We start from the raw sequence: 165,153 nt of genomic DNA on the forward strand, positions 1-165,153 counted from the left end.
GATCCGCCTGCCTGCGATCGATCTCGTCGACGACGGACCCGGCAAGCCGGTCGGCATCAACTCGCATATCGGCCGCCGGCCGATCGCGGCTTTCGGCAATTCAGACGGCGACTTCCAGATGCTGCAATGGGCGACGCAATCATCGGGGAAACGTTTTGGCCTGATCGTGCATCACACTGACGCCGAACGAGAGTATGCATACGATCGGAAGTCCTCGTTCGGTAAACTCGACAAGGCGCTCGATGCAGCGAACTCCAACGGCTGGATCGTGGTCAGCATGAAAGACGACTGGAAACGCATGTTCCGTTTTGCGTAGGGGCCGGATGACTGCGTAGGCATCGCTGACGCCCGGCGCCGCGGAGCACGCCAGCGCCGCCGGTGATGCAAGCGAGACGAAGAACGAGGAGGCATCATGACAAGACTTCTTCCGGGAACGCGTCGGCTTACCTTCGCGAGCGCAGCGCTGGCGGTTGGCCTGATGCTCGGGGGCCCGGCATACGCGCAGGCACCCGCGGACCAGAAGCCGGCACAGGACCAGGCCGCCGCGCCGGCACCGGCCCTGCCAGCCAGCAAGCTTCCGGAGGGACAGATCGAGCAACTGGTCGCGCCGATCGCGCTTTATCCGGACGCGCTGCTGTCGCAGATCCTGATGGCGTCGACCTATCCGTTGGAAGTCGTCGAGGCGGCGCGCTGGTCGCAAGACAACAAGACCGTCACCGGCAAGGCGCTCGAAGACGCCATGCAGAAGCAGTCGTGGGATCCGAGCGTCAAGGCCCTCGCGGCGGTGCCGCAAGTCCTCCAGATGATGAACGACAAGCTCGACTGGACCCAGCAGCTTGGCGACGCCTTCCTCGCGCAGGAGCAGGACGTGATGAGCGCCGTGCAGACCCTGCGCCAGCGCGCCGAGGCCGCGGGCAATCTCAAGTCGACGCCGCAGCAGAAGGTGACGAAGAGCGCGCCTCCCGCCGGCGTGACCGCGCCCTCCGGCATGCAGCAGGCGATCTCGATCGAGCCGGTCGATCCCGACCAGTATTACGTCCCGGTCTACGATCCCGGTGTCGTCTACGGGGCCTGGGATTATCCCGACTACCAGCCGTTCTATTGGTCTCCGCCGGGCTATGTCGCCGCGGGCGTGATCGGCTTCACCGCCAGCGTGGCCGTCGGCGCTGCGATCTGGGGCGGCTGCAACTGGTGGGGCCGCAGCGTCTATGTCAACGTCAACCGCTATAACCAGTTCAACCGCACCAACATCAGAAACACCAATTGGGCCCACAATCCGGCGCATCGCGGCGGTGTCGCCTATCGCGATGCCGGCGTGGCGAGGCGGTTCGGCAGCGGCAATACCCCCGCCGCGCGCGAGGCGCTGCGCAATCGCACCGGTGCTCCCGGCGGCAGGGTCTCGAATGCGGGTGCCGGCCGGGCCAAGACCGCGGTCTCGCAACGCGCCGGCAATCGCGGTGCAAGCGTATCCCGCAGGGCCAGCAGCCGGAACGTCACCCGCGCCCATACGCGCGCGGGCAATCGCGCTGCGATCTCGCACAGAAGCGTCACGCACACGCGCGCCGGCGGACGCGCCGGTGGCGGCCGGCCGGCCGCGATCCGCGGTGGCGGCATGCGGGCCGGCGTCGGTGGTTTCCATCGCGGCGGTGGCGGCGGCATGCGTGCTGGCGGGGGCTTCCGCGGAGGCGGCTTCCACGGAGGTGGCCGCCGGCGCTGAGTGGCGTGATCATCACAGACCGCGCTCGGCCACACCAGGCCGCGCGAAGGACGATAGAAAGGAAATTCTTGGTTTCTGCCGGCCGGCACCGCCGGATCACGACGTAGTACTTCAGGCTTCAAATCACACTTTGCGATGGTGGCTTGGATCAAATGAAATCTTACTTGATACATCGATTTACTCGCCGCCTTGCGGTATCCCTCTCTGTCATCGTGACGGTCGGTGCCGCAAACGGTCCCGCGGTCGCGGATCCCAGGGTGCTCGCACTTCCTGCGCTAAAGGTCTGGCAGGGCGACTTCGACGGCATGCTGAAGCGCAAGATGGTGCGTATCCTTTTGCCGACGGACAGGACATCATTCTTCATCGACAAGGGGGAGACGCTCGGCTTCGAGGCAGAACTGGGCGCGGAGTTCGAAAGCTGGTTGAACAAGCGATACGGGAAGAAGAAAGAAAGGATTTATGTCGGCTTCGTCCCGACGCCGCGAGACAGGCTGCTGAGCGATCTGACAGCCGGTAAAGGCGACATCGCCGCCGGTCTGCTTACCGTCACGCCGGAACGAAGCAAGCTGGTCGACTTCGCAGATCCCTGGGCATCCGGTGTTCGCGAGGTGCTCGTGACGGGATCTGCGGCCCCGAGCGTCAGTTCGCTGAACGACCTCGGTGGAAAGACGATCCACGTCAGGGAGTCGAGCAGCTACTTCGAGCATTTGCTCGCGATCAATGCAGATCGGAAAGCCAGGGGGCTGGAGCCCATCATCGTCCAGCCCGCCGACAAGAACCTCGAGGACGAGGACTTGTTGGAGATGGTGAGCACCGGCCTGTTACCCTGGGCCGTCATCGACCGCTTCAAGGCGCGGGCGTGGGCAGGCCTCGTGAAGGGGCTGACGGTACGCGACGATATCTCGTTCAACGAAGGCGGCGACATCGCATGGGCGATCCGGAAGGACAGTCCGGCGCTTAGGAGGGAGCTCGCTGAATTCGTCAATACTCACAAAATCGGAACCGAATTCGGCAACGACCTGCGCGCGCGCTATTTCAAGATGGCGAAGCCGTTGAAGAACGCCCTCGCGCATACCGAGGCGGAGAAGTTCAAGGCGCTGCGCGGATCTTTCGAAAAGTACGGGGTGCAATACTCTATCGACCCCGTGCTGCTCGCTGCACAGGGCTATCAGGAGTCAGAGCTCGACCAGGCCTGCCACAATGCGTCCGGCGCCACCGGCATCATGCAGATCAAGCCCAGCACGGCAAAAGAGAAGCCGATCGAGATCGCCGGCGTCACGGCCAGCGCCGACACCAACATCCACGCGGGCTCCAAGTATCTACGTTACCTGGCGGACACGTATGTCGACGCTTCGGTCATCGATCCGCGCGAGCGTGTCTTCATGGCCTTGGCTGCGTACAATGCAGGTCCGGGAAATCTCAAGCGCTTCCGCGATTACGCGAGCAAGCACGGCCTGGATCCGACCGTCTGGTTCGGCAACGTCGAGAACGGTGCGGCCGCTATCGTCGGGCGGGAGACGGTCCAATACGTTGGTAAAATCTACAAGTACTACATCTCCTACGAGTCGCTTCGTTCGCCCACTCCGGCGAGCGCAACGGCCGACCCATCACAGAAATGATCGGTATTGCGGTTCAACCACGGGGGTCGAAGACATGGAGACGAACAAGTCCGGTGCGGTGAAGACATCTCTTGCAGGATTGTGCTTGGCCATTCCGTTTCTCTGCTGTTCGCTTTCGGGAACAGCCATGGCACGGAACGAAGCAGCAATGCCGACCGACTTCTCGTCTGTCCATCGCGGGGGCGGTGCCCATGCGGGCGGCGCTCGCCCGCATCCGAATGCCAAGCCGCGCAGCGCAGGCAATGTGAAACGCAACACCAGCGTCAACCACCGGGCGGCCAATGTGAAGCGCAGCAATGTCAATGTGCGCAAGGACGTCAACGTCAATATCAACAGGCGTACGACCGTCGTGGCGCGCCCCGTTCGCGGATGGGCTCCGTGCCCGTATTACGGGACGATCGTCGGCGGAATTGCGCTTGGCACCGTCATCGCGGCGACGACAGTCGGTGTGGCACCCGCGCCGCCGGCGACAAACATGTGCTGGTTCTGGTCCGATTCCGGGATGAGCCAGGGATACTGGGACTATTGCGCCGCGCCTTAGCGCGGCGAGGCGTGTTCTAGGTGTTCGCCGGCTTGGGTGGCGAACCAAAATCAAGAGGAGACTAGATCATGAAATGCAAATCCATCGCGAGCCGGATTGGGCTTGGTCTCGGCGCACTCGTCATCTCGATTGCTTCTGTTCATGCCCAGGTCCCGCTCTCGACCTACATGGATTCGAAAGGGTTCATTGATGTTCAGGCTTTGACCTGCGCGCAACTCGCCAACACTTATCAGGAGGACGCCGACTTTCTCGCAGTTTGGTACAGTGGCTGGTACAACGGCCTCGCGAAGAAGCATTTTGCCCATATTACGCGAACCAAATCTGGCGAGCACGAAGTCATCGTGTATTGCAAGGCCCACCCGGAGCTCAAGGTGATCCAAGCCATCGACGTTCTCTTCAAGAACGAGAAATGATCAGCAGCTCCCGGAGGCAACCGGTGCGACGAGACGAGGGTGTCTCGCCGCATTGCCCGTTCACGTGATCAAGGGGCAGCGGCCGAGATTCTGAGGTTGCGGTCGTGGTTGGCGAAAGGCCTGGTTCAATTGGTGTCTGCAAATGGATGGGCCATGGCAATGAAAGAGTTCTTGAAAACGACGTTGATTGGAGGCGCACTGTTTCTCCTGCCCGTCGCTCTTGTGCTGGCGATTCTTGGCCACGCGATGCGTGTGGCAGTAAAGGCCGCCCTTCCGGTCTCTCACGCTCTTCATTTCGATCAGATCGGAAAAGTTGCAGGCATTGGAATTGTTACAGTCGTGGCCGTGGTCTTGCTGATCCTGGTATCGTTCCTCGCCGGCATCGTCGCGCGAACCAAAGCTGGTTCTCGGATTAGCGCATGGGTCGAAAAATCGTTTCTTGGCGGTCTTCCGCAGTACCAGATGGTTAAGAGCATGGCTCAAGGCCTTGCTCAGGCTGAAAGCGCCAGCGACGAGTTCAAGCCAGTGCTGGTGAACGTCGACGGCGGCTGGCAACTCGGGTATCTCCTCGAGACACTCGGAAACGATTGGGCGGTTGTCTTCGTCCCGCAGGCGCCCACGCCGCTCGTCGGCAATGTCAGGTACTGCCCCGTCGATCGCATTCACCCTCTTAGCATGTCGATGTTGCAAGCGAGGGCAATCGTGACCAATGTCGGCATTGGCTCCGCGGCGGCCCTTCAAGGAGAATATCCGAGCAGGGCGGCAACTTGATTGCGCGGATCCACGCAAGATACTCGCACCGTGAAAAGCGTCAGGCAAGGATGCCACACCAACGCAGCTCGCTCGACCGATGGTCGGCGAATGTCGTTGATCTCGGACCGGATCGGTCAATGTGACGAGGAAATCTGACCGAATCTTCCGTTCCGCTTGTGCGTTGAGCCATATAACTTGCTCACGTGCGGTGGCGCTTCGTACGAGCAATTCCGCGCCTGAAGGAGGCTTCGAACATGGCCGGGAAATTCAAGGTCGGCGATCACGTCAGCTGGAATTCCGAGGCCGGCCGCGTCTCCGGCACCATCATCGCGGTCCACACCAGCGATTTCGACTACAAGGGGCACACCCACCGCGCCTCGGAGGCCGATCCGCAATACGAGATCAAGAGCGACAAGACCGATCACGTCGCGGCCCACAAGGGCAGCGCGCTGCATCATGCCTAGCAAAGACGTGGCACTTCCGTTCTTCACGATCGGTCATTCCACCCGCAGCCTCGAGGATTTCATCGCGCTCCTCGGCGCGGCCAATATCGAGCGTATCGTTGACATCCGAACGGTACCGCGGTCGCGCACCAATCCGCAGTTCAACAAGGATACGCTGCCCAAGCCGCTTCAGGCCGCGGGCATTTCGTATGAGCATCTGGCCGATCTCGGCGGGCTCCGCGGCAAGGCGCGAACTGTGCCGCCGTCCATCAACGGGTTCTGGAGCAACGAGAGTTTTCACAACTACGCCGACTATGCGTTGTCGCCGCAGTTTCACGCGGCGCTCCAGCATCTGCGCGAGGAAGGGCACCGGCAACGCTGTGCGATGATGTGCTCGGAAGCCGTGTGGTGGCGCTGCCACCGCCGCATCGTGGCAGACTATCTCATCGCGTCAGGCGAGACCGTCCTCCACATCATGGGGGAGGGCCGCCTCGAGCCTGCCCGCCTCACCGAAGGCGCCGTCGTCCAGGGCGACGGCACGGTGGTCTATCCGGCGACGGGTGAACTGGACTTATGAGAGGGCGACGCTTCCGGCTGCACCGTCGCGCCGCGCCCAATCACTCCCCATTCCGCTTCCAATAGCCGGTGCCGAGCTTGCCGGTGATCACCGCAATGGTGTCGCGGACCTCGTAGGAGCCGCGCCCGTTGTCTCGATACTGCGGAGCAGCGCCGCGGCGAACGGGCTGTTGCGGCCGTCGCCGTCGAGCGCGGTGGTGCCGTCGCGCGCGGCATAGGCGACCAGCACATTGCCGACCGGCTCGATGCGGCCGAGCCCGCTGCCGGCAGTGGCGCGGGTGGCGAGCGAGCGGCTCATCTTCGCCGCGAACGGATTGTTGCAGGCATCGAGGATGACGAGGCCGAGACTTCCGGTGTTCGAGACCTGCAGCATCACGCTTTGCAGGCTGATCGCTTCATTGGCGGCGTCAGTATCGCGCTTCAGCTCGGCATCAACCGGGATCAGCCAGTTGTCGCCGTTGATCTCCATGCCGTGGCCGGCGAAGTACACCGCCGCCATGTCGGCGCCGGCGGCATTGCGCCCGAATGCGATCAGCCCGCGCCGCATCTCGTCGAAGCCTGCATTGGTGATCAGCGTCACCGCGAAGCCGAGACGCTGCAGCGCGGCGGCGATATCGCCGGCATCATTCGGCGGATTGGACAGCGCCGGCACGCTTTTGTAGGCGCCGTTGCCGATCACCAGCGCCACCCGCTTGCCGTCGGCCGCAGCCGGCGCGGCGAAGCCCGCCAGCGTCGCGGCAACGGCCAGTCCCGAGACAAACGCGCGGCGGTTCATGCTGGCCCCGATCGGAGGTGACGGGCGCAGAGTACCGCAGCCGGCGCGACGCGGCCATGAAAATGGCTGCGCGATCAGGCCGCCTGCTTCGGCGTCCAGACGCCGGCCGGCACCGGCTCGGCCGGCAACAAACTGGCGCCGGCGGCGCCCGCGATCGACATCGTGATCTCGTGGATGTCCTGCACCGACCGCTGCATCGAGAAGCGCGGATAAAGCTCGCGCAAGGTGGTCGCGGCCGCCGCCTGCGCCGCTGACGGATCGGCCAGCACGGCCTCGACGGCGGAGGCGATGCTGGTCGTGTCTTGGCCGAAGCTGAAGCGGGCGAGATGCGGCATCTCCGCGGCCGAGAAGCGGTTGGCGTCGAACACCGGCACGGTGCCGGCGCCGAGCGCGAAGAACACCCGGTCATGCACCGACAAGTCGATATTGGGATTGAGCGAGACCGCGGCAAGGTAGCTGCCGAGGCCTTCGCGCATCGCATCGAAGGTCATCGCGCCCAGCACGCGGGCTGGACGCCCGCTGACGTCGAGATCGCTCCAGCCGCCGCCGACGAAGTCGACCGGATAGTCGGCGAGCACCGCGCCCACCTCGCGGGTGCGCATGCCCCTCGTGTAGTTGTCGAGCCGGGTCAGGATTACGTTGAACAGGTCGCCGCCGGGCTTCAGATAGACCAGATGCTGCTCGGCGACGTCGACGATGATCTTCGGAAACGCGCCGCAGGTCTTGCCGCGCGCCTCGGCGATCGCATCGAACAGCAGCGCGAACAGTTTTGGCGGCATCGTCTTGCGCCAGCCGCGCTCGAGCGCCAGCGGATTCCAGCCGGACTTGGCGAAGACCAGCCGGCCGTTGCGCTTCTCCGGCGGCAGGTCGCCGAAGAAGCCAGGATTGGGGATACCCATATGGGTCGCGAACACGGCGCCGTTGGCTCCCAGATGATCGCGGTTGAATGCGGCATGGTCCGGAAACACGTAACCATGCGCGGTGTAGCGGCTCTCGAGCCCGTGACGCCTGGCGAAATAGCAGGGGTGATCGCAGAACCAGGTGAAGACGGGAATCTGGGCGACGTCCCAGAACAATCTGCCGTCCTTGGTGTGGATATCGAGTCCGATGCCGGAGAAGCCGAGCGCCATGGTCTCGGCGCGCCGCGGCAGCAGGGCGTTGAGCCGGGCCGAGAAATCCGGCGCCAGCAGATCGAGCATCTTGACCTCGTGCCCGAGCCGGTCGAGCTCCGCCGCCGCCATCGCCAGGATGCCGCGCAGCGAGTCATAGGTGGTGTTGCTGGAATACAGGACGCAGATCACGGACATGGGACCTCCGCGCTTGATGGTGTGGCTGCTCGCGCGGGCATTTCCGTCGCCTTTGCATGCTGTCAGTTGAACGGTCGAGCCGGCCGTTCCGGGCTCGGAATAATCCTGACGGGCGGATTTATTTCGCCGGAAACGGCCGTGTCGTCACGTTGAAGCTGCGTCGGGCGCCGTCGCGATCCGACATGAGGGGCGAGAGCGCATGCAGCTTGATGGCTTCGACGTCGTCGTGGTGGGGGCCGGCTTCTTCGGCGCTGTGATCGCCGAGCAGGTGGCGAGCAGGCTCGGCCGCTCCGTCTGCGTGCTCGACCGCCGTCCGCATATCGGCGGCAACGCCTATTCGGAGCTCGATCCCGACAGCGGCGTCGAGGTGCATCGCTACGGCACGCATATCTTCCATACCAATTCCGAGACCGTCTGGCGCTATCTGCACCGCTTCACCGAGTTCACCGGCTACCGCCATCGCGTCTTCACGGTGGCGAACGGCCGCGTCTATTCGATGCCGATCAACCTTGCGACCGTGTGCGCTGCGTTCGGGCGCGTCGTGTCGCCGGACGAGGCCCGCGCCGTGATCGCGGCGGAGGCGGCCGCGCACGGCGCCGCAGGGATCGGCAATCTCGAGGACAAGGCAATTGCCTCGGTCGGTCGCACGCTCTACGATCTCTTGATCCGCGGCTATACGCAGAAGCAGTGGCAGACCGATCCGCGTGAGCTTTCGGCCGACATCATCGGCCGCCTGCCGGTCCGCTTCACCTTCGACGATCGCTACTTCGCCGATCGCTATGAGGGCATGCCGCTCGACGGCTACACCGCGATCTTCCGCCGGATGCTCGATCATCCCAGGATCGCGGTCCACCTCGGTGTCGACTATTTCGACGTCGCCGACCGCATCAATCCGCGGCAGCTGGTGGTCTATACCGGTCCGATCGACCGCTTCTTCGGCTATGCCTGCGGCCATCTCGGCTGGCGTACCGTCGACTTCGCGCGCGAGGTGCACGACGTCGCCGACTACCAGGGCGCCGCGGTCATCAACTATGCCGACGCCGAGGTGCCGTTCACCCGCGTCCACGAGTTCAGGCATCTGCATCCGGAGCGCGCGCATGCGCAAGGCCGGACGACGATCTACCGCGAATATTCCCGTTTCGCGAGCCGGAGCGACGAGCCGTATTATCCGATCAACACCGCCGCCGACCGCGCGATACTCGCGTCCTATCACGCCATGACGGCGTCGCATCCGAACGTCATTTTCGGCGGCCGGCTCGGCTCCTACAAATATCTCGACATGCACCAGGCGATCGGCGCGGCGCTGAAGACGTTCGAGCACGTGGTCGAACCATTCTTCGCCCGGCAAGGCATGCACCTGCGTGACGCGGCCGCGCGCCGCGAAGTCTTGTCGCCCTTGCCGGCGTGATCTAATCCTGCGAGCTGCGGGCAACCAACGCCATAACAAATCGCTCGCGGTCCCCGGTGAGGAAACAATGAGAAAAACCGTTATTGCCGCGGCTGCCGCTGCCACTAGCCTTGCTTTCAGCATCGCCCACGCCGCGCCGCTTCCGGAAACGTCGGCGCACCAGGTCGGTTTCTCGGAGCGGGGGCTGGCGCGGCTCGATGACTTCTTCGCGCGCGAGATCGCGGCCAAGCGCGTGCCCGGCGCCGTGGTGGCGATCGCGCGCGACGGCAAGCTCGTGCATTACAAGGCATATGGCCAGCTCGATCCGGTGAAGGGCACGCCGATGCCGATCGATGCGGTGTTCGCGCTGGCGTCGATGACCAAGCCGATGGCGGCGGTTGCAGGCCTGACGCTGATGGAGCAGGGCAAGCTGCCGCTGCAGGCCAAGGTCGCCGAGTTCTATCCGGCGTTCGCCGACATGAAGGTCGGCGTGCAGCAAGCGGACGGCTCGCTGAAGATGGAGCCGCAGGCGCAGCCGATCTTCATCCACGATCTCTATCGCCACACCTCCGGCCTGATGTATGGCGGCCGGCCCGACAGTTCGAGCGCGCTGGCGCGGCTCTATCCCGACGGCACGGCGCCGGCGGTCGAGGGCGACACGGCGGCCTTCATCGATCGCATCACCCAGCTGCCTCTGGTGCACCAGCCCGGCACCGAGTTCGAATATGGCTTCTCGATCGACGTGCTCGGCGCCGTGGTCGAGAAGGTCTCCGGCCAGCGGCTTGGCGATTATCTCGCGGCCAATGTCTGGAAGCCGCTCGGCATGAAGGATGCGACGTTCCACCCGGCCGATGCGCAGCGCGCGCGGCTGGCGCGCCCGTTCCCCAACGATCCGCTCACCGGCAAGCCGCAAGCCATCAAGCTGCTCGATACGCCGACCAGGTTCGATTGCGGCGGCGCCTGCTCGTTCGCGACCGTCGGCGACTATCTGCGCTTCGGGCAGATGCTGCTCAATGGCGGCGAACTCGACGGCAAGCGCATCCTCAGCCCCAAGACGGTGCATCACATGACGTCGAACCATCTCGGGCCAGAGATCAAGAACAACGTCGCGGCGGTCGAACCGCATCGCGGCGGCTTCGGCTTCGGGCTGTCGGTCGCAGTGCGAACCGGCGAGGGGCTGGCGTCGGTGCCGGGCAATCCCGGCGAGTTCACCTGGAACGGCGCGTACGGCACGCAATTCTTCTGCGATCCGAAGGAGCGCCTTGTCGTCGTTGTGGGAACCGCGGCGCCGGGCGAGCTGCGCAAATATTATCGCGAGAATGTGCAGGACATCGTCTACGGCGCGATGGTGAAGTAACGCCTCGGCAGCAACGTCAATCCTCACGTTCCCACGTTTACATACGTGGAACGTGGAACAGCAAAAAGGCCCGTCGCCCAAGCGAGCGACGGGCCCTAAATTCGCGCGCCTACCAGCGCCTGTAGACACCGGTCAGCGTACCATTGTTGTTCCCTTCAGGACCCACGTCGCCCTGAGTCGAGCTCGGCGTCGGGTGGTTGGTGCCGTTGAATGAACCGTACCAGCCCGGCTCCGCCGGAGAGTACATCACATCAGGCTGCACGGCCTGATAGCGGGGGCCGCCATAGTATCTCGGTCCAGGGTTCCCGTAAGGATAATAGCCTTGTGCGAACGCGCCTGCCGTTGTTGCGATCAGGGACGCCGCGGCGAGGGACAATATCTTGGTCTTTCGTTGCATTCACACTCTCCTTGCTGGTGTCCCGACCAACGACCGCCATGGAGCGGCGTTCCTGATCTGCCATGCATCTCGCAAAGGCAAATCTGCGCGAGCGTGGGATCAGGTTCTTGTGAAGGGGCTTGTGTTCCGGGAGGGCACTGCCGGGCTCCGCCCGGCAGGATGCATCCGTCGCCGGCCCGTTATGCTTATATGGCTATAACGGCGCATGCGCGAGCGGCGCCTCGAAAACCCGGGGCGGTTCGGAAAAGGAAGCCCGCCACTACGGCGGGCAAGGTCTCAGGGAGGAAAGCGCCCTGACAAGGGAGCGTGCGGCCAGTCTCCCCGATTCGTGCGCGGCTGCGAAGATCGTATAACTACTGTCATCAGGGCCGGCATTATGCGAATGCTGCAGGGGGCGCGGCCGGCCGGCAAGGCGCGCTAACACGGCGCAAATACAGGGGAAGTTCATGAGCACGTCTGGAGTTTTTGCCCGCGTCGTCGCGGCGATCGGGGCCGGCGCCTTGGCGTGGCGGCGGATGCAGGGCGCGCAGCCCGCGCCGGCCTGGGGTAGCGCGCCAGAAATCCCGCAGGCCAAACCGCAGGGCGCGATCCCGACGCTCAAGATGCCAACGGCGCGGGGCTGGGACAGGGACCAGAAGCCGGTCGCCGCGCCCGGGCTCAAGGTCAACGCCTTTGCGGCCGGGCTCGATCATCCGCGCTGGATCAACGTGCTGCCCAACGGCGACGTGCTGATCGCGGAGGCGACGCAGATCGCAGGAAAGCCGCGCAGCGTCTTCCACTACGCGATGCAGGCGACGATGCGGCGCGCCGCGGCGCTCGGCGTCAGCGCCAATCGCATCACGCTGCTGCGCGACCGCGATGGCGACGGCGTCGCCGAAAGTCGCGGCGCCTTCATGGAGGGGTTGAGCCAGCCGTTCGGCATGGCGCTGGTCGGCGACACCTTCTATGTCGGCAACACCGACGGCGTGGTGGCGTTTCCCTACACCGCGGGCGCCGATCGCATCACCGCGCCGGGACGCAAGCTCGTCAGCTTCAGGCCCGACGGGCACTGGACGCGCAGCCTGCTGCCGAGCGCCGACGGCAAGAAGCTTTATGCCGGTGTCGGCTCGCTCAGCAACATCGCCGAGAACGGCATGAAGGTCGAGGAAGGCCGCGCCGCGATCTACGAGCTCGATCTCGCAGGTGGCACCAGCCGCATCTTCGCCGGCGGCCTGCGCAATCCGGTGGGCATCGCGTGGGAGCCGACCACCAATGTGTTGTGGACCGTCGTCAACGAACGCGACGGCCTCGGCGACGAGACGCCGCCGGACTATCTGACGTCGGTACGCGACGGCGGCTTCTACGGCTGGCCCTATTGCTACTGGGGCAAGACGGTCGACGACCGCGTGCCGCAGGATCCGGCGATGGTCGCCAAGGCGATCCAGCCGGACTACGCGCTCGGCGGCCACACCGCCTCGCTCGGCCTGTGCTGGATGCCGCAGGGCACGCTGCCGGGATTCCCCGACGGCATGGTGATCGGCCAGCACGGCTCGTGGAATCGCTCGACGCTGTCAGGCTACAAGGTGGTGTTCGTGCCGTTCGCGGACGGCCGTCCCGCAGGGCCGCCGCGCGACATCCTCTCCGGCTTCCTCGCGCCCGACGAGAAGGTGTCGTACGGCCGCCCGGTCGGCGTCGCGCTCGGCCCCGACGGCTCGCTGCTGGTGGCCGACGACGTCGGCAACGTGATCTGGCGCGTGACGGGCGCTTAAGCGCCTGCACTTGCGGCAAGACGACTTGAACGGCGCGGCTTCGATCGGAGCAGCGCCGTTTCATTTGGAGCTAACCGTTAGCCTCGACTTACCGTAAGTATGTACCCGCGCAGGGGGCGAAGTGATGACGGCGCGCATCGACACCAGCTCGGGCGACCTCACACCGTCCTGAACTCGCCGCCATCCATGCGCAGCACGGCGCCGGTCATCCAGCGCGCCGGCGGCGACACGGCATAGGCGACGAGGTCGGCGATCTCCTCCGGCGCGCCGAACCGCCTGATGCCGGCCTGCCTGAGGAAGCCGGCCTTGGCGGTGTCGATATCGACCTGCCTGGCCGCCGCGGCCTTCTCCAGCATCGCAAGGCGGCGTCCGGTCATCACGGCGCCCGGCGACACGCAGTTCACCTGCACGCCGTCGTCGATGCCGCGTTCGGCGAAGGCTTTTGCAAGTGCCTCGATCGCAGCGTTGATCGTGCCTACTGCGGCGGCGCCGGTGCGGGGCAGCATGGCGGCATTGCCTGACGTGAAGATGACGGCGCCTCGCGACGCTTTCAGCGCGTTCCAGGCGCGGATCGTCAGCCGCCTGGCGCCGTGAAACTTGAGCGCGAGGCCGGCGTCCCATTGCGCATCGGTCAGCTCGAACAAATCGAGCCCCGCCACTGCGCCGGCGACATTGACCAGCGTGTCGATGCGGCCGAAGCGATCCAGCGTGGCCTTGACGATTTCGTCAGCGGCATCAGGCGCGGCAAGATCGAGCTCGAGCACCAACGGAGTGCTGCCGCGACTTTCGATCTCCTGAGCTGCCTCGCGCAGCCTCTCGCCGCTGCGCGCGACGAGGACGATGGCGGAAAAATCCCGCGCGAGCCGCAGCGCGGTGGCGTGTCCGATGCCGGAGCTGGCGCCGGTCACGATGGCGACGGATGTGGTCATGTGCATTCCCCGATGGATCGGCGCACTCGAGTCAGCGGCTCAGGAACTCGCGAATGGCTTGCGCGATCTCGGCGGCATGCGTCTCCAGCGCGAAGTGGCCGGTGTCGAGGAATTTGACGACGGCTTTTGGATTGTCGCGCTTGAACGCCTCGGCGCCCGGCGGCAGGAAGAACGGGTCGTTCTTGCCCCACACCGCGAGGAACGGCGGCTGGTGGGTACGGAAGTAAGTCTGGAAGGCCGGGTAGAGCGCGACGTTGCTCTTGTAGTCGCCGAACAGATCGAGCTGCACGTCGTGCGCGCCGGGCCGCGCCATGTAGTAGTTGTCGAGGTTCTGGCCGTCCGGCGACACCGCCGCCGGATCCGATGTGCCGTGGGTGTACTGCCAGCGCGTGGTGTCCGGCGTCAGGAAGGCGCGCAGCGCGTCGCGGTTCGCCGGCGAGGGGTCCTTCCAATAGGCCTTGATCGGGGTCCAGCCGTCGCTGAGACCTTCCTCATAGGCGTTGCCGTTTTGCGAGATGATCGCCGTGATCCGCGCCGGATGCTTGACCGCCAGGCGGAAGCCGGTCGGCGCGCCATAATCGAACACATAGACCGCGAAGCGATCGAAGCCGATCACCTCGGTAAAGCGATCGATGACGCCGGCGATGCTGTCGAAGGTGTAGTTGAACTTGTCGCGCGGCGGCATGTCCGACTGGCCGAAGCCGGGCAAATCCGGCGCCACGATGTGGAATTTGTCCGCGAGCTGCGGGATCAGATCGCGGAACATGTGGCCGGCGCTCGGGAAGCCGTGCAGCAGCAGCAGCTTTGGCGCGCCGGGCGAACCGGCTTCGCGATAGAAGATGTTAAAGCCGTCGACATCGGCGGTGCGGTATTTGACCTGAGACATCTGTCACTCCTTGTGGTCGTGCGTTGGTGAGTACTGAGACTTAGGATCTGATTTGCTTCGCGAGCCCGCTGATCGCTTCGGGACGCAGATAGAGCAGCAGGGCGCAGCACACGGTGGCAAAGCCCAGCAGCGGCATGAACGGGGCGATGGCGGCGCCGGCCGCGAACACCAGCACGGCGAGCAAGGTGCGGCGCTGCGTCCATGTCCGCACACGCTCGGAGATCAGGCTCTGGTCCGCCTGCGCCAGCACGGCCCGCTCGAAGGCGAGGTAGGCGAGGTCGATCAAGAGGAAGATCACCGCATAGACCACTACCGGCGCGGCGGCCATGTGCGATCGCGCGACCCACGCGGTGGCAAACGGCAGCAGCGAGACCGCGAACAGATGCACGAAGTTCAGCCAGATCAGCCGCGGCGTCGGCTGCCGCACCAGATGCAGCAGATGGTGATGATTGACCCAGATCACCGCGATGAACAGATAGCTTGCGGCGTAGCTGATTGCGGTCGGCCACAGCGGCAACAGGTCGGCGAATCGCGAGCCCTCCGGCGGCTTCAGCTCCAGCACCATCACCGTAATGATGACGGCGATCACCGCATCGGAAAACGCGCCGAGCCGGTCGGCCGAGAGACGTTTCTCCTGCATGGCAGCTCTCCTGTCCGAAATCGTGGGAAGAGGTCAGTGCTCTGTAACGTTCTCGACCGCTTCCCGGATGATGTCGGTGACGAGCTTCGGCGCGGTGACGATGGGGGCGTGATCGACGGGATGTGAACGCACGGTCGCCTGCATCCGCGCCGCCATGCCGCGCTGAGTCTCGGGTGCGATCATCCGGTCGTCCTCGGCGACCAGAAACCAGCTCGGGACGTCCTTCCACAGCGGGCGACCGACCGGCACGGTGATGCAGGCCGGCGAGATCGGCCGCTGCACCGCGGCGAGCACCGCGAGGTCCTCGGACCGCGCGCCTTGCGCGAACGCCGCTGCGAAAGCGGACTCCGGCAGCCAGATCAGGCCATTGGCGTCGGGCGCGAGCTTCGGCGCGAACGGATGCGGCGGCCGACGGTAGAATACGTCGGCGACCGTCTCGCCTTCATCCGGCGCCAGCGCCGCGACATAGACCAGCGCCTTGACGCGCGGCGAGCGGGTCTCGGCAATCACGGCGCCGGCATAGGCATGACCAACCAGCACCACCGGGCCCGCGACGCGGTCCAGGGTGCTGTTCAGCGCCGCGACGTCGTCGGCGAGCGAGGTGAGGGGCAGCGGCGCCGCCACCGCCATGATGCCCTCTGCATCGAGCGCCGTGATCACCCGCGCCCAGCTCGAGCCATCGGCCCACGCGCCATGCGCAAGCACCACCCTGACATCCTTGTTCGACATTATCCGCTCCCTCGTTTCAGGCCGATTCCGGCTGTAACCGCTAAAATGCAGTTGGATAGGTTACTACGCTTGTGATCCAATGTGCGTAACTTGTCAAATGGATTTTATCAGGTTACTACTGGCGCGACTGAGGAAGCCGCCAGGAGGGCGTCACCGTGCAATCCCATCCGCCCGCGATGTTCATCGCAGACAGCCTGGGCCTCGATTTCATCAATTCGATCGCGACCCCGGTCGATACGCCGGTCGACTGGATCGGCGACGGCGACGGCCTGTTGCGCTGGCTCGCGCAGGCGCAGCTGGTGCCGCCCGATGTGCTCGACGAGATCAAGGCGCACGCGACGCCTGGCGAGCTCGACGATGTCGCCGGTCAGGCCCGCGATCTGCGCGAATGGTTCCGCGGCTTCGTGCGCAAGCATATGGGCCGGCCGCTGGCGCCTCGCGCGCTCAAGGAGCTCGAGCCGCTGAACCGGCTGCTGGAAAGCGATCAGGCGTTCAGCAAGATCGTGGCGCATCGCCACAGGGACGGCGATGACGGCCATGACGGTTTCGCGCTGGAGCGGACGCGGCGCTGGCGCTCGGCCGAAACATTGCTGCTGCCGATCGGGGAAACGATGGCCAGGGTCGTCTGCGAGGAAAGCTTTTCCGACATCAAGGCGTGCGAGGGCCCGGCCTGCACGCTGATGTTCGCCGACCACACGCGGGCGCGTGCGCGCCGATGGTGCAGCATGGCGATCTGCGGCAACCGCGCCAAGCAGGCCGCGCACCGCAGCCGGATGAAGGAAAGGGGCTGAGACCAGCAAAAAGACCAACCAACGGAGGCCAACAAAATGGCGGCACTTCCCCTGATCGTGTTTGACGTCAACGAAATCCTGCTCGACCTCGAGACCATGGAGCCGGTGTTCGCGCGCATCTTCAACGACAAGAGCGCGATGCGGCTGTGGTTCGCCAACTTCATCATGTACTCGGCCTCGCTTACCGTCGCGGGGTGCTACGTGCCGTTCACCGATATCGGCGCCGCGGTCATGAAGATGCTGGCCGACACCCGCGGCATCAGGATCGACGATGCCGACAAGCAGGAGCTGACCGAGAAATTCTCCACCTTGCCGCCGCACGGCGAAGTGCCCGGCGCGCTGCGCAAGCTGCGCGCGGCGGGTTTCCGTCTGTTCACGCTGACCGACAATCTGCTCGAAGTACAGACCCGGCAGCTGACCCATGGCGGCATCGTCGATCTGTTCGAGCGGCGCTTCTCCGCCGACGGCGTCAAGCACCACAAGCCGTCACGCCAGGCCTATGGCTATGTCGAGAAGGAGCTCGGGGCAAAGCCCTCGGAGTTCTGCCTGATCGCCTGCCACACCTGGGACACGCTGGGCGCGGTCGCGGCCGGCTGGGAGGCCGCGCTGATCAAGCGTCCCGGCAACGATGTCCTCGGCGTCGGCCCGCAGCCGCAGGTCGTCGGCAATGATCTCGACGATGTCGCCGATCAGCTGATCCGCCGCTACGGCGCCAAAGGGTAACGGCACCTGACGGATTCCCGTGCGGAGGAGAGGCAAAACGCCCCTCCAGGTCCGATCGCTCGGAAGCGCATAAAACCGGAATGAAATCCATAGCGGTTTTCAACCATGCCCCTTGAGCTTTCCTCAACTTCCGCGGCCGATGCTGCATCCGCCGCAGGGATCGAAGGAGCGCACAGCATGCGGGCCAAGGGACGAGCGACCGCGACCAACGCCACCGCGCAAGGGCGCGAGGACATCCTCAACGCGCGCGCCATCAGCACGCTGGGCGCCGGCATCGTCAGCGCGATGAGCGCGGTCGGTGCCGCCGTCATCAAGAAGAACAAGCCGGCACTCGGCAAGAACGCGGACTGGTTCTGGCACATGTTCGCGAAATGCGAGGCCAGGGCTGCGCGCATCGCCGAGCAGGCCGCGCGCGATCCGGAGGCCTGCGGCGATGCCACCTTCATCGAGGTTTATGCCGCGCAATTGCCGAAGCTGATGACAGCGGCGCTCGAGAGCCACGAGAAGGCACTCAAGGCGAAGTGATGCCGCGTCCGGGGAGTCCCGCGACGGTGCTTGTCCCGTTCTCGTTCCTCTTGACCTCTCAGATGCGCCAAGGCGGCAAGTAGCGGCGGCTCTCGGCGATCGGACGGCCTTGCGGATCAGGCGAAGCCGTCACCCGCCATCGCACTGACCGGCCCTACGGCCCGATCGGGCAGCCCGCCTGATCCGCGCACCAGCTTTTCTGCGATGGGGCATGGCGATTTGGCGCTGCTTGGCGTAAAGCACCCCAAATCGTCATGCGGCTGTGCCGCTTGCCGGGTACGCAGCTCCAGGTCGTCCCGCTCGACGTTCTGCGCCCGGACCAGTCAAGGTTTCCCATCTCGTGCCCTTTCCGACCACAAGTTCGCCGCTCGCCCGCGCCTTGGCTGAGCGCAACTACGATCAACCGACCCCTGTGCAGCTCGCCGTGCTCGCGGCCGACGCCGTCGACCGTGACCTCCTGGTTTCGGCCCAGACCGGCTCGGGCAAGACCGTTGCCTACGGCCTGGCGATGGCAAAGGACCTGCTCGACGGCGCCGAGCGGTTCGAGCCGGCCGCCGCCCCGCTGGCTCTGATCGTCGCGCCGACCCGCGAGCTCGCCTTGCAGGTCCAGCGCGAGCTTGCTTGGCTTTATGAACACGCCGACGGCCGCGTCGTCTCCTGCGTCGGCGGCATGGATCCGCGCCGCGAGCAGCGCGAGCTTGCCGAGGGCGCCCACATCGTGGTCGGGACGCCCGGCCGGTTGTGCGACCATTTGCGGCGCGGCCGTCTCGACATTTCGGAACTCAAGGTCGTCGTGCTCGACGAGGCCGATGAAATGCTCAATCTCGGTTTCCGCGAGGATATGGAATTCATCCTCGAGACCACGCCGGACACCCGCCGCACCTTGCTGTTCTCGGCGACGTTTCCGCGCGGCATCGTCGCGCTTGCCAAGCAGTATCAGGAGCAGGCGTTCCGGATCGAGGTCGCGGGTGACGAAGGCGGCCATGCCGATATCGAGTATCGCGCCATCCGGGTAGCCGCCGACGATGTCGAGCACGCCGTCGTCAACGTGCTGCGTTTCCATGAGGCGCCGAGCGCGCTGGTGTTTTGCAACACCCGTGAGGCCGTCCGGCATTTGCAGGCGGCGCTGCTCGAGCGCGGGTTCTCCGTCGCCGCGCTGTCGGGCGAAATGACCCAGAACGAGCGGACCCAGGCGCTGCAGGCGTTGCGCGACGGACGGTCGCGGGTTTGCGTCGCGACAGACGTCGCGGCGCGCGGCATCGACCTGCCGAGCCTCGATCTCGTCATTCACGCGGATCTGCCGAAAGACCCGGAGGTCATGCAGCATCGCTCGGGCCGCACCGGCCGCGCCGGCCGCAAGGGCGTCAGCATCCTGCTGGTGCCCCCGGCACGGCGGCGGCGCGCCGAATTGCTGCTCGATCTCGCCGGCATCGATGTGGTCTGGGGCTCCGCGCCGCAGGCGGAGGAGATCCGCAAGCTCGACCATGATCGCCTGCTGCAGGATGCAGTGTTCTCCGAAGAGGCGACATCAGACGATCTGGCGCTGGCGCAGGCTTTGCTCGCCGAACGCGCGCCCGAGGCGATTGCCGCAGCGCTCGCCCGGCTCTACCGCGCGCGGCTGCCTGCGCCCGAAGACATTCTCGATCCCGGCGAGGGCCGCGGTCGGGACCGCGACGATCGCCGCGGTGAGCGCGCCTCGCGCCGCGATGATCGTGCCGCCGGGCCGCGATCGAGGACCGGCAAGTCATCCGCGCGTCATGGCATGGAGGAGGCGACCGTCTGGTTCCGCGCCGCGATCGGACGCCGGAAAAATGCCGAAGCCCGCTGGCTGCTGCCGATGATTTGCCGCCGTGGCGGCATCGACAAGCGCGACATCGGCGCGATCAAGATCATGGATACGACCACCGAGTTCGAGATCGCCGCGCGGGTCGCGGATTCCTTCGCGGTCAAGATCAAGCGTCCGGACAAGGAAGACAGCATCCGCATCGAGCCGCTGGCGGGCGCGCCGCAGGGAGAGGTGCGCGAGAAGCCGGCGCGCAAGCCCTGGCGCGACGATGACGACGTCGGATACAGCGCGCCGCGCGCCGAGGGTGCAGGAAAGCGGCGCGGCACGCCGGACCGCGACGCCAGAGCATTTTCGAGCGAAGGCGCGAGCGGTTCGCGTCAGGAACACGCTTCAAAAAAGGAATCCAGGGACTCGTTCCGATCCGATCGGGACGGAAAAGGCTTCAGGCCGAAATCCGGCGACGAGCCGCGGTTCGGAAAGAAAAAGAAGCATCCGGGCAAGTCCAGCCACGCCGGACACACGCAGTGGCCGGACGTGTCGGCGAAGCCGAAGTTCGGCAAGAAGCCAAAGAAGAAGCGGCGGGGCTGAGGCGGCGTGCGTGTGTATCAGTCTCGACGCTGCAACAAACTCAGTGTCGTCCCGGGCAAGCGCAGCGCGACCCGGGACCCATAACCACCGATGCTTGCTGCTGCGTAACGCTGGAGCCACAGCTCGTTTCGACAACGAAGCCCTGTGATTATGGGTCCCTGCTTTCGCAGGGACGACGATGTGGAGAGAGCTCCGCGTTCAACTCTAATGCGCGTGAAGCCCGGCATTTTGCAGCCGCTTGGCCCCTCACGCCACCAGCGCGATCTTCGGCACGGTTGCGAGCACCGACTGGTTGCGGCCGTTGGCCTTGGCGGCGTAGAGCGCCTTGTCGGCGGCCTCGATCAGATCGGACCATTGCTGGCCCGCGGTCGGCCGCATGCTGGCGACGCCGATGCTGACTGTCGTGATCAGTTCGCCCGCGCACCATTGCTGGACCTTGTGGCGGATGGTCTCGGCCAGGTTGAAGGCCTCGAGCGCGGTCATGTTGGGCAGCAGCACGGCGAATTCCTCGCCGCCGAAGCGCGCCGGGCAATCGCCGGCGCGGCGCACCGCATCCGAAATGCAGATCGCGATCCCGACCAGCACCTGGTCGCCGGCTTGATGCCCATAGGTGTCGTTGTAGGCCTTGAAATGATCGGCATCGATCATCAAGAGCGCGACCGGCTGGCCGTAGCGGCCGGCACGGCGCCATTCGCGCTCGATCTCGCCGTCGAACTTGCGCCGGTTCTTCAGGCCGGTGAGGGCGTCGGTGGTCGCCATCTCCTCGAGCTTGTCCTCGGCGTCGGCGCGGCGGACGATCTCGCGGGCGAGCACCAGCGTTGCGCTGAGCACGAACAGGATCAGAAACGCCATGATCGCGCCGATGCGAATGGCCTCGGTGCGCCAGAGGTTGAAAACGGCTTCGAGCGGCTTGCCGACCACCACGTAAAGCGGCCCGGAGCTGCTGCGCCTGACATAGAGCCGCGGTATGTCGTCGACCGGGCCCTTGCCTGAGAAGGCGCGGCCCGCCTTCAGGTTCTCGGCCTTCCAGTCCAGCTGCTCCGCGAGGTTCTTGCCGATCACATCGAGATCGAACGGCGTCCGCATGATGATGGTGCGGTCGTTGCGCAGCACGGTGATGGTGTCGCCCGGCATGAGGTTCAGCCGCCCGAACAGATCGTGGAAATAGCTGAAGCGGATCGAGCCGACCACGACGCCGAGGAAGCGGCCCTCGTCGTCGACGATGCGCCGGCTCAGCACGATGGCGTAGGCGCCGCGATGCAGCATCGGCCGGCTGATGTAAAGGCCGGCATCGGGATTGTCGCGCTGGACCGTGAAATACTCCTCGTCGCTGCGGTTCTCCGGCCGCGGATCGAGGCTCGCCGCGTCGATGGTCAAATTGCCCTTGGTGTCGAACACCTGGATCGCACCGAAATGTTTTGCGGTCGCGGCGTGATCGAACAGGATCAGCTGGCGCAGTTCCTTGCTGATATTGCGGATCTCCGGCATCTCGAGATTGCTGGCGACCGCGCGCAGCGACAGGTCGTAGAGCTCGATGTTGCGGCTGATATCGGCCTCGATGCCCGACGCCAGATTCTCCAGGGTGCGGCGGGCCAGTTGCTCCTCGCCGCGGCGCATGTCGAACATCACGCCGGCGCAGACCGCGGAAAAGCCGAGAACGGTCGCAACCGACGCCGCGATCAGCAGCTTTGCCGATAGCCGCCAGCGCCGCCTTGCGTCGTTTCCCCGTCGAAATGACATGTCCCGCTCCAATGCGCCGTCATGCAACGGGAAATCTTGTTGTCGCCTTAAATGGCGACAGCGGCCGCCGAATGGGTTAACGGGTGGTTGCCGGACTTTTGTCATCGAGGACGTTGTGAACGACTACGACGCATTGCGGGATTATCTGAAGAAGCAGCATCTGCCTGAATTCGTGCTGACCTTCGAGGAGATCGAGGCGATCATCGATGCGGCACTGCCGCGCGCCGCGCACCGGGCCTCGTGGTGGGAGACGTTGCGCAGCCCGCAGGAGAAGATGCCGCAGCGCGAGGCCTGCCTCGAGGCCGGCTACATCGCCACCCGCCAGGCCGACGGCAAGAGCGTCAAGTTCAAGCGAATGCCCAACCGTCGTCCCGGCGAACGCCGGGACCCATAACCACAGGGCGTTGTCGTTACGAAGGCAACTGGCCCCAGCGCGTCATGGATGGGCCTCGGCGAATGGGTCCCGGCTCAAGGCCGGGACGACAAGAGCTAGCTCGCGGCTTCCAGCCGTTCCTCGGTGAGGAGCCGGGTCGCCGCATCCGCGTCCATCGGCTCGCCGAAGGCAAAGCCCTGGGCGTATTCGCAGCCGAGCTGGTAGAGCTCGACGGCATCCGAATCCGTCTCGGCGCCTTCCGCGACCACCTCCATGCCGAGATCGTGCGCCAGCGCGATGATCGATTTCAGGATCACCGGGCGGGTGCCGCGGCTGGTGGTGCGGACGAAGGATTGGTCGATCTTGATGGTGTCGAACGGGAAGCGCTGCAGATAGGACAGTGAGGAGTGGCCGGTGCCGAAATCGTCGAGCGACAGCCCGGTGCCAAGCTCGCGGATCCGCGCCAGCATCTGGGCGGCGTGCTCCGGGTTCTCCATGACCAGCGATTCCGTCAGCTCCAGCTTCAGCGTGCCGCGCGCCACCGAGGAGCGCGACAGCACGGTGCGGATATCGTGGATCAGATCGTGGCGCAGCAGCTGCCGCGACGACACGTTGACCGATGCGAAGATCGGCTCGCGGGCGCGCATCGCGCGCTGCCACACCGCGAGCTGGCGCGCGGTCTGGTCCATCACGAACATGCCGAGATCGACGATCAGGCCGGTCTCCTCGGCGACGTTGATGAATTCCGACGGTGACATCCGGCCGAGCTTGGGATGATCCCAGCGCGCCAGCGCCTCGAAGCCGGCGATCGCGCGATCCTCCAGCCGCACGATCGGCTGGTACAGGATCGTGATCTCCTGCCGCTCGATGGCGCGGCGCAGGTCGCTCTCCAGCGTCAGGCGGTCGGTCTTGCGCGCCCGCATCGCCGGCTTGTAGACGTCGATGCGGTCGCCGCCGATCCGCTTGGAATGATACATCGCAAGCTCGGCGTCCTTGATGATCTCGTCGGTCAGCGGCGCCGCCGGGTCGGACAGCGCAAGCCCTATCGAGGCGGTCAAGAAGATCTCGCGGTCGTTGAACGCGATCGGGGCGCGGATGGTCTTGCGGATGGTCTCGGCGAAATTGGTGATCCGTGCCGGGTCCTGCTCCGACAGCAGGATCAGGCCGAACTGGTCGCCGGCCATGCGCGCCAGCGTGTCCTGCGGCTTGAGGATGCGGGTCAGCCGTCGCGCCAGCGTCAGCAAAATGGAATCGCCGACCGCAATCCCGACGGAATCGTTGACCTGCTTGAAGCGGTCGAGGTCGATCACCATCAGGGTCGGCCGCAGGTTCGGCATGGTCTTGGCGAGATTCGCCACCGCGCCGAGGCGGTCCATGAACAGCCGGCGGTTCGGAAGGCCGGTCAGGTTGTCATGGACGGAGTCATGAAGCATCCGCTCTTCGGAGTTCTTGAACTCGGTGACGTCGGTCAGGGTGCCGACCACGCGCGAGACCTCGCCGTCGGAGCCGACCACCGGCCGCGCCTTGAGCGCGAACCACATGAAGTGACCGTCCGGCGTGCGCAGCCGGAAATCCTGCACCAGGCGGCCGCGGCGCTGGTCGAGCACGCTGTCGAGCGCGGCGCGGAAGCGGTCCTGGTCGAGCGGGTGCAGCACCTCGAGCCACTTCGCCGCCGGGCCTTCCAGCGTGCCGCGCTTGAGGCCGAGCAGGGCCTCGGTCTCGGGGCTGGTGAACACCTTGTCGGCTGACACGTCCCAATCCCAGATCAGGTCGCCGGAGCCGGTCAGCGCCAGCGCCCGGCGCTCGACATCGGAGACGACGCCGGTGGTGGCGCCGCCGCCGGCGAAGGCGTGCTGCATCACCGTGAATCCGATCAGCATCACGATCAGCACCAGGCCGCCGAGCAGTGCGGGGCCGACGATGTCGTTGGTGACGGAGCCTGCGACCGTCATGCCGGCCGCGACCACCCAGACCACCAGCAGGAACCAGGTCGGGATCAACAGCACCGCGCGGTCGAAGCCGTGGGTCGAGAGATAGACGATCAGCGCGAAGCCGGCGAAGGCGATCATGACCAGCGACATGCGCGCGATGCCGGAGGCGACCGCGGGATCGAACAGCGCCAGCGCGACCAGCGAGCCGAGGAAGACCAGCCAGCCGATCGTGATGTGCGAGTAGCGGACGTGCCAGCGACTCAAATTCAGATAGGCGAACAGGAACACCAGCAGTGTCGCGGCGAGGATCGCCTCGCCCGCCGCGCGCCAGACGCGCTCGGCGTTGTTCGACATGTCGAGCACTTTGCCCCAGAAGCCGAAGTCGACGCCGATATAGACCAGCACCGCCCAGGCCAGCGCCGCGGCGGCCGGGAACATGATGCTGCCCTTGACCACAAACAAGATCGTGAGCACGAGCGCGAGCAGGCCCGAGATGCCGATCACGATGCCCTGGTACAGCGTGAACGAATTGACCTTGTCCTTGTAGGCGTCAGGTTCCCACAGATAGAGCTGCGGCAGCTTGTCGGTGCGCAGTTCTGCGACATAGGTGACGACGGCGCCGGGATCGAGCGTGATGCGGAACACGTCGGCGGTCGGGCTCTCCTGCCGCTCCGGACGATCGCCGACCGACGGCGTGATGGTGGCGATGCGCGACAGGCCGAGGTCGGGCCACAGCAGGCCGGACGACACGATGCGGTAGTGCGGCGCGACGATCAGGCGGTCGAGCTGGTCGTCGGTGTTGTTGGCAAGCGCGAACACCACCCAGTTCTGGCCGCCTTCGCGGGCGCGAACCTCGATGCGGCGCACGATGCCGTCGGTTCCGGGCGCGGTGGAGACCTGGATGCGGTCGGTTTCACTGCGCTGATGGTCGAGAACCGCCGTCAAATCGATCGCCGGCGCATCGCTGCGCACGCTGACCGCGTCGATCGCATACGCGGCAGGCGCGGCGGCAAACATCATGAGGCCCAGCGCGAGCAGCGCAAGGCACCTGATCAGACGCAATGTCAGTACTCCGCGATCGACAAACTGACCGGGCCCGGCAACCGGCCCGGCGGTGGCGCGATAAATGACACGAAAGCGAAGGGAATCAAAGGGTTTCCGCCCCTGCTTCCGTCGCGAGGGTTAAACCGCCAACACAATTTTGCCAATATGTTCGCTGGTCTCCATGCGCCGGTGCGCGTCGGCGGCCTTTTCCAGCGGGAATGTGCTGTCCATCAGCGGTTTGACGCGGCCTTCGCGCAGCAAGGGCAGCACCTTTGCCTCGATCGCCGCGACCATCGCCGCCTTGTCCGCATTACTACGGGGGCGCAGCGTCGAGCCGGTGTGGTGCAGCCGCTTGACCATCAGCTTGGCGAAATTGGCTGAGGCCTTCGGTGTTCCCGACAGGAACGCGATCTGGACGATGCGGCCCTCGACCGCGGCGGCGTCGTAGTTCCGGTCGATATAGTCGCCGCCCACCATGTCGAGGATGACATTGGCGCCGTTGCCGCCGGTGGCCTTCTTCACCGCCTCGACGAAATCCTCGGTCTTGTAGTTGACCGCGTGATCGGCGCCGAGCTTGAGGCAGGCATCGGCCTTGTCCTGCGAGCCGACGGTGACGATCACCTTGGCGCCGAACGCCTTGGCAAGCTGGATCGCCATCGTGCCGATGCCCGACGAGCCGCCGTGGATCAGCAGCGTCTCCCCGGCCTGGAGCGCGCCGCGCTCGAACACATTGTGCCAGACGGTCATCAGCGTTTCCGGAATCGCGCCGGCTTCCTGCATCGACAGCGAGGGCGGCACGGTCATCGCCTGCGCGTCCTGCGCGATGCAATATTGCGCGTAGCCGCCGCCGGCGACCAGCGACATCACCTTGTCGCCGATTTTGTGCTTTGCGCCTTCGCCGAGCGCGACCACTTCGCCCGCGATTTCGAGGCCGGGCAGGTCGCTGGCGCCGGGCGGCGGCGGATAGGAGCCGGAGCGCTGCGCGACGTCGGGACGATTGACGCCGGCGGCCGCGACCTTGACCAAAATCTCGCCGGCCTTCGGCACCGGCACCGCGCGGGTCTCCGGCACCAGCACCTCAGGGCCACCCGGCTTGCTGATGGCAACGACGGTCATTTGCGCGGGCAGATTTGGCATGGCTGGTCCCTGGTCAATGGAGAGGATTGGCGGATGGCATACCGCCTTTTCCACCGAAGCGAAACGCCATTAAGCCCCGAACCGCGCCGTGAGCTGGCCGGCTCGCTCAGGCGTGATTTTCTCGACCAGCGGGCCGAGCCTTGAGACGGGCGTGCCCGCGCCACGATCCAGCAGCGGAACGAGTGGGCCAGTGGGCCAGCACGGCACGGCATCATTGCGACCGAGCGCGCCGAGCACGTGCGCCGCGAGGTGAGGCACGATGCTCCACGCCAGCGTGGCGCTGAGCGCGACGAGATTGAGCCCGACGCGGGTGATGACCGCCGCGCGGACCGGATCGGACTTGATCGCCGTCCATGGCGCTGCGTGCTGCAGGTAAGCATTCGCGGTGTCCCAGATCGTGCGGGTCGCGGCCGCAGCGGCGCGAAACTCCAGCGCCGTGTGATGGCGGTGCAGCGCTGCGATGCGCTGCTCCAGTTCAAGCGCGAGTTGGCGCTCGGCATCGCCGGGAGCGCCACCATCCGGGATGTGACCGTCGAAGGCGCGATGCGCGAAGCTGATGATGCGGTTGGCGAGATTGCCGAAGATGTCGGCGAGATCCTTGTTCACATCGGCAACGAACCGGGTGACGCTGAAATCTGTGTCGGCGCTCTCCGGCGCGTTGGCGATCAGCCACCAGCGCCAGAGATCGGCCGGCAATTCCTCCAGCGCCGCATCGGTGAAGATGCCGCGCTTCCTGCTGGTCGAGAACTTGCCGCCCTCGTAATTCAGCCAATGGAATCCCTTGATCACATCGGCGGTCTTCCACGGTTCGCCGGAGCCGATCAGCGTCGCCGGAAAGCTCACGGTGTGGAACGGGATGTTGTCCTTGCCGAGAAACTGGATGTAGCTGACGTCATCGGCCTGCCACCACCATTGCCGCCAGTCGCGGCCAGGCGCGGCGTCGGCCCATTCCTGTGTCGCCGCGATGTAGCCGATCGGCGCGTCGAACCAGACATAGAACACCTTGCCGTCGAAGCCGTCGCGCGGCACCGCGATGCCCCAGGCGAGATCGCGGGTGATGCAGCGGTCGCGCAGCTCCGCATTGAGCCAGCCCTTCGCGGTCGACACCACGAAGGGCGGCCACCCGGTGCGGCTGTCGATCCATGCGCCGATGCTGTCGACCAGCTGCGACTGGCGCAGATAAAGATGACGGCTGTCGCGGATCTCGAGCGCGCGGTCGCCTGATAGCGCCGAGCGGGGATCGATGAGGTCCGGCGGGTCGAGCAGCGTGCCGCAATGGTCGCATTGATCGCCGCGCGCACCGGCGTCGCCGCAATGCGGACAGGTGCCGAGCACGTAGCGGTCGGGCAGGAAGCGCCGGTCGGCCGGCGAGAACACCTGTCGCGAAGTGCGTGCTTCGATCAGCCCGGCGTCATCGAGCCGGCGATAGAAGTGCTGCGTCAGCACATGGTTGTGCGACGAGCTGGTGCGGCCGAAATGATCGAAGGACAGGCCGAAACGCCGGTAGATGTCGGCCTGGACGGCGTGCTGCGCGGCGCAGAACGCCCGGACCTCCTGTCCGGCCTCGATGGCGCCGAGCTCGGCCGGCGTGCCGTGCTCGTCGGTCGCGCAGATGAAGAGCACATCGCAGCCGGTCTGGCGGCGGAAGCGGGCGTGGACGTCGGCGGGCAGCAGCGAGCCGACGAGGTTGCCGAGATGCTTGACGCCGTTGACGTAGGGCAGCGCGCTGGTGATGAGAATCCTGGTCATGGGTGCAGTCTTTCACGTTCGGTGATGCCGATCCCGGACAATCAAAAATCAAAAAGCCCTCCCGCATGATCGGAAGGGCTTGGGGTCGGCTCATGCCTCGCGCGCAGGCGCGCAACTATCCCGTCCGGTCAGACTCCTTGCGGTCGGGCCGGGGCATTCGCGTCAGATGTTGCGCGCACACGAAAGTCACTGCAAAATTCTCCTCTGGACGGATATCTATCATCGCTGGGCGCAGGGCGCCAGATCAGCATCGCGGGGAAGACACATGCCGATTGAGGATGAGGACCGGCCGCGGAAGAAAATCAGCCACGAGATCGGACAGGATCTCTCGCTGCTGTCGGTCGAGGAATTGACCGAGCGCATCGCGCTGCTCAACGCCGAAGTCGATCGCCTGAAAGAAGCGATGACGAAGAAGCGCGCGTCGAAGGACGCCGCCAACGCGTTCTTCAAGTCGTAGGTCGCCACATCACTCGGTCCTCGTAGCCCGGATGGAGCGAAGCGCAATCCGGGGCCGCGCTATCCGCGGATGGACCGTTCCCGGATTTCGCTGCGCTCCATCCGGGCTACGCTGCTCTACCTCCCCTTGAAAAGGGGAGGTCGCTTTGCTCACCAGAGCAAAGCGGGTGGGGATCAGCTCTCTCCAAATACGCCGTCGCCTGCGGTTGACCCCCATCCGACCTTCCCCCTTTCAGGGGGAAGAAGAGACCTGTCCCAAACTAGGTCAATGGCCGACATGGCAAACAAAGCGTCAAGAAATCCGTTCATTTACGATCGGTTAAGCTTTCTCGATTATGACTGCATTGTCCTCGTTTGGACACCGAGTGGCTCCTGTCCACTCTGTTTGACGCCTCCCTGTTATCAACTTCAAAAGCCGCCGGAAACGGCGGCTCTTTTTTGTGCGTCCTATCGGCTGGAAACCATAAATCCGGTTGCGGCTGGACTCTTCGGCGCGCCCGCGCAATGATTTGTTCATCATAAGCTGGCGCGTCAGATGCCAGCGGGCGTTACGGTGGTGTGAGGGCGTTAACCATGGCCGATCGTTCCCAGAGCGAAGCCGGGCTTGTACTGTTCAGTGAACGGCTGACCAATTCTGCGGCATTCGGCGTGCTGTTCCGGGAAGGCATGGATCTGGTCGAGCAGACCGCCGCCTATCTCGACGGTGACGGACGTGCCGAGGCCAAGGCGCTCGAACGGTCCGTGAGCCTGACCTATGCCACCGAAAGCATGCGCCTGACCACGCGGCTGATGCAGCTCGCCTCCTGGCTGCTGCTGCATCGCGCGGTCAAGGAAGGCGAGATGACGCTGACCCAGGCCAATCGCGAAAAGACCAAGGTGAAGCTGTCGGCCGCCGATCCCGGCCCAGCCGACATGGTGACCAAGCTGCCCGAGCAATTGCAGCAGCTGATCGCCCGTTCGATGGATCTGCAGGCGCGCGTCCGCCGCCTCGACACCACGATCCACGCGCCGGCGCCGGATCGCTCGACCATCGGCAACCCGCTGGTGCCGCAGCTCAACCGCCTCAAGGCGGCGTTCGAGCAGTAATCCGGACAGCAAATCAGTGTGACGCGTCCGCGCGGCGTGGCTTGGTCCGCCGTGGCGGCGTGTGCTGATCCATCACGCGCCGCAGCCTGATCGCCGCCGCCTCCAGCTCCTCCGGTTCGAAGCCGCCGAAGCCGAGCATCAGGCCGGGCTGCGCCGCTACCTTGTACATCGGCGAAATCGGCCGCACGACGATGCCGGCGGCAAGCGCTGATTTTGCCAGTTGCACATCGTCGAGGCCGTGGGGTAGCCACAACAACAGATGCATGCCCTGGTCGCTCGGCTGCAGCGTGACGTCGTCGGGCATGTGACGCGTCAGCGCCGCGATCAGCGTCGCACGCCGTGCGGCATAGACGCCGCGAATGCGCCTGATATGCGCCTCGAACAGCCCCTCGCGCATATAGGCCGCCAGCACGTGCTGATCGGCGGTCGGCGAATGCCGGTCGAGCAGCCCGCGCGCGCCGGCGAAGGCGTCGATCAGCGGCGCGGGCGCCACGACGTAGCCGAGCCGCAGCGAGGGGAACAGCACCTTGCTCAGCGTGCCGAGATAAATCACCCGCGATGGGGCGAGGCCTTGCATCGACGGGAAGGGATGCCCGGCATAGCGCAGCTCGCTGTCGTAATCGTCCTCGACGATCCAGGCATTGCTTCGTTGCGCCCACGCCACCAGCGCATTGCGGCGGGCCATGCTCATCGGCATGCCCAGCGGATATTGATGCGACGGCGTCACGAAAGCTGCGCGTGCGTGCGGGCACGCGGCGATCGCGGCATCGACGTCGATGCCCTGCGCATCGACCAATACGCGCGTGGTGACGAGATCGAGCTCGTCGAGCACGGCGGTCATGCCGGGATAGGCGGGATCCTCGGCCCAGACGCGATCGCCTGACGACAGCAGCACACGGCCGGCGAGATAGAGGCCTTGCTGGGTGCCGGCCGTGATCACGACCTGCTCGGGCTCGCAATGCACCGCGCGGGATTTGCGCACATAGTCGGCGATCGCCTGCCGCAGCTCGATCAGGCCGCGCGGATCGCCATAGCTCGAAGGCGCCGCGGCGCGCGATGCGCGCACGCGGTTGCCGAGGCGGCGCCAATGGTCGTCGGGCGCGACCGCGCTGCCGGGGACCGCGATCGCAAACGGGACTTCCGGCATCGGCGTGAAGGCCGCCGCCACTTTGCCAAGCCGCGCCGCGCGCGGCGGCAACCGGATCGGCGCTGATTTGTTCGGCTTGCGATGGACCACGACGGGCCGAGCCTGCTCGGCAAGCGTCGGCGCGACGCGGGTGCCGGCACCGACCTGCGATTCCAGATAGCCCTCGGCCAGCAACTGCTCGAAGGCTTCCGTGACCGTGCCGCGCGCAACGCCGAGCGAGGCCGACAGCGCGCGGGTCGACGGCAGCAATTCCCCGGCCTTCAGTTCGCCGCTCGCAATCGCGGCGCGCAGGGCCTGCGCGATCTGGCGCCCGACCTGTCCGGCGGCGCGGTCGACGGCCCGGAGCGAAGGGATGCTGATCGTGGTGCGCAGGCGGGGCATAGTGGACCAATCAAGATGATCGAAAGTGGCTCTTATCATAGGCCACTTCAGCGCTATGGTGCGAGCAGCAATTGATGGGGTCCACCAGAGGTCTACCATGTACCTGCCGCCGCATTTCAGGATGGATGAGCTCGGTCCGGTCCACGCCGCGATGCGGGCGTCGCGGCTCGCGACGCTGGTCACCGCAACCGCCGACGGCCTGATCGGCACGCCGCTGCCGCTGATCCTCAATGAGAACGAGGGCGACTACGGCACGCTGTACGGTCACGTCGCGCGGCCCAATCCGCAGTGGAAGCTGCCCGCAGTCGGTGAGGCGATGGCGATCTTCATGGGGCCCGACGCCTATGTGACGCCGTCCTGGTACGCGACCAAGGCCGAGCACGGCAAGGTGGTGCCGACCTGGAATTACGTCGCTGTCCACGCCTATGGCGCGGCCGAGTTCTTCGAGGATGCCGACCGTCTGCTCGACGTCGTGACCCGGTTGACCGAGCTGCACGAGAATGCGCGTCCGGAAGTCTGGCAGGTCAGCGACGCGCCTGATGATTTCATCAAGGCGCAGCTGCGCGGGATCGTCGGCTTCCGGATGCCGATCACGCGGATCGACGCCAAGAAGAAGATGAGCCAGAACCGCAAGCTCGAGGATCGCGCCGGCGTCATCGCAGGGCTTGAGGCAAGCGACAATCCCCATGACCGCGAGGTCGCCGCGATGATCCCGGCGAGTTGAGACGAAAGCGCCCGATGGAATTGTACCTCGCCTTCGCGATCACGACCGCGATATTCGCGCTGATCCCGGGTCCCGCCATGCTGTACGCCGCGGCGCGCACGCTGGCGGGCGGCCGGCGCGCGGGGCTGATGGCCTCGCTCGGGCTGCATCTCGGCGGCTATGTCCATGTCGTCGGCGCGGCGGCCGGCCTCGCTCTGCTGTTTCATGCGGTGCCGCCGCTGTTCATGGCGATGAAGCTTGCCGGTGCGGCCTACCTGGTCTGGCTCGGGCTGTCGCTGTTCCGCGACCGCGACACTGCAAAGCGCCCCACACTTGCCCCGCTCTCGGCGGAGCGCGCCTTCGCGCAAAGCATCGTCGTCGAGGTGCTCAATCCGAAGACGGCGATCTTCTTCCTCGCGTTCCTGCCGCAATTCGTCGATGCGTCGGCCAGCCTGCCGGTCTGGGCCCAGCTGTTTCTGCTCGGCACAACAGTCAACCTTACCTTCTCGGCGGTCGACATCGTCTGCGTGTTCCTCGCCAGCGCCGTGATGTCGAGGCTGCAGCGCTCGAAGACGTCGCAGCGCATCATGCAGCGGATCGGCGGCAGCATCCTGGTCGCGCTCGGTGCGCGGCTGGCCTTCCAGGATCGCTAGAAGCAGTCATGTCCACCAGCAGTGATGGTGCGGATCAACGCTTCGTCAAGCTGCGCGACGAGCTGCTTCTGCAATGGTGCGACCGGTCAATTTCTGCGCGAGGCTTCAGTCGTGTCTGACGTCATGGACGTGCCGGATGATCGCGGTGGTCGCGGCGGCGCAAGATCGTGGATAAAATCTCTCAGTGCGTCGGTGTCGAATGGCTTGCGGAGGATCCTTAGACTTGGCGGAGCCGCTTTTGCGGCATCGCTGTAACCGGTTGTAAGGGCGATGGGCAAACCGGGGTATCGCGACCTGACTTCTCTCGCGAGCCCGACGCCATCGATGGTCCCGGGCATGACGATATCGCTGAAGACGAGATCGATCTTTGTACCGGCTTCGAGCAATTTCAGCGCCGCTTCGGCCGAATCTCGATAGATCGTGTCATAGCCCAGATGCTCGAACAGCGAAGATGTCACATCCGCCACCTCGGGGCTGTCGTCGACAACGAGAACCGTCTGCCGCTGCGGCTGCCTTGCTCTTGTTCTGGCGGCGGCCAGCTCTTTGCTGGTGATTTGCTCGTCTGCGCAGGACGGCAAGTAGATTGTAATCGTTGTTCCCTGTCCAACCTTGCTGTCCGCCGTCACCGTGCCGCCGGCCTGGTGCGCGAAACCATAGACTTGGGACAAGCCGAGCCCGGTACCCTTGCCGACCTCTTTGGTCGTGAAAAACGGATCGAACATCTTGGACAGCAGGTTTGGCGGAATGCCGGTGCCGGTATCGCCAAGCGCTATCGCAAAGAAAGCCTTTGCGCGGCGATCGCCGCCGGTTTCCTGGTTCGCGGTCACCGCATGGACGGATAAGGTGAACGTGCCGCCGCTTGGCATTGCATCGCGGGCATTAACGGCGATGTTGACGATCGCAAGTTCCAGCTCGGCGAGGTCCACCTTCACCGACGCGACACCCTCGCCGACGTTCTCATTGTACACGATGTTCCCGCGCAGCGAGCTCTCGATCATGGTCCGCATGTTCTTGATGGACGCATTCAGATCGACGACCGTCGGGCTGAGATGCTGATGGCGAGAGAATGTCAACAATTGGCGTGTGAGGCTTTCGCCTCGTTTGGCCGCGGTCTGTATGGCTTCAATTGCCTTGGGCAGTTTTGGATCAAGCAGGCGAGTGAAAATCTGGGCACTGCCTCCGATGATCATCAATAGATTGTTGAAGTCGTGTGCAATTCCGCCGGTCAGCTTGCCGATTGCCTCCATCTTCTGCGACATCGCGAGCTGTTCGCGCGCCTGAACCAGCTTCTCCTCTGCGTCGCGTCGCTCGGTTGCGTCCCGCAGAATGCTGATGAAGCCGATCAGATTTCCTGAGTCATCATGGCTCGACGAGACCGAGCCCGTGATGAAGAACGGCGTACCATTCTTTCTGATGCGCCAACCCTCGACGTCGTACTTGCCTCTTTCGATTGCCGTCTCCAGCGCGTGTGTTGGCGAACCCGCGCGGCGTTCATCCGGCCGATAAAATATTCCAAAATGCTTGCCGATGATTTCTTCCGAGGTGTAGCCGATGATTTTTTGAGCGGTGCTATTCCAACTCGTAACGTGTCCTTCTCTATCAAGCGCAAAAATCGCATAGTCGACGACGCCTTCGATAAGGGTTTGGAAGTGCCGCCTGATGCTGTCGAGCGCCAAGGCGTTCCGTTCAAGTTGACCGTTCAGTTGGTCCTGCACAGAAAGCAGATGGGCTTCCGTGGTCTGACGCGTGGCAATTGCCGCAGCCAGGGCAAGAGGGGGCGCCGATACGCTGATCGAAAGCACGAGCAGCGACAACAACGCTCCGTTCGGATCCGTTTTCGGAAATGGATCATGACCGAACGCGAACCCCCAGACTGCCATTCCGGTGAAAATGAGCGCAGCCGTAGCCGCGGTGCATCGATTGCCGCGCAGACCGGTCCAGATCAACGGGAGCAAAGCCAGAAAGCCCAGCAGGCCGCGATGCGGCAACGGCACGTTGAGATCGTCGCTGACGAGGTCACTGCCGATGAGCGGGCTGTAGGCCACGATCCCAATGAGACCAGCGAGAGCGATAACTGCGATCGATTCCAACAGATCCCACCTGGAGGAAATCCGTAAGGACATCATCGCCCAGAGCACGATGACCGGAGCAATCAGCAGGGTCGCGGCTGCGTCGGCAAGCCACCAGGTCAGCCCGGCGGCGATGGAATCGGGAAAGCTCGGTTCGTTGACGAAGATGAATCCGGCCAAAGCGGTGAATGAACCGATCATCGCGGTCGGCGCAAAGGAAATGCCTGCAAACTTTGCGACACCGGATGGCGTGGCAAACGTCTGGCGTCCGTTCGACCAGCGTCCGATCAGCCATGTTCCGGCCAATGCAGCAAGGAGGCTGCCGATCCCGGCGGCGACAAACTCCAGGAGCGATCGGTCAGTCATCAGGTAAGGCGCGACAGCGCCCAGCAGGATCGCGGGCCAGATCCGGTAGCCACGCAGCAGCATGAGCGCGAGCGCAAGCCCGGTTGGCGGCCACAGCGGTGTCGCGGCTGGATTGATAGCGGGAAGGAAATGTGTGGAGGCCGCAAGGCTCCCGTAGATCGCGGTGACGATAAAAACTTCGACCGAGTAGGTCACAGCGCTCCGAGCATCGCCAAAAGCGAAAATCCCGGCCTTATCGAACCTTGCCCGTTCCATCACAAGCCTTTGCGGTGGGCACCTCAAGAATGCGGTAGGGAACGACCTGGCACCCGGTTCCATGTCACCCGAAGGAGGGCGATCGTATTTTTTCCAAGTCGATGACCCTGCCAAACACTCAACGCAGTTTTGACCAAAGCATGGCCGCTGGATCGAGAGTAGGGGGCGCCGGCAACTTCTGAACAAGAGACCATGGGGCAGAACCGCTGACCTAACGGCGTGGGCCTGCAATCCGATCCCACCGCGTGTCGGTGTCGTTCAAGTAACCGCTTCGGGTCAAAAGGCGAATATCGGCAAGAGCCGTTCGAGCTCGGCTTTGGGCCGGGAGCAGACGCCGGAAAGGTGCGAGCGGTCGGCGTTCTCTCGCCGCCATGTCGATGTCGATCGTGAGACACTGGGAGATTTATCGTCAACCCTAGGTAGCAAAACTCGGGCTATATGGTACCGTGCCCTCGTCGGGACGGCATTTCCGTCCCGGATTTGGGAGGGCTATGTCATGAGATTGCCGTCGAGCCTTGTCGCGCCTTCAGCCGTCGCCGTGTTGTCAACTGTCTGGCTGTGCGGCCCGGCAGCGTCGCAAACAGACCCAGCCAAGCCGCTTCCCTCCATCACGGTCGAGGCGCCGAAGCCGGCGGCAAGGCCAAATCGTGCGACACAGGTGGTGACCACGGGGGCATCTCACCGGAGATCGAGAACTACCCAGACGTCGTCGTCAACCGCTCGAGCGCCGTCGCCGGCGCCGGATTCAGTGCTGGGCAGGATTGCCGCGCTGGAGAAAGTCGCCAGCAATTGCAACGGTGGCTGCGAATCGAGCCTCCCGCATGGCAAGGACCCTTGGGTCGGGTGCAGCGAGTCGGCGGGCGGACAAACATACGGACCGTTCTCGTCGACGTGCCGAGACAACCTCACCTACAAGTCCTACGTCGATTGCGTCGAGACCAAATGGTTCCTGGGCGAGTACCGAAACAGGGCCTGGTGGCTTTGCAGCAGCCTGCAGGCCGCGGGGAAGTTTAAGGTCGCCGAACTCAAGCGACCGAAGCGTCCACACTAGACCGCTCGAACGTCGGCAAGCCGCTTGATTGCGTACGCGTCGTCCCAGCAGACGGCGGCCTCCCACGCGGCCGACGCTTGCGCGGCGATGTCGTGCGCGCCGCCGTCGAGACCGGCGGCGTTGTGGGGCAGCACCAAGTCAAGATCGGGGACGTCGACATGCGACTCGTCCCAGTCGATCAGCGCGACCCGATCTGGGGTCACGCGGATGTTGCGCGGGTTGGGGTCGCCGTGGACGACGCAGGTCTGACGTCCGACGAGCCGCGCCCACGCGGCTCGGCACCGGGCAACGCCCTCAGGCGGCATCGCGGCGAGGTCGATCTTCGTCCCGGTTTCGGCGTGCAGGAGATCGGTCGACGATCGCCAACCCGGGCGCTGCGGCCAGCCCGCCGTCAACCGATGCAGCCGGCGGAGCGTGTCGGCTGCGCGACGCCAATCGGCCTCAGTCTCGGGCGGTTCGCCCTCCACATACGTCATCACCACCAGACCGTCCGCGAACAAACGGCCGTCGATCGTCGGGATCGGCACCAGCACGGTCAGACCTTCACGATCGAGGTATTGGAGGAGCGCGGTCTCCCAAGCGGGATCAGCGTCGCTCCTCGTACCGAGACGACCGACGGCGCGGTGCCCCTGGACGCGCACGCTCCACACGTCGTTCGCGACTCCGCCAGTGAGCGGTTCGATGCGAGTTACGTCTTCACCCCACTGCCGGAGTGCCTCCCATCAAAGGCATTCCTCATCGCGTTGGCCGGCAAAAGACATTAAGCGGACGTCACCTGGCCCAAAGCAGACATCACGGCGCGGCATGATGTCTCCGTTTGACCCGAAGCGGATGTTCATTCGGGAAAGTGGTCGCAGGTCACGCCAGCATCGAAGTGATCGAGTAACAGATAATCATCCCAACCGCGCCGACCTTCACAGGTAACGATTGACGCAGCCCGCATGAACTGTCCCAAAGCGGTCGTCTGATAGAATTGCTCGTACAGAAGCTGCCAAAACAGCTTTGGGTAATCGGTTTCAAACGTCAAATTCACGTAGGCATGCCCGTCACGGCCGCGCTCTGTCGAGCGGCGGCGTATCCAGCTCGCGTCAGTGGACAGATGCTCAAACTGCGAAAGGACTTTGGCCAAGTCCAACTGAGGACCTCGACGAGGATGAATTTGAATGCAAAACTCAGTCATGGCGACATTCAACGCTCGGAGTGATTTCCAGCTTCTGTCTGATCTTCGGACGCTAGCCGGGGAAGTCGCGGAAATAGTTGACGAGATTAAACGGAATTTTCCACCCGGCGCCTCCATCGCGCATCAGCATCTTGATGTCTTCCGCCCTGTTTTCTTTGCCGGTTTTCGGATCCTTCTCCTGCGTGTGGCCTCGGCTGTCCCAAGGTTTGCTCGCGCTCTTCGAGTAGTAGCCGAGAAAATGCCCGGCTTCATGGGCAGACGTGTTAGGCCCGCGTTGCGAGCAGATGAAGGCAAGGTCCAGCCCTCGAGCAAACGCGCCATTGGGGAAGCCGCCATTGGACAACAGCTTGTCGACGCAGAAAATGGTTAGATGGGCACCCTGAACTTTGTGTTTGACGAAGAAGCCCTTCAGCTTTTCGACGTCGATCAGATCGGGAAGGGTTGCGAGGCTCGCATCCTTCATGCCGGTGGCATTGGCGAGCTCCTGTTTGACGGCAGCCTGCGAGTCGTCGATGACCAGCCAGTCGCTTGGCACCCGCTCGAAACGGATGTTGGCCTGCGGCCTCCATATATCGTTCATCGTCAGCAATTCATCCTGCTCGTTGCAGGGCTTCTTGGCGTGAAACGCCGGAGCGCCGCCGCTCCCCGGCACCATGACATTGCGGAACGCCACCTTGATCTTGATTTCTCGTAGCACGGCGACACGGAGCTTGGCTTCGATCGTCCCGCGCGCCGACCGGGCCACCACCTCCAGGCCGGGAAAGGGGATCGGCTTGATCCGGCCATTGATTTCGAAGAACCGTGCATCGCCATTGAAGGTGGCGGGAAGTGACGCCGCCCTGAGCTGCGGATCGATGTCGGGTTTGGAGAAGGTGTCTCTGGCTTGCATGACGCGTCTAAGGGTATCGGCGCCATCGATCTCCTTGATCCCGAGGGCATGGGGGTGAGGATCGACTTTGAGCTTTCTTCCGGGGTCGATCAGCGCCACGATGTTGGAGCCCCCGAACGGCACCACCATGCCCGGCGGGCTGCCCGGCAGGTTGCGGCGCTCATCGATGCCGGAGCGGCGGAAAACCTCTTGAAAGGCGGCCATGTCTGGTTCTCCTGTCGTTCGGTCCGTCGACGCGAAATTTTGCGCGCGGAAATGAGAGCCTGCTTCTGTGGCGGCGGAGCACAATCTGGCCGGCCCCCGCGGCGCGATGCAGAAAATTTCGGCGGCGAAGTTTCATGGCCAGTCCCTCCACGACAATTGGACACGGACGGCATCAGGCGCAGCCTACTCCGTTTTCCGGAGAACGCGGAAGGCCAATCAATGTCCGATCACGGTCCAAAGCTGCTCGAACGGCTCTTGCCGATATTCGCCCTTTGACCCAAATCGGATGTCGTTGATCTGAATCAATCGGCTCTCATCCGCGCCGATGTTGGATGAATTTGCTTCAGCTGCTGCGCGACCTCAGCAATATCGCGATGGGCCAGGAGCTGACGCACGCGGCTTCCCGCTGACCGGAGTCATTTCGTCAAAGGCAATCGCCTATTCGTGGCTATGAGCCAACCTCGATGACCTGCGTCACTTTCCAGCTCCGTCGATGATCGAAGGGGCAGTGTCCTTGGGCCAGTACATTCGCAGCATCAGGACAAAATCGCCCTTGGGCGCCGGCAGCCAGTTCGACTCCTTGTCAGCACCCGGCGACTCGTTCTGGAAGTAGAGGGTCAGCGAGCCGTCGGGATTGAACTTCGGATTGTCGCGCAACCTGACGGGCAATTCAGCAGTGAAAATATTTCGCGTCATCCGAATCGCAACTCAGTGTATAGAAGCACCCGCCTCACCCGATCGAAGGGCGCTGCGCATCGTCACGGGTGTTGCGGTGAGATGCGGTGGACGCCGAGCGTGGTACTGACGAGAGCGCATGCGGCGCACGGTGAAATCGTGCAGGCCTGACGCCCTAGCGGCAGGTGTCTCCCGCGAGATGCGAAGCATCTTCGCGAGAGCGGTGACAACAAAGCCCAGTCTCACCGGGGTGAACACATATAAGCCGTAACCCATCGCGCAGGGAAAGCCGGGTTGTTTCCGGTTACACCTGTGGTCCTACCCCCGAGCTTTCTACCCATTGCTCGGGGCCCATGGGTGCGATCGGCACCCGGCTTTCCCTGCGCCCTCTGTTTCCAGAGCGGCGAAACAAAAGCAAAGCTCGGACAGATCATGTCGCGAGAGCGCGGATGTGTGACTCGCAGCCGGTGCAACACATTTGGTGTCGTCCTGGCTTTCGCCAGGACGACACAGCAGGAGAATCGCGGGCCCGTTCAGCCCGCCAATCCGGAGCGGCCCCCAAAAACAAAAACGCCCCCGAGTCGGGGGCGTTTTGCGTGTGGTGTCGGGGCGATCCCGAAGCGGACTTTAGTCCTTCTTGAGGAAGCCCGAAAACTTCTTCTGGAAGCGCGAGACGCGGCCGCCGCGATCCATCAGCTGCTGGGTGCCGCCGGTCCAGGCCGGGTGCGACTTGGGGTCGATGTCGAGGTTCAGCGTGTCGCCTTCCTTGCCCCAGGTCGAGCGGGTCAGGTACTCGGTGCCGTCGGTCATGACGACCTTAATCGTATGATAATTCGGATGAATATCGGCTTTCATGACAGTTCCTTCGGCGCGCCGGCGCCCGTCTCAAGATGTCTGGAATACGGGATTTGCGCGGGTCTATAACCTATGGAGCCGGCCAAAACAAGCCAAGAAAGGGCCTAAGCCCATCACCGGATTGGGACTTTACCGGATTTGCCAGCCGGGGGTCGGCGGGCCTATGTGGGGGGCGATAGAACCGGTCTAGATTGATGAGCGTAGCCGAACAGCTTGAGACCCCGCGTGGCGCCCCGCAGCCCCCGCGCGACGCGTTGCTCGATGAGGAAGCCTTCATCGAGAGCCAGATCACGGAGCCGGCGAAGAGCCGTGCCCGGTTGCGGCCGTTGCTTGCGCTCGCGCCCTATGTGGCGCGCTACAAGGGCCGGGCGATCCTCGCGCTGATCTCGCTGACGATCGCCGCGATCACCACGCTGATCGTGCCGGTCGCGGTGCGGCGGATGATCGACATGGGCTTCACGCCCGAAGGCATCGCGATGATCAACAGCTATTTCAGCGTGATGATCGCGGTCGTCGCGGTGCTCGCATGCGCCAGCGCCTCGCGCTATTACCTCGTGATGACGATCGGCGAACGTATCGTCGCCGATCTCCGGCGCGACGTGTTTGCGCATCTGATTTCGCTGTCGCCCTCGTTCTTCGATTCCGCGCGGTCAGGCGAATTGGTGTCGCGGCTCACCGCCGATACCACGCAGATCAAGTCCGCGGTCGGCGCGTCGGTGTCGATCGCGCTGCGCAATCTGATGCTGTTCTTCGGCGCCGCCGCGATGATGGTGATCACCAGCCCGCGGCTGTCCGGCTTCGTGCTGCTCGCGATTCCGATCATCGTGATTCCGCTGGTGGCGTTCGGCCGCTGGGTGCGGCGGCTGTCGCGCACCGCCCAGGACACGCTGGCCGATGCCAGCGCTTATGCCTCGGAGCTGGTCAACGCGATCCGCACCGTGCAGGCCTATACCGGCGAACGGCTCGCCAGGACGCGCTTTGCCGGCGAGGTCGAGCAGGCCTATCAAGCCGCGCGCAGCTCGACCAAAGCGCGCGCGGTGCTGACGCTGATCGTCATCTTCATCGTGTTCGCCAGCGTCGTCGTGATCCTCTGGGTCGGCTCGCACGACGTGCTGGTCGGAACCATCAGTCCGGGCCGGCTCGGCCAGTTCATTCTCTACACGGCGTTCGCGGCGAGCGGCCTCGGCCAGCTCAGCGAGGTCTGGGGCGAGGTCTCGGCCGCATCGGGCGCCGCCGAGCGGCTGTTCGAGATCTTGCGCGTCAGGCCGCAGATCGCGGCGCCCGCTTCGCCGCGCGCGCTGCCGCAGCCGGCGCGCGGCGATGTCGGTTTCGACGATGTCAGCTTCGCCTATCCGAGCCGGCCCGACGCGCTTGCGGTTGATGAAGTGTCGCTCTCGGTCCGGTCAGGTGAGAAGGTCGCGATCGTCGGCCCGTCCGGCGCCGGCAAGAGCACGCTGTTCCATCTGCTGCTGCGCTTCTACGATCCGAAATCGGGCACCATCTCGCTCGACGGCGTGCCGATCCGGCAGGCCGATCCGGCCGAGGTGCGCACGCGCATCGCGCTGGTGCCGCAGGATTCCGTGGTGTTCGCCGCCAGCGCCCGCGAGAACATCCGGTTCGGCCGGCCCGATGCGACCGACGCCGAGGTCGAGCGTGCCGCCGATCTCGCCCATGCCAGCGAATTCCTGCGCCGCCTGCCCGAAGGCTTCGACGCCCAGCTTGGCGAGCGTGGCGTGACGCTGTCCGGCGGCCAGCGCCAGCGCATCGCGATCGCGCGCGCGATCCTGCGCGATGCGCCGCTGCTGCTGCTCGACGAGGCGACCTCGGCGCTCGACGCCGAAAGCGAGACACTGGTGCAGACCGCGCTGGAGGAACTGATGCGCCACCGCACCACGCTGGTGATCGCGCATCGGCTGGCGACCGTCTTGTCCTGCGACCGCATCCTGGTGATGGACCAGGGCAGGATCGTCGAGCAGGGCACCCACGCCGAACTGGTCGCCGCTGGCGGCCTCTACGCCCGGCTGGCCCGGCTGCAGTTCGAGGGGATCTGAGCGAATTGGGGCTCGGCGCGCTCTGCCAATGCGATTCCTATGCGATCGGGCGCGCGCTCCCCTCGAAAACCTATTCCCGCACAAGGATAGTCGCGCCACGCCCGACCTCCCTCGACAGCCGAAGGAAGTCAGGCGCGCGGGGTGTTCGACTAATGCGCGAGAATGCGACCGAACCGGAGAGCAAGCTGCTCCGTGCCTGGCAGCTTGCCGTGCTGCGCTTCGCAGTGACGCTCGACGACGACGATCGGATGCACGCGCTCGGCGTGGCCGGCGAGGTTGACCGGCTGGGTGGCGCGGCCGATGACGCCTTCCACTTCTTCCGCAGGACGACCGCGGAACTGTGCGCGGCGATCGCTGGTCAGACCGCGGATCAGGAGGCCGTCGTCCGGCGATTCCTGGCGCAGATCGACAATGCCAGGCTCAAGCGGGCGGTCGAAGCGGCGATCGCCAAGGACCACACCAAGGACCGCACGCCGCCGAAGCTCGTGGCGAGCCGCGTGAAGCCCGGCCCCGATCTCTGGCGCGGGCTGCCGTCGCGGCGTGCAACCGGAGCGTAGGAAAGGCCTCGCTCTGCAATCGCCATCACCGCGCGGCGGATATTCCGTCACAGCATGTCGCCACAACCCTGGCCGGCTTGCTGCGATCAGTGCGATGCGCTTCTCTGTGCTCGACAAGGGACCGGTCGGTTTCGGAATGCGGGGAGTGGCGAGATGGGTGGCTTGGTGATCAGCGGTGGCCGGGTGGTGGATCCGGCCAGCGGGATGGACGCGATCGGCGATGTCGCCGTCGTCGACGGCAAGATCGCCGCGGTCGGCACCGGCCTCGGCGGTTCCGAACGGCAGATCGACGCGACCGGGCTCGTGGTGGCGCCGGGCTTCATCGACCTGCACGCGCATGGCCAGACCATTCCGGCCGACCGCATGCAGGCGTTCGACGGGGTGACGACGTCGCTCGACCTCGAGGCCGGCGTGCTGCAAGTTGCGTCCTGGTACAAGCGCCAGGCCGAGAAGGGCAGAGTGCTGAACTACGGCGCCGCCGCCAACTGGGCCTTCGCGCGCATCGGTGCGATGACCGGTTCGAATTCAGAAAGCTCGCTGGAATCGTTTGGTGCCGCGATGCGCGATCGCCGCTGGATCGAAAACGTCGCGACCGAAGGCGAGGTCGGCGGCATCCTCGACCGCCTCGCGATCGGCCTGAACGAGGGCGGTATCGGGATCGGCATTCTCAACGCCTATGCGCCGGGTGCCGGCGTGCAGGAATTGACCGCGGTGTGCCAGCTCGCGGCGGATCATGCGGTGCCGACCTTCACCCACGTCGCGTACATGTCACGGATCGATCCCGAGAGCGCGGCTGAGGCCTATATCCGCCTGATCGGCTATGCCGGCGCCACCGGCGCGCATATGCACATCTGCCACTTCAACTCATCGAGCAAGACGGATATCGAACGCTGTGTTGCGCTGATCGCGAAAGCGCAGGCGCAAGGCCTGCCGATCACGGTGGAGGCCTATCCCTACGGCACCGGCTCGACCGTGCTGGCGGCGACCTTCTTCAGCGATCCGAAATTCGAAGAGCGTAACGGCCTCGGTTACGATTCGGTACAGCGCGTGACCGACGGTCACCGTTTCGGCAGCCGCGAGGAGCTGCTGGCGGCACAGGCCGAAGAGCCCTCGACCTTGGTGCTGTGGCACGTGCTCGACATCGAGAACAACGCGCATCATCGCGATCTGCTCGACATGGCGGTGCTGTATCCGGGCGGCGCGATCGCCTCCGACGCGATGCCGTGGACGCTGTCGGACGGCCGTCCCTACAGCGGCGACGCCTGGCCGCTGCCCGACGATGCTACCTCGCATCCGCGCTCGGCCGGCTGCTTCACCCGCTTCATCCGCGAATGGGTGCGCGAACGCAAGAAAGTGTCGCTGCTCGAAGGCATCCGCAAATGCGCGCTGATCCCGGCCGAGATCCTGTCGGCGAGCACGCCCGCGATGCGGGCCAAGGGCCGGCTGCAGGTCGGCGCCGACGCAGATGTCGTGGTGTTCGACTACGAGACGCTGAGCGATCGCGCGACCTTTTCCGCGATGAATCGTCCGGCGGAGGGCGTGCGGCATCTCGTGGTCAGCGGCCAGCCGCTGATCAGCGATGGTGTGCTCGATGTCGCGGCGCGTCCCGGCCGGCCGGTGCGCCGCCCCGTCACGGGGGGCTGAGGTGCCGGTCCCGATCCTGCTGGTCGCGGGCTTCCTCGGGGCGGGCAAGACCACGATCGTCAACCATCTGCTGGCGCATGCGCAAGGGCGGCGCATCGCCGCCGTGGTCAACGATTTCGGTGCGATCAATATTGACGCCGAGCTGATCGCGGGCGCTAGCGACGGCGTGGTCAGCCTGAGCAATGGCTGCATCTGCTGCACGCTGGAGGGCGACCTGCTGCGCACGCTCGCCACGCTGTTGCGGCGTGATCCGCGTCCCGAATTCATCGTGATCGAGACCAGCGGGATCGCCGATCCCGCCGACATCGTGCGCAACCTGATGGATCCCGTGATCTGGAAGGAGGCGCCGCTGGAGACGGTGCTGTGCGTGGTCGACGCGGCGCAGCCTGCGGCGGTGCTGAACGATGCTCTGCTGCGCTCGCAGCTCCGGGCGGCGGATGTGGTGGCGCTGAGCAAGGTCGATCTGGCCGACGCCGCCGCGTGCGCCGCGATCCGCGACGCCGTGCGCGCGGTGCGTCCGGCGGCCGTGGTGGTTGATGCCTTGCATGGCGAGGTGCCGGCCGCGCTACTGTTCCCGGCGGACCTCGATCATGTGTCGGCGCCGCGCGAGACCGCGCCGCGACGGCCGTCGTCGGATCGCTTCGAGACGCTGAGCTGGACCTCGGAGCGGCCCGTCGTGCTGCCGCGCTTGCAGCAGGCGATCGGCAGACTGGCGCCGAAGCTGGCGCGGGCGAAGGGATTGTTCGAGACGGTGGAACAGCCCGGGCGGCTGACGGTGTTTCAACTCGCCGGCGGCCGCGCGACCTTGGGTGCGGGCGGCGTGCCGTCGCCCGGCGTGCCGCGCACGCGCATCGTGTTTATCGCCGAGATGGGTGCTCTGTCGCGCACCGAGATCGATGTGATCATGCAGGGATGTGTCGACATCGAGTGATGTGAGCTTATGTTTCCGTCATCCTGAGGCACGAGCAGAGCGAGCCTCGAAGGATGGACGGCCCAGCTGTGGCCATGCATCCTTCGAGACGCCGCTTCGCGGCTCCTCACGATGACGGGATTACATCTCCGCGTCATCCGCGGATGCCGCTGTGTCATCGCCGCAGCTCCATCCCGCAAAGCATGTGTGCGACAATCGCATCGAATTGACAGCCTTGCCGGCACCACCTATCGTTTTTGCCGACGGTTCCCTTCGGGGATCAAAAGGGAATGCGGTGCGAGGGTAACCCCAATGCCGCAGCTGTCCCCGCAACTGTAAACGGCGAGCCTTTCGTCAATTTGCCACTGGGCCATCGGCCCGGGAAGGCGTCGACAGGCGATGACCCGTGAGCCAGGAGACCTGCCGTCAGTCGTGGTCACACGCGAGCACATCGGGCGGGGGCGTCCTGGTGGGATCGGAGCACTGCCTTTTGGGCAATGCGCCAGTCCGCGTTCGCGGTGACGTGCCACGTTACCGCGAGTCGTTTCATGTCTCCGTCCTTTCCCGTTGCGCGCAAATGGCGCCTCGGTCTCGTCTGCTCCCTGTCATCGCTGTTGTTGCCGGCCGAAGGCTCGGCACAAACGCCGCCACCAACCAGGCTCGATCCGATCGAGGTCGCGCCCTCGGTGACCGCCAAGCCGAAGCCTGCGGCGCGCAGCCGTGACATGGCCGCTGCGGCGCGGCCACGGCCGAGGCCCGCGACGATCGCAACAGCCGGCAACGCGCCGCGCGTCGCAGCGTCGGGCGCATCGGGATCGGCATCGCCGACGCTCAATGCCACCACGCAGGGCGGCACCGGCAGTCGTCTCAATCTGACGCCGCTGCAGACGCCGGCCAGCGTCGAGATCATCACGGCGCAGACCATCGCCGAACGCGGCCAGCACAATGTGCTCGATGCCGTCACCCAGGACGCGGCCGGGTTCGTCGCGACGCCGGCGCCTGGCAATGGCGGCCTGTCGTTCAGCACCCGCGGCTTTGCCGGCAGCAACTCGGTGATGACGTTGTATGACGGCACGCGCTTCTATATCGGCTCCGGCACCCTGACATTCCCCTATGACACCTGGTCGACGCAACGCATCGAAGTGCTGCGCGGCCCCGCCTCGGTGCTGTACGGCGAAGGCGCCATCGGTGGCGTCATCAACGTGATCCCGAAGAAACCGCTCAATACGCCCTATAATGAGGCCGAGGTCTCGCTCGACAGCAACATGACGCGGCGGCTGTCCGTGGACAGCACCGGTCCGATCGATCCCAATGTGTCGTACCGCATCAACGCTACCGGCAACATGTCGGACGGCTGGGTCGATCGCGACAAGACCTCGAACGCGGTAGTCTCCGCTGCCGTGCGGGTGCAGGCGTCGGACAATCTCGCCTTCACGCTGTCGGAGGACTACGGCGACCGCAGTCCGTCGCGCTATTTCGGCACGCCGCTGATCAACGGCTCGATCCAGGACGCGCTGCGCTTCAAGAACTACAATGCATTGGACAGCGCGATCCGCTATCAGGACAGCTGGACCCGGTTCAAGACCGAGTGGGACGTCGCCGACGGCGTCAAGGTCAACAACACGCTGTATTACCTGACCAGCGAGCGGCACTGGCGCGACATCGAGAACTACACCTGGAATCCGAAGACCCAGCTGATCGATCGGACGAGCTATATCGAAATCCTCCACGACCAGAAGCAGCTCGGCAATCGGATGGATGCGACCTTCAGCGGTCACGTGTTTGGACTTGCGAACCAGTTTGTCGCCGGCTTCGACGTCAACCGGATCGACTTCACCCACACCAATAACTCGCCCTATGGCGGCGCGTCGTCGGTCAATCCTTATGTGTTCGATCCCGGGTCGTTCTTCGCGACGACGCCGGCGACCACGCCGGGCTTCAATGCGATCGTCAATCAATACGCGCTGTTCGCCGAGGATCGTCTCTCGCTGACCGATCAATTGTCGCTCGTCACCGGGGTCAGGTATGATCGCCCCGAGGTGGACCGCACCGACTACAAGGCGCCGGCAAACAGTTTCGAGACGACGCTATCAGGCACGAGCTGGCGCGCTGGCCTCGTCTACGAGCCGATCAAGAACCTCGCATTCTATGGCCAGTACGCGGTCGGCGTCGATCCGGTCAGCAATTTGATCTCACTGTCGACCACGCAGAAAACGTTCCAGCTTGCGACCGGCAAGCAGACCGAGATCGGGGTCAAGCAGTCGTTCTGGGGCGGTCGCGGCGAGTGGACGCTGGCTGCCTACGAGATCGTCAAGACCGGGCTCACGATTCCCGATCCCGGCAACCCCACCGGCGGCCTGGCATTGCAGATCGGCCAGCAATCATCCCGCGGGGTCGAAGGATCGATCGGGCTCGCGCTGAACGACGGCTGGCGCGTCGATGCCAATGTTGCGCTGTTGCGCGCCAGATACGACAACAACAGCCAGGTGGTCGGCGGCAAGATCGTCAGCTTCAACGGCAATGTCCCGGTCAACGTGCCGCAGCAGGTCTCGAACGTCTGGCTGACCTGGGACTTCGCGCCCAACTGGTCGGCCTATGGCGGCGTGCAGATCGTCGGTGCGATGTACTCCGATCTCGCCAACACCCAGCTGCGGCCGGGCTACAATGTGGTCAATGGCGGCGTCAGGTGGAAGCCGGATGACCGCACCACGGTCGCGTTCCGCCTCTACAATTTGTTCGACAAGGCTTACGCGGTGACTTCGAACGGCACCGGGCAGTGGCTGCTGGGCATGCCGCGTACCGCCGAATTGTCCGTCAACGTGAAGTTCTGACCATGCGCAACGCTCTGATCCGGCGCGGGCGGCGGTGGCTCTATATCGTCCATCGCTGGATCGGCATTGCGACGTGTCTCCTGTTCGCGATGTGGTTCATCTCCGGCATCGTCATGATGTACGTGGCCTTTCCGCGCCTTACCGACAGCGAGCGCCTCGCCGCGCTTCCTGTCATTCCCTGGAACAAGGTGCGGGTCACGCCCGATCGCGCGATGGCGATCGCGGGTGTCGAGCGTTATCCGCGTGATCTGCGACTTTCGATGATGGACGACACGCCCGTCTATCGGGTGGCCGGCTGGGAGGGAGGGATGATCACCATTTCGGCGATCGACGGCAGCGCGATCGACCGGATCATGCCGGACCAGGCGCTGGCCATTACCGCTCATCATCCGCATGCTGTGCAGCCGCGCTTGATCGAAACGATCACGCGCGACCAATGGTCGGTCACGGCGCGCTTCGATTCGTTGCGGCCGCTCTATCTGATCCGCCTCGGTGACGCCGATGGCACCGAACTCTACGTTTCCTCGCGCACCGGCGAGATCGCGCTCGACACCACGCGGCGCGAGCGCATCTGGAATTGGCTCGGCGCGATCCCGCACTGGATCTATCCGACCGTGTTGCGCAAGGACGGCCCGCTGTGGCGGGATGTGGTGCTGTGGATCTCGGGTGTCTGTCTTGTCGTCGCGGTTACCGGCTTCTGGATCGGCATTTTGCGCATGCGGCTGACGCGCCGCTACGCGAGCGGCGCCGTCTCGCCCTATCGCGGCTGGATGGCCTGGCATCACATTGCCGGCCTGATCGGCGGCATCTTCGTTCTCACCTGGATGTTCAGCGGCTGGCTCTCGCTCAATCCCGGCGGCGCGTTCTCCGCTCGCAGCATCACCCGTGAGATTACGATCGGCTACAGCGGCCATGACACGCCCGACATCCTCGCCGGCTTCCAGTCGCCGCCCTCGATGCCCGCGGTGGAGGCGCGCTTCGTCTGGATCGGCGGACACCGGTTGATGTTGCTCGACGATGGTAGTGGCGGGCGCAACCTCGCCGATCCCGCGACCGGCGCGCCAGTAGCGATCTCGCGTGACGAGATCATCGCGGCGGCCCGGCGCGCCATGCCGGGAGCAACGATGATATCGGCGCGACAGCTGGATCAACCTGATGCCTATTGGTACACGCTGCACCAGGCGCGCGAGCTTCCCGTATTGCGGATCGGCTTCGACGATCCTGCTCACACCTGGCTGCACATTTCGCCCGTCACCGGCGAGATCCTCGACCGCAGCGACGATAGCCGTCGGTCCTACCGCTGGCTGTTCAACGCGCTGCACAGCCTCGACGTCCCGCTGCTGCTGCGCATCTCGCCGGCGCGCCACGTCGTGGTGTGGCTGCTGTCGGCGGCTGGCACGCTTATCTCGATCAGCGGGATCGTGATCGGCTGGCGCCGGTTGTGGCGGCGCAAGATACGAGGCAGGCGCATGTCCGCGAGCCTCATACGCACGCCCTCGTAAGCCGCGATTACTTGACGGTCAGGTGCACGTCCGGCGCCGGCCGATCGGGCGCCCATTCCAGTGCGAACCGCTGTCCGGCAATGATCTCATAGGTCGAAAGCTTGGATGCGACCGCATCGCGGAACCGGAGATAGGCATCGCGCTGCCGCCCGTTCGAGCGGGCCGCGGCCAGATTGAGCCATTTGTAGGCTAGCACGAAATCCGTCGGAACGCCGTGACCCTTGTCGTACATCAGGCCGAGCTGGGCCTGCGCGAACGGGTCGCCCTGCACGGCGCCGCGATAGTAGCAGTCGGCGGCGGCTGCATAGGCCTGCGGCACGCCGAAGCCGTGCTCATACAAGAAGCCGAGCATGCCGAGGGCGCGCGCGTTGCCACGCTCGGCGGCCGGCGCGAGCTCTCGAGCCGCCCGGACATAGTCGCCGCGATGGAAGGCGGCCGATCCGCGCGCCACGCTGTCAGCGCTCGCGACAGAGGCGGTCATCGCCCAAACCACGATCGCAAGCGAAACCGAGAGGCCCGTCCGTTGTGCGAGAACGCGGCGCATCCTGCTGCCCGGCTCAGTGATAGCTGGTGGTGATCGGCGCATTGGTCGACGTCGTGGCGATGCTGCCGCGCAATTTCGATCGAAGCTCCTCGGCCACGGTCTGGGCGTCGGAACCGTTGCGGATGATCTGCGGGCGGATGAAGATGATCAGCTCGGTACGCTGGGTGCCGTTGCTCTGATGTCCGAAGGCGTCACCGAGGCCCGGAATCTGATCGAGCACCGGAAGCGCATTGCGGGCGCCGCTCTGCTGCTCGCTGATCAGGCCCGCCAGCAGCACGGTCTGACCGTTGGCCACCGAGATCTGGCTCTTGACCCGTCGTTCCGAAACGGTCGGCGTCAGGTTGACCGTGCTGCCGTTGCTTTTGGGGAACATTGCTGATCTCCTGTTCGACGTCGAGCCGCACGGTGCCGTTCACGCTGACGCGTGGCGAGACCTTCAGGATGATGCCGGTGTTGCGATAGTCGATGGTGTTGACCACCGTGTTGCTCGTGGTCAGCACCGTCGCGCTGCCGGTCGAGACCGGGACGACGTCGCCGACCTGTAGGGTCGCGACCTGGTTGTTGATCACGACCAGCGAGGGATTGGAGAGCACCTTGACGCTGGTGACGGCGTGCAGCGCATCCAGGATCAGGCTCGGCTGCGTTGCATTTCCGATCAGAAAGTTGAAGCCCGGGAAGCTCTGGTTGATGAAGGCATTGGTAAGCGATCCCGCGACCGAGACCGCGCCGGTGGTCGCGTCTGTGGTGGTCGCGGGCGCGGAAGTCGCCTGGGTGCCGAGGATCGAGCCGGTGTTCGGCTTCAGGCCGAGGTTCTGGCTGGTGAGATAGGTCTGCACGCCATAGGACAAGGTGTTGTTGAGCGTGACCTCGGCGATCGTCGCGTCGATCGCGACCTGGAGTTGCGGCTCGTCGATCTGCAGCAGGGTCGACTCGATGATGCGGTAGTTGGCCTGGTCGGCATAGATCAGGAGATTGTTGTTGACGACATCGGGCGTGATCCGGACGTCCTGCATGACGGGTTGCCCGTTGCCGCCGCCGGCACCGCGTCCGGCATCCAGCGCGGCATTGTTGCCCTGGCCCGGATTGTTGGGATTGTTCGCTTGCCCGCCGACGCCGAATCCCTGGCCAAGGCCCTGGCCTGTTGCGCCTGTCCCCGACGTGCCGCGGGATGCAAAGCCGCTCATGCCTGAATTCGCGCCGTTGTTGTTGTTGAGCGACAGACGGTCGGCGACGCTCGAGGTCGACGAGGTGCCGGAGCCGGGCGCGAGCTGGCTGTCGGCACTGTCGAGCAGGTTGCCGGACGATCCGCCAAGGAACATGTCGGTCAGGACCCGCGCGATCTGGCGCGCATCGCCGTATTTGACGCGATAGACATGGACCGAGGTGCGCGCCGTGTCGTTGCGGTCGAGGCGCTTGATCCAGGTAGCGGCCGTGTGCAGCATGTCGGGCTTCTTGGTCACGACCAGGATCGCGTTCAGGCGCGCGATCGGCATGAACTTGATGACGTTCTGGCTGAGGCCGTTCTCGCCGGAATCGACGATTTTCTCCAGCTCGGCAATGACAGGCGCGGGCGAGCCGCTCGAGATCGGGAAGATGCCGACGGATTGGCCGCGCATCCAGTCTACGTCGAAACTGAGCACGGTATCGACCGCGGTGCGGCGCTCGGCGCCGGTGCCCTGGATCAGCAGCAGATTGCGCGTCGTGTCGGCGCGGATCGCGCCGGCCCTGGTGGCGAAACTGTCGGTCAGCTTCATGAGGGTCTGCGCCGACACATATTGCAGGGGCACCACCGAGATGCCGAATCCGGGTTCGGGATTGGCCGCTGCGGCATCGACGCGGCCGCCGCCGACGGCGTCGCCGAGCGGGGTCAGGCGATAGCCTGCCGTATCCTTCAGCAGCACGACGCCGCTCAGGCGGAGTGCGTTTTCGAGCACGAACACCATGTCGGACTTCGGCACCGGGCGGACCGAGACCAGGCTGACCGTGCCCTGCACCCGCGGGTCGATGGTGTAGCCGACATGCAGAATGTCGCCGAGCACCACCTTGGCGACGGTCGCGACCGGCGTGCTCTCGAAATTCAGGTCGAAGCCGTTGCCGTTCGATGCCGGTTGCGGCCGTGCATCGGCAACCGCCGTCACTTCGCTTCCGTCATACATCGCCGCGCGGACGCTGCCGCTCTGGCTGCCGCCCGTCGCCGCCAGTGCGTTCACCGGTTGCGGCTGGCGCTGCGCCAGATCCAGCGAGCGCACCTTGTCGGTGACGTCGAGTTGGGATGCGTCCACGCTCTCGCCGACCGTCGCGGAATTGCAGGACGCCAACAACCCCAATGACGTCAAGGCAAAAATGGCTGCGAGGCCGCCACGGATCGTCGGGCAGCGGCCCACTGTGCCTACGCGTTGCATGAAGGCCCTTCGCTTTGACTAACTGAAATTTCGATTGCTTGCGACGATCGGTCCTACCCCGGAGGGACTCTTAGCGATCGAACATGACAGAAATAAATTGGTTACATGATTGTCGTTCGCGACCGGCCCATCGCGTCGCACCTAAACTGTGCAGCCGATGCGCTGCTTGTGTCCGCGATGCCACCCTCAAAGTTTCTTGAGCGGGACGAATGATGTGACTTCGCACAGCTGTCACACTTCGGATCGATAACCGCACAATTGCCGGGAGCCGAACGCGACGGCACGCAGCGGCACTTGGCACGAACTGATCCGGGATAGTGTGGCGGGATATCGAGAATGGCCAACGACCTGTCCGTTCGGTTCGTGGATTATCTGCGTCAGAACAATCACCTGGCGCCGAGCGATGGACCGGCTGAGCGGACCGGGCAGGGCGCCGACGTCAGGCAGTTGAAACTGTGGGAGGTCACCAGCCTCTCCCCGACCGACTTCGCCGACGAAGCCGCGCGCTTTTTCTCGCTTGGACGGCTGACGCTCCAGGAGATGACCTCGGCCGAGCCGCTGGTCGGATCGTTCTCGCCGCGCTTCCTGCGCGAGACCATGGTCTATCCGTGCCGCGCGGTCGACGGGACCACGGTGCTCGCCGTCGTCGACCCGACCGATCAGGCAACGCTGCGGGCGGCACAGATCGTGCTTGGCGCCGGCATCCATGTGAAGGTGGCTTCGTCGGAAGACGTCGCCATCGCGCTGAACAACTCTTCCAGCGCCGAGGAGGCCGAGGCCGCCGATAGCGCGGCGGCGCTGCCCCGCGAAGACGACATCGAGAGCTTGCGCGATCTCGCCAGCGGCGCGCCGGTGGTGCGCGCCGTCAACGATCTCATCGAGAAGGCGGTCGAGCTTCGTGCCAGCGACATCCATGTCGAGCCGTTTTCCGGCGGGCTGATGGTGCGCTTGCGGATCGATGGCCTGCTCCGGCCGGTCGCCGCGCTGTCGGGCGTGCTGCCACAGGCGGTGGTCTCCCGCATCAAGATCATCGCCAACCTCAATATCGCCGAGCGCCGCCTGCCGCAGGACGGCGCGGCGCGGCTGCGGGCCGGTCGCACCGACATCGATATCCGCGTCGCGATCATGCCGACGCAGCACGGCGAATCCTGTGTCATCCGTATCCTGCCCAAGGATCGCGGCCTGCTGGTGGTCGAAAAGCTCGGATTCTCCGAGCCTGACGAAGCCAAGCTGCGGCGGCTCTTGAAGCTGCCGCACGGCATGGTCGTGATCACCGGACCGACCGGCAGCGGCAAGACCACGACGCTGGCCACGATCCTGTCGATCCTCAATGAGCCGAGCCGCAAGATCCTGACCATCGAGGATCCGGTCGAATACGAGCTTCCCGGCGTCAACCAGTCCCAGATCAAGCCCGCGATCGGCCTGACCTTCGCCACCGCGCTGCGGTCCTTCGTTCGCCAGGACCCGGATGTGATCATGGTCGGCGAAATCCGCGATTCGGAGACCGCGCATGTCGCGGTTCATGCGGCGCTGACCGGGCATCTGGTGCTAACGACACTGCACACCGAGACCGCGGCTGCCGCGGTGCCGCGTCTGCTCGACCTCGGGGTCGAAGGCTATCTGTTGCGTTCGGTGCTGCGCGGTGTGATCGCGCAGCGTCTGGTCCGGCAACTCTGCGAGCGCTGCAAGACGGCGCGGCCGCTGGCAACAGCCGATTTCGCCGAGGACCCCCGGTTCGCCGCGCTCGGCTTCAAGGCCGACGAGATCATTCAGGAGCCATGCGGCTGCGAGCGCTGTGGCGGGACCGGCTATCGCGGCCGCCTCGGCGTGTTCGAGTTGCTCGAACTGTCCAATGAACTGCGCGAACTGATCGGGGAGCGAACCGACGGGCTGAAGATCGATACGTTGGCGATCCGCTCGGGCATGACCACGATGCTCGACGATGGGGTCGCCAAATGCCGCGCCGGATTGACCTCGCCTGCCGAGATCCTCCGCGTCGCAACGGTGCGGTGACGCCGTGCCGAATTATCGCTATCGCGCTCTGACCCAGGCCGGCGAGATCGTGAACGGCACGATCTCCGCCCCGACGGCGGCCGAGGTGGCGCGGCGGATCGAATATCTCAAGCTGCTGCCGATCGAAACCACCGAGGACAAGCGCGCAGCCACCGGTGGCCGCAGCCTGTTCGGCGGGCCGAGCGCGGCCGAGGTCACCACGTTCACGCGTGATCTCGCACTGCTGCTCAAGGCCGGTGCGCGGCTCGACGATGCCTTGGAGCTGCTGTCCGGCGACGCCGATGTCGGCCGGATGCGTCCAGTGGTGGCGAAGATTCGCGCTGCCCTGCTCACCGGCGAGAGCTTTGCCGATGCGGTTGCCGATCATCCAACCCTGTTCCAGCCGATGTACATCGCCCTGGTCCGGGTGGGAGAAATCTCCGGCACGCTCGATTCCGTGCTGGAGATGCTGGGGACCGAGCGCGCGCGTTCCGAGCAGATGCGGCGCAAGCTGACCGACGCCATGCAATATCCGGCCTTCGTGCTGGTCGCGGCGTCCGGTGTGATGCTGTTCTTCCTGCTGTTCGTGCTGCCGCAATTCTCGACCGTGCTCGGCGATTTCGGCGGCAAGTCGGACACCGCGCTCGCCAGCTTCATTGCGGTATCGGATTTCCTGCGCGCCAATGCCACCGTGGCAAGCCTGATCAGCGCGGCGACGATTGCGCTCGCATGGTGGCTGCTACGGCAGGCGCGCGTGCGCGCCGCGCTGGTCAACGCCATCTCGCGTGTGCCGGGCATCAGCAGCGCCTTCCAGTTCTATCGGGCCAGCCTGTTCTGCCGCAATCTCGGCGTCCTGCTCGGCAGCGGTGTCAACCTCACCGCCGCGCTGCGCATCCTGGTCGACATCATGTCAGTGACCGGAAGCGAGGCGAACTGGACCGCCGCCGCCGACCGCGTCCGCCATGGCGGCAAATTGTCGGAAGCACTCGCCGTGGCGGACAGCCTGCCGCCGATGGCGGTCCGCATGCTGCGGCTCGGTGAAGAGACCGGGCAGCTGCCGGTGCTGGCCGGGCGGGTCGCGGAATTCTACGAAGCAAAATTGCAGCGCAGCCTGGACCGGGTCGTCGGCATCGTCGGTCCGCTGGCGATCATCACGATCAGCACCGTGGTCGGCGGACTGATCGTGTCGGTCATGACGGCGCTGCTCTCGGTTACGCAGCTAGTCGGTTAGAGCAGGGGTCATCGGCCATGATATCGCGCAGCACCATCATAAAGGCATTCGCCACGCGAGCGGAACGCGCTCGCACGCCGTCGCAACGGCCAAGGCGTTCAGGGCAGGAAGGCTTCACGCTGGTCGAGATGCTGGTCGTGATCGCGATCATCGGCCTGATCATGGGGCTGATCGGGCCGCGCGTGCTCAACTATCTCAGCGAATCCAAGGTCAAGACCGCGCGCATTCAGCTGCAGAGCTTCTCCAGCGCGCTCGACCTGTTCTATCTCGACGCCGGGCGCTTCCCGTCCACGGCTGAGGGGCTTGCCGCGCTGGTCCGGCGCACGCCGGGGGTCGCGGCCTGGAATGGCCCGTATCTGAAGGGCGGCAACGTCCCGAACGATCCCTGGAACCACCCCTATCTCTATCGCTCGCCGGGCGAACATGGACCGTATGACATCGTCTCCTACGGCTCCGATGGTCAGGAGGGCGGCAGCGGCACCTCGGCCGATATCTCGCTCGAGAAGACCACCGCCGCGAACAACGACCAGTAAGGATGCATGGCAAGCATGAGTGACGCGACGCAGCGCGGTTTCACCCTGCTCGAGATGGTGTGCGTGCTCGCCATCATCGCGCTGCTGGCGGCCGTGCTGCTTCCGTTCATTCCGCACCAGACCTCGCGATCGCGCCTGCAGGCCTATGCATTGCAAACCGCGACGCTGCTGAAGGCCGACCGGAATGCCGCCATCGAGCGCAGCACCAGCGTTGCGACGCTGGTTGATGCGCCGAGCCGGGTGATCCACTCCGGCGCGTCGCACATGACGGTGCGGATCCCCGAAGACGTGCGGTTCGATGCCGTGCTGCCGCAGAGCTGTCAGCGCCGCGCCGCACTGTCAACCATCCGCTTCTTCGCCAATGGCGGTTCCTGTGGGGGCTCCATCGCGCTGACGCGGCTCGATGCGGGATATGAGGTCCGCGTCAACTGGCTTACCGGAAGGGTTGAAATCGTTGCTCGCGACGTCGCCGCCAACTAACCGCGCTGATGCGGGGTTTACCATCATCGAGGTGCTGGTGGCGCTGGCGCTGGTGGCTGTCTCGATCGTTGCGATCGGCGCCGTCATGGGCGTCAAGACGCGCGGCGTGCGGGCGCTGGAGCAGCACGTGGCGCTGATGCAGGCGGTGCGCACCTTGATGACGGTCGGCATCCCGCCCCGCGCGGAATTGCAGTCGGGCACCTCGACGGGGCAGGTGGAGGGCTACCGCTGGACCATCGACGTCGCTCCGCTCGGCGGCGACTGGAAGGTGCCCGAGGGCAATGTGCCATGGGCCCCGGAGCTGGTGCGCATTCGCGTCAAATCCCCGGGCGGTGCGCTGTCCGACATTCGCACCGTGCGCCTGATGCCGAGGTCGTCGGAATGACCCGGGCATGGGCAGACCAGCGAACGGGCGAGCGCGGCTTCACGCTGATCGAGACCATCGTCGCGCTGGCGCTGATGGGGCTGTTGCTGTCGGCGCTCGCCAGCATCACGGCGCAGTGGCTGCCGAGCTGGAACAAGGGCCTCGACCGGATCCAGCGCAGCGAATTGATCGGGATCGCGCTGGAGCGGATCGGCGCCGATCTTGCGGCCGCGGAGTTCGTTGCCGCCAACCGCGACAGCCACAAGCCGCTGTTCGACGGATCTGAATTGTCCGTGATGTTCGTGCGCACGTCGGTGGGGCCGAATGCCGGGCCGGGGCTCGATGTGGTGCGCCTTGGCGAGGTCAGCGATCGCGGCGAGTTCGTCACGGTTCGCACGCACACGCGCTTCACGCCGCTTGCCGACGGGGTGTCGCTGTCGGAGCAGGTCCATCTCGGCAGTCCGGTGGTGCTGCTGCGCGCGCCCTATCGGCTGTCGTTCGCCTATGCCGGCGCTGACCGAGCCTGGAAGAGCGCCTGGAAGGACGCCGACAGACTGCCGGCGATGATCCGGCTGACCGTGCGCGATGTGGCGAGCCAGCGCGTCTTGTCGGTTTCGACCATCGCGCCGGTCCATGTCCAGATTCCGAGCGACTGCACCAAGCCGGACGGCAATTGCGGCGACAAGCAGAGTTCCGGCAGTGCCACTGATCAGGGGAAGACGTGATGCGCGCGTCCGGCAACATCGGCCGATCGCCGGCCAATCGCGGTTTCGTCATCGTTGCGGTGCTCTGGATCCTGCTGGCGCTGTCGTCGCTGGCGATCATCTTCTCGGCCTATCTGGCCGCGTCGGCGCGCGCGCTGGCGGCCAGCGACCTGTCGTTGCAGACCGAGGCGCTGGTGTCGGCCGGGCTCGAGCTCACCGCCTATCAGCTGACGCTGACGGACGACAAGACGAGGCCGCAGCAAGGGACGTTTCATTTCGGTCTCGACGATGCCAGCGTCGGTGTCACCTTCACGTCGGAGGCCGGCCGCCTTGATCTGAACTACGCGTCCAAGGAGATGCTGATCGGCCTGTTCGTCGTGCTCGGCGCCCGCAAGGACGCCGCCGCCGAATATGCCGACCGGATCGTCGGCTGGCGAACCCGGCCCGCGCCGGGCAGCGAGAATGTGGAGGCGGCACGTTACAACGCGCTTGGCTATTCGCCGCGGCAGGGGCTGTTTACCCATGTCAACGAGCTGGCGCTGGTCGCCGGCATCCCCGAAGCGTTTGTCGACCGCGTGTTGCCGTTCGTGACGGTGTTCAACGGCGGTCCGGATGTTGATCCGACCATCGCCGCACCGGAAGTCGCTCTCGCCGTCGATAAGGCATCGGGGAAGGATCAGGACGGCTTCGGGGCGCGCCCGGTTTCGCCGAACGGCATCGCTGCCGCAACGCAGGCCCCAAACCAGCAAAGTGCGGCATCGACGGCGCAGAGCCCGTGCTACCGGATCGCAATCTCGATCCGCTTCCGCAACGGTCACCGGACCACATCCGAGGCGGTGATCGCACTCGGTGACAAGGTCGAGCCCTATCGGGTGTTGTCCTGGCAAAACGACGTCGAGCCGCGAAACCCAGTTCTGCTGCGCAAGAGAGGATGATGGCAATGCTTGCCGAGGCACGGCAATGGTTCGAGCAATGGATCGGCGCGGTCGCGACGGCCGTCGACGGCGTCGCGGGCAGGTTCATGCGCCGGCGCAGCATCGAGCTCGACGAGAATGGCGACGGCACGTTCACCGCCCGCCTCGCGGTCTCGAAGGACGGCTCGCCTTCGATGCCGGTTTCGTTCCGGCTCGATCACGATGCGCCGCAGCCTCCGCTGCCGGCCGACTGGAAGAGCGCGTTCGACGGCAGCCGCGTCGAGGTGCGTTTGCGATCGGATCAGATCGTCAGCCGCGTGCTCGATTTCCCGAGCCAGGCAAGCGACTTCCTCGACGGCATGATCCGCGCGCAGGTCGACCGGCTGACACCATGGAGCGCCGCCGATGCCGTCTTTGGCTGGAGTTCGCCGCAGCTGATCGCCAATGACCGCATTGAAGTCGCGTTCGGCGCGACCGCGGCGACGAAGGTCGATCCGTTGATCCGGATGGCGAGGATGCTCGGCGCCGCCTCCGTCGCGGTCTTCGCGCCGGCGGTTGGCGGCGACGGCGCCGCGCAGCGGGTGACGCTGCTCGACAGGTCGCTGCGCGGCCTTGCCGGGCCCTCGGTTCCGCGCCTGTTGCGCGTCGGCCTGGTCTCGACGGCGGCCGCGGCCTCAGTCTCGCTGCTGCTGAACATCTATCTCGGCGGGTGGCTCCAATCCGAGCAGGACGACCTGCAACACCGGATCGCGCAGCGCCGCGCCGCGCTGCGTCTTGATGCCAATGTCGACTCGTCCGGGCTCGGCCTGCTGGCCAAGCGCAAGCAGACGACGCCGTCGAGCGTCATGGTTCTGGAAGCGGTCTCGCGCGTGCTGCCCGACACGACCTATGTGACGGAGCTTCGCATCGAGGGCAACAAGGTGCAGGTGGTGGGACTGACGCAGGATGCGCCATCCCTGATCCGGTTGCTGGAGCAGTCGCCGCAATTCACCCGCGCGACGTTTTTCGCGCCGACGACGCGCGCGGCGAATGAATCGGCCGAGCGGTTCCACGTCGAGGCCAACATCACTGCTTATTTTGGGTCCGGCTCATGAGCGCAGCATCCCGATCGCTGACGGCTGTCAGCACCTCGCCAATGGTCGCGACCGCGAGCTATCTCGGCCTGTTCGTGCTGCTGCTCTTTGTCGTCATCTCGTCGCTCTCGGACATCATCAGCCTGCGCAGCGATGTTGCGGCAGCGGCCGGAATGCTGGAGCAACTGGAAGGACGATCTAGGGCGAACGCCGCGCCCGGTCAGCCGGCGATGCCGACCGGCTCGGCCTATCTCGAGGGCGCGACCGTCACGGTGGCCGGCGCCACCTTGCTGCAACGCGTGTCGGGCGCGGTCATCAAGGCCGGTGGCAATGTGCTGTCGACGCAGCTCGATGTTCCCAACGCGCCGGCCAAGGCCGGCTTCATCAGCATGGTCGCGAGCAGCGAGATCGAGCAGGCGCAATTGCAGCAGGTGCTCTACGATCTGGAAGCCGGCATGCCGTTCCTGTTCATCGACCAGCTGATCGTGCAACCGGTCGCCGACGAGGCCGCCAAGGGCGCCGATCCCGGCAAGCTGCGCGTGCTGCTCGGCGTCTCCGGACAATGGCGAGGAGCCAAATGATGCGACGCTTCGCAGCGATCATCGTGCTGTTGGCGGTGTCGGCCTATTCGGCGCCGGCTGCGGTGCCTGCCCCGTCCGGCGATGCATTGGACGCCGGGATGCTCGACGATACCCGTCTCGGCGGACCGGTGCTGAGTTCATCGCCACCGTCCGAACCGGCGACGTCGGTCCGGGTGGCTCCGTCGCCGGCACCGACGCCCCGGCCGATCAGCGCCAATCCGCTGTGGGGCATCCCGCTCAAGACGCTGTCCAACACGCGCGACCGGCCGGTGTTCTCGCCGTCGCGGCGGCCGCCGCCTGCCGTCGTTGCGGAACCGGAGGTCAGCAAACCAGCGCCGCCGCCGCGCAAGGTCGCGATCGAGCCACCGCCGCTGTCGCTGGTCGGCACCATCGCGGGAGATGACGAAAGCTTCGGGATCTTTCTCGATCAGTCGACCAAGACGGCGCTGCGGCTGAAGATCGGCGATGACTTCCAGGGATGGAAGCTGCGGTCCATCAACGGCCGCGAAGTCACGATGCAGAAGGACGATCAGGGCGCCGTGCTCACATTGCCCCAGCCCGGCGGCGACGAGAGCGGCGATGTCCGCCTGGTTCCGGTCAGCACGGAGAGGAAGCCCTTGGCCGCGCGGCGCCAGATGTGACCGCGCGTCGGACCGAGATGCTAGACTAGTTCAACGCGAGCCAGCTCTGAAGGGCCGGCGTCACGAGAAGCCCGAGCGCCAGAAACGGGCCGAACGGGATCGAGGTCTGGCGCTTCATCTCGTGGCCGGCGAGTTGCAGGCCGCCGGCAACACCGAGCGCCGCGAGTGCCGCGATCAGCAGCAAGGTCGGAATCCCTGTCGCGCCGACCCAGATCGCCGCGGCGGCGAGAAACTTGACGTCGCCAAGTCCCAATCCGTCGACTTGCCGCAAGGCGAAGTAAAGACGCTGCAATAGCAGGAACACGATGCCGACCAGCACCGCGATTCCCATGGCGGTGACGGCGGCCATCGTGCCTTCGGCGACGACGACGTTTGCGAGACCGAGCGCCGCGATCGCAAGGTTCAGCCAATTGGGGATGATGCCGTGGCGAAGATCGATCAGCGCGACGGCGCAGCAAAACATGCAAAGCGCGCCGTAAGATCCGATAAGATAGAGGGCTTCGCGATCAATCTGCATGGCGACGGACAAGTGTGACAGATGCGGACGTTGTGTTGCAACAACTCACGCGCGTTGAACAGTCCAATTTCAATCCGTCTGCAGCAGCGCGAACGAGTTTGCAAAATTGTGATCGTCATCGACGATCGCGGAGCAGAAAAGATGCGACAAAAAGTCCGCGCTGTCACAAATCCGCATAGGATACCGACAATAGTTCGCCCCGCTATATGCCGCGAGCCCTTCGTGGCAGACGAGTGGGTTGACTATGCACAAGATGCAAGTGGCGGCGTGCCTTGCTTTGCTGGCGGCGTTCGCAGGCGTGCGCGGCGCGAATGCCGGTGCTCTCGAGGAGGGCGCCGAGCGCTACCGGCCATATTTGATCGAGGGCGTCGCCAGTGCGCTGACAGGCGCGCGTGCGCTTCGCGAGCGCGCCGCGGCGGCGGATTTGCCCGGAGCGAAGAAGGCCTGGCTGTCGGCGCGCGCCGGCTGGGAGCGCTCGGAGGTGTTCACCGCAGGCTTCGTGCCTGAGCTCGATGCGCAGATCGACGCCTGGCCCAACGCGGACAGCGGGTTCCACGCCATCGAGGCGAAACTGTTCCGAGCTGCCAGCACCGACGTTGCCACCGATGCGACCGGCCTTGTCGAGCATCTGAACGATCTCCACGGCAAGCTCAAGGATATCAAGCTGACGCCGCAGGGCCTTCTGGATGGCACGGTGCGGCTCGCCTACGAAGTCGGAGAGAGCAAGGCCGATGGCGGCGAGTCGCGCATCAGCGGCACCTCGCTGGACGACATGCGCAACAACATCGCCGGCATCGACTTCGCCTACCACACGATTTTCTCGGCCGCGCTCAACACGGTCGACGGCAAGCTCGACGAGATGGTGACCAACCGGATCGAACAGCTCGAAGCGATCGTCGCCACGCCCGACCTCCCGCATGTCAACATTGCCGAACTGCGCCAGACCAGCGAGGAACTGGTGGTTGCGCTGCAGAGCGCCTCGGCAAAGCTCGGGCTGCAGCGGCCGACCCTGGAGGCTCAGGCGCGATGACATCGCTTCACCTGCGTCTGGCCGCGCTGCTCTCCGGTGTCATCGCCCTGGCACTGTTCGGGCGTGCGGTGGCGTTTCCGGTCGACGGTGACAAGACCGTGCTGCCTGTCGCGACCGAGCTGAACGAGGATGCGCTCGACAAGCCGCGCGAGGTGTTCCAGTCCGAGCGGACCGGAGCCAAGTCGTATCTGGTGAATCTCGGCGATCTCGCGTTCAATTCGCCGGGGCTGCTCGGTGACGTGGCACGGCAGGCCGGCGTGAGCTGCGGCACCTGCCACGTCAATGGCGCGAACAACGCCAAATTCTTCATGCCGAAGATGTCGAGCCGGCCCGGCACGTTCGACACCACCGGTCCGCTGTTCAATCCGAAGGCCAACAATCTGGCGTTCGATCCCGTACGGATCCCGAGCCTGCGCGGCGCCCGTTATCTTGCGCCCTACGGCGCAGACGGCCGGTTCGCCTCGCTGCGCGACTTCGTCCACAACGTCATCACCAACGAGTTCGCAGGTCCCGAGCCGTCGCCGGCAACGCTCGATGCGATCGTGGCGTATATTCACGACATCGACTTCCTGCCCAATCCGAGCCTTGGTCCTGCCGGACGGCTGGCCGGCAAAATCAGCGACGCGGAGCGCCGCGGCGAAGCGCTGTTCGCAAAGCCGTTCCCGCACGATCCATCATTGAGCTGCGCGGGATGCCACGTTCCGTCGTCCGGCTTTGTCGATCACCAGCAGCACGACGTAGGTTCCGGCGGCCTGTTCAAGACGCCGACGCTGCGCAATGCCGACTTCAACGCGCCGTACTTTCACGACGGCCGCTTCGACAATTACAACCAGGTTGTCGACTATTTCGACCGGACCTTTCAGCTCGACCTCTCGGCGCAGGACAAGGACGACCTCGTCGCCTATCTCACGGCGGTCGGCGACGGCGTGCAGCCCTATGAACGCGACGGCGCCGGTGCAACGTTGAAGGAGATCAACGATTTCTCGACGGTGCTCGCGACCGCGATTCCGGCCGGCGACAACGACATCGTCGCGCTGGCGGTCGACACGATCGGCCGCGAGCTGCGCGAGTTGACCGAGCAATATCCCGATCGCAAGAACACCAGCGTCTCGGGCGGCGAGCAGCAGCGCGTGCTAGCGCGCAGCGGCCTCAAGGAGCTCGTTCTCACGCTGCGGCGAATCGAGATGGCGGTTGCAGCAGGGCGCAACGCGGATGCCGCGACCGAGTTCAGGAATTATCGCAATCTGATGGTTGCCGCAGTGCCCGCGCTGTTGGCCAGCGCCGAGCCATGGTCGCTCTTCAATCAAGACGTGCATGACCAGCATTATGCTGCGCTTCGCCAGGTGATGCGCTCCAAGCACCTTTCGCATTGATTGCTTTGTTTTGCAGTGATTTTGCGATCCGTGCCGCGGCGCGGATGCTCGATCAATTTTCGATCAATAGTTGCATCGTTGAATCGTGGAGATGCGGCGCGCGGCAGATGTCTCCTCAGAAAATATTTGAACGTTTCGAAATTTCTTGCGCGCTTTCATGTAAGCGAAAACCATGCGTCATATTGTCGCACTAAGCAGTGTGTGTTGCTAACCGCAAACACCCTGAGGTCGACAATGAGTTTGAATTACAAAAAGCACTGGCGAACCAGCACCGCGCTCTGCATCGCGTCAACGGTGCTCGTCGCAACAGCCGCATATGCCGCTCACTATCCTGGCGGCCGCAGTGATTGGGACAAGCGTCCGCATCACAATCACCAGGCGCACGAAGAGGGCGATCGTGCGAAGCATGAGAACCATGGCCATCATGGTGACGGCGATCACGGCGTGAAGACCGCGTCGCCGATCAAGCACGTCATCATCCTGATCGGTGAGAACCGCGGCCTCGATCACACCTTCGGTATCTACAAGCCGAAGGGCAAGGGGCAGACCATCTCCAACCTGTTGTCGAAGGGCATCGTCAACGAAGATGGCACGCCGGGACCGAACTTTGCGCAGGTGCAGCAGTCCTCGGTCGCGGGCCAGCCCTTGTACTATATCGGCGCACCGACCATCGCGAAGTCGCCCTACAACGCGACAAACCCGATGCCGCAGCCGAACACGGCCGGTACGCCGACCGCGCAGAGCGACACCGGCGCTCCGTTCAAGACGATCGCCGAAGCCAGCGTCGAGAAGGACATGGATCCGGCCGATCTCGACATCCTCACCACCGGCTTCAGCGGCCTGCCGACCGGCGTGCTGGATACCCGCATTCCCGGCGCCGGCGGTCTGAACGGACCGTTCCAGCTGCAGGGCGAGCAGATCAGCGACGACGACTACACCGGCGACTCGACGCATCGCTTCTATCAGGATTGGCAGCAGGAAGACTGCAGCGCCGCCAATGCCACCAAGAAGAACAATTCGGGCTGCCTGAACGACCTGTTCCCGTTCGTGATGGCGACCTATTCGGCGTCCAACAAGAGCATGGCCAACTCGATGGGCTTCTACAACGCCCAGCAGGGTCAGGCTCCGGTCCTGAAGATGCTCGCCGACCGCTTCACCTTGAGCGACAACTTCCACCAGTCGTTCCACGGCGGCACCGGCGCGAATCACTTCATGCTCGGTACCGGCGATGCGGCCTTCTGGAGTGACGGCAAGGGCAATCCGGTGACGCCGCCGGCCAACCTGATCGCCAATCCGAATCCGGTCGCGGGCTCGGTCAACCGCTACACCGTCGACGGCAATTGGAGCAATTGCTCTGACGTGTTCCAGCCCGGCGTCAAGCCGATCGTCACCTACCTCAACAATCTGCCGTACGCGGCGGAGCCGAACTGCAAGCCCAACCACTACTACATGCTCAACAACGTCAACCCGGGCTATCTGCCGAACGGCGCGCTGTCGGGTGGCAACAACGTGCCGCCGTCGTCGGTTCGCACGATCGGCGATGCGCTCATGGAGAAGAACATCTCCTGGGCGTTCTATGGTGGCGCGTTCAACGACGCCGTGGCGCTTTCGAACGCCGCGGTTGCCGCCAATCCGTCGAACCCCAACCTTAGCGCCGCCGCGGTCGCCGATCCGGCGCACGCGCTCGGTGTTGCCTACTGCCAGATCTGCAATCCGTTCCAGTATGCGACCTCGATCATGGCCAACCCGGCCGTGCGTCAGGCTCACATGAAGGACACTGCCGATCTGATCACGGCGATCCAGAACAACACGCTGCCCGCGGTGTCGTTCGGCAAGCCGGACGGCCTGCTCGACGGTCATCCGCAGAGCTCGAAGGTTGACCTGTTCGAGGCCTATGTCCTGAACGTGCTCAACTCGCTGGACAACAATCCGGAGCTGAAGGCTGAAACCGCTGTCTTCATCACCTGGGACGAGGCCGGCGGCTATTGGGACTCCGGCTACCAGCAGTCCATCGACTTCTTCGGCGACGGACCGCGCATTCCGACCCTGATCCTTTCGCCCTATTCGACGGGCGGCAAGGTCAACCACAACTACGCCGACCACGTTTCGCTGCTGAAGTTCATCGAGCGCAACTGGGCTCTCCAGCCGCTCACGAACCGCAGCCGCGACAACCTGCCGAACCCGACCTACTCGAAGAACAACGAGTACATTCCGACCAACAGCCCGGCATTGTCTGACATGTTCGACGCGTTCGACTTCAGCAAGCCGGTCACGTTGTCCTACACCGAGTGATCAAGCTCTCGCCCGCAGCGAGGTCCTGACTCCATCCAAGGCCGGCGCCGATCGAACCAATGGTTCGGTCGGCGCTGTCTTGTTCTACCCGCCCACCACCTGATCGACCGGAGACATGCGATGAAACGCAACGAGAAGACGTGCCCGATCAGCAGGAGCGTCGCGGCCGGCCTGCTTGCCGTTGCCATCCTGGCCGGCGCGGCGATCCCGGCCATGGCACAGCAGTTTTCCGCCGACCTCGTCGCGAACAAGGACGACACGGCAACCGCCATGGGAGCCTTGCGGGTCTCCGGCGGAAAAGCACGGATCGAGACAAGCGCGCTACCCGACGGCTTCTTCCTGATCGATACGGGCAAGCCCGCGGCCTATTTCGTCCGTCCGGCCGCACGGGTTTACATGGACGCGCGGCAATCGAGCCCGCTCACCCGGATGTTCATTCCGGTCGATCCGGATGATCCCTGCCGGCAATGGCTGGCGATGGCGCAGCTGTCCGCGCCGATCGACCTCGCAACGTGGCACTGCCAGCGCGATGGAGAGGAAAGGATCGCGGGGCACGATACCGACGTCTTTCGAATCGCCGCGCCGTCCGGTTTGAGCTTTGTCGGGTGGATCGACCGCGCGCGCAGATTTCCGGTACGGATCAGGACCGCGGATGGGACGGTGATCGCTGCCGATCACATCCGCGACGAGCCACAGGCGGCGCAAACGTTTGAAATTCCCGCAGGCTTGCGCAAGTTCGACCCGCAAGCGCTGATCCGTCGGATCCAGCAGAGCGACGTATGGGTTGAGCCGCCGGCTTCGGAGTGAGCACGCCGTCCGCTACTGCGACTGCTGGCTTGTTACCGGCAAGATCCGGCCGAGCGCAGTGTAGTGCGACTGATGCACGTTGCTGTTGAACAGCGACCAGGGCTCGGCCTTTTTCAGGGCGACGGGTACGTCGAAGTGCACCAGCTGCGCGAAATTGCGATATTCGGCCATCGCATCGTCGATCCGGCCGGCGGCAACGTCGAGATCGATGCGGCGGAGGGTGAGAACGAGGTCCTTCAGGATCGCGCGCGCCCCCAGCCGCTCCTCCTTGCCGCCGATCGCGGTGTTCCTGATGTCCGGGATGCGCTCGGTCAGTTCGCGCAGTTCGGCCCCGACCCCGGTCACGGCCAGTGACACCACCGCGGTGTCGGCAGCCCGGATCGCGACCTCGAGGACGCTCGAGAGCTCGAGCACCTCTTTCATCCGGAGCATGACGCCGTCCTTGTCGAACGGGCGTTCGCCGTCGCCGACCGCATTCAGATACGCCACGAGGTCCTGGGCGTCCTGGGTCGACAGTTCGAGGTCGAACACACGATCGAAATGATCGACCACCTGTTCATAGCTGTCGTAGCGGCCATCGTGGAAATACGGGGCGTTGAAGTTGGCGTTCAACAAAGTCGGGGTCTTCACCAGTCCACCGGATCCGACGTCGTGGCGCATCTGGTCGTTGAAGGTACCGCCCGGAACATGACAACCGGCGCAGCTCAGCTCGGCCTGCTTCGGGAACGGCTTGAAGAACAGCGCCTCGCCGCGGCGCTCCGCCAAGCTCGCTTGCGCGGCAAGCCTGCCGCCGGGTGCAAGCTTCGGATTGGGCAGGAAATCGATATCGTTGATATAGGCGACAAGGCCGTCGAGAACCTCGTCGCGCGGCCTCGGACCGGAAAATTCATTGACGATGACATTATAGACGAAGTCGCGCAGCGAGGTGATGCGCCCGTCATGTCCGTAGGGGGCGAGGAAGCGGGCGCCGCGCAGGCTCGGAATCCTGACCGGATCGAGGATGCTGTTGAACGTTTTCGCGTTGAAGACAAGGCTGGTCGTATCGAAGGTGCCGGGGCGGGACGATGCGCCCGGAACGAACAGTTTCGGGTTCGATGCGCCGTTGACGTGGCAGGTGCCGCAGCTCATCTCGGCCTGACGCGCCTTGCCGCCCAGGATGGAAGGCGAGTTGAACGCAAGATCGCCGAGATTGACCAAATAGGACTTTCGTCCGCCGACGGCTTCGGAATGAAAGAGTTCGCGCGGCCGCGCCAGCGCCTCCTCGGAAAATTCGGTGCCGGCCGGCAGCACAGTCTGGTCGCCGCCGAGCGGGAACGCCGACGCGCGCAACGGGAGCAGGGCAACGACGAGCGCCAGCCACGCGACCCGTGCCGGTCTGACGCCGCGATCGGCAGCTGTCGCACGATGTTTTCCGGAGCCGGACGCCAGAATATCCCAAGCCATCGCGCGAAAACGCCCCTGTCACAAATGCATATGCGCTGCCGTGCGTCGGAAGATGTCACGGAGGTGACAGTTTCCTGTCGGCAGGATCAATGACCATCTGACTGGATAGACGAATTTTGATTGCGGTTTGATGACGCTCGATCGGCGCACCGCAACGCGGTCTGCGTTTGACAGGATGAAATTCTGTTGGTGAGCGAGCATCTTTCCGCACGTTTGTGCGCGCGTCGAAAAACAGTCATCCCCGCGAAATGTGTTTTGCATAGCGTGTAGCTCCATTTCTATTTCTTTCTAAATCAGGAGAGCACTATGCGGCTTTGGGGAGCCATTCCGGCGCTCGCGGTTGTTGCTGGCGCCGTTGCCATCTCGCCGGTAGCAAACGCAGAGAATTTGGTCGAAAAGATCGTTGATGAGTTCAAGCACGAGATCAGGGAAGAGCTGCGCGATCTGCGGGATCGCGGCCATGAAGGCGTGCACCAGTACAAGCACATCGTCGTCATCTATCAGGAGAACCACAGCTTCGATAACCTCTACGGTCACTGGGGTGACGTCGGCCGCGACCGGATCAACGGCACATCCTATGCCGATCAGGCGCACACCCTGCAGGTTCGGCAGGACAACCAGACCGTCTATGCCTGTCTGCTGCAGAACGACGTCAACCTGACCTCTCCGTCGCCGCAACCGACGAGCTGCACCGACAATACGGGCACGGTCGCGATCCTGAGCGCCTTCAAGAACAAGCCGTTCGAGATCAACGAGTTCATTCCGACCTCGGCCACCACCTGCCCGAAGCCGCTCGGCGCTTTCGCGGCTCACGGTTTCCTCAACGGCACCGGCGCGCCCGGCGGCTGCACCGCGGACATCGTGCACCGCTTCTACAGCGAGCAGTATCAGCTCAACGGCGGCCGGCAGAATCGCTACATGACCGGCAGTGATGCGGCGGGTCTGGTGATGGGCTATTACGACACCAAGAAGCTGCCGATCTACAGCTATCTCCACGGCCACGGCGCGCCGAACTACATCATCGCGGACAGCTTCTTCCAGGGCGCCTTCGGCGGTTCGTTCCTCAACCACCAGTTCCTGGTCGCCGCGGCGGCGCCCCAGTTCGTCGGTGCCCTGAATGACGGCAGCGCCAACGACTTCCACTCGATCGTCGATGCCAACGGCATGCCGACCAGCACGCCGCTCTACACGCCGCTCTCGACCGTGAAGGATGCACAGCTGACGGCGAAGTGCAATCAGGCCGGACTGCCGGCGGGCCTCGCCTGCGGCGACTACGCGGTCAACACCACCCAGCCGTTCTATCAGCCCTATTCGCCCGGCACCGCCGACATCAAGCGCCTGCCGCCGCTGCACACGCCGAACGTCGGCGATCGGCTGTCGGCAAAGCGCGTCGATTGGGCCTGGTATTCGGGCGGCTGGTCGAACGCCAACGGCGACGTCGGCGCTTCGGGCTGGACCAACGGCAACGGCACGACCTGTAACGACCCGAATCATGTCTCCACGGCGGTGTTCCCGAACTGCCCGGACGTGGATTTCCAGTACCACCATCAGGCGTTCAACTACTTCGCCAACTACGCTCCCGGAACGCAGGCCCGCAAGGATCACCTGAAGGACGAAGCGGAGTTCATCCAGGCGGCCAAGACCGGCCGGCTGAAGCAGGTCAGCTTCATCAAGCCGATCGGCGAGGAAAACGAGCATCCGGGCTACACCAGCGAATCCGAAGGCAGCCAGCATCTCGTCGATCTCGTCAAGGCGATCGTCGAAGGGCCGGATGGCAAGGACACGTTGATCGTCATCACCTATGACGAGTTCGGCGGGCAGTGGGATCACGTTCCCCCGCCGCCGTTCAACCGTCATGGTGCCGAAGCCAAGGCCGCGGACCAGTGGGGCCCGGGCACTCGCATTCCGACGCTCTTGATCGCCAAGCGCTTCAACAAGTCGGGTGTTGCCCATGAGGACTTCGACACGACGTCGATCCTCAAGATGCTCGAAAAGCGCTTCGATCTCGATCCGCTGGTGACGCGCCCGGTGCGTAGCCTCTCGGCGGCGCTGAAGGCCGGCGAGGGCTGGCACTGACGCGAAGAAATGGTTCTGGCCCGCGTCAACGTCCGACGCGGGCCGGAATGCCGGCCACGCGCCCAAGTGATCGCTACAGGAAGTGATCGCTACACGATCAGATCGTGTAGCGGATGGATCACGACGGCGTCCGGCGTATGGTCCGGGAAGAAATCTGTTTGGTGCTCCGGGACCGGTCCAACTGCCGGCGTTCCACCAGCTGCAACTGCTTGTGCCAGCTGAAATCCAGCGGAATCGTCCTGGCGGCCGAACCACGCGAGGCTTTGATCAAATTGTAGAGGGGACGAAGCTCCCTGCTGTTCAAGGCTCGAAGGCTCCGCGAAATGAAAGGACTGCTCGGTCGTTCCGGACGTTCCGCCGTCTACAAAGGGCAAGATTGCCTGAGACAACGCCGCGTCCTCGTGGCTACTCGTTGACATCGGACTAACATCGGGCGCTGGAGCGCTGGCGCCGACCGGCGGCGCGGGGCTGTCCGGGCTGGCGGCGAATATGAAGGCGTCCATCCCCGCCGTGTGGCATTGAATATCGACCTGAAGGTTGCTTGTGGCCGAATCGCCGTCCGCATCGACCGCCGTCACATCGAACAGCAGATCCGCATTGATGCTCGTCTTTTCGGTATAGCTGATGTTGTTGATCGCGAAGGTGGGACACCCGGCTTCCACCCGATCGTAGTCGACCTGGACTTGATTGAACGATCTGTCAACGTAAAGCGTGTACGTCGTCGTCGTGGCATCAAAGGTGTAGGTGTCGATCAGCGAAGCATCCGATGTCTCCTGGACCACGAAGCCGGCGCTGCCGCAGAGCGGCCTGGGAACATCGATGCAGAAGTCGTGAACGTCGGCGCTGCCATCAAGAACCTTGAGGATCACGCCGGCGGTGCCGTAGCCCTGCCATTCCGTGAGATTGAAGCCGACCTGCGACTGCTTCTCGGTGAACGCGAGATTCAACTGCTCGGCCGGGTCCATCTGCAGTCCACTGTCGCCGACCGCAATACCGCAGTCCGATGCCTTGACATCGAGCGGATGGCCGGCGCAGTCCGATCCGGTAATAACCAGTTGTCCGTCCGGAGCCGTCAATGACGGCGTGCCGCAGATCGGGGCATCAAAATCGGAGCCATGGACGGTGACGTCCTTCGACGGCCCGGCTTGCTCGAGATCAAAGCAGAATGTTCCATCCGGATCGATCAGCAACTTGAAATAAGGATCGTCCAGCCTGCCGCCGCAATCGGTAAGATACGCGTCGAGTTCGACGCCGCCGCCCACCTCATGGGTCGTATAGTAGAAGTTGTAATCATCGCCATGTCCGGTGACGTGCACCGCGGTGATGCCGTTGCCCAGGCATGATGTGGCCAGATCATATCCCGTGCAGCCGACTGGACCGTTGTGGACGGCAACGAACATCGCGGCATCGCCATCCGCGCCGAAATTGACATCGTAGGTACCTGTCGCAGTCTGATGATCCTGAGCGGCGATGAAGGTCTCCGGGAAGCTGCAAATGGTCGGGTGATCGTCCGTGATCGTCAGTTCCTTGCCGAGGTCGATGCACGCGCTCTGGAAGTCGCCGTCCTTGTCCGTGATGGTGGCAACCAGGCTTACGACGCCGGCGGTCAGCGACACGGCTTCGCCGCTGTCAGGGCCGGCGCAGGCCGGATGCGTCACCGCGCGATATTCAGTGAAGGTGACGCATCCCGTGGCCGGATCAACCGCGATGGTGAATGCCAGCGCGCCACTTGCTGTGCCGACATGGCCTTCGATCGTGTTGCCGTTCAGAACCAGCACGTCGGAGCAGCCGGTATGCGAATCGATCAGACCGGATGGGGTGCAGTCACCTCCGTTGATCGTCAGTGCATAGTGAGTCGTCGCGCCGTCGGCGCCCTGGAGCGAGGTGAACGCCGTCGAGAAATCGGCGGAAATTTTCGTCAGCGCGGCGTCCGGTGCCGAGCCCGCGACATGGTCATCCAGCGCCGTTGCCGTCAGGTGCGTCTCGCTCAGCGTCAGCGACGGAGCGGTGCAATTGGCCTGGATGCAGGGGCCATCGTCGCTGATGGCCAGTCTGCTGCCGAGGTCCAGGCCGGCGCTCTGGAAGTCGCCGTCCTTGTCCGTGATCGTGGCAGTCAGGCCCACGATGCCCGCGGCCAGCGATACGGCTTCGCCGCTGTCCGGGCTGGTGCCGAGCGGCTGCTCCACCGGCCGGTAGTCGGTGAAGGTCACGCGTCCAGTGGCCGGATCGAGCGTAATGGTGAACGCCAGTGTGCCGCTGGTCGCGCCGACGCGGCCTTCGATCGTGTTGCCGTTCAGAACCAGCAGGTCAGCGAGGCCGGTATGCGAGTCGATCAGCCCCGACGCCGTGCCGTTGCCGCCGGTGATGGTCAGCGCGTAGCGGATGGTCGCGCCATCGGCGCCTTGCACCGAAGTGAACGCCGTCGAGAAATCGGCGGAAGTCGTCGTCAGCGCCGCGTCCGGCGCCGAGCCGGCGATGTGGTCGTCCAGCGCCGTTGCCGTCAGATGCGTCTCACTCAGCGTCAGCGATGGGGCTGTGCCCGCCGCCTCGATGCGCGGGCCATCGTCCGTGATTGTCAGCTGCTTGCCGAGATCAATGCTTAGATCCTGGTACTGGCCGTCGCTCTCCGTGACCGTCGCGATCAGGTTGACGAGGCCGGTCCCCAGCGCGATCCCTTCGCCGCTGTCAGGGCTGGTGCCCGACGATTGTTCGACCGCGCGGTGCTCGACGAAGGTCACGCGGCCCGTGGCCGGGTCAACCGTGATGGTGAACGCGAGCGCCCCGCTTGCTGCACCGACATGGCCTTCGATGGTGTTGCCGTTCAGAACCAGCAGGTCAGCGAGGCCGGTATGCGAATCGATCAGCCCTGACGCCGAACCGTTGCCGCCGGTGATCGTCAGTGCGTAGCTGACCGTCAGACCCGGTTCGGTGACGAATGCCGCCGAGAACTCGCCTGATGTCGTCGTCAGCGCAGCGTCCGGTGCCGAGCCGGCGATGTTGTCGTCCAGCGTCGTCGCTGTCAGATGGGTCTCGCTCAACGTCAGCGATGGCGCGGTTCCGATCTCGATCAAGGGGCCGTGGATGGTGAGTGTCACCGTCTGCGGGGTGCCGCCTATCGTGGTCACCGAGAAGCTGTCGGTCAGCGTGTCGCCGACATGGAGGGCTTGCACGGAGCTGTTGGCGTTGTCGAGCGTATAGGTCCACACGCCGGCCGTTGTGAGCGTGAATGAGCCGTAGCCGCCAACGCTTGTCGTCGGCGCGTTCACGGCGGTGAAGGTATTGGCGGGATCGTCGACATCGGTATCGGTGAGCGTGCCCTTTGCGATGAGCAGGCCGGGCGAGGCATGACTGACGCCGACCGCACCCACCACCGCGCCGGCCTTGGTGCCGGAAATGATGGAGGCGTCATCGGCGCCCAGGATGCTGATGTCGAAGCTCTCGCTGGCCGAAAGCGAGCCGTCCGAGACCGTGATCACGAAGCTCTGGGTCGTGTTGGCCTTCAGCGCGTTGATTGCGGTATTGTTCGGAACGAAGGTGTAGTTTCCGGTCGCGCTGTTGAGATAGAGCGTGCCAAATGTACCGACGCTCGACACGTCGTATGTCGCCTGTCCCAGCACCGTATCGCCTGTGGCGCCTCCGCTGATGCCGAATTTCAGTGCGCCGCCCTTGATGCTGCTCGCGGAAAAGATCCCGCTCGCCGCATTGAAGTCGTCAAATATCACCGTATCGATTTCAGTCGGCCCCGCTCCGAGGTTCAGCTTCGGCGGAACCGGCGGCAGCTTGAAGAGATCATTTTTCGCGAAGGTCGCCACCGGTAGCGGCCCGAGCGTATCTTGCACCGGCGACAGCGGGGACTGCTGAATAAAATTGATCGGCAGCAGCAGTTGGCCGCCTTCGAGAGCAGGCATGCCGGACCCTTTCGATGCCGGTCCTTTCTCGAAATAGGCAAGGGTCTCCTGTTGGGCCTCCCGCAATTCCTCCATGTGCGCAGGGGAATTCGTGGCATGGTTCACGCCGACAGAGGAGCCTCTTCTGCTCAGGATGATCGTCTCTTCGGGATCCTCGACGATGATGTGACGGGGGATCGCCTCCTTGGTGACGAGTTCGAACACGCCGTGGTGGAGGTCCTTGTATTTGATGTTGTCGTCGTCCAGCAACGTGACGTTCGGCTCCGCGGCCCGGGCGTCCTCCAGCAGCGAGAAGGTGAGGGCGGCTAACGACAGCATGCCGAGGCCGCTGGCGCGGATGGTGCCAACCGGTGTGTCCGCCGTCAGGACGCCAGACCCTGCCAGCCGGCTGCCGATGAGACGGAAGAGGCTTCTGGTTTTCGCGAACAGGCCCGGCCGCAAGCCCTCGCCGGGGTCCTGCGCGATGTCGCCCAACTCCAGCACGGTGCCGGCCGGCAACTTGAGCAACCTGCCATCGACCAGGCGGATTTCGATCCGCCCGCCGGCTCCGACCTCGATGACGTCACCCTGGCGAACGGGATCGCCAGTTACGATTTGAATCGGTATGCCGCGGGCACGCGCGATCGTGCCGCAGCCGATCGCCGTCCGAACAGTGCCAACTACGCGGGGCGGCTGGCCCAAAACGGCCATGCACGCGTCCCCGAACTCTACGCCGGACGCAACTGACATTGGCTTTTTGCCTGTTGGGCAGTTCGAGCGGAAAGTGGCGCCGCAGTCTTTTTATTTTGGCTTGGTTCGGCCACGCGGCGAAAAACCCCGCGCCGTCAGCCATAGGCTTGTCCGCTGAAACGTCCTGATTGAAACCAAATTCGGCAGTAAAAATGGAATTCCAATACTGCGGGGGAGCCTTACAAAAAGGACAGAATAGCTGTCCTTTATCGCGCGTGCAGCCCCGCAAAATTAATAGTATGATTACCATGCAAATTGTCCACTTATTAATTTTTAGTCGAACTGCGTCAGGCATTTAGGCCTGTCTGCGACAACTCGTTTGGCACTTAAGGTCCTGCGGTCTCGGCCCGGCGGTCCCGATCACCACCGAGCCACGACACGACAAGATCTTCTCGTGGAGGGGATCGTGCGCATCCATTTGATTGTTCAATTGCTTGCAAGCTTCGTCCTGGCGCTCGCAACGCTCACGCCCGGCCAGGTGCAGGCGCAAACCGAACCGGCCCAGCCCGCGGTTGAGAATATTCAACTGAAATTCATCGGAAGGGTCGTGGCCGCCACTGGTTCGGTCACGATCGAGCATCCGAGTGCAGTGGTCGTTCAGGCAGGGCTGCCCGGCAAATTGCCTCAGGCGCAGGTTGGCGATCCCGTTTATCTGGGCGACGTGGTGCAGACTGGAGCGGACGGACGCGTCGGGATCAATTTCACCGACGGCACTTCGTTCAATCTGTCGAGCAACGCCAAGATGGCGATGACCGAGTTCGTGTACGATCCGAACGGCAAGTCAAACTCGACCTTGCTCAAACTGACCAACGGCACCTTCACCTTCGTTGCCGGCAACATTGCGAAGACCGGTGACATGAAGATCGACACTCCTGTGGCAACGATGGGCATTCGAGGCACCACGCCACGCATCGAGATATCGGACGATGGAACGGTGAGGTTCGCCACGCTCGTTGAAGAGGGCAAGAGCAAGGTCAGGAAGGTCGGGACACGAACGCCGCAGCAACCTGAGCAAAACACCCTCCACAAGTTCAATCCCAACATCTGTCGAGGGTGCTAGGCCAGGCGCAGCCCGTTTCGTGCAAGCAAGGCCCGATATGAAACTTCGTGCAAGCGCCGGCGCAATTGTCAGCCTGATATCGCTTCTCGTTGCGATGCTCCCTGTGTTGCCTGCGGTCGCGCAGAACCCGAAGAAGGACAGCTATCTCCGCACTATCGGATCGTGCAGCGGCCTCGATCGCACACCGGCCGACGCGCGCATTGCTGCCTGCACGGCGCTGATCGATGCGGGGCAGGACATGACGGCGGCCGGCCTCGCGATCGCCTATAACAACCGTGGCAATGCCTACGCCGCCAAGGGAGACTACGACGGAGCCATCCGGGATTTCGATCGATCGATCGAGCTCAATCCGACCTACACCAAGCCGCTCAACAACCGCGGCGTGGCCTATCTCAGGAAGCGCGAATATGATCGCGCGACCGACGCCTTCGATCAGGCGATCAGGCTCAACCCGAACTACGGTGAGGCCTTCGCCAACCGCGCCGGCGCCTATTTGAAGAAGAACGATTATGCCCGCGCGGCGCAGGACTACGATGAGGCCATTCGCCTCGAACCGAAGCTGGACGGGGTGTGGAACGGACGCTGCTGGAGTCGGGCCATCCTCGGCGAATTGCAGGCGGCGCTGGAAGATTGCAACAAGGCCCTTCAATCGGCGTCAGCCAACGCCGCGACGTATGACTCGCGTGGCCTGATCTATCTGAAGACCGGCGAGCTTGGCGCGGCGATCGCCGACTACAGCTCCGCACTTCGCATCGATCCCAAGCTCGCAAGCGCACTTTATGGACGCGGCCTGGCGAAGTTGAAGCAGGGTGACAAGGCCGGCGGCAATATCGACATGGCGGCGGCCAAGGCGATCCAGGGCAGCATCGGCGACGATTTCACACGCTATGGCGTGCGATAGGCGAGCGCGGCCGACGGAGCCGCAGCAAGCGGGCCGGCCCGATGCAGTCGCTGCGGGTGCGGCCAGCCGGCTAAAGCATGATCCGGAAAAGTGCGAAGCGGTTTTCCGAAAAGATCATGCTCAAACAAAGAGCTAAGGCGCGATGACGATTCAACCTAATCTCATCGCGCTTTAGTCCATGATCTCGACCGTCGCCGAACGGCCGGCGACGAGCGCGATGCGATCCGGCAGGTGGTCCAGCGCGATGCGCACGGGGATGCGCTGTGCGAGCCGAACCCAGCTGAATGTCGGATTGACGTTTGCGAGCAGGCTCGCGCCTGCCGCGCGGTCGCGATCCTCGATGCCGGCTGCAATGCTCTCGACATGTCCGGTGAGCCGCACCGGCTCGCCCATCAGCCGGATCTGCGCCTTGTCGCCGACGCGGATGCGCGCGAGCTTGGTCTCCTCGAAATAGCCTTCCACATGCAGCGTGTCGGTGTCGACCAGCGCCATCACGCCCTTGCCAGCGGTGACGTAGGCGCCCGGCCGCAGGTCCATATTGGTGATGGTGCCGTTCACCGAAGCGTGCACCTCGCTGCGATCCAGATTGAGCTGCGCGACGGCGCGGTCGGCGACCGCCTGGTCATAGGCCGCCTTGGCCTGCAGCTGGGTCGCCAGAACCTGCTCCTGCTTCTGCTGCGACACCGCATCGGTGGTCAGCGAGCTGTAGCGTTTGAGGTCGGCGTCGGCCTGATCCAGCGTCGCGCGATGGCCGGCGACCGATGCATCCGCCTGCTTCAGCGCCAGGGCAAAGCGTGCGCGATCGATCCGGAACAGGATGTCGCCGCGACGCACCGGTTGATTGTCCTTGACCAACACGTCGGTGACGAAGCCGGAGACGTCGGGGGCCACCTGGATCACGTCGGCGCGGACCCTGCCGTCGCGGGTCCATGGCGATTCCATATAGTAGACCCAGAGCGCGCGAGCGACAGCGAGCGCGGCGACGACGGCGACCGCGGTCAGCGCAACCCGACCGAGCCAGGCGAAATTCGCTTTCATGGCAGAAACTCCGAAAGATAAACCACGACGCCGAGCAGGCATACGTACAATGCGAAATTGAACAGCGCGCGATGCCAGACCAGCCGATAGAATCCGAAGCGCTGCATGATCCGGCTCACCACTGCGCTCAGCGCATAGGCAACGATGAGCCACAGCAGCAGCGCCGGAACGAGCACGCCGTAAATGTCGAGCTCATATCTCATGCGGCGAAACTCTCCTCGGGCTGCGATCGATACGCGGGTGCATCCGGAAACAGGCCGCGGCGGATGCCGACGAGGCCGAGCAATGCATCGTCCCGCGCGCGCTCATTGGGGTCCTTGACGACCGCGGTCAGCGCCGCATCGATGCATGACAACAGTTCGGCCGGCATTGCGTGGTCCGCACGGGCACGAAACGCTGCCCCGAGGTCGTCCAGCATGTCGTCGATGGCTCGCACGGTGAATGCGGCGAGGCCGTAACGCGCCCTCCTCAGGTCGATGATGTTGAGCCCGATGCGTAGCTGGACCAGGCTGTCGGCATCGCGCCGGTCGCTCTCGGAGATGAAGGCGATCCGCTGGACCAACAGGCCGAGCCGATGCAGCATCAGGCCGGCAAACTGCGCGCGATCGCCGTGGCCGCGCCGCTCGGCCGCGATCGCGAGCGTCTGCCAGCTCGACGTCATCAACCGCTTGGCGATCCATTCGGCGCCGACGCCGCGCGCGATCCGCGTCACGATCTCCGCAATGACAACACCGAGGAAGAAGGCGACCGACGTGTTGGCGAAACTGGCGAAATCCGCGCTGTAGGTCGATTGCAGCGCGAGCAGCGTCGCGGTGTTGGCGGCGAGCGCCATGCCGATCGGCGCAGTTTTGGGCCGCGCGATCAAATAGCCGTACAGGAGGAAGGTCGGCGCCAGCGCCGCGATCAGGACCTCGACATGGGAGATGCCCGGCACCAGCGCGAACTGATAGATCGCGACGATGACGATCGCGACCAGTGAAAACAGGCCGAAGGCCCGGATGCTGCGCGCAGGCTCGTCCTGCGCGGCGAAGAAGGAGCAGGCGACCGCCGCCATCATCGGCGCCGAGGCGCCATCGGCCCAGCCGGTCGCAATCCACAGGCCGCAGCAGATCAGGATGGCGACCGCTGCGCCCGCGGCCGACCACAGCGCCATGCCGTGGTCGCGATGACGGACCGGTGCGGCCCCCGACTCCGGGTGGAACGCCAGCGCGACGGTGGAGATATCCCGGCCCGCAGCAATTGCATCGCCCAGCGCGCGGCAGTCGGCCGAGATGTCGACAAGCTCGCGCAGCCGGAGCAGCAGGCTGATCGTGATGATGCGCTCCCGCGGCGCGATGCCGTCGAGCGCAGATTGCCGCTCGGCGATTGCAGCGCGGATCTGCTCGCCGGATTGCCGCTGGCGGTCCTCGTCCACGATCCATGCGGCGAGATCGCCGATCAGGCGCTGCAGCTCCGGTTGCCGTCGCAGCGCCGTCTCACCGAGTGCGGCAAGCCGGTCTTCGATCGACGTGATGATCGGCAACAGCATCAGCATGCGCAGCCGGACCTCGCCGAGGCCACGCACGGTGCCGGCGTCGGCCAGCCGGTCATAGGCGACGTGGGTCGCCAGCGTATCGATCTCGACGATGTCGGTTGCAAGACGAAGGCGTTGGGCCCGGCGCGTCTCGCTGGTCCCGCTGTCAAGCAGCGCGTCGCGTGACAGACGGCGCGCATCTGACAACCAGTTCCTGATGCGGCCGCCGACCGCCGGCGCGACGCTGCGGGGAAACACCACCGTCGACACCAGGCTCGCACAGACGATGCCGAGCGAGATCTCCTCGACCCGCGCCAGCGCGACGTCGAAGATGCTGCCCGGGTCGGCCACCGACGGAAATCCGATCAGTGCGACGGTATATCCGCCCAGCATGAAGACATAGCTGCGTGGCGTGCCGTCGAGCAGCGACAGATAAAGGCAGAGCCCGACCCAGAGCGCGATCGCAAGGCACAGTAGCTCCGGCGCATTGACCAGGTTCGGCACGAGAGCAACCGTGACGCTCGCGCCGACCAGCGTGCCGATCACGCGGAAGAACGCCTTCGAGCTGGTCGCGCCGGCCAGCGGCTGGGAGGTGATGTAGACCGTCGCCATCGCCCAATAGGGACGCGGCAGACCGATCGCCAAGGCGATTACGAGCGCCAGCATCGACGCCGCGAACGTCTTCAACGCGAAAATGAGATCCGCGTGGCGGACCAGGAACGGCTCTTCCGCGCGCATGACTATTTCGCCTCTGCAGCGGTCGCCCGTTGCTCGATGCGCTGGAGCGTCTCGAAGGTTACCGCAAGTTCCTCGCTGCCGATATCCTTCAGCAGGCTGGCCCGCACCCGGCGCAGCACCCGGTTGATCTCCTCGACCTTGGCTTCGCCGGTAGCGGTGAGATGCAGCGTTTTGGCACGCCGGTCGGTCGGGTCCTCGCGACGCTCGACGAGGCGCTCGGACTGCAGCAGATCGATCAGCCGCACCAGTGAAGGCCCCTCGATTCCCAGTTCATCGGCCAGCACGCCCTGCCGGACGTTTTCCCCCTGGCGTGACAACACCAGCAGCGGAATCGCCGTCGCGTAGGACAGGCCGTGGTCGGACAAGGCCTGATCCGACTCGCGACGCCAGATCCGGGCGAGCCTGGTCACCAGGCGGCCGATCTCGGCGTGGATATGGGACGGCGCAGGCGGCATGCAAATTAGATAGGATACGAACTATTAGGATGCAATAATATGCTGCGAGCATCGCGGACGATCACGCGAATGCGATCCTGCGTGAGGAAGCGTCAGTATTTCTGCACGGTCGATCGGAAGGCGATCCAGAATGCGACCGACAGAAGCCCCAGTCCGCCGAGCGCCAGGAAGGCTGGGCCATAGCCGACCCATTGCGCAATCCAGCCGCCGAGCGCGGGGCTGAGCGAGGCGCCGACTCCCTGAACCGTGATGACGGCACCTTGTCCGAGATTGACGCGGCCGGTTCCGTTCAACGATCGCGCCACCATCCCGGGCACGGCGACGCTTTGCAGGCCTGCGCCGATGCCGTCGAGGATCTGCACGGGCAGCACGCCCCACCAGCCCGAGAGGAACCAAGCGAGCACGCCGCGCACCGGCAAGGCCAGGAACGACAGCAGCAGGACAGACCAGTAGTTTCGGCGCTCGGCGGCGTGCATGCCGGCGATCGAGGCAACAATCATCACCGCCTGAGCCACCACGATCGTGGTCGCGACGAAGCTCGGGCCGTCGGCGTGACCACCGGCAACTGCAGCAAGGCCGTAGAGCGGCACGATCGCCGCGTTACCGAGGTGGAACGCGGCCAGTGCGACGGCAAGCACCAGTAACGGCTTGTGCTTGACCAGCACGGAGAGGCCGCTGGGCTGGCTGTCCGGATCTTCTTCCTTGCCGCGCGCGGCACCGTGATCGATGCTGCCGGGCGGGACCAAGAGCACGCAGGCGATCGTGATCGCGCCGAACAGGGCGGCGAGCACGAAGACCGCCACATAACCATACTGCCAGCCGAGATAGCCCGATGCCGCGGCACCGACCATGTTGCCGGCATGGTTGAACGCCTGGTTGCGGCCGTTCTGCCGGTTGAACCCACGCTGCTTGACGATGCCGAGCGTGATGCCGGTGACCGCCGGAACGATTGCGGCACCCGCGATCGAGGTCGCAACCTGGGACAGCGCGACAGCCCAGAAGCTTTGCGACATCAGGATGACGGCCGATGCCACCACGACCGCGATGCCCGGAACGATCACCCATGCCCGCTTGTGGTTCGTGGTATCGATGCAGCCGCCGATCGGCGTCGTGATCAGCATGCCCGCGACGTTGCCGAGCGTCAGGGCGGTCCCGATCAGGCCGCTGGCCCAGCCATGCAACTGAAGGAAGACCCCAACGAACGGTCCGATCCCGGACTGCATGTCTGCCATGAAGAAGTTCACGGCCAGCAGCGGCCACAGGCGTGCAGGAGACGTTCTCGCTTTGCGGTGGGGCATGATCCACGAACGCGCAGGACCGCGGAAGGAAGCGACGATGGACAGATATTTCTGCGCAACCGCTCACGCCGCAATGTGCATGGCGGCCGGCGGTACGATTCTCCGGGAGCGTTCTGCGCAAGGCGGCCGGGTAACGTCACGGCGCAAGCGTGTGCCGGACCATATCGCCCAAGTCAGTCTTTTTATCGCATCAGCACGTAGACGATGACGATGACGGCGAGCGCGATGATCGCAGACGTGATCATCATGCCGTAGGGACGTACCTGTCTGCCTTGGGTCGTCTCTGCCGTGCTTGCCGGAGCTGGTTCAGCGGGCCCTTCTCGGACCATGGTTGGCGTCCTGCTTGTCACACCTCTATTCCGACGCGGCTGACGCAGCTTCGTTCCTAAATGGTGTCCGGGCCGGGTGCGCGCTTAGGAACCTCGCTCCGAACGCGCTGTTGAGGCTTCTTTCGGAGGCACGAAAGATGCACCAGGTCGCGACAGTCGCCACGCATTCGGCCAACCCGGCCTCGACGGCGCGGGTCGGTTTGCATCCGATCCATCCCATGCTGGTGCCGTTTCCGATCGCGTGCTTCGTCGGGACGCTGGTGACCGATATCGCATACTGGCAGACCGCCGAGATGCAGTGGGCCAACTTCTCGGCCTGGCTGTTGTTCGCGGGGTTGATCATGGGTGGTCTCGCCGCGATCGCCGGCCTGATCGACTTCCTGAGCAATCGCCTGATCCGCCGGCTGGGCTATGCCTGGCTGCACATGATCGGCAATGTGATCGTGATGCTGCTCGCGCTGTTCAACGCCTTCATCCACAGCCGCGATGCCTGGACCTCCGTGGTGCCGACCGGACTGGTGCTGTCGGTGCTGACCGTGCTCGTGATGCTGTGCACGGGCTGGCTCGGCTGGGCCATGGTCTATCGCTACCGGGTCGGAGTGGCAGGCTGATGTCGATCGACCTGACCAATGCCACGCACCTCAAACTCGGAATGACGCTGCTCGCCGGCCTATGCCTCGCGGGCTGCAGCAAGGAGACGGCGCCTGACCCGAAAACACAGGTCGGTGGGCGTCCGGACCTGCCGGCGCTCAAGCAGTATCTGATGCCGCCGATGCACGTCGCCTCCGTGGTCGGATGGAAGCAGGGCGAGAAGCCCAAGGTGCCGGACAGCTTGCAGATCAATGCGCTCGCCACCGGCCTGCAGCATCCGCGGTCGCTCTATGCGCTCCCCAATGGCGACATCCTGGTGGTCGAGTCCAAGGCGCCGGGGACCGAGCCGATCAAGCGGCCAAAGGACTTCATCATGAAATGGGTGGAGTCGTGGGCAACCTCCGGCGGCGACACCGGCGCAAGCAACCGCATCACGCTGCTGCGCGACTCGAATGGCGACGGCAAGCCGGAGATACAGAGTGTGTTCCTCGACCATCTTCATTCGCCGTTCGGGGTGGCGCTGGTCGGCAACGATCTCTACGTCGCGAACACCGATGCGATCGTCCGGTATCCGTATCATGAGGGCGATACCAAGATCACCGAGCCGGGGCAGACCCTGACGGAGCTTCCGGGCGGGCCGATCGACCATCACTGGACCAAGAGCCTGACGGCAAGCCCAGACGGCGCTCTGCTCTATGTCGGCGTCGGCTCCAACAGCAACATCACCGAAAATGGAATCGAGGCCGAGAAGAACCGGGCGGCGATCCTCGAGGTCGAGCGCGCCACCGGCCGTTGGCGGATTTTCGCCAGCGGGCTGCGTAACCCCAACGGCCTGACTTTCGAGCCGCATAGCCACGCGCTGTGGACCGTGGTCAACGAGCGCGACGAGATCGGCCCGAACCTCGTGCCCGACTATCTGACGTCGGTGAAGGACGGCGGCTTCTACGGCTGGCCGTACAGCTATTTCGGCCAGAACGTCGATCCCCGGGTGCAGCCGCCGCGGCCGGATCTGGTCGCGAAGGCAACCGTTCCGGACTATGCGTTGAGCTCGCACGTCGCGCCGCTCGGGCTTGCCTTCTACACCGGCGACAGCCTGCCGTCGTCCTACCGGGGCGGCGCCTTCATCGGCGAGCACGGCAGCTGGAATCGGCCACAGCTCAACGGCTACAAGGTCGTCTACGTGCCGTTCGCCGACGGCCATCCGAACGGGCCGGCGCAGGACGTCGTCACCGGATTCCTCGGCGAGGACGAAAAGTCCCGCGGCCGGCCGGTGGGATTGGCGATCGACAAATCCGGCGCGCTGCTGATCGCGGACGACGTCGGCAACACGGTGTGGCGCGTGACCGCCTCGGGGCGGCTCTGACGGCGCTCCCGCTGTCTCACCCGCACACGCAAGCGATTGGAGAACACCATGAGCGACAGCACGATCAAGAAAGTATCGGTCAGCACGTCCCCGAAGGGCACGATGGGCCAGACCTATCTGGTGTCGGGCAGGCGCGTTGCCATGCGGCTTTGGGACAACGAACAGCCGCAACCGGGCGCTTCCGATCGGCGCGACTACGAGACGGTTGGGTATGTCATCAGCGGTCGCGCCGAATTGACCCTGGAGGGGCAGACCATCCGCCTGCAGCCGGGCGATTCCTGGCTCGTGCCCGCCGGGTCCGAGCACCGTTATCGCATTCTCGAGCCGTTCACGGCCGTCGAAGCCACCGCGCCACCGGCGCAAGTGCACGGTCGCGACGAGTCCAAGTCATAGAGGCGCACGGTGTCGAACATGCTCGAAGAAAAGCTCAGGGATGCGATCATCGGCGAATTGAAGCGCCAGGCCGCCAATCGGCCGGATCTGCTCCGCGTGCTGGATGCCGGGGAACTGTCGGTCAGCGGCACGATCGACCTCGATGCACTGGTCATGGTGATCGCAGGCTCGGTTGCGGGCGGACCTTGAGCGCGGCCGGTTAGGAACACATCGGGATACAGATGCTTCTGTTCTTGAGGAGATTGTCATGAGCAGAAAGCCTGTAACGCAGGATTCTGGACGCTCGAGCGACTGGGGTTCCCACGTGCAAACCGACAAGCCGTGGAAGGGAAACCCGGAGAAGGAGCAGCGCTCTGGGGATGCGAAGCGCTCCGGAGACGAGGAGCCGGACCTGGAAAAGTGGCATGAATCGAACACGCATTGATGCGCGGAGCGAGCGAATGTCCGCCTTTCACTTTGCGATCGTGAATGATGAGCGTGTGATCGATGCAACCGGTCAACCGGTTGCCGACCGCGATGAAGCCATCGCCGTCGCCAAGCGGCTCGCCATCGACCTTGCCGAGACCCGACAGGAGTATCTGGGACGCGGCTACTACATCTCGGTGATCGGTGGCGACGCCCGCGAAATTTACCGCGAAAGCATCGATAGCGCCGCGAAGAGCGGATGAACGATGCCGCCCCGGCGGGCGGCAAGAGAGCAAGGCTTCGAGAACAAGGCTTCGAGAACAAGGCTTGGAGAGACCGAATGGATATGGGCCTTGAGATCATCTACGGCATCGGAGCGCTCGTGCTGCTGACCGCTTTGATCTTCGGCGTGCTTCAACACCATTTTCGCAGCAGGCGCGCGGTGCAGGTCGGCGAGGAGGTTGTCCGCAAGCGATACAAGCGGAATGAGACCTGACGCAGCGCCGCTGGCGCAAGGAGGAGACGATGGGATTGGCTCAATATGCGGTGATTGCGGCCGGCGAGGAATGGGGCGTCCTGCACGACGGCAACCTCAACGGCGGATACGCCACCAAGGAAGCTGCATTCGAATCGGCGGCGGCCGCCGCGGCACTGGCGATCAGGATGGGGCACGAGGTCCACGTCAGCGTTCCCGGACGCGAGGAGGGGGAAGCGGCCCTCACCAAGCGACCCGCCTGATCCAAATCACAGCAGTACGGCTTGCATTCGGTGGAAGATGGCGCGCGCCAGCGCGCTCTACGGATCGAGCTCAGTATCCCAGTAGAGATAATCTAGCCAGCTCTCGTGCAGATAGTTCGGCGGAAACAGCCGGCCGTTGCGATGCAGCTGATGCACGGTCGGGGCGTAGGGCGTCTGCTTCGGAAACATCTTGGCCTGCTGCGGCGTCAGATTGCCTTTGCGCAAATTGCAGGGCGAGCAGGCGGCGACGACGTTCTCCCAGGTGGTCTGGCCACCCTTGCTGCGCGGAATGATGTGATCGAAGGTGAGATCGTCGCCCGACAGGCAATACTGACAGCTGAATCGGTCGCGCAGGAAAACGTTGAACCGGGTGAAGGCGGGGTGGGTGGTCGGCTTGACAAAGGACTTGAGGGATACGACGCTCGGCAGCTGGATTTCGAAGGAAGGACTTCGTACCGCCCGGTCGTAATATTCGACGATGTTGACACGATCGAGGAACACCGCCTTGATCGCGTCCTGCCAGGACCAGAGCGACAGCGGGTAATAACTCAGCGGCCGGAAGTCCGCATTCAAGACCAGCACCGGCCAACCGCCTTGCGAGACATGTGCGTTCAAATAACGCTCCTGACTCCCATTAGCTGCGAAGCAGCATGCACTCACATACTACAGGCAGCGTGACGGGATTGTGAAGAGCAATGAGCGGCTTATCCGCCGCGCCCTGCCATGTTCCTGCCCCGATTGCCTCCCGCCCGCGAGGCCCGTAAAGGGAGCCGCAAGGCCCTGTCGGCCAGTGACGGACCCTGCCGATGACCACGACCTCAAGCTATCTCGAGGCGCCGCGCCGGTTGCGCGCGTTCGTGCGCGCGCACGAGACGAGCCTTGTGGTGCTGGCGGTGCTGATCGGCGCCATTGGCGGCCTCGTGGTGGCGGTCATGAGCGGCCTCGTCACGGTGCTGCATTCGGTGCTGTTCAATCTGCCGCTCGGCGACCGCTTGTCGAGCCAGCCCGGCATCGATCCCGTGCGCGCGCTCGTGGTTCCCACGATCGGCGGCCTGCTGCTTGGATTTGCGTTCCTTCTGTTGCTCCGGGTCCGGCCGGCCCGCGAAATCGACCCGATCGAGGCCAATGCGCTTTATGGCGGGCGGATGTCGTTCCGCGGCAGCGTGATCGTGGCGCTGCAGACGATCTGGTCGAGCGGCGTCGGCGGCTCGGTCGGGCTCGAGGCCGGCTATACCCAGCTCTCCAGCGGCCTCGCCGCCTCGCTCGGACGCGGCTTTCACCTCCGCCGCAACGACCAGCGAATCATGGTCGGCTGCGGCGCGGCGGCGGCGATCGCCGGTGCCTTCAGCGCGCCGCTTGCGGGCGCGTTCTACGCTTTTGAACTTGTGATCGGCGGCTATACGCCGGCCAGCCTGACCCCGGTCGGCGTGGCGGCGGTGACCGGCTACTTCGTCGCCCATGCCTTCGAGCCACTGCCGCTCGGCGTCGGCGTCGGAACCGTCGGCGATGTGCTCGGGCGGGATCTTGCGATTGCCGCGCTGCTCGGCATGGTCGCGGCCCTGACCGGCATTGCGATCATGCGCGGGGTGACACTGTGCGAGGCGCTGCTGACCAAGAGCCGGCTCTGGCCGCCGTTGCGGCCGGCGCTCGGCGGGCTTGCGGTTGGCGCGATGGCGCTGCTGACGCCGCAGGTGATGTCGTCGGGCCATGGCGCGCTGCGCTTCGCGGGCATCGTGGCGATGCCGCTTGCCTTCATCGCCGGAGTGTTCGCGCTGAAGGCGGTTGCCTCAATCGTTTCGCTCGGCTCCGGCTTCCGCGGTGGATTGTTCTTCGCCACGCTGTTCATGGGCGCGCTCGGCGGCCGGCTGTTCGCCGCCGGTGTCGACATCGTGTGGCCGGGGCTGAACCTCGACCCCAACGCCTATGCGGTGATCGGCATGAGTGCGTTGTCGGCCTCGGTGATCGGCGGCCCGCTCACGATGTCGTTCATCGCGCTGGAATCCACCGGCAACCTCTGGCTCACGACGGCGGTGCTGGTCGCGGTCATTATCTCGACCACGATCACGCGCGAGCTGTTCGGCTATTCGTTCGCGACCTGGCGATTGCATCTGCGCGGCGAGACCATCCGCAGCGCCGCCGATATCGGCTGGATCCGCGATCTCACGGTCGGCAAGATGATGCGGCAGGACATGACGACGGTGAACGCCGCGATGCCGATCGAGGCGTTCCGCGAGGAATTCCCGCCGGGCTCGAAGACCCAGGTCGTCGCGGTCGACGGCGAGGGGCATTACGCGGGGCTTGCGCTGGTCGCCGAAGCGCATGCGCCCGATCTCGAGGCCGACAAGGGACTTGCCGCCATTCTGCGCTACGCCGACGTGGTGCTGCATCCCAGCATGAACGTGCAGGAGGCGATCGCGGTGTTCGACGCGGCCGAAGCGGAATCGCTCGCCGTGGTCGAAGGCGACGGCGATCGGCGGCCGATCGGCCTGCTCACCGAAGCGCACGCGATGCGGCGCTACGCGGAAGAATCCGAGCAGCGCCGCCGCGAGGTGATCGGCGAGATTTGAGGGCCGTGTGGCAGGTACAGGTCGATATGATCTGCCCAACCCGTCATCCCCGCGCAAAGGCTTCGCCTTTGCCGCTAGAGTTGCGAGCGCTTGCGAGCCTCGAAGGTTGAACGGCCACTAGCCGGGCCCTCGACCCTTCGAGACGCGCGCAAGAGCGCGCTCCTCAGGGGGACGGTGATGCGGCGGAGCTCAGGTCGGAATCTTTTCCAGCTTCTGCAGGCAGCGTGTCACGCGCACCGCGGCCGGCATCTCGGTGTCCGGAAAGCTGGTCTTCCAGTCGGTGACGCCGACTTCGCCGACATAGATGTCGCCGCGGGAATCCAGCGCGATGCCGTGCGGCGCCAGGAATTTTCCGGTCTCGACGCCGGGGCCTTGCTCGCCGCCGAGGCGCGCGATGCGCTTTCCGGTGTGATCCACGATCGACAGCCGCGGGCCGAGATTGGGCACCTTGCGATTCACCGCCATGCCGGGGCCGAGCTCGCCGATCACGAAGTTCGGCTGCTTGCCGCCGCCGCAGCAGCACAGCGCGCAGGGCCGGTGCAGGTTGTTCCACTGCGTCTCGAATTTGCCGTTGCCGTCGAACACCTGGACGCGGTGGTTCTCGCGGTCGGCGACATAGACCCAGCCATCGGCGTCGGTCGCGATGTTGTGCACGATGTTGAACTGGCCGGGATCGGTGCCGGGCTCGCCCCAGGTTTTGATCAGCTTGCCATCCGGCGTGTATTTGTGGACGCAGGAATTGCCGTAGCCATCGGAGACATAGATCTCGCCCTTCGGCGACAGCGCGGTATGGGTGCAGCGATGGAACGGCTGGCCGCTCATGAACGGGGCCGGCTTGTCCGGGATGCCGATCGTCAGCAGCACCTTGCCGTCGGTCGAGCATTTGCGCACGGTGTGGTCGCCGTCATCGGTGCAATAGAGATTGTCGTCGGCGTCGATATGCAGGCCGTGGGCGCGCGAGAACACGCCTTCGCCCCAGCTCTTGATGAAATTCCCCTCGCGGTCGAGCACCACCATCGGATGGTCGCCGCGGTTGAAAACGTACACGCGGTCCTTGCTGTCGACCGCGACGGAGGCGACATCGGTCAGGCTCCAGCCGTCGGGGAGTTTTGCGAAGTTCTCCACCACGCGATAGCGGTGTTCGCCGGTGCCGAGGGTGGTTGGCATAAGATGTCTCCTCTCGGGTGTCGTTCCGGGGCGCGGAACCTCGAGATTCCGGGTTCGATGCTGCGCATCGCCCCGGAATGGCGGTGGTGGGAGGTTATGAAAGATCCGCCCGTGGCCCGACGTCGCGCGGCAACAGGCCTTCCTCGATCGCCTTGATCTGCAATGCGAGATAGCGCGAGTTGATGCGGCATTGCGCGAGGCTGCCGGCGATGAACCAGAGGCCGGGCTGCGGCGTGCGGGTGTACATGTTGCGCAGTTCCTGGCCGTCGCCAAAGCCCCAGATCGGGCCGACGCGCGCGGCCACCGCCTCGCCGAACAGTTTCTTCACCAGCTCTTCCTGCGGCCGGTAGCCGGTCGCGAGCACGATCAGGTCGGCCTCAACCGTCTCGCCGTTCTTCAGCCGCGCACCCTCGCCCATGAAGGTGTCGATGTCGGCGAATTGCTGCAGGGCGACCGCGCCGCTCGCGACGAGATCGGAGCAACCGACGTTGAAGTAATAGCCGCCGCCGCGGGTCAGGTATTTGAACTGCCAGCCGGTGCCGCCATCGCCGAAATCGAGCTTGAAGCCCTTGCGCGCAAGGCCGTCGAGCAGCGGCTTGTCGAGTTGCTTCGACTGCTCGGTCATCAGCACATGGCTGCGTTTGGCGAGCGCGAGCGGCATCGAGGTCGCGATCAGATCGTTATCCTCGAGCGTACCTTCATTGTAGGCGGCATAGGCCAGCTGCGCGGACGGCTCGATATTGGTGATCAACGTCGAGGAGCGCTGTACCAGTGTGACCTCGGCGCCCGAGGAATGCAGGTCCTGCGCGATGTCGTGGCCGCTGTTGCCGGTGCCGATCACCAGCGCGCGCTTGCCGGTCCAGTTCTCGCCGTCCTCGTAGCGGTTGGAATGCATCACTGTGCCGGAAAAATTCTCCAAACCAGGGATGTCGGGCAGATTGGGAATGCCGCTGACGCCGGTCGCCATCACCACATGGCGCGGCTTCATCTTGCGTGTCGTGCCGTCGGCGCGGCGCAACTCGACGCTCCAGCGTCGGCTCGCATCGTCATAACTGCCGCCGACAAATTCCGTGCCGGTCCAGAAGTTCAGCTCCATGGCGTCGACATAGGCTTCGAACCAGTTGGCGAGCTTGTCCTTCGGGATGTAGGTCGGCCAGTTCGGCGGGAACGGCATGTAGGGCAAATGATTGACCTGCACCTGGTTGTGCAGGGTCAGCGCGTGATAGCGCTTGCGCCAATTGTCGCCGACGCGTGCTTCGCGATCGACGATCAGGGCGTCGATCTTGAGCTGTTGCAGCCGCGCGGCGATCGCAAGTCCCGCCTGTCCGCCGCCGACCACCAGCACATCAGGGTCGCGGTCGGCATATTCAGCGGATGCCTTGCGCAGGTCGAGCCAGTTGGGGCCGCGGAAGTCGCGCGAATAGGCCTGTCCGCGCGGCCTGGTGTGGCCCTGCTGCTCCTCAAAACCCTTTAGCTCCTCGAGCGCCGTCAGCAAGGTCCAAGCCTTCAGGCGATCGTCGTCGGCGGCATCGGGGATCAGCCGCACGATGCCGTGGCCGCGGCCGACCGCCGTCTCGAATTTGAAAATCGCCTCGATCGCATGGGTGCCGGCGCGCGTCACCCGGCGCGGCGCCGCGCGCTCGGCATCGATGCGGAAGTCATGCGGCGCGCTGTGACGCGCATGCGCCGGCAGCTCCTCGATGATCGCGAAGGCCCGATTGACGGTCTGGATGTTCCAGCTCAACGCCAGCACGTCGCGCCAGTAGCTGTCGGGATGGAACAGCGGCTTCAGCAGCACATCGTCCGGGCTGGCCAGCGCATCCTCGAACTGTACAAGCCAATTGTCGGCGGCGACCGAAATATCGTCCGTCTTGTCGAGCATCGAGCGTTTCTCGCCATCGGCCGCCTTGCTGAAATTTCTTGGCGGCGTTCCCTTTCCGCAAAGCCTATACCCATTCGAAGGCATGCAGAAAGGGCGCGACGGGATATCGCCTATTCGGCCAGCGACAGGATCAGGCCTTGATCCGGCGGAACGCGGCCTTGCAGGGTATCGAGATAGGCCTCGCGCACCGCGGCCGGGCCGCGCCGCTCGACCACGTCAAGCCAATTCGGCAGATGCGGCACGAGCTCGGCCCAGGCGGCGCCAAAACGCTGGTCGATGCCGCCCGGTCCCCATTCCTTGGCGCGCTTGCGGATCTGGTCCGGGGCGAAGAACCAGACCGGCTTGGCGCCGGGCAGCGTCGGCTCCTCCGGCTCGCTCGCACGGTGCGTCAGCCCAACCCGGCCGGAATAGACCATCTGCGCCCCGAAGTGCCGGTGCAGGCTTTCGCGCAGCGCGCTGTTGCCGGCCATGTCGACATAGGCGACAGGCTCGGCCGACGGCATCGCGGTGACCTGGTCATAGGTGACGACCTCGTCGTAGCAGCCGAGCGAGCTGACGAAATCGACATTGCCTCTGGAGGTCAGCCCAATCACCGGGATACCCCGCTTGTGCACGAGATGAGCGAGCCCGAACGCGGTCTTGCTCGAGGCCGACGACAGGATGACGCGGCGTGCGCCGTAGAACTCGTTTTCGGCCAGGAAGTCGTCGACCAGGAACGACAGCATGAACAGCGGCAGCAGCAGCGCGCGGAAATCGCCCTGCTGGCCGGCATAGGTCGGATCGCCGGAAACCCGGGTATAGGCGTTGTAGACCGGCGAGACCTCCTGCCGGTGCGCGGCGCGGTCGCGCAGGCCGCGCTTGCTGACGTCGGTCGCTTCGATCACGAGATGGGTCGCCATCGGGAAATAGCCGAACAGCGTTTCGCCGACTGCGATCATGGGATGTTTCGATACCAGCACCTCGCCGAAGCCCCACACCGGGATGATGCCGTAGCCTTCGGGCGCCGGGAACAGATGCCAGTATTTCAGCTGCTCGCCGATCACGGCGTAGGTGATGTTGTTGGCGGTGAAGGCGAAGCGGGTCACCTTCACCAGCAGCGCATCGGCCGGCAGCGCCGCGGCATCGGGCAATTGCGTCTCGATCACCTTGCACTGCTGCAGATCGTTGCGGATGACGATGAAGTCGGTCGAGTTCATGGCGGTGATCCGGGCTCAGGACGCAGGCGCATCGTTGCGTCGATCGCCGGCCTTTTGCAACAGCAACTAAGTTTCAAACGCCGTTTGCTTCGCCGTCACATCGCTCAGCCGAGCTGTCCTTCGCGGTAGAGGTCGCGCAGCTTGCGCTTGAAGATCTTGCCGGTGGCTTCCCGCGGCAGTGCGTCCATGAAACGGATATCCTTCGGCACCTTGAAATTGGCCAGCTTGCCGCGGAGAAAATCCTGGATCGCGCTGATCGACAGCGTGCTGCCTGCTTCCGGCTCGACGCAGGCGAACAACCGCTCGCCATACTCGTCATCGGGAACGCCGAACACCGCGCAGTCGCGGACGCCTGCCATGCCGATCAGGGCATTCTCGATCTCGGCGGGGTAGATGTTGACGCCGCCCGAGATCACCATGTCGCGCTTTCGGTCGCACAGGAACAGATAGCCGTCCGCGTCGAGATAGCCGACATCGCCGACGCTGATCAGGTCGTCGCGGTCAGCCTCGGCGCGCGCCTTGGCGTTGCCGTGGTAATCGAAATCCGAGATCGCCGTCTGGCGCATGAAGATCTCGCCGGGTTCGCCGACGTCGCATTGCGTTCCGTCGGGGCGGAAGATCCTGACGATGCCGCCCTCGATCGCGCGGCCGACGGTGCCGGGCTTGGCCAGCGCTTCAGCTGACGAATGCCAAACCGGGATGCCGGTCTCGGTCGAGCCGAGATATTCGTTGATGACCGGTCCCCACCACTCGATCATCGCGCGCTTGACGTCGACAGGGCAGGGCGCCGCGCCGTGCACGATGAAGCGCAGCGACGACAGGTCGTAGCGGCGCCGCGTCTCCTCGGGCAGGCGCAGCAGCCGCACGAACATGGTCGGCACCATATGCATGTGGGTGACATGGTGGCGCTCGATCAGTTGCAGCAGATCCTCCGGATCGAAGCGCGGCTCGAGCACGATCACGCAGCCGTTGCGGAACGCGAGCATTCCATAGGAGTGCGGCGCCGAATGATACATCGGGCCGTTCATCAGGATCACATGATCCTCGTTCGGCTTGACGCCATAGGTGATGGCGCCGACGCGCGCGGCCGCCGCCTGCTGCTCGGGCCGCATCGGCTTGCGCTTGACGCCCTTCGGCAGTCCTGTTGTGCCCGAGGTGTAGAACATCGGCGCCGCGCCGATCGGCGCGTCGGTCAGCGGTTGGTGCGTCTCCCGCCAGACGTCCCAGTCGGTCATGCCGTCGGGCACACGGGTGAGCGCCGGCGCCACGCCATAGGCCGCGGCGATTTCCGGCGGCGTCGTCACCACCAGCAGCTTGATTGCCGGCGGTAGCCCGTCGCGGATCTGCGGCAGCAGATCGGCGTGGCAGACCAGCGTGTCGGCGCCGCTGTCGGACAGGATGTAGGCGACCTCGTCGGCCTTCAGGTGCCAGTTGATCGGCACGACCGGGCTGCCGAGCGCGGCCGAGGCCGCGACCACCTCGAACAGCGCGAAATCGTTGCGCAGCATCATGCCGACCGGCTTGCCGCCCTGCACGCCAAGCGCCCGGAAGCCGCTGGCCGCCCGCGCGATGCGGGCGTGAATGTCCCCGTAGCTGATCTGTCTGTCGCCGCTGATGATCATGTCGCGCCTCGTCTGCTAGCGATCGTCCAGGATCTCGCCGAAGCTGATCCAGCTCTTGCCGTTGAACCGGCGCAGCCGCAACTGCTGGAACGGCAGATAGTCGTCCGGCCCGGTCGATACCGTCATGCCTGGCAACAATAGCGGCAGCGGAACGTCGCGCAATGACGCCGCCTGGCGCATGATGTTCTCGCGGCTGAAATCGCTCTTGCACGCGTTCAGCACGGCCATCAGCAGCGTCGCATAATGATAGCCCGCCGAGTAGTTCGAGTTGCTCAGATCCGCATTGGGCAGGTACTGCTTCATGAAGGCAAGATAGTCCTTCACAGCGGGATCGTCGGCCCATTGCGCGTCCATCGTGTCCTTCTGGTTGCTGGACGAGATCAGGCCGACCGCGTTCTCGAGCCCGGCGGGCTCCAGGAACGAGATCGACGACGCGGAGGTCGGTACGAAGAACAGATCCGGCTTCCAGCCGATCTCGGCGACGCCCTTGATCATCTGCGGCGTGAACTTGCCGAGCACGACACCGAATAGCACATCGGCACCGGACGCCTTCAGTGTCGCAAGCTGCGAGCTGATGGTGGGCGCCGAGGTCTCGTAGCTCGCTTCCGCGACGATCATGCTCGCGGCCCTGCTGCCGAGCGCGCGCTTGAAGCCGGCGACATAATCGCGGCCGAAATCGTCGTTCTGCGCAAGGATCGCGATCTTCGCGTCAGGCTTGGCCTGCAGCACATATTTGGCATAGACCACGCCCTCGGATTCGTAGGATGCCATGCCTGGCATGGTCCACGGATAGGTCTTCGGGTCGGCCCATTTGGTCGCGCCGCTCAACACGAACAATTGCGGGATCTTCTTGCTGTTGAGATAGCGATGCACGGCGTTGTTGGTGGCGGTGCCGAGCGAGCCGAACATCATCAGCACATCCTCCTGCTCGACCAGCTTGCGGGTCTGCTCGACGGTCTTCGGCGGCGAATAGGCGTCGTCCAGCGTGATGAATTTCACCTGCCGACCGTTGATGCCGCCCTCCGCGTTGACCTTCGCGAAAAACGCTTCCTGGGCGCGGCCGATGGTGCCGAAGCCGGAGACCGGTCCGCTATAGGGCAGCGTCTGGCCGATCCGGATCGCTTCGTTGACGTTGCCGTTGTCGGCGGCGGCTGTGCTGGCGATCGCGCAGACCGTAAGCACGGCTGCCAGCGCGTGTTGCGCTCGTTTCATGGTTCACTCCCGGACTTTGTGAAACAGTGTCAAGCGCTGGCGCGCAGGAAGTCGCTGCGCGCCGCGGCGAACTCGGACTTGAGCCGCGCCACCAGTTCGGCGACCGGCGGGGCATCGGAGATCTGGCCGATGCCCTGGCCCGAACCCCAGATGTCGCGCCAGGCCTTGGCCTTCATGTTGCCGCCGGAACCAAAATTCATCTTGGTCTTGTCAGCGACCGGCAGATCGCCCGGATCGAGGCCTGCCGCCGCGATCGACGGTCCGAGATAGTTGCCGTGCACGCCGGTGAACAGGTTCGAATAGACGATGTCGTGCGCGGCGTATTCGGTCAGCGCCTGCTTGTACCTGACATTGGCGTTGGCTTCCTCGGTCGCGATGAAGCGGGTGCCGATATAGGCGAGGTCGGCGCCGAGCGCGAGCGCGGATGCGATGCTCCAGCCGTCGGAGATTGCGCCCGACAGCAGGATCGTGCCCTTGAACCATTGCTTGACCTCGCGCACCAGCGCGAAGGGCGACAGCGTGCCGGCATGACCGCCGGCGCCGGCGCAGACCAGGATCAGGCCGTCGACGCCCTGCTCGGCGGCCTTGCGCGCGTGCTTCACGTTGATGACGTCGTGGAACACCACACCGCCATAGGAGTGCGCGGCCTCGACGATCTCGGACGGCGGGCGCAGCGAGGTGATGATCACGGGCACCTTGTGCTTCACGCAAGTTTCCATGTCGCGCATCAGCCGGTCGTTGGACGCGTGGCAGATCTGGTTGACGGCGTAGGGCGCGACCTTCTTCTCCGGATGCAGCGCCTGGTACTCGCCGAGCTCGTTCTCGATCTGGGTCAGCCATTCGTCGAGCTTCTCGACCGGGCGGGCGTTCAGCGCCGGGAACGAGCCGACGATGCCGGCCTTGCACTGTGCGATCACGAGCTCCGGCCCCGAGACGATGAACAGCGGGGAGCCGACGACCGGCAGTTCAAGCTTGTTGGCGAGCGAAGCGGGCAGCGACATTTTCGGATCCTCCATGCGCGTCGCCCGGCCGGCAGCCGGGGCGGATCGCGATTTATTGTGATGGCTGGAGCGGTGGCGCTCTTGGCGCGGCAATATAAGGCTGGACGGCTCGGTCATGACGTTCAATATTGAACACCGGATCAACCAGAAATGAACAGTGTCGCAGCAAGGGGAGCGGCGTGGACTGGGAGCTTTGCAAGACATTCGTCGCGGTGGCCGAGACACGCAGCCTTGCCGGGGCGGCGCGGCGGCTGCGCATCAGTCACCCCACTGTCGGTCGCAACGTCGCGGCGCTCGAGCAGCAACTCGGGACCCGCCTGTTCGCGCGTTCCAATGACGGCCTGTCGCTGACGTCGCATGGCCGCAAATTCCGCGAGCACGCCGAAGCGATGGCCGCGGCGGCCCTCCGCGCGGAGGCGGCCGCGTCCGCCACCGGCGGGCAGGCGCGCGGCGTCGTGAAGCTGTCGATCGGCGCGACGCTCGCCGCGCATTGGCTGATGCCGCGCCTTGGCCCGTTCCTGCGTGATCACGCCAACATCCAGCTCGAGATCATCACCCATCCGTTCCCGGCCAGCGTGCGCCGCCGCGAGGCCGACGTGGTGCTACGGCCGGTCGATCCGGGCGAGGAGAACCTGATCGGGCGCAAGATCGGGCGGCTCGGCACCGGCTTCTACGCTTCCCGCGACTATGCGGCCGGCCGCAAGCTGCCGGAGCGGCGGGACGAGTGGCGGGGCCACCATGTGATCGGCTTTGCCGACCAGGCCTCCAACGCGCATCTGGCGCGCTGGAGCGATGTCATCACCCGGCAGGGCACGCTGGTGATGCGCTGTTCATCGCAGGGCGACATGCTCGCGGCGGCGCGGGCCGGGCTCGGGATTTGCGCGCTGTCCTGCCTGGTCGGGGCCGACTACCCCGATCTGGTGCGGGTCGCGCCGCAAAAGCTCTCGAGCCTTTCCGATCTCTGGCTGCTCGCCCATCCCGATCTGGTCGAGCTTCCCGCAGTGCGCGCCGTCATCGGCTTCGTCACCGACTGCGCGCGCCAGGACCGCGTCAGGCTGCGCGGCTAGAGCGCGTCGTCAGGCGCGCGCCCGCAACAGCGTCACCGCGAGTAGAAGGAAGGCCGCGCAGGTCCACAGCGACTGCCAGTTCTCCGCCCCTTCGTTGAATCCTGTGTAGATCGCCGTTGCAACGAAAATGCCGGAAAAGATCGACTCCGCCAGTGGGCGGATTCCCTTCGTGGGAGGATTGAGCAGCGTCACGGCCGCAAAGGGCACCGCCGCCATGGTGAGAGGCGCAAAGGGGAAGTCAATGAAGCGCGGGTCGAACACGAGACCGATTGCGGTCGCCGTGCCGATCACGACGGTGATCATCAAGGCCAGTCCGTGCAGGGTCACCAGCACCGATTCAGTGTGGTGGCCCTTCGGACCCAACACTTCGAAAAAGCTGGGCGGTGCGCGGCCCGACATCAGGGCGTTGGCGCCCAACACCGGCGAAGCCGTGGCCGCCACCAGAAGCGAGCCCCAGACAAGCCAGCCTCCCGTTCCGTAGCTTTCATAGACCAATCTTTGCTCGGCGACGCCAAACAGGATTCCCGCCGTGGTCGCCGATAGCGCGACCGCAAGCCATGGAGCGAATGCGGGCTTTCTCGGCTTGCGGCGCAAGGTCAGCCATGCCGCGCCGAATACCAGAATCGCCAGCGCCATTCCGCTGCACATTTGCAGCTTCCAGAGCGGAAAATTGCTGACCGGCTGGCCCGGCGGATATTTCGGCATGCGCTGCTCGGAATCGAACAGGCCCCAGGAGCCGCCGACCGTGCCCTCGATCTCCCGCTTCCATCCTTCATCATAGGCCTCGAACAGGTTGACGCGGAAATGCTCGCGCCGGGCAAGATCGAGGACCTCCGAAACCACTCGCGCCTGATTGATGCGGGACGGCAGCGCGGACTCGCGCATGCGCCCCTCGCTGGGCCAACCGATTTCTCCGATAAAGATTTCCTTGCCCGGAAAAGCCGCGGCGATCTGCCGGCGCATCTCGTCGGCATGAGCGGCGGCATCTTCCGCCCGGATCGGAACATTTTCCCAATAGGGCAGGATGTGAACCGTGACGAAGTCGACCGCGTCGGAAAGCTCGCGATTGCTCAGCCAGAATTCCCAGACGTCGGCATAGGTGACGGGTACGGAGACCTGCGCCTTGATCGAGCGGATGGTGGCGGCAAGGTCGGAAGCCGCCATCTCCTTGCGCAGCAGAACCTCGTTGCCGACCACGAGCGCAATGATCGTGTCCGGATAGTCTTTGGCGAGGCGGATCGCGGTTTCCACCTGCGTTGCATTCTTCTTTCGGTCCCTGTCGAGGAAAATCCCCTGAATGACCTTCAGCCCCGCCTTGGCCGCGAGTGCCGGAATCTGATCGAGACCAAGATCGGTCGCATAGGTGCGGATGCAGTGGGATATCTTGGCGAGTTGCGCGAGATCTTCCGCGATCTGTTCCGGCGAAACCTGCGTCGCCGGCGACAGCGATGTCTGATTGTTGCGGAACGGCGCGTACGAGATGCACTGCACCTTGTCGTTCGGATCGATCGGTGCGCGCGGCAGGCTGACCGGGATGCCGAGCCACCACCACACCGCGGCGATCGCGCCCAGGGATAACGAGAGAAGCGTCAGCGGGATACGGAGAGAAATCAGGTCCGTCTCCTTGCAATAAGGACGTGCTGCGCGTGCAAAATGGGCGAGGCCGGCAAATTGAAAAACTATAAGTCTGCTGATTCTATATCACGCGATCACGCAGTTGGCGTGTTTTTCTCGACGACTACTTTGCACCGGCGATCACGCCCTCGCGATTTCTGAGCACGCGATAATACGCCCACCACAGATGCGCCGCGGCGCCGCGCAGCGGACGCCACGGCTCCGCAAGCGGCGCCATCTGCTTCGGCGTCGGCCGCTCCTTCAAGCCGAGCCCGACCTTGACCGCTTCCTGCACGGCGAGGTCGCCCGCGGGCCAGGCATCGCCATGGCCGAGGCAGAACAGCAGATAGACATCGGCGGTCCACGGGCCGATCCCGGGCAGCGCGGTCAGCGTATTGTGCGCCGCATCGGCCTCCTCGTTGGCAAGGACGTCGAGGTTCAGCCGCTCCTCGGCGAGCTCGCGCGCGATGTGCTTCAGCGTCTTGATCTTGGCCGCCGACAGCCCGAGCCGGCCGAGCCGGTCGGCCCGGGCCTTGCGGATCGCGTCATGGTGGAATGGGTCGAACGCCGTGCTGACGCGCCCCCAGATCGCCGCCGCACTCGCGGTCGAGAGCTGCTGGCCGCAGATGATCGCGGCAAGCCCGGCAAATCCGGGCTCGCGCTGCCGGATCGCCGGCATGCCGGTCAGCTCCAGGATCGGGCGCAGGCGGCGGTCCTGGTCGACCAGCTTGTGGATCGCGTCGTCGAGGTCGGCCTGGGTTTCGAGATGAATCAGCATTTGCGGGGTCTGCATCGGCTTGTCAGGCGCGGGCTTGACCCGCGCATCAATCTCCTATCGTAACAGAGTCTTGTCCGGGCGCATGAACCAGAGTCGCCGGGGCAAGCCCGGCAATGACGCGTGACCGATCACCATGCCACCCGTTTTCCGCTTCGCGCCGAGTCCGAACGGCTACCTGCATCTCGGCCACGCCTATTCGGCGCTGCTCAACCACGACCTCGCGCGGCAGTCGGGTGGACGCTTGCTGCTGCGGATCGAGGACATCGACGCGACGCGCTGCCGGCCGGAATTCGAGCAGGCGATTTACGAGGATCTGGCTTGGCTCGGCGTCGCCTGGGAGACCCCGGTGCGGCGGCAGTCCGAGCATTTTGCCGCCTATGGCGCGGCGATCGACCGCCTTTCGGCCCAGCGGCTGGTCTACCCGAGCTTCGAAAGCCGGGCCGAGATCGCGCGCCTGGTCGCGGAGCGCGAGGCCGGCGGGGCGTGGCCGCGCGATCCGGACGGCGCGCCGCTTTATCCGGGGCTGGCCAAATCGCTGTCGGCCGCGGCGCGCGACCCGCTGATCGGGCAGGGCGTGCCGTTCGCGTTGCGGCTCGACATGGCGTCAGCCCGCGCGCATGCCGGCGAGCTGCGCTGGCAGGAAGCGGGCGAGGGGCCGGCTGGCGAGAGCGGAGACGTCGTGGCCCGGCCTGAGGCCTGGGGCGACGTGATCTTGGCGCGCAAGGAGACCCCAACCAGCTACCATCTCTCGGTCGTGATCGATGACGCGCTGCAGGGCGTTACCGATGTCGTCAGGGGCCTTGACCTGTTCTGCTCGACCAGCGTGCATCGGCTGTTGCAGGAACTGCTTGGTCTGCCCGTGCCAAACTATCGGCACCACCGGCTGATCCGAGACGTGACCGGCCAAAAGCTGTCGAAATCGACCCAGGCGACCGGACTGCGCGAATTGCGGGCGGCTGGGGCGAGCCCGGCCGATATTCGCCGCCTGGTGGGTTTGCAGTAGATTTTGGCCATTTGATCGCATCATGGCGTTTTGCGCGGGCGCGCAGTAAACGTCGCCGTGACTCCGGCCCGCCTGGCATGCCATGTTGTTGACCGGGGCGGGGATCACGGAGACCATGGCGTCAAAATCGCGCGCACGGCGCAGCAAGCGGCCATCCAAAGGGACGCCGCCGAAGACACGCGCCGCCAAAACGCGTGCTGCCAAGACACGGACTGCCAAGACACGGACTGCCAAGACACGAACGGCCAAGGCCCGCGCCGCCAAGGTGGCGGCCAGGCCGCGCCGCAAGCGGGCCGTGCCAAAGCCGGCCCCGAAGGCCGGTCCCGGCATGGTCGATACCGCACTTGCCGCCTTTGCCCATGAGGTGCGGACGCCGCTCACCGGAATCCTCGCGATCAGCAATCTGCTCGCGACATCCGATCTCGGCGAGCGCGAGCGGCGCTGGGTCGATACCATCAAGGCCGGCGCCGAGCATCTGGCGAGCCTTGCGACCCTGTTCGTCGATGCCGCCCGGAGCGAGGGGCCGGGGCTCGAGATCCGGCAGGATTTCTTCGACCTGCGCACGCTGGCGCGCCACGCCGCGGATTCGCTGGCCGGCCGCGCGGCGGCCAAGGGGCTGCAGGCTTCCGTCGAGGTTTCCGACCAGCTGCCTGCCTTTGCGGTCGGCGATCCCGTCCGCCTGCGCGCGGCGCTGGAAAACCTGATCGACAACGCGGTGAAGTTCACCGAGCAGGGCAGCATCGAGCTGCGTATCGCGCCGGTGGGCACGGTCAAGGCAAGGGCGGGCGACAAGATCGGCGTCGCGTTCGCGATCTCCGACAGCGGCATCGGCCTGACGCTATCGGAGGTCAAGCGCCTGTTCCGGCCGTTCTCGCAGGCCAACGTCTCGATCGCCGCGCGGTTCGGCGGCGCCGGGCTCGGCCTGTCGTCCGTCAGGCAGCTCGCGCGCGCCATGGGCGGCGACATCGTCGCCGACCGGCGCGCCGGCGGGGGCACCACCTTCACGCTCAAGGTGGAACTGGCGCCCGCCGAGGGGCCGGCGGGCTCCGCCTCCGGCGAGAGTGCGGCCGCGCTGCTGTCGCAAGGGCTGCGGCTGCTCAGTGTCGAGGACAATCCGTTCGGCCGCGTCGTGCTCAACACGATCCTGACCGAACTCGGTCACCACGCCGAATTCGTCGGTCAGGGCGAGGCCGCGCCCGACCGGCTCGTGCAGGGCGCCTTTGATGCCGTGCTGATGGACATGGTGCTGCCCGGCATCGGCGGCATCGAGGCGATCAAGCGCATCCGAGCGCTGCCGCCGCCGCACGGCCGCATCATGATTGTCGGGATTTCCGGCCGGGCCGAGGACGAAGCCGCGGCGCGCGCTGCCGGCGCAGACGGCTTCCTGGTCAAGCCTGTGTCCCCGCGGGCGCTCGCGACTGCGCTGCATGAAGCGACACGCCGTGCGGCAGCCGCGACTTGATGATCGCCGCGTTCAGCTCGCCGCCGAACACGAAGATCGCGGCGATGAAATACAGGAACACCAGTGCGATCACCACCGAGGCCAGCCCCGCATACATCGTGACGTAGTTGTTGGCGAAGCGTGCCAGGTACATGCCGAAGCCGATGCCCGAGAGCAGCGAGGCCACCATGGTGAAGATGATGCCGGGCAGGATTTGCGTGAAGCTGCGACGGCCCGCCGGCAGCCAGGCGTGCAGGATGAAAAGCGCGACGACCAGCGCCAGGATCGTGACGCCGTAACGGGCGGTGTTGAGCAGGCTCTCGTTCGATTCGACGAAGAACGGGATATAGCGCCGCGCCGCCTCGATGATCAGCGGTCCGAGCACGATCAGGAAAGCCATCGCGAGCGAGGTGAACGCCGCGACCAGCGTGTAGCCGATCGACTCCAGCCGCAGCCAGTACCAGCGCCGCGGCTCGATCACGGCGTAGGCGCGGTTCAGCGCCACCCGCAGCGCCTCGACGCCGTTGGAGGCGAAGTAGACCGCGAGCACCGCGCCGATGGTCAGGATGTCGCCGCGGGTGTTGGTCAGCACGTCGTGGATCTGGCCGGACAGCGCCTCGGCGACCTGCTGCGGCCAGACCTGCAGCATCAGCCCGACCGCCTGGTCGGCGAGCTGCTTGGAGCCGAAGAAGCCGGCCACCGAGGTCAGCACGATCAGGAACGGAAACAGCGCCATCAGCGTCGACAGCGCGATGTGGCTCGCGATCGCCCAGCCATCGTCGGCGAGGAACGTGTAAAAGGCATCCATCACGACGTGGGTGACGTAACGAAGCTGCTTCACATTCCACCCGGCATTGTCGAAAACCGCTCGGCCCGAGAACGGACCCAGCATCTGATATTACGCGCTGAAAAGCCAGTTGGTTGCATGGCCGGGCTGTGTGGAAGTCCGCGTCCTGCGGTGTTATGTACCGCAAATGACATCTCTCCTCAGCACGATCATTCTTCCCATCGCCGTCGGCGCCGTCGCGCTGGTGCTCCTGCTCGGCCTCATCAACATGATGAAGGGCGGCTCGCCGGACACGTCGCAGAAGCTGATGCGGCTGCGCGTGCTGCTGCAGTTCGTCGCCATCGTCATCGCGATGCTCGCGGTCTGGGCGATGGGGCGCTAGGTGAGCTAGATTTGTCGGGCTATTCTCCACCTCTCCCGATCGGAGTGGTGGACTCGAACATCGAACACCGGAGCCTGCCATGGTCGTTCTCAATCGGATCTACACGCGCACCGGCGATGACGGCACCACCGCGCTCGGCTCCGGCGAGCGGCGGCCGAAATACGATCTGCGCATTGCCGCCTATGGCACGATCGACGAGACCAATGCCGCGATCGGCGTGGTGCGGCTGCATCTTGCCGGCAGCCCCGAGGTCGATGCGATGCTCGGCCGGATCCAGAACGATCTGTTCGATCTCGGCGCCGACCTCGCGGTGCCCGAGCGAGAGGGCAAGGCCGAACGTCTGCGGATGCTGGCAAGCCAGGTCGAGCGGCTTGAGCGCGATATCGACAGCCTGAACGACCAACTCGCGCCGCTGACCTCGTTCGTGCTGCCCGGCGGCACGCCTGCCTCTGCCTATCTGCATCTCGCCCGGACGATATGTCGCCGCGCGGAACGGATGATGGTGGAACTCGCCGCCCAACCCGATGAGCCGGTCAATCAGGCTGGCATCCAGTATATGAACCGCCTGTCGGATTTCCTGTTCGTTGCCAGCCGCTTCCAGAACAATAAGGGAGCGGGAGACGTGTTGTGGGTGCCGGGCCAGAACCGCTAAACTGGTTCAAAACCGGGGGACGGTTTTTTGGCTTTGGCGCGTTGACCGGGAGAAACGGGACCTTTAGGTTCCGCGCCAGCCAACCGAAACCCATAAAATCAAAGCGAAAGAGGATCGATGAAGGTTCTTGTGCCGGTAAAGCGGGTCGTCGACTACAACGTCAAGGTCCGCGTCAAGAGTGACGGGACGGGCGTGGAGCTCGCCAACGTCAAGATGTCGATGAACCCGTTCGACGAAATCGCCGTCGAGGAAGCGCTGCGGCTGAAGGAAGCCGGCAAGGCGACCGAAGTGGTGGTGGTGTCGATCGGACCGGCACAGGCCTCCGAGACCATTCGCACCGGACTTGCGATGGGCGCCGACCGCGGCATCCTGGTCAAGGCCGAAGGCAATGTCGAACCGCTCGCGGTTGCCAAGATCCTGAAGGCGGTGGTCGAGGCGGAGCAGCCCGGCCTCGTCATTCTCGGCAAGCAGGCGATCGACGACGACTCGAACCAGACCGGCCAGATGCTGGCGGCGCTGCTCGGCTGGTCGCAGGCGACCTTCGCCTCCAAGCTCGAGGTCGAAGGATCCGACTTCAAGGTCACCCGCGAAGTCGACGGCGGCCTGCAGACCATCAAGCTCAAGGGCCCGGCGATCGTCACCACTGACCTGCGCCTCAACGAGCCGCGCTATGCGTCGCTGCCCAACATCATGAAGGCGAAGAAGAAGCCGATCGACGACAAGAGCGTCACTGACTACGGCGTCGATGTGACGCCGCGTCTGGAAGTGCTGAAGACCGCGGAACCGGCAGGCCGCAAGGCGGGCGTCAAGGTCAAGGACGTCGCCGAACTCGTGAACAAGCTCAAGACCGAAGCCGGGGTTCTCTGATGACGACGCTGTTGATTGCTGAACACGACCACGAGACGCTGAAGGACGCGACCAACAAGGCGCTGACCGCGGCGAGCCAGCTCGGCGGCGATGTCCATGTGCTGGTTGCCGGTGGCGGCCAGGGCACCAAGGCGGCGGCGGACGCGGCCGCCAAGCTTGCCGGCGTCACCAAGGTGCTGGTTGCCGAAGGCCCCGCCTATGAGCACGACCTTGCCGAGCCGCTGGCAGCGCTGATCGTCGCGCTGGCTCCTGGCTATGACGCGTTCGTCGCGCCCGCGACCTCGCGTTTCAAGAACGTGATGCCGCGCGTCGCGGCCTTGCTCGACGTCATGCAGGTCTCCGAGATCATCAAGGTCGTCGCCCCCGACACCTTCGAGCGGCCGATCTATGCCGGCAACGCGATCCAGACCGTGAAGTCGAAGGACGCCAAGAAGGTGATCACTGTGCGCACCTCGACCTTCGCGGCTGCCGGCGAGGGCGGCAGCGCTGCGATCGAGAACGCCGCTGCGGCCGCCGATCCCGGCCTGTCGACGTTTGTCGGCGAGGAAGTCGCCAAGAGCGACCGTCCCGAGCTGACCTCGGCCAAGATCATCGTCTCGGGCGGCCGTGCCATGCAGAGCCGCGAGAATTTCGCCAAGTACATCGAGCCGCTCGCCGACAAGCTCGGCGCCGGCGTCGGCGCCTCGCGCGCCGCGGTCGATGCCGGCTATGCGCCGAACGACTGGCAGGTCGGCCAGACCGGCAAGGTGGTGGCCCCGGAACTTTATGTCGCGGTCGGCATCTCCGGCGCGATCCAGCATCTGGCCGGCATGAAGGACTCCAAGGTGATCGTCGCCATCAACAAGGATGAGGACGCGCCGATCTTCCAGGTCGCCGATTACGGCCTGGTCGCCGACCTCTACCAGGCGGTTCCGGAGCTCACCGAAGCGCTCGGCAAGCTCGGAAAGTAAGCGACAAGACACCGGCCGGATGGGTAAGCTCCGGCCGGTGTTATTATTTTCGAGGCAATGATCCGGAAACGTTTTTCCGAAAGGATCATGCTCGACAGGGGAAAATGGGACCCGGGTGTGATGATCTGTCATCACATCATGGTCCCGGGAAACGTTTTCCGGCGGATTGGGCAACCCGGAAGGCTTTACTTCGGGTATCGTTGGAATTGGGCAGGCGCGATGTGCGCGCCGTTCCGGTGGATGACAAGATGACGGTGGCAATCAAAAAGGTCGGCGTGATCGGTTCGGGCCAGATGGGCAATGGCATTGCCCACGTGGCGGCGCTGGCCGGCTTCGACGTGGTGCTCAACGACGTGTCCGGCGACCGGCTGAAGTCCGCGCTGGCGACCATCAACGGCAATCTGACCCGGCAGGTCGCCAAGAAGGCGATCAGCGAGAGCGACCGCAAGCAGGCGCTCGACCGCATCGCCTCCGCCGAGTCGCTCGACGCGCTCGCCGATTGCGATCTCGTGATTGAGACCGCGATCGAGAAGGAAGAGACCAAGCGCAAGATCTTCCACGAGGTCTGCGCGGTGCTGAAGCCGGAGGCGATCGTCGCGACCAACTCGTCGTCGATCTCGATCACAAGGCTCGCCGCTTCGACCGACCGCCCGGAGAAATTCATCGGCATTCATTTCATGAATCCGGTGCCGGCGATGGAGCTGGTCGAGTTGATCCGCGGCATCGCCACCGACGACATGACCTTCGACACCGCCAAGGCGTTCGTCGCCAAGCTCGGCAAACAGGTCGCGGTGTCGGAAGATTTCCCCGCCTTCATCGTCAACCGCATCCTGTTGCCGATGATCAACGAGGCGATCTACACGCTGTATGAAGGCGTCGGTAACGTCGAGGCGATCGATGCCGCGATGAAGCTCGGCGCGCACCATCCGATGGGCCCGCTCGAGCTCGCCGATTTCATCGGCCTCGACACCTGCCTGTCGATCATGCAGGTGCTGCACGAGGGGCTGGCCGACTCCAAGTACCGGCCGTGCCCGCTGCTGGTGAAGTATGTCGAGGCCGGTTGGCTCGGACGCAAGAGCCAGCGTGGCTTCTACGACTATCGCGGCGACAAGCCGATCCCGACGCGGTAATCGTCGCGCCTTCAGGTCAGTGCCCGCAGCAGCGCAAGCGCCGCGGGCACCAGACCGATAATCATCGTCGCACCCGTTCCAAGTCCGAGCAGATGCGCCGCCAGTGCGAGGCGCTGGCTTTGTGCGTGAGGCGTCATTGCAGCGCCGCGCAGGCGCACTTCAGCCGCCTTGCGGCCTCCTCGATGGTCGATGACGGGTTGGCGAAGCTGAGGCGGATATAGGGCGACAGCCCGAGATCCTCGCCGGGAAACACCACCACATCGGCCGCCTCGAGCAGATGGGCCGAGAAATCGCGGTCGGTCCGGATCACTCTGCCGTCGGGCGTTCGCTTGCCGATCACGCCGGCGCAGCCGACCAGCAGATAGAACGTGCCTTCCGGCGGCGTGCAGGACAGCCCGGCGCATTCGTTCAGCAGGTCAGCAAAGCGGTCACGCTTGGCGCGAAGGATGGCGGCGCGCTCGAGCAGCACATCCTGCGCGCCGTCGAGCGCGGCAACCGCCGCGGCCTGGCTGATCGACGACGCGCCGGACGTGGTCTGCGACTGGATCGTGACCATCGCGCGGACCAGCGCCGCGGGTCCGGCGGCATAGCCGATGCGCCATCCCATCATCGCGTAGCTCTTGGCGAGGCCACTGACGGTCAGCGTCCGCGGCTTCAGGCGCGGCTCGATTTCCGCAAGCGTCGGCGCGGGCGCGCCATTGAACACGATGTGCTCGTAGAGCCCGTCGGCCAGCACCCAGATGTCCGGATGCCGCAGCAGGACCGCGGCGATCTCGGACAGATACTCACGCGAATACAGCGCGCCGGATGGGTTGACCGGATTATTGACGATGATCCAGCGGGTTCGCGCCGAGATCGCCGCCCGCAGATCCTCCGCGCGCAGCTTGAAGCCGTTGTTCTGCGCGCACGGCACCACCACCGGCTCCGCGCCGGCGAGCCGCACCTGATCGAGATAGGGCGCCCAATAGGGCGCGGAGATGATCACCTCGTCGCCGGGCGCCAGCGTCGCCAGCAGCGCGTTGAACAGCGCCTGCGTCGAGCCGTTGGTGATGACGATCTCGTCCAGACCATAGTCGAGATGATGGTCGCGCAGCAGCGCGGCCTGCACCGCCCGCTTCAGCTCCGGCGTGCCGTCGACATCGGTGTAACGGGTTTCGCCGCGCAATGCCGCTGCATGCGCCGCCGCGATCACATGGTCAGGTGTCGGGAAGTCCAGATTACCCGACGACAGCTCGATGATGTCGCGCCCGGCCGCGCGCAGTTCGCGGGCGCGGCGGCGCAGCACCGATGCGGGCGATGCTGTGATGCCGCTCATGCGCGGCGAGAGGGTCGGTGCGGCGGTCATCGGACGTACTGCGCCTCACCGTTGCCGAACGACCAGTTCTCGGGGAGCACCTCGACCAGGTTGATGAAGATGTCCTCGGCGCGCAGGCCGGGGCTTTCGGTCAGCCGTTCGGCGATCCGTCGATAGAGCTTCTGCTTCTGCGCCACCGGGCGCGTATTGCTGACAGTGATCTGGATGATGATCAGATCATCGCTGCGCCTGATGCCGAGATAGTCGGCGCCATAGACGAAATCGTCGTCATCGTGCTCGGAGATCGTCATGAAGCGATCGCCTTCGGGCACGTCGAAGGTCTCGCGCATGGCGCGATAAAGGCTTTCGAGAACGGCCTTGCGGTAGGCGACGGGTTTGCCCCGTCGCAATGAAACGCGGGTCAGCGGCATGATGGTGGCTCTCCTGGTGGCGTCACGTGCTGCCGATCCTAGGGGCTCCTTGTTCATTGAAAAACGGTATGGTAAATTGTTTCAATGATTTCATATTTAAATGAATGACCATGAAGGCGCTCGACCTCGAGGCAGTCCAGGCCTTCGTCCTGGTGGCGGATCTCAGCAGCTTCACGCGCGCGGCGCAGGCGATGGAGACCACGCAGTCCGCGGTCAGCTTGAAGATCAGGCGGCTGGAGGACGGCCTCGGCCGACGGTTGCTGGAGCGAACGCCGCGGCAGGTTCGGCTGTCAGCCGAAGGTGCCGCTTTCCTCGGCGCCGCGCGCAATCTGGTGGCTGCGCATCAATCGGCGATCAGCTCGTTTGCCGTCGAGCATCGGCGATTGGTCGTCGGCATCAGCCACCACATCGTCGGATCGGAGCTCGCCTCGCTGCTGAAGCGGATGAGCAGCACCGATCCCGGGCTGGTGATTCAGCTGCACGTCGATACGTCGCGTTCGGTGCTCAGCGCATTCGACGACGGGAAGCTTGATGCTGCGATCGTGCTTCGTCACGACGCCAAGCGCCGCGATGGCGACGTGCTGTTCGAGGAAGCGTTCGGCTGGATGGCCGCGCCTGATTTTCACCATCGGCCGGGCGAGCCGTTGCGCCTCGCCACGCAAGCCGAGCCGTGCAGCGTGCGTGCCATGGCGGTTGAAGCGCTCGACGCCGCCGGTATCGCCTGGACCGAGGCATTCGTCGGCGGCGGGCTGTCGACGATCGGAGCTGCGATCTCCGCGGGCCTTGCGGTCGCAGCGCTGGCGCGCCGGGTCGCGCCCGCGGATACCGTCGACCTCGGGCCACGGCTTGGCTTGCCGCCGCTGCCGTCCCGTGACGTCATCCTGCACTCGAAGCTGTCAGATGCGCGGACACGGCAGGCGCTGCGTACCCTCGGCGCAGCCTTCGCGGCGAACGCGGCCTGAGACGCGGATCATCGCGCTGCCGGGAGCTTCGAGGCCGATGCGTCAGCCTGACGCGGCCATCGATTACCCAACCATTAACTTTCGCGCGATACCTCAAATCCCAGTTTTGGGAGTGCCGCGTATGGACATGATGAGCATGGTCACCAGCATCCTGTCGATGCAGCAGGGCAATCTGCAGGGTGAGATCGCGACCCGCGTGACCAAGCAGAACCTCGACGCCGAGAAGTTCGCGGTTCAGACCCTGCTCGGCACGCCTTCCACTGCGAATTTGTCGCCCGGCATCGGCGACAACCTCAACACCGTCGCCTGATCAGAACCCGGCTGCGGCCGGCTGCAGCGCGGCCTTCACCAGCTTGATCGCGTCGTCGCTCGCCCATTCGGCGGGACCGGCGATATTGGCGATCTCGCAGCCCTGGCCGTCGACCAGCACCGAGGTCGGCATGCCCAGCGCCTTGCCTATGTTCTTAAGATCCTGAAAGACCTTGGCTTTTTGGTCGCTGAAATAGCCGAGATTGGTCAGATTGGCCTCTTTCAGGAAGTTTTTCGGCTTGTCCGGGTCGCGGGTATCGATGTTGATTGCGACCACCTCGAAATCCTTGCCGCCGAGCTTGGTCTGCAGGCTGTCGAGCGCCGGCATTTCCTTGCGGCAGGGCACGCACCAGGTGGCCCACAAATTGACCAGCACGGTCTTGCCGCGCCAGTCCGAGAGCTTCTTTGGCTGGCCGTTGGCGTCCTCGAAGGCCAGGTCGGGCAGCCTCAGGGGGGTGGTCGCCATGGTCAGCGCCGCGACCTCGCCATGGGCGAGCGGGGCGATCTTCTTCGCCAGAGCCACCGCGCTGTTGCAGGCGATATCGCCCGCGGGATGCTTGAGGCTGGAGACCCCGACATAGCCGATCACGGCCCCGGCCAGCACGGCGCCGATCACCAGCGGGATGCGCCACTTGGCGGTCGGCCTGGCGGTCGGGTTGGGTGGGGTCGTCTCGGGCATATCGTTGTCTTCCTGGGTCGATGTGGCTAAGCAGTGCCGGGAATACGATCGGAACCGCCACGCTGTTTCGCCGCTCCGGCGAATGCAACAGCTCGGCCTGAAATACAAATTCGTGAGCGAGATGTCATGAGCAACAAGATGTGGGGCGGCCGGTTCTCGGAGCGTCCCGACGCGATCATGGAGGAAATCAACGTCTCCATCGACGTCGACCGTCACCTTTATGCCCAGGACATTGCCGCGTCCAAGGCCCACGCCACGATGCTCGCCGCGCAAGGCATCATCACCGCAGCTGATGCGAAAAATATCGGCAAAGGTCTAGACACGATTTTGTCAGAAATCGGCAAGGGCGATTTCGATTTCAAGCGCGCGCTCGAGGACATTCATATGAATGTCGAGTCGCGGCTGTCCGAATTGATCGGGCCCGCGGCGGGCCGGCTGCACACCGCACGCTCGCGCAACGACCAGGTCGCGACCGATTTCCGCCTCTATGTCCGCGACACCATCGATGAGACCAATGCGGCGCTGGCCGCGTTCCAGCAGGCGCTGGTCGCCCGCGCGCTGGAGCATGCCGGCACGGTGATGCCGGGCTTCACCCATCTGCAGACCGCGCAGCCCGTGACCTTCGGTCATCACCTCCTGGCCTATGTCGAGATGGCCGGCCGTGACCGCGGCCGCTTCGCGGACGCGCGCAAGCGGCTGAACGAATCGCCGCTCGGAGCGGCCGCGCTCGCCGGCACCTCGTTTCCGATCGACCGCACTGCTACCGCCGAGGCGCTCGGCTTCGAGCGTCCGATGGCCAATTCGCTCGACGCGGTGTCCGACCGCGATTTCGTGCTGGAGACGCTGTCGGCGGCGGCGATCTGCGCGGTGCATATGTCGCGCTTCGCTGAGGAGATCGTGATCTGGACCTCGCCCTTGGTCGGCCTCGTCAAGCTCAGCGACAAGTTCACCACCGGCTCGTCGATCATGCCGCAGAAGCGCAATCCGGACGCGGCCGAGTTGGTCCGCGCCAAGACCGGCCGCGTGATCGGCGCGCTCACGGCGCTGCTGATCGTGATGAAGGGCCTGCCGCTCGCCTATCAAAAGGACATGCAGGAGGACAAGCAAGGCGCGATGGAGGCTTTCGAGGCACTGTCGCTGGCAATCCGCGCCATGACTGGCATGGTCGAGGACTTGGTGCCGGACGAGGCCAGGATGAAGGCCGCCGCCGGCGAGGGCTACGCCACCGCGACCGATCTTGCCGACTGGCTGGTACGCACCCTGAAAATGCCGTTCCGTGACGCCCACCACGTTACCGGGCGCATCGTCGGCCTGGCCTCGAAGCAGGGTGTGGCGCTGCACGAGTTGCCGCTCAAGGCCATGCAGGAGGTCGAGCCTGATATCACGGCCGACGCGCTGAAGGTGCTGAGCGTCGAATCCTCGGTGCGGAGCCGGACCTCGTTCGGCGGCACGGCGCCGAAGAATGTGATGGCGCAGGCCAAGGCCTGGGCCAAGCGGCTGGAAAAAGAGCGAAAATTGGGCTGAACCGGAAAATTTGGCCGTGATTTCATGGCGCTCCGCCTCTCGCCAGAGCACGGCAATGTTTGTATGGTGCCGCCCGAATTGGGGAATTCGTCGTGATTAGCAAGAACCGCCTGACCCCCTCGGGATGGGCCATCATTGTGCTGGGCGTATCAGCGCTGGCGCTCGGCGGCTGCGGCCGCAAGGGACCGCTCGACCTGCCGCCGACCGCGAACGTCGCGCCGGGCGCGGCACCGAGCGACACCGAGACCGAGCGGGCGGCGCAGCCCAGCGTGTTCAATCCGACCTATGGCTCGGAGGCCGCGCCGGCCGCGCCGCGAGGCAATAAACGGCCCTTCATCCTCGATCCGCTGCTCGGCAATTAATATCTCGAGCATGATCCGGAAAAGTGCGAAGCGGTTTTCCGAAAAGAATCATGTTCAAACAATCTAGCGTGTCATGAACCATTTCGACTATCGCAACGGCGTGCTGCATGCCGAGGCGGTCAATCTCATTGAGCTGGCAGAGGCCGTCGGCACGCCGTTCTATTGCTATTCGACCGCGACGCTGGAGCGCCACTACCGCGTCTTCACCGAAGCCTTCGCCGGCGAGAAGGCGCTGGTCTGCTATGCCATGAAGGCGAACTCCAACCAGTCGGTGCTGCGCACGCTGGCCAAGCTCGGCGCCGGCGCGGACGTGGTGTCCGGCGGCGAGTTGAAGCGGGCGCTGGCGGCCGGGATTCCGCCCTCGAAGATCGTGTTCTCCGGGGTAGGCAAGGCCGAGGGCGAGCTGCGGGCCGCGCTTGCCACCGACATCCTCTGCATCAATATCGAGTCCGAGCCGGAACTCGAGATGCTGTCGCGTCTCGCGGTCGAGATGAAGAAGACGGCCCGCATCTCGGTGCGGGTCAATCCCGATGTCGATGCCGGCACCCATGCCAAGATCTCGACCGGCAAGTCGGAGAACAAGTTCGGCATTCCGATCGCCCGCGCCCGCGAGGTCTATGCCCGCGCGGCAAAGCTGCCGGGCATCAAAGTCACCGGCACCGATGTGCATATCGGCAGCCAGATCACCGATCTCGGGCCGCTGGAGGTTGCTTTCCGGCTGCTCGCGGAATTCGTGCAGACGCTGCGCGCCGACGGCCACGACATCTCGCATATTGATTTCGGCGGTGGCCTCGGCATTCCCTATTACATGGATCGCGCCGCGCCGCCGGCGCCGGACGCCTATGCGGCGATGGTCAAGCGCGTCACGCACAATCTCGGCTGCACGCTGATGTTCGAGCCGGGCCGCATGATCGTCGGAAATGCCGGCATCCTCGTCACCCGCGTGATCCATGTGAAGCCGGGCGATGCCAAGAATTTCGTCATCATCGACGCCGCGATGAACGACCTGATCCGGCCGACCCTGTATGAAGCGCATCACGACATTCTGCCGGTGCGTCAGCCCGCGGCCGGCACCCCGACCATGGTCGCGGATGTAGTCGGCCCGGTCTGCGAGACCGGCGATTACCTCGCGCTCGACCGCTCGCTGCCGCAGCCGAAGGCCGGCGATCTCCTGGCGATCATGACCGCCGGCGCCTACGGCGCGGTGCAATCCGGCACCTACAACACGCGGCCTCTGGTGCCGGAAGTGCTGGTCAAGGACGACCAGTACGCCGTGGTCCGCCCGCGCATCGACGTCGACGCCCTGATCGCGATGGACAAGCCGGCGCCGTGGCTGTGAGGCACTGGCGTGCCGCATCAATGGTGTCGTCCTGGCGAAGGCCAGCGCCCATAACCACCGCTCTTGATCGTTGCAGTGAGCTGGGGCCCCGGCTCAGCTAACCACGAACGCCTGTGGTTATGGGTCGCGCTTCGCTTGCCCGGGACGACAGTGCTCATTTGACGACGGCCTTTACTTTGCGGCGTGACTGCCGCCCTTACCGCCGCCGACGATCACGCCCGCGGCCTTCTCGATCGGCTTGATCGCCGCGGTGAAGTCCGACTCCGGTCCCTCGTCGCGGATGACGACTTCCCAGAGCCGGCCGACCGCTTCGGCGACTTCCATCGACAGCCCGAGCGCGCGCATTTCCTCGACGGCGAGCCGCACGTCCTTCACCATCAAGCCGGTGGCGAAGCCGAAGTCGAAGCTGCGCGGCAACACCGAGCGCGGAAACTTGTCGCGGCTCGCGGTGTTCAGCCCGGAGCCGGCATTGATGACGTCGATCATCACGGCCGGATCGAGCCCGGACTTGACGCCCATCACAACAGCCTCCGAGGTCGCCACCATTGCGGTCGCCGACAGGAAGTTGTTGGCGAGCTTCATGGTCTGGCCGGAGCCCGGCTTGGTGCCGATGAAGAACACCTTGCCGATGACGTCGAGCGCGCCCTTCACCAGTTCGAAATCGGCGCGGGGGCCAGATACCATCACCGCGAGCGTGCCCTTCTCGGCGCCGGCGACGCCGCCGGAGACCGGGCTGTCGATCTGCACGATGTTCTTCTTGGCCAACAGCTCGTGGATCTTCACCGCCATCCGCGAGCCGACGGTGGAGAGGTCGATGAAGCGTTTGACGCGCGTGCCCTCGATCACGCCGCCCGCGCCGGTCGCCACCTCGAGCGAGGCCTGCAGCGAAGGCAGGCTCGCCATCACGGTCTCGACGCGGTCGGCGATGTCCCTGGGCGAGGTTGCGGCCACCGCGCCGAGCGCAACCAGCCTGTCGAGCGCGTCCTTGCTGGTGTCGAACACGGTGAGCTTGTGGCCGGCCTCGATCAGCCGGCGCGCCATCGGGAAGCCCATCTTCCCGAGGCCGATGAATCCGATTTCCATGAGTCGTTTCCTCTATGTCGTTATGTGCGGAGCCGCGCACCCCACATTCGCTGTCGTCCCGGCGAAGGCCGGGACCCATTACCACCGCGGTTGATTGCTGTGCTCCGCTGGGGCCCCAGCGTGTTCCCACCACGAAGGCCGGTGGTTATGGGTCCTGGCTTTCGCCAGGACGACATTGGGTGTGCGGCAGCAGCGTCTCACGCCTTGTTGTCGAGTTCGGCGAACACCTCGCGCGCGATGCGGAAGCTGTCGACGCCGGCCGGGATGCCGGCATAGATCGAGACCTGCATGAAGATCTCGCGGATTTCGTCGCGGGACACGCCGTTGGTCAGCGCGCCCTTGATGTGGGCCTTCAATTCGTGCGGCCGGTTCAGGATCGAGATCATGGCGAGGTTGAGCATGCTGCGGGTCTTGCGCGGCAGTTCCTCGCGGCCCCAGACCGCGCCCCAACAATATTCGGTGACGAGTTCCTGGAATGGCTTGTTGAAGCTGTCCGAATTCTTCAGCGCATTGTTGACATAGGCTTCGCCCAGCACCGCCTTGCGGATTTCGAGCCCCTTGTCGTGCGTTTTTTGGTCCATATCGCGTTCCTCATGCGTTAATGCGATGGTTCGGCCGCGACGTTACGGGGTCGAACCGCCGCAGTCACGCCTTCGTGTTATGCGTATTTCCCGGTGTGGGTTACGCCCTGGAACGGGTGCCTCAAAGCCGCCGCCGTGCTAGGCTGACTTGCCGGCTACCCCGGAGATTTTATTGAGCGGAGCCAACATCGATCCCTCTGACCCGTCACGCGCCGTCCACGACAGCGATGCGGTCGCGCGGCTGAAACTGACAGAGGCTCTGCAGCGGGCAAGGTTCGCGATTGGCTGGGAACGAGCCTGGCCGCATCTGGCGCGGTTCCTGACGGTCGCAGGATTGTTCCTGGTCGCGTCCTGGGCCGGGCTGTGGCTGGTGCTGCCGTTTGTCGCACGCGTGGCCGGCGCCGGCCTGTTCGCGATTGCCGCGCTCGTGGCGCTGTCGCCGCTGGTGCGCTTCCGCTGGCCGAGCCGCGAGGAGGGCCTGAGCCGGCTCGACCGCGGCGCCGGCATTCGCCATCGCCCGGCGACCACGCTCTCCGACACGCTCACCAACAAGGACCCGTTCGCTCTGGCGCTGTGGCAGGCGCAGCGCGAGCGCACGCTGGCCTCGATCAAGCGCATCCGTGCCGGGCTGCCGCGGCCGCGCGTCTCGCTGCACGACCCCTGGGCGCTGCGCGCGCTGGTCATCGTGATGCTGGTCGCGAGCTATGTCGCCGCCGGCGACGAGCGCGGCTTGCGGGTCGCCTCCGCATTCGACTGGAACGGCATCATGGCGCCGGCCAATGTCCGGGTCGATGCCTGGGTGACGCCGCCCAACTACACCGGCAAGCCGCCGATCATTCTGTCCAACGCCAACAAGGACGCCAACGCGGCGGACACCACCCCGCTCGCGGTTCCGGCCGGCAGCACGCTGCTGGTGCGCTCCAGCGGCGGCAGCATCGACGTCGTCGTCGGCGGCGGTGTTGCCGAGGTCGCGCCGGACGGGCAGGCGCCGAAGGGCACCAACGAGCGGCATTTCAAGATCACCGGCGACGGCACCGCGCATGTCCGTGCGCCGGCCGGCCAGCCGCAGTGGAAGTTCACCGCGACGCCGGACCGCCCGCCGTCGATTGCGCTCGCCAAGGATCCGGAGCGGCAGGCGCGCGGCGCGCTGCAGATGTCCTACCGGCTCGAGGACGACTACGGCGTCAGCGAAGCGCGCGCGCAATTCGCGGTGCGGCCGACCGATGCGCCGAAGGAGGCTGACGGCAAGAAGGATGCCGACGGCAAGGCGGCGCAGCCGCGGCCGCTGTTCGAGCCGCCGCAATTCGCGCTGGTGCTGCCGAATGCGCGCACCCGCAACGGCGTCGGCCAGACCGTGAAGGACCTCAGCGAAGACCCCTATGCCGGCGCCGACGTGACCCTGACGCTAACGGCCAAGGACGAGGCCGGCAATGAAGGCAAGAGCGAGCCGTTCAACATGCGGCTGCCGGAGCGCCTGTTCACCAAGCCGCTGGCGCGCGCGCTGATCGAACAGCGCCGTATCCTGGCGCTCGACGCCAACCAGAACGGCCAGGTATTCGCCGCGCTCGAGGCGCTGATGATCGCGCCCGAAATGTTCATGCCGGAGACCGGCTATTACCTTGGCCTGCACACCGTGAGCCGCCAGCTCGAGGCGGCGCGCACCGACGACCAATTGCGCGAGGTGGTCGCCAGCCTGTGGTCACTCGCAGTCACCATCGAGGACGGCAATATCTCGGACGTCGACAAGGCGCTGCGCGCGGCGCAGGACGCGCTCAAGCAGGCGCTGGAGCGCGGCGCGACCGACGAGGAGATCAAGAAGCTCACCGACAATCTGCGCGCGGCGCTGGACAATTTCCTGCGCCAGATGGTCGAGCAGTTCCGCAACAACCCGCAGCAGCTCGCGCGGCCGCTCGATCCCAATGCCAAGGTGCTGAGCCAGCAGGATCTCAAGAACATGCTCGATCGCATGGAGCGGCTGTCACGCTCCGGCGACAAGGATGCGGCGCGGCAGCTGCTCGAGCAGATGCAGCAGATGCTGGAAAACCTGCAGATGGCGCAGCCCAATCAGGGCGACGACGACATGCAGCAGTCGCTCAACGAGCTCGGCGACATGATCCGCAAGCAGCAGCAATTGCGCGACAAGACCTTCAAGCAGGGCCAGGATTCCCGCCGCGACCGCATGCGCGGCAAGCAGGGCGAGCAGTCGATGGGCGACCTGCAGCAGGACCAGCAGGCGCTGCGCGACCGCTTGAAGAAGCTGCAGGAAGAGCTCGCCAAGCGCGGCATGGGACCGGACCAGCGCGGCCAGAAAGGCCAGGGTCAGAAGGGCGATCAGGCGCAGCAGGGCGATCAAGGCGGCGACCAGGGCGATGACGGCGACGGGCTCGACCAGGCCGATTCCGCGATGGGCGATGCCTCCGGGCGGCTCGGCGAGGGCAATGCCGACGGCGCGGTGGATTCGCAGGGCCGTGCGCTGGACGCGCTGCGCAAGGGCGCCCAGAGCCTCGCCGACGCGATGCAGCAGGGCGACGGCGACCAGCCGGGCGACAGCCCCGGCAACCGCGCCGGCCGCCAGCAGAGCGGCGGCAACCAGACCGATCCGCTCGGCCGCCCGTTGCATGGCCGCGAATTCGGCGACGACTATACGGTGAAGATCCCCGGCGAGATCGACGTGCAGCGCGTCCGCCGCATCCTCGAAGAGCTGCGCCGCCGCCTCGCCGATCCGTCGCGGCCGCAGATCGAGCTCGACTACATCGAGCGGCTGCTAAAGGATTATTGAGGTCTGCACCTCGTCCTCGACTGTCTGTCGTCAGCCGCGAAAGCTGGTGACAGCGTTCAAGAGACATCAGCGCCTTAATCGAACGGCCGTGGCAACCTGGATGCCGCGCTTTCGCGGGCATGACGCGGAATCCGCACGACGGTCGTAAGCCGGCAGATGTCAGCTTCTGCGGGCAACGCGCCTCGCGTTCCGATCGGTGTGGTCGGGTCCGCGGGAGCCGCCGGTTTCGCACAATTTCTTTAAAATTGTCGAGTTCCCGTTGGTGCGCATTTAAGTCGCTTGCGTCACCTTACTTCTGAAAATTGGCAAGCGTCTCAGGAGAGCACATGAGGCACAGCCGTTTATTCATTGCTTCGTCATACCGGCCGTTGGGTATTACTCGCCGGCACCAACATCAGACCCGCTTGGTTCGACAATTCGTTCGGAACCAGTCGGGCAGCTATGTGATCATTTCAGCGCTGCTCATGCCGGTCCTGGTCGGCACGGCAGGGCTCGGTACCGAAGTGGGGTGGTGGTACTACAAACATAAGAACATGCAGAGTGCCGCCGACTCTGGCGCGGTAAGCGCCGCAACGGCGGCAAGTGCAGGCGCCGACCTTTTGTCCGAAGCCAATGCGGTTACGGCAAACTACGGTTACGCGAACGGGGCGAACAACGTCACCGTCACGGTGAATCAACCGCCGAAAACCGGCAGTCAGACGTCGAATCTGCAGGCGATCGAAGTCATCGTGAGCCAACCGCAACAGCGGTTGCTGTCGGCCCTGTTCGGCTCGGCCCCGGTGCCGGTCACCGCGCGCGCGGTCGCGCTGCCGAATTCCGGGACGGGCTGCGTGCTTGCGCTCAACGCCAGCGCCAGCCCCGCCGTCAATGTGAGCGGCAGCAACCAGCTCAACTTGATCAAGTGCAATCTCTATAGCAACTCGAGCGCAAGCCCATCGCTCAACGTGGCCGGCAGTGCGGCGGTCTCCGCGAATCTGGTCGGGGTTGTCGGCGAGGTCTCCGGCGCGAGCAACATCACGGCCACCAACGGCATCAAGACGCACATCCGGCCGATCGCCGATCCGTATGCCAACGTCTCACCCCCATCGGAGCCGAGCTGCACGAACGCCAAGATCACGGTCAATTCCAACGGAAAGACAAACTCGCTCAGTCCCGGCTGCTATAAGGGCAACATAACGGTCAATGCAGGTGCCACCCTGAGCCTTGATCCAGGTATCTATTATCTGGACGGCGCCAATTTGAGCGTCGCGGGAAACGCAACGATCACGGGCAGCGGCGTGACCCTGGTGTTTACGGGCTCGGGCAGCAACTGGGGCACCGCTTCAATCGGCAGCAACGCGATTATCGATCTGACGGCGCCGACCTCCGGCGCAACGAAGGGTATCGTCATGTATGGCGATCGCAACATGCCGGTCGGCACCGCCTTTAATCTTACGGGTGGCGCCACCCAGAACTTCGGCGGTGCCATCTACCTACCTAGGGCCAACCTCAGCTTCAGCGGTGGCAACGGTACGAGCACATCATGCACCAAGATCATTGTGGATACCTTGACGCTCTCCGGCACGTCGAACCTTCAGGTCAATTGTTCGGCGCTCGGCACCGCGACGATAGGCACGCAAACCGCGCAACTCATCGAGTGAGGTTGGCTCCGATGCAAATCCAGAGATCCTCATCCAACAGCCGTGGTCGATTGGTTTTCTCCCTGACGCGGCTTGTGCGCACCGCCGTTCACGACAGGGGCGGCGTCGCGGCCATCGAATTCGGCATCATGATCCCGTTGCTGTCCCTGATGGTCGTCTCGGTAACCGACATCGGACTCGCGCTCTATCGCAAGATGCAGGTCGAGAATGCCGCGCAGGCGGGAGCGCAATACGCCATCGTGCGCGGCTTTGACGAGACTGGCGTCACCAGCGCCGTAACAGCCGCCACGAATTCCACAGCCATCAATGCTTCGCCCAAGCCGTACCAGTTTTGCGGGTGCCCGACCAGTTCGGGGGTCAGCACCGTCAGTTGCGGTGCGGTCTGCCCCGGCGGCGCGCAGGCCGGAACATATGCGATGGTTTCGGCGCAAGGGACGTACTACACGCTGATCAATTATCAGATTGTGGCAGCCACATACACCTATAGCGCCCAGTCCACAGCGAGGCTGCAGTGAAACTCACACCGCTGTGGCGGGACAATCGAGGCGCCTCCGCGCTGGAATTCGCCCTGACCGCTCCCGTGTTCTTCCTGTTCATATTCGGCATCATCGAATTCGGACTGCTGTTCTGGACACAACTCGGGCTTCAGCACGGCACGGAAATGGCGGCGCGTTGCGCGACCGTCAACAGCACGCTCTGTCCAAGCGGCAGCGCCATCACGAATTACGCCGCGCAGCAGGCATACGGCCTCACGCTCCCGGCGCAGACATTCAGCTATTCCACGTCAGCCTGCGGCAACGTGGTCAGCGCGAGTTATGCATTTCAATTTGCGCAATTTCTCAATCTGTCCCCGGTGACGCTGACCGCCCGGGCATGCTTTCCGAGTTGAACTCGTAACCCTAGCCGGCCTTCCGCGCCGCCAGCGCGTCCGCGACTGCGGTGCGGATATCGGCCACCGAGAACGGTTTCGTCACCACGTCATGCACGATCGCTTCGAGGCCGGAGGCGCGTTCGCGCTGATGGGCGAAGCCGGTCATCAGCAGGATCTTCAGCGCAGGGAAGTCGCGCGCCGCGGTCAGCGCCAGCGCGATGCCGTCCATCACGGGCATCTGGATGTCGGTGAGCAGAAGGTCGAACGCGCCTTCGTCGCGCGTCAGCACCTCCAGCGCCTCGGCGCCGTCCTGCGCGGTCACGGTTTCGTGGCCGTCCATGGCGATGGCGCGCGCCACCAGCGAGCGCATTGAGTCTTCGTCGTCGGCGATCAGAACACGCGTCATGGTGATTGGTCGGTTCCCGATAGAGTTGGCCGGCGGCTCACGCGCGGCCGCCGGTGAGATCACGCTTGTTGAAGAAGCGTACGTCGATATTGCGGCCTTCGGGCGGCGGCGAGGCGAGGCGCGACTTGAAGAAGGCCCGCTCGCCGGGATTGAGCACCGGCTGCTCCAGCACGGCGTTCCAGGCATAGATTTCGGCGCCCTGGGCGTCGCGGACCGAGAAGCGCAGCCGAGGCAATTCGACCGGCTTCCTGGTCTGGCCGACGATCATGCCCTCGATCACCAGCACCGGCTTGCCGTCCACGGTCTCGTTGGTGATCTTGAGATCCTTGAAGGCGAGCCCGCGCAAATTCACATCGAGTCCGGCCATCTTGTAGAACAGCGCGGTCTGCGGCAGCAGCCGCACAACGTCGTTGCGCCAGACGAACAGCGCGATGACCAGCGCGGCCATGGCGCCGCAGGTGGTCGGCAGGGCGCCGATCACGGGCATGAACGGAATTCGGGGCAGGGCGGGCAGCCGGAACAGGCGGCGAAGCCGGGGCAGGCGGAACCGACTCCTGGTTCCCGCGTCCCCGGCGTCGGCATGGGCCGCTGCATCCGCCTCGGCCAGCGCCGGCCATTCCGTGGCGGCGTCGCTGCCCTCGGCGGGCAAATCGGCCGAAATCGGGGGGCTCTCGACCATCGGGGTCGCGTCAGCCTCCTCCCGGCCCATGGCCTCCCATTCGGCGGCGAGGTCGGATCCGGCGGACTGATAGGCCAGAGTGGGCGCGGTCGCCCCGATGGCGTCCTCCGGTCGGGCCAGCCAGACCTCCCGGCAGCGGGAACAACGGACGGTACGTCCGGCCTCGCCAAGGGTGGCCGGATTGATGGCGTAGGATGTTGTACAATGCGGGCAAACAATATGCATGGAGGCCGAATCTCCACCGTGTGGAAGCCCGGATGCTACTTAGCGACCGTTAACGAATCGGAAACCATAACCGAAGCACAAGCTTTCTGTGCGGTTCGCGGGCGCTCGGCCGGGGTTCGGGCCGTCTTCGCCGTCGGTGTGGGGTATTGGGCCATCGGCCCTCTCGAACGGAGCTAGCGCATTGGTTCGGTTCGAAAATGTCGGTCTGCGCTACGGGCTCGGCCCGGAGATTTTGCGCGACCTCTCGTTCATGATCCCGGCGCACTCGTTCCAGTTCCTCACCGGGCCGTCGGGCGCGGGCAAGACCTCGCTGCTGCGGCTGTTGTTCCTGTCGTTGCGGCCGACCCGCGGGCTGGTCAATCTGTTCGGCAAGGACGTCTCGCTGCTGAGCAAGGATCAGGTCGCGGACCTGCGCAAGCGGATCGGCATCGTGCTGCAGGATTTTCGCCTGCTCGATCACATGACCACCTATGAGAACGTCGCGCTGCCGTTCCGCGTGATGGGCCGCGAGGAATCGAGCTATCGCCGCGAGGTGATCGATCTCTTGAAATGGGTCGGCCTCGGCGAGCGCATGGATGCGCTGCCGCCGATCCTGTCGGGCGGCGAGAAGCAGCGCGCCGCGATCGCGCGCGCGGTGATCTCGCGGCCGCAACTGCTGTTGGCGGACGAGCCGACCGGCAGCGTCGATCCGACACTCGGGCGCCGCCTGCTGCGGCTGTTCATCGAGCTCAACAAATCCGGCACCGCGGTCATCATCGCGACCCACGACATCACGCTGATGGATCAATACGAGGCGAGGCGGCTGGTGCTGCATCAGGGACGGCTGCACATCTATGAATAGGAGCGGCGACGAGAAAGTGTCGTTGGTCGATCTCGGGCGCGAGCGCCCGCAGGTCCCGGCCACCGCGCGCAACATGTCGCCGATCGTGCCGCGCGCCTCGATCTCGGGCCGTGCACTGGTCGCGGTCGTCGCGATCATGACCTTCCTCGCCTCGCTGACGACAGGCACCGTGCTGCTCGTCAGCGCGTCGGCCGCCGAATGGCAGTCGGAAGTGTCGAGCGAGATCACCATCCAGGTGCGCCCCTCGCCGGGCCGCGATCTCGATCGCGACGCGCAGGCCGCGGTGGAGGCGATGCGGGCGCAGCCCGGCATTCTCGAGGTCCGTCCGTTCAGCAAGGAGGAATCCGCCAAGCTGCTGGAGCCGTGGCTCGGCAGCGGGCTCTCGATCGACGAACTGCCGGTGCCGCGCGTCATCGTGGCGCGGGTGCAGCCCGGCACCACGCTCGATCTCGCCGGCTTGCGCGCGCGGGTGACGCAGGCGGCGCCGACCGCAAGCGTCGACGATCACCGCGCCTGGATCGAGCGCATGCGCTCGATGACCGGCGCCACGATGTTCGCCGGCGTCGGCATCCTCATCCTCGTGATCATCGCAACCATCATCTCGGTGTCGTTTGCGACCCGCGGCGCGATGGCCGCCAACCGCCCGATCGTCGAGGTGCTGCATTTCGTCGGCGCCGGCGACAGCTTCATCGCCAACCGCTTCCTGCGGCATTTCCTTCGGCTCGGCCTCCAAGGCGGGCTGATCGGTGGCGGTGCGGCGATGCTGGCGTTCGGCTTCTCCGAGTCGATCGCCAACTGGTTCTCCGGCACGCCGGTGGGCGACCAGTTCGCGGCCCTGCTCGGCACGTTCTCGCTGCGTCCGTCGGGCTATCTGGTGCTGGCGATGCAGGCGGTGCTGATCGCGGCGATCACCGCGTGGGCATCGCGGCGCACCCTGTTTGCCACGCTCGACGACATCGACTGACGGCGCCGCGAAACTCGAAATCATGGCGCTGCCTCGTGATCGCATTTCGTCGCCCAAGTGTGATTTCGCGCGCGTGCACGCGGCACTGGTCCCGCGGAAAACCGGTTTCCACTTTTCCGGATCATGCTTTAAAATCCCCGGGGGGAAGGATAACCGCATCACATGAGTTTGCAGTCCGACGATACGTCGCCGAATGGCTTTGCCGCGCGCCCGCGCGGCTGGCTGCGCGCCGTCATCGTCGCGCCGCTGGCGGTTGCCTTCGTCGCCGCGGCGGTCGGCTTTGTCGGCTTCCTCTCGCAATTGCGCGGCGTCGAGACCGACCCGCCGCAAAATGCCGACGGCATCGTGGTGCTGACCGGCGGCTCGTCGCGGGTGTCCGACGCCATGGAACTGTTGGCTGCCGGCTACGGCAAGCGTTTGCTGATCTCGGGCGTACATCCGACCAACGACGCCAGCGACATTTCCCGCTCTGTGCCGGACAGCAAGGGGCTGATGAGCTGCTGCGTCGATCTCGACCGCTCGGCGCTGAACACCCGCAGCAACGCGGCGGAGACGCGGCGCTGGGCGCGCGAGCGCGGCTTCAAGTCGCTGATCGTGGTGACCTCGAACTACCACATGCCGCGGGCGATCGTGGAACTGTCACATGCGATGCCCGACGTGACGCTGATCCCGTTCGCCGTGGTCGGCGACAAATGGCGCGACGAGCCGTGGTGGACGAGTGGCGCGACGTTCCGTCTCTTGCTATCGGAATACGCCAAATATGTCGCCGCGGAGATGCGGGTGCGGCTGGCCGATCTCGGCCTCGACCTGACCTCCGAGCTCGCCGAGCCGGCTGCCGCGCCACGCCGCCCGGCGACGGCGCAGGCGAATTGATGTATCAGGCACCGTCATTCCGGGGCGATGCGCAGCATCGAACCCGGAATCTCGAGATTCCGGGTCTGGTGCTGACGCACCATCCCGGAATGACGGTGTAAAGGATAGTGTTGAGAGAATGACTTCGATCTTCCTGCGCTCGCTGATCTTCAACGTGCTGTTCTATCTCGTGCTGGTGGCGCTCTGCATCATCGCGCTGCCGGCGCTGCTGTTGCCGCGGGGGGCGTTGATGGCGCTCGAAGCCGCGTGGGCCAACATCAGCCTGTTCCTGATGCGCGTGATCTGCAACATCAGGATCGAGTTTCGCGGGATCGAGAAGATTCCGAGCGGGCCGCTGATCGTCGCCTCCAAGCACCAGTCGTTCTGGGAGACGTTCGCGCTGGTGCGCTTCTTCGAGCATCCGCTGTTCATCCTGAAGCGCGAGCTGATGATGATCCCGGTGTTCGGCTGGTACCTCAAGAAGGTCGGCATGATCTCGGTCGAGCGCGGCGGCGGCCCGCGCTCGCTGATCAAGACGCTGAAGCGCGCCGCGGCCGAGGTGAAGCTCGGCCGGCAGCTCGTGATCTTTCCGGAAGGCACCCGTACCGCACCGGGGGCGCCACCGAACTACAAGGCCGGCGTCGCGCAGATCTATGCCGAGAGCGGCGTGCCGTGCCTGCCGATCGCGCTCAATTCCGGGCTGTTCTGGCCACGCCGCACCTTCATGCGTTATCCCGGCACGCTGGTGGTCGAATTCCTCGACCCGCTGCCGCCGGGATTGCCGCGCGATGAGTTCATGACCCGCTTGCGCGACCAGATCGAAACCGCCACCACCCGCATCGTCGAGGCCGGCCGCGCCGAGCAGGCGAAATTGTTCGGCGTTGTGCCGAACGCGGCGAAAGGGTAGGGCGCAGCACAAGCCTTGGTGCGGTTGCTGCCGCGAATTTCGTGCCCGCGGTTTCGCCGGTCCCTTCAGAAATCGTCATGCCCGGGCTTGTCCCGGGCATCCACGTCTTTGGTTCGGCCCGAAGCAAGACGTGGATGGCCGGGCACAGGCAAGCCGAAGCGACGCCGTCCTTCGGACGGCTGTGCCCGGCCCATGACGATGCGGAGAGTTACCGAATCGCGAATGGGGTCGCCACTACTGACCGGCCGCCGCGTCGGTGTTGAAGGTCTCGCCTTGCGGCACCCAACTCTTGCCGTCGAATGTCGCTATCTGCATCTGCGTGAACGGCGCATAGCGGTCCGGCCGCGTCGAGATGGCGATGCCGGGCAGCAGCAGCGGCGCGACCACCTTGTTGAGGTTGGTTGCCTGCTTCAGCAAATTCTCGCGCGTCAGATCATCGCCGCACATCTCGATGACCTTCACCGTCATATAGGCCGAGATGTAGCCGGTGACATTGCTGCCGTCGGCGATGTCGCCTTGCGGATACCACTTCGCCAGGAACTCCTTGAACTCCTTCACGTCGGCGGCGTTCTCCCAGGTGGGATCGGTCGGCGTCTTGAATGCGAGCGCGGTCAACAATCCCTTCGAGGCTTCGATGCCGGCCGGCTCCATGACGCCCTTGATCGATGAGGAGACGCTGACCACGTAATTCAGCGGTTTCCATCCGAGCTCGTAGACCTTGCGGATCGCCTGCGCGCCGAACTTGGGCGTCGCCATCGTGAACAGCGTGTCGGCGCCGGAGGCTTTCAGGGAGACGATTTGCGAATCGACCGTGGGATCGGAGACCTCGTAGGTCACTTCCTTGACGATCATCGTCTTCGCCTTGTCGCCGAGGCCATCCTTCAGCCCCTTGACGTAATCCTTTCCGGCATCATCGTTCTGGGAGAAAACGCCGAGCTTCGCGTCGGGCTTGTTCTTCAACAGATATTTGGCGAAGATCATGCCCTCCATCTGGTAGGGCGGATAAAGCTGGGTAGTCCACGGGAAGTTCTTCGGGTCGTCCCATTTTGCCGCGCCCGTCGAAATGAAGATCTGCGGGACCTTCTTCTGGTTCAGATACTTCTGGATCGCTGAATTGGTCGGTGTGCCGATGGTGCCGATGATTGCCAGCACCTCGTCCTGTTCGACGAGGCGTCGCGTCTGCTCCACGGTCTTGGGCGGTGAATAGGCATCGTCGAGTGAAATCAGCTTGATCTTTCGGCCGTTCACGCCGCCCTTCGCGTTGATCATCGCGTAGTAGGCTTCTTCGAGACGCCCCTGGGTGCCGTAGGCGGACGCCGGGCCGCTATAGGGCATGGTCTGGCCGATCTTCACCTCGGTATCGGTGACGCCGGGGTCGTATTTCTTGTCGGCGAGGGCAGGTTGGGCGGCGGCGAGCATGAGCGCGCAGAACACTGCGCGCGAGTAACGAAACGTCATGGCGAATCTCCCCAAGTATCGGCCACGCTCTTCGGCGTGTGCCGTAGACGCTCATGATCGCTGCTCCACCCTGCACGTCAAGTGCGACAGCTCGGCGCGCGGGTGCCGTCGTACCTCTGTCCGTCCGGGAGCGGTGAAGCAAGCGATGTCAGTGCCGAAAAACTCACCACGAACGGGTTCGCCGGCACGTCCGTCGCGGTCGAGATCCAGACGCTCTTGGTCTCCTGATATTCGCGGACCGCGTCGATGCCGCTTTCGCGGCCGACGCCGGGCTTCATGCCGCCGAACGGCATCATGGAACTGGTCGCACTGATCTAGCCGCGCTTTCTTTGCCCTGCTTCAGGATGGCGTAGCGCGTCGACGACCACCTTGAATGCGGCCGAGTTCTGCCGGGATGTCGGGTAGTAGATAAAGTAGCCCTCGAACTTCGGCGACCAGTCGTCGAGCACCACGACGAGTTCGCCCGACTGAACGTGTTGCGCCGCCATGTCCTCGGGAACGTAGGCGATGCCGAAACCCTTCAGGGCGGCATCGATCATGGCGCGAGAGTCATTGAAGGTCACTTGCCCCTCGACGCGCGCCCGGAGTTCGGCGCCGTTCTTGGCGAACTCCCACACGTAGTGACCACCCGCTGCCTGACGTCGCTTGATGCAGATGTGCTTGATGAGATCTTTCGGATGCCTTGGTTTGGGGTGCTCTTTCAAATAGGTGGGAGAGGCGACCGCGACCAGCCGCCAGTCCGGGCCGATCCGCACCGCGATCATGTCTTTCTCCACGCTCTCACCGAGACGGATTCCAGCATCGAAGCCGTCCTTGACGATGTTGCGGAACCCGGTGTCGAGACTGAACTCGACCTTGATGTCAGGATATTTTTTCAGGACCGACGACAGCCTCGGCCAGACGGCCTTTTCCAGCGCATGGTCCGAGAGCGTGATCCGGATGGTGCCGGATGGCGTGTCGCGCAGCGACATCAGCGCCGCGATGTCACGCTCGATTTCCTCGATGCGCGGCGCCAGTGACTGCTGAAGACGCTCGCCCGCTTCGGTCAGACCGACGCTGCGCGTCGTGCGCGTGAGCAGCCGCAGGCCCATCTGGGATTCAAGGCGCTTGATCGTATGGCTGAGTGTCGATTGCACGATGCCCAGTTTCGCCGCGGCCCTGGTGAAGCTGCGTTCGCGGGCGACGGCCACGAAGGCCAGTAAGTCATTGAAATCCCGGCTTGCCATGGCCCGTCAATATTCATGGCCTAGGTCGATTAATGCAAGCGAATTATGGCAGCTAATCGAACACCGTGGCGGGCTCTATGTGTTGCTGTGAACAGCGCCAACTGGGCGCTTCTCTGAACATGGATGCCCGATGGACGCCACGATCAATCAAAAGACAACGCAGCCAATGGCCGCATGGAGCGCCGTCTTCGCGATGACGCTGTGCGCCTCGACCCTCATCGCGTCCGAGTGGATGCCGGTGAGCCTGCTCACGCCGATCGCAACAGGTCTTGAGTTGACCGAAGGACAGGCCGGGCAAGCCATTTCCGTGTCCGGCTTCTTCGCAATCCTGACCAGTCTTTTCATCTCGGCCGCAACGCGTGGCGTCGACCGGCGCACCGTCTTGTTGTGGCTGACTAGTGTCATGCTGATCTCCGGCGTCGTTGTCGCGTTCGCGCCCAATTATACGGTCTTCATGGCAGGGCGCGCGCTTGTCGGGATGGTCGTTGGCGGATTCTGGTCGATGTCCGCCGCAACGATGATCCGCATCGTGCCGGGCAAGGACGTGCCGCGCGCGCTGGCGGTTCTCAATGGCGGCAATGCCCTCGCGACGACGATTGCCGCGCCGCTCGGCAGCTTTCTCGGTCAGTATATCGGCTGGCGCGGCGCGTTCTTTTGCGTGGTGCCGATCGCGGCGCTGACCTTGTTTTGGCAATTCGTCACGCTTCCCAGGATGCCGAGCCGTGAGCGGGCGAGTGCGGCAGCGGCATTCAAGGTGCTGCGCCGGCCTGGAGTTCCCTACGGCATGCTCGCAGCGGCGCTGTTTTTCCTCGGGCAATTCGCACTTTTCACGTATTTACGGCCATTCTTCGAAACGGTAACGCGCGTCGATGTCACGACGATCTCGGCACTGTTGCTTGTGATGGGCGTTGCGGGTCTGATCGGCACTGCACTGATCGGTGTAGTCATCCGCGATCGCCTCTATACGTTCCTCGTATTGATGCCGTTCGCAATGGCCGTAATTGCCGTTGCCCTGATCGCGACGGGTTCGTCACTGGGCGCCACGGCGGCGCTGATGTTCCTGTGGGGCTTCATCGGCACGGCTGCACCCGTTGGCTGGTGGACCTGGCTGAGCAAGGCCTTGCCCGACGACGCGGAAGCAGGCGGCGGGCTGATGGTCGCGGTGGTCCAACTGGCGATTACGGCAGGTGCTGCGGGTGGCGGCGTGCTTTTCGACAGCAGCGGCTATCAGGCCACTTTTCTGTTCAGCGCCGTCATCCTCGCGCTGTCGTCGTTGGTGATTTTGGTCGGAGCACGCCGTCGCAAGGCCGACGCGCAATGCGCTTCTTGTGCGTCGGCAAGTCGGGCTGTGTGACGCAGCGTCCTCGCGGGATTTCCCCACGTCATCGGAAACGAATGCAGGCCCAAAGTCATTGGCATCAGTCGGAACGACAGCATCAAGGAGGTATTCGATGCAAATCAGACCAGCAGGTTCACAACCTTCAGCCCGCGGCCCCGCCGAGTATTTCACCGGCACCGTCCGTGTTGATCTCTTGTTCCAGGCCGCAGACCCTGGGCGCGCCTCCGGCGCCCACGTCACCTTTGAGCCCGGCGCGCGGACCGCATGGCATACGCATCCCTTTGGTCAAACGCTCATCGTGACGTTCGGCCGCGGGTGCGTACAGCGCTGGGGCGGCCCGATCCAGGAAATCCGTCCAGGCGACGCGGTGTCGTTCGAACCCGGCGAGAAACACTGGCACGGTGCGTCGCCGACGACGGCGATGTCCCACATCGCCATTCAGGAAACGCTCAATGGCAGTCCGGTCGAGTGGATGGAGAGGGTAACCGACGAACAATATGGCGCTGGCACTGCGGCCGAATAGATGAATATTGCGGCGTTGTCATCGAGGTCGGTAGCGAGGTCGTTCGAGAGGCAGGCCCTGTTCTTCGGGCAACGGCGCATGCTCTGCGGTCCTGCCCACGTCGGCCGTTCCCTGCCTGACCTGATGGACCGGGTGCTCAAAGACCGCATTCAGCCCGGCAAGGTCTTTGATCTAACGCCGCCGATCGAGCAGGTGGCGCAGGGTTATCGTGCCATGGACGAGCGCCGCGCGATCAAGACGCTGCTGACCGTGTGACGGCAGCTATGGCGAATTCGATGACTGCGCAGGCTTGGTGCACCTCTCCCCGCCCGGGAGAGGTGCTGAGCCCCCGTCACCGCATCACGAACGGGTTCGCCGGCACGTCCGTCGCGGTCGAGATCCAGACGCTCTTGGTCTCCTGATATTCGCGGACCGCGTCGATGCCGCTTTCGCGGCCGACGCCGGAGTGCTTCATGCCGCCGAACGGCATCATGTAGCTGATGGCCCGGTAGGTGTTCACCCACACGGTGCCGGCGCGCAGTTGCTTCGGCACCCGGATGGCGCGCGCGAGATCCTTGGTCCAGATGCCGGCGGCGAGGCCGTAGATCGTGTCGTTGGCGATCCGGATGGCGTCCTCCTCGGTGTCGAAGGAGACGATCGACAGCACCGGCCCGAACACCTCCTCGCGCGCGATCCGCATGGTGTTGTCGACGTCGGTGAAGATGGTCGGTTCGACGAACTGGCCGCCCTTGATGCCGTCGCCGGAGGCCGGCTTGCCGCCGAGCAGGCAGCGCGCGCCCTCGGCTTTCGCGATGTCGATATAGTCGAGCACCTTCTTGTACTGCGCCGGCGTCGTGATCGGGCCGACATTGGTGTCGGACTGCATGGGATCGCCGATCTTGGCGGACTTCGCCAGCTCCAGCACCCGCGCGACGAATTTCTCCTTGATCGAGCTCTGCACCAGGAGGCGGGATCCCGCGATGCAGGTCTGCCCCGTGGCGGCGAAAATGCCGGAGATCGCGCCGGCCGCGGCGGCGGTGAGGTCGGCGTCCTCGAACACGATATTGGGCGACTTGCCGCCGAGCTCGAGCGAGACGCGCTTCAGGCTTTTGGCCGCGGTCTCGTAGACCTTTGCGCCGGTCGTGTCCGATCCGGTGAAGGTGATCTTGGCGACGCCGGGATGGGCGATCAGCGCGGAGCCCGCCTCGGGACCGAAGCCGGTCACCACGTTGAAGATGCCGTCGGGAATTCCGGCCTCCCTGGTCAGCGCGGCGAATTCCAGCGTGCTGGCCGAGGTGAATTCCGACGGCTTGACGACCACGGCGCAACCGGCGGCGAGCGCGGCGGCGCATTTCCAGGCGACGAACAGCAGCGGCGAATTCCATGCGGTCAGCGCCGCGACCACCCCGACCGGCTCATGGGTCGTGTAGGCAAAGGTCTCTGCCTTGTCGATCGGCACCAGGCCGCCCTCGAGCTTGTCGACGAGCCCGCCGAAATACCACCACCACTCCGGATGGTAGCGCAGCTGGCCGAGCATCTCGGCCATCAGCTTGCCGTTGTCGCGCACCTCGATTTCGGCGAGGCGCTCGGCATTGGCCGCGACGAGGTCGCCGAGCTTGCGCATCACCTTGCCGCGTGCGGAGGCCGTCATCTTCGCCCAGGGGCCGCGCCACATCGCCTCATTGGCTGATTTCACCGCCTTGTCGGCGTCGGCGGCCGTGCCGCGCGGAATCTTCGCCCAGGCCTCGCCGCGATAGGGATCGATGCTGTCGAACCATTCGCCATTGGCGGGGTCGACATACTGGCCGTTGATGTAGAGCTGATAGGTTTTCATGACATCCTCCCGCAAGGCGATGGTTCTGGTTGGCGGAACGCTATCACGCATTGCGCGACGCCGTCATAACGCAGTCACGTGAGCCGGGTTGCAGCCGGGGCGGGCCGCTATCGGTCATGCGGCGCGGCAAGCTCGGCCGCGATGATCGCGCCGAGCGCCATGTCGCTCTGCTGTCCGAAGCCATGGTGCACGATGTTGCCGTCGCGGCCGATCAGGATGCTGGTCGGCGTTCCCTGCATGCCGTAGCGCTGCATGGTGACCGGGATCGGCGTGCCTTCGCCGGCCTCGTCGACGCCGATCGGGAAGGTCAGCCGGTACTCGTGGATGAAGGCTTCCAGCGACACCTCCGTCATCGCCGCGTGGTGCTCGAATACGGTGTGCAGCCCGATCACCTGCAGGTCCGAATGCCTGAACAGCTCGAACGCGCGCTGGGTCTGCGGCGTGCCGTGCGCGACGCAGCCGGGGCACAGCATCTGGAACGCGTGCAGCAGGACCGGCCGGCCGCGCAGCGCGGCCAGGGTCAGCGGCTCGCTGGTGTTGAACCAGCACGACGCCGCGATTTCGGGTGCTGGAGTCACGGCTTGGTTCCTTGCGCCTGTCACCTCGCGGCAGGGTGGCAAGATCGGTGCGGGTCTGTCAACGACCGGCGGCGCTTGATGCTGCTGCCCGGCGTGCGCGGCGCGCGGCGCGGCGGCGCTGGGTCCAGAGCCTGGCGCGGTCGAGATAGAGATAGACCACCGGCGTCGTGTAGAGCGTCAGGATCTGGCTCAGGATCAGTCCGCCGAAGATCGCGATGCCGAGCGGCTGGCGCAGCTCGCTGCCTTCGCCGAGGCCGATCATCAGCGGCACCGCGCCGAACAGGGCGGCCAGCGTCGTCATCATGATCGGCCGGAAGCGCATCAGGCAGGCCTCGTAGATCGCATCGCGCGACGACAGCCCGCGCTGGCGCTCGGCATCGAGCGCGAAGTCGATCATCATGATCGCGTTCTTCTTCACGATGCCGACCAAGAGGATCACCCCGATCATGCCGATGATGTCGAAATCGGTGTGCGACAGCATCAAGGCCGCCACCGCGCCGACGCCGGCCGAGGGCAAAGTGGAGAGGATGGTCAGCGGGTGGATGTAGCTCTCGTAGAGCATGCCGAGGGAGATGTAGATCGTCGCCAGCGCGGCGAGGATCAGGAATAGCTCGTTGGCCAGCGCCTGCTGGAAGATTTTCGCGGAGCCCGCAAACCCACCGGAAATGCCCGCGGGCATGCCGAGCGCGTGCATCGCGTTCTCGATCGTGGTGGTCGCCGTGCTCAGCGAGACGCCCGGCGGCAGGTTGAACGAGATGGTGCTGGAGACCAGGAGATCCTGGTGGTTGACGGAAAGCGGCGTCTCGCCGTGCTCGAAGCGCGCAACGCTCGACAGCGGGATCATGGTCTCCGCGCTAGTGGAGACCGCGGTCCCGGTCGAGGCGACGCCCTTGCCGGTGGCGCCGATCGAATTGGTGGCCTGGTTGCGCACCACATTGGCGGCGACCGCGCTGACCGAGCTTTTTTGCGAGGACGAGGCCACCGTGCCGGCCACCGCATTGGTGCTCTGCGTGCCGCTCGCCGAGCCGCCCGAGGTCGAGATATAGACCTCCTTCAGGGTTTGCGGGTCCTGCGAGAAGCGCGGCGCGACCTCCATGATCACGTGATACTGGTTGCGCGCGACGAAGATGGTCGAGACCTGGCGCTGCCCGAACGCGTCATAGAGCGTGTTGTCGAGCTGGCTCACCGTGATCCCGAGCCGCGAGGCGGCGTCGCGATCGATGATCAGATTGGCCTGCAGCGCCTTGTTCTGCTGGTCGCTGTTGACGTCGGCGAGCGTCGGCTCCTTCTGCAATGCCGCGACGAGCTTCGGCGTCCACTCGTTCAGCTCCTCGAAGGTCGAGCCCTTCAGCGTGTACTGATACGCCGCGTTGCCCGAGCGCCCGCCGGCGCCGAGGTCGCCGATCGATTGCAGGAACAGGGTGGCGCCCGCGACGCTTGCCAACGGCTCGCGCAGCCGCTCGATCACTTTGTCGGCGCGCAGCCGGCGCTCGTCCATCGGCTTCAGCGAGGCGAACACGGTGCCGGTGTTGGTGCCGCCGGGACCCACGCCGCCGCCGCCCGTGAAGCCGACCGCGGTGTCGACCGCCGGATCCGACTTCACGATGTCGATGAACCGGGTCAGCTTCTGCTGCATCAGCTGGAATGAGGTGCTCTGGTCGGCCTGGATCGAGCCGACCAGCAATCCGGTGTCCTGCTGCGGCACGAAGCCCTTGGGCACCACCTTGTAGAGATGGAAGTTCAGATAGAGCGTCGAGCCGAGGATCAGCATCACCAGGAGCGGATGGCGCAGCGCGAGGCCGAGCGTCGCGCGATAGCCGTTCAGCATCAGCTCGAAGATGCGTTCGCTGATCCGGTAGATCCGGCCGTGCGGCCGGCCCTCCTCCTTGCGCAGCAGCACCGCGCACATCATCGGCGTCGTGGTCAGCGAGACCACCAGCGAGATCACGATCGCGATCGTGATGGTCATGGCGAATTCGCGGAACAGGCGGCCGACCAGGCCGCCCATCAGCAGGATCGGCACGAACACTGCGATCAACGACACGCTCATCGACAGCACCGTGAAGCCGACCTCGCGGGTGCCGACCAGCGTCGCCTCGAGCCGCGACAGCCCGGCGTCTATGTGGCGGGTGATGTTCTCCAGCACCACGATGGCGTCGTCGACCACGAAGCCGGTCGCCACCGTCAGTGCCATCAGCGAGAAGATATCAAGCGTATAGCCGAGCAAATACATCACGGCGAAGGTCGCGATCAGCGACACGCCGACCGCCACCACCGGGACCAGCGTCGCCCGCGCATTGCGCAGGAAGGCGAACACCACCAGGATCACCAGGGCCACCGCGATCAACAGCGTGATCTCGACGTCGTGCAGCGAGGCCCGGATCGTCTTCGAGCGGTCCATCGCGAGGGTGATGTCGACCGCGGGCGAGACCGAGGCCTTCAGCTGCGGCATCAGCCCTTTCACGGTGTCGACCATCTTGATGATGTTGGCGCCTGGCTGCCGGTACACGATCATCACGACGGCCGGCTTGCCGTTGGAAACGCCGAGCGTGCGCACATTCTCCACGGAATCGATCACGTCGCCGACATCGGTCAGGCGCACGGCCGCGCCGTTGCGGTAGGCGACGACCAGCGGCCTGTAGTCGGCTGCCTTGCGGGCCTGGTCGTTGGCGTAGATCTGGTAGCGCTGGTTGCCGACGTCGATGCCGCCCTTCGGGCTGTGCGCATTGGCACTACTGAGCGCGGCGCGGACGTCCTCGAGCCCGATGCCGTATTTGTACAGCGCCGGCGGGATCAGCTCGACGCGCACCGCCGGCAGCGAGCCGCCGCCGACCGAGACTTCGCCGACGCCCTCGACCTGCGACAGCTTCTGCGCCAGCACGGTCGAGGCGGCGTCATAGAGCTCGGCGGGCGTCAGCGTGTCCGAGGTCAAGGTGTAGATCAGAATCGGCGCCGAGGCCGGGTTGAACTTGCGGTAGGTCGGATTGGCGCGCAGGTTGGTCGGCAGGTCGGCGCGCGCCGCGTTGATCGCCGCCTGCACGTCGCGCGCGGCGCCGTTGATGTCGCGGTCGATATCGAACTGCAGCGTGATGCGGGCGGAGCCGAGCGAGGACACCGATGTCATTTCGGTGACGCTGGCGATCTGGCCGAGGTGACGCTCGAGCGGGCTTGCCACCGTGGAGGCGACGTCGGCAGGGCTCGCGCCGGGCAGGGTCGCCTGCACCATGATGGTCGGGATGTCGACGTCGGGCAGCGGCGACACCGGCAGCTTGAAGAACGCAATGATGCCTGCCACCACGAGGCCAAGCGACAGCAGCGTGGTGCCGACCGGCCGTCGGACAAAAGGGGCGGAGAGGTTCATCGAATTTGCGAGCGCTGTTTGCGGATCAGCTTCTATCCGTCCGCGCCGCAATGCAAAAGCCTAAATGTCACAGGGCGGTGCCATATGTCCGCCGAGATTTCTCTGGCCGCAACAAACGCCCGACGACGGCCGCATTCCCGATCGTGTGGTTTGCAACGACGCGGATGCGGGCTACTTCGCCGCATTCTGGCTCGCGCCGACGAAGTAGAAATCCTCGCTTCCCGGCACCGAACCATAGCTGAAGGGCTGTTGCCGACGATCCGTCGCCGCCATGACGTCGTCGCGCACGAGATCGAACAGCTTGCGGATCTCGATCCGCGGCGTCTGCATGCGCTTGATCAGGGCCGTTACGAACGGGCTGTGACCACCGTCGCTGTCGAGCGCGACCTGGCCGTGCTTGGCGGCGTAGACAACCAGCGTGCCGCTGTCGGGTTCGACCTGAGCCAGTCCCCTGCCGATCGAGCGCGACGCGACGGTGCGCTTGATCTGGTTGGCGAAGGGATTGTCGCGGCAGGCATCGAGAATGACGAGATGCAGCTTGCGTGCACCTTCGGTCGCGCCCAGCACCTGGGTCAGGGCAACCGCCTCAAACGGCACATCGCGGTCGGTGGCGAGTTTCGCATCGACCGGCACCAGATAGTTCTCGCCGGCCATCTCCATGCCGTGCCCGGCATAGTAGATCACCGCCCAGTCCGCGCCATCGGCCACGTCGGCGAATGACTTCAGCGCCTCGACCAGGCTGTCCCGCGTGGCATCGTTGACGAGGCGGACATCCTGAAAGCCGATGGCGCGCAGCGTATCGGCAATCGCCGCCGCGTCCTGGCCGGGGTTCGGCAGCACCGGCACGGAGCGATATCCGGAATTGCCCACGACCAGGGCGACGCGCCGTTCGACGGTCGCCGCCTTTGGGCCCGCGCCGATCGGCGCGATCGGCACAGCCGCGGCGACCGCGGGCGCGGGCTTGGCCGCGCCTTGATCCGCGATGACGCTCTTGTCCGTGGTGGCGACCTTGTCCAGCCGTTGCAGGCCTTCTTTGGCGACGCGCTGGCCCCTGCGTCCGGTCGAGCTGATCGAGCCCGATGACCTCGAGCGCGTGGCGGAAGTCGGCGCGTGCGCCCTCGACATCGCCCTTCTTCTCGGCGGCGAGGCCTCGGCGTGCGTAATTCAGCGCGCCCTGCGCATTGAGTTGCGTCGCGTGGTCGTAGTCGCGCACGGCCTGCTCGAGCTTGCCTTTGCCGGCCAGCGTCAGGCCGCGCAGCGAGTAGAACTCGGATTGCCCGTCCTGGAGTGCGATCGCGCGTTCGATATCCCGCGACGCATTGTCGATGTCGCCGGCGCTGATCTCGACCACCGCCCGGCAATAATACGGGCCGCCTGCGCGCGGCGCGACCTTGATCGCATCCTGGCAATGCAGCGCCGCGAGCCGGTCCTTGCCGCGGAAATCGTAGACCAATGCGCGATTGACATAGGCGTACCAGGAATTGGGATCGAGCTCGATGGACCTGCCGTAATCGGCCAGCGCGCGATCGTAGTCTCCGGTGGCGACGAACAGCTCGGCGCGATTGTTGAGCCAGCCGGCGCTGAACGGGCCGGCTGGCTTCAGCCGGATCGCCTGATCGAAGTCGCTCAGCGCGCGGTCATAGTCCTGGTTCTGCAGGAAGACCTTGGCCCGCTGGCCATAGGAGGGCGCAAACGACGGATTGATCGCGATCGACTGATCGTAGTCCGCCTTGGCTTTCTCCAGATCGCCCTTGCTATGCCAAGCGAGCGCCCGGTTGTAATAGGTGATCGAAAGGTCGCGTCCCCTGGGATTGGCCGCGATCAGGCGGGTGCAGGCAGGGATTGCGAGCTCCGGGTGCGGATCCCTGGCGTCGCACGCCGCGCCATCCTCTCTCAGACCTGCATAAGATGGGGAATTCAGCAGCAACAGCAGGCCGATTGCGGCGAGCTTGGGCAATGAGAGGCGCATTCCAGTCATTCCATTCCAACGACCGGAAATTGAGACCACAATGTTGTTCGCGCCGTGGCGAAAAATGCGCGAACGAGGTTCCGCGCCTCAGCCCGGGTCCAGCCTGTCAGCCGCGCGCGCATCGCGATGCAGCGTGCCCGCATCGTGCAGCATTGCCGCGAGCTGGTGCAGCTGCGTGTCGCGAAAGCCCTGCTTCTCGATCGAGGCCACGGTCGAGAGCACATAGTCGCGGTTGTTGCCGGAGCGGCCATGGCCCTGCAGCACCAGGCGCTGCTGCTCGGCGAGCGACAGCCGCCCGGCATATTGCACATGGCCGCGATCGACTACATAGGCCAGCGCGCTGACGCGCTCGCGCGCCGCATTCTCCAGCCACACCGAGCGCATCACCTCGCGATAGACATTGGTGGTCTGCTCGCGTCCGCGCAAATAGGCGATGGTGTCGTGGCGCAGGCGGGCGGCGACGCGGAACGCGATGCCGCGGCAGGCGCCGCCGCGGTCGAGCCCGAGCACCAGGCCCGGCTTCTCCGGCGTGCCGCGGTGGTCGAACGAATAGACGCAGAGCGCGCGATGCTCGCCGATCAGCCGCGCCGGCACCTGTTCCAGGAACTCGAAGCCCGGCTTCCACATCAGTGAGCCATAGCCGAACACCCAGAGGTCGCCGTCGGTTTCGGAATGGGGAGGATTTGCTGACATCGCGCTGATGGGCTAGCAGAACGGGCCGTCGAAGCGAAGCGGATTCCGTGATGTTTCCAAGGCTTGCTGAAGGCTCGCTCAAGGGTTGCTCGGGGCTTGTTCAAGGCTCGCGGCCGCTTAGATTTTGACAAATTCGCCCGCCAAAGGACCTGCATGTCGGATCAGACCTCCGCCCCCCGCCGCCGCTCGCGCTTCGGCCTTTATGCCGTCCCAGTCGCGGTCCTGATCGCCGCGGTGCTGTGGAGTGCCTTCTGGTTCTTCGCCGCCTCGCAGGTCGGCGTGCAGGCCGATGCCTGGCGCGCGCAGGAGGCGAAGGCCGGCCGGGTCTATGATTGCGGCGACCGTTCGGTGGCGGGCTACCCGTTCCGATTCGAGGTCCGCTGCACCGATCCGAGCGTGATGCTGGTCTCGCAGACCGCCTCGCCGCAGATGGCGTTCGTGGCGCGGCTCGCCGAGATACTGGTCGTGGCGCAGGTCTACGATCCCAAGCTCGTGATCGCCGAATTCAAGGGCCCGGCCACGATCGCCGAACGCGGCGCGCAGCCGACGCTGTCGGTGAGCTGGAGCAAGGCACGGAGCAGCGTCGTTGGGCTGCCGGCGGTGCCGCAGCGCGCCTCGCTGGTGTTCGACGATCTCGCCATCGACCGCACCGGCGGTGCCGCGCCGGCGCCGCTGGCGCGGGTCAATCACATCGAGCTGCACGGCAGGCAGGTCGACGGCCCGGCGCCGGACAGTCCGGCGATCGAGACCGTGCTGCAGATTGCCGGCGGCACCTTGCAGGAGGTGCATCCGCTGCTCGCCCAGCCGTTCAACGCCGACATCCATGCGCGTCTCAACGGCCTGAAGGATTTCTCGCCGAAACCCTGGCCGGATCGCTTCCGCGAGATCCAGGCCGCCGGCGGCAGCGTCGAGATCCAGCAGTCGCGGATCGAGCAGGGCGATGTGCTGTCGGTCGCGGCCGGCACGCTCCGCCTCAACGCGCAGGGTCGCATCGAGGGCGAACTGCAGATGACGGTCGCCGGCCTCGAGCGCGTCATCCCCGCGCTCGGCATCGACAAGATGCTGGAGGAGGGCGTGCCGCAGTCAACGCTTGATCGCGTCGCGCCCGGCGTGAAGAGCCAGGACCTCAGCAATCTGTTCGGCGCGCTGGATCGCGCCATTCCCGGCCTCGGCAAGGTGATCAAGCAGAACGCCAATGCCGGCATTTCCGCCGGCATCAATTCGCTCGGCACGGAGGCCACGCTCGAAGGCAAGAAGGCGCGCAGCTTCCCGCTGCGCTTCGCCGACGGCGCGGTGTTCTTGGGCCCGCTGAAAGTCGCGCAGATCCCGCCGCTGTTCTGAGCCGCGGCGGATTGCGCTGACGCGAGCTCGCCCACGCACTGTCAGGCGTGCTCAAACGGGCCGACCTCGCGGATCACCTTGCAGATCTGCAGGAAGCCGCTGGCGTAGAACTCGGCATGTCCTCGCCTCATGGTTTCGACATGATCGGGATGATTGCGCCAGGCTTCGAGCGCCTCCTCCGAAGCAAAGCGAAACAGCGTGAGCTCCTCGCCATCCGCCGCCTTGAACGATTTGACCGAAAGGAATCCCGGAAGGCGGCTGACAATGTCGTACATGCGTTCGCCCAGCCGGTTGTATTCGTCGAGCGGAGCGGTCTCCCGTAACTTCAAGTCACCAACGACAATGACTTCACCGATCATGTTGCAGTCCTCCGTCGATCCAATGTCCGTGGCAGGTTGAAAACCATCGCCCGAACACAATTCGAAATCGCGGCCGGTGTTGTTACGCCTCCACCACCCAGGGCGTTCCTCGCGCGATATCGTCCGTCGCGGCAATCTATTCCCGCCGCCGCGATGAGAAAAACGTGACCGGAATAATGCGCCCCGGCGCGAATATCACTCCCCGAGTACCGCTCTCTCTCGCCTGAGGAAGCAACCTCGTGTGGAGGAGAAGCGATGCGAATTCTCGGGGGAATTCTGCTCGGCAGCATGCTGCTGTCGGCAGGTCCGGCGTTGGCGGAGGACGATGCGTCCGAGCTGCGTGCGCTGAAGGCACGGCTCAAGCAGCTCGAGCAGAAAATGGAGACGCAGGCGCGCAAGGAGGAGGCGCTGGCCGCAAGACAGAACGCAATTCAGAACGCGCAGATGACGGCGAAGGCGCCGGTGCCGTTCGATCCCTGTGCATCGGGCAAGCTCTGCTACAAGGGCGTCACCTTCACCTTCGGCGGCTGGGTCGATCTCACCGGCATCTATCGCAGCCGCAACCTCGCCTCCGATTCGGGGTCAGTCTACAACTTCATCCCGTTCCCGCAGAGCAAAAACTACAACACCGGCGAGTCGCGCTTCACCGCGCGCCAGACCCGCTTCTCGGTGCTCGCCGAAGCCAATGCCACGGAGAACATCCACGTCGCCGGCTATGGCGAGCTCGACTTCGAGGGCGCGGCGCAGACCGCCAATTCGGTCGCGACCAATTCGTTCAATCCGCGGCTGCGGCAGGCCAGCATCGAGATCGACCGCAGCGATCTCGGCTTGCATGTCCTGGCCGGCCAATCATGGTCGCTGAACACGCCAAGCAAGGCGGGCATCGATCCGCGAGGCGCCGATACGCCGGGCGTGATCGATTTCGAACTGGTGCCGGGCTTTCTCGGCGCGCGTCAACCAGGCGTCCGGGTCTGGCAGGATATCGGGCCGGAGTTCAAGCTCGCGGTCTCGGCGGAGAACCCGCAGACATCCTTTTTCGGCGGCAACAATCCGCTGGTCGGCACGCCGGCGGTTGGCCCGCAGGGCGTGCTCAACCCGAACCTGCTGGTCAATCTCACCGGTCCGGGCGGCAGCTTCTTCAACAGCCTGAACAATGTCAGCCTCAACCACGTTCCGGATTTCACCGTGAAGGGCGCGTGGGATCCGCGGCTCGGGCCCTACAAGCTGCACGTCGAGGCGTGGGCGCTCTACCGCGACTTCTATGATCGCTTCAACTTCGCCAATCACGACGTCAACACGGTGAGCTTCGGCGGCCACCTCTCGGCCGAGATCGTGCCGAAGCTGCTCGAGGTGCAGGCTTCCGCCTCTTACGGTGCGCTGGGCCGCTTCACCGCAACGCCATTCCCGGATGCGACCGTGCGCCAGGACGGCTCGATCCAGCCGCTGCCGATCACGGCCTTCCTGGTCGGCTCGGTCTGGCACACGACGCCGTCGCTCGATCTCTACGCCTATGCCGGGCTCGAAAAGACCAAGGCGACCTTCTCCGATGTCGGCACGGTGCCGTTCGGCTACGGCAATCCGCTCTACAACAATCTCGGCTGCAACATCGAGAACTCGCCGGCCGCGACCTGTAACGGCAACACTTCGGAGGTGAGGCAGTACACCGCGGGCTTCTACGACACGATCTTCAAGGGCTCCTACGGCACCATCAAGGCCGGCGCGCAATATTCCTACACCCAGCGCTTCGCCTTCCAGGGTGTCGGCGGCGCGCCGAAGACCGACGACCACATCGTCATGACCCAGATCCGCTACTACCCGTTCTAGGGCGTGAGGAGATCAGGTTGAGCTGGAGCGGCAACGGCAGCTCACCTCTCCCGTGGGAGAGGTCGGCGCGTAGCGCCGGGTGAGGGGTTACTCTCTCTCGTTGGGGCTGCACCCTCTCACCCGATTTGCTGCGCAAATCGACCTCTCCCACGGGAGAGGTGAATCGAGTTCGCGGTGCCGTCTCAGTCTAGATTCATCACCAGCGAGGAGGGAGAGGTCAGATGAGGATCGTGACCAGACCGAAGCGGAGGGCCGTGATCGCGCGCGAATTGATGATGGTCAGCCGCGCCGCGCATGTGCTGCAGCGAACTGGCCTCGCGATGGCCGGTGCCATGGCCGGCACCTTCGTCGCCGCCCAGCTCGCCAAGGGCCATGTCGCTGTCTTCGGCACGCTGTTCTTCGTCGCGACGACGATCGTGATCGGGGCAGTCGGCTTCTATCTCGGCATCGATGTTCCCAAGCCGGTGATGCGCGGCACGGGGCGCATCGATGCCGCCGAGCTGACGAGCGCAGGCGGCATCTTCCTCGCCGCGCTGGCTGCGCTGGTGTCGGTCTATGGCATCGTGTTCGACGAGATTCCGCCGCGCGCCTGGGAATTCGTGATCGGCACCTGGTGGTTCGGCGGCGGCATCATGCTGGCAACCGCTGGTCTCGTCGGCCGTCAGCGGCCGGCGCAGAAGACCGCGGCGATCTCGGCGGGGCCGATCCGGGATCAGCGGCTGCGACGGTGAGCACGGTCGTAGACCTGCGGCCCCGCTGCGCCAATCTGTCCCGTAGCTGCGACTGGCCGATGCGATACCCTCACCAAAAAATCGGGGAGGGACCTCATGCCAGCGAAATTCAGCCGCCGTCACGTCATCGCTGCCGGAGCCGCGGCCGCCGCGATGCCCTTCCTGTCACGCGGAGCCTCGGCGCAAGCTGCGTGGCCCTCGCGGCAAATCCGCATGATCTGCACCTACCCCGCCGGCGGGCAGACCGATCTTTTGGCGCGGGCCTTCGGCGAATTCATCGCAAGGCAAGTCGGGCAAACCGTCGTCATCGAGAACAAGGCGGGCGCCTCGGGCTCGATCGGCGCCGCCGAGGTGGCGCGCGCCGCGCCTGACGGTCACACCATCCTGTGCTCGATCTCGACCACCTACGTGATGAACCGCGCGATGATGAAGAACCCCGGCTACGACATGGACAAGGATCTGACGCTGGTCAGCGTGATCCCGGGCGCCGGGCTGCTGCTGGTTGCGAGCCCGAAATTGGGCGTCAAGACACTGGCGGAATTCGTCGCCTATGCGCGCAGCAGCGGCAAGGTGAATTTCGGCACCTACAGCGCGGGCTCCGCGCCGCACATGACGATCAACGAGCTCAACAAGCAGTATGGCCTCACCATCGAGCCGATCCATTATCGCGGCGAGGCACCGATGTGGACCGGGCTCGCGGAAGGCACGCTCGATGTCGCGATGGGCAGCTACACGGCTGCACAAACCGTCCTGCAAAGCGGTCGCGGCGTCGTCTTCGGGGTGCATTCGAAGAAGGTCGACGCTATCCCCGAGATCAGGACGCTGCCCGAGCAGAGCGCGACGTCGAAGTTCTTCACCGTGAGCGGCTTCTCGGGCTGGGCGCTGCCGAAGGCGACGCCGCAGCCGATCGTCGATCGGCTGTCGGAGATTTGCGTCGCCGCCAATAGCGATCCGAAGGTCAAGGAGGTGCTCGCGACCTTCGTGCTGGAGTCCGCGATCGGCTTCAAGGACAGCAATGCGCTGTATCAGCGCGAATTGCCGGTCTGGATGGAGGCCGCGCAGTCACTCGGCCTGCCGCCGGCTTGAAGCGATCCGGAACGGAAGGATGGCTGGATCGACGGTCACCATTCGTCGTAGAACCACTCCCTCGGGATACGAGGCCGCGCTCTTGCGTATGGCGGGATAGACGTCCGCTCGGGCTTGCGCGCGGCCGGAGCCGGCTGCGCCGGAGGCGGTGACGCCTTCTGCTCGGAAGCCTTCGCGAGCGCCCGTTTCATTTCTTCCTGGCTCGCCTTGAGTTCCTCAATGGCTTTGGAGCTCTCGCGGGCCATCTGTTGCTGGTTCGCCTTTAGTTGCTCGATGTTTCGCTCAACATTCGCGAGGTCGCGTGCGATCGTTTGCAGCAGCTGCGTCTGATCGGGAAGGGCTGTGTTGGCTGTCGGCGCGGCGTCCTGCGGTGGTGCGGTCTGAGGCAACGGCGTCGCTTGGGGCGGAGCGGCGTCTGCCGCGGCGACCTGAACGGCAGGTGGAGCCGGCTGCGCCGGAGGCTGCGGATCATCCGGCGGCAATGCTGGAGTTGAAACGAGCTGCGGCGCCCAACGGGCGACAAGCAGCTTGGCTTCCCCGCCATATGACGATTGCAAAGCCAGGGCAGCGACAACGATACATGCTGCCACCGACAAGCCGGTGAGGGCTCGGAATATCGGTCTTCCCGGCGGCGATTGCGAGCCAGGTACGGAAGAAGCAGGACTCGGCCCGGAAGAAGCTGGGTTGGGTCCGACCGAGGGCGGGTTTGGCTGCGCCGAAGGGGGGGACGCGGCATCGCGCTCCATTCTTGCGAGCTGTTCACTCAAGCGCGTGAGTTCTTCATCGGCGCGTGCGATCTGCTTTTGGGCTTCCGCGAGTCTTTCGTCGGCGCGCGCGCTCAGGCTATCGCTCGATCCAACTGGATTCGGAGTGGGTGTGGAGTTCATTGACGTTTCCCTTTCCGTCCAATGTCACCCAAGAGTACCGACTCGGCTATCCGTCAGGGGCGACCAGCCTCCAGCACTCCCTTCAGTCTTGTCCAAAGAATGGCCGGATGATAGCGCGCCCGAGGTCTCCTGGTAATGGGCGGGATACCGGCCCCGGGCTAGCCGGAGGTCAGGTCCGCTCGGGTCAAAAGCCGACATCTTCCGCGCCGCTTGGGGCCATGCAAACGGCCCTGGCCAGCGTAGTCTCAGGCGTCCCGCTCCACCAACTCGAAGGTGATGCCCTCCGGGCCCTCGAACAGCCGGAGCTTCCGGCTGATGTAGTCCATCTCCTCGCTCAGCATGGTCACACCATTGGCCACCAGGTGCGCGGTGGCCGCCTCGATGTCGTCGACGCGGAAGGCGAGGTGATTGAAGCCCAGCTTTCGCAGATTGGTCGGGTGTACCCCCGGATCGGTCCCCGGGGGCGGGTCGAACTGAAGCAGCTGGATTTCGAAATCCGCTCCCTCGAGTGCGAGGGTGATGTGCTGCGCTCTCATGGCCGGCATGCCCATGTACCGGGCGGGAATGCCGCCGTCGATGGTCGCGACGTGAGTCTTCCTGAAGCCGAGCAGTGCGAAGAAGGCGATCGCTGGGCCAGCATCTGCCACTGCGATAGTCACATGATCCGGACTGAGTATCATCTGATCGCTCCCTGTCATCGGCGCCGCGCCGGCTTGCCTCCTGCGAGGCTACCAGCTCGTTCGATCTGCCGGTAGGCGGGTCGGCCCTGCGGCAAAGCAACCGGACGGGCAACTCCAATTGTAGCATGAGTACAGATTGTAGGATGGGTAGAGCGAAGCGAAACCCCATCGATTACACCCGCGGACGCCGATGATGGGTTTCGCTGCGCTCTGCGCCCTCTGATCAAGAGAGGCGAAACGAGATGCAAAGCTCGGACAAATCACGTCGCGAGAACGCGAAATTATGGCCACAAGCAGCGCAACACACTCTGCGTCGTCCCGGCCTGCGCCGGGACGACGAATGGACAGGACCCCGGGCTACTCTACTGGATCACCCGCTTTCGCTTTCGCGGGTGATGTTTGTCATCTTGAATCGAGACCCATCCTCATCGTCGTCCTGGCGAAAGCCAGGACCCATTACCCCGAATCTCAATTGTTGCGCGACGCTGAGGCCATGATCCCGTTCCCAATCAATTGCGGTGGTTATGGGTCCTGGCTTTCGCCAGGACGACGAAGTGGAGAATGCCGCGTGCTTGATCGCTACTTCTCCAAATTCGCATGTGGCCGGCCGAAGTCGGGTGCGGCGGAGTCCTGGCCGGTCTCGACGATGCCGCGGCGGATGGCGCGGGTGCGGGTGAAGTGGTCGAACAGCGCTTCGCCGTCGCCGCGCCGGATCGCGCGGGTCAGCTTCGACAGATCCTCGTTGAAGGTGCCGAGCATCTCGAGCACGGCGTCCTTGTTGGCGAGGAATACGTCGCGCCACATCGTCGGGTCCGAGGCCGCGATGCGGGTGAAGTCGCGGAAGCCGCCGGCGGAGAATTTGATGACCTCGGATTCCGTCACCTGCGCCAGTTCGTCGGCGGTGCCGACGATGGTGTAGGCGATCAGATGCGGCAGATGGCTGGTGATCGCGAGCACGAGGTCATGATGATCGGGCGTCATGATCTCGACCTTGGCGCCGAGCGCGGCCCAGAACGTGCGCAATCGGTCGGTCGCCGCGGGATCGGTGCCTTCGGGCGGGGTGAGGATGCACCAGCGGTTGATAAACAGTTCGGCGAAGCCGGAATCCGGCCCCGAATGCTCGGTCCCGGCCACCGGATGCGCGGGGACGAAGTGGACGCCGTCAGGCAGATGCGGCGCCATGTCCTTGACGACGGCGCCCTTCACCGAGCCGACGTCGGAGATGATGGCGCCGGGCTTCAGATGCGGCGCGATCTCGGCGGCGACCGGGCCGCAGGCGCCGACCGGGATGCAGAGGATGACGAGGTCGGCATCCTTCACCGCCTCGATGTTGGTCTCGACGACGCGATCGACGATTCCGAGCTCGGCGACGCGCGCACGCGTCTTCTCCGAGCGCGCGGTGGTCACGATCTCGCCGACCAGCCCCTGCGCGCGCGCGCCGCGCGCGATCGAGCCGCCGATCAGACCGAAGCCGATCAGCGCGATGTGTTTGAAGAGCGGAGCCGTGGTCACGATGTCACTTTCCGGCCAGGAAGTCGCGCAGCCCCTCGACCACGAGGCGGTTGGCCTCCTCGGTGCCAATGGTCATGCGCAGCGCATGCGGCAGCTTGTAATTGTTGAGTGCGCGCAGCACGAGGCCGCGCCGCGTGAGATAGGTGTCGGCTTCCGCCGCGGTGTTGCCCTTGTCGGTCGGGAAGTGAATGAGCACGAAATTGGCGACGCTCGGCGTCACCTTCAGCCCGAGCTTGCCGATCTCCTCGGTCAGCCAGTTGCGCCATTGTTCGGTGTGGGTCCGCGACATCTGCACATGCGCGGAGTCCTCGATCGCCGCCACCGCCGCCAGCATCGCCGGCGTCGTGACGTTGAACGGACCGCGGATGCGGTTGCAGGCATCGACGATATGCGCCGGGCCGAACATCCAGCCGATCCGCAGCGCGGCAAGGCCGTGGATCTTCGAGAAGGTGTGCGTCACCACCGTGTTGTCGGTGGTCGCGACCAGCTCGATGCCGAGCTCGTAGTCGTTGCGCGAGACATAGTCGGCATAGGCGGCATCGAGCACCAGCAGCACATGCGAGGGCAGCGCGGCGCGCAGCCGCTTGACCTCGTCGAACGGGATATAGGTGCCGGTCGGATTGTTCGGGTTGGCGAGCCACACCAGCTTGGTCTTCGGCGTCACCACCTTGAGGATGGCGTCGACATCGGCGGTGAAGTTGGTCTCGGCCGCGATCACATTCTTGGCGCCGTTCGCCATGGTGGCGATCGGGTAGACCAGGAATCCGTGGGTGGTGGAGATCGCCTCGTCACCGGGCGCGAGATAGGTGTGCGCCAAGAGATTGAGGATCTCGTCGGAGCCGGCGCCGCAGATGATGCGGTCGGGATCGAGGCCGTAGGCGCGGCCGATCGCCTCGCGCAGCACGCGCGAGGTCCCCTCCGGATAGTCCTCGAGATGGTCAGCCGCCGCCTTGTAGGCCGCGATCGCCTTCGGAGACGGACCGAACGGCGTCTCGTTGGCAGACAGCTTGAACACCTTGCGGCCCGGTTCCGGCACCGGGCTCTTGCCGGGCGTGTAGGGCGCAATATCGAGGATGCCGGGGTTCGGCACGGGGCGGGACATCATCAACTCCGAACAGAGCGTTTTCGAGCGAAGTGGATACCGGTTCGCGTGAAGAAAACGCGTCAAAACAAAAGCCTGGACAGACGGCTGGCTCTTACCTCAGGTCCTGGCCGATCCGTTAGGGGGCACCGTATAGCGCGTTGCGTGGCTGCCGACGAGGGCCGACGAGCGGACCGAGGCACCGGCCTTGATCAGGGCGAGCTTGATGGCCTCGAAATCGTGTCCGGTGACCGAGACCAGGAGCGCCGCGCCGTCGAAGGCGGTGTCGGGGACCGCGACGATCTCGGCGAGCGGCGCCAGCGCCCGGGCGACATCGGCGTTCCAGCCGGAGACGCGCACGCTCCAGGTCTGCACTTCGGTGACCATTGCGTCGTCGGCGACCCGCGAGATCACGAACACCGGCAGCGCGGCGGGATGGTCGGCGCGCTCGAGGAACGGCAGCCGTGCGATGATCTTGGGCGCGCCATCGGCCTCGAGCGCATTCCACCACGGCGTGCGGCTCGCGATCGCGGAGACCAGCGCGAGGTCGCCCTTCGACTTCGCCACCGCCTCGACCGCGGCCTGCGCGCTGAAATGCGACACGTAGGGCACCACGAAGCCGAAGTGAAACCGCGCGGAGTCGCGCATGGCCGACTCGCCGACGGAAACATCGGCATGCACGGCGAACGGTGCCTGCACGTAAGTGAAGGTCGAGATAATGACGCGCCAGATGCTCTCGATGGTGTCGAGCGGCAGGATGCCGCGATGACGCCGCACCAGCTCGCGCATCATGCTGGCCTCGCGCGCCGGGCGGAATGCCGAGCCGACTTCCTGGGTCTTCTTGACCTGGATCAGGCGGTCGATGATGTCGCCGCGCGCCATCAACAGGCGGTGAACCTGCTCGTCGATCGCATCGATCTCCTTGCGCAGATCCTGCAGCGAGGGCGGCGACGGGGGTGGGTTGGACATGCTCTCAAACCTTGTCGTCGGGGCGGCCCGTTGCCGCGTCGGACAGGGTCCCTGATTAGGAAAGACGGGCAGCGAAAGCAAAGAGAAACGTCGCAGGCGTGCCTTGCGCATTCGGTTAACCAATCGGCCGTGGACAGGGCTGTCTTGACGGCGGGGGGCGTGGGGACTACGTTCCCTGCGTCCCGTGGTCATTTGAGCCGGCCGGCTTGCAGCCACGTTAAACAACTCGCTAAACAGGCCGGGGACCTTATCAGCTCCCGGCCGAACCTTTGTTCAGGCCGGGTTTTTTATTGGCCTGAGGTCCGTCGAGCCCTCCCGCGCGGAGGTAGGGTCGCCTAGATGAGCAACGTGCGTCCGATACCGAGCCCACAAACCCCGAGCGATGATCGCGCCCATGAGGCCGACCATCCGTCGTCACTGGTGGCGAAGTTCGGGATGGACCAGCCGCTCAAGCTCGATTGCGGCGTCGATCTCGCACCGTTCCAGATCGCCTACCAGACCTATGGCGAGCTCAATGCCGACCGCTCCAACGCGATCCTGGTTTGCCACGCGCTGACCGGCGATCAGCATGTCAACAACATCCATCCCGTCACCGGCAAACCCGGCTGGTGGGAGACCATGGTCGGCGTCGGCCGGCCGATCGATCCCGACAAATACTTCATCATCTGCTCCAATGTGATCGGCGGCTGCATGGGCTCGACCGGCCCTGCGTCGTCGAACCCCGCGACCGGCAAGGTGTGGGGACTCGATTTCCCGATCATCACCATCCCCGACATGGTGCGCGCGCAGGCGATGCTGATCGATCGCCTCGGCATCAATACGCTGTTCTGCGTGGTCGGCGGTTCGATGGGCGGCATGCAGGTGCTGCAATGGACCGCGGCCTATCCGGAGCGCGTGTTCTCGACGCTCGCGATCGCCTGCTCGACGCGCCACTCGGCGCAGAACATCGCGTTCCACGAGCTCGGCCGCCAGGCCGTGATGGCCGATCCGGACTGGCGCGGCGGCCGCTATGTCGACGAGGACACCCATCCGCATCGCGGATTGGCGGTGGCGCGGATGGCCGCGCACATCACCTATCTCTCGGACGCCGCGCTGCATCGCAAGTTCGGGCGCCGCATGCAGGATCGCGAGCTGCCGACCTTCTCGTTCGATGCGGACTTCCAGGTCGAGAGCTATCTGCGCTACCAGGGTTCATCCTTTGTCGAGCGGTTCGATGCCAACTCCTATCTCTATCTGACCCGCGCGATGGACTATTTCGACATCGCCGCCGACCACAACGGCGTGCTGGCGAAGGCGTTCACCGGCATCCAGACGCGGTTCTGCGTGGTGTCGTTCACCAGCGACTGGCTGTTTCCGACCTCGGAATCGCGCGCGCTGGTGCATGCGCTGAACGCGTCGAGCGCGCGGGTGTCGTTCGCCGAGATCGAGACCGACAAGGGGCACGACGCCTTCCTGCTCGACGTGCCCGAATTCCTCGAGATCTCCCGTGCATTCCTGCTGGCCGCAGGCAAGGCGCGCGGACTGAAGGACGGCGGCCAGTCGTGAGCATGCAGCAGACATTGCCCTTGCCGGGCATCGCGCCGGAGCGGACCGGCGGCTATCGCACCGATCATCTGCTGGTCGCCGACATGGTGCGGCCGGGCTCGCGCGTGCTCGATGTCGGCTGCGGCGATGGCGAATTGCTGCAGCTCCTGGAGAGCCGCGGCATCGACGGCCGCGGCATCGAGCTGTCGCGCGAGGGCGTCAATGGCTGCGTCGCCAAGGGGCTCGCCGTGGTGCAGGGCGATGCCGACACCGATCTCGTCAATTATCCGGATGATGCGTTCGACTACGTGATCCTGTCGCAGACCTTGCAGGCGACGCGGCAGCCCAAGGTAGTGCTGGAAAATCTGCTGCGCATCGGCCAGCGCGCCATCGTCTCGTTCCCGAATTTCGGGTTCTGGAGGATGCGGCTGCAGCTCCTGATCGGGGGCCACATGCCGCGCACCGAGAATTTGCCGGCGAGCTGGTACGACACCTCGAACATCCACTTCTGCACCATCAAGGATTTCGTGCAGCTGTGCGAGGAGATCAACGTCAAGATGGAGCGCGCGGTGGCGCTCGATCTCTACGGCCGTCCGGTGCCGCTCAACCTGCCGTGGTGGGTGTGGAACATGTTCGGCGAGCAGGGCGTGTTCCTGCTCAGCCGGGGTGGGGGCAAGTAATCGGTGGGTGGCGCGTCAAACCGGCGCCGCCACCAGCGACCTCGGATCGCGCACCGGCCAGCGGCCGGCCTCGACCAGCGCGATGAAGCGCTCGACCATCTCGTTGAACAGCGCCGGCTCCTCGAGGTTGAGCACGTGACCCGACTTCGGGAAGAAGGAAAGCCCGGCGGCCGGCAGATGCTGTTTCAGGAACATGCTGGGCGCGATGCAATTGTCGTCCTCGTCGCCGCACAGGATCAGCGCCGGCGTCGCGGCGCGCCTGATGGCGTCGGTCATGGTGTAGATCGAGGGCCTGCCGCCCTGGAAGCTGCGCATCGTGTTGGCGGAGCCTCTGGCGTCGTGGCGGGCGAGCGCGGCGTAGAAGTCGGCGTGGCCGCGCGGGTCCTTGACCAGAAACGGGATCCGGCTCGGCGCCTCGCGCGTCACCTTGGCGACCTCGACGGAGCCGATGCTCTCGTATTGCTCGGCATTGGCGCGGCACTGCGCGCGGAAGGCATCGAGATGCTCGAGGCTGGAGCCGGAGCCGACCGCGGCCAGCGTCATCGACAGCGCGCGCTCCGGCGCGTTGAGCGCGACCTGCAGCGACGAATAGGAGCCCATCGAGAGCCCGACGAAATGCGCCTTGGCGATGCCGAGATGGTCGAGCACGGCGAGCGCGTCGGTATAGAAGTGCTGGTAGGTGTAGACGTCGGAGCTCGGTGGCACGTCCGACGGCGTATAACCGCGCGCCGAATAGGCGATGCAGCGGTGGCCGCGCGCGAAATAGCGCATCTGCGGCTCCCAATTGGTGTGATCCGCGGCGAACTCGTGCAGAAAGATGATCGGGGTTCCGCTGCCGGCCTCTTCGAAATGAAGGCGGACATGATCTTTCGTCGTGGCGTAGGGCATTGAAATTCTCCTCTCGTTGGCCGCCTCCAGATTTGCAGTTAATTTTCAAGGCCGCAATGCGGCAGTTCCGGTTCTTTTCTCGTCATCGAATCATCGCGGAATGACCCAGAAATTATTCCCGCAGTGCCGCATGAAATCTTCCTCGCGCCATCCCGATTTTCAAAACCACCGCCGTGTTCCCCCGGGAACGCGACGGGGAGTTGGGGGGCGTTACAGAGGATCTAGTGAAGTATGGTTCAGTTGCTTGCGTGTCGCCGGTCGCTTCGTGTTTTGGCGCTGGCTCTGTGTTCGCTCACTCTCGCCGTGATCTCCGCCGCTCCGGCATCCGCCCGTCCACATCATCCACGTCACGCGCATTCGGCCCATCCCGGCCATCACGCGCGTCACTATGCCCGTCATCACTATCGGCACGCAGCGCGGCTGTCGCGCGCCGAGCGCCGCGCACTCGCGCAGCCGGGCGGGATCGTCGAAACCAACGCGGCGCCGTTGCCCGGCAGCGCTGACGTCGTGCCCAACACCGGCGGCGTGATTGCGGCAAGCGGCTTCGGCTCGTCCGGCATCGTCGCCGAGGCGCGCCGCTATCTCGGCGGCAATCCGACCGGCCGCTCCAGCCTGTGGTGCGCCCGCTTCATGAACATGGTGCTGCAGCACACCGGCCATCGCGGCACCGGCTCCGACATGGCGAGTTCGTTCGCCAAATACGGCACGCGCGTTTCCGGACCGCAGGTCGGCGCCATAGCCGTGATGAGCCGCCGCGGCGGCGGCCATGTCGGCATCATCACCGGCGTCGATGCCAAGGGCAATCCGATCATGATCTCGGGCAACAGCGGCCACCGTGTCCGCGAGACGCGGGTCTCGCGCGGCCGCATCTACGCCTATGTGATGCCGACCAACTGATCGCTCGAAAGCGGGGCAGGGCGCGCACGCGCCTCGCCCCGGCCTACGACGCTACAGGTCCCTGAGCGGCAATCGTGTCGCCGATGGCGGCACCGCCATCGCTGATGATCTCGGCGTAGATACCGCATTCATTATTGCCGAAGCGCTGCATCAGCGTGTTCGGCACCGAGAGGTCGCGCGCGCCGGTATCGGGATCGACATTGACAGCGGCGCAGCGGGTGATGCGCTTCACCACCCTGGCCCGGGCGCTGCCGATCGCAATGGTCTGGTCGAGCAGGCTGGCTTCATGCCAGGCCGGCCAGCCCTCGACATAGAGGTTGGCGCGGAAGCGCAGCGGATGCACCGGCGCCTGCACCATCTCCTCGATCGCCCGCAGGCTGGCCAGATTGATGATCGAGACCACCTTGCGCGGCACGTCGGAGAAACTATGCCCGGGGCTGACCAGCACCTTGGGCGGGCCCTTGATCTGGCCGGTATGACGATCGGCGAAATAGCGCTCGATCGCCGCGCGGCCTTCCGCGGTCTCAAGGTCGCCCTGGGCCACCATCGCACCATCCCGGCGCAGCGTCAGCACGTGGCTGTCATCGTCGAAATGGGCGCGCAGCGGCGCCAGCCACTCGTCCCGCTGCAGCATCAGGAAATGCGGCTTCGGCAGCCATTTCGGCACCGAGGGATCGAAGCCGCTCGGGCCGTTCTCGATCGCATAGCGGCGATCGGAGCGAATCGTCTCGCCGATCTTGAGCTCTGCGTGCGGCAGCGGCTCGGGCGTGAGACCCTTGACCGGGTAGCGGTAGATGCCGGTGATCCGGGCGGAGGAAGCGTGCGTGTTGTCCATTCGCCCGCTCTAGCCTGTTTGGTGGGCGAGGAGAACTGCCGCCCGCGGGAAGGTACTAGTCGGCGCGCGCCGCTCCAGGAGCGTCCAGCAGGCGCTGCATGAACACGAGATCGAGCCAGCGGCCGAACTTGCGTCCGACCTCCGGCATCCGGGCGACCTCGACAAAGCCGGCCTGCGCGTGCAGCCGCAGCGAGGCGGGATTGCCGCCGTCGATACCGGCGATCATGACGTGCTTGCCGAGCGCGGTGGCCACGGCGATCAGTTCGTCGACGATGATCCGGCCGAGGCCGCGGCCGCGATGATCGGCATGGACATAGACGCTGTGCTCGACGCTGTAGCGGTAGCCCGGGAAGGCCCGGAAGTCGCCGAATGTGCCGTAGCCGAGCACCGTCGCCCCCTCGACGGCCACCAGCACGGGATAGCCCAGAGCCTGCCGCGCCGTCATCCAAGCCAGCCGCTCGGCGTCGGAATCCTGCTTCTCCGTCCAGATCGCATTCGAGTTGGCGACCGCCTCGTTGAAGATCGCGGTAATGGCCGGGATGTCCTGCTCGGTGGCGGGGCGGATTATCATCACTGGTTCCTTGACGGGCCTCTTGAACGGACCGCCATCGTCTACTATATAAGACGACATGTCAATTATAGAGGACAAGGCCGATGAGGCTCTCGGACGGCGGGTTCGCGCCGAACGGGAGGGCCGCGGCTGGTCGCTGGCGGAACTCGCCGGGCGGGCCGGCGTGTCCAAGGCCATGCTGAGCAAGATCGAGCGGGCGGAGGCAAGCCCGACGGCGGCGACGCTGTCGCGGATCGCCACGGCCTATGGCCTGACCATGGCCGCGCTGTTCGAGGTTGCCTCACACAATTCCCGCCTGCAGCGGGCCAAGGATCAGCCGGTCTGGCGCGATCCGAAGGCGGCCTATCTGCGGCGGCAGGTGTTCCTGCATCCGGCCAATCCGCTGGAGCTGGTGGAGATCGAACTGCCTGCGGGGCAGGAAGCCGGCTTCCCCGCCAGCGCCTATCACCTGGTCCGCCAGGTTGTCTGGATGATCAGTGGCCGCCTCACCTTGATGGAAGGGGCGGAGCGCCATGAGCTCGCTGCGGGTGACCGCGTCGAGCTTGGTCCGCCATCGGACATCGTCTTCCGTAACGAAACGGCTCAGCCCTGCCGCTACCTTGTCGCCATCGTGCGGCGCTGAGCTTCATCGGGTGAAATCGCAGACTGTGGCTCTTCCGTTTTGGAACCAAGTGCCCACATCTGCGGCAAGCCTGAACAATGATGGCGACGACCAGAGGCTGGTTGAGGAACGTCAACGCGGCCCGCGGAAACCCAATGAAGATGCCGTTGTCATGCCTGAATGGGTGACGGTGGCAGGCCGAGGGAAAACGAATGAACATCGAGAAGTACACCGAGCGCGCGCGCGGATTCATCCAGTCTGCCCAGTCGCTCGCAACGCGCGACGGTCACCAGCAGTTCTCACCGTTGCATCTGTTGAAGGTGCTGCTGGACGACAATGAGGGACTCGCCGGCGGTCTGATCGACCGTGCGGGCGGCAATTCCAGAGCAATCCTGAAAGCGACCGAAGAGGCGCTGAACAAGTTGCCGAAGGTCTCGGGCAATGGCGCCGGGCAGGTCTACCTGTCGCCGGAGCTGGCGCGTGCCTTCGATGCGGCGGAAAAGGCCGCCGACAAGGCCGGCGACAGTTTTGTCACCGTCGAGCGGCTGCTGCTCGGGCTCACGCTCGAGAAGGGCAGCGAGGCGGCCTCCATCCTGAGCAAGGGCGGCGTCACGGCGCAGAACCTGAACGCGGCGATCGAAGCGCTGCGCAAGGGCCGCACCGCTGATAGCGCGACCGCCGAGAACGCTTACGACGCGCTGAAGAAATATGCCCGCGACCTGACCCAGGCGGCGCGCGACGGCAAGCTCGACCCGGTGATCGGCCGCGACGAGGAGATCCGTCGTACCATCCAGGTGCTGTCGCGGCGGACCAAGAACAATCCCGTCCTGATCGGTGAGCCCGGCGTCGGCAAGACCGCGATCGTCGAGGGCCTGGCGCTGCGCATCCTCAACGGCGACGTGCCGGAGAGCCTGAAGGACAAGAAGCTGCTGTCGCTCGACATGGGCGCCCTGATCGCCGGCGCGAAATATCGCGGCGAGTTCGAGGAGCGGCTGAAGTCGGTCCTGCAGGAGGTCTCGACCGCCGAGGGCGGCATCATCCTGTTCATCGACGAGATGCACACGCTCATCGGCGCCGGCAAGACCGACGGCGCGATGGACGCGTCCAACCTGTTGAAGCCTGCGCTCGCGCGCGGCGAGCTGCACTGTATCGGTGCGACCACGCTCGACGAGTACCGCAAGCATGTCGAGAAGGATGCGGCGCTGGCCCGCCGGTTCCAGCCGATCTATGTCAGCGAACCGACGGTCGAGGACACCATCTCGATCCTGCGCGGCCTCAAGGACAAGTACGAGCAGCATCACGGCGTGCGCATCACCGACTCCGCGTTGGTGGCCGCGACCACGCTGTCGAACCGCTACATCACCGACCGCTTCCTGCCGGACAAGGCCATCGACCTGATGGACGAGGCGGCGGCGCGGCTGAAGATGCAGGTTGATTCGAAGCCGGAAGAGCTCGATTCGCTCGATCGCGACATCATTCGGCTGAAGATCGAGCAGGAGGCGCTGAAGAAGGAGAACGATGCCGGCTCCAAGAGCCGCTTGCAGACCCTGGAGAAGGAGCTCGCCGGGTTGGAGGAGCGATCGACGGCGCTGACGGCGCGCTGGAGCGCGGAGAAGAACAAGCTCTCCAATGCCCAGAAGCTGAAGAGCGAACTCGATGCGCTCCGCGTCGAGCTTGCCAATGCACAGCGTCGCGGCGAATTCCAGAAGGCCGGCGAACTGGCCTATGGCCGGATTCCCGAGCTGGAAAAGAAGCTCGCCGATATCGAGGCGCAAGAAAATAGCAAGCCGAACGGCGGCGAGATGATGGAGGAGGCGGTCACCGCCAACCACATCGCGCAGGTCGTCTCGCGCTGGACCGGCGTGCCGGTCGACAAGATGCTGGAGGGCGAAAAGGACAAGCTCCTGAAAATGGAGGACAGCCTCGCCAAGCGCGTCGTCGGCCAGGCCGAAGCCGTGCGTGCGGTGGCAACCGCCGTGCGCCGTGCCCGCGCGGGCCTGCAGGATCCGAACCGGCCGACGGGCTCGTTCATGTTCTTAGGCCCCACCGGCGTCGGCAAGACCGAGCTGACCAAGGCGCTCGCCGCTGACCTGTTCAACGACGAGACCGCGATGGTCCGCCTCGACATGTCCGAATTCATGGAGAAGCACTCGGTCTCGCGGCTGATCGGCGCGCCTCCCGGCTATGTCGGCTACGACGAGGGCGGGGCACTGACCGAAGCCGTGCGGCGCCGGCCCTACCAGGTCGTGCTGTTCGACGAGATCGAGAAGGCGCATCCCGACGTCTTCAACGTGCTCTTGCAGGTGCTCGACGACGGCCGCCTGACCGATGGTCAGGGCCGCACTGTCGACTTCCGCAACACGCTGATCATCATGACCTCGAATCTCGGTTCGGAGTTCCTGGTGAATCAGCCGGAGGGCGAGGACACCGCGGCGGTCCGCGATCAGGTGATGGGCGTCGTGCGGGCGCATTTCAGGCCGGAATTCCTGAACCGCATCGACGAGATCATCCTGTTCCACCGCCTGCAGAAGAGCGAGATGGGCCGTATCGTCGAGATCCAGTTCGCGCGGCTGACCAAGCTGCTCGAGGATCGCAAGATCGAGCTCACGCTGGACGCCAAGGCGCGGGACTGGCTCGCCGAGAAGGGCTGGGATCCGGCTTACGGCGCCCGCCCGCTGAAGCGGGTGATCCAGCGCAGCGTGCAGGATCCGCTGGCCGAGATGATCCTCGCCGGCGAGGTCAAGGACGGCGATCATGTCGTGATCTCGGAGAAGGGCAATGTGCTGACCTTCAACGGTCAGGTGCCCAAAACCGCCGAGATCGTGCAGTTCGAGGCCCCGGTCTCGAAGCGCAAGCTGAACTGAGCGTTTCGATAGCGAAACTGGATGCGGCCTGGCGACAGGCCGCATCCGCGACAATCGACGGGCCGCCCGCGACGGAGTTCCTGTCTGGCGGCCCGTTTTGTTGGCCCGATTTAATGAAACCGCCTGCGGACAGCGTTCGTTTTCATCCTGAATGATCGGCTGGCGTGGCAACATCCCGCGCAGCTCCAAAGGGAAGTATTCGGCCCGAATCGCATGGCTGATTCGCGCGCCACGTTGCATCATCCTGCAAAGCCACACCGCCGGTCGCCCTCAGCAGAAGGCGAATTGCATGAGCAGACACCTCATTGCCCATAACCGGCCCGTTTATGACGATCTTCATCCGCGCGTTTACGGCACAGCCGCAGGCCTGGTCGGATGGTTCGTGCTGTCGGCCTGGATTCTGTTCGACCGCCAGAGCGAGGTGGAACTGTCGCTGATGTTCGTGACGGTGTTGCTGTTTGTCGCGGTGCTCCTGCCGTGGCTGCTGTCGCAGATCTGGCGGAGATACGACCATCGGCACGATCCGCATGCGCGGCCGATTCCGTTTGGCGAATGGCGGAGGGGCGAATTCGCGGTCTGGGGCAGCACGATCAACAGCTCCCATGCGACGATCGACATGCTGCTGCCGCTCGCGGCCGTCGCGTTCGGGTTGACCGCAATCGGGATCGTTTTCCTGATCTGCGCGAGCCTCGCGCCGTAAGCTTTCATTCCGGCGGGGCGATGGGCGGCGAGGGTTCGTCGTCCTCGGCAGATTCGAGCTCTGTGAGGATGTCGACCAGCTCGCGGGCACGGCCCGTGGCCAGCGGCCTGCCGTCATTCATCAGCGGCTCGTCATTGGCGAGCCACGCCTGCGCTTCGGCAAGCTCGGCGATCGTTGCCCCGGATGCGATGATTCGCGCAATCGTGACGTCGTCGGCGTGGCTGACGGCTTTCAGCACGTCGTCGCGGGTGAGTTGGGTCATGGTTGCATATCCTCATTGGGCAAATGCCCTTACCCGCCGGCCATCCCGGCCAGCGGGTAAGGACCGGCCAGCGGGTAAGGAATCGATGAGCTCGAAGCGTCAGCTGTGAGTGGTGAGCCGGGGCGGATGCTGGGACATGATCCAGAGCTCGATCGCCGCAAGGACCGCGACTGCGATGCCGATGACCACGTGCACGGTCATCGCGGTGGTGACTCCCTGGAAACCAAGGACCCACGGCGAGACCAGCGCCCAAAGTCCGACGATGAGGTTCAGCCACTCCTCCCAGACCGCGAAGGCTGCGAGCGCGGCGATCGCAAGGACCGCCATCGCAATGCCAACGATGTGGGCGTTGGCGGAAACCGTTCCGCCGTCGAACGTGAACAGCCACGGCGACAGGAAAAGAATCGCGCCGAGGATCAGGTTTGCGACGTCACACAGTTTTGCGTTTGTCCAGTTCTCCATGACTCCCTCCATTGGAGGTTTTACCTTCGAATCAACTGGATGACCGCCATTCGAGTTCCCGTCTTGTTCCGCGAAATTGGTGGATTCCGGGGGATTTTGGCGGAAATCGCCGCCGCCGCCGATGTGCGGCGGCGCCTGTTTGGACGCCGCAATCAGCTTCCGAAGGGAGCGCAGCGGCGTCGTCAGACGGCCCGTGTGGCCTGGAGAATAATCAGCGATTGGTGATGGAGCGCGTCTGCGAGGTCGAGCTCGTGGCGTCCGAGACGATTCGCGAGCTGCCGCGGCTGGACATCTGGGCCTCGATCCGGTCGCGCTCCTTCTCGAAGTTCGCCAGCATGGGGCCTTCGAGCGAACGGCCGCGCGGCAGCTTCACGCGCATCGGGTCGACGAATCGGCCGTTGACCAGGATCTCGTAGTGGACGTGCGGGCCGGTCGACTGGCCGGTCGAGCCGACGAAGCCGATTACCTGGCCCTGCCGCACCTTCTTGCCGATCTCCATGCCCTTGGCGAAGGCCGACATGTGGCCGTAGGCCGTCTCATAGCCATTGGCATGCTTCATGCGGATATATTTGCCGTAACCGCCCTCGTATCCGACCTTCTCGAGCACGCCGTTGCCGGAAGCGAAGATCGGCGTGCCGTAAGCGGTGGCCCAGTCGACGCCGGTGTGCATCTTCACATAGCCGAGGATCGGGTGGCGGCGGCCACCGAAGCCCGAACGCATGATCGCGTTGTTGACCGGCTTGCGCACCAGGAACTTCTTCGCGCTCTTGCCGGTCTCGTCATAGTAGTCGACGAGGCCGTCGTCCGAACTCTGGAATCGGTAGTATTTCTTGGTTTCGCCGCCCACGGTCAGCGCGGCGTAGAGCACTTCGGTCTTTTCGGTGCTGGTGACGCCCTCGTCCTCGCCGGCAAAGAACACGTCGAACGAGTCGCCGGGCTGGACCTTGCGCTGGAAATCGACGTCGTAGGAGTAGATCTTGACCATGTCTTCGATGACGGTCGGCGGCACCTTGTTGCGCAGCGCGGTCTCGTAAATGCTCTGATAGAGCCGCACGCCGCTGCCATCATCCTCGTCATCGTCGCTGGAATTGTCGGCGGTCTCGGTGACCGTGTTCATGCTCTGCACGTCGACGGCAACGTATTTTCCGAGATCGGACAGCGCAGCGACGGCCTCGATGACCGATTCGTTGGCGACGATCACGCGATAGGGCTGCAGCCTGACATTCGGTCCGGGAGCGGCCGGCGCCATCAGGATTCGTACCTTCTGGCCTTCCTTCAGGCCGCCCTCGCGGCCGCGCGGACCGAGCGTTGCGGCGATCGCCTTCGCCTCGTCGGGCGTTGCGCCCTGATCGCGCAGGATCGAGGTGATGCTGTCGCCCTTCCTGACGACGTGAACCCGTTCGCCGACCGGATTGCCGCCGGTGACCTGCTCCTTGGTCTTCGGCAGCAGGGTGACGTTTTCCGGCACCACGCGGGTCTCGAAGCCGGCATAGGGATCGGAGGTGTTGCCCTCGGCGGCGTAGGCCATCCTCATGTCGGGGCCGGCGCCGCTTGCGTCAGCCGTGGCATTGGCGAGTGAAGCGTAGCGCACTGAATTGCCGGAGCCGCGCCAGTTGGCGGCGTCGCGGACCCGCATCAGCACGTCGTCGAGCGCGACGACGGCGGCGAGTTTGGCCTTCGGAAGCACGGAGCCGAGATCCTTGGTGACGAAGGAGACCTCGGCGTCGGGCTCGGCCGCGGCATTCGGATCCTCGGCCGCCGCCGGCGTGTCGGAGCCGACATCGGTCAAGAGACGCTGCGCGTTGAACGCGGGGATTTTTGCCGACAGATCGCTCGTGGTCATCGAGAGATTGCCGGAAATTCGGATGAAGGGCCGCACCCGCATCACGTCGCGATTGCCGACGCGGGTCACGGTCGACACGCGCACCAGGCTGCGGGAGGCGGAGGATTCGCTGGGCGGCGGCAGGCGGTCGCCCTTGTGCAGGCTGACGACGCGATCGTTGCCGGTGAACGCGCCGCGCAGCGCGCCTTCGACGCGCTCCGGCACCTTGGCGAAGGTCATCTCGCCATCGAGCGACGCAAAAACGGCGCCGCCGATCAGGGCCGCGCCACATAGTCCAGTCAGAATGGTGCCGCTAAACCATTGAACGGAGACGCGGCGGCGGTCGATCACCGCGGCCTCGGTGCCGTCGACTGAAAGCGGCGGTTCGTGACCGAGATCGATCATCCCGGTCTCGCGCCCAATGCCGCTTCCGCGTGACGCCCGTTGGCTCAACCCGATATCCCCCCAAATTCCGGCAACTGCGATCGTCCTCAGCTCATCCTCGTCCCCACCTTGATCCCCGGAAGAGGAATCTCGGCAGTGTGGCGAGCCACACGCATCGAATTCGAGAAGCCGATGGCCATTAGCTAGCCGCGATCTCGAACGTCAATGGTGTGCAGATCTCTCGATGTTGCTCGGCCGCGCGAAGGGAAGAGGCGACGTATTCTTGGAGAAAATCGCCTGGTCCCCCAGAAAAACCGCCCCAGCCCCCACAGGTTACGAGCGGTTCAATGCATTCGTTATAGCCAGAACGTCGCAGGATTGTGGCTCAAGTGCGGCATTTGAGGTGGAAAAGCTTCCCTGAAAGCAGGTCGATACCCGCCGCCCGGCCCCGCGGCGGCTGGAACCCGTTTTGGAGGGCCTCACGGGCTCCCCGGCGACAAACTTTTTTTAAAGTTTTTTGCCGCGAGGGCTGGGTGGCGAATTTTTACCTCCGACCTAAGTCACGGAAAGCACGACAATTTCTTCGCACTGCACAAGCGATTTGGGCGTGCGACGATTTGTTGACAATGGGCGTTGACAATCCCGAGGGGTGGGGACTATAAACCAACCACTGAGCGCGGCGCCGCCGGGTCACTGACCAAGGCGAGCGAACGCGCCTCTGATGCTCCTCACTTAGATGAGTGACACAACAGCCGACATAAATCGGTTGAGGTTCACTGTCGGTCGGTGAAGGGTAGAACCACCCTCTAAGGGTGTGGGGTCATCGGATCCCGGGCTGTTTGACAAGTGAAGATGAAGAAAGAGAAACGTGGACGGCGGAGTCCTTGCGTCTCTCGGGATACTTGAAAGCTTCGGCTTTTGACTTCTGAGAGTGGACGAAAGACTTCGGCGGTACACGTTTTAAAGGTTACACCATCGCTGCCAACGATGTGAATCGCGGGCGGCTCGTTGACTTCGGTCGATGAAGAATGGTGGGACCTCGTCAAACGTTGTGATCAGCCGGTTCAAGGTTTCAAGTCCAACTTGAGAGTTTGATCCTGGCTCAGAGCGAACGCTGGCGGCAGGCTTAACACATGCAAGTCGAGCGGGCATAGCAATATGTCAGCGGCAGACGGGTGAGTAACGCGTGGGAACGTACCTTTTGGTTCGGAACAACTGAGGGAAACTTCAGCTAATACCGGATAAGCCCTTACGGGGAAAGATTTATCGCCGAAAGATCGGCCCGCGTCTGATTAGCTAGTTGGTGAGGTAATGGCTCACCAAGGCGACGATCAGTAGCTGGTCTGAGAGGATGATCAGCCACATTGGGACTGAGACACGGCCCAAACTCCTACGGGAGGCAGCAGTGGGGAATATTGGACAATGGGCGCAAGCCTGATCCAGCCATGCCGCGTGAGTGATGAAGGCCCTAGGGTTGTAAAGCTCTTTTGTGCGGGAAGATAATGACGGTACCGCAAGAATAAGCCCCGGCTAACTTCGTGCCAGCAGCCGCGGTAATACGAAGGGGGCTAGCGTTGCTCGGAATCACTGGGCGTAAAGGGTGCGTAGGCGGGTCTTTAAGTCAGGGGTGAAATCCTGGAGCTCAACTCCAGAACTGCCTTTGATACTGAAGATCTTGAGTTCGGGAGAGGTGAGTGGAACTGCGAGTGTAGAGGTGAAATTCGTAGATATTCGCAAGAACACCAGTGGCGAAGGCGGCTCACTGGCCCGATACTGACGCTGAGGCACGAAAGCGTGGGGAGCAAACAGGATTAGATACCCTGGTAGTCCACGCCGTAAACGATGAATGCCAGCCGTTAGTGGGTTTACTCACTAGTGGCGCAGCTAACGCTTTAAGCATTCCGCCTGGGGAGTACGGTCGCAAGATTAAAACTCAAAGGAATTGACGGGGGCCCGCACAAGCGGTGGAGCATGTGGTTTAATTCGACGCAACGCGCAGAACCTTACCAGCCCTTGACATCCCGGTCGCGGACTCCAGAGACGGAGTTCTTCAGTTCGGCTGGACCGGAGACAGGTGCTGCATGGCTGTCGTCAGCTCGTGTCGTGAGATGTTGGGTTAAGTCCCGCAACGAGCGCAACCCCCGTCCTTAGTTGCTACCATTTAGTTGAGCACTCTAAGGAGACTGCCGGTGATAAGCCGCGAGGAAGGTGGGGATGACGTCAAGTCCTCATGGCCCTTACGGGCTGGGCTACACACGTGCTACAATGGCGGTGACAATGGGATGCTAAGGGGCGACCCTTCGCAAATCTCAAAAAGCCGTCTCAGTTCGGATTGGGCTCTGCAACTCGAGCCCATGAAGTTGGAATCGCTAGTAATCGTGGATCAGCACGCCACGGTGAATACGTTCCCGGGCCTTGTACACACCGCCCGTCACACCATGGGAGTTGGTTTTACCTGAAGACGGTGCGCTAACCGAAAGGGGGCAGCCGGCCACGGTAGGGTCAGCGACTGGGGTGAAGTCGTAACAAGGTAGCCGTAGGGGAACCTGCGGCTGGATCACCTCCTTTCTAAGGATGATCCTTCAGCGAGCTCACGCTCACTATCGGATCGTTTTAGAAACATTCAGGGGCCAACAGTTTCAGGATTGTTGAGCTCCATTGG

Annotated in this window: 151 protein-coding genes, 1 rRNA gene, 3 pseudogenes and 2 riboswitches (1 of these 157 running past the window's edge); of the genes and pseudogenes, 87 read left to right on the forward strand and 68 right to left on the reverse strand. The window is 64.8% G+C overall.

The window, feature by feature from the left end:
* The 8 genes from QA639_RS04820 to QA639_RS04855 all read left to right on the forward strand — a co-directional run.
* On the forward strand, positions 1–316 hold the 3' end of the coding sequence (locus tag QA639_RS04820; RefSeq protein WP_157344166.1) for an HAD family hydrolase. The gene continues 695 nt to the left of window position 1, outside the view; the window shows 316 of its 1,011 coding nt (coding positions 696–1,011); the start codon falls outside the window, past its left edge; its stop codon occupies positions 314–316.
* Between the two features lie 96 nt (positions 317–412).
* Positions 413–1,717 (forward strand): DUF3300 domain-containing protein, encoded by a 1,305-nt coding sequence (locus QA639_RS04825; protein WP_157344164.1) that lies wholly within the window; start codon positions 413–415, stop codon positions 1,715–1,717.
* A 257-nt stretch (positions 1,718–1,974) separates the two neighbouring features.
* Positions 1,975–3,336: an MltF family protein gene (locus QA639_RS04830; RefSeq protein ID WP_283089285.1), complete on the forward strand. Its 1,362-nt coding sequence runs from the start codon at positions 1,975–1,977 to the stop codon at positions 3,334–3,336.
* A gap of 34 nt (positions 3,337–3,370) precedes the next feature.
* Positions 3,371–3,877: a hypothetical protein gene (locus tag QA639_RS04835; protein WP_283089286.1), complete on the forward strand. Its 507-nt coding sequence runs from the start codon at positions 3,371–3,373 to the stop codon at positions 3,875–3,877.
* Positions 3,878–3,945: 68 nt separating this feature from the next.
* The gene (locus QA639_RS04840) at positions 3,946–4,290 is read left to right on the forward strand and encodes an HdeA/HdeB family chaperone (RefSeq protein WP_038377387.1); all 345 of its coding nucleotides are present in this window, start codon (positions 3,946–3,948) and stop codon (positions 4,288–4,290) included.
* A 153-nt stretch (positions 4,291–4,443) separates the two neighbouring features.
* Positions 4,444–5,061, forward strand: coding sequence for a DUF502 domain-containing protein (locus QA639_RS04845; protein WP_157344158.1), 618 nt, complete (start codon positions 4,444–4,446; stop codon positions 5,059–5,061).
* Between the two features lie 236 nt (positions 5,062–5,297).
* The gene (locus QA639_RS04850) at positions 5,298–5,507 is read left to right on the forward strand and encodes a hypervirulence associated TUDOR domain-containing protein (RefSeq protein WP_028333694.1); all 210 of its coding nucleotides are present in this window, start codon (positions 5,298–5,300) and stop codon (positions 5,505–5,507) included.
* Positions 5,500–6,063 (forward strand): DUF488 domain-containing protein, encoded by a 564-nt coding sequence (locus QA639_RS04855; RefSeq protein WP_428841136.1) that lies wholly within the window; start codon positions 5,500–5,502, stop codon positions 6,061–6,063. Before QA639_RS04850 ends, QA639_RS04855 begins: the two co-directional genes overlap by 8 nt.
* A gap of 87 nt (positions 6,064–6,150) precedes the next feature.
* Here the strand turns inward: QA639_RS04855 and QA639_RS04860 are convergent, their stop codons facing one another.
* Positions 6,151–6,837: a caspase family protein gene (locus QA639_RS04860; RefSeq protein ID WP_283089288.1), complete on the reverse strand. Its 687-nt coding sequence runs from the start codon at positions 6,835–6,837 to the stop codon at positions 6,151–6,153.
* 74 nt (positions 6,838–6,911) lie between these two features.
* The gene (locus tag QA639_RS04865; protein ID WP_283089289.1) at positions 6,912–8,144 is read right to left on the reverse strand and encodes a hypothetical protein; all 1,233 of its coding nucleotides are present in this window, start codon (positions 8,142–8,144) and stop codon (positions 6,912–6,914) included.
* A gap of 199 nt (positions 8,145–8,343) precedes the next feature.
* On the opposite strand from QA639_RS04865, the gene glf reads away from it, so the two are divergent.
* Both glf and QA639_RS04875 read left to right on the forward strand, forming a co-directional pair.
* Positions 8,344–9,552 carry a UDP-galactopyranose mutase gene (gene glf, locus QA639_RS04870; protein ID WP_283089290.1) on the forward strand — a complete coding sequence of 403 codons (1,209 nt, stop codon included), beginning with the start codon at positions 8,344–8,346 and terminating at the stop codon, positions 9,550–9,552.
* A 67-nt stretch (positions 9,553–9,619) separates the two neighbouring features.
* On the forward strand, positions 9,620–10,888 hold the full coding sequence (locus tag QA639_RS04875; RefSeq protein ID WP_283089291.1) for a serine hydrolase domain-containing protein: 1,269 nt from the start codon (positions 9,620–9,622) through the stop codon (positions 10,886–10,888).
* Positions 10,889–10,997: 109 nt separating this feature from the next.
* On the opposite strand, the gene QA639_RS04880 is transcribed toward QA639_RS04875, so the two are convergent.
* The gene (locus QA639_RS04880; RefSeq protein ID WP_075969423.1) at positions 10,998–11,285 is read right to left on the reverse strand and encodes a hypothetical protein; all 288 of its coding nucleotides are present in this window, start codon (positions 11,283–11,285) and stop codon (positions 10,998–11,000) included.
* A gap of 446 nt (positions 11,286–11,731) precedes the next feature.
* Here QA639_RS04880 and QA639_RS04885 point away from each other — a divergent pair, with 446 nt between their 5' ends.
* Positions 11,732–13,033: a PQQ-dependent sugar dehydrogenase gene (locus QA639_RS04885; protein WP_283089292.1), complete on the forward strand. Its 1,302-nt coding sequence runs from the start codon at positions 11,732–11,734 to the stop codon at positions 13,031–13,033.
* Positions 13,034–13,191: 158 nt separating this feature from the next.
* On the opposite strand, the gene QA639_RS04890 is transcribed toward QA639_RS04885, so the two are convergent.
* From QA639_RS04890 to QA639_RS04905, 4 genes are read right to left on the reverse strand one after another with little or no spacing between them, the layout of a single operon-like run.
* Positions 13,192–13,962 carry an SDR family oxidoreductase gene (locus QA639_RS04890; RefSeq protein WP_028333687.1) on the reverse strand — a complete coding sequence of 257 codons (771 nt, stop codon included), beginning with the start codon at positions 13,960–13,962 and terminating at the stop codon, positions 13,192–13,194.
* 31 nt (positions 13,963–13,993) lie between these two features.
* Positions 13,994–14,848, reverse strand: a complete 855-nt coding sequence (locus QA639_RS04895; RefSeq protein WP_050382276.1) for an alpha/beta fold hydrolase — start codon at positions 14,846–14,848, stop codon at positions 13,994–13,996.
* A 40-nt stretch (positions 14,849–14,888) separates the two neighbouring features.
* Entirely contained in the window at positions 14,889–15,488 is a 600-nt protein-coding gene (locus QA639_RS04900) for a TMEM175 family protein (protein ID WP_028333685.1), read from the reverse strand.
* Between the two features lie 33 nt (positions 15,489–15,521).
* Positions 15,522–16,217, reverse strand: a complete 696-nt coding sequence (locus QA639_RS04905; protein ID WP_283089293.1) for an alpha/beta fold hydrolase — start codon at positions 16,215–16,217, stop codon at positions 15,522–15,524.
* Positions 16,218–16,393: 176 nt separating this feature from the next.
* On the opposite strand from QA639_RS04905, the gene QA639_RS04910 reads away from it, so the two are divergent.
* From QA639_RS04910 to QA639_RS04925, 4 genes are all read left to right on the forward strand, one after another.
* Complete coding sequence (locus tag QA639_RS04910; RefSeq protein WP_038377385.1) at positions 16,394–17,008, forward strand: CGNR zinc finger domain-containing protein; 615 nt, start codon at positions 16,394–16,396, stop codon at positions 17,006–17,008.
* A gap of 36 nt (positions 17,009–17,044) precedes the next feature.
* Complete coding sequence (locus QA639_RS04915) at positions 17,045–17,731, forward strand: haloacid dehalogenase type II (protein ID WP_283089294.1); 687 nt, start codon at positions 17,045–17,047, stop codon at positions 17,729–17,731.
* A 177-nt stretch (positions 17,732–17,908) separates the two neighbouring features.
* Complete coding sequence (locus QA639_RS04920) at positions 17,909–18,256, forward strand: hypothetical protein (RefSeq protein WP_283089295.1); 348 nt, start codon at positions 17,909–17,911, stop codon at positions 18,254–18,256.
* A gap of 340 nt (positions 18,257–18,596) precedes the next feature.
* Positions 18,597–20,630 carry a DEAD/DEAH box helicase gene (locus QA639_RS04925; protein ID WP_283089296.1) on the forward strand — a complete coding sequence of 678 codons (2,034 nt, stop codon included), beginning with the start codon at positions 18,597–18,599 and terminating at the stop codon, positions 20,628–20,630.
* A 246-nt stretch (positions 20,631–20,876) separates the two neighbouring features.
* Here QA639_RS04925 and QA639_RS04930 read toward each other — a convergent pair whose 3' ends face one another.
* Positions 20,877–22,370, reverse strand: a complete 1,494-nt coding sequence (locus tag QA639_RS04930; RefSeq protein ID WP_028333679.1) for a GGDEF domain-containing protein — start codon at positions 22,368–22,370, stop codon at positions 20,877–20,879.
* 115 nt (positions 22,371–22,485) lie between these two features.
* Here QA639_RS04930 and QA639_RS04935 point away from each other — a divergent pair, with 115 nt between their 5' ends.
* Positions 22,486–22,764 carry a DUF7662 domain-containing protein gene (locus tag QA639_RS04935; RefSeq protein WP_283089297.1) on the forward strand — a complete coding sequence of 93 codons (279 nt, stop codon included), beginning with the start codon at positions 22,486–22,488 and terminating at the stop codon, positions 22,762–22,764.
* A 95-nt stretch (positions 22,765–22,859) separates the two neighbouring features.
* Here QA639_RS04935 and QA639_RS04940 read toward each other — a convergent pair whose 3' ends face one another.
* The 3 genes from QA639_RS04940 to metG all read right to left on the reverse strand — a co-directional run bounded on the left by QA639_RS04940 (position 22,860) and on the right by metG (position 28,604).
* A complete protein-coding gene (locus QA639_RS04940; RefSeq protein WP_028333677.1) occupies positions 22,860–25,736 on the reverse strand; it encodes an EAL domain-containing protein in 2,877 nt (958 codons plus the stop codon).
* A gap of 120 nt (positions 25,737–25,856) precedes the next feature.
* Positions 25,857–26,855 carry an NAD(P)H-quinone oxidoreductase gene (locus QA639_RS04945; RefSeq protein WP_028333676.1) on the reverse strand — a complete coding sequence of 333 codons (999 nt, stop codon included), beginning with the start codon at positions 26,853–26,855 and terminating at the stop codon, positions 25,857–25,859.
* 69 nt (positions 26,856–26,924) lie between these two features.
* Entirely contained in the window at positions 26,925–28,604 is a 1,680-nt protein-coding gene (gene metG, locus QA639_RS04950) for a methionine--tRNA ligase (protein ID WP_028333675.1), read from the reverse strand.
* Positions 28,605–28,869: 265 nt separating this feature from the next.
* Between metG and QA639_RS04955 the strand changes: the two genes are divergently transcribed.
* Positions 28,870–29,061, forward strand: coding sequence for a DUF1192 domain-containing protein (locus QA639_RS04955; RefSeq protein ID WP_016845225.1), 192 nt, complete (start codon positions 28,870–28,872; stop codon positions 29,059–29,061).
* A 572-nt stretch (positions 29,062–29,633) separates the two neighbouring features.
* Entirely contained in the window at positions 29,634–30,146 is a 513-nt protein-coding gene (rcdA, locus tag QA639_RS04960) for a protease adaptor protein RcdA (RefSeq protein WP_028333674.1), read from the forward strand.
* Positions 30,147–30,159: 13 nt separating this feature from the next.
* Here rcdA and pdxR read toward each other — a convergent pair whose 3' ends face one another.
* A complete protein-coding gene (pdxR, locus tag QA639_RS04965) occupies positions 30,160–31,674 on the reverse strand; it encodes a MocR-like pyridoxine biosynthesis transcription factor PdxR (RefSeq protein WP_283089298.1) in 1,515 nt (504 codons plus the stop codon).
* A gap of 97 nt (positions 31,675–31,771) precedes the next feature.
* Here pdxR and QA639_RS04970 point away from each other — a divergent pair, with 97 nt between their 5' ends.
* Positions 31,772–32,398, forward strand: a complete 627-nt coding sequence (locus QA639_RS04970) for an FMN-binding negative transcriptional regulator (RefSeq protein WP_028333672.1) — start codon at positions 31,772–31,774, stop codon at positions 32,396–32,398.
* 14 nt (positions 32,399–32,412) lie between these two features.
* Positions 32,413–33,030: a LysE family translocator gene (locus tag QA639_RS04975; protein WP_028333671.1), complete on the forward strand. Its 618-nt coding sequence runs from the start codon at positions 32,413–32,415 to the stop codon at positions 33,028–33,030.
* A gap of 86 nt (positions 33,031–33,116) precedes the next feature.
* Here the strand turns inward: QA639_RS04975 and QA639_RS04980 are convergent, their stop codons facing one another.
* The 6 genes from QA639_RS04980 to rpmE form a co-directional block, all read right to left on the reverse strand.
* Positions 33,117–35,660: an MASE1 domain-containing protein gene (locus tag QA639_RS04980; RefSeq protein WP_283089299.1), complete on the reverse strand. Its 2,544-nt coding sequence runs from the start codon at positions 35,658–35,660 to the stop codon at positions 33,117–33,119.
* 1,107 nt (positions 35,661–36,767) lie between these two features.
* Entirely contained in the window at positions 36,768–37,454 is a 687-nt protein-coding gene (locus QA639_RS04985) for a phosphotransferase enzyme family protein (RefSeq protein WP_283090547.1), read from the reverse strand.
* Positions 37,455–37,606: 152 nt separating this feature from the next.
* Entirely contained in the window at positions 37,607–37,951 is a 345-nt protein-coding gene (locus tag QA639_RS04990) for a hypothetical protein (RefSeq protein WP_283089301.1), read from the reverse strand.
* A gap of 52 nt (positions 37,952–38,003) precedes the next feature.
* Positions 38,004–39,044, reverse strand: a complete 1,041-nt coding sequence (locus QA639_RS04995) for a hypothetical protein (RefSeq protein WP_283089302.1) — start codon at positions 39,042–39,044, stop codon at positions 38,004–38,006.
* A 474-nt stretch (positions 39,045–39,518) separates the two neighbouring features.
* Positions 39,519–39,740: a DUF1214 domain-containing protein gene (locus QA639_RS05000; protein WP_428841137.1), complete on the reverse strand. Its 222-nt coding sequence runs from the start codon at positions 39,738–39,740 to the stop codon at positions 39,519–39,521.
* Between the two features lie 606 nt (positions 39,741–40,346).
* Positions 40,347–40,574: a 50S ribosomal protein L31 gene (gene rpmE, locus QA639_RS05005; RefSeq protein ID WP_016845230.1), complete on the reverse strand. Its 228-nt coding sequence runs from the start codon at positions 40,572–40,574 to the stop codon at positions 40,347–40,349.
* 194 nt (positions 40,575–40,768) lie between these two features.
* Here rpmE and QA639_RS05010 point away from each other — a divergent pair, with 194 nt between their 5' ends.
* The 6 genes from QA639_RS05010 to QA639_RS05035 all read left to right on the forward strand — a co-directional run bounded on the left by QA639_RS05010 (position 40,769) and on the right by QA639_RS05035 (position 50,069).
* Entirely contained in the window at positions 40,769–42,625 is a 1,857-nt protein-coding gene (locus QA639_RS05010; RefSeq protein ID WP_157344128.1) for an ABC transporter ATP-binding protein/permease, read from the forward strand.
* Positions 42,626–42,777: 152 nt separating this feature from the next.
* Positions 42,778–43,182 carry a hypothetical protein gene (locus QA639_RS05015; RefSeq protein ID WP_283089303.1) on the forward strand — a complete coding sequence of 135 codons (405 nt, stop codon included), beginning with the start codon at positions 42,778–42,780 and terminating at the stop codon, positions 43,180–43,182.
* A gap of 153 nt (positions 43,183–43,335) precedes the next feature.
* A complete protein-coding gene (locus tag QA639_RS05020; protein WP_283089304.1) occupies positions 43,336–44,826 on the forward strand; it encodes an amidohydrolase family protein in 1,491 nt (496 codons plus the stop codon).
* A gap of 1 nt (position 44,827) precedes the next feature.
* Positions 44,828–45,757, forward strand: coding sequence for a CobW family GTP-binding protein (locus QA639_RS05025; protein ID WP_283089305.1), 930 nt, complete (start codon positions 44,828–44,830; stop codon positions 45,755–45,757).
* Positions 45,758–45,983: 226 nt separating this feature from the next.
* Positions 45,984–46,178, forward strand: a riboswitch (cobalamin riboswitch).
* Positions 46,179–46,284: 106 nt separating this feature from the next.
* Positions 46,285–48,567 carry a TonB-dependent receptor gene (locus tag QA639_RS05030; RefSeq protein WP_283089306.1) on the forward strand — a complete coding sequence of 761 codons (2,283 nt, stop codon included), beginning with the start codon at positions 46,285–46,287 and terminating at the stop codon, positions 48,565–48,567.
* Positions 48,568–48,569: 2 nt separating this feature from the next.
* The gene (locus QA639_RS05035; protein WP_157344118.1) at positions 48,570–50,069 is read left to right on the forward strand and encodes a PepSY-associated TM helix domain-containing protein; all 1,500 of its coding nucleotides are present in this window, start codon (positions 48,570–48,572) and stop codon (positions 50,067–50,069) included.
* A gap of 7 nt (positions 50,070–50,076) precedes the next feature.
* Here the strand turns inward: QA639_RS05035 and QA639_RS05040 are convergent, their stop codons facing one another.
* Both QA639_RS05040 and gspD read right to left on the reverse strand, forming a co-directional pair.
* The gene (locus QA639_RS05040) at positions 50,077–50,550 is read right to left on the reverse strand and encodes a tetratricopeptide repeat protein (protein ID WP_028340292.1); all 474 of its coding nucleotides are present in this window, start codon (positions 50,548–50,550) and stop codon (positions 50,077–50,079) included.
* Positions 50,551–50,626: 76 nt separating this feature from the next.
* Positions 50,627–53,015 (reverse strand): annotated as a pseudogene (gspD, locus tag QA639_RS05045) (type II secretion system secretin GspD).
* A gap of 336 nt (positions 53,016–53,351) precedes the next feature.
* Between gspD and QA639_RS05050 the strand changes: the two are divergent.
* Genes QA639_RS05050 through QA639_RS05095 form a run of 10 tightly spaced genes read left to right on the forward strand, consistent with a single transcriptional unit; the run spans position 53,352 to position 61,528 of the window.
* On the forward strand, positions 53,352–55,028 hold the full coding sequence (locus QA639_RS05050) for a GspE/PulE family protein (RefSeq protein WP_157344117.1): 1,677 nt from the start codon (positions 53,352–53,354) through the stop codon (positions 55,026–55,028).
* 4 nt (positions 55,029–55,032) lie between these two features.
* Positions 55,033–56,238, forward strand: a complete 1,206-nt coding sequence (locus tag QA639_RS05055; protein WP_283089307.1) for a type II secretion system F family protein — start codon at positions 55,033–55,035, stop codon at positions 56,236–56,238.
* 17 nt (positions 56,239–56,255) lie between these two features.
* Positions 56,256–56,771, forward strand: a complete 516-nt coding sequence (gene gspG / locus QA639_RS05060) for a type II secretion system major pseudopilin GspG (RefSeq protein ID WP_028333658.1) — start codon at positions 56,256–56,258, stop codon at positions 56,769–56,771.
* Positions 56,772–56,786: 15 nt separating this feature from the next.
* The gene (locus QA639_RS05065; RefSeq protein WP_028333657.1) at positions 56,787–57,251 is read left to right on the forward strand and encodes a type II secretion system protein; all 465 of its coding nucleotides are present in this window, start codon (positions 56,787–56,789) and stop codon (positions 57,249–57,251) included.
* Positions 57,217–57,636, forward strand: a complete 420-nt coding sequence (locus QA639_RS05070; RefSeq protein ID WP_244978550.1) for a prepilin-type N-terminal cleavage/methylation domain-containing protein — start codon at positions 57,217–57,219, stop codon at positions 57,634–57,636. Before QA639_RS05065 ends, QA639_RS05070 begins: the two co-directional genes overlap by 35 nt.
* Positions 57,633–58,340 carry a PulJ/GspJ family protein gene (locus tag QA639_RS05075; protein ID WP_157344116.1) on the forward strand — a complete coding sequence of 236 codons (708 nt, stop codon included), beginning with the start codon at positions 57,633–57,635 and terminating at the stop codon, positions 58,338–58,340. Before QA639_RS05070 ends, QA639_RS05075 begins: the two co-directional genes overlap by 4 nt.
* Positions 58,340–59,254 (forward strand): type II secretion system minor pseudopilin, encoded by a 915-nt coding sequence (locus tag QA639_RS05080; RefSeq protein WP_157344114.1) that lies wholly within the window; start codon positions 58,340–58,342, stop codon positions 59,252–59,254. The genes QA639_RS05075 and QA639_RS05080 overlap by 1 nt, the downstream gene beginning before the upstream one ends.
* Complete coding sequence (locus tag QA639_RS05085; RefSeq protein WP_283089308.1) at positions 59,254–60,327, forward strand: PilN domain-containing protein; 1,074 nt, start codon at positions 59,254–59,256, stop codon at positions 60,325–60,327. Before QA639_RS05080 ends, QA639_RS05085 begins: the two co-directional genes overlap by 1 nt.
* Positions 60,324–60,887: a type II secretion system protein GspM gene (gspM, locus tag QA639_RS05090; protein ID WP_028352112.1), complete on the forward strand. Its 564-nt coding sequence runs from the start codon at positions 60,324–60,326 to the stop codon at positions 60,885–60,887. The genes QA639_RS05085 and gspM overlap by 4 nt, the downstream gene beginning before the upstream one ends.
* Complete coding sequence (locus QA639_RS05095) at positions 60,887–61,528, forward strand: hypothetical protein (protein ID WP_244482454.1); 642 nt, start codon at positions 60,887–60,889, stop codon at positions 61,526–61,528. The genes gspM and QA639_RS05095 overlap by 1 nt, the downstream gene beginning before the upstream one ends.
* A gap of 25 nt (positions 61,529–61,553) precedes the next feature.
* On the opposite strand, the gene QA639_RS05100 is transcribed toward QA639_RS05095, so the two are convergent.
* Positions 61,554–61,991 (reverse strand): prepilin peptidase, encoded by a 438-nt coding sequence (locus tag QA639_RS05100; protein ID WP_063616551.1) that lies wholly within the window; start codon positions 61,989–61,991, stop codon positions 61,554–61,556.
* Positions 61,992–62,289: 298 nt separating this feature from the next.
* Between QA639_RS05100 and QA639_RS05105 the strand changes: the two genes are divergently transcribed.
* From QA639_RS05105 to QA639_RS05120, 4 genes are all read left to right on the forward strand, one after another.
* Positions 62,290–63,075: an EfeM/EfeO family lipoprotein gene (locus QA639_RS05105; RefSeq protein WP_283089309.1), complete on the forward strand. Its 786-nt coding sequence runs from the start codon at positions 62,290–62,292 to the stop codon at positions 63,073–63,075.
* Positions 63,072–64,448 (forward strand): cytochrome c peroxidase, encoded by a 1,377-nt coding sequence (locus QA639_RS05110; RefSeq protein ID WP_283089310.1) that lies wholly within the window; start codon positions 63,072–63,074, stop codon positions 64,446–64,448. The genes QA639_RS05105 and QA639_RS05110 overlap by 4 nt, the downstream gene beginning before the upstream one ends.
* A gap of 240 nt (positions 64,449–64,688) precedes the next feature.
* Positions 64,689–66,740 carry an alkaline phosphatase family protein gene (locus tag QA639_RS05115; RefSeq protein ID WP_428841168.1) on the forward strand — a complete coding sequence of 684 codons (2,052 nt, stop codon included), beginning with the start codon at positions 64,689–64,691 and terminating at the stop codon, positions 66,738–66,740.
* Between the two features lie 120 nt (positions 66,741–66,860).
* A complete protein-coding gene (locus QA639_RS05120; protein WP_283089312.1) occupies positions 66,861–67,547 on the forward strand; it encodes a hypothetical protein in 687 nt (228 codons plus the stop codon).
* 12 nt (positions 67,548–67,559) lie between these two features.
* Here QA639_RS05120 and QA639_RS05125 read toward each other — a convergent pair whose 3' ends face one another.
* Positions 67,560–68,990 carry a cytochrome c peroxidase gene (locus QA639_RS05125; protein ID WP_283089313.1) on the reverse strand — a complete coding sequence of 477 codons (1,431 nt, stop codon included), beginning with the start codon at positions 68,988–68,990 and terminating at the stop codon, positions 67,560–67,562.
* A gap of 306 nt (positions 68,991–69,296) precedes the next feature.
* On the opposite strand from QA639_RS05125, the gene QA639_RS05130 reads away from it, so the two are divergent.
* The gene (locus QA639_RS05130) at positions 69,297–71,066 is read left to right on the forward strand and encodes an alkaline phosphatase family protein (protein WP_283089314.1); all 1,770 of its coding nucleotides are present in this window, start codon (positions 69,297–69,299) and stop codon (positions 71,064–71,066) included.
* Positions 71,067–71,155: 89 nt separating this feature from the next.
* Here QA639_RS05130 and QA639_RS05135 read toward each other — a convergent pair whose 3' ends face one another.
* Entirely contained in the window at positions 71,156–75,664 is a 4,509-nt protein-coding gene (locus QA639_RS05135; RefSeq protein WP_283089315.1) for a DUF5801 repeats-in-toxin domain-containing protein, read from the reverse strand.
* 445 nt (positions 75,665–76,109) lie between these two features.
* Here QA639_RS05135 and QA639_RS05140 point away from each other — a divergent pair, with 445 nt between their 5' ends.
* Both QA639_RS05140 and QA639_RS05145 read left to right on the forward strand, forming a co-directional pair.
* On the forward strand, positions 76,110–76,763 hold the full coding sequence (locus QA639_RS05140) for a FecR family protein (protein WP_428841138.1): 654 nt from the start codon (positions 76,110–76,112) through the stop codon (positions 76,761–76,763).
* Positions 76,764–76,800: 37 nt separating this feature from the next.
* A complete protein-coding gene (locus QA639_RS05145; RefSeq protein ID WP_157344098.1) occupies positions 76,801–77,664 on the forward strand; it encodes a tetratricopeptide repeat protein in 864 nt (287 codons plus the stop codon).
* Between the two features lie 171 nt (positions 77,665–77,835).
* Here QA639_RS05145 and QA639_RS05150 read toward each other — a convergent pair whose 3' ends face one another.
* The 6 genes from QA639_RS05150 to QA639_RS05175 form a co-directional block, all read right to left on the reverse strand.
* Complete coding sequence (locus QA639_RS05150; RefSeq protein WP_028333642.1) at positions 77,836–78,702, reverse strand: efflux RND transporter periplasmic adaptor subunit; 867 nt, start codon at positions 78,700–78,702, stop codon at positions 77,836–77,838.
* The gene (locus tag QA639_RS05155) at positions 78,699–78,905 is read right to left on the reverse strand and encodes a DUF1656 domain-containing protein (protein WP_028333641.1); all 207 of its coding nucleotides are present in this window, start codon (positions 78,903–78,905) and stop codon (positions 78,699–78,701) included. The genes QA639_RS05150 and QA639_RS05155 overlap by 4 nt, the downstream gene beginning before the upstream one ends.
* Positions 78,902–80,953, reverse strand: a complete 2,052-nt coding sequence (locus QA639_RS05160; protein ID WP_157344094.1) for an FUSC family protein — start codon at positions 80,951–80,953, stop codon at positions 78,902–78,904. The genes QA639_RS05155 and QA639_RS05160 overlap by 4 nt, the downstream gene beginning before the upstream one ends.
* Before the next feature lie 2 nt (positions 80,954–80,955).
* The gene (locus tag QA639_RS05165) at positions 80,956–81,408 is read right to left on the reverse strand and encodes a MarR family winged helix-turn-helix transcriptional regulator (protein WP_028333639.1); all 453 of its coding nucleotides are present in this window, start codon (positions 81,406–81,408) and stop codon (positions 80,956–80,958) included.
* A 92-nt stretch (positions 81,409–81,500) separates the two neighbouring features.
* Entirely contained in the window at positions 81,501–82,640 is a 1,140-nt protein-coding gene (locus tag QA639_RS05170) for an MFS transporter (RefSeq protein WP_244978545.1), read from the reverse strand.
* Between the two features lie 248 nt (positions 82,641–82,888).
* Positions 82,889–83,035 (reverse strand): hypothetical protein, encoded by a 147-nt coding sequence (locus QA639_RS05175; RefSeq protein ID WP_157344090.1) that lies wholly within the window; start codon positions 83,033–83,035, stop codon positions 82,889–82,891.
* Between the two features lie 137 nt (positions 83,036–83,172).
* On the opposite strand from QA639_RS05175, the gene QA639_RS05180 reads away from it, so the two are divergent.
* The 8 genes from QA639_RS05180 to QA639_RS05215 are packed head-to-tail and all read left to right on the forward strand — an operon-like array spanning position 83,173 to position 86,525.
* Entirely contained in the window at positions 83,173–83,646 is a 474-nt protein-coding gene (locus QA639_RS05180; RefSeq protein WP_244978544.1) for a DUF2231 domain-containing protein, read from the forward strand.
* Between the two features lie 41 nt (positions 83,647–83,687).
* Positions 83,688–84,989, forward strand: coding sequence for a PQQ-dependent sugar dehydrogenase (locus tag QA639_RS05185; RefSeq protein ID WP_428841169.1), 1,302 nt, complete (start codon positions 83,688–83,690; stop codon positions 84,987–84,989).
* Between the two features lie 48 nt (positions 84,990–85,037).
* Entirely contained in the window at positions 85,038–85,382 is a 345-nt protein-coding gene (locus QA639_RS05190; RefSeq protein WP_157344086.1) for a cupin domain-containing protein, read from the forward strand.
* Between the two features lie 9 nt (positions 85,383–85,391).
* Entirely contained in the window at positions 85,392–85,571 is a 180-nt protein-coding gene (locus QA639_RS05195; RefSeq protein WP_050386330.1) for a hypothetical protein, read from the forward strand.
* A gap of 58 nt (positions 85,572–85,629) precedes the next feature.
* On the forward strand, positions 85,630–85,806 hold the full coding sequence (locus QA639_RS05200) for a hypothetical protein (protein WP_167350422.1): 177 nt from the start codon (positions 85,630–85,632) through the stop codon (positions 85,804–85,806).
* Between the two features lie 16 nt (positions 85,807–85,822).
* Positions 85,823–86,050: a DUF6894 family protein gene (locus tag QA639_RS05205; protein WP_157344084.1), complete on the forward strand. Its 228-nt coding sequence runs from the start codon at positions 85,823–85,825 to the stop codon at positions 86,048–86,050.
* Positions 86,047–86,283, forward strand: a complete 237-nt coding sequence (locus tag QA639_RS05210; protein WP_152977797.1) for a hypothetical protein — start codon at positions 86,047–86,049, stop codon at positions 86,281–86,283. Before QA639_RS05205 ends, QA639_RS05210 begins: the two co-directional genes overlap by 4 nt.
* A 29-nt stretch (positions 86,284–86,312) precedes the next feature.
* The gene (locus QA639_RS05215) at positions 86,313–86,525 is read left to right on the forward strand and encodes a hypothetical protein (RefSeq protein WP_028333636.1); all 213 of its coding nucleotides are present in this window, start codon (positions 86,313–86,315) and stop codon (positions 86,523–86,525) included.
* Positions 86,526–86,582: 57 nt separating this feature from the next.
* On the opposite strand, the gene QA639_RS05220 is transcribed toward QA639_RS05215, so the two are convergent.
* Positions 86,583–87,140: an HNH endonuclease gene (locus QA639_RS05220; protein ID WP_016845270.1), complete on the reverse strand. Its 558-nt coding sequence runs from the start codon at positions 87,138–87,140 to the stop codon at positions 86,583–86,585.
* 191 nt (positions 87,141–87,331) lie between these two features.
* Here QA639_RS05220 and QA639_RS05225 point away from each other — a divergent pair, with 191 nt between their 5' ends.
* A complete protein-coding gene (locus tag QA639_RS05225; RefSeq protein ID WP_157344082.1) occupies positions 87,332–89,092 on the forward strand; it encodes a chloride channel protein in 1,761 nt (586 codons plus the stop codon).
* Between the two features lie 189 nt (positions 89,093–89,281).
* Here the strand turns inward: QA639_RS05225 and QA639_RS05230 are convergent, their stop codons facing one another.
* The 6 genes from QA639_RS05230 to QA639_RS05255 form a co-directional block, all read right to left on the reverse strand.
* Positions 89,282–90,259 (reverse strand): peptidyl-alpha-hydroxyglycine alpha-amidating lyase family protein, encoded by a 978-nt coding sequence (locus QA639_RS05230; protein ID WP_157344080.1) that lies wholly within the window; start codon positions 90,257–90,259, stop codon positions 89,282–89,284.
* 94 nt (positions 90,260–90,353) lie between these two features.
* Positions 90,354–92,141: a flavin-containing monooxygenase gene (locus tag QA639_RS05235; protein WP_198400168.1), complete on the reverse strand. Its 1,788-nt coding sequence runs from the start codon at positions 92,139–92,141 to the stop codon at positions 90,354–90,356.
* Between the two features lie 110 nt (positions 92,142–92,251).
* Positions 92,252–93,337, reverse strand: coding sequence for a DUF2855 family protein (locus QA639_RS05240; RefSeq protein ID WP_157344076.1), 1,086 nt, complete (start codon positions 93,335–93,337; stop codon positions 92,252–92,254).
* Between the two features lie 104 nt (positions 93,338–93,441).
* A complete protein-coding gene (locus QA639_RS05245) occupies positions 93,442–94,959 on the reverse strand; it encodes an acyl-CoA synthetase (RefSeq protein ID WP_157344074.1) in 1,518 nt (505 codons plus the stop codon).
* 15 nt (positions 94,960–94,974) lie between these two features.
* Positions 94,975–96,171 (reverse strand): ABC transporter substrate-binding protein, encoded by a 1,197-nt coding sequence (locus tag QA639_RS05250; protein ID WP_028333630.1) that lies wholly within the window; start codon positions 96,169–96,171, stop codon positions 94,975–94,977.
* A gap of 29 nt (positions 96,172–96,200) precedes the next feature.
* Positions 96,201–97,172 carry an NAD(P)H-dependent flavin oxidoreductase gene (locus QA639_RS05255; RefSeq protein WP_028333629.1) on the reverse strand — a complete coding sequence of 324 codons (972 nt, stop codon included), beginning with the start codon at positions 97,170–97,172 and terminating at the stop codon, positions 96,201–96,203.
* Between the two features lie 179 nt (positions 97,173–97,351).
* On the opposite strand from QA639_RS05255, the gene QA639_RS05260 reads away from it, so the two are divergent.
* Entirely contained in the window at positions 97,352–98,239 is an 888-nt protein-coding gene (locus QA639_RS05260) for a LysR family transcriptional regulator (protein WP_283089317.1), read from the forward strand.
* A 9-nt stretch (positions 98,240–98,248) separates the two neighbouring features.
* Here QA639_RS05260 and QA639_RS05265 read toward each other — a convergent pair whose 3' ends face one another.
* Both QA639_RS05265 and QA639_RS05270 read right to left on the reverse strand, forming a co-directional pair.
* Positions 98,249–99,811, reverse strand: a complete 1,563-nt coding sequence (locus QA639_RS05265; RefSeq protein ID WP_050386335.1) for a glycoside hydrolase family 17 protein — start codon at positions 99,809–99,811, stop codon at positions 98,249–98,251.
* 166 nt (positions 99,812–99,977) lie between these two features.
* The gene (locus QA639_RS05270) at positions 99,978–100,631 is read right to left on the reverse strand and encodes a DNA-3-methyladenine glycosylase family protein (RefSeq protein WP_028333626.1); all 654 of its coding nucleotides are present in this window, start codon (positions 100,629–100,631) and stop codon (positions 99,978–99,980) included.
* A gap of 133 nt (positions 100,632–100,764) precedes the next feature.
* Here QA639_RS05270 and gluQRS point away from each other — a divergent pair, with 133 nt between their 5' ends.
* Positions 100,765–101,634, forward strand: a complete 870-nt coding sequence (gluQRS, locus tag QA639_RS05275; RefSeq protein WP_283089318.1) for a tRNA glutamyl-Q(34) synthetase GluQRS — start codon at positions 100,765–100,767, stop codon at positions 101,632–101,634.
* Between the two features lie 115 nt (positions 101,635–101,749).
* Complete coding sequence (locus QA639_RS05280) at positions 101,750–103,096, forward strand: ATP-binding protein (RefSeq protein ID WP_157344066.1); 1,347 nt, start codon at positions 101,750–101,752, stop codon at positions 103,094–103,096.
* On the opposite strand, the gene QA639_RS05285 is transcribed toward QA639_RS05280, so the two are convergent.
* Entirely contained in the window at positions 103,023–103,883 is an 861-nt protein-coding gene (locus QA639_RS05285; RefSeq protein ID WP_370143883.1) for a YihY/virulence factor BrkB family protein, read from the reverse strand. The genes QA639_RS05280 and QA639_RS05285 overlap by 74 nt on opposite strands.
* A 166-nt stretch (positions 103,884–104,049) precedes the next feature.
* Here QA639_RS05285 and QA639_RS05290 point away from each other — a divergent pair, with 166 nt between their 5' ends.
* The 5 genes from QA639_RS05290 to QA639_RS05310 all read left to right on the forward strand — a co-directional run bounded on the left by QA639_RS05290 (position 104,050) and on the right by QA639_RS05310 (position 107,843).
* Positions 104,050–104,244 carry a twin transmembrane helix small protein gene (locus QA639_RS05290; protein WP_028333623.1) on the forward strand — a complete coding sequence of 65 codons (195 nt, stop codon included), beginning with the start codon at positions 104,050–104,052 and terminating at the stop codon, positions 104,242–104,244.
* Between the two features lie 79 nt (positions 104,245–104,323).
* Positions 104,324–104,896 carry a cob(I)yrinic acid a,c-diamide adenosyltransferase gene (locus QA639_RS05295; RefSeq protein WP_028333622.1) on the forward strand — a complete coding sequence of 191 codons (573 nt, stop codon included), beginning with the start codon at positions 104,324–104,326 and terminating at the stop codon, positions 104,894–104,896.
* 117 nt (positions 104,897–105,013) lie between these two features.
* Positions 105,014–105,763 carry an electron transfer flavoprotein subunit beta/FixA family protein gene (locus tag QA639_RS05300; protein WP_028333621.1) on the forward strand — a complete coding sequence of 250 codons (750 nt, stop codon included), beginning with the start codon at positions 105,014–105,016 and terminating at the stop codon, positions 105,761–105,763.
* Entirely contained in the window at positions 105,763–106,713 is a 951-nt protein-coding gene (locus QA639_RS05305) for an electron transfer flavoprotein subunit alpha/FixB family protein (RefSeq protein WP_028333620.1), read from the forward strand. Before QA639_RS05300 ends, QA639_RS05305 begins: the two co-directional genes overlap by 1 nt.
* Positions 106,714–106,961: 248 nt before the next feature.
* Positions 106,962–107,843: a 3-hydroxybutyryl-CoA dehydrogenase gene (locus QA639_RS05310; protein ID WP_076827506.1), complete on the forward strand. Its 882-nt coding sequence runs from the start codon at positions 106,962–106,964 to the stop codon at positions 107,841–107,843.
* Between the two features lie 11 nt (positions 107,844–107,854).
* Here QA639_RS05310 and QA639_RS05315 read toward each other — a convergent pair whose 3' ends face one another.
* Genes QA639_RS05315 through QA639_RS05325 form a run of 3 tightly spaced genes read right to left on the reverse strand, consistent with a single transcriptional unit; the run spans position 107,855 to position 109,568 of the window.
* Positions 107,855–107,980 (reverse strand): hypothetical protein, encoded by a 126-nt coding sequence (locus QA639_RS05315; protein ID WP_283089319.1) that lies wholly within the window; start codon positions 107,978–107,980, stop codon positions 107,855–107,857.
* On the reverse strand, positions 107,977–109,188 hold the full coding sequence (locus tag QA639_RS05320; protein ID WP_283089320.1) for a pyridoxal phosphate-dependent aminotransferase: 1,212 nt from the start codon (positions 109,186–109,188) through the stop codon (positions 107,977–107,979). Before QA639_RS05320 ends, QA639_RS05315 begins: the two co-directional genes overlap by 4 nt.
* On the reverse strand, positions 109,185–109,568 hold the full coding sequence (locus QA639_RS05325) for a tautomerase family protein (protein ID WP_028333617.1): 384 nt from the start codon (positions 109,566–109,568) through the stop codon (positions 109,185–109,187). Before QA639_RS05325 ends, QA639_RS05320 begins: the two co-directional genes overlap by 4 nt.
* Before the next feature lie 110 nt (positions 109,569–109,678).
* Between QA639_RS05325 and QA639_RS05330 the strand changes: the two genes are divergently transcribed.
* Both QA639_RS05330 and QA639_RS05335 read left to right on the forward strand, forming a co-directional pair.
* The gene (locus QA639_RS05330) at positions 109,679–110,530 is read left to right on the forward strand and encodes a LysR family transcriptional regulator (RefSeq protein ID WP_028333616.1); all 852 of its coding nucleotides are present in this window, start codon (positions 109,679–109,681) and stop codon (positions 110,528–110,530) included.
* Between the two features lie 121 nt (positions 110,531–110,651).
* Positions 110,652–110,840 (forward strand): putative motility protein, encoded by a 189-nt coding sequence (locus QA639_RS05335; protein WP_028333615.1) that lies wholly within the window; start codon positions 110,652–110,654, stop codon positions 110,838–110,840.
* Here the strand turns inward: QA639_RS05335 and tlpA are convergent, their stop codons facing one another.
* Positions 110,841–111,518: a thiol:disulfide interchange protein TlpA gene (gene tlpA, locus QA639_RS05340; protein WP_028333614.1), complete on the reverse strand. Its 678-nt coding sequence runs from the start codon at positions 111,516–111,518 to the stop codon at positions 110,841–110,843.
* 126 nt (positions 111,519–111,644) lie between these two features.
* Here tlpA and argH point away from each other — a divergent pair, with 126 nt between their 5' ends.
* From argH to lysA, 3 genes are all read left to right on the forward strand, one after another.
* Complete coding sequence (argH, locus tag QA639_RS05345; RefSeq protein WP_283089321.1) at positions 111,645–113,042, forward strand: argininosuccinate lyase; 1,398 nt, start codon at positions 111,645–111,647, stop codon at positions 113,040–113,042.
* 92 nt (positions 113,043–113,134) lie between these two features.
* Positions 113,135–113,404, forward strand: coding sequence for an LPS translocon maturation chaperone LptM (gene lptM, locus QA639_RS05350; protein WP_028333612.1), 270 nt, complete (start codon positions 113,135–113,137; stop codon positions 113,402–113,404).
* A 73-nt stretch (positions 113,405–113,477) separates the two neighbouring features.
* Positions 113,478–114,743 carry a diaminopimelate decarboxylase gene (lysA, locus tag QA639_RS05355; RefSeq protein WP_157344062.1) on the forward strand — a complete coding sequence of 422 codons (1,266 nt, stop codon included), beginning with the start codon at positions 113,478–113,480 and terminating at the stop codon, positions 114,741–114,743.
* 171 nt (positions 114,744–114,914) lie between these two features.
* Here lysA and QA639_RS05360 read toward each other — a convergent pair whose 3' ends face one another.
* Both QA639_RS05360 and QA639_RS05365 read right to left on the reverse strand, forming a co-directional pair.
* Entirely contained in the window at positions 114,915–115,826 is a 912-nt protein-coding gene (locus tag QA639_RS05360; protein WP_283089322.1) for an NAD(P)-dependent oxidoreductase, read from the reverse strand.
* Between the two features lie 197 nt (positions 115,827–116,023).
* Positions 116,024–116,407, reverse strand: coding sequence for a carboxymuconolactone decarboxylase family protein (locus QA639_RS05365; protein ID WP_018268955.1), 384 nt, complete (start codon positions 116,405–116,407; stop codon positions 116,024–116,026).
* Positions 116,408–116,579: 172 nt separating this feature from the next.
* On the opposite strand from QA639_RS05365, the gene QA639_RS05370 reads away from it, so the two are divergent.
* The 4 genes from QA639_RS05370 to QA639_RS05385 all read left to right on the forward strand — a co-directional run bounded on the left by QA639_RS05370 (position 116,580) and on the right by QA639_RS05385 (position 121,715).
* Complete coding sequence (locus QA639_RS05370) at positions 116,580–119,186, forward strand: TIGR02302 family protein (protein WP_283089323.1); 2,607 nt, start codon at positions 116,580–116,582, stop codon at positions 119,184–119,186.
* Between the two features lie 326 nt (positions 119,187–119,512).
* Positions 119,513–120,826, forward strand: coding sequence for a TadE/TadG family type IV pilus assembly protein (locus tag QA639_RS05375; RefSeq protein ID WP_283089324.1), 1,314 nt, complete (start codon positions 119,513–119,515; stop codon positions 120,824–120,826).
* 11 nt (positions 120,827–120,837) lie between these two features.
* Complete coding sequence (locus QA639_RS05380; protein WP_244482307.1) at positions 120,838–121,341, forward strand: TadE/TadG family type IV pilus assembly protein; 504 nt, start codon at positions 120,838–120,840, stop codon at positions 121,339–121,341.
* Positions 121,338–121,715: a TadE/TadG family type IV pilus assembly protein gene (locus QA639_RS05385; protein WP_283089325.1), complete on the forward strand. Its 378-nt coding sequence runs from the start codon at positions 121,338–121,340 to the stop codon at positions 121,713–121,715. Before QA639_RS05380 ends, QA639_RS05385 begins: the two co-directional genes overlap by 4 nt.
* 10 nt (positions 121,716–121,725) lie before the next feature.
* On the opposite strand, the gene QA639_RS05390 is transcribed toward QA639_RS05385, so the two are convergent.
* A complete protein-coding gene (locus tag QA639_RS05390; RefSeq protein WP_016845302.1) occupies positions 121,726–122,103 on the reverse strand; it encodes a response regulator in 378 nt (125 codons plus the stop codon).
* Positions 122,104–122,140: 37 nt separating this feature from the next.
* The gene (locus QA639_RS05395; RefSeq protein WP_283089326.1) at positions 122,141–123,007 is read right to left on the reverse strand and encodes an MJ0042-type zinc finger domain-containing protein; all 867 of its coding nucleotides are present in this window, start codon (positions 123,005–123,007) and stop codon (positions 122,141–122,143) included.
* A 181-nt stretch (positions 123,008–123,188) separates the two neighbouring features.
* On the opposite strand from QA639_RS05395, the gene ftsE reads away from it, so the two are divergent.
* The 4 genes from ftsE (at position 123,189) to QA639_RS05415 (ending at position 126,571) form a co-directional block, all read left to right on the forward strand.
* The gene (gene ftsE / locus QA639_RS05400; protein ID WP_016845305.1) at positions 123,189–123,848 is read left to right on the forward strand and encodes a cell division ATP-binding protein FtsE; all 660 of its coding nucleotides are present in this window, start codon (positions 123,189–123,191) and stop codon (positions 123,846–123,848) included.
* Positions 123,841–124,812, forward strand: a complete 972-nt coding sequence (locus tag QA639_RS05405; protein WP_028333604.1) for a cell division protein FtsX — start codon at positions 123,841–123,843, stop codon at positions 124,810–124,812. The genes ftsE and QA639_RS05405 overlap by 8 nt, the downstream gene beginning before the upstream one ends.
* 162 nt (positions 124,813–124,974) lie before the next feature.
* A complete protein-coding gene (locus QA639_RS05410) occupies positions 124,975–125,685 on the forward strand; it encodes a YdcF family protein (protein WP_050385669.1) in 711 nt (236 codons plus the stop codon).
* Positions 125,686–125,803: 118 nt separating this feature from the next.
* Entirely contained in the window at positions 125,804–126,571 is a 768-nt protein-coding gene (locus QA639_RS05415; protein WP_283089327.1) for a lysophospholipid acyltransferase family protein, read from the forward strand.
* Between the two features lie 234 nt (positions 126,572–126,805).
* Here the strand turns inward: QA639_RS05415 and QA639_RS05420 are convergent, their stop codons facing one another.
* From QA639_RS05420 to QA639_RS05430, 3 genes are all read right to left on the reverse strand, one after another.
* Positions 126,806–128,029 (reverse strand): ABC transporter substrate-binding protein, encoded by a 1,224-nt coding sequence (locus QA639_RS05420; protein ID WP_283089328.1) that lies wholly within the window; start codon positions 128,027–128,029, stop codon positions 126,806–126,808.
* 77 nt (positions 128,030–128,106) lie between these two features.
* Positions 128,107–128,325, reverse strand: a complete 219-nt coding sequence (locus QA639_RS05425) for a hypothetical protein (protein ID WP_283089330.1) — start codon at positions 128,323–128,325, stop codon at positions 128,107–128,109.
* Positions 128,326–128,343: 18 nt separating this feature from the next.
* Positions 128,344–129,255 carry a LysR family transcriptional regulator gene (locus QA639_RS05430; RefSeq protein ID WP_283089331.1) on the reverse strand — a complete coding sequence of 304 codons (912 nt, stop codon included), beginning with the start codon at positions 129,253–129,255 and terminating at the stop codon, positions 128,344–128,346.
* 130 nt (positions 129,256–129,385) lie between these two features.
* Here QA639_RS05430 and QA639_RS05435 point away from each other — a divergent pair, with 130 nt between their 5' ends.
* From QA639_RS05435 to QA639_RS05445, 3 genes and pseudogenes are all read left to right on the forward strand, one after another.
* The gene (locus QA639_RS05435; RefSeq protein ID WP_283089332.1) at positions 129,386–130,609 is read left to right on the forward strand and encodes an MFS transporter; all 1,224 of its coding nucleotides are present in this window, start codon (positions 129,386–129,388) and stop codon (positions 130,607–130,609) included.
* A 97-nt stretch (positions 130,610–130,706) separates the two neighbouring features.
* A complete protein-coding gene (locus QA639_RS05440; protein ID WP_028333598.1) occupies positions 130,707–131,117 on the forward strand; it encodes a (R)-mandelonitrile lyase in 411 nt (136 codons plus the stop codon).
* Between the two features lie 39 nt (positions 131,118–131,156).
* A pseudogene (locus QA639_RS05445) lies at positions 131,157–131,372 on the forward strand (IMP dehydrogenase); the annotation flags it as partial.
* A gap of 76 nt (positions 131,373–131,448) precedes the next feature.
* On the opposite strand, the gene QA639_RS05450 reads toward QA639_RS05445, so the two are convergent.
* The 6 genes and pseudogenes from QA639_RS05450 to QA639_RS05475 all read right to left on the reverse strand — a co-directional run bounded on the left by QA639_RS05450 (position 131,449) and on the right by QA639_RS05475 (position 139,531).
* Positions 131,449–132,930, reverse strand: a complete 1,482-nt coding sequence (locus tag QA639_RS05450) for an aldehyde dehydrogenase (RefSeq protein ID WP_283089333.1) — start codon at positions 132,928–132,930, stop codon at positions 131,449–131,451.
* A gap of 107 nt (positions 132,931–133,037) precedes the next feature.
* Positions 133,038–133,508, reverse strand: a complete 471-nt coding sequence (locus QA639_RS05455; protein WP_028333595.1) for a peroxiredoxin family protein — start codon at positions 133,506–133,508, stop codon at positions 133,038–133,040.
* Positions 133,509–133,566: 58 nt separating this feature from the next.
* On the reverse strand, positions 133,567–136,869 hold the full coding sequence (locus tag QA639_RS05460) for an efflux RND transporter permease subunit (protein WP_028333594.1): 3,303 nt from the start codon (positions 136,867–136,869) through the stop codon (positions 133,567–133,569).
* A gap of 171 nt (positions 136,870–137,040) precedes the next feature.
* Complete coding sequence (locus QA639_RS05465) at positions 137,041–137,994, reverse strand: caspase family protein (RefSeq protein ID WP_283089334.1); 954 nt, start codon at positions 137,992–137,994, stop codon at positions 137,041–137,043.
* Positions 137,995–138,322: 328 nt separating this feature from the next.
* A pseudogene (locus QA639_RS41840) lies at positions 138,323–138,847 on the reverse strand (tetratricopeptide repeat protein); the annotation flags it as partial.
* Positions 138,848–138,925: 78 nt separating this feature from the next.
* Positions 138,926–139,531 (reverse strand): gamma-glutamylcyclotransferase, encoded by a 606-nt coding sequence (locus tag QA639_RS05475; RefSeq protein ID WP_283089336.1) that lies wholly within the window; start codon positions 139,529–139,531, stop codon positions 138,926–138,928.
* A 153-nt stretch (positions 139,532–139,684) separates the two neighbouring features.
* Here QA639_RS05475 and QA639_RS05480 point away from each other — a divergent pair, with 153 nt between their 5' ends.
* Positions 139,685–140,872: a DUF2125 domain-containing protein gene (locus tag QA639_RS05480; RefSeq protein WP_028333591.1), complete on the forward strand. Its 1,188-nt coding sequence runs from the start codon at positions 139,685–139,687 to the stop codon at positions 140,870–140,872.
* 41 nt (positions 140,873–140,913) lie between these two features.
* Here QA639_RS05480 and QA639_RS05485 read toward each other — a convergent pair whose 3' ends face one another.
* Complete coding sequence (locus QA639_RS05485; RefSeq protein ID WP_283089337.1) at positions 140,914–141,231, reverse strand: antibiotic biosynthesis monooxygenase family protein; 318 nt, start codon at positions 141,229–141,231, stop codon at positions 140,914–140,916.
* A gap of 255 nt (positions 141,232–141,486) precedes the next feature.
* Here QA639_RS05485 and QA639_RS05490 point away from each other — a divergent pair, with 255 nt between their 5' ends.
* The 3 genes from QA639_RS05490 (at position 141,487) to QA639_RS05500 (ending at position 144,872) form a co-directional block, all read left to right on the forward strand.
* Positions 141,487–143,055 (forward strand): hypothetical protein, encoded by a 1,569-nt coding sequence (locus QA639_RS05490; protein WP_283089338.1) that lies wholly within the window; start codon positions 141,487–141,489, stop codon positions 143,053–143,055.
* A 221-nt stretch (positions 143,056–143,276) separates the two neighbouring features.
* Positions 143,277–143,786: a hypothetical protein gene (locus QA639_RS05495; RefSeq protein WP_283089339.1), complete on the forward strand. Its 510-nt coding sequence runs from the start codon at positions 143,277–143,279 to the stop codon at positions 143,784–143,786.
* 96 nt (positions 143,787–143,882) lie between these two features.
* Positions 143,883–144,872 (forward strand): Bug family tripartite tricarboxylate transporter substrate binding protein, encoded by a 990-nt coding sequence (locus QA639_RS05500; protein ID WP_283089340.1) that lies wholly within the window; start codon positions 143,883–143,885, stop codon positions 144,870–144,872.
* A gap of 35 nt (positions 144,873–144,907) precedes the next feature.
* On the opposite strand, the gene QA639_RS05505 is transcribed toward QA639_RS05500, so the two are convergent.
* From QA639_RS05505 to QA639_RS05525, 5 genes are all read right to left on the reverse strand, one after another.
* A complete protein-coding gene (locus QA639_RS05505) occupies positions 144,908–145,759 on the reverse strand; it encodes an SH3 domain-containing protein (RefSeq protein ID WP_283089341.1) in 852 nt (283 codons plus the stop codon).
* A gap of 245 nt (positions 145,760–146,004) precedes the next feature.
* On the reverse strand, positions 146,005–146,439 hold the full coding sequence (locus QA639_RS05510) for a VOC family protein (protein WP_050385682.1): 435 nt from the start codon (positions 146,437–146,439) through the stop codon (positions 146,005–146,007).
* Positions 146,440–147,018: 579 nt separating this feature from the next.
* Complete coding sequence (locus QA639_RS05515; RefSeq protein ID WP_283089342.1) at positions 147,019–147,951, reverse strand: prephenate/arogenate dehydrogenase family protein; 933 nt, start codon at positions 147,949–147,951, stop codon at positions 147,019–147,021.
* A 4-nt stretch (positions 147,952–147,955) separates the two neighbouring features.
* Entirely contained in the window at positions 147,956–149,053 is a 1,098-nt protein-coding gene (gene hisC, locus QA639_RS05520) for a histidinol-phosphate transaminase (protein WP_283089343.1), read from the reverse strand.
* Positions 149,054–149,152: 99 nt separating this feature from the next.
* On the reverse strand, positions 149,153–150,001 hold the full coding sequence (locus tag QA639_RS05525; RefSeq protein ID WP_283089344.1) for a chorismate mutase: 849 nt from the start codon (positions 149,999–150,001) through the stop codon (positions 149,153–149,155).
* Positions 150,002–150,175: 174 nt separating this feature from the next.
* Positions 150,176–150,255, forward strand: a riboswitch (SAM riboswitch).
* 85 nt (positions 150,256–150,340) lie between these two features.
* On the opposite strand from QA639_RS05525, the gene metX reads away from it, so the two are divergent.
* A complete protein-coding gene (gene metX / locus QA639_RS05530; protein WP_157344035.1) occupies positions 150,341–151,546 on the forward strand; it encodes a homoserine O-acetyltransferase MetX in 1,206 nt (401 codons plus the stop codon).
* The gene (metW, locus tag QA639_RS05535) at positions 151,543–152,205 is read left to right on the forward strand and encodes a methionine biosynthesis protein MetW (protein ID WP_283089345.1); all 663 of its coding nucleotides are present in this window, start codon (positions 151,543–151,545) and stop codon (positions 152,203–152,205) included. Before metX ends, metW begins: the two co-directional genes overlap by 4 nt.
* Before the next feature lie 15 nt (positions 152,206–152,220).
* Here the strand turns inward: metW and QA639_RS05540 are convergent, their stop codons facing one another.
* Complete coding sequence (locus QA639_RS05540; RefSeq protein ID WP_157344033.1) at positions 152,221–153,093, reverse strand: alpha/beta fold hydrolase; 873 nt, start codon at positions 153,091–153,093, stop codon at positions 152,221–152,223.
* Between the two features lie 231 nt (positions 153,094–153,324).
* Between QA639_RS05540 and QA639_RS05545 the strand changes: the two genes are divergently transcribed.
* Positions 153,325–153,990 carry a TIGR02594 family protein gene (locus QA639_RS05545; protein WP_157344031.1) on the forward strand — a complete coding sequence of 222 codons (666 nt, stop codon included), beginning with the start codon at positions 153,325–153,327 and terminating at the stop codon, positions 153,988–153,990.
* Positions 153,991–154,033: 43 nt separating this feature from the next.
* Here QA639_RS05545 and QA639_RS05550 read toward each other — a convergent pair whose 3' ends face one another.
* Together QA639_RS05550 and QA639_RS05555 are read right to left on the reverse strand one after the other, a co-directional pair.
* On the reverse strand, positions 154,034–154,825 hold the full coding sequence (locus QA639_RS05550) for an MOSC domain-containing protein (RefSeq protein WP_050385651.1): 792 nt from the start codon (positions 154,823–154,825) through the stop codon (positions 154,034–154,036).
* Positions 154,826–154,880: 55 nt separating this feature from the next.
* Positions 154,881–155,396, reverse strand: coding sequence for a GNAT family N-acetyltransferase (locus QA639_RS05555; protein WP_050385650.1), 516 nt, complete (start codon positions 155,394–155,396; stop codon positions 154,881–154,883).
* Positions 155,397–155,454: 58 nt separating this feature from the next.
* Here QA639_RS05555 and QA639_RS05560 point away from each other — a divergent pair, with 58 nt between their 5' ends.
* The 3 genes from QA639_RS05560 to QA639_RS05570 all read left to right on the forward strand — a co-directional run bounded on the left by QA639_RS05560 (position 155,455) and on the right by QA639_RS05570 (position 159,561).
* A complete protein-coding gene (locus tag QA639_RS05560) occupies positions 155,455–156,018 on the forward strand; it encodes a helix-turn-helix domain-containing protein (protein ID WP_028333576.1) in 564 nt (187 codons plus the stop codon).
* Between the two features lie 191 nt (positions 156,019–156,209).
* Positions 156,210–158,861, forward strand: a complete 2,652-nt coding sequence (gene clpB / locus QA639_RS05565; protein WP_157344027.1) for an ATP-dependent chaperone ClpB — start codon at positions 156,210–156,212, stop codon at positions 158,859–158,861.
* Positions 158,862–159,150: 289 nt separating this feature from the next.
* A complete protein-coding gene (locus QA639_RS05570; protein ID WP_283089346.1) occupies positions 159,151–159,561 on the forward strand; it encodes a hypothetical protein in 411 nt (136 codons plus the stop codon).
* Positions 159,562–159,565: 4 nt separating this feature from the next.
* On the opposite strand, the gene QA639_RS05575 is transcribed toward QA639_RS05570, so the two are convergent.
* The 3 genes from QA639_RS05575 to QA639_RS05585 all read right to left on the reverse strand — a co-directional run bounded on the left by QA639_RS05575 (position 159,566) and on the right by QA639_RS05585 (position 162,560).
* Positions 159,566–159,823: a hypothetical protein gene (locus QA639_RS05575; protein WP_028333573.1), complete on the reverse strand. Its 258-nt coding sequence runs from the start codon at positions 159,821–159,823 to the stop codon at positions 159,566–159,568.
* A 99-nt stretch (positions 159,824–159,922) separates the two neighbouring features.
* Complete coding sequence (locus tag QA639_RS05580; protein ID WP_157344023.1) at positions 159,923–160,285, reverse strand: SPW repeat protein; 363 nt, start codon at positions 160,283–160,285, stop codon at positions 159,923–159,925.
* Positions 160,286–160,496: 211 nt separating this feature from the next.
* Positions 160,497–162,560: a M23 family metallopeptidase gene (locus tag QA639_RS05585; protein ID WP_050385646.1), complete on the reverse strand. Its 2,064-nt coding sequence runs from the start codon at positions 162,558–162,560 to the stop codon at positions 160,497–160,499.
* A gap of 1,010 nt (positions 162,561–163,570) precedes the next feature.
* On the opposite strand from QA639_RS05585, the gene QA639_RS05590 reads away from it, so the two are divergent.
* Positions 163,571–165,059, forward strand: a 16S ribosomal RNA gene (locus QA639_RS05590).
* Positions 165,060–165,153 lie beyond the last annotated feature (94 nt).

It is taken from the genome of Bradyrhizobium pachyrhizi (assembly GCF_029714545.1).
GTDB classification, from domain to species: Bacteria; Pseudomonadota; Alphaproteobacteria; order Rhizobiales; family Xanthobacteraceae; genus Bradyrhizobium; species Bradyrhizobium pachyrhizi.

Coding starts and splice junctions, on each gene's coding strand:
- QA639_RS05545 (WP_157344031.1), top strand. CDS start 153,325: ATGGTTCAGTTGCTTGCGTGTCGCCGGTCGCTTCGTGTTTTGGCGCTG.
- QA639_RS05190 (WP_157344086.1), top strand. CDS start 85,038: ATGAGCGACAGCACGATCAAGAAAGTATCGGTCAGCACGTCCCCGAAG.
- QA639_RS05300 (WP_028333621.1), top strand. CDS start 105,014: ATGAAGGTTCTTGTGCCGGTAAAGCGGGTCGTCGACTACAACGTCAAG.
- QA639_RS05320 (WP_283089320.1), bottom strand. CDS start 109,188: ATGACCGCCGCACCGACCCTCTCGCCGCGCATGAGCGGCATCACAGCA.
- QA639_RS05125 (WP_283089313.1), bottom strand. CDS start 68,990: ATGGCTTGGGATATTCTGGCGTCCGGCTCCGGAAAACATCGTGCGACA.
- QA639_RS05570 (WP_283089346.1), top strand. CDS start 159,151: ATGAGCAGACACCTCATTGCCCATAACCGGCCCGTTTATGACGATCTT.
- pdxR (WP_283089298.1), bottom strand. CDS start 31,674: ATGCCCCGCCTGCGCACCACGATCAGCATCCCTTCGCTCCGGGCCGTC.
- QA639_RS05510 (WP_050385682.1), bottom strand. CDS start 146,439: ATGATACTCAGTCCGGATCATGTGACTATCGCAGTGGCAGATGCTGGC.
- QA639_RS05490 (WP_283089338.1), top strand. CDS start 141,487: ATGCGAATTCTCGGGGGAATTCTGCTCGGCAGCATGCTGCTGTCGGCA.
- QA639_RS04845 (WP_157344158.1), top strand. CDS start 4,444: ATGGCAATGAAAGAGTTCTTGAAAACGACGTTGATTGGAGGCGCACTG.
- QA639_RS04970 (WP_028333672.1), top strand. CDS start 31,772: ATGTACCTGCCGCCGCATTTCAGGATGGATGAGCTCGGTCCGGTCCAC.
- QA639_RS05040 (WP_028340292.1), bottom strand. CDS start 50,550: ATGACCGCCTCTGTCGCGAGCGCTGACAGCGTGGCGCGCGGATCGGCC.
- QA639_RS04900 (WP_028333685.1), bottom strand. CDS start 15,488: ATGCAGGAGAAACGTCTCTCGGCCGACCGGCTCGGCGCGTTTTCCGAT.
- QA639_RS05365 (WP_018268955.1), bottom strand. CDS start 116,407: ATGGACCAAAAAACGCACGACAAGGGGCTCGAAATCCGCAAGGCGGTG.
- QA639_RS05175 (WP_157344090.1), bottom strand. CDS start 83,035: ATGGTCCGAGAAGGGCCCGCTGAACCAGCTCCGGCAAGCACGGCAGAG.
- QA639_RS05460 (WP_028333594.1), bottom strand. CDS start 136,869: ATGAACCTCTCCGCCCCTTTTGTCCGACGGCCGGTCGGCACCACGCTG.
- QA639_RS05555 (WP_050385650.1), bottom strand. CDS start 155,396: ATGATAATCCGCCCCGCCACCGAGCAGGACATCCCGGCCATTACCGCG.
- metG (WP_028333675.1), bottom strand. CDS start 28,604: ATGACCAGGATTCTCATCACCAGCGCGCTGCCCTACGTCAACGGCGTC.
- rpmE (WP_016845230.1), bottom strand. CDS start 40,574: ATGAAAGCCGATATTCATCCGAATTATCATACGATTAAGGTCGTCATG.
- QA639_RS04895 (WP_050382276.1), bottom strand. CDS start 14,848: ATGTCTCAGGTCAAATACCGCACCGCCGATGTCGACGGCTTTAACATC.
- gspM (WP_028352112.1), top strand. CDS start 60,324: ATGAGCGCAGCATCCCGATCGCTGACGGCTGTCAGCACCTCGCCAATG.
- QA639_RS05085 (WP_283089308.1), top strand. CDS start 59,254: ATGGCAATGCTTGCCGAGGCACGGCAATGGTTCGAGCAATGGATCGGC.
- QA639_RS05110 (WP_283089310.1), top strand. CDS start 63,072: ATGACATCGCTTCACCTGCGTCTGGCCGCGCTGCTCTCCGGTGTCATC.
- QA639_RS05395 (WP_283089326.1), bottom strand. CDS start 123,007: ATGCATATTGTTTGCCCGCATTGTACAACATCCTACGCCATCAATCCG.
- QA639_RS05280 (WP_157344066.1), top strand. CDS start 101,750: ATGGCGTCAAAATCGCGCGCACGGCGCAGCAAGCGGCCATCCAAAGGG.
- QA639_RS05285 (WP_370143883.1), bottom strand. CDS start 103,883: ATGGATGCCTTTTACACGTTCCTCGCCGACGATGGCTGGGCGATCGCG.
- QA639_RS05215 (WP_028333636.1), top strand. CDS start 86,313: ATGGGATTGGCTCAATATGCGGTGATTGCGGCCGGCGAGGAATGGGGC.
- QA639_RS04855 (WP_428841136.1), top strand. CDS start 5,500: ATGCCTAGCAAAGACGTGGCACTTCCGTTCTTCACGATCGGTCATTCC.
- QA639_RS04840 (WP_038377387.1), top strand. CDS start 3,946: ATGAAATGCAAATCCATCGCGAGCCGGATTGGGCTTGGTCTCGGCGCA.
- QA639_RS05020 (WP_283089304.1), top strand. CDS start 43,336: ATGGGTGGCTTGGTGATCAGCGGTGGCCGGGTGGTGGATCCGGCCAGC.
- QA639_RS05550 (WP_050385651.1), bottom strand. CDS start 154,825: ATGGACAACACGCACGCTTCCTCCGCCCGGATCACCGGCATCTACCGC.
- QA639_RS05575 (WP_028333573.1), bottom strand. CDS start 159,823: ATGACCCAACTCACCCGCGACGACGTGCTGAAAGCCGTCAGCCACGCC.
- QA639_RS05425 (WP_283089330.1), bottom strand. CDS start 128,325: ATGATGCCGTTCGGCGGCATGAAGCCCGGCGTCGGCCGCGAAAGCGGC.
- hisC (WP_283089343.1), bottom strand. CDS start 149,053: ATGTCCCGCCCCGTGCCGAACCCCGGCATCCTCGATATTGCGCCCTAC.
- QA639_RS05305 (WP_028333620.1), top strand. CDS start 105,763: ATGACGACGCTGTTGATTGCTGAACACGACCACGAGACGCTGAAGGAC.
- QA639_RS05240 (WP_157344076.1), bottom strand. CDS start 93,337: ATGAACTCGACCGACTTCATCGTCATCCGCAACGATCTGCAGCAGTGC.
- QA639_RS05035 (WP_157344118.1), top strand. CDS start 48,570: ATGCGCAACGCTCTGATCCGGCGCGGGCGGCGGTGGCTCTATATCGTC.
- QA639_RS04835 (WP_283089286.1), top strand. CDS start 3,371: ATGGAGACGAACAAGTCCGGTGCGGTGAAGACATCTCTTGCAGGATTG.
- QA639_RS05450 (WP_283089333.1), bottom strand. CDS start 132,930: ATGAAAACCTATCAGCTCTACATCAACGGCCAGTATGTCGACCCCGCC.
- QA639_RS05420 (WP_283089328.1), bottom strand. CDS start 128,029: ATGACGTTTCGTTACTCGCGCGCAGTGTTCTGCGCGCTCATGCTCGCC.
- lysA (WP_157344062.1), top strand. CDS start 113,478: ATGAACCATTTCGACTATCGCAACGGCGTGCTGCATGCCGAGGCGGTC.
- QA639_RS05050 (WP_157344117.1), top strand. CDS start 53,352: ATGGCCAACGACCTGTCCGTTCGGTTCGTGGATTATCTGCGTCAGAAC.
- QA639_RS04945 (WP_028333676.1), bottom strand. CDS start 26,855: ATGCCAAATCTGCCCGCGCAAATGACCGTCGTTGCCATCAGCAAGCCG.
- QA639_RS04865 (WP_283089289.1), bottom strand. CDS start 8,144: ATGTCCGTGATCTGCGTCCTGTATTCCAGCAACACCACCTATGACTCG.
- QA639_RS05500 (WP_283089340.1), top strand. CDS start 143,883: ATGCCAGCGAAATTCAGCCGCCGTCACGTCATCGCTGCCGGAGCCGCG.
- argH (WP_283089321.1), top strand. CDS start 111,645: ATGAGCAACAAGATGTGGGGCGGCCGGTTCTCGGAGCGTCCCGACGCG.
- QA639_RS05430 (WP_283089331.1), bottom strand. CDS start 129,255: ATGGCAAGCCGGGATTTCAATGACTTACTGGCCTTCGTGGCCGTCGCC.
- QA639_RS05065 (WP_028333657.1), top strand. CDS start 56,787: ATGAGTGACGCGACGCAGCGCGGTTTCACCCTGCTCGAGATGGTGTGC.
- QA639_RS05095 (WP_244482454.1), top strand. CDS start 60,887: ATGCGACGCTTCGCAGCGATCATCGTGCTGTTGGCGGTGTCGGCCTAT.
- QA639_RS04825 (WP_157344164.1), top strand. CDS start 413: ATGACAAGACTTCTTCCGGGAACGCGTCGGCTTACCTTCGCGAGCGCA.
- metX (WP_157344035.1), top strand. CDS start 150,341: ATGAGCAACGTGCGTCCGATACCGAGCCCACAAACCCCGAGCGATGAT.
- QA639_RS05170 (WP_244978545.1), bottom strand. CDS start 82,640: ATGGCAGACATGCAGTCCGGGATCGGACCGTTCGTTGGGGTCTTCCTT.
- QA639_RS04975 (WP_028333671.1), top strand. CDS start 32,413: ATGGAATTGTACCTCGCCTTCGCGATCACGACCGCGATATTCGCGCTG.
- QA639_RS05205 (WP_157344084.1), top strand. CDS start 85,823: ATGTCCGCCTTTCACTTTGCGATCGTGAATGATGAGCGTGTGATCGAT.
- QA639_RS05415 (WP_283089327.1), top strand. CDS start 125,804: ATGACTTCGATCTTCCTGCGCTCGCTGATCTTCAACGTGCTGTTCTAT.
- QA639_RS05080 (WP_157344114.1), top strand. CDS start 58,340: ATGCGCGCGTCCGGCAACATCGGCCGATCGCCGGCCAATCGCGGTTTC.
- QA639_RS05010 (WP_157344128.1), top strand. CDS start 40,769: ATGAGCGTAGCCGAACAGCTTGAGACCCCGCGTGGCGCCCCGCAGCCC.
- QA639_RS04880 (WP_075969423.1), bottom strand. CDS start 11,285: ATGCAACGAAAGACCAAGATATTGTCCCTCGCCGCGGCGTCCCTGATC.
- QA639_RS05135 (WP_283089315.1), bottom strand. CDS start 75,664: ATGGCCGTTTTGGGCCAGCCGCCCCGCGTAGTTGGCACTGTTCGGACG.
- QA639_RS05405 (WP_028333604.1), top strand. CDS start 123,841: ATGAATAGGAGCGGCGACGAGAAAGTGTCGTTGGTCGATCTCGGGCGC.
- QA639_RS05390 (WP_016845302.1), bottom strand. CDS start 122,103: ATGACGCGTGTTCTGATCGCCGACGACGAAGACTCAATGCGCTCGCTG.
- QA639_RS05075 (WP_157344116.1), top strand. CDS start 57,633: ATGACCCGGGCATGGGCAGACCAGCGAACGGGCGAGCGCGGCTTCACG.
- QA639_RS05475 (WP_283089336.1), bottom strand. CDS start 139,531: ATGTCAGCAAATCCTCCCCATTCCGAAACCGACGGCGACCTCTGGGTG.
- QA639_RS05255 (WP_028333629.1), bottom strand. CDS start 97,172: ATGTCGCTGCCCGCTTCGCTCGCCAACAAGCTTGAACTGCCGGTCGTC.
- QA639_RS05290 (WP_028333623.1), top strand. CDS start 104,050: ATGACATCTCTCCTCAGCACGATCATTCTTCCCATCGCCGTCGGCGCC.
- QA639_RS04890 (WP_028333687.1), bottom strand. CDS start 13,962: ATGACCACATCCGTCGCCATCGTGACCGGCGCCAGCTCCGGCATCGGA.
- QA639_RS05120 (WP_283089312.1), top strand. CDS start 66,861: ATGAAACGCAACGAGAAGACGTGCCCGATCAGCAGGAGCGTCGCGGCC.
- glf (WP_283089290.1), top strand. CDS start 8,344: ATGCAGCTTGATGGCTTCGACGTCGTCGTGGTGGGGGCCGGCTTCTTC.
- QA639_RS05335 (WP_028333615.1), top strand. CDS start 110,652: ATGGACATGATGAGCATGGTCACCAGCATCCTGTCGATGCAGCAGGGC.
- QA639_RS05130 (WP_283089314.1), top strand. CDS start 69,297: ATGCGGCTTTGGGGAGCCATTCCGGCGCTCGCGGTTGTTGCTGGCGCC.
- QA639_RS05580 (WP_157344023.1), bottom strand. CDS start 160,285: ATGGAGAACTGGACAAACGCAAAACTGTGTGACGTCGCAAACCTGATC.
- QA639_RS05480 (WP_028333591.1), top strand. CDS start 139,685: ATGTCGGATCAGACCTCCGCCCCCCGCCGCCGCTCGCGCTTCGGCCTT.
- tlpA (WP_028333614.1), bottom strand. CDS start 111,518: ATGCCCGAGACGACCCCACCCAACCCGACCGCCAGGCCGACCGCCAAG.
- QA639_RS05495 (WP_283089339.1), top strand. CDS start 143,277: ATGAGGATCGTGACCAGACCGAAGCGGAGGGCCGTGATCGCGCGCGAA.
- QA639_RS05310 (WP_076827506.1), top strand. CDS start 106,962: ATGACGGTGGCAATCAAAAAGGTCGGCGTGATCGGTTCGGGCCAGATG.
- QA639_RS05015 (WP_283089303.1), top strand. CDS start 42,778: ATGCGCGAGAATGCGACCGAACCGGAGAGCAAGCTGCTCCGTGCCTGG.
- gluQRS (WP_283089318.1), top strand. CDS start 100,765: ATGCCACCCGTTTTCCGCTTCGCGCCGAGTCCGAACGGCTACCTGCAT.
- QA639_RS05505 (WP_283089341.1), bottom strand. CDS start 145,759: ATGAACTCCACACCCACTCCGAATCCAGTTGGATCGAGCGATAGCCTG.
- QA639_RS05150 (WP_028333642.1), bottom strand. CDS start 78,702: ATGAAAGCGAATTTCGCCTGGCTCGGTCGGGTTGCGCTGACCGCGGTC.
- rcdA (WP_028333674.1), top strand. CDS start 29,634: ATGGCCGATCGTTCCCAGAGCGAAGCCGGGCTTGTACTGTTCAGTGAA.
- QA639_RS05315 (WP_283089319.1), bottom strand. CDS start 107,980: ATGACGCCTCACGCACAAAGCCAGCGCCTCGCACTGGCGGCGCATCTG.
- QA639_RS05435 (WP_283089332.1), top strand. CDS start 129,386: ATGGACGCCACGATCAATCAAAAGACAACGCAGCCAATGGCCGCATGG.
- QA639_RS04875 (WP_283089291.1), top strand. CDS start 9,620: ATGAGAAAAACCGTTATTGCCGCGGCTGCCGCTGCCACTAGCCTTGCT.
- QA639_RS04955 (WP_016845225.1), top strand. CDS start 28,870: ATGCCGATTGAGGATGAGGACCGGCCGCGGAAGAAAATCAGCCACGAG.
- QA639_RS05540 (WP_157344033.1), bottom strand. CDS start 153,093: ATGCCCTACGCCACGACGAAAGATCATGTCCGCCTTCATTTCGAAGAG.
- QA639_RS05185 (WP_428841169.1), top strand. CDS start 83,688: ATGACGCTGCTCGCCGGCCTATGCCTCGCGGGCTGCAGCAAGGAGACG.
- QA639_RS05230 (WP_157344080.1), bottom strand. CDS start 90,259: ATGCCAACCACCCTCGGCACCGGCGAACACCGCTATCGCGTGGTGGAG.
- QA639_RS05105 (WP_283089309.1), top strand. CDS start 62,290: ATGCACAAGATGCAAGTGGCGGCGTGCCTTGCTTTGCTGGCGGCGTTC.
- QA639_RS04885 (WP_283089292.1), top strand. CDS start 11,732: ATGAGCACGTCTGGAGTTTTTGCCCGCGTCGTCGCGGCGATCGGGGCC.
- QA639_RS05325 (WP_028333617.1), bottom strand. CDS start 109,568: ATGCCGCTGACCCGCGTTTCATTGCGACGGGGCAAACCCGTCGCCTAC.
- QA639_RS04930 (WP_028333679.1), bottom strand. CDS start 22,370: ATGTCATTTCGACGGGGAAACGACGCAAGGCGGCGCTGGCGGCTATCG.
- QA639_RS05200 (WP_167350422.1), top strand. CDS start 85,630: ATGAGCAGAAAGCCTGTAACGCAGGATTCTGGACGCTCGAGCGACTGG.
- QA639_RS05465 (WP_283089334.1), bottom strand. CDS start 137,994: ATGTCGAGGGCGCACGCGCCGACTTCCGCCACGCGCTCGAGGTCATCG.
- QA639_RS04920 (WP_283089295.1), top strand. CDS start 17,909: ATGCGGGCCAAGGGACGAGCGACCGCGACCAACGCCACCGCGCAAGGG.
- QA639_RS05235 (WP_198400168.1), bottom strand. CDS start 92,141: ATGCTCGACAAGACGGACGATATTTCGGTCGCCGCCGACAATTGGCTT.
- QA639_RS05155 (WP_028333641.1), bottom strand. CDS start 78,905: ATGAGATATGAGCTCGACATTTACGGCGTGCTCGTTCCGGCGCTGCTG.
- QA639_RS05360 (WP_283089322.1), bottom strand. CDS start 115,826: ATGGAAATCGGATTCATCGGCCTCGGGAAGATGGGCTTCCCGATGGCG.
- QA639_RS05100 (WP_063616551.1), bottom strand. CDS start 61,991: ATGTTTTGCTGCGCCGTCGCGCTGATCGATCTTCGCCACGGCATCATC.
- QA639_RS04905 (WP_283089293.1), bottom strand. CDS start 16,217: ATGTCGAACAAGGATGTCAGGGTGGTGCTTGCGCATGGCGCGTGGGCC.
- QA639_RS05485 (WP_283089337.1), bottom strand. CDS start 141,231: ATGATCGGTGAAGTCATTGTCGTTGGTGACTTGAAGTTACGGGAGACC.
- QA639_RS04990 (WP_283089301.1), bottom strand. CDS start 37,951: ATGACTGAGTTTTGCATTCAAATTCATCCTCGTCGAGGTCCTCAGTTG.
- QA639_RS04915 (WP_283089294.1), top strand. CDS start 17,045: ATGGCGGCACTTCCCCTGATCGTGTTTGACGTCAACGAAATCCTGCTC.
- QA639_RS05145 (WP_157344098.1), top strand. CDS start 76,801: ATGAAACTTCGTGCAAGCGCCGGCGCAATTGTCAGCCTGATATCGCTT.
- QA639_RS05225 (WP_157344082.1), top strand. CDS start 87,332: ATGACCACGACCTCAAGCTATCTCGAGGCGCCGCGCCGGTTGCGCGCG.
- QA639_RS05000 (WP_428841137.1), bottom strand. CDS start 39,740: ATGACGCGAAATATTTTCACTGCTGAATTGCCCGTCAGGTTGCGCGAC.
- QA639_RS05270 (WP_028333626.1), bottom strand. CDS start 100,631: ATGCTGATTCATCTCGAAACCCAGGCCGACCTCGACGACGCGATCCAC.
- QA639_RS05375 (WP_283089324.1), top strand. CDS start 119,513: ATGAGGCACAGCCGTTTATTCATTGCTTCGTCATACCGGCCGTTGGGT.
- QA639_RS05410 (WP_050385669.1), top strand. CDS start 124,975: ATGAGTTTGCAGTCCGACGATACGTCGCCGAATGGCTTTGCCGCGCGC.
- QA639_RS05295 (WP_028333622.1), top strand. CDS start 104,324: ATGGTCGTTCTCAATCGGATCTACACGCGCACCGGCGATGACGGCACC.
- QA639_RS05210 (WP_152977797.1), top strand. CDS start 86,047: ATGAACGATGCCGCCCCGGCGGGCGGCAAGAGAGCAAGGCTTCGAGAA.
- QA639_RS05525 (WP_283089344.1), bottom strand. CDS start 150,001: ATGTCCAACCCACCCCCGTCGCCGCCCTCGCTGCAGGATCTGCGCAAG.
- QA639_RS05380 (WP_244482307.1), top strand. CDS start 120,838: ATGCAAATCCAGAGATCCTCATCCAACAGCCGTGGTCGATTGGTTTTC.
- QA639_RS05180 (WP_244978544.1), top strand. CDS start 83,173: ATGCACCAGGTCGCGACAGTCGCCACGCATTCGGCCAACCCGGCCTCG.
- clpB (WP_157344027.1), top strand. CDS start 156,210: ATGAACATCGAGAAGTACACCGAGCGCGCGCGCGGATTCATCCAGTCT.
- gspG (WP_028333658.1), top strand. CDS start 56,256: ATGATATCGCGCAGCACCATCATAAAGGCATTCGCCACGCGAGCGGAA.
- QA639_RS04910 (WP_038377385.1), top strand. CDS start 16,394: ATGTTCATCGCAGACAGCCTGGGCCTCGATTTCATCAATTCGATCGCG.
- QA639_RS05250 (WP_028333630.1), bottom strand. CDS start 96,171: ATGAAACGAGCGCAACACGCGCTGGCAGCCGTGCTTACGGTCTGCGCG.
- QA639_RS04850 (WP_028333694.1), top strand. CDS start 5,298: ATGGCCGGGAAATTCAAGGTCGGCGATCACGTCAGCTGGAATTCCGAG.
- QA639_RS05160 (WP_157344094.1), bottom strand. CDS start 80,953: ATGCGCGCGGAAGAGCCGTTCCTGGTCCGCCACGCGGATCTCATTTTC.
- QA639_RS05440 (WP_028333598.1), top strand. CDS start 130,707: ATGCAAATCAGACCAGCAGGTTCACAACCTTCAGCCCGCGGCCCCGCC.
- QA639_RS04995 (WP_283089302.1), bottom strand. CDS start 39,044: ATGGCCGCCTTTCAAGAGGTTTTCCGCCGCTCCGGCATCGATGAGCGC.
- QA639_RS05165 (WP_028333639.1), bottom strand. CDS start 81,408: ATGCCGCCTGCGCCGTCCCATATCCACGCCGAGATCGGCCGCCTGGTG.
- QA639_RS05560 (WP_028333576.1), top strand. CDS start 155,455: ATGTCAATTATAGAGGACAAGGCCGATGAGGCTCTCGGACGGCGGGTT.
- QA639_RS05330 (WP_028333616.1), top strand. CDS start 109,679: ATGAAGGCGCTCGACCTCGAGGCAGTCCAGGCCTTCGTCCTGGTGGCG.
- QA639_RS04860 (WP_283089288.1), bottom strand. CDS start 6,837: ATGAACCGCCGCGCGTTTGTCTCGGGACTGGCCGTTGCCGCGACGCTG.
- QA639_RS05030 (WP_283089306.1), top strand. CDS start 46,285: ATGTCTCCGTCCTTTCCCGTTGCGCGCAAATGGCGCCTCGGTCTCGTC.
- QA639_RS05245 (WP_157344074.1), bottom strand. CDS start 94,959: ATGATCATCAGCGGCGACAGACAGATCAGCTACGGGGACATTCACGCC.